The 230686-nt window shown below is 67.9% G+C and carries 192 protein-coding genes and 2 pseudogenes; 82 read left to right on the top strand and 112 right to left on the bottom strand.

What is annotated here, in order from left to right:
• Positions 1-20: 20 nt before the first annotated feature.
• The 7 genes from B9Y64_RS11955 to B9Y64_RS11925 form a co-directional block, all read right to left on the bottom strand.
• A complete protein-coding gene (locus tag B9Y64_RS11955; RefSeq protein ID WP_100440890.1) occupies positions 21-1607 on the bottom strand; it encodes a sensor histidine kinase in 1587 nt (528 codons plus the stop codon).
• A 9-nt stretch (positions 1608-1616) separates the two neighbouring features.
• Positions 1617-2021 carry a response regulator gene (locus tag B9Y64_RS11950; RefSeq protein WP_100440889.1) on the bottom strand — a complete coding sequence of 135 codons (405 nt, stop codon included), beginning with the start codon at positions 2019-2021 and terminating at the stop codon, positions 1617-1619.
• A 136-nt stretch (positions 2022-2157) separates the two neighbouring features.
• Positions 2158-3612: a porin family protein gene (locus tag B9Y64_RS11945; protein WP_100440888.1), complete on the bottom strand. Its 1455-nt coding sequence runs from the start codon at positions 3610-3612 to the stop codon at positions 2158-2160.
• 90 nt (positions 3613-3702) lie between these two features.
• Entirely contained in the window at positions 3703-4467 is a 765-nt protein-coding gene (locus B9Y64_RS11940) for a Slam-dependent surface lipoprotein (protein WP_100440887.1), read from the bottom strand.
• 52 nt (positions 4468-4519) lie between these two features.
• Positions 4520-7642 carry a TonB-dependent receptor gene (locus B9Y64_RS11935; protein ID WP_100440886.1) on the bottom strand — a complete coding sequence of 1041 codons (3123 nt, stop codon included), beginning with the start codon at positions 7640-7642 and terminating at the stop codon, positions 4520-4522.
• A 182-nt stretch (positions 7643-7824) separates the two neighbouring features.
• Complete coding sequence (locus B9Y64_RS11930; RefSeq protein WP_100440885.1) at positions 7825-8781, bottom strand: FecR family protein; 957 nt, start codon at positions 8779-8781, stop codon at positions 7825-7827.
• Positions 8782-8863: 82 nt separating this feature from the next.
• Complete coding sequence (locus B9Y64_RS11925; RefSeq protein WP_100440884.1) at positions 8864-9367, bottom strand: RNA polymerase sigma factor; 504 nt, start codon at positions 9365-9367, stop codon at positions 8864-8866.
• Positions 9368-9552: 185 nt separating this feature from the next.
• Between B9Y64_RS11925 and B9Y64_RS11920 the strand changes: the two genes are divergently transcribed.
• The 4 genes from B9Y64_RS11920 to B9Y64_RS11905 are packed head-to-tail and all read left to right on the top strand — an operon-like array spanning position 9553 to position 16200.
• Complete coding sequence (locus B9Y64_RS11920) at positions 9553-11493, top strand: TonB-dependent receptor domain-containing protein (protein WP_100440883.1); 1941 nt, start codon at positions 9553-9555, stop codon at positions 11491-11493.
• A 2-nt stretch (positions 11494-11495) separates the two neighbouring features.
• Complete coding sequence (gene cobN, locus B9Y64_RS11915; protein WP_100440882.1) at positions 11496-15404, top strand: cobaltochelatase subunit CobN; 3909 nt, start codon at positions 11496-11498, stop codon at positions 15402-15404.
• Positions 15401-15877, top strand: a complete 477-nt coding sequence (locus B9Y64_RS11910) for a MotA/TolQ/ExbB proton channel family protein (RefSeq protein WP_100440881.1) — start codon at positions 15401-15403, stop codon at positions 15875-15877. Before cobN ends, B9Y64_RS11910 begins: the two co-directional genes overlap by 4 nt.
• Positions 15877-16200 (top strand): DUF2149 domain-containing protein, encoded by a 324-nt coding sequence (locus B9Y64_RS11905; RefSeq protein WP_100440880.1) that lies wholly within the window; start codon positions 15877-15879, stop codon positions 16198-16200. The genes B9Y64_RS11910 and B9Y64_RS11905 overlap by 1 nt, the downstream gene beginning before the upstream one ends.
• 36 nt (positions 16201-16236) lie before the next feature.
• On the opposite strand, the gene B9Y64_RS11900 is transcribed toward B9Y64_RS11905, so the two are convergent.
• Complete coding sequence (locus B9Y64_RS11900) at positions 16237-17163, bottom strand: LysR family transcriptional regulator (protein WP_100440879.1); 927 nt, start codon at positions 17161-17163, stop codon at positions 16237-16239.
• Positions 17164-17312: 149 nt separating this feature from the next.
• Here B9Y64_RS11900 and B9Y64_RS11895 point away from each other — a divergent pair, with 149 nt between their 5' ends.
• The 3 genes from B9Y64_RS11895 to B9Y64_RS11885 all read left to right on the top strand — a co-directional run bounded on the left by B9Y64_RS11895 (position 17313) and on the right by B9Y64_RS11885 (position 19548).
• Complete coding sequence (locus B9Y64_RS11895; RefSeq protein ID WP_100440878.1) at positions 17313-18179, top strand: pirin family protein; 867 nt, start codon at positions 17313-17315, stop codon at positions 18177-18179.
• 228 nt (positions 18180-18407) lie between these two features.
• Complete coding sequence (locus B9Y64_RS11890; protein WP_100440877.1) at positions 18408-19049, top strand: hydrolase; 642 nt, start codon at positions 18408-18410, stop codon at positions 19047-19049.
• Between the two features lie 85 nt (positions 19050-19134).
• Complete coding sequence (locus tag B9Y64_RS11885; protein ID WP_100440876.1) at positions 19135-19548, top strand: OsmC family protein; 414 nt, start codon at positions 19135-19137, stop codon at positions 19546-19548.
• On the opposite strand, the gene B9Y64_RS11880 is transcribed toward B9Y64_RS11885, so the two are convergent.
• From B9Y64_RS11880 to B9Y64_RS11855, 6 genes are all read right to left on the bottom strand, one after another.
• Positions 19537-19866 (bottom strand): hypothetical protein, encoded by a 330-nt coding sequence (locus B9Y64_RS11880; RefSeq protein ID WP_005409871.1) that lies wholly within the window; start codon positions 19864-19866, stop codon positions 19537-19539. The genes B9Y64_RS11885 and B9Y64_RS11880 overlap by 12 nt on opposite strands.
• A gap of 97 nt (positions 19867-19963) precedes the next feature.
• A complete protein-coding gene (locus B9Y64_RS11875) occupies positions 19964-21709 on the bottom strand; it encodes a putative porin (protein ID WP_100440875.1) in 1746 nt (581 codons plus the stop codon).
• A 42-nt stretch (positions 21710-21751) separates the two neighbouring features.
• The gene (locus tag B9Y64_RS11870; RefSeq protein ID WP_100440874.1) at positions 21752-22417 is read right to left on the bottom strand and encodes a cell envelope integrity protein TolA; all 666 of its coding nucleotides are present in this window, start codon (positions 22415-22417) and stop codon (positions 21752-21754) included.
• A gap of 39 nt (positions 22418-22456) precedes the next feature.
• Entirely contained in the window at positions 22457-22870 is a 414-nt protein-coding gene (locus B9Y64_RS11865; RefSeq protein ID WP_005409874.1) for an ExbD/TolR family protein, read from the bottom strand.
• Between the two features lie 10 nt (positions 22871-22880).
• Positions 22881-24665, bottom strand: a complete 1785-nt coding sequence (locus tag B9Y64_RS11860) for a DUF2341 domain-containing protein (RefSeq protein ID WP_100440873.1) — start codon at positions 24663-24665, stop codon at positions 22881-22883.
• A gap of 38 nt (positions 24666-24703) precedes the next feature.
• On the bottom strand, positions 24704-26320 hold the full coding sequence (locus B9Y64_RS11855) for a ShlB/FhaC/HecB family hemolysin secretion/activation protein (RefSeq protein ID WP_100440872.1): 1617 nt from the start codon (positions 26318-26320) through the stop codon (positions 24704-24706).
• Between the two features lie 201 nt (positions 26321-26521).
• Here B9Y64_RS11855 and B9Y64_RS11850 point away from each other — a divergent pair, with 201 nt between their 5' ends.
• Positions 26522-26857 (top strand): hypothetical protein, encoded by a 336-nt coding sequence (locus B9Y64_RS11850; protein WP_100440871.1) that lies wholly within the window; start codon positions 26522-26524, stop codon positions 26855-26857.
• Between the two features lie 94 nt (positions 26858-26951).
• Here B9Y64_RS11850 and B9Y64_RS11845 read toward each other — a convergent pair whose 3' ends face one another.
• Positions 26952-27416, bottom strand: a complete 465-nt coding sequence (locus tag B9Y64_RS11845; protein ID WP_100440870.1) for a general secretion pathway protein — start codon at positions 27414-27416, stop codon at positions 26952-26954.
• Positions 27417-27532: 116 nt separating this feature from the next.
• On the opposite strand from B9Y64_RS11845, the gene gspH reads away from it, so the two are divergent.
• From gspH to B9Y64_RS11830, 3 genes are read left to right on the top strand one after another with little or no spacing between them, the layout of a single operon-like run.
• Positions 27533-27979 (top strand): type II secretion system minor pseudopilin GspH, encoded by a 447-nt coding sequence (gspH, locus tag B9Y64_RS11840; RefSeq protein ID WP_100440869.1) that lies wholly within the window; start codon positions 27533-27535, stop codon positions 27977-27979.
• On the top strand, positions 27976-28338 hold the full coding sequence (gspI, locus tag B9Y64_RS11835; RefSeq protein WP_100440868.1) for a type II secretion system minor pseudopilin GspI: 363 nt from the start codon (positions 27976-27978) through the stop codon (positions 28336-28338). The genes gspH and gspI overlap by 4 nt, the downstream gene beginning before the upstream one ends.
• A complete protein-coding gene (locus B9Y64_RS11830) occupies positions 28335-28949 on the top strand; it encodes a prepilin-type N-terminal cleavage/methylation domain-containing protein (protein WP_100440957.1) in 615 nt (204 codons plus the stop codon). Before gspI ends, B9Y64_RS11830 begins: the two co-directional genes overlap by 4 nt.
• Positions 28950-29413: 464 nt before the next feature.
• On the opposite strand, the gene B9Y64_RS11825 is transcribed toward B9Y64_RS11830, so the two are convergent.
• The 15 genes from B9Y64_RS11825 to B9Y64_RS11755 all read right to left on the bottom strand — a co-directional run bounded on the left by B9Y64_RS11825 (position 29414) and on the right by B9Y64_RS11755 (position 55862).
• The gene (locus tag B9Y64_RS11825; protein ID WP_100440867.1) at positions 29414-41803 is read right to left on the bottom strand and encodes a filamentous haemagglutinin family protein; all 12390 of its coding nucleotides are present in this window, start codon (positions 41801-41803) and stop codon (positions 29414-29416) included.
• Positions 41804-42001: 198 nt separating this feature from the next.
• The gene (locus B9Y64_RS11820; protein ID WP_100440866.1) at positions 42002-43138 is read right to left on the bottom strand and encodes a substrate-binding domain-containing protein; all 1137 of its coding nucleotides are present in this window, start codon (positions 43136-43138) and stop codon (positions 42002-42004) included.
• Between the two features lie 271 nt (positions 43139-43409).
• Entirely contained in the window at positions 43410-44609 is a 1200-nt protein-coding gene (gene gspF, locus B9Y64_RS11815) for a type II secretion system inner membrane protein GspF (RefSeq protein WP_100440865.1), read from the bottom strand.
• 7 nt (positions 44610-44616) lie between these two features.
• Positions 44617-46050 carry a type II secretion system ATPase GspE gene (gene gspE, locus B9Y64_RS11810; RefSeq protein WP_100440864.1) on the bottom strand — a complete coding sequence of 478 codons (1434 nt, stop codon included), beginning with the start codon at positions 46048-46050 and terminating at the stop codon, positions 44617-44619.
• Entirely contained in the window at positions 46047-48428 is a 2382-nt protein-coding gene (gene gspD / locus B9Y64_RS11805) for a type II secretion system secretin GspD (protein ID WP_100440863.1), read from the bottom strand. Before gspD ends, gspE begins: the two co-directional genes overlap by 4 nt.
• Positions 48425-48952 carry a type II secretion system protein GspM gene (gene gspM, locus B9Y64_RS11800; protein ID WP_100440862.1) on the bottom strand — a complete coding sequence of 176 codons (528 nt, stop codon included), beginning with the start codon at positions 48950-48952 and terminating at the stop codon, positions 48425-48427. The genes gspD and gspM overlap by 4 nt, the downstream gene beginning before the upstream one ends.
• Positions 48949-50112: a type II secretion system protein GspL gene (gene gspL / locus B9Y64_RS11795; RefSeq protein WP_100440861.1), complete on the bottom strand. Its 1164-nt coding sequence runs from the start codon at positions 50110-50112 to the stop codon at positions 48949-48951. The genes gspM and gspL overlap by 4 nt, the downstream gene beginning before the upstream one ends.
• The gene (gspK, locus tag B9Y64_RS11790; protein ID WP_100440956.1) at positions 50109-51014 is read right to left on the bottom strand and encodes a type II secretion system minor pseudopilin GspK; all 906 of its coding nucleotides are present in this window, start codon (positions 51012-51014) and stop codon (positions 50109-50111) included. The genes gspL and gspK overlap by 4 nt, the downstream gene beginning before the upstream one ends.
• A gap of 9 nt (positions 51015-51023) precedes the next feature.
• On the bottom strand, positions 51024-51461 hold the full coding sequence (gene gspG / locus B9Y64_RS11785) for a type II secretion system major pseudopilin GspG (protein ID WP_100440860.1): 438 nt from the start codon (positions 51459-51461) through the stop codon (positions 51024-51026).
• A 57-nt stretch (positions 51462-51518) separates the two neighbouring features.
• A complete protein-coding gene (locus B9Y64_RS11780; RefSeq protein WP_100440859.1) occupies positions 51519-52100 on the bottom strand; it encodes a hypothetical protein in 582 nt (193 codons plus the stop codon).
• Between the two features lie 120 nt (positions 52101-52220).
• Positions 52221-52772 (bottom strand): hypothetical protein, encoded by a 552-nt coding sequence (locus B9Y64_RS11775; RefSeq protein ID WP_100440858.1) that lies wholly within the window; start codon positions 52770-52772, stop codon positions 52221-52223.
• A gap of 58 nt (positions 52773-52830) precedes the next feature.
• On the bottom strand, positions 52831-53811 hold the full coding sequence (locus B9Y64_RS11770; RefSeq protein WP_100440857.1) for a FecR family protein: 981 nt from the start codon (positions 53809-53811) through the stop codon (positions 52831-52833).
• 69 nt (positions 53812-53880) lie between these two features.
• On the bottom strand, positions 53881-54411 hold the full coding sequence (locus B9Y64_RS11765) for an RNA polymerase sigma factor (protein ID WP_100440955.1): 531 nt from the start codon (positions 54409-54411) through the stop codon (positions 53881-53883).
• A 16-nt stretch (positions 54412-54427) separates the two neighbouring features.
• On the bottom strand, positions 54428-55108 hold the full coding sequence (locus B9Y64_RS11760; RefSeq protein ID WP_100440856.1) for an STN domain-containing protein: 681 nt from the start codon (positions 55106-55108) through the stop codon (positions 54428-54430).
• A gap of 289 nt (positions 55109-55397) precedes the next feature.
• On the bottom strand, positions 55398-55862 hold the full coding sequence (locus tag B9Y64_RS11755) for an Lrp/AsnC family transcriptional regulator (protein ID WP_005413654.1): 465 nt from the start codon (positions 55860-55862) through the stop codon (positions 55398-55400).
• Between the two features lie 127 nt (positions 55863-55989).
• Between B9Y64_RS11755 and B9Y64_RS11750 the strand changes: the two genes are divergently transcribed.
• From B9Y64_RS11750 to B9Y64_RS11735, 4 genes are all read left to right on the top strand, one after another.
• Positions 55990-56721 (top strand): AzlC family ABC transporter permease, encoded by a 732-nt coding sequence (locus B9Y64_RS11750; protein ID WP_065177662.1) that lies wholly within the window; start codon positions 55990-55992, stop codon positions 56719-56721.
• A complete protein-coding gene (locus B9Y64_RS11745) occupies positions 56718-57032 on the top strand; it encodes an AzlD family protein (protein WP_100440855.1) in 315 nt (104 codons plus the stop codon). Before B9Y64_RS11750 ends, B9Y64_RS11745 begins: the two co-directional genes overlap by 4 nt.
• A 220-nt stretch (positions 57033-57252) precedes the next feature.
• The gene (locus tag B9Y64_RS11740; protein WP_005409905.1) at positions 57253-57681 is read left to right on the top strand and encodes a PAS domain-containing protein; all 429 of its coding nucleotides are present in this window, start codon (positions 57253-57255) and stop codon (positions 57679-57681) included.
• Positions 57678-59207, top strand: coding sequence for a diflavin oxidoreductase (locus B9Y64_RS11735; RefSeq protein WP_100440854.1), 1530 nt, complete (start codon positions 57678-57680; stop codon positions 59205-59207). Before B9Y64_RS11740 ends, B9Y64_RS11735 begins: the two co-directional genes overlap by 4 nt.
• A 223-nt stretch (positions 59208-59430) precedes the next feature.
• On the opposite strand, the gene B9Y64_RS11730 is transcribed toward B9Y64_RS11735, so the two are convergent.
• Entirely contained in the window at positions 59431-60237 is an 807-nt protein-coding gene (locus tag B9Y64_RS11730) for a TOBE domain-containing protein (RefSeq protein ID WP_100440853.1), read from the bottom strand.
• 182 nt (positions 60238-60419) lie between these two features.
• On the opposite strand from B9Y64_RS11730, the gene B9Y64_RS11725 reads away from it, so the two are divergent.
• The 6 genes from B9Y64_RS11725 to B9Y64_RS11700 are packed head-to-tail and all read left to right on the top strand — an operon-like array spanning position 60420 to position 66570.
• Positions 60420-62405 carry a TonB-dependent receptor plug domain-containing protein gene (locus B9Y64_RS11725; RefSeq protein ID WP_100440852.1) on the top strand — a complete coding sequence of 662 codons (1986 nt, stop codon included), beginning with the start codon at positions 60420-60422 and terminating at the stop codon, positions 62403-62405.
• 2 nt (positions 62406-62407) lie between these two features.
• Positions 62408-62950 (top strand): DUF2478 domain-containing protein, encoded by a 543-nt coding sequence (locus B9Y64_RS11720; RefSeq protein ID WP_157804508.1) that lies wholly within the window; start codon positions 62408-62410, stop codon positions 62948-62950.
• Positions 62947-63984 carry an ABC transporter substrate-binding protein gene (locus B9Y64_RS11715; protein ID WP_100440954.1) on the top strand — a complete coding sequence of 346 codons (1038 nt, stop codon included), beginning with the start codon at positions 62947-62949 and terminating at the stop codon, positions 63982-63984. Before B9Y64_RS11720 ends, B9Y64_RS11715 begins: the two co-directional genes overlap by 4 nt.
• A 2-nt stretch (positions 63985-63986) precedes the next feature.
• A complete protein-coding gene (locus tag B9Y64_RS11710; RefSeq protein ID WP_100440850.1) occupies positions 63987-65000 on the top strand; it encodes a FecCD family ABC transporter permease in 1014 nt (337 codons plus the stop codon).
• Positions 64997-65773, top strand: a complete 777-nt coding sequence (locus B9Y64_RS11705) for an ABC transporter ATP-binding protein (protein WP_100440849.1) — start codon at positions 64997-64999, stop codon at positions 65771-65773. The genes B9Y64_RS11710 and B9Y64_RS11705 overlap by 4 nt, the downstream gene beginning before the upstream one ends.
• The gene (locus tag B9Y64_RS11700; RefSeq protein WP_100440848.1) at positions 65770-66570 is read left to right on the top strand and encodes a class I SAM-dependent methyltransferase; all 801 of its coding nucleotides are present in this window, start codon (positions 65770-65772) and stop codon (positions 66568-66570) included. Before B9Y64_RS11705 ends, B9Y64_RS11700 begins: the two co-directional genes overlap by 4 nt.
• A gap of 94 nt (positions 66571-66664) precedes the next feature.
• Here B9Y64_RS11700 and B9Y64_RS11695 read toward each other — a convergent pair whose 3' ends face one another.
• The 19 genes from B9Y64_RS11695 to moaA form a co-directional block, all read right to left on the bottom strand.
• On the bottom strand, positions 66665-67333 hold the full coding sequence (locus B9Y64_RS11695; RefSeq protein ID WP_100440847.1) for a sulfate/molybdate ABC transporter ATP-binding protein: 669 nt from the start codon (positions 67331-67333) through the stop codon (positions 66665-66667).
• Positions 67323-68006, bottom strand: a complete 684-nt coding sequence (modB, locus tag B9Y64_RS11690) for a molybdate ABC transporter permease subunit (RefSeq protein WP_100440846.1) — start codon at positions 68004-68006, stop codon at positions 67323-67325. Before modB ends, B9Y64_RS11695 begins: the two co-directional genes overlap by 11 nt.
• A 3-nt stretch (positions 68007-68009) precedes the next feature.
• Positions 68010-68753 carry a molybdate ABC transporter substrate-binding protein gene (gene modA / locus B9Y64_RS11685; protein ID WP_100440845.1) on the bottom strand — a complete coding sequence of 248 codons (744 nt, stop codon included), beginning with the start codon at positions 68751-68753 and terminating at the stop codon, positions 68010-68012.
• Between the two features lie 19 nt (positions 68754-68772).
• The gene (locus B9Y64_RS11680; RefSeq protein ID WP_100440844.1) at positions 68773-69549 is read right to left on the bottom strand and encodes a helix-turn-helix domain-containing protein; all 777 of its coding nucleotides are present in this window, start codon (positions 69547-69549) and stop codon (positions 68773-68775) included.
• A gap of 11 nt (positions 69550-69560) precedes the next feature.
• Complete coding sequence (locus tag B9Y64_RS11675; protein ID WP_100440843.1) at positions 69561-70775, bottom strand: coproporphyrinogen III oxidase; 1215 nt, start codon at positions 70773-70775, stop codon at positions 69561-69563.
• 97 nt (positions 70776-70872) lie between these two features.
• Positions 70873-72204, bottom strand: a complete 1332-nt coding sequence (locus tag B9Y64_RS11670) for an MFS transporter (protein ID WP_100440842.1) — start codon at positions 72202-72204, stop codon at positions 70873-70875.
• Between the two features lie 23 nt (positions 72205-72227).
• Entirely contained in the window at positions 72228-73127 is a 900-nt protein-coding gene (locus B9Y64_RS11665; RefSeq protein ID WP_100440841.1) for a peptidylprolyl isomerase, read from the bottom strand.
• A gap of 3 nt (positions 73128-73130) precedes the next feature.
• Positions 73131-73838, bottom strand: coding sequence for a respiratory nitrate reductase subunit gamma (gene narI / locus B9Y64_RS11660; protein WP_010485313.1), 708 nt, complete (start codon positions 73836-73838; stop codon positions 73131-73133).
• On the bottom strand, positions 73835-74515 hold the full coding sequence (gene narJ / locus B9Y64_RS11655; protein ID WP_100440840.1) for a nitrate reductase molybdenum cofactor assembly chaperone: 681 nt from the start codon (positions 74513-74515) through the stop codon (positions 73835-73837). Before narJ ends, narI begins: the two co-directional genes overlap by 4 nt.
• Entirely contained in the window at positions 74515-76059 is a 1545-nt protein-coding gene (gene narH, locus B9Y64_RS11650; protein WP_100440839.1) for a nitrate reductase subunit beta, read from the bottom strand. Before narH ends, narJ begins: the two co-directional genes overlap by 1 nt.
• Positions 76059-79865 carry a nitrate reductase subunit alpha gene (locus B9Y64_RS11645; protein ID WP_100440838.1) on the bottom strand — a complete coding sequence of 1269 codons (3807 nt, stop codon included), beginning with the start codon at positions 79863-79865 and terminating at the stop codon, positions 76059-76061. Before B9Y64_RS11645 ends, narH begins: the two co-directional genes overlap by 1 nt.
• A 71-nt stretch (positions 79866-79936) precedes the next feature.
• Positions 79937-81355 carry a NarK family nitrate/nitrite MFS transporter gene (locus tag B9Y64_RS11640; RefSeq protein ID WP_100440837.1) on the bottom strand — a complete coding sequence of 473 codons (1419 nt, stop codon included), beginning with the start codon at positions 81353-81355 and terminating at the stop codon, positions 79937-79939.
• 145 nt (positions 81356-81500) lie between these two features.
• Entirely contained in the window at positions 81501-81866 is a 366-nt protein-coding gene (locus B9Y64_RS11635) for a DUF7009 family protein (protein ID WP_100440836.1), read from the bottom strand.
• Entirely contained in the window at positions 81863-82405 is a 543-nt protein-coding gene (gene mobA, locus B9Y64_RS11630; protein WP_100440835.1) for a molybdenum cofactor guanylyltransferase, read from the bottom strand. Before mobA ends, B9Y64_RS11635 begins: the two co-directional genes overlap by 4 nt.
• 108 nt (positions 82406-82513) lie before the next feature.
• On the bottom strand, positions 82514-83002 hold the full coding sequence (locus tag B9Y64_RS11625) for a molybdenum cofactor biosynthesis protein MoaE (protein WP_100440834.1): 489 nt from the start codon (positions 83000-83002) through the stop codon (positions 82514-82516).
• A gap of 3 nt (positions 83003-83005) precedes the next feature.
• Entirely contained in the window at positions 83006-83266 is a 261-nt protein-coding gene (locus B9Y64_RS11620; protein WP_017354494.1) for a MoaD/ThiS family protein, read from the bottom strand.
• Entirely contained in the window at positions 83266-84519 is a 1254-nt protein-coding gene (locus tag B9Y64_RS11615) for a molybdopterin molybdotransferase MoeA (protein ID WP_100440833.1), read from the bottom strand. The genes B9Y64_RS11620 and B9Y64_RS11615 overlap by 1 nt, the downstream gene beginning before the upstream one ends.
• Positions 84516-85514, bottom strand: a complete 999-nt coding sequence (gene moaCB / locus B9Y64_RS11610) for a bifunctional molybdenum cofactor biosynthesis protein MoaC/MoaB (RefSeq protein ID WP_100440832.1) — start codon at positions 85512-85514, stop codon at positions 84516-84518. Before moaCB ends, B9Y64_RS11615 begins: the two co-directional genes overlap by 4 nt.
• 8 nt (positions 85515-85522) lie before the next feature.
• A complete protein-coding gene (gene moaA / locus B9Y64_RS11605) occupies positions 85523-86503 on the bottom strand; it encodes a GTP 3',8-cyclase MoaA (protein WP_100440831.1) in 981 nt (326 codons plus the stop codon).
• A gap of 194 nt (positions 86504-86697) precedes the next feature.
• Between moaA and B9Y64_RS11600 the strand changes: the two genes are divergently transcribed.
• Positions 86698-87102 carry a ribonucleotide reductase subunit alpha gene (locus tag B9Y64_RS11600; RefSeq protein WP_100440830.1) on the top strand — a complete coding sequence of 135 codons (405 nt, stop codon included), beginning with the start codon at positions 86698-86700 and terminating at the stop codon, positions 87100-87102.
• On the opposite strand, the gene B9Y64_RS11595 is transcribed toward B9Y64_RS11600, so the two are convergent.
• Positions 87096-87425: a hypothetical protein gene (locus tag B9Y64_RS11595; protein ID WP_100440829.1), complete on the bottom strand. Its 330-nt coding sequence runs from the start codon at positions 87423-87425 to the stop codon at positions 87096-87098. The two genes, B9Y64_RS11600 and B9Y64_RS11595, sit on opposite strands and share 7 nt — an antisense overlap.
• Positions 87426-88000: 575 nt before the next feature.
• Here B9Y64_RS11595 and B9Y64_RS11590 point away from each other — a divergent pair.
• Positions 88001-88375 carry a hypothetical protein gene (locus tag B9Y64_RS11590; RefSeq protein ID WP_100440828.1) on the top strand — a complete coding sequence of 125 codons (375 nt, stop codon included), beginning with the start codon at positions 88001-88003 and terminating at the stop codon, positions 88373-88375.
• A 74-nt stretch (positions 88376-88449) separates the two neighbouring features.
• Here B9Y64_RS11590 and B9Y64_RS11585 read toward each other — a convergent pair whose 3' ends face one another.
• On the bottom strand, positions 88450-88767 hold the full coding sequence (locus tag B9Y64_RS11585) for a hypothetical protein (protein ID WP_100440827.1): 318 nt from the start codon (positions 88765-88767) through the stop codon (positions 88450-88452).
• 17 nt (positions 88768-88784) lie between these two features.
• A complete protein-coding gene (locus B9Y64_RS11580; RefSeq protein ID WP_100440826.1) occupies positions 88785-89108 on the bottom strand; it encodes a hypothetical protein in 324 nt (107 codons plus the stop codon).
• Positions 89109-89297: 189 nt separating this feature from the next.
• Here B9Y64_RS11580 and B9Y64_RS11575 point away from each other — a divergent pair, with 189 nt between their 5' ends.
• The 3 genes from B9Y64_RS11575 (at position 89298) to B9Y64_RS11565 (ending at position 90979) form a co-directional block, all read left to right on the top strand.
• A complete protein-coding gene (locus B9Y64_RS11575) occupies positions 89298-89828 on the top strand; it encodes a nuclear transport factor 2 family protein (protein ID WP_100440825.1) in 531 nt (176 codons plus the stop codon).
• A 49-nt stretch (positions 89829-89877) separates the two neighbouring features.
• Entirely contained in the window at positions 89878-90504 is a 627-nt protein-coding gene (locus tag B9Y64_RS11570) for a hypothetical protein (RefSeq protein ID WP_100440824.1), read from the top strand.
• 82 nt (positions 90505-90586) lie between these two features.
• The gene (locus B9Y64_RS11565) at positions 90587-90979 is read left to right on the top strand and encodes a diacylglycerol kinase (RefSeq protein ID WP_100440823.1); all 393 of its coding nucleotides are present in this window, start codon (positions 90587-90589) and stop codon (positions 90977-90979) included.
• A gap of 51 nt (positions 90980-91030) precedes the next feature.
• Here B9Y64_RS11565 and B9Y64_RS11560 read toward each other — a convergent pair whose 3' ends face one another.
• The gene (locus B9Y64_RS11560) at positions 91031-91954 is read right to left on the bottom strand and encodes a M14 family metallopeptidase (RefSeq protein ID WP_100440822.1); all 924 of its coding nucleotides are present in this window, start codon (positions 91952-91954) and stop codon (positions 91031-91033) included.
• A gap of 145 nt (positions 91955-92099) precedes the next feature.
• On the opposite strand from B9Y64_RS11560, the gene B9Y64_RS11555 reads away from it, so the two are divergent.
• The 6 genes and pseudogenes from B9Y64_RS11555 to B9Y64_RS11530 all read left to right on the top strand — a co-directional run bounded on the left by B9Y64_RS11555 (position 92100) and on the right by B9Y64_RS11530 (position 100093).
• Positions 92100-92753, top strand: a complete 654-nt coding sequence (locus B9Y64_RS11555; protein ID WP_100440821.1) for a DUF3348 family protein — start codon at positions 92100-92102, stop codon at positions 92751-92753.
• Between the two features lie 10 nt (positions 92754-92763).
• Positions 92764-95028, top strand: a complete 2265-nt coding sequence (locus tag B9Y64_RS11550) for a DUF802 domain-containing protein (RefSeq protein WP_100440820.1) — start codon at positions 92764-92766, stop codon at positions 95026-95028.
• Positions 95025-95663: an OmpA family protein gene (locus B9Y64_RS11545; RefSeq protein WP_100440819.1), complete on the top strand. Its 639-nt coding sequence runs from the start codon at positions 95025-95027 to the stop codon at positions 95661-95663. Before B9Y64_RS11550 ends, B9Y64_RS11545 begins: the two co-directional genes overlap by 4 nt.
• Positions 95632-96021, top strand: a pseudogene (locus tag B9Y64_RS11540) (DUF2894 domain-containing protein); the annotation flags it as partial. The gene B9Y64_RS11545 and the pseudogene B9Y64_RS11540, both read left to right, overlap by 32 nt.
• A 271-nt stretch (positions 96022-96292) precedes the next feature.
• Positions 96293-98611, top strand: coding sequence for a TonB-dependent receptor (locus B9Y64_RS11535; RefSeq protein ID WP_100440817.1), 2319 nt, complete (start codon positions 96293-96295; stop codon positions 98609-98611).
• Positions 98612-98632: 21 nt separating this feature from the next.
• The gene (locus tag B9Y64_RS11530; protein WP_100440816.1) at positions 98633-100093 is read left to right on the top strand and encodes an esterase-like activity of phytase family protein; all 1461 of its coding nucleotides are present in this window, start codon (positions 98633-98635) and stop codon (positions 100091-100093) included.
• A gap of 138 nt (positions 100094-100231) precedes the next feature.
• On the opposite strand, the gene B9Y64_RS11525 is transcribed toward B9Y64_RS11530, so the two are convergent.
• The 9 genes from B9Y64_RS11525 to B9Y64_RS11485 form a co-directional block, all read right to left on the bottom strand.
• Positions 100232-100990 carry a 2,3-dihydro-2,3-dihydroxybenzoate dehydrogenase gene (locus B9Y64_RS11525; protein ID WP_100440815.1) on the bottom strand — a complete coding sequence of 253 codons (759 nt, stop codon included), beginning with the start codon at positions 100988-100990 and terminating at the stop codon, positions 100232-100234.
• A complete protein-coding gene (locus B9Y64_RS11520) occupies positions 100981-104871 on the bottom strand; it encodes an enterobactin synthase subunit F (RefSeq protein WP_100440814.1) in 3891 nt (1296 codons plus the stop codon). The genes B9Y64_RS11525 and B9Y64_RS11520 overlap by 10 nt, the downstream gene beginning before the upstream one ends.
• A complete protein-coding gene (locus B9Y64_RS11515) occupies positions 104868-105125 on the bottom strand; it encodes a phosphopantetheine-binding protein (RefSeq protein WP_100440813.1) in 258 nt (85 codons plus the stop codon). Before B9Y64_RS11515 ends, B9Y64_RS11520 begins: the two co-directional genes overlap by 4 nt.
• Positions 105125-105757 carry an isochorismatase family protein gene (locus B9Y64_RS11510; RefSeq protein ID WP_100440812.1) on the bottom strand — a complete coding sequence of 211 codons (633 nt, stop codon included), beginning with the start codon at positions 105755-105757 and terminating at the stop codon, positions 105125-105127. The genes B9Y64_RS11515 and B9Y64_RS11510 overlap by 1 nt, the downstream gene beginning before the upstream one ends.
• On the bottom strand, positions 105757-107409 hold the full coding sequence (locus B9Y64_RS11505) for a (2,3-dihydroxybenzoyl)adenylate synthase (protein WP_100440811.1): 1653 nt from the start codon (positions 107407-107409) through the stop codon (positions 105757-105759). Before B9Y64_RS11505 ends, B9Y64_RS11510 begins: the two co-directional genes overlap by 1 nt.
• Positions 107406-108599, bottom strand: a complete 1194-nt coding sequence (locus tag B9Y64_RS11500) for an isochorismate synthase (protein WP_100440810.1) — start codon at positions 108597-108599, stop codon at positions 107406-107408. The genes B9Y64_RS11505 and B9Y64_RS11500 overlap by 4 nt, the downstream gene beginning before the upstream one ends.
• On the bottom strand, positions 108596-109792 hold the full coding sequence (locus B9Y64_RS11495; protein WP_100440809.1) for an MFS transporter: 1197 nt from the start codon (positions 109790-109792) through the stop codon (positions 108596-108598). Before B9Y64_RS11495 ends, B9Y64_RS11500 begins: the two co-directional genes overlap by 4 nt.
• A 153-nt stretch (positions 109793-109945) precedes the next feature.
• On the bottom strand, positions 109946-110257 hold the full coding sequence (locus tag B9Y64_RS11490; RefSeq protein WP_100440808.1) for a DUF3817 domain-containing protein: 312 nt from the start codon (positions 110255-110257) through the stop codon (positions 109946-109948).
• Positions 110258-110421: 164 nt separating this feature from the next.
• Positions 110422-111357: a TIGR03571 family LLM class oxidoreductase gene (locus B9Y64_RS11485; RefSeq protein WP_100440807.1), complete on the bottom strand. Its 936-nt coding sequence runs from the start codon at positions 111355-111357 to the stop codon at positions 110422-110424.
• 66 nt (positions 111358-111423) lie between these two features.
• Here B9Y64_RS11485 and B9Y64_RS11480 point away from each other — a divergent pair, with 66 nt between their 5' ends.
• Positions 111424-111876 carry a GNAT family N-acetyltransferase gene (locus B9Y64_RS11480; protein ID WP_100440806.1) on the top strand — a complete coding sequence of 151 codons (453 nt, stop codon included), beginning with the start codon at positions 111424-111426 and terminating at the stop codon, positions 111874-111876.
• 15 nt (positions 111877-111891) lie between these two features.
• On the opposite strand, the gene B9Y64_RS11475 is transcribed toward B9Y64_RS11480, so the two are convergent.
• Positions 111892-112653, bottom strand: coding sequence for an SDR family NAD(P)-dependent oxidoreductase (locus B9Y64_RS11475; RefSeq protein ID WP_100440805.1), 762 nt, complete (start codon positions 112651-112653; stop codon positions 111892-111894).
• 38 nt (positions 112654-112691) lie between these two features.
• On the opposite strand from B9Y64_RS11475, the gene B9Y64_RS11470 reads away from it, so the two are divergent.
• From B9Y64_RS11470 to B9Y64_RS11450, 5 genes are all read left to right on the top strand, one after another.
• The gene (locus B9Y64_RS11470) at positions 112692-113666 is read left to right on the top strand and encodes a LysR family transcriptional regulator (protein ID WP_238379886.1); all 975 of its coding nucleotides are present in this window, start codon (positions 112692-112694) and stop codon (positions 113664-113666) included.
• A gap of 106 nt (positions 113667-113772) precedes the next feature.
• The gene (locus tag B9Y64_RS11465) at positions 113773-115296 is read left to right on the top strand and encodes a thioredoxin family protein (protein ID WP_100440803.1); all 1524 of its coding nucleotides are present in this window, start codon (positions 113773-113775) and stop codon (positions 115294-115296) included.
• Positions 115297-115473: 177 nt separating this feature from the next.
• Positions 115474-116103, top strand: a complete 630-nt coding sequence (locus B9Y64_RS11460) for a superoxide dismutase (RefSeq protein ID WP_100440802.1) — start codon at positions 115474-115476, stop codon at positions 116101-116103.
• Entirely contained in the window at positions 116100-116678 is a 579-nt protein-coding gene (locus B9Y64_RS11455) for a flavin reductase family protein (protein ID WP_100440801.1), read from the top strand. The genes B9Y64_RS11460 and B9Y64_RS11455 overlap by 4 nt, the downstream gene beginning before the upstream one ends.
• Positions 116675-117010, top strand: a complete 336-nt coding sequence (locus B9Y64_RS11450) for a tetratricopeptide repeat protein (protein ID WP_100440800.1) — start codon at positions 116675-116677, stop codon at positions 117008-117010. The genes B9Y64_RS11455 and B9Y64_RS11450 overlap by 4 nt, the downstream gene beginning before the upstream one ends.
• A 5-nt stretch (positions 117011-117015) precedes the next feature.
• Here the strand turns inward: B9Y64_RS11450 and B9Y64_RS11445 are convergent, their stop codons facing one another.
• Together B9Y64_RS11445 and B9Y64_RS11440 are read right to left on the bottom strand one after the other, a co-directional pair.
• The gene (locus B9Y64_RS11445) at positions 117016-118164 is read right to left on the bottom strand and encodes a fatty acid desaturase family protein (protein WP_100440799.1); all 1149 of its coding nucleotides are present in this window, start codon (positions 118162-118164) and stop codon (positions 117016-117018) included.
• 11 nt (positions 118165-118175) lie between these two features.
• A complete protein-coding gene (locus tag B9Y64_RS11440) occupies positions 118176-119246 on the bottom strand; it encodes a ferredoxin reductase (RefSeq protein ID WP_202909061.1) in 1071 nt (356 codons plus the stop codon).
• Between the two features lie 92 nt (positions 119247-119338).
• Between B9Y64_RS11440 and fabR the strand changes: the two genes are divergently transcribed.
• From fabR to B9Y64_RS11425, 3 genes are all read left to right on the top strand, one after another.
• On the top strand, positions 119339-119995 hold the full coding sequence (fabR, locus tag B9Y64_RS11435) for an HTH-type transcriptional repressor FabR (protein ID WP_100440797.1): 657 nt from the start codon (positions 119339-119341) through the stop codon (positions 119993-119995).
• A 278-nt stretch (positions 119996-120273) separates the two neighbouring features.
• Complete coding sequence (locus tag B9Y64_RS11430) at positions 120274-122433, top strand: TonB-dependent receptor plug domain-containing protein (protein ID WP_100440796.1); 2160 nt, start codon at positions 120274-120276, stop codon at positions 122431-122433.
• Positions 122423-123004: a thioredoxin-like domain-containing protein gene (locus tag B9Y64_RS11425; protein WP_100440795.1), complete on the top strand. Its 582-nt coding sequence runs from the start codon at positions 122423-122425 to the stop codon at positions 123002-123004. Before B9Y64_RS11430 ends, B9Y64_RS11425 begins: the two co-directional genes overlap by 11 nt.
• 545 nt (positions 123005-123549) lie before the next feature.
• On the opposite strand, the gene mntR is transcribed toward B9Y64_RS11425, so the two are convergent.
• Entirely contained in the window at positions 123550-124014 is a 465-nt protein-coding gene (gene mntR / locus B9Y64_RS11420) for a manganese-binding transcriptional regulator MntR (protein WP_019659934.1), read from the bottom strand.
• Between the two features lie 117 nt (positions 124015-124131).
• Here mntR and B9Y64_RS11415 point away from each other — a divergent pair, with 117 nt between their 5' ends.
• Entirely contained in the window at positions 124132-125463 is a 1332-nt protein-coding gene (locus B9Y64_RS11415) for an Nramp family divalent metal transporter (protein ID WP_100440794.1), read from the top strand.
• A gap of 1178 nt (positions 125464-126641) precedes the next feature.
• Here the strand turns inward: B9Y64_RS11415 and B9Y64_RS11410 are convergent.
• The 4 genes from B9Y64_RS11410 to B9Y64_RS11395 form a co-directional block, all read right to left on the bottom strand.
• The gene (locus B9Y64_RS11410; RefSeq protein WP_100440793.1) at positions 126642-126968 is read right to left on the bottom strand and encodes a thioredoxin family protein; all 327 of its coding nucleotides are present in this window, start codon (positions 126966-126968) and stop codon (positions 126642-126644) included.
• Entirely contained in the window at positions 126940-127407 is a 468-nt protein-coding gene (locus tag B9Y64_RS11405; RefSeq protein WP_100440953.1) for a flavodoxin, read from the bottom strand. The genes B9Y64_RS11410 and B9Y64_RS11405 overlap by 29 nt, the downstream gene beginning before the upstream one ends.
• A gap of 25 nt (positions 127408-127432) precedes the next feature.
• A complete protein-coding gene (locus B9Y64_RS11400; protein WP_100440792.1) occupies positions 127433-128473 on the bottom strand; it encodes a ribonucleotide-diphosphate reductase subunit beta in 1041 nt (346 codons plus the stop codon).
• Between the two features lie 111 nt (positions 128474-128584).
• On the bottom strand, positions 128585-130963 hold the full coding sequence (locus B9Y64_RS11395) for a ribonucleoside-diphosphate reductase subunit alpha (RefSeq protein WP_100440791.1): 2379 nt from the start codon (positions 130961-130963) through the stop codon (positions 128585-128587).
• Positions 130964-131395: 432 nt separating this feature from the next.
• On the opposite strand from B9Y64_RS11395, the gene B9Y64_RS11390 reads away from it, so the two are divergent.
• On the top strand, positions 131396-132373 hold the full coding sequence (locus B9Y64_RS11390; RefSeq protein WP_100440790.1) for a zinc-binding dehydrogenase: 978 nt from the start codon (positions 131396-131398) through the stop codon (positions 132371-132373).
• Positions 132374-132586: 213 nt separating this feature from the next.
• The gene (locus B9Y64_RS11385; RefSeq protein ID WP_100440789.1) at positions 132587-135214 is read left to right on the top strand and encodes a TonB-dependent receptor; all 2628 of its coding nucleotides are present in this window, start codon (positions 132587-132589) and stop codon (positions 135212-135214) included.
• Positions 135215-135405: 191 nt separating this feature from the next.
• On the opposite strand, the gene betT is transcribed toward B9Y64_RS11385, so the two are convergent.
• Both betT and B9Y64_RS11375 read right to left on the bottom strand, forming a co-directional pair.
• Positions 135406-137385, bottom strand: coding sequence for a choline BCCT transporter BetT (gene betT / locus B9Y64_RS11380; RefSeq protein ID WP_100440788.1), 1980 nt, complete (start codon positions 137383-137385; stop codon positions 135406-135408).
• Positions 137386-137631: 246 nt separating this feature from the next.
• Positions 137632-138012, bottom strand: a complete 381-nt coding sequence (locus B9Y64_RS11375; protein WP_100440787.1) for a VOC family protein — start codon at positions 138010-138012, stop codon at positions 137632-137634.
• A 145-nt stretch (positions 138013-138157) separates the two neighbouring features.
• Here B9Y64_RS11375 and B9Y64_RS11370 point away from each other — a divergent pair, with 145 nt between their 5' ends.
• From B9Y64_RS11370 to B9Y64_RS11360, 3 genes are all read left to right on the top strand, one after another.
• Positions 138158-138676 carry a sigma-70 family RNA polymerase sigma factor gene (locus B9Y64_RS11370; RefSeq protein WP_100440786.1) on the top strand — a complete coding sequence of 173 codons (519 nt, stop codon included), beginning with the start codon at positions 138158-138160 and terminating at the stop codon, positions 138674-138676.
• Positions 138673-139617 (top strand): FecR family protein, encoded by a 945-nt coding sequence (locus B9Y64_RS11365; protein WP_100440785.1) that lies wholly within the window; start codon positions 138673-138675, stop codon positions 139615-139617. Before B9Y64_RS11370 ends, B9Y64_RS11365 begins: the two co-directional genes overlap by 4 nt.
• A gap of 68 nt (positions 139618-139685) precedes the next feature.
• Positions 139686-142634: a TonB-dependent receptor domain-containing protein gene (locus B9Y64_RS11360; RefSeq protein WP_100440784.1), complete on the top strand. Its 2949-nt coding sequence runs from the start codon at positions 139686-139688 to the stop codon at positions 142632-142634.
• A gap of 181 nt (positions 142635-142815) precedes the next feature.
• Here B9Y64_RS11360 and B9Y64_RS11355 read toward each other — a convergent pair whose 3' ends face one another.
• Both B9Y64_RS11355 and B9Y64_RS11350 read right to left on the bottom strand, forming a co-directional pair.
• Positions 142816-143139, bottom strand: coding sequence for a DMT family transporter (locus B9Y64_RS11355; protein ID WP_012480533.1), 324 nt, complete (start codon positions 143137-143139; stop codon positions 142816-142818).
• Positions 143139-143492 (bottom strand): SMR family transporter, encoded by a 354-nt coding sequence (locus B9Y64_RS11350; protein WP_019659945.1) that lies wholly within the window; start codon positions 143490-143492, stop codon positions 143139-143141. Before B9Y64_RS11350 ends, B9Y64_RS11355 begins: the two co-directional genes overlap by 1 nt.
• A 160-nt stretch (positions 143493-143652) precedes the next feature.
• Between B9Y64_RS11350 and B9Y64_RS11345 the strand changes: the two genes are divergently transcribed.
• Complete coding sequence (locus B9Y64_RS11345; RefSeq protein WP_100440783.1) at positions 143653-144504, top strand: LysR family transcriptional regulator; 852 nt, start codon at positions 143653-143655, stop codon at positions 144502-144504.
• A gap of 87 nt (positions 144505-144591) precedes the next feature.
• Here B9Y64_RS11345 and B9Y64_RS11340 read toward each other — a convergent pair whose 3' ends face one another.
• A complete protein-coding gene (locus B9Y64_RS11340) occupies positions 144592-145518 on the bottom strand; it encodes a M14 family metallopeptidase (protein ID WP_100440782.1) in 927 nt (308 codons plus the stop codon).
• A 131-nt stretch (positions 145519-145649) separates the two neighbouring features.
• Here B9Y64_RS11340 and B9Y64_RS11335 point away from each other — a divergent pair, with 131 nt between their 5' ends.
• From B9Y64_RS11335 to B9Y64_RS11325, 3 genes are all read left to right on the top strand, one after another.
• Positions 145650-147731, top strand: a complete 2082-nt coding sequence (locus B9Y64_RS11335; protein ID WP_100440781.1) for a TonB-dependent receptor family protein — start codon at positions 145650-145652, stop codon at positions 147729-147731.
• Between the two features lie 62 nt (positions 147732-147793).
• Positions 147794-149566 carry a chloride channel protein gene (locus B9Y64_RS11330; RefSeq protein WP_238379885.1) on the top strand — a complete coding sequence of 591 codons (1773 nt, stop codon included), beginning with the start codon at positions 147794-147796 and terminating at the stop codon, positions 149564-149566.
• Positions 149567-149669: 103 nt separating this feature from the next.
• Positions 149670-150386 (top strand): MgtC/SapB family protein, encoded by a 717-nt coding sequence (locus B9Y64_RS11325; RefSeq protein ID WP_100440779.1) that lies wholly within the window; start codon positions 149670-149672, stop codon positions 150384-150386.
• 15 nt (positions 150387-150401) lie between these two features.
• On the opposite strand, the gene B9Y64_RS11320 is transcribed toward B9Y64_RS11325, so the two are convergent.
• On the bottom strand, positions 150402-150809 hold the full coding sequence (locus tag B9Y64_RS11320) for a MerR family transcriptional regulator (RefSeq protein WP_100440778.1): 408 nt from the start codon (positions 150807-150809) through the stop codon (positions 150402-150404).
• A 63-nt stretch (positions 150810-150872) separates the two neighbouring features.
• Between B9Y64_RS11320 and B9Y64_RS11315 the strand changes: the two genes are divergently transcribed.
• A complete protein-coding gene (locus B9Y64_RS11315; RefSeq protein WP_100440777.1) occupies positions 150873-151700 on the top strand; it encodes a class I SAM-dependent methyltransferase in 828 nt (275 codons plus the stop codon).
• A gap of 84 nt (positions 151701-151784) precedes the next feature.
• Here the strand turns inward: B9Y64_RS11315 and B9Y64_RS11310 are convergent, their stop codons facing one another.
• The 4 genes and pseudogenes from B9Y64_RS11310 to B9Y64_RS11295 form a co-directional block, all read right to left on the bottom strand.
• Complete coding sequence (locus tag B9Y64_RS11310) at positions 151785-152048, bottom strand: DUF6959 family protein (RefSeq protein ID WP_223224455.1); 264 nt, start codon at positions 152046-152048, stop codon at positions 151785-151787.
• A gap of 148 nt (positions 152049-152196) precedes the next feature.
• Positions 152197-153039 carry an OmpA family protein gene (locus tag B9Y64_RS11305; protein WP_100440776.1) on the bottom strand — a complete coding sequence of 281 codons (843 nt, stop codon included), beginning with the start codon at positions 153037-153039 and terminating at the stop codon, positions 152197-152199.
• A 61-nt stretch (positions 153040-153100) separates the two neighbouring features.
• Positions 153101-158808: pseudogene (locus B9Y64_RS11300) on the bottom strand (ESPR-type extended signal peptide-containing protein).
• A 235-nt stretch (positions 158809-159043) separates the two neighbouring features.
• Positions 159044-160024, bottom strand: a complete 981-nt coding sequence (locus B9Y64_RS11295) for an AraC family transcriptional regulator (protein WP_100440775.1) — start codon at positions 160022-160024, stop codon at positions 159044-159046.
• Between the two features lie 692 nt (positions 160025-160716).
• Here B9Y64_RS11295 and B9Y64_RS11290 point away from each other — a divergent pair.
• The 13 genes from B9Y64_RS11290 to B9Y64_RS11230 all read left to right on the top strand — a co-directional run bounded on the left by B9Y64_RS11290 (position 160717) and on the right by B9Y64_RS11230 (position 173328).
• Positions 160717-160905, top strand: coding sequence for a Flp family type IVb pilin (locus B9Y64_RS11290; protein WP_014037517.1), 189 nt, complete (start codon positions 160717-160719; stop codon positions 160903-160905).
• Positions 160906-160994: 89 nt separating this feature from the next.
• On the top strand, positions 160995-161540 hold the full coding sequence (locus B9Y64_RS11285) for an A24 family peptidase (protein WP_100440774.1): 546 nt from the start codon (positions 160995-160997) through the stop codon (positions 161538-161540).
• Complete coding sequence (locus B9Y64_RS11280; protein WP_100440773.1) at positions 161537-162013, top strand: TadE/TadG family type IV pilus assembly protein; 477 nt, start codon at positions 161537-161539, stop codon at positions 162011-162013. The genes B9Y64_RS11285 and B9Y64_RS11280 overlap by 4 nt, the downstream gene beginning before the upstream one ends.
• 25 nt (positions 162014-162038) lie before the next feature.
• A complete protein-coding gene (cpaB, locus tag B9Y64_RS11275; RefSeq protein WP_100440772.1) occupies positions 162039-163076 on the top strand; it encodes a Flp pilus assembly protein CpaB in 1038 nt (345 codons plus the stop codon).
• 18 nt (positions 163077-163094) lie between these two features.
• Positions 163095-164453: a type II and III secretion system protein family protein gene (locus B9Y64_RS11270; protein ID WP_100440771.1), complete on the top strand. Its 1359-nt coding sequence runs from the start codon at positions 163095-163097 to the stop codon at positions 164451-164453.
• A gap of 27 nt (positions 164454-164480) precedes the next feature.
• Positions 164481-165737, top strand: coding sequence for an AAA family ATPase (locus B9Y64_RS11265; protein WP_100440770.1), 1257 nt, complete (start codon positions 164481-164483; stop codon positions 165735-165737).
• The gene (locus B9Y64_RS11260; protein WP_100440769.1) at positions 165722-167071 is read left to right on the top strand and encodes a CpaF family protein; all 1350 of its coding nucleotides are present in this window, start codon (positions 165722-165724) and stop codon (positions 167069-167071) included. The genes B9Y64_RS11265 and B9Y64_RS11260 overlap by 16 nt, the downstream gene beginning before the upstream one ends.
• A 2-nt stretch (positions 167072-167073) precedes the next feature.
• Positions 167074-168030: a type II secretion system F family protein gene (locus B9Y64_RS11255; RefSeq protein ID WP_100440768.1), complete on the top strand. Its 957-nt coding sequence runs from the start codon at positions 167074-167076 to the stop codon at positions 168028-168030.
• A 28-nt stretch (positions 168031-168058) separates the two neighbouring features.
• Positions 168059-168994: a type II secretion system F family protein gene (locus B9Y64_RS11250; RefSeq protein ID WP_100440767.1), complete on the top strand. Its 936-nt coding sequence runs from the start codon at positions 168059-168061 to the stop codon at positions 168992-168994.
• Positions 168994-169884: a Flp pilus assembly protein TadD gene (locus tag B9Y64_RS11245; protein WP_100440766.1), complete on the top strand. Its 891-nt coding sequence runs from the start codon at positions 168994-168996 to the stop codon at positions 169882-169884. The genes B9Y64_RS11250 and B9Y64_RS11245 overlap by 1 nt, the downstream gene beginning before the upstream one ends.
• The gene (locus tag B9Y64_RS11240; protein ID WP_100440765.1) at positions 169881-170342 is read left to right on the top strand and encodes a DUF3613 domain-containing protein; all 462 of its coding nucleotides are present in this window, start codon (positions 169881-169883) and stop codon (positions 170340-170342) included. The genes B9Y64_RS11245 and B9Y64_RS11240 overlap by 4 nt, the downstream gene beginning before the upstream one ends.
• Before the next feature lie 8 nt (positions 170343-170350).
• Complete coding sequence (locus tag B9Y64_RS11235) at positions 170351-172504, top strand: TadG family pilus assembly protein (RefSeq protein WP_100440764.1); 2154 nt, start codon at positions 170351-170353, stop codon at positions 172502-172504.
• Between the two features lie 119 nt (positions 172505-172623).
• The gene (locus B9Y64_RS11230; protein WP_100440763.1) at positions 172624-173328 is read left to right on the top strand and encodes a DUF2968 domain-containing protein; all 705 of its coding nucleotides are present in this window, start codon (positions 172624-172626) and stop codon (positions 173326-173328) included.
• A 75-nt stretch (positions 173329-173403) separates the two neighbouring features.
• On the opposite strand, the gene B9Y64_RS11225 is transcribed toward B9Y64_RS11230, so the two are convergent.
• Positions 173404-173790: a hypothetical protein gene (locus B9Y64_RS11225; protein WP_100440762.1), complete on the bottom strand. Its 387-nt coding sequence runs from the start codon at positions 173788-173790 to the stop codon at positions 173404-173406.
• A 186-nt stretch (positions 173791-173976) separates the two neighbouring features.
• On the opposite strand from B9Y64_RS11225, the gene B9Y64_RS11220 reads away from it, so the two are divergent.
• The gene (locus B9Y64_RS11220) at positions 173977-174801 is read left to right on the top strand and encodes an alpha/beta fold hydrolase (protein WP_100440761.1); all 825 of its coding nucleotides are present in this window, start codon (positions 173977-173979) and stop codon (positions 174799-174801) included.
• A gap of 124 nt (positions 174802-174925) precedes the next feature.
• Here the strand turns inward: B9Y64_RS11220 and B9Y64_RS11215 are convergent, their stop codons facing one another.
• The 7 genes from B9Y64_RS11215 to B9Y64_RS11185 form a co-directional block, all read right to left on the bottom strand.
• Entirely contained in the window at positions 174926-176572 is a 1647-nt protein-coding gene (locus B9Y64_RS11215) for an MFS transporter (RefSeq protein ID WP_100440760.1), read from the bottom strand.
• Complete coding sequence (locus tag B9Y64_RS11210) at positions 176566-177849, bottom strand: alginate export family protein (protein WP_100440759.1); 1284 nt, start codon at positions 177847-177849, stop codon at positions 176566-176568. The genes B9Y64_RS11215 and B9Y64_RS11210 overlap by 7 nt, the downstream gene beginning before the upstream one ends.
• Complete coding sequence (locus tag B9Y64_RS11205; protein WP_202909063.1) at positions 177828-179675, bottom strand: amidohydrolase; 1848 nt, start codon at positions 179673-179675, stop codon at positions 177828-177830. Before B9Y64_RS11205 ends, B9Y64_RS11210 begins: the two co-directional genes overlap by 22 nt.
• A gap of 119 nt (positions 179676-179794) precedes the next feature.
• On the bottom strand, positions 179795-180220 hold the full coding sequence (locus B9Y64_RS11200; RefSeq protein ID WP_100440757.1) for a DoxX family protein: 426 nt from the start codon (positions 180218-180220) through the stop codon (positions 179795-179797).
• A gap of 2 nt (positions 180221-180222) precedes the next feature.
• Positions 180223-180879 carry a hydrolase gene (locus B9Y64_RS11195; RefSeq protein ID WP_100440756.1) on the bottom strand — a complete coding sequence of 219 codons (657 nt, stop codon included), beginning with the start codon at positions 180877-180879 and terminating at the stop codon, positions 180223-180225.
• Positions 180876-181319, bottom strand: coding sequence for a helix-turn-helix transcriptional regulator (locus B9Y64_RS11190; RefSeq protein ID WP_100440755.1), 444 nt, complete (start codon positions 181317-181319; stop codon positions 180876-180878). The genes B9Y64_RS11195 and B9Y64_RS11190 overlap by 4 nt, the downstream gene beginning before the upstream one ends.
• A 50-nt stretch (positions 181320-181369) precedes the next feature.
• On the bottom strand, positions 181370-181702 hold the full coding sequence (locus B9Y64_RS11185) for a hypothetical protein (protein ID WP_100440754.1): 333 nt from the start codon (positions 181700-181702) through the stop codon (positions 181370-181372).
• A 96-nt stretch (positions 181703-181798) separates the two neighbouring features.
• Here B9Y64_RS11185 and B9Y64_RS11180 point away from each other — a divergent pair, with 96 nt between their 5' ends.
• Both B9Y64_RS11180 and B9Y64_RS11175 read left to right on the top strand, forming a co-directional pair.
• Positions 181799-184828: a sensor histidine kinase gene (locus B9Y64_RS11180; protein WP_100440753.1), complete on the top strand. Its 3030-nt coding sequence runs from the start codon at positions 181799-181801 to the stop codon at positions 184826-184828.
• Positions 184821-185474, top strand: a complete 654-nt coding sequence (locus B9Y64_RS11175) for a response regulator (protein ID WP_100440752.1) — start codon at positions 184821-184823, stop codon at positions 185472-185474. The genes B9Y64_RS11180 and B9Y64_RS11175 overlap by 8 nt, the downstream gene beginning before the upstream one ends.
• A gap of 356 nt (positions 185475-185830) precedes the next feature.
• Here B9Y64_RS11175 and B9Y64_RS11165 read toward each other — a convergent pair whose 3' ends face one another.
• A complete protein-coding gene (locus B9Y64_RS11165; protein WP_100440750.1) occupies positions 185831-187024 on the bottom strand; it encodes an MFS transporter in 1194 nt (397 codons plus the stop codon).
• A 92-nt stretch (positions 187025-187116) separates the two neighbouring features.
• Between B9Y64_RS11165 and B9Y64_RS11160 the strand changes: the two genes are divergently transcribed.
• Positions 187117-188046: a LysR family transcriptional regulator gene (locus tag B9Y64_RS11160; protein ID WP_100440749.1), complete on the top strand. Its 930-nt coding sequence runs from the start codon at positions 187117-187119 to the stop codon at positions 188044-188046.
• Between the two features lie 7 nt (positions 188047-188053).
• Here the strand turns inward: B9Y64_RS11160 and B9Y64_RS11155 are convergent, their stop codons facing one another.
• The 5 genes from B9Y64_RS11155 to B9Y64_RS11135 form a co-directional block, all read right to left on the bottom strand.
• Positions 188054-189322, bottom strand: coding sequence for an acyl-CoA thioesterase/bile acid-CoA:amino acid N-acyltransferase family protein (locus tag B9Y64_RS11155; protein WP_238379881.1), 1269 nt, complete (start codon positions 189320-189322; stop codon positions 188054-188056).
• A 151-nt stretch (positions 189323-189473) separates the two neighbouring features.
• Entirely contained in the window at positions 189474-190205 is a 732-nt protein-coding gene (locus tag B9Y64_RS11150; RefSeq protein WP_100440747.1) for a LytR/AlgR family response regulator transcription factor, read from the bottom strand.
• Positions 190202-191257 carry a histidine kinase gene (locus B9Y64_RS11145; RefSeq protein WP_238379880.1) on the bottom strand — a complete coding sequence of 352 codons (1056 nt, stop codon included), beginning with the start codon at positions 191255-191257 and terminating at the stop codon, positions 190202-190204. The genes B9Y64_RS11150 and B9Y64_RS11145 overlap by 4 nt, the downstream gene beginning before the upstream one ends.
• 132 nt (positions 191258-191389) lie before the next feature.
• Positions 191390-192847, bottom strand: coding sequence for an amidohydrolase family protein (locus tag B9Y64_RS11140; protein WP_100440745.1), 1458 nt, complete (start codon positions 192845-192847; stop codon positions 191390-191392).
• 51 nt (positions 192848-192898) lie between these two features.
• The gene (locus B9Y64_RS11135) at positions 192899-193600 is read right to left on the bottom strand and encodes an ankyrin repeat domain-containing protein (RefSeq protein ID WP_100440744.1); all 702 of its coding nucleotides are present in this window, start codon (positions 193598-193600) and stop codon (positions 192899-192901) included.
• Between the two features lie 122 nt (positions 193601-193722).
• Here B9Y64_RS11135 and B9Y64_RS11130 point away from each other — a divergent pair, with 122 nt between their 5' ends.
• Both B9Y64_RS11130 and B9Y64_RS11125 read left to right on the top strand, forming a co-directional pair.
• Positions 193723-194604, top strand: coding sequence for a LysR substrate-binding domain-containing protein (locus tag B9Y64_RS11130; protein WP_100440743.1), 882 nt, complete (start codon positions 193723-193725; stop codon positions 194602-194604).
• Between the two features lie 216 nt (positions 194605-194820).
• The gene (locus B9Y64_RS11125) at positions 194821-195258 is read left to right on the top strand and encodes a DUF3806 domain-containing protein (protein ID WP_100440742.1); all 438 of its coding nucleotides are present in this window, start codon (positions 194821-194823) and stop codon (positions 195256-195258) included.
• A 49-nt stretch (positions 195259-195307) separates the two neighbouring features.
• On the opposite strand, the gene B9Y64_RS11120 is transcribed toward B9Y64_RS11125, so the two are convergent.
• Positions 195308-196468 carry an amidohydrolase family protein gene (locus B9Y64_RS11120; protein ID WP_100440741.1) on the bottom strand — a complete coding sequence of 387 codons (1161 nt, stop codon included), beginning with the start codon at positions 196466-196468 and terminating at the stop codon, positions 195308-195310.
• Positions 196469-196654: 186 nt separating this feature from the next.
• Between B9Y64_RS11120 and B9Y64_RS11115 the strand changes: the two genes are divergently transcribed.
• Positions 196655-197299 (top strand): hypothetical protein, encoded by a 645-nt coding sequence (locus B9Y64_RS11115; protein WP_100440740.1) that lies wholly within the window; start codon positions 196655-196657, stop codon positions 197297-197299.
• 80 nt (positions 197300-197379) lie between these two features.
• Here the strand turns inward: B9Y64_RS11115 and B9Y64_RS11110 are convergent, their stop codons facing one another.
• Entirely contained in the window at positions 197380-200106 is a 2727-nt protein-coding gene (locus B9Y64_RS11110) for a TonB-dependent receptor plug domain-containing protein (protein ID WP_100440739.1), read from the bottom strand.
• Positions 200107-200286: 180 nt separating this feature from the next.
• On the opposite strand from B9Y64_RS11110, the gene B9Y64_RS11105 reads away from it, so the two are divergent.
• Positions 200287-200922, top strand: a complete 636-nt coding sequence (locus tag B9Y64_RS11105) for a GNAT family N-acetyltransferase (protein WP_100440738.1) — start codon at positions 200287-200289, stop codon at positions 200920-200922.
• Here B9Y64_RS11105 and B9Y64_RS11100 read toward each other — a convergent pair.
• Complete coding sequence (locus B9Y64_RS11100) at positions 200919-201698, bottom strand: CDP-diacylglycerol diphosphatase (RefSeq protein ID WP_100440952.1); 780 nt, start codon at positions 201696-201698, stop codon at positions 200919-200921. The genes B9Y64_RS11105 and B9Y64_RS11100 overlap by 4 nt on opposite strands.
• Positions 201699-201765: 67 nt before the next feature.
• Positions 201766-202425: a decarboxylase gene (locus B9Y64_RS11095; RefSeq protein WP_100440737.1), complete on the bottom strand. Its 660-nt coding sequence runs from the start codon at positions 202423-202425 to the stop codon at positions 201766-201768.
• A 171-nt stretch (positions 202426-202596) separates the two neighbouring features.
• On the opposite strand from B9Y64_RS11095, the gene B9Y64_RS11090 reads away from it, so the two are divergent.
• On the top strand, positions 202597-202893 hold the full coding sequence (locus tag B9Y64_RS11090) for a hypothetical protein (protein WP_100440736.1): 297 nt from the start codon (positions 202597-202599) through the stop codon (positions 202891-202893).
• A 47-nt stretch (positions 202894-202940) separates the two neighbouring features.
• Here B9Y64_RS11090 and B9Y64_RS11085 read toward each other — a convergent pair whose 3' ends face one another.
• The 7 genes from B9Y64_RS11085 to B9Y64_RS11055 form a co-directional block, all read right to left on the bottom strand.
• Complete coding sequence (locus tag B9Y64_RS11085; protein ID WP_100440735.1) at positions 202941-203825, bottom strand: hypothetical protein; 885 nt, start codon at positions 203823-203825, stop codon at positions 202941-202943.
• Positions 203826-203986: 161 nt separating this feature from the next.
• Positions 203987-205693 (bottom strand): D-lactate dehydrogenase, encoded by a 1707-nt coding sequence (dld, locus tag B9Y64_RS11080; protein ID WP_100440734.1) that lies wholly within the window; start codon positions 205691-205693, stop codon positions 203987-203989.
• Positions 205690-206829 carry an FMN-dependent L-lactate dehydrogenase LldD gene (lldD, locus tag B9Y64_RS11075; RefSeq protein ID WP_100440733.1) on the bottom strand — a complete coding sequence of 380 codons (1140 nt, stop codon included), beginning with the start codon at positions 206827-206829 and terminating at the stop codon, positions 205690-205692. The genes dld and lldD overlap by 4 nt, the downstream gene beginning before the upstream one ends.
• Positions 206830-206833: 4 nt before the next feature.
• Positions 206834-207598 carry a transcriptional regulator LldR gene (gene lldR / locus B9Y64_RS11070; protein WP_012480578.1) on the bottom strand — a complete coding sequence of 255 codons (765 nt, stop codon included), beginning with the start codon at positions 207596-207598 and terminating at the stop codon, positions 206834-206836.
• A gap of 53 nt (positions 207599-207651) precedes the next feature.
• Positions 207652-209310, bottom strand: a complete 1659-nt coding sequence (gene lldP / locus B9Y64_RS11065; RefSeq protein WP_100440732.1) for an L-lactate permease — start codon at positions 209308-209310, stop codon at positions 207652-207654.
• Positions 209311-209528: 218 nt separating this feature from the next.
• Positions 209529-209981 (bottom strand): MgtC/SapB family protein, encoded by a 453-nt coding sequence (locus B9Y64_RS11060; protein ID WP_100440731.1) that lies wholly within the window; start codon positions 209979-209981, stop codon positions 209529-209531.
• A 75-nt stretch (positions 209982-210056) separates the two neighbouring features.
• Positions 210057-210839: an SDR family NAD(P)-dependent oxidoreductase gene (locus tag B9Y64_RS11055; protein WP_100440730.1), complete on the bottom strand. Its 783-nt coding sequence runs from the start codon at positions 210837-210839 to the stop codon at positions 210057-210059.
• Positions 210840-211233: 394 nt separating this feature from the next.
• Here B9Y64_RS11055 and B9Y64_RS11050 point away from each other — a divergent pair, with 394 nt between their 5' ends.
• Complete coding sequence (locus B9Y64_RS11050; protein ID WP_100440729.1) at positions 211234-212187, top strand: helix-turn-helix transcriptional regulator; 954 nt, start codon at positions 211234-211236, stop codon at positions 212185-212187.
• 46 nt (positions 212188-212233) lie between these two features.
• On the opposite strand, the gene B9Y64_RS11045 is transcribed toward B9Y64_RS11050, so the two are convergent.
• From B9Y64_RS11045 to B9Y64_RS11030, 4 genes are all read right to left on the bottom strand, one after another.
• Positions 212234-214108, bottom strand: a complete 1875-nt coding sequence (locus B9Y64_RS11045) for a hypothetical protein (RefSeq protein WP_238379878.1) — start codon at positions 214106-214108, stop codon at positions 212234-212236.
• A gap of 97 nt (positions 214109-214205) precedes the next feature.
• Positions 214206-216116 carry a CocE/NonD family hydrolase gene (locus B9Y64_RS11040; protein ID WP_100440728.1) on the bottom strand — a complete coding sequence of 637 codons (1911 nt, stop codon included), beginning with the start codon at positions 216114-216116 and terminating at the stop codon, positions 214206-214208.
• A gap of 221 nt (positions 216117-216337) precedes the next feature.
• Positions 216338-216724 (bottom strand): DUF4440 domain-containing protein, encoded by a 387-nt coding sequence (locus B9Y64_RS11035; RefSeq protein WP_100440727.1) that lies wholly within the window; start codon positions 216722-216724, stop codon positions 216338-216340.
• Positions 216721-218082, bottom strand: a complete 1362-nt coding sequence (locus B9Y64_RS11030; protein ID WP_100440726.1) for an MFS transporter — start codon at positions 218080-218082, stop codon at positions 216721-216723. The genes B9Y64_RS11035 and B9Y64_RS11030 overlap by 4 nt, the downstream gene beginning before the upstream one ends.
• A 105-nt stretch (positions 218083-218187) precedes the next feature.
• On the opposite strand from B9Y64_RS11030, the gene B9Y64_RS11025 reads away from it, so the two are divergent.
• Positions 218188-219084, top strand: a complete 897-nt coding sequence (locus B9Y64_RS11025; RefSeq protein WP_100440725.1) for a LysR family transcriptional regulator — start codon at positions 218188-218190, stop codon at positions 219082-219084.
• Positions 219085-219184: 100 nt separating this feature from the next.
• Here B9Y64_RS11025 and B9Y64_RS11020 read toward each other — a convergent pair whose 3' ends face one another.
• Positions 219185-221980 carry a beta-glucosidase family protein gene (locus B9Y64_RS11020; RefSeq protein WP_100440724.1) on the bottom strand — a complete coding sequence of 932 codons (2796 nt, stop codon included), beginning with the start codon at positions 221978-221980 and terminating at the stop codon, positions 219185-219187.
• A gap of 337 nt (positions 221981-222317) precedes the next feature.
• Here B9Y64_RS11020 and B9Y64_RS11015 point away from each other — a divergent pair, with 337 nt between their 5' ends.
• Positions 222318-222752 (top strand): VOC family protein, encoded by a 435-nt coding sequence (locus B9Y64_RS11015; RefSeq protein ID WP_100440723.1) that lies wholly within the window; start codon positions 222318-222320, stop codon positions 222750-222752.
• A 78-nt stretch (positions 222753-222830) separates the two neighbouring features.
• Positions 222831-223553, top strand: a complete 723-nt coding sequence (locus B9Y64_RS11010) for a helix-turn-helix domain-containing protein (protein WP_100440722.1) — start codon at positions 222831-222833, stop codon at positions 223551-223553.
• 9 nt (positions 223554-223562) lie between these two features.
• Here the strand turns inward: B9Y64_RS11010 and B9Y64_RS11005 are convergent, their stop codons facing one another.
• Positions 223563-224441 (bottom strand): sterol desaturase family protein, encoded by an 879-nt coding sequence (locus B9Y64_RS11005; RefSeq protein WP_238379876.1) that lies wholly within the window; start codon positions 224439-224441, stop codon positions 223563-223565.
• 337 nt (positions 224442-224778) lie between these two features.
• Between B9Y64_RS11005 and imuA the strand changes: the two genes are divergently transcribed.
• The 4 genes from imuA to B9Y64_RS10985 all read left to right on the top strand — a co-directional run bounded on the left by imuA (position 224779) and on the right by B9Y64_RS10985 (position 230517).
• Entirely contained in the window at positions 224779-225393 is a 615-nt protein-coding gene (gene imuA, locus B9Y64_RS11000) for a translesion DNA synthesis-associated protein ImuA (RefSeq protein WP_100440720.1), read from the top strand.
• A 9-nt stretch (positions 225394-225402) separates the two neighbouring features.
• Entirely contained in the window at positions 225403-226812 is a 1410-nt protein-coding gene (locus B9Y64_RS10995) for a Y-family DNA polymerase (RefSeq protein WP_100440719.1), read from the top strand.
• Between the two features lie 6 nt (positions 226813-226818).
• On the top strand, positions 226819-229929 hold the full coding sequence (locus B9Y64_RS10990) for an error-prone DNA polymerase (RefSeq protein ID WP_100440718.1): 3111 nt from the start codon (positions 226819-226821) through the stop codon (positions 229927-229929).
• Between the two features lie 81 nt (positions 229930-230010).
• Positions 230011-230517 carry a hypothetical protein gene (locus tag B9Y64_RS10985; protein ID WP_100440717.1) on the top strand — a complete coding sequence of 169 codons (507 nt, stop codon included), beginning with the start codon at positions 230011-230013 and terminating at the stop codon, positions 230515-230517.
• The last annotated feature ends 169 nt before the right edge of the window (positions 230518-230686 follow it).

The raw sequence follows: 230686 nt of genomic DNA, 5'->3' as shown, positions 1-230686 counted from the left end.
AATTGGGGATAAATCCCCTTTTACCCCAGGGGCCCTGTGGCCGGGGCGTCGGTCTGCAGCAGGCTGTCGCGCTCGCGCAGCGGGAAGCGGATCCAGGCATCCAGCCCCTGCGGGCCGAAGCGCAGCTCGCCACTGCCGGCCAGCTCATAGGGCACCCGCTGCTCGATCAGGACCCGGCCCAGGCCACGCTGGCGTGGCATCTGCCACCCCTCCACCTCGGCATGGCGCTCGCACCAGTGCAGGCCCAGCCACGGCTGCCCGTCCTGCATCTGCAGGTGCCAACAGACGTCGATCCGGCCGTCCTCATGGGCCAGCGCGCCATGCCGGAGCGCGTTGGTGGCCAGCTCATGGATGGCCAGCGACAGCACTTCAGCCGCCTTCGGTGGCAACAGCACATCCTCACCCTGCAGGTGATAGGCGGCCGCCGCCGGTGTCTGTGCCGCGATCTCCTCGTCGAGCATGCCGCGCAGGCAGACCCCGGCATTGGCGCCGCGGGTCAGCAGGCTCTGCGTGCGTGCCAGCGACATCAGCCGCCCACACAGGCGCTCGGCATATTCGTCCACGCTGCCCACCGAAACGCGGGTGCGCCAGGCAATGGCATGGATGGTGGACATGATGTTGCGGACCCGATGCTGCAGCTCGGCCAGCAGCACCGACTGGCGCTCGGTGGCACGCTTGAGGTCATCGATGTCCACAGCGATCGCGAACACGCCACTTACTTCGCCGTCGGCATCGCGCAGCGGCGCGGCGGCGACCCGCGTCCAGCGGGCGCAACCGTCGTCATGCAGGTACTGGAACTCCAGCCCGGGTACCACGGTTTCGCCGCGCATTGCACGCGCAATGGCGAAGTCCTCGGGCCCGATCACCGAACCGTCCGCATGCCAGCCACGCCAGCGATGCAGGTTCTCCGCATCGGTGGACGGCACCTTGCCACTGGGCAGGTAGGCGCGCATCTGGTCGTTGGACAACTGCATGCGGCCTTCGAGATCGACGATGCACAGGCCCACCGGCAGCATCCTGAAAGCCAGCTCCAGGCGCCGTTCGCTCTCGCGCCGCCACTGCTTCTCGCGCTCGCGCGCGGCCAGCGCCAGATGCGCGGCGGTGGTCTCGAACATCGTCACCAGTACGCCGTTGATGCGCCCTTCCTCGCCGCGGATCGGGCTGTAGGTGATGGTGAACCAGATGTCCTCCAGGCGCCCCCGCCGGACCAGCGGATACAGCTTGTCCTCGAAGGTGAGCGTCTCGCCCTGCCAGACCCGGGTATAGAGCGGCCCGTTGATGTGCCAGACCTCGGGCCAGCATTCGCGGGTCGGCTGGCCGAGTCCGCCGGGATGCTTGTCGGCCAGGATCTCGGCATAGCCATCGTTGTAGAGCTGCACCAGCTGTTCGCCCCACAGCACGATCATCGGGAAGCCGTGGGCCAGCATCAGGTCGACGGTGGCGCGCAGGTGCGGCGGCCATCGTTCAATCACGCCCAGAGGGCTGGACGCCCAGTCATGGCGGGCGATGCGGCCGGCCATGCCATCCAGGCGCGCCTGCAGGCGCGGTGCCGGCGGCATGCTGCCCCGCGGGGCAGCGGCCTGGAGGCCCTCGATGCGGCGCGGCATGCCGCGCAATCAGGCGATGCCCGCAGGGGCCTGCGGCGTCGCCACCAACCCCGCCAGCTGCTGGACCAGGGCCTCGATGTGATAGGGCTTGGTGCAACGGGGGGCGCCAGCGAAACGGCTGGGCAGATTGTCATCGTAGCCGGAGGTCAGCATGAACGGCGTGCCGGCTTCGGCCAGGCGATCGGCCAGGGGGTACACCTGTTCGCCCCCCAGATTGATGTCCAGCAGGGCCACATCGATGGGGTTGTCATCCACCAGCCGACCCAGCGCCTGCAGGTCTCCGGCCGGCCCCACCACCTGCGCGCCCTTCAGCTCCAGGTAGTCCACCAGGAACATCGCAATGGCGAATTCATCCTCCGCCACCAGCACCCTCAGCCCTTTCAGGCCCTCTGGTTTGTTGCCTGCTTCCAGCACGACCTGCGCTCCTCGATACACGCGGCCCACATCCGCCGCAACGCCTGCAGGATGCGCGAACCGGGCTACAAGGGCGCGTGATGATGGATGAAGATCGCGGCCACGGGCCATTCACTCCGGCATTGCAGCGGCACGCTCAGAACGCGCGCTCCCATTTCAGGCTGAGCAGGCTGCGGTCGTGGCTGTACAGCCAGCCTACCGTGCTGTCGATGCGTGCGTAGCGGATGCTCAGGCTGGGCACCAGCCCGGCCACCGCCAGCCGCTCGCTGCGCACGATGGCGATCAGGTTCTGCTCGTCGTCCTGCCTGCGCGCCTCCAGCAAAGGGCTCCAGGCGTCGTAGTCACGATGGCGCAGCGACACGAACACCGTGGCCGTGGTGCCACTCCACTGCCGTGCCGCGCCAAGCCGCAGGCCGCGCTGGCGGTAACCGTTGGCCGGGTCTGCAGCGCTGCTGTCGGTCAGGTCCACGCCCGCGAACAGGGTCCAGCGCGGGTTGAGCGCGCGGAACCAGGTGGCATACAGCGCCGCCAGTTCGCCATCGTAGTTGTCGGCCAGCCCCGGCCGGCGATAGCGCTGGCGCTTCCAGTCAGCCTCCAGCTTGAGCAGGCTGCGCGCGTCCAGGGCGTACTGCCATTCCCCGTGCACACCGCTGCCGCCCTGCAGGGCATGGTTGCCCAGCGCCTGGTAGTCATAGCTCGGCGCCAGCTGCAGGGTGTGCCGTGCACTGCGCCAGCTGTAACCGGCCTGCACGCTGGCGTTGAGCTCGTTGTACGCGCTGTAGCCACGCCAGGCCTGGCCGAACGCCAGCCCCCGCACGTACAGGCCATGATGGCCGGCCAGCGCCCAGCGCCGTTCCAGGTTGGCGTCATAGTCCAGGCCGGTGGCGCGCTGCGCTTCGGGCAGCGTGCGTTCGATCAGGCAGGTGTCGCCGACGCCGAACAGGCAGGTGCGGCTGGCCGAGCTGCGGTTGATGTTGTCACTCCACGCAGGCCCGGCAGCGACCGCGCCCTTCCAGCGCCTGCGTGCCTGCAACGCGTCCAGGTAGCTGTCCACGCGTGCGCGTACGCCGGCGGTGGCCGGATCGCTGCCGTCGATGCTGGCGCTGATCGCGCTGAACAGCGCCACCGCCTCGCGGTCACGCTGGTCTTCGGCATAGACACGCGCCAGTTCAAGGCGGGCGGGCAGGAAGTCCGGCTGCGCTGCCAGCAGCGCTTCGTACTCCTGTGCGGCGCGCGAATGGTCACCGGCCGAGCGCGCCAACGCGCCCTGCGCATAGTGGCGCAACAACGGATCGTGCCCTGGGAGCTCGATGTATTCGGCCAGGAACGCCGCGGCGGCCTGCCATTGTTGGTGCTGCAGCGACAGGTACAACGCCTGGCCGAGATCATCGACGGTGCGCTCCACCCGCACGGTCTGGCCATCGATGGTGAGCGTCGGCCGTTGCGATTCAGCCTGCTGCAGGCGCTGCTGGTCCTGCTGCTGGTGGCGCAGTTCGCTGCCCTGTTCGAGCACGCGGCGCAGATCGTCCTGCTGGGCGTGCACGTCGGTGGCAGCCAGCAGCAGGAACGCAAGAAAAATGGGGTGGCGCATGGTCGATCCGTGGTGATGCATGCAGCGGGCCGAAGCAGGGACTGGCGGATCGCGGCTTGTCCCTGCCCTGCCCCGTCAGGGGCGTGGCGATCAGTTCTTGCTGCCGCCGAAGGCGGTGTCGTACTGGCTGTTGCCGGCGAACGTGGCGATACCGGCCAGGGTGGCAGCGTTGGCGCCGAAGAACTGGCCCTGGCTGTTGCCGGTGACCGAACCGTTGGCCACGGCGGTGCCGGCGAAGGACGCATCGGCGCTGTTGATGTTGGCGCTGATCGCCAGGGTCTGGCCACCACCGGTCAGGCCGCCGGTCAGCTTGCCGGTGCCGAAGTTCGCCGCGAAGGTGCCGCTGAGCAGGTTGCTGCCGTTGAACTTGTTCAGGCCAGCCACCGCGTAGGTGGCGGTGCCGCTGGGCAGCGTGGTGCCAGCACGGTCGCCGGCGAAGTACACCTGGCGGTTGTTGAAGCCACCGGCGGCGCCATCCTTGGACCACTCACCGAACCACACATCGCCACTGCCCACCTTGACGAAGTTGAAGTGGCCCATGCCGGCATGGTTGCCCGGGGTACCGGTGATCGGCATGGCCAGCGTACGCACGGTCACGTTGCCCACAGTGGTGGGTGCCGAGTACGCGGACAGGCCCTGGAAATCGACCGGCTTCGCGTTGGAGACGGTGCCGACACCGATGCCGGCCTTGCCTGCGCTGTGCGGGCCGCCGTTGACTTCGGAGGCACCGACCTTGACGTACAGCTGCGCATCGGTGGTCGGGCTGGCCGCACCGACGATGTCGGCGGCCTGGGCGGCACCGGCCAGGGCGAAGGTGGCGGCCATGGCCAGTACGGAACGGGAGATCATCTTCATGGAACTACTCCTTGGGTTGAGGGAACTACGGCTACAACAACAGAACGGGTCATCAGAAGCGCGCAGTGACGCCGAGCTTCAGCGTGCGCCCCGGCGCTGGCAGCATTGAGCGCGTGGCCGGGTCGACGTAGTAGCGGTTGCCGAGGTTGGTGCCGACCAGCTCGACACTGGCATGGTCGTTGATGCGCCAGCGCGCGTAGGCGTCGACGGTGGTGATGTTTCCCCAGGTGAACGGCACGTTCTGCCAGATCAGCCCACCACTGCCGGCATACAGGCGGTCACGGTAGGCCTGCAGGTCCGGGTTCTGGTGGTGCTGGTAATGCGCGATGCGGCTGCCCAGTTCCAGGCGCTCATCGAACAACCGGGTACCCAGCGACCAGTTCACCGACAACCGGGGAATGGCCTGGGTCAGCAGGTAGCCACTGACGAAACCATCCTGCACGCAGTTGGGCACCTTGCCGGCCAATGCGTCGAGCTGCACCGCCATGCTTTCGTCACAGACCTTGTTTTCCAGCGTGCGGGTGATGCCCAGGTCGGTGAAGAAGCGCCGGTTGTCGAACCGCGCCTGCAGCTCCACGCCGCGGATGCGCTGCTTGTCCAGGTTGTCGAACAGGAAATTGCCGTCACGCTCGATCACGTTGCGGGTCTTGTGCACGTAGTAGGCCAGCTTCACGTCGGCATCGGCGGTGTTGCCGAACAACGCCGACAGGTTGTGCACATAGCCCACTTCGTAGTTGTAGGCGTGCTCGGGCTTGAGCGGGTACAGCGGGTTCAGGCTGCTGGAAAACGCGATGGTGCTTTCGAACATGCTGGGGAAACGCACCGCCTCGCTGTAACGGAAATAGGCGCGCGCATCGGGCGAGAAATGTGCGGTGGCCGAGAAGGTCGGCAGCCAGGCGTGGTCGCGCCTGCGCTCATTGCGCCCGGCCACGGCCTGCGGCCGCCCGCTCTGGATGGTGCACAGGATCTGCGCGCCCTGCACCGGTAACAGCCCGGGAATGGCCGCCACTTCGCCATTCAGGCAGGGGTTGCCGGCACGGCTGTAGTTGCCGTCCGCATCCGGCAGCCACGGAATGCTGTGGTCCACCGCCACCGGCGTCTCATACTTGCTCAGCAGCCCCTTCAGCAGATCATCAACGATGAAGCCCATGCCGATGCTGTCCCAGAACTCGCGCTGCGACTCGATGGCGTCGATCTCGCCCTGCAGGCTGGCCGGGCGTTCGGGCAGTTCGTTGACCCGGTAGCGCGCCTCCTTGGGGAACACCGAGGTGGTCATCAGCTCCGGGTGTTCCTGCAGGAAATCATCGAAGGCCCAGTAGCGCGCGTAGCGCACACCGGCGCTCAGGGAGAGGAAATCCACCGGGCGCCAGTCCAGCACCAGGTAGCCCTCGCCTTCCTGGCGGCGCCCGGCGCGCGGGTACATGCGCCAGCCATCGCTGGCCCCGAAGTACGGGTCGGCCGAGCGCAGTTTCTCGAACTGCCAGTTGCCGCCCACGGTCAGGTCCAGGGTGGAATGCAACGCGAAGCGGTTGCTCAGGGTCAGGCCGGTGCGGTCGTTGCGCGCATTGGCCAGCGCCGTATTGCGCAGGATCGGGCTGCTGCCGGGGTTCCAGTCGGGATTGCTGGCAAAATTGGGGAAGCCGCCAGCGGTGTAGGTATCACTGGTGGTTTCGGTGCGCCACAGATTGGCACGCAGGTCCAGCCAGCGGCTGCCGGCAGGCTGCCAGTGGTATTCCAGGTTCCAGGCATCGGAATCGACGCGGCTGAGCGGCCACTGGATGCGACCGTAGTCGGGCGCGGACAGGATGCGCGAGGGCATGATCTCGCCGTAGTGCGAGAGCGTACGCCGCCAGGTGGCGCGCAGCTGCTGGTCGTCGTTGATCTGCCAGGTCGCCTTCAGCAGCCACGATTCCTGTTCGCTGGACGTATTGGGCACCTCGTCGCCGGGCCTGAAGTAGCGCGCCAGCGTGGTGATGTAGTCCAGGCCCTTGTACTCGAACTGCTCACGCGGGTCCTGGTCGTAGTACGCTGTGCCCCGGGTGCCGGAGAAGTAGTTGCCCCGCTTGCGCCAGGCATAGGCGGCCATCAGGTCCACGTGTTCGCCGCGCAGGCCCAGCGCCAGCCGCCAGGCCTGGTCTTCCCCTGCGAACACATTGGTTTCCGAACCGCGCGACTTCACCGGCACCAGCAGCGTGCTGTCGGCATACGGTGACGAGGGCGAGCCCTGCGGGAACCCGGGCACCGTGCGGTAGTCCTCGCCGGTATGCAGCCGCGGCAAGCGTGGCGCCACCGCATTGCTGCTGCCTTCGATCTTCAGCTCCCCGCCGAAGCGCTCACCCGCTTCCACGATGTCATCGACGTCGATGGTCTTGATCACCAGCGCGCCACCGATCCCGCTGTGCACATCGCGCACCAGCCCTGGCCCCTTGATGACCTGGATGCCACCAATCAGGTTGGGATCGATGTAGTTGCGGTTGCTGACGCCGTTGTAGCCGCGCCAGACGGTCAACGCCTGTTCTCCACCGTCGATGCTGACCGGCACCCGCCCCGGCCCCTGGATGCCGCGGATGTTGATGTCCAGCGCGCCGCTGTTGCGCGCATCACCACTGAACACACCGACCAGATCCTTGACCACGTCGGCCGGATTGGAGCCGCGGTAGCGCTCCACCCGGTCACGCCCCGAATACGCCGTGGTCATGTCCAGCGCGAACACATCGTCGTAGCCGCGCCGATCGCGGGCCTCGCCCCCTTCCGACTGCAGGCGACCGGCCACGTCCAGTGTTTCGGTCACCCGCACCCCTTCCCCTTCCCCATCCCCCGCCTCCGCTGCGGCGCGCAGGCTCCATGTGCCATCCATGGCGCGCTGCGCACGCACGCCACTGCCGCGCAGCAGCTGCTGCAGGGCCTGCATCTGGCTGTACTCGCCGTTCACCGCGCTGGAACGACGCCCTTCCACCAGATCACTGCGGAACACCACCTGCACATCGGCCTGGCGGCCAAAGCTGCGCACGGCATCGGCCAGCGGCTGTTCCGGGATGGCGTAGCTGCGCAGCGGTGCGGCCACCGCCGCTTGCGCCTGTACGGCCGGCACCCAGGCCAGCGGCAGCAATGCAGTGGAAATGGCCAGGGCCAGGACGGTAGCGCGACGGTGACAGGCGGATGCCGTGGACGGCATGGACAGGAACTCCTCAAGCGGGGCGGGACCAGCGGTACATCCGGTACCGGTGGAATGTCTGGCTTGAGGAGAAACGCTGTTTCGCTCTGGCTATACCTCTATAGACAGCGGGGTACGACGGCTGCCCACGGCTTTTTCATGTTTTTTTCATGCGGCCGGTTCATCCATGCTCCGCAGCTGCTTCACCACACCAGCAACGCACCACCGGGCAAGCGCTGCACGCGCAGTCCCGCCTGCGCGGCCACGGCATCGATGGCCGTTTCCGGTTGCTGCAGATGGAACAGGCCACTGACCCGCACGCGTGCCGCCTGCCCGCCCAGTACCCATACCGGGGCACGCCGGTAGCGGCCGAGATCGGCAATGGCCTGGGCGGCGGGCAGATCGTCGATCGCCACTTCACCGCGCCGCCACGGCGCCATCGCTTCGGGCTCGGCCTGCTGCAGCGGCTGCAGCCAGCGCCCATCGCGGAACGCGCGCATCTGCCCGGCACGCAGCCGCTGCACGCTGCCATCGCCCGGGCGCACATCGACCACGCCTTCGCTGACTCCGGTGATGATCGTGGCGCCCTGCATCGACACGCTGAACGCCGTGCCGATATCACGGATCTGGCCACCGCCGGCCTCGACCTGGAACGGTCGCTGCTCATGCGCCACCTGGAACCAGGCCTGTCCGCGCAACAGGCGCAGCCGTCGCTGCTGGCCATCGAACTCGAGCGCCAGCGCGGTGCCGGCATCGAGTACCGCCGTGCTGCCATCATCCAGCTGCACCACGCGCGGCGCATCGCTGCTGCGCAGATCGCTGCGCGCCAGCAGCCAGGCGTGGGGTGCGGCCGCGACCATCAGCACCACGGCCGCGGCAGAGGCCAGCAGCCACGGCAGGCGACGGCGCGGCCCGATCGGGCGCAGCCCTTCGCGATCCGCGGTCAGCCCGGGCAGCGCGGCCAGCACCTCGGGCCCGGCGGCATCCAGCCCCTGCCAGAAGGCCTGCTGCCGGCGCCATGCCAGCTCATTGCGGGGATCGGCCTGCAGCCAGCGCTTCAGGGTTCGTTGCTGGCGTTCCGGCAGCGGGCCTGCACTGCACCGTATCACCCAGCGCAACGCCTGCCTGGCCTGACGCGGCGAGGGTTCGGACGTGGTCATGATTGTGGCCTGCCGCACCGCCAACGGGTGCGCTTTCCAGTTGTGACAACGGCGGGCACGGTCTGCCCACAGCAATCGCTGCTCATCGACGCATTCCCTGCTGCTGTTGCTGGATCAGCAGCGCTGCGCGCAGCACATGCTTGCCGACCAGGCTCTTGGAGATTCCCAGGCGCGCGGCGATCTCGCGCTCGCTCAGGCCCAGGTAGCGGTTGAGCACGAAGCACTCACGCACCTGGGCAGGCAGCGCGAGGATGGTCTGGGTGATCTCGCGCAGCTGCGCCTGGTCCAGTGCCTGCGCCTCGCCATCACGACTGGCCCCGGCCATGTCGACGGCGTACTCGGCCATGGCGCGGCGCTCGCGGGCGTCGGCCTGGCTGCGGTTGAGCGCGTGGTGGTAGGCCATCCGGTACAGATAGCCGCGCGGCTCCAGGATGGGCGGATCGCCGGGCACGCTGCAGGCCTTCAGGTACAGGTTCTGCAGGGTGTCCTCGGTACTGGCCGGGTCGAGGTAGCGCGCGATGAAGCGAGACAACGCACGGCGCTCGCGGATCAGCAGCTCGACCAGCGCCAGGGCATTGGGAGACATAGGTGCCAAGGCCGGACCGGGGAATGATGGGCGTGATGGCGACGGTCCGAGCCCGGATTGTAGGCGCCCCGCCGCGATACCGCACCCCTGTTCAGCGATGTCACCGGAAGCAGGACCTTCGGCCTATGAAGATTTCGTGAAGACAATGCTATGTTATATCGTCACATTCATGGCGACCCCTTCCGATGCCCCGTTCCGCCCCTGCCCGCCGGCTGCCCGGTGCGATCCTCCTTGCCCTGTCGCCCGCACTGGCGGCGGCCGAAGCCCCCTCGCAGCTGGACCCGGTGGTGGTGACCGCCACCGCGACCGACCGCCTGGCCAGCGACGCGCCAGCCTCCATCAGCGTGATCACCCGCGAACAGATCCAGCTGCGGCCGGTGCTGGATCTGGCCGACGCACTGCGCGGCAGCCCGGGCATAACCATAGCCGGGGTCGGCTTCGGTCGTCGTGGCATCCGCATCCGTGGCATGGACCCGGGCTACACCCTGGTGCTGCTGGACGGCCAGCGCGTGAGTGCGTCGGCCGATGCCATCGCCCATTCGGACTTCGACCTGGGCTGGCTGCCGGCTGCGGCGATTGAACGCATCGAGGTGGTACGCGGCCCGATGTCCTCGCTGTATGGCTCGGAGGCGCTGGGCGGCGTGGTCAACGTGATCAGCCGCCGCGCCACCGACGACTGGCAGGGCAACCTGGTCTACAACGCCGGCGTGGTCGGCGGTGACCGCGGCGGCAACACCGCACAGGCAGGCCTGTACGCGGGGGGCGCCCTGCTGCCTGGCACGCTGGGCCTGAGCGTGTTTGCCGAACACCGGCAGAAGGACGCCACCCGCGACCCGACCGACGAGCGCCTGGACGAACAGGAGGGGCGGCGGGTCACTACCGGACGCGCGGTACTGACCTGGACCCCGGACTCGCACCAGCGCATCGACCTGTCGCACCTGCAGGGCAGCGAGGAACGACGCCGCCATGCGTTGCAGGCCGGTGCCGCACCCTACGTCTACGAGACCATCGACGACATCCGTCGCCGCCAGACCACCCTGAGCCACCAGGGCGATTGGGACTGGGGCCAGACCCGGGTGAGTGCCTACCGTGCGACCCTGGACCGCGACAACCGTCGCGACCGCGGCGAGGCCTCGCGGCCGCAGCAGCTGACCGACCAGATCGTCGATGCGCGCGCCACCGTCGCGCTGGGTACACGCCACCGCGTCAGCGTCGGCGGCGAATGGCGGCGCCAGCAACTGGACGATGCGGCCGGCGCACGCAGTGGCCACCTGCAATCGGACCAGAGCGCGCTGTTCGTGCAGGATGAGATCCAGGTGAGCGATGCACTCTCGCTGGTGTTCGGCAGCCGCGGCGATCGCCATCCCGAATTCGGCTGGCATCACAGCCCGCGTGCGTATGCGCTGTGGCATGCCACAGAGGCGCTGACGATCAAGGGCGGCATCGGCAGCGGCTTCAAGGCGCCGAGCCTGAAGCAGCTGTCGCCGGAGTACTCCGCCGTAGGTGGTGGTGGACGCTTCACCATTGTCGGCAACCCGCAGCTGAAGCCGGAACAGAACACCAGCGCCGAGCTGTCGGTGGCCTGGCAGCAGCAGCGCTGGTCACTGCAGGCGACCGCCTTCCAGAACGACCTCAAGGACCTGATCCAGACCACCTGCGTGCGCGCCTGTGGCGTGCGTGGCCGCGAACTGCGCAACTACACCAACGTGGCCCGTGCACGCATCCGTGGCCTCGAACTGGCCGGTACCGCGCCGATCAGCGAGCATCTGTCGTTCGAGGCGAACTGGAGCTGGCTGGACCCGCGAGACCGCCAGACCGAGCAGTGGCTGCCGGAGCGCCCGCGCCGCAGTGGCGCCACCGCATTGAACTGGCAGCGTGGCCCGCTGCAGGCCGCCGTGCGCGGCGAATACATCGGCCCGCAGCAGCAGGTGGCCGGCAGCAGCCAGGTGACCCTGCCCGACTACTGGCTGTGGTCGCTGGATGCGCGCTGGCGCGTGACCGCGGCGGTGAGCGTGGTGGCCGGCATCGACAACCTGGCCGACAAGCGGCTGGACGAAACCGGCGCGTTGTACCCGTACCCGGAAACCGGCCGCTACGTGCATGCCGGCATCGAACTGGCGTTCTGAACATGCGCGGCCGGTGGACATGGCTGCTGCTCGGGTGGCTGATGCTGGCCGCATCGGCGCGTGCCGAGCCTGAACCCTTGCGGGTGGAGGTGGTCAGCAGCAGCTTCGTGCTGCCAGGCAGGATCGCCCGCCTGGATGCGCTGGGCGCGCCCGCAGGCGTGCGCTTCCGGCAGCGCGTGGTGGACCCGGCGACAGCTTTGCCAGACGGCTGGCCCGCAGGCAGCGACCTGGTGCTGCTGGATACGCCGCGACCGGCCGATGTCGAACAGGTCATGGCGATGGTTGATGGGCCATTGCGCAGCGGCAAGGTGCCATGGCTGCGCGTGGGCGGTGGCGCACCGGCCTCCGGCCACCTGCCCGCCGGGGTGGCGCGCAGGATCGCCGGCTACTACGGCAACGGTGGCCAGGCCAATATCCGCGCGCTGGCAGCCTACCTGCAGGCCTGGCGCAGCGGTGCCGGGAGCGACGGGCTGCCGCTGCCGCAGGTGCTGCCCGCCACCGGCTACAGCACGGGCGGCGGCCAGTGGCTGGACAGCACACAGGCATTGCAGGCGCAGTGGCAGCGCGACGGCCAGGCGACGTGGCCGAAGGTGGCCGTGCTGATTTCCGGCAGCATGCTCAGCGGCATGCAGACCCAGGTACTGGACGCGCTGATCGAGGCCGGGCGCGCACGCAGGATCGCGCTGTTCGGGGTCTGGTTCGATGCGGCCGCCGACGACGCCCTGCAGCAGGCGCTGCGCGGCATCGAGGTGGATGCGCTGGTCAATCTGACCCACCTGCAGAACGGCACCGCGCGTGCCGCCGAATTCGCCACGCTGGACGTGCCAGTGCTGCAGGCGCTGAACCATCGGCAGGGCGATGCGGATGACTGGCGCGCGGCGACCACCGGCATCCCGATGGCAACGCTGGCGACCTTCGTCGCCGTACCCGAAGCCTGGGGCGCCAGTGATCCGATCGTGGTCTCGGCCAATGCACGCGGAGAACTGCAGCCGATTCCCGAACAGATCGATGCACTGGCGGCCAAGCTGCAGCGGCTGGCGGCGCTGCGCCACACCGCCGTGGCCGACAAGCGCGTGGCGCTGCTGTTCTGGAATGCGCCGGACGGCGAGCGCAACCTGTCGGCCTCGCACCTCAATGTGCCGCGCAGCATCGAGGCGCTGCTGCCGCAGTTGGTACAGGCCGGGTACACAACGCAGCCAGTGGATGAGAAGACCCTGATCGAGCAGTTGCAGGCGCTGCTGGGTGGTTACTACCATCCGCAGCGGTTGGACGCGCTGCTCGAAGCCGGGCTGGCCGATACCCTGCCGGTAGCCGACTACCGCCGCTGGCTGGCCACCCTGCCCGCTTCGCGCCGCGACGAACTGCGCGCACAGTGGGGCGATCCTGCACACCACCCGGCGGTACGCCAGCTGCATGGGCAGGCCGTGTTCGTGCTGCCACGGCTGCGCCTGGGCAACCTGCTGCTGATGCCGCAGCCACCACGTGCGGGCCGCGTCGGCGAAGCGACCCACAACATCGGGTCGGTGCCGAGCCACTATTACCTGGCCGCCTACCTGTACCTGCGCCAGCAGTGGAAGGCCGATGCACTGATCCACTTCGGCACCCATGGCACGCAGGAATGGACGCCGGGCAAGGACCGCGGCTTGTGGGCCGCCGATTATCCGTGGCTCGCGGTGGGCGAGCTGCCGGTGTTCTACCCGTACATCCAGGACAACGTCGGCGAAGCGATCCAGGCAAAGCGCCGTGGCCGTGCCGTGGTGGTCAGCCACCAGACCCCACCGTTCGCACCGTCCGGGCTTTACGACGAGCTGCGCGACCTGCACGCGGTGGTGCACGAGCTGCAGCAGCTGGACCAGGGGCCGGTGCGTGATGCCACCGCCGCACGCCTGCGCGCACTGGCCACCGACAGTGGCATCGCCGCCGACCTGGGCTGGAGCGCGGTGGACATGCAGGCACGTTTCGACAGCTTCCTGCCGGTGCTGCATGACCATCTGCATGCGCTGGCACAGCGCAACCTGCCGCTGGGACTGCATACCTTCGGTGTGCCGGCCTCGCCAGAGCATCGGCTGCTGATGGTGATGCAGCAGCTGGGCCCGGGCTATCTGCAAGCCCTGGGCGAAGATCCAATGGAGGCCACGGCGGTGGACTACCGGCAGATCCAGCAGGGCCTTGCGTACCGCACGCTGGTACGCCACCTGCGCGATGGCGCGCCGATCAATGGTGTCTCCGACCCCGGCCTGCGCGCAGCGCTGCGGCGTGGCGTGCAGCTGGATGCCGCACTGGCGGATACACAGGAGATGGAATCACTGCTGCACGGCCTCGCTGGTGGCTTCGTGCTGCCCGGCGCCGGCGGCGACCCGATCCGCACGCCGGAGCTGCGCAGCGGCCGCAACCTGTTCGCGTTCGAGCCCGACCGCATTCCCACCCGCGCAGCCTTCGACACCGGCCAGCTCGCCCTGCAGCAGCTGTTGCAGGCCTATCGTGATGATCACGATGGGCAGCTGCCACGCAAACTCGCCATCAGCCTGTGGTCGAGCGAGGCCATCCGCCACCTCGGCGTGCTGGAGGCACAGGTGCTGCACGCGCTTGGCCTGCGTCCACGCTGGGACAGCGGTGGCAAGGTGATCGCCCTGGACATCGTGCCCGATGCGGAGCTGCAACGCCCGCGCATCGATGTGGTGATCCAGGCCACCAGCGTCTACCGCGACCAGTTCGATCCGTTCCTGCGCCTGCTGGCCGCCGCCATCGAGCAGCTGGCGGCGATGCCGGCCTCGGCCGGGAATCCGATCGCCGGCAATGCGCTGGCCTTGCAGCAGCGCCTGCAGCGTGACGGCTTGCCTGCGGAGCAGGCGCAGCGCCTGTCACGCCTGCGCATCTTCAGCAATGCGCCCGGTGAGTATGGCAGCGGGCTCAACCATGCTGTGCTGGCGCGCAGCGGCGCGGCGGGCAAGGACGATGCGGCGCTGGCCTCCGGCTTCCTGGATCGCCTGCAGCATGGCTACGGCAGTGATGGCCGGGCGACCACCCTGCCCGGCGGCAACCTGTTCGCCGAACAGCTGCACGGCGTGCAGGCGGCGGTGCTGTCGCGCTCCTCCAACACCCATGGCCTGCTCAGCACCGACCATCCTTTCGAGTATCTGGGCGGGCTGGCGCTGGCCGTGCGCCACCTCGATGGCGCCAGCCCGGCGCTGTACGTCTCCGACCTGCGCGAACCGACCCCACGCACGCGCAGCACCGCACGCTTCCTCGCCGACGAGCTGCGTGCACAGACCCTCAACCCGCAGTGGATCGGTGCGATGCAGGCCGAGGGCTATGCCGGCACGCTGGAAGTGCTGAAGAACGTGGACAACCTGTTCGGCTGGCAGGTGACCGCACCCGGGACGGTCCGCGCCGACCAGTGGCAGGCGGTGCATGACACCTTCGTGCGCGACAGCCGGCAGCTGGGGCTGGCGCCGTGGTTCGAGCAGCACAACGCCAGCGCACAGGTACAGATGATCGAGCGCCTGCAGGAAGCGATCACGCGTGGCTACTGGCAAGCCGATGACCGCACCCGCGCCGAGCTGCAGGAACGCCTGCAGCAGCTGCAGGGGGCGTCAGCGCCGGAACCGGCACCGACGCAGGCCCGTCCCGGCTATGGGCTGGGCCGCGCAGCGTCGGTCGCACCGGCAACCCAGGCTGCGGCCACCGTGGCCCGGCAATCCGCCACCGCCGAACCGGCCCCTGCGCCCTCGCCCAGGGTGCGCGGCCAGGTGATGCGGCAGCTGCCGCCACCGGCTCCGCACTCGCCTGCCACGCGCTGGGCACTCGCTGCGCTGCTGGCCCTGCTTGGCGCAGGCGCGCTGCTGCAGTCGCGGCGCAACGCGCGCCGCGCCGGCCCTTCCCATTCCCCTTCCAACACGGCTTCCGCATGAACGCGCTTGAATCCACGCTCTACGATCTCTCCCACCTGTTCCTCGCTCCGGTCCTGCTGCTGATCCTGCTGTCGCTGGCCTACGCCTTCCTCAGCTTCGGCGCGTTCCTGTGGGAAGGGCTGCAGCGCCGGCGCGGCCGCCACCGCCCCGAGCTGCTGGCCTGGCAGGCCCGCCACGGCGGCAGCAGTGACGACCTGGAACTGCATATCCTCAAGCGCCTGGAAGGCCTGCGCATCGTCTCGCGGACCGCACCGATGCTGGGCCTGGTCGCGACCATGATCCCGATGGGCCCGGCGCTGCTGGCGCTGACCCGCAGCGACGCGCAGGGCGTGGGCGAGAACATGGTGGTGGCCTTCTCGTCGGTGATCCTGGCCCTGGTTGCCGCCAGCCTGACCTACCTGGTGCTGACCGTGCGCCGGCGCTGGCTGCTGCAGGAACTGCGCATGTTCGAACGCCTGCAGGAGGTGCACTGATGCGCTTCCTGGATGACGAGGACGCCGATGACCCGATCCTGTCGGTGGTGAACCTGATCGATCTGTTCCTGGTGGTGACCGGCATCCTGATGATCGTGATCGTGCGCAATCCGCTCAATCCATTCACCAGCCAGGACGTGACGGTGATCGAGAACCCCGGCCAGGCCAACATGCGCATCACCGTGAAACAGGGCGAAGAACTGACCCGCTATCAGTCCACCGGCGAGATCGGAGAAGGTGGCGGGATCAAGGCCGGCGTGACCTATCGGCTGCCGGACGGACGCATGGTATATGTGCCGGAGGGTGCCCCTCCCGCCCGGTAGATCCCTGCACCGCACGGGTGGTGCACCGGCAAGGATCTACGGTTCCTGCAGCGCCTCGAAGCGCTCGGCGAGGTAGTCGATCAGCGCACGCACCGCCGGCAGCAACCCGCGTCGCGACGGGAACACCGCGTGCACGATGCCGTGCTTCGGTTGCCACTCCGGCAGGACCTGCACCAGCGCGCCACTGGCCAGTTCGTCGCTGATCATCATCCGCGGCAGCATCAGCAGGCCCACCCCGGCCATGGCAGCGGTACGCAGCGCGATCATGTCATCGCTGACCAGCCGCGGGCGGTGATGCACGCTGGCCTGTACGTCGTCCGGCCCGGTGTACTCCCAGGCATGCTGCTGGCTGGGTGATGCCAGGTCGACCGTCGGCATCATCGCCAGGTCGGCCGGCACCTGTGGCGTGCCCAGCCGCTGCAGCAGCGCCGGGCTGGCACTGGTGCACCAGGCCCGGCGCGCCAGCACGCGCACCACCAGGTCGCTGTCCTCCAGCGGCGGGGGCCGCACCCTTATCGCTACGTCCACGCCCTCGCCCACCACGTCCACGCGGCGGTTGGTGGCGTCCAGCTGCACGGTCACCTGCGGATGCAGGGCCAGGAAATCGGCCAGCATCGCGCCGATGCGCGCGTGCAGGATCGCGATCGGGCACGCCAGGCGGATCGTGCCGCGTGGCTCGGCGCGGGACATCGCGATCGATTCTTCGGCCGCTTCGGCTTCGACCAGCATTGCCTTGCAGTGGCGGTAGTAGTCCTGGCCGACCTCGGTGACCGAGAAGCGCCGGGTCGAACGCTGGATCAGGCGCACCCCCAGCCGCTCCTCCAGCAGCGCGATGCGCCGGCTCAGTTTCGACTTCGGCATGGCCAGCGCCCGCCCTGCCTGCGAGAAGCCGCCGTGCTCGACCACCATCGCGAAGTAGAACAGGTCGTTGAGGTCACAACGGCGGATATCAGCGATGAACACGGGGCGATCTCCTGCGGCGCAAGGCCAGCGCCATTGTTCACCAGATAGGACTATGACGGCAAATATTGGCGTCTACCGGGCTTATTGTCACGGCGATATCGTCTCCGCAACGAAGAACAGCGGCCGGCAGCCCCGGCCAGGAGATCGCCATGAAGCGTGTCACCGGAACCTACAGTGCCCCTCGCCCGCATTGGGTCGGCGACGGATTCCCCGCCCGCTCGATGTTTTCCTACAACACCCACGGCCAGCACCTGAGCCCGTTCCTGCTGCTCGACTATGCCGGCCCCTACCAGTTCGCGCCCAGCGAAACGCCGCGTGGCGTCGGCCAGCATCCGCATCGCGGCTTCGAGACCGTCACCATCGTCTACGAGGGCGAGGTCGCACACCGCGATTCGACCGGTGCCGGCGGCACCATCGGCGCCGGTGACGTGCAGTGGATGACCGCCGCGTCCGGCATCCTCCACGAGGAGTTCCATACGCCGGAATTCAGCAGGCGGGGCGGCACGCTGGACATGGTCCAGCTGTGGGTGAACCTGCCGGCGCGCGACAAGATGGGCGCGCCGGGCTACCAGACCCTGCTCGACGCAGAGATCCCCTCGGTGGACCTGCCTGATGGCGCTGGCCGCGTACGAGTCATCGCAGGCCGCTTCGACGGCCACGCCGGCCCGGCCCGCACCCACACGCCGATGGATGTCTGGGACATCCGCCTGCAGCAGGGCCATCACGCCGAACTGCCGGTGGCCGACGGCCGCACCCTGGCGCTGGTGGTGCTGAAGGGTTCGGTCCGGGTCAACGGCGGCCCGCCGGTCGGCGAAGCACAGCTGGTCACCTTCGACCGCAGCGGTGAGGACGTGTTCGTCGACGCCGACAGCGACGCCACCGTGCTGCTGCTCAGCGGTGAGCCGATCGACGAGCCGGTGGTGGGCTACGGCCCGTTCGTGATGAACAGCCAGGCCGAGATCGCGCAGGCGGTCAACGACTTCAACAGCGGTCGCTTCGGCCGGATCGCGCACTGAGCACTTCAACGCGGCGGGCTTCGACCCGCCGCAACCATCGGGCCATCGCCCGCCTCCCCGGCAGCCTGACCCTGAGCAACCCCGCCAACGTCAACGGTGCGCGCCCGGTGATCGATCCGGACCAGGCGCAGGACGAGCAGAACAACCACGAACCGCTGGATTCACAGCGCAGCTGAGTTGCCCCGGTGCCGGCCGATCGCCGGCACTCCCCCGAACAGGAGACCCATCATGTCCAGTGAACCGATCCGCGACCCGGCCAGCGATCATCTGCTGACCCCGCAGAATTCCGCCTTCATCATCATCGACTACCAGCCGGTGCAGGTGAACTCCATTGCCTCGATGGACCGTCAGCTGCTGGTCAACAACATCGTCGGCACCGCCAGGGCCGCGGTGGCCTACGGGCTGCCGATCGTGCATTCGACGGTGAACGTCAAGACCGGCCTGAACAAGCCGCCGATCCCGCAGCTGCGCAAGGTGCTGGCTGGCTACCCCACTTACGACCGCACCACCATCAATTCCTGGGAGGACGTCGAGTTCCGCAAGGCGGTTGAAGCCACCGGGCGCCGCAAGCTGATCATGACCGCGCTATGGACCGAGGCCTGCCTGACCTTCCCGGCGCTGGACGCACTGAAGGAGGGTTATGAGGTGTACGTGGTGGTCGACGCCGTCGGTGGCACGTCGCTGGCGGCGCATGACGCGGCACTGCGCCGCATCGAACAGGCCGGTGGCCAGTTGATCAGCGTGCCACAGCTCTTCTGCGAGCTGCAGCGCGACTGGGCCCGTTCGGCTACGGTTCCGGATTTCATGAACCTCTTCATCGAAACCGGTGGCACCGCGGGCATCCAGTTCTCGTACGATCGCACCGAGTGATCGCATGGCGGCGCCGGCGTGTATTGGCGCCGCCGATTTCCGGCAGCCGAGCATGGCTCGACGCTAAAGACAGATGGAGAAACCGATGGCCTACGCACGCATTGTTTCAACCGCCGACAACTACCTGCACCACATCAGCAATGGCAGCTTCGACGTGGATGCGGACGAACCTGCGTCGCTGGGTGGCCAGGGCAAGGGGTTCGCACCGTTCGACCTGTACCTGGCCTCGCTGGCGGCATGCACCGCCATCACCCTACGCATGTACGCGCAGCGCAAGGGCTGGGAACTGGGCGAGTTCCATGCCGAGCTGCGCTCGGAACGCGACGGGGATGGACGCTTCCACGTGCACCGCGTGCTGCATGCCAGCGCCGAGCTGAGCGATGCGCAGTGGCAGCGGTTGCTGGAGGTGGTGGAAAAGACCCCGGTGACCCTGGTGATGCGCGAAGGTGCACGCATCACCAGTGAGCGCGGAAGGGCGGCCCCGGATTCAGCGCCGTGAATGCAACACGGTGCGCTGGCGCATCGCGTTGAATTCCTGCTCCACCTGCTGGATGTCTTCGGCCTGGAAACCGGCCGCATCCAGCAGCTGGTCGGCGGCCGCCGCCGCCAGCGGGTCATCGTCACGCTGGCGCCAGCAGCGCGCCGGCAGGAAATAGCCCACTTCGCTGCGTCCGCGCATGATCACCACCGGCCGCCCCGCATACAGCAGGAACTCGGCCAGGTGCTGGCGCAGGCCCTCCACTGAAACATAGGCCGGACCAACACCCAGCATCTGGCTGGATGGCTCGGGACTCTCGAACAGCTTGCGACGGCTCATCCACTTCTCCTTTTGAACAACGCGTGGTCTCCTTTCCTTAGACGGGCGCATCGCTGCGCCCCCGCCACGCACTACGTGATCCGCATCACGCCACCACTCAGAAGCCGGTGTTGAACTCCAGCTGGAACACGTCGATCGACAGCGGCGCGCCGGACACTTCCTTGGCCGCCATCCACTTGCCGCTGATCCAGCTGCGCGCGTCCAGCGCGTAGGCACCGCCCACGTAGTAGCCGCGGGCGTTGGTGCCGCCGAGGTGGAAGTTCGGATCGTTGTAGGCATCGGGCAGCGCATCGGCCTCGATGTGCTTGTAGCCCAGCAGCGCCTGCCACTGGCCCTTCTCCTTCAGTTCGGTGGCACCGAAGGTGGCCTGCACCATCCATGCGGTGTCACCGCTGCGGAAGGTGTCGATGCTGGCGGTACCACCGGCGTCGTAGTTGTTGACGATGCCGTTGTTGGCACGGCTGAACATCGCCTGCTTGTCGTAGGCCAGGTTGCGGATGTAGTCGCCCTCAAGGCGCATGCCGATGTCCTGGGCCAGCTGGGTATCCCAGCGCAGGTTCAGCGTGGCGAGGCGGAACGCCGAGGCCAGGCCGACATACTGCGGGGACGGCGTGTTGGCCGGATCCAGCGGGTTGCGCGCGATGTCGCGGATCAGCATCAGGGTGTTGCCCTTCTGCATGAAGGCCGGGCGCGACCAGTCGGTATCGCAGCCCACGGCGCCGGCATACAGCGCACATGGCGAGGACAGGCGGCCGCTGATGTTCTTGAAGTCGTAGTACCCCAATGCCGCGCGCAGTGCATTGTCGTCGTTGAAGCGCCAGTTCACGCCCACCTGCGCACCGGACAGCCACTTGTTCTCGTTCGGAGTCTTGACCCGGCTCTGGCTGGGCGCGCTGTCGGAGGTGTACTCCAGCGGCACCACCGCCAGATTGCCGAACAGGCCGAGATCACCGCCATCGAAGTCGTACTGCAGGTTGGCGGCCAGGCCGTCGAAGTTCAGGTCGTTGGAGAACAGCGTATCGCTGGTCCAGAACGGATTGCCGAAGCGGCCACCACGCACCGTCACCCAGTCGGCCGGGCTGTAGGCCAGCCAGGCCTGGTCCAGCCACACGTCCTTCTTGCTGAGGCCGCCGCCCAGCTGCTCGGTGGTCGACACCGGGCCATTGCTGCTGCCGCTGGCCAGGCGCACACCGGCCGTGGTGTGCTGGCCAATGGTCGCCTCGATGCCCAGGCGGGCGCGGATGCGCCACAGGTTGCGCCGGTCCTGGCGGGTATTCAGCAGCGGGGGCAGCTGCAGATTGGTGTTGGTATTGGTGTCGAAGCCGTTGCCGGAATTGATCGACGACCAGTTGCTCACGATGTCGCTGTTGCGTTCGGAGAAGAAGCGCGACTCGCTACGCACGCGCATGTCACCGGTGACCTTGATGCGCTTGGTCCATTCGGCCACTTCGTTCGGTGCCGCCCAGCCTTCGGACTTGGCCTGCGCCATCACGTCCTGGCGCACCTCGTCACGGATGCCGTCGCGCACGCTCTGCGGCACGTAGGGCACGCGCACGTCACCGGCTTCCAGGGCCACGCCACCACTGGCGGCCGAAGTCGCGGTGGCTGCGGTGCGCGATGCGGCGGCCGCCTCGGCCTCGGCCTGCACCAGCAATGCCTGGCCATCTTCGGGCTTCAGCGCGCCACTGGCGATCAGGCCCTTGATCAGCTTGACCATGGTGGTTTCGGCGGCCATCGCACCGGCTGGCGCAGCCAGGCTGAGCAGCACGGCGCAGCACAGCAGCGCCCGTCGGGCCGGCCGCGGGCGGCGGGAGTCGGTTCGTGCGCGGACGTGGTCGTTCATCACGGTTCTCATCGGAAGAAGGGAAATCACGGAGGTCGGGAATCAGGCCCCGGGCCGGCGGCCCTGGATCAGGACGCGGGCGGGGAAATCAAGGGACGGTGGCGGGGCCTGGTCGACCTTGCCGATGCGGCGCAGTGCATCGAGCACGGCCGCGTCGGCCTCCTCGTTGCCACTGCCACGCACCAGCTCGACCTTTTCCAGGCGGCCATCGCTGGCCAGCCACACGTTCACCTGCAGCTGGAACGCCAGGCGCTTGACCTTGTCGTCGCGCGAGATCGCCTGCTGCATCAGGTAGCCGAGGTAGCGCCCATAGGTGGCATTGCCGGCGCCGCCCCGGCCGACGCCGGACGAACCGCCACCGCTGCCGGACTGGATGCCGAAGTTGTCACCACCGGCCTGCGCATCGGCATTCATCGTTACCGGATCGGCATTGTCCGGCGTTGGCGTTGGCTCTTCGGCTGGCGTCGGCTGCTCCAGCGGCTCCGGTTCGGGCATCGCCTCTTCTGGCGGCGTTTCCGGCTCCGGCGGCTTTTCCGGCGGCGGCGGTGGTGGTGGCGGCGGTGGCGGCAGCGCCAGCATCGGCGGCTGCACCACCGGCCGACGGGTGCTGGCAGTGTCCTTGAACAGCAGCCACCACAGCGCGACGCCGAGCACCAGCAACGCGACCAGCACCAGCGCGACGGTCACCAGCAATGGGCGACCGCGCATGCCGGGCTCCGGCCGAGGGGGTTGATGGGCCGTCATGCCTCAGCCCTGCGCCTTGCCGGTGACCAGGCCGACCTGGGCCAGCTCCAGGCGCCGCAGCAGGTCCAGCACCTCGACCACGCGGGCGTACTGCACCTGCGCGTCACCGCGCACGATCACCGGGAAATCCGGCGTGGTCGCGCGCTCGGTACGCAGCCGGTCTTCCAGCTCGGCCATCGTCACCGGGTAGGCATCCAGGAACACCTGGCCGCTGGGGTCGATGGTGATCGCCTTGGTCTTCGGCTTTTCCAGCGCCACGCTGTTGCTGGCCTTCGGCAGGTTGACCTCGATGCCGGGGATGGAGGCGTTGCTGGTCAGGATGAAGATCACCAGCACCACCAGCAGCACGTCGACGAAGGGCGTCACGTTGATGCCCTTCTCGCGCTTCTTGATGCCGAACTTCGCCTTCTGGCCCATGGCGCGCCCCTCAGCCCTGGACCGCGGCCGGGCCGCGCCCGTCCTGCTCTTCGGCCAGGCGCGCGGCGAACTCGTCGATGAACACCGCCATGTCCGCACCGATCGCTTCGGCACGCGCGCCCAGGTAGTTGTAGCCGAACAGCGCCGGGATGGCGACGCCGAGACCGGCTGCGGTACACAGCAGCGCTGCGGCCATGCCCGGCGCCACCGAGTTGATGTCCACCGCGCCGGCCATCGCCGCCACCACGAACACCAGCATGATGCCGATCACGGTGCCGAACAGGCCCACGTAGGGTGCGCCCTCGATGGTGGTCGACAGCCAGTTCATGCGCCGCGCCATCGCTTCCTGCTCGCGCACCATCACCGCATCCATCGAGGCGCGGATGGCAGCGATGGTGGCGCCACTCAGGTAACCGCTGTTGCCGTCACGCTGGTGGCGCTGCTGCATTTCATCGATGGCCACCTGGTAGATGCGCCACAACGAGCCATCGTGCATCGCGGCCGGGGCCTTGCCCTGGCGGTCCATGTCGGACAGGGTGCGCAGCGGCACGCCGCCCAGCTTGCCGAAGCTCTCGGTGAACACCGCATTGGCCTTGCTGGTACGGCCGAAGTGGCGGCCCTTGGCGATCATGATCGCCCACGACAGCAGCATCATCAGGCCGAGGATGGCGACCACCACCCAGGCATCGAACGGCATCGCCCTGAGAATGAAAGCGAAGTGGCTCTGGCCGGCCGACTGCTCGTCGGCGCCGTAACTGATCAGGCGCGAATCGGCGCCCTGTGCGGTAGCGTCGGCCAGCAGCAGTGCCGCCGGTCGTGCCACCCGCGAGACGCGCAACTCATCCAGCGCACCTTCGAAGTTGGCCAGCGGCTGCGCCGCGCCCGGGGCGTCGGCACCCACCACCGGCGCGCTGCTCAACGCAGGCAGCTCGCCACTCAGCTGGGCGACCACCCGGCCATTGAGGTACAGCTGCAGCGCTCCCTTCTCCGCGGTCAGTGCCACGTGTGCCCACTGCCCTTCCGGAATCGGCTGCGCCGGGGTGCTGCGCTGGCCATTGAGCTGCATGAACGGCACCCGGTTCTCGATGCCCAGCACCAGCTCGGATGCACCTTCGCGACGGGCGTAGATCGCCTGCGCGGCAGTGCTGCTGCCCGGCTTGATCCAGGCCGACACGGTCAGTGGCGCGCCCGCTTCCTGCGCCAGCGACGCGCTGGCCGGCAACGGCAACGGGCCGGCACCCAGCTGGACGCCGCGGCCGATCACCGAGCCTTCGGAGGGCGGCACCACGGCTCCGGCATTGTTGCCATAGGCGGTGGTGTCGCGGGCCGGCGCGTTGGCCTCGGCAAAGTGGTAGACCAGCGTGTAGTCCGGATCGAACACCTGCTGGCCATTGCCGCTGGCCGGGGCCTTGTCGTTGCCGTAGTACATCCAGATCGTCTGCGGCGCGGCGGCGCTGACCGCCGGCACGTCCACCCAGACCAGGGCCAGGCCCAGTTTGGGATCGAACTGTTCGATCTGGTGGGACAGCACGGTGCGGCCATCACCCGACACGAAACGCAGGTCGTTGCCCGCATCCTGGGTGCCGTCGAAACCGAAGTTGCCGGTATGCAGGCGCAGCAGCAGCGGCGTGCGGCCGGGGTCACCGGCCAGGCCCGCGCCCTGCGGGCCGGCATCGACGGTGATCGGCTTGCGGTACTTCCATTCGGCCTGCCACCAATTGGCATCGGCCGCGGCAGCGGGCAACGCAACCAGCGCGGCCAGCAGCAGCAACACTCGGGAAAGCAAACGGTCCATGCGAGGGGTCTCCGGAGAACGCATGTTCAAGGAAAGGGTCAGTAACTGGTGCTGATGTTGAAATGCAGGCGCGGGTCGTCCTTGCGCGTGACCGGCCCATCGGCATAGGGCCAGGCGTAGTCCAGGCGCAGCTGCAGGTGTTCACCCAGGCGCAGCTGCGCGCCCAGGCCGACCGAGGCCAGGTTGTACTTGTCGCGCTGTTCGGGCAGCGGCTGGCGCAGGCGCAGGTAGGCCGCGTCGGCAAAGCTGTAGACCCGCAGGTCGGTGCCGCTCCACAGCGACCATGCCGGGGTGCGCCATTCCAGGCTGGCCAGGCCACCGTAGTCGCCGATCGCCTCGGCCGACAGGTAGCCGCGCACGGTGTACATGCCACCGGCGGCGAACTGCTCGGCGGATACCAGCGGCGCATCGGTCACCTGCAGCGAGCCGCGCGCGTACCACTGCCAGTCGCTGCCGAAGGTGTGGGTGTTGGCCACATCGGCCTTGAAGGCCACGAAGCTGGGGTCCGCCCAGTAGCGCTTCTGGCCGAAGGCGGTGGCGTCGCTGCCATAGCCGAACAGGCGACGGGTGCCGGCCACCAGCTGGGTATTGATGCTCAGCTGGTCCTGCTCGCCCTGGCGTACCCCCACGAAGGCCAGGGTGATCGGCGCGTACTTCAGCGGCGTCTTCAGGCTGTCCTTGCCCATCTGCGTGTCTTCCTCGGTGTCCTTGAAATCCACACCGAGGCTGAGCTGGCGCCACCACTGGCTGCTGCCGGCAAGGCGGTAGTTGAGCTTGATGCCGATCGAATGGCCATTGCCGATCACATTGGTGCCGGTGCCGGTACCGACCTGCCCGCCGGCGTTCAGCACGCGGCTGTCGGATTTGTAGCCGGAGGCTTCCAGGCTCCACGGCGTGCCTTCGAACGGCATCGTGTAGGAGGCGGAGAACACCTTGGCCTGTTTGGTGTCTTCCGGCGCCACATACACGCCGATGCTGGCGCTGTGCCCTCGCCTCCACAGGTTGTCGTAGGCCAGCGACGCACTCAGGCGAAGCTTCTCGGTATCGGCGCTGTGGTCGTTGTTGAGTGCCGCACTGGCGCGCCACGGCGACTTTTCGTCGACCTGCAGGTCCACATCCATCGTGCCCGGCACCTGGCCTTCGCGCACCAGCGGCATCACCTGGCGACGCCCGCCTTCATTCAGGGCGGTCAGCTCCTTCTGCGCCTGGTCGAAGTCAGGCACCTTGCCTTCGGCCAGCGCCGGTACGCGTTCGCGGATGCGCTCGGGCGATTCGTGGCGGGTACCGACCACGCGCAGCTGGCCAATCGGCGTCTGCTGCACCTTCAGCAGCACCACGCCACCACTCACCTGCTGCTCGGGAAGCTCCACATAGACCGACTGGTAGCCCGCCTGCTGGTACAGCGCGTGGACCGCATCGCGCGCCTTCTCGACATCGGCCAGGGTCTTGCCCGGGCCGAGGAACGGCTCCACCGCGCGTTCAATGTCGCGCGGATCGAGCACCGTGTTGCCGCGCACGATGTACTCGTTGATGTTCACGCTGGGCGCAGGCGCCGCCTCCTGCGCGAACAGCGGCAGCGGCAGCGCTGCCAGGGCCAGCACCAGCGGATGCAGGCGCAGCGGAAGGCGGACGGCTCGGCACGGAACAGGATTCATCGAAGGCATCGCGTCGTATCGAAGGGAGTGGCCAGGGAGCGGCGCGTGGGTCTACCAACAGGACGTGTACGTCGCGTCAAAGCCGCCAACAGTTTTGTGACAGCACTGTCATCTTTTGACAGCGTCGCAACGCCCGCAGGCGGACCCTGCCTTCGCCACACGTCTTCATTGCAGAACGTCGATTGCTGCGGGAGATTCGAGATGAGTGAATCGTTGATGGCGGGCCTGCGCCCTGCCCTCGTCCTTGCCTTGCTGCTGGCGCTGCCATCGGTCCGCGCCGAAGAGGCGAAGAAGCAGGAAGATGCAGCGCCGTGCATCGAAGTGCAGGTCAACGGCGAGCGCATTCCGGCCTGGGACTGCCTGCAACGCAAATTGGCGCCACCATCGAAGCCAGCGAAGTCACCGGCGCTGCCGGACGCCGAACGACTGATACGACAGCCCGGCAACCAGCTGATGCAGTACAACCTGGAAGGCACGCGGCAGCGCATGGGCGATGCCTTTGGGCGCTCGGTGGTGCCACAGCGTCCGGCACGCTGAGCCTGTTCCTCTGTAGCGCCGAGCCCACGCTCGGCTGTCTCTGGACGCAAGGCGGAGCACACGCGGGGAGAAGCAACCGAGCCTGGGCTCGGCTCTACAGCGCGCCGCTCTGACGGCCGGCCGGCATGATGCCATCGCTCGGCACCGGCGGCAGCTCGGGCACCGGCAGGCTGCGCGACTGCCCCGCCTGGTTCAGCTCCACCGCACTGGCGCTGATGCCGGTGAGAACCGTGCAGGGCCCCAACCGCTGGCCCGGTGCGTAGGCTTCGGCAGGACGGCCATCCACGGAAAGCAGCGCCAGCGGCGCGTGGTCGCCGGCCATCACCCCGAGCACGACCACCTCGGTCTGCACCGCGCCGGGGGACAGCAGCCGCACAAGCGGCAGGCTGGCCACCGCGTCGAACAAGGGCCGCGCAGGCGCCTGCGCATGCGTTTCGCTGGCCGCTGCGGTGGGCGTCACCGCAGACAGGGTCACCCCCCAATAGGCCACCACCGCCAGCAGCAGGGTTGCCGCCAGCAGAGTCAACAGCCGATTGCGATCCCAGCGCCTGCCATCCATGCTCCGCACCTTTCGCCACGTTCGTGTCTGCCCACGCTAGCAGCCCTCGCTGACGCTTTTGTTTCATCATGCAGGCCTACGCTGGCAGGCATCGACCCGGACAGGAGGCAACGTCGATGCAGCGCGTGCCGCGTGGTTTCACCCTGCTGGAACTGATGGTGGTGCTGGTGATCATCGGCATCTGCACGGCGGGCATCGGGCTGGGCCTGGGCAGCCTGCTCGATCCGGCGCGCCAGCTGCGGCAGGAAGCCGAGCGGTTGGCGCAGCGCCTGCAGGTGGCGCGCGACGAGGCCCGTATCGATGGCCGCACCCTGCGCTGGCAGGCCGACACCGCCGGCTACCGCTTCAGCCGCCGCGAAGGCACCCGCTGGGTGGACGTGCAGCGCGATGACCTGCTGCGCCCACAGCCTTGGCAGCCGGCCGGCATCACGGTGCAGCCGGCCACGCCGATTGAACTGAGCCCGGAGTGGATCGGCGTGGCGTGGGAGCTGACGTTGTCGTTGCAGGGCCGCCAGCTGCGTCTTCGTGATGATGGCAGCGGACAGTTGCAGGTCGTGCAGTGAAGCGGAACGCGCGCGGATTCACCCTGATCGAAGTACTGATCGCATTGGCGATCGTTTCAATTGCGCTGGCCGCCGTGATGCGCTCGGTGGCGGTGGCCACCGACGATCAGTCACGCCTGCGCGACCGCCGCCTGGCACTGTTGTGCGCGCAGGACCGCTGGCAGGAGCTGCGCCTGGCCGGGCAGCCGCCGCAGGAGGGGCGGCAGCGCTGCGTGCAGGGGCGCAGTGGTTTCCTGGTGTTGCAGCATCTCGGCACGGGGGATGACGGGCAGCCGCAACTGGAGCTCAGCGTGGTTGCCGAAGATGCACCGCGGCAGTCGCTGGCGCGCATGCAGCTGCCGTGGACGGCTGCCCGATGAAGCGTGCGGCCGCAGGTTTCACCCTGATCGAGGTGATGATCGCGATCACCATCATGGGCGTGCTGGCGTTGATCTGCTGGCGTGCACTGGACAGCGTGGCCAGCAGCGATCAGCGCCTGCGCCGGGCCGATGCCGAGACCACGACGGCGCTGCGCGTGCTGCAGCAGTTCCAGCGTGATATCGAGATGCGCGCGGACGATGCGCTGATGAACGGCGCGGTACGCCCGGCAGATCGTCCGCAGCGCCTGCTGCCCCCTTCGCTGGTGAGCGAACGGCATCCCGATGGCAGCTTCACGCTGGAGATCACCCGCAGCGCGGGCAGCGATGGCCTGCGCTGGCAACGTGTGCGCTGGTGGCGGCAGGGAGGCACGCTATGGCGGGCCAGTGGTGCGGTCACGGACCGGTATCCCCTGCCGGCGCCGGAGCCGTCAAAGGGAATTGCGGTGGCGCACGATGTGCAGCGGTTCGAGGTGCGGGCATGGCAGCCGGGTGCCGGGTGGGCGATGTTGCCCAGCGAGGGCGAGGTGCTGCCGGCCACCGGGCTGGAACTGCGGTTGGTCCTGCGCGATGGGCGCGGGCCGTTGAGCTACCGGCGGGTGCTGGAGCTGTAGCGCGCGTGCCTGGCAACGCATCCACGCATGGCGTGGATCTACTGCCGATTCGCATTGAGCCCGCTCTGGTGGGTGCCGACCGTTGGTCGGCACTGGGGCTGGCCCGGGCATCCACGCATGGCGTGGATCTACTGCTGTGCTGGGCCCGCTCTGGTGGGTGCCGACCGTTGGTCGGCACTGGGGCTGGCCCGGGCATCCACGCATGGCGTGGATCTACTGCTGTGCTGGGCCCGCTCTGGTGGGTGCCGACCGTTGGTCGGCACTCAGCCTGGCCCGGCGCGCCCCTCCTGCCGCCGGGCGCACTCCTGCACCCGGCGGCGCCGTGTCGGTGGTCCTCACCGCTGATGGCCGCTCCCTGCCCTCCGTGCCGTCCTGGCTGGGGCCGCCACCGTTCCGTGGCGGCTGGCCCGATGCTGCAGCCCGACGCGGTGCATCGGGCAATGCGTGCCGACCGGGGTCGGCACCTACCGGCGCTGGGTGCCCTCGTCCCGGCTCGCCTGCGGGAACTGGAACGCGCTGTCGGCGTCGTAGCCGCTGTTGGCGGTGGTGCCACGTGCCGGTGGGGCGATGCTGCTGGTACCACTGCCGAAGCCGAGGATCTGCACGCTGATCACCGACGGCTGGTTGCGCCGCGCGTCGTCCTGGCTCTTGCGCATCACATCCTGTGCCGCCTGGCTGGCACTGTTCGCTGCCGCACTGGCCGAGGCCAGCGCATTGACGTTCACCGTGGCCAGCACCGGCAGGCCCTTGCTTTCGCCCTGCACCTGGATGTTGGCAGCATTGAGCACCTGCAGCGCGGCGAGGTTGATATTGCCCGATACGCGGATGCCGGCCTCACCTGCATCGATGGTGCCCAACGGTGCGATCAGATCGACGTCACCCGGCGGCACTTCGGCAATCGGGTTCAAGGTGGCGATGCCCGCACCGCTGGCCGGCACCTGGGGCGACAGCACCACGTTGCCCCAGGTGTCGTAGACACGACGCGGCGGGGTATACACCAGCGTGGTGCGCGAACCACGCCCGGCATTGATGTCGCCCTGCTCTGACCAGGCCAGGATGTCGCCGCCAAAGGTGGTCATCACGCGCGAAAGGCCCAGCAGCACGCTGTCCTGGCTGAACAGCCGGATATCGCCTTGCCCCTGGGTTACCAGGCCTGCTGTCGACGGGGGCACGACGCCCTGCACGCCCACCACGATCTGCCCGCCCGGCGCCATCAGCTCGATGTTGCCGCCGGCCTGCGTGCGCACGCCGGAACCGCCATACATCACGATGTCGCCCGTGCGCGCGAGGCTCGCCCCGGCGCCATTGCGGTCGGGCAGCAGCGTGGCGATGGCTTCGCGTCCCCGCAGGTAGGAACCGAATCGAGGGCCCTCGGCGTCGTTGTACTCGCGCCCACCCTCACGCAGTTCCGCGTAATAGACCTGGCGCAGGAAGATGCGCTGCTGTTCGCTCGGAAGCGCATCGAACGCAATCAATGCATCGGCCCCGTCGACACTCATGCCGAACCGCTGCAGCAGCCACTGCTTCAATTCCTTGTCGTAGATCTTCACGACTTTTCCGGGCTGCGACGCCAGCGGCAGCGCCGGATCCGCCAGATTCCCGGGTTGCAGATAGCGTGCGCGCAGCGCATCGAAATCGATGTCCTGGTTGCCCGCGGTCAGCGACACGCTCGCGCCCGGGCGGGTATCGCCCTGGATCAGGCCACCGGTGGTGGTCACGCTGCCCGCATCCTCGAAACGCAGCTGTCGGCCCGCACTCACCTCCACGTTGCCAGGGCCAGCCACGCGCACCGTGCTGCGTACAACGTCACGGCCCGCCTGGACGACCGTGATATCGGTCGGCGAGTTGTTGAGCGCACCGATGCTCGACACCAGGATGTCTCCGCCAGCCTTGACCCTCACCGGCGCGGCCACATCGATCCAGTTCAGCTGGCTTCGCGTACCGGTAGGGTTGGCCAGCAGCCACTGGCTTCCGGTGCGCAGGCCAACAATGTCTCCCTTCACAGCATAGAAGCGGTCTGCTGCGTTCGCGGCGCCGCGTACTCCACTGCCAAGCAGGGCATTGGGTCCAAATGCGAACAGCGGCAGCTGCGCCTGCGGATCCACCGTCACGCCATCGGCGGACGCATTCCCGATCTCGGTGTTGCCCGCCACTGCGATGTAGCCCGGTGCGAACGGCGATGGCAGGCGGACGTCCGCGCCGGAGCTGCTGATCTGCGCGCCCTGCGGCTGGCCCAGAATCGAGTCCATGGCCAGCACCTCCACCGCCCCATTGGCCGACGGCGCTGCCAGCAGCACGTCATACCCGGTTACCTGCGTGGTCCTCCCCAAGCGGATGCTGCCGCTGGCCGCCAGCATCCTCAGCTGCGACGGATACAACCAGTAGCGCACATCGCCGCCTTCCAGCAACGGGAGCTGCTCGGCAAACAGTTCGCCGTTCGCCAGCACCGGCCTGGTGGTGCCGGTCTGCTGCCCGGGTGCCAGGTCACCGCCGGCCGCGATCAGGTTCACCGCCGTATTGGCCGTCCACAGGGAGAACCAGCTGCTGGACGCTGCGATGCGTCCGTCCCCAAGCGCCAGGGCGTTGAAATTGGCTACCGGTACCCGGCCGGCATCGGCCACACCGGCCAGCACCACATCGCCGCGCGCCTGCAGGGTCGCCACCGAGTCACCGAGGACCAGGACCGGCCCGCCCATCGCCTCGCCCATCTGGGCGCGGAACGGATCTTCCTGCCGCAGGCCCGCATAGGGGGCCACGTAGTGGCTCTCGTTCGTGGCGATGCCACCAATGCGCGCGGCCTCCACCTGCACATGCCCACGCAGGTTCACCAGCGTCCCGGTGAGGGGAAGGTTCGGGGTGTTTGCCGCTGGCGACGTCGTCGTTGCTGCCAGGTTCGGGTTCAGCGCACCGCCCAGCCGCATCGACAGGTCACCACCGCCGGTCAGGTGCAGCGTGCCGTCCGCATCCACGCGTCCGGTGGAGCCGACGACCGCCACCACGCCGTCCGAATGGCGGGCACGACTGCTCATGGCGCCGAAGTTCCTGGTCGCGCCGGCATTGCCTCCCGCTTCCAGCGTCAGGTTGCCACCGCCCAGCGTGCCGAAGCCCACGAAGCCGACCATGCGGGGGCCGGTCAGCGACGGGCGCGAAGTATAGGCACCGAAATTGATCCACCAGCTTGTGGCGGAAGACTTCGCCGCCGCGCTGGCGTCGTTGCCCTGCCGCCACAGCCAGTTGCCCACCGCACCGGCGGCATAGCCGGCGACCTCGCCGAAGGAGCCGAGCGGCGTTTCGAAGCCGACCTCGCCTTCCGCATCCCACAGGTCCCCGCGGATGTCGCGGCCAGCGGAGATGGTCAGATTGCCACCCTGGTCCGGATACCACGCCTGCCAGGCGCCAAGGGCCGCGTCGTAACGGGTGTCGAAGCGCGTCGGCCCCAGCAGGTTGTCCTGGCCCGGCGCGGCCGCCCGTTGCGGATTGAAGGCCGCGTCACGGCCATTGCCGAGCGAGGTCGGGGCACCGGCGGTGTACACGCCGTAGCCCGACATCATGCGCACGTCACGGGCCGCCAGCAGCTGCAGATCGCCCTTGCCGGTACGCAGTACGCTCCACAGCGGCGTGGCGGTCTTCGCGCCGTAGGTGGTCTTCTCGATCAGCTGGCCGCCACCGTAGCAGTAGCCGGCGCTGGCGCAGAATTCCGCCTCGGTCATCCCGAAGATCGCCGCGAACTCCTTGGCGGACGTGCCCACCGCGGATTCGTCACCCTGCCAGTCCAGCGAGCCCTGTTTGTCCACCAGCCGCGGGGCAGGCTCGCAGTAGGGGCCGAAGCTGCACAGGTCCTCCTCGCTCATGCCCAGTTCGGCGGCCGCATCCTTGATCGGAATGCCCGCACGCGACGCATCACCCCACATGTCGATGGAGCCCTGCTCGCTGAACACCTTGTCACCCACCCACTCGCTGGTCTTGTGGACGGTCGTGATGGTGCCGTAGTGGCTGTCGGCCAACACCACGTCGCCATCCGCGCCGAGCCGGCGCAGGCGCGGGTCGGCAGCGGTCGTGTCGGCGCCGGCCACGGCCAACACGTCCCAGGAGGTCGTGCCTTCCGGCAGCATCGGGGCCAGCGCCCAGTTGCGCCCCTGGCTGCCGCTGGCATCGGCCGGGCGCAGGTTCACCGGCTTTCCGTCGGCCAGCTTCACTGCTGTCATGGAAGGAATGAGCGAGCCAGGGGCCAGCGCGATCGCGCCGGACAGTTCCATGGCCTCGGGCAGTGCGGCGCCCGCCGGCCACTGCTGCGCGGCCAGGGTGGCCTTGCTGGCGAGGCGGAAGCCCGCGCCGAGGCGGTCACCGGCGACCAGCTGCAACGGCTGCTGCAGCAGCGTACCGGCAGCCAGTACCGTGCCGTCGGCGACGGTTACCGTGGACGGCAACACCATGCCCGCCGGCAGCAGCAGGCGCCCACCCAGCCGCATTTCCGCCGGCAGCACCGTGCCGGCAGGCAGATCGGTCTGTGCGAAAGGAATCGCATAGTTCAGCACGGCACCCTTCGGGAAGCGCGTCCTGGCCTGCAGTGTCACGCCATCGATGGGTACCACGATGTCACCACCCAGCGGGGTGATGCGCGTGGTGTTGGTATCGGCGGTTTCGCCCAGCAGCCAACCTGCCTCATCCGGGCTGGCCGGCGGCGGCGCAAAGCCATCGTTGATGCTGCCATAGATGTTGATGTCACCCGCAGCACGCAGCACCATCGCGGCCGACTCGCCAAAGCCGCGACGGGCGGGATCACTGCGGTCGGCCAGCGGACCGTAACGGTAGCCGGAAAGATCCAGGTCGCCGCGAACGGTCAGGCTGCCGCGGGGATTGTCGCTGGATACCTGGCCGACGATCTCCACGCCCGGCCGCAGGCGCACCTTGCCCAGCGCGGCCAGGCGCGCGGCCAGGTCGGCATTGCCGAGAGCGGCATTCATCCAGGCCTGGTTGTGCGGGTCGACCACCGTGTCCAGCCACTGCTGGGTGATCTGCTGCGGCCGCTGACCGTTGACGTCGGGTGTCAGCGCCAAGGGCGCATCGGTGTAGCGGCGGAAGGCGTTGACCAGCACGTCGCGCGCGCCCATGACCTCGACACCCGCCTCGGCGCGCACGGCCGCATCGTCAACGCCACGACGTGGCACATTGAGAGTGAAGGTACCGCGTGCCACACCGTCATTCTGGCCTGGCGCCGCGCCTGCCGGCACCGCTGTACCACTGCGCAGATCCACCCGCGCACCGCTGCCCAGCACCACCTCGCCTTCACCACTGGTCAACTCCACCTGGGCGCGGTTGGTGCTGTCGATGATCTTGCCGTAGCTGTCCACGCGCAGCCCGGTGCCATGCGCATCCAGCAGTGCGTCCACCTGCAGGCGGTCACGCGCCGACAGGCGGATGCTGCCCACCTGCTCGCCACTGGCATCGATGCGTCCATTCACCCGCAGGCTGCCGCCATCGAGGCTGAGTGCCACGTTGCGGGCCTTCACCGTGTCGGTCACGGTCAGGTCGCCCTGCTTGAGCTGGAAGCTGCGCGTACCAAAGAAGCCGCCCTCGTCCAGCTGGCGGTTGAGTGCGGAGAAATCGCCCAGGTGTTGTGCGCGCAGCATCAGCTCGCCGCTGTCATACGGCACGGTGCTGCCACCCACTGCCTGCCGCCCACTCGCGCTGCCGCGCAACGTTCCGGCCAGATCGACCCTACCTGCGCGTTCACCCAGAGCATTGACACTGATCCGGCCACCGCGGTTGTTCAGCGCCGACACATCGATGCGCGACCCGGCTGCTGCCAGCACATCCCCCTGTTCGGCGGTGAGTTCAACATCACCACCCCAGCTGTACTTGTCGAGGTCGTCCATGCGCACCCGGCGGCCCGCCACATCGACAACGGCATTGCCACCGAGCGTCAGATTGCCGGTCGCCGTCGCCTGCAGGCGGCCCGATGCAAGGGCCAGCGTGGAGTCGATCAGGATGTTGCGCGCCTTCAGGTCCAGTTCGGCACCGAGCAGATCATTGCTCGCAGTGTGGCCAGCTCCGCTGATGCGGAGATCCCCACCGGTACGCACCTGCAGGCGACCGCCTGCCGCGCCGGTCAGCAGCGGCGCCTGGATGTCCAGCGCCCCCCCGCTGTATTGCCAGCCGCTGCCTGCCTGGTATGCCCCGCGGGCCTGATAGACATCCAGCCCACCCTGGCCGGCAAACTGCACCTGCTCGGACGCGCGCAGGGTCACGCCATCGAAGCCGAGGATCTGGCGGTTCGCGGGCACTTCCGAACTGGGCCGCGTATAGGGCGCACGCCCCAGTATCAACGAACGGGTGCTGATCTCCAGCAGGCCATGGCCAAGACGATCAACCATCGGCGCTCCCGGCGCCTGCGGTGTACCGTCGGTGAAGTTCGTCGTCAGTGCCTGGGTGCCATCCCATACCAGCGTGTCGGCGAAGATGCGGGCCTGATCGCCGGCGCTGCCATAGCCATGAATGGCCGGCGCACCCAGTACCAGTTCGCGCAGGCTGCTGTTGCCTGTGGCCGGATTGCGCGTATCCAGGTCCACGTTTCCGAATACGTTGATCGAATCACGCGCGGTCAGGCTGAGCGTCTCCAGCGCCGGCGTGCCTGCCGCCGTATTGCCACGCAGCAGCTGCTGCAGCGTCTGCTGGTTCAGTGCCAACCCCTGCGGAAGCGCTCCTTGAAGCGCCGCCGCCTGCAGGGCAGTGGCATCACCGAGGTTGATGGATGTCATCGAAAGCCCCAGCCGGCGCGTTCCGTAGCTGACGTTGTCGCGAAGCTGGAAGCCACCCTCGGTGCTGGCGTTGATGCTGCCTTCGGACAGCAATCGGGTCTGCCCGCTGCAGCTTCCGCTCTGGCAGGCACCGATGTCGATCGCAACCTGGGCCCCGGCTCCGCCCGACAGCAGATTGGTCTGCCCATTGGAGACTGCAAGCAGGCCGACGTTCGCATCCAGCTTCATCAGGTAGCCATCGGTTGCATCGTACGCCGGGCGGCCAAGACCCACGGAGCTGATCGTCGCGCCCTGTTCGACGACGATGCCGGCCCCTCCCGTCCCGGTGCCCAGCAGCACTTCCGGTGCCAGCAGCGATGCGCCGGACCGCACGAGCACGCCCTTGCCTGGGGCCGAGACGTTGAGCGTCCCCAACAGGCTGTCGCTGGGGCGAAGCGTGACGCCGACCATCAGGCGCGATGGCTGCAGCGCCGTCAGCGCATCGGCGAACAGCGCCGCTCCACTGCTGGAGATTGCACGCTGACCCACTGCCAGGATCTCCAGCGGGCCGCTGCTGGTCACCACCGACACCGTACCGCCGAATCCCTTGCTTCCCGCAGCCGCGGCAAACCGCGTGGCGCCCTGCATCCGCAGCGCGCTTTCCGCCGCCAGCCCTGCGCCTGCTCCCAGGTTCAGCTGCAGGGTGCCCGCATCCACCGACTGCAGGCCCCGCGCCACGCCGCGCCGGTTCGCATCATCCAGTACAAACTGGTTGTAGCTGGTTTCGTTGTAGCCGGAATGTCGGCGCACCACCTCCGCCGGCGTCAGCAGCAGATCCGTCCAGAGCGGCGATGCCGATGCGCCCAGCCCCTGCGCCTGCTGTCCACTCACCCGCCAGGACCCGGTGCCGGTTGCGGTGGCACCTGCCTGCCGGGTGCCCTGCGCGCCCAGCTCGACCCGGAACGCGCCAGGCTGCAGTGCATAGGAGGCCGGCAGCAGGGTATAGGTGCCCGCAGCCAGCCCGGGCACGCCTTCAGGAACGGTGATGCGCTGGCCGATGGCCGGATCACTGCTGCCATCCGACAGGCCCAGCGGCGCCACCTGCCCACCATGGGTGGGAACGATGGCGTAGACCCCATTGCTGCTGGCACTGAAGGTATAGGCGGGATTCGCCTCCACCAGCGCGTGCCTGCGCACATCCACCGAGCCGCCGCGGCCGCTGACAAAGCCGGCACCGGTCAGCTCGCCACCACCGGAAAGATCCAGCAGCGCGCCGTCGGCGATGTCGATCGTGTTGCCGACCAGGTTGATGCCCGCCGCCGCTGCGCTGTTGATCATGCCGATCAGGCCGGGGGTGAAGTCGTTGCCGTCGACGCGCCAGCGCTGGCCGTCAACCGTTCCCCCGAAAGGCACACTCAGGCCGGCCGCACTGCTTGATGTCACACTGCCGGGCAGCAGGTCGATGCGGGAGCCCGCTTCCTGCGGGCCCATTCCACCGAGTGTGAGCTGGCCCAGTGGCGCACGCACCACCCCGCCCTGCTCGACCTTCGCCGCCACCAGTGCCAGCGTGCCGAACACCGAATCGGCCACGGCCGGAACGGCGCCGCTGGCATGGATGCGCAGTATGCCGTTGGCGTCGGTCCAGTCATTGCGGCCACCCAGCACATCGTAGATCGAGACCGCGATGCGCCCCTTGGTGCCTGCAACGGGATAGATCTGCGCCGCGGTGATGTCCATGCTGGACGACCCGAGCAGCTGCGTGTCGAAGAAGTTGCTGTTGCCACTGACCTTGGCAAGCAGGCGCAGGTCACCCGCGCTGGCGAGATTCACATTGCCGAATGCGGACAGATCGACCGTGTCACGCACCTCCAGCAGCTGCGTCGATGCCGTGAACGCATGGCCCTGTGCATCGGCACGCGGCGCGCGCGGTGCAACGAAGGGATTGTTCGAGGTCTCGCGGAACCAGCGCGCCTGCGCCAGGCGAAGGTAGGGGGCCTGGATATGCAGGCCGGTGCCCGCCGCGCTGCCTTCGGCCATGCCCATCGCCGCGTCACTCAGGCCGTACAGGCGTACGCTCTGGCCGAGGCGCAGATCCACATCGCCCTGCGCGCGCAGGTCGGCGAACAGCGAAAGGTGATCGAAGCCGCCAGACTGGACCTGTGCCGCCGAGAGCTGGGCGCGCCCGAACTGCAGGGCTGCCGGGCCACCCGGGTTGGCGGCGCCATCCTGCTGCACCAGCGTGATCGCACGCGGCCCGATTTCTGCCGCGCCTGCGCTGGCACCAGGTTCGTACAGACCGCCACCGAACGCGATTCCCAGCGTGCCACCCTGGGCACCCGCACCACCGGCGGCAGCCTTCATGGTGCCATCCAGGTAAAGGCCATTGGCCGAGCGCAGGCTGATCGTGCCGCCATTGCTGGCAACGGCCTGGTCACCCTTGCCCTGCACGGTGAGCGTCTCGCGGGCGCCCGATGCGTCCAGCACGGCGCCGCGCTCGATCACCACGAAGGCATCGGGCGGACGGTTTTCCAGTCCGTCCCGCGACTCCCAATCCAGCGTGCCACCGATGCCGATGCTGCCACCTGCGTGCACAAGGCCCTGGTAGCGACCGCTGGCGTCCCGCTCGGCATGGCTGTCCCCTGACACATCCAGCACCGCACCACTGCCGATGCGGTAGGTCAGTGGCGCGCCGCCCATCTGGTAGCGCTGCAGGCGGTCACGCACGTCATCCAGCAGGATGCTGCCGCCACGGGCGATCAGCGCACCGGCGACATCCAGGTTGCCGGCACCGCGCAGCTCGATCGACTGCCCGGAATCCACCTGGACCACAGCGCCCTCGCCAATGCGGACATCGCCACCGGTGGTGTTGCGCTGGGACCGCAGCAGCACGCTGGCACCACGGCGCTGCGTCACCTCACCCGTGGCGGGCCGGGCTTCATACAGCGGAGCGGTCCAGGCCTGCAACCCTTCATCGGCCGACGCTGCGCCGGCAGCACCCTCGCGCACCCGCAGGCTCGGCGCCAGCACATCCAGCCGCGTGGCCGCGGCGACGTCCAACCCGGCATGGCCATTGAGGTCGTAACGGCTGAAGCCACTGCGCAGCAGCGTAGGAGACAGCCACAGGCTGCCCTCACCACCCGCGCTGTCCGCCAGCAAGACATGGCCACCGGTCGCCAGCTGAAGCGTACCGGCACCACTGCTTCCCAAGCCGCTCAGTTGTCCTGCCAGCGCCAGGCGCCCACTGCCATCGGTGCTTACCTGGCTGCTGTCCGCCAGCAATGCGATGTCGCCGCCCTTGCCACCGGTCACCTTGCCGTTCAGATCGACGCTGCCGCCGCCATCGACATGGATACGGCTGCCCGCGGCAATGATCACGTCATGGCTGCTCTCGATCTGGACACGACCTCCGTGGATCCACGGACGCGCGCTACCGGCAGCCTCGTCCAGGCGCTGGTTGGCCCAGCGGCCATCGAGATCGACTGCCGCCTCCGCACCCAGCGTGATCACGCCGCGTCCGTTGGCCTGCACCACCTGCATCCTGCCGGTGGCATCGGCGAGCAGGTTGCTGGCAGTCAGGGTTCCGCTGGCGATGCGCACCGAGCCATTGATGTCGACGCGCCCTGCCACCAGGTTCAGCTGCCCACCGTCGGCCAGCGACAGGGCGTTGTCCAGTGTGATGCTGCGCGAGGTGGCCAGATCCAGCCGGCCCCATTGCTGCGCGCTCAGCTGGTCGGCATCCAGCCATACGGTATTGCGCCGGCTTTCATCCAATGCGCCCTGCAGGCTCCAGCTGCCCGCGGCCGCAGCGGGTTTGCCGATGCGCACCTGTGAATCGAACACGGCATTGCGGCCGCTGCCATCGAAACGTCCAAGCCAGAGCTGGGCGCCCCGCGCCACGGCTGTCTGCGACTGCGTGTAGCCATCACTGTTGCTGCCAGGCGCACGGACCTGCCGCGAACCATTGAACACCGCCGTATCAACCTGGCCTTCCAGGACCGCGGTGGGCGCCGAGACCAGCAACCGGCCAGCGTCACGCCCCACGGTATACCCGTTCTCGTAGCGCGATTCCGCACCAATCAGCGGGTTGCGCCAGGCCTCGGTGACGCCCCATCGCGCCTGCTCCAGCTCGTAGCCTCGATACAGGCCGGCAAATCCACGATCGGCCGGTGCGTCATCAAGCAGGTAGAGCTGGCCATCGTTGCCACGCAACCAGCTTTGCCTGATCGTGCCACTGGCTACGTCGAGGCTGCCGCCGGAGAGGTTGATGCGGGAACCGCTGCTGCTGATCACTTCGCTGGCGGCCAGCTGCACGGTGCCACCCTGCGCTGCCCATTCGCCGATCGAATGGCCCTGGTTGCCCAGATAGCCCCCCACTTCCAGCAAGCCCCCGGCGGCATACCAGCGCTCACCCTCGTTGCCGCCGGTTCCGGCGGGGAGCTGGACCAGCCCGCGGCGATCGACCCACACCTTGGTGCTTGCCAGCTTGCCGCTATCGCGGTTGTCCGGCGAATCGCGCAGTTCATTGCCCTGCACGTTGATTTCCAGCTGGTTGCTTTCCATCGCAACATTCACGCCAGTGGCGCCAGACACATCCAAGCGTGCTCCGTCAGCCAGCAGCGCACGCTGCTGCGCATCCACCACCACCTGCCCGCCGGTCGCCAGCGTCAGCGATCCACGCTGGGCTTCCACGGTTCCACCCGACACGATTTCCACGCGCGACTGGTCACGGCGGTCCTGCAGGCGGGACAGATTGTCGAAAGCCCCCTGCGCGACGGTGCTGCGCACTGCGTCCTGCTGCGTCGACTGCTCCAGCAGTGCCTGGCGCTGGCTGTCCAACGCCGTCGTCTTGCCGTCATCCTCCAGCAGGATCGCCGTGGTCGAGCCTTCGGCGAGGGTGACGCTGCTCTTCCTGTCAGCAGCGGACGTCAACAGGTGCACCGTGCCGCGCTGGTTCAGCGTGCTGGTCGCCACCACCACGCCCGCCTGCTGCACTGTGCGCCCGGCCAGGGTGACGTCACCTTCGCGCGCCTGGATCAAGCCACTGTTGCGGACATCACCTGCAGTACTACCCGCCACGAAGCGGGGCGCAATTTCATTGCCACCCGTGGTGGAGGACGTGTTCTGTGCCGTGCCGACGCCGCGGCGGATCACGAAACTGTCGCCGGCGGCGAGCTGCGCCTGGCCCTTGCGCGTATCGATCTGCCCCGCATTTTCCACGCTGCGGCCGGCCAGAAGTACATAGCCACCGCCACGCGTGGCCGTGGTTGGCTCGTGCGTGGCAATGCGGGCACCGCGCTCGACCATCACCTTGCCGAAGGCGTCGGTAAGCGCATCCGAACTCGCATTGACGCTGTACAGGCCCTGCTCGTTGAACTGCGTATCGCTGATGCGTGCAGCAGCAGCCAGCAGATTGCGGACGTTGACCTGGCTGTTGTTGCCAAAGACAACACCATTGCGGTTGGCCACGAAGACGGTGCCATCCGCCTTGAGCTGGCCCAGTATCTGGCTGGGGCGCGCAGCGGGATCATTGACGCGGTTGAGTACCGCCCAATCCGGGTTCTGAACGAAGTTCAGCGTGGTATTGCCGCCCACGTTGAACGTTTCCCAGTTGAGGATGGCCTTGTCGGCGGTCTGCTCGATGCTGACCAGTACGCGACCGTCGCTGCCCTGCGCCTGGCTGGCCTGTCGCGCATTGATCCAGCCCCGGGTCAACGGATTCTCATCAACCTTCAGGCCGTCCTTGCCGAGGCCGTCGGCAACCACGAAGCCGGCGTCACGCCGTGCCTGACGGGCCTGTTCCTGCAGCCGTTGCTGCAGCGCGATGGCCTGCGCAGCGGTGCCCAGGTTGTCGATCGACTGCTGCAGTTTCTGCCGCGCGGCGTCCTGCTGCTGCGCGGGCAGCTGGAACTGGATCGGCACGCCATTGGGCATCCGCCCACTCTGCGCTGCCGCTCCCTGCGCCGCGCCACGGTCGGCAAACCAGCCCGGGCTGAACGCCTGCTGGGCCTGGCTTGCCGGCGCCACTGCCGTACCCAGTGCAACAGCGACAGCCCACGCCATGGGGTGGTTGCGGCGCGGTGAGGACGGGCGGAATGCGGTCGTGAGCGGGTGCGACATCGGAACCTCTTCAACCTGGTTGGGTGGCCGCCGTCGCGGCGCTGTCTGGAAGATGGGCGTCACTCGCCCTGCCCTTGTTAGACGGGATCGAGGGCGTGAAGCCGACATCAAGAAGGCAACGTGCGGGAGCCGGAACGCAGAAGGCGCCGGCATTGCTGCCGGCGCCTGTTCAGGCCTGGAAATACGCCCTGCGAGCGATTACGGACGGCCGAGGCCGGCGCAGGTGCTCGGGTTGTTCAGACCAGCGGTGCTGCCGGCAACCACGAAGCGGGTACGGATCGCATCGCGCCAGGTGGCGGTCAGCGGAACGAAGCCGTGGGCACGCGAAGCGGCATCGTTGTTGCCGTTGTAGTGGCCCAGCAGGAAGCTGCGCAGCGCGGTGGCCACAGCGGTGGTCTTGTAGCACTGGCCCAGATCGAAGTTGGTGTAGCCCACGATCGGGTAGCCGACGGCCGGCGGGTTGGTGAAGACCGGCACCCAGTTGCGCGGATCGTTGGCAGCGGCACCGGTCGGCGGGGCGACGGTGTTCAGGGTCGCCTGCACGCTCGGATCGTTCGGCGAATAGCCGCGGACCTTGGCGATCTTGGTCGCGTCATCCAGGTTCGGAACCACGTCCGGGCCGATGTAGCCGATGCCGCCGGTGGTGGCATAGACCTTGTCGTACAGCGGCTGGCTGCCCAGCGCCGACGCGGTCACGAAGTTGACCGGCAGGGCCGAGAACTGCTTCCAGAACTCCTGGGTGGTGCTGAACTTGCCGCCGATCAGGTTGGTGCCGGCAGTGTCAGCGGCCGAGCAGGCGCTGGCGAGGAAGCGGGTCAGCAGTTCGGTGGTGCCGCTCTTCTCGTTGCGGTAGACGACGGTGATCGGGCCCGAACGGCTGGCGTCGACGTCGCTCCAGTTGGTGATCTTGCCCGAGAAGACGCCGCACAGCTGGCTGACGCTCAGATCAAGGTTGCCACCGGCGCTGTTGAACGGGATGGTCACCGAGGTGCCGACAGAGGGGATCTGGATCAGCGGACCGTAGGTCGGGGCGAAGTTGGCGGTGTAGGCGGTGATTTCAGCGTCGGTCAGGACCGAGTCGCTGCCGGCGAAATGCACGGTGCCGGTGGTATTGAACAGCTCGGCCTTGTTTTCCAGGAAGGCCTGCTTGCCAGTGCCCGAACCGGTCACTTCATAGCTGAAGGTGGCCGGCAGGATGCTGTCCGAGGAACCCTTGTACAGCTTGGCCGGCAGCGAAGCGCCGCCGCCCTGCACGAGCGACTGGGCCGAAGCGGCACCAGCAGTGGCGAGCAGCGCGGTGGCAACCAGCGCGGCCAGGGTCTTGTACTTGTTCATGATCTTCTCCTGAAGGGTTTACTGCGAAGGGAAACACCAAGGGAGGAACGGTCACTACACGCCTGCTGCCGCCGAGGGCCTCCCAGCCCACTCTGCGGCGACGTGGCTATGCTGGTCCGCGCCGATGACAGGCCGCTTAAGAAACCTGTGGAAGATCGGGAAAAGGTGTGGAGGATTGTGTGGAGAAATCCAGCCGCCAGCAGATCCACGCCATGCGTGCATGCGCCGCCCATGGCGCGCGCCGGCTGATGCATCCACGCAGGGCGTGGATCTACTGCACCAGCTGGTTCATTTCCATGATCGGCATCAGCACGGCCAGCACGATCGTCAGCACCACACCGCCCATTACCAGGATCATGGTCGGCTCCAGCAACGCAGTCAGTGCCATCGCGCGACGCTCGATCTCGCGCGAAATCGTCTGCGCGGCGCGATCCAGCAGCGGCGCCAGCGAGCCGGTCTTTTCACCGCTGGCCACCAGGTGCACCAGGATCGGCGGATAGACCTTCTGTACCTTCAGCGCAGATCCCAGTGCCGCGCCTTCACGTACGCGCGCGGACACATCATCCGCGCAGCGCGCCAGCAGCGCGTTGCCCAGCGTCTGCCGCGCCGCCTCCAAGGCGCGCAGCAGCGGCACGCCGGCATCCAGCAGGATCGCCAGTGTCGAGGCGAAACGCGCACTGTTCACACCCAGCACGAAGCGCCCGACCATCGGCACCCGCAGCAGCATCGCGTCCCAGCGCAGGCGCAGGTCAGGCTTGCGCAGGGCCAACCGCCAGGCCACCACCAGCGCAGCGATCCCAAGCCCCATCCACATGCCCCAGCTGCGCACGAAGGCGCTGGCGGCCAGCATCACCTGCGTGAGCATCGGCAACGTCTGCCGTGCCTGCACGAACGCGGTCACCACCTGCGGCACCACGTAGCTGAGCAGGAAAATCACGATCGCCACCGATACCAGGCTGATCGCCGCCGGGTAGATGAAGGCGGTCAATACCTTGGCCTGCAGCGCGTTGCGCTCTTCGATGTAGTCGGCCAGGCGCTCCATGACCCGTGCCAGGTCGCCGGAGTCTTCACCGGCACCCACCAGCGCCCGATAGATCGGCGGAAAATCGCGCGGCCGCGCAGCCAGGGCCACGGTCAGGCGCTGGCCGGCGCGCACGTCGGCGCGTACTGCGGTGAGCGCCTGCGCCACGTGCGGACGTTCGGCCTGCTCAATCACTGCACTCAATGCGCCTTCCAAGGGCAGGCTGGCGGCCAACAGGCTGGCCAGCTGGCGCGTGGCCCAGGCCAGCTCGCTGGCGGACAACCGGCGAGCGCCCCAGCCACTGCCGGCACTGCGTGCCACGCTGACCTGTACGGGGGTCAGCCCACGCCCGCGCAGCAGCTGGCGGGCACCGCGCGGACTGTCGGCATCCAACTGGCCCTTCTCGATGCGGCCCTGCGCGTTGGCGGCCTGGTAGTCGAACAGTGCCATCGTCGCCTCACGCGTCGCCGGTGACGCGCAGGATTTCTTCCAGCGTGGTCACGCCACTGTCGACCCAGCGCTGGCCGTCCTCGCGCAGGTTGCGCATGCCCGCCCGCCGCGCCGCCTCCCGCAGGGCAGGCTCACCCTGCCCTTCATGGATCAGTGCGCGTACGCGGTCGTCGACCACGAACAGCTCGTGGATGCCGGTGCGTCCCCGATAGCCGCTGTTGGCGCAGGCCGCGCAGCCCACCGCACGCCATACGGTGCGTCCCTCGCCGTCCACCTCGGCACGTCGGCACTGCGTGCACAGCCGCCGCACCAGCCGCTGCGCCAGCACGCCGCGCAGCGAAGACGCCAGCAGGAAGGGCTCCACGCCCATGTCGGCCAGGCGGGTCACTGCCGAGATCGCGTCGTTGGTGTGCAGCGAGGCCAGCACGCCGTGCCCGGTCAGCGACGACTGCACCGCGATCTGCGCGGTTTCCAGGTCGCGGATCTCACCGATCATGATGGTGTCCGGATCCTGGCGCAGGATCGCGCGCAGCGCGGTGCCGAAGCTCATGCCGATGCGCGCGTTGACCTGGATCTGGCCGATGCCCGCGAAGTCGTACTCCACCGGGTCTTCCACGGTGAGGATGTTGCTGGTGCTGCTGTCGAGCTGGCCCAGTGCGGCGTACAGCGACGTGGTCTTGCCGCTGCCGGTCGGCCCGGTGACCAGCACGATGCCATGTGGCTGCCGGATCAATCCGGTGAAGGTGGCCAGGGTGTCATCGGCCATGCCCAGCCGCTGCAGCTGCAGGCGGCCGGCATCCTTCTCCAGCAGTCGCAGCACGGCACGCTCGCCATGCCCGGTCGGCACCGTGGAGACGCGGATATCCAGCGGCCGCCCGCCCACGCGGATTGCGATGCGCCCGTCCTGCGGCAGCCGCTTCTCGGCGATGTCCAGGTGGGCCATGATCTTGATGCGCGATACCATCGCCGCGTGCAGTGCGCGCCGTGGCTGCACCATGTCGCGCAACGTGCCGTCCACCCGGTAGCGCACCACCGAATGGGTCTCGAACGGCTCGATGTGCAGATCGCTGGCGCCATCGCGTGCGGCCTGTGCCAGCAGCGCGTTGATCATGCGGATCACCGGCGCATCGTCCTGTGCATCCAGCAGATCGGCGACCTCCGGCATGTCCTGCATCAGCCGGTCCAGGTCGACTTCGCTTTCGGCGGCTCCGACCACCGCAGCGGCATCGCCGCCGTCACGGTACTGCTCACCCAACCGCTGCTGCCAGGTCGCAGCATCCAATGCCTGGAACGGCAGCGGACCATGCCGTCGGCGCAGTTCGGCCACCGCCCACGCCGCGGTGTCGGCGGTGCCCAGCAGCACCGGCTCGCCGCCGGCCTCGGACAACATCACCCCATGGCTGCGCACCCAGGCGTACGGCAGCGACGCAGCGGCGCTCACGGCCCGATCACCAGTTCCGGCGTGTAGCCCAGCCCGCGCAGCTGCTGCAGTGCCGGGTCCAGCGTCGCCGGATCGCGCGGCAATCGCACGCGCAGGCGTTGCCCACTCTCGCCAGGCGTCGCTTCGGCATAGGCCTGCAGGCCCAGCGCACGCACCTGCGCGACACCCTGGCTGGCACGTGCCGGGTCCAGCCCCTGCGCGAACTGCACCAGTTGCGCATCGCCCTCCCCAGCCGGGTACAGCGCAGCCAGGCTGGTGTTCTGCAAGGGCTGGCCCTGGCCATCGCGCGCATTGCCCTGGCCCAGTACGGAAAGGTCCTGCGGTGGCAGCTGCGGTGCCGACAGCGCCGGCAAGGCCCAGCTCTGTGCCGGCTGCGCGCCGGCCTGCGCGTTGCGCATGTAGTCATAGCGGTCGCGGGTCAGGCGCTGGCCGGCGGCGGGGTCGCGCACCACGTGCGGGCGCAGGAACACCATCAGGTTGGTCTTGGCGCGCTTGCGGGTGTCACTGCGGAACAGTGCGCCCAGCACCGGGATCCTGCCCAGGCCCGGCACCGCGTCGCGGCCATGGCTGACGCTGTCTTCCAGCAGGCCGCCGAGCACCATGATCTGGCCATCGTCGAGCAGCACGCTGGTATCCAGTGCGCGCTTGTTGGTGATGATGCCGGCCGTGCTGCTGGCACTCTGCGCGTCGATGCTGCTGACTTCCTGGTAGATGTCCAGCTTCACCGTGCCGCCCTCGGAGATCTGCGGTCGCACCCGCAGCTTCAGGCCCACGTCCTCGCGCACGATGGTCTGGAACGGGTTGTTGCTGCCACCGCCACCATCGGTCACATAGCGGCCGCTGACGAACGGCACGGTCTGGCCGACCATGATGCTGGCCGCCTCGTTGTCCAGTGTCATCAGGTTCGGCGTGGACAGGATGTTGGCACCACCCTTGCTCTGCAACGCGTTGGCCAGCGCCTTCATGTTGAGGATCTGGCCGACGCCGGGCAGGTTGATGGTGCCGTCGATCACGCCGATCTTCAGGCCATCCTTGGGCAGCACGTCCAGCGTGGTGCGCGCGGTGGTGTTCAGCCCGCTGCCGCCGGTGGCGCCGCCAAAGTGCGTACCGCCGAAGGTACGGCCATTGCCCAGCATCCATTGCACGCCCAGCTCGGCCGCGTCGGTCTGGTTGACCTCCACGATCAGGCTCTCGACCAGCACCTGAGCGCGGCGCTGGTCGAGCTGGTCGATCACCCTCCGCAGGTTGCGATACACCGGCTCCGGCGCCGAGATCAGCAGCGTATTGGTGGCGACGTCGGCCTGCACCGAAATGCCGTTCTGGCTGAAGCCGGTGCTTCCCGCATCGATCGGGTCGCGGCGGTTCGGGTCCAGCCGCTGCGATTCCAGCGCATTGCCACCGGGCTTGGCCTGCTGCGGCTGCGGCGACTGCGCCGGCGTGGAGCGGCTGGCGTCGCCGGGCAGCGCCGTGATGCCTTCGTTGCTGCCGGTTGCCGGTGCATCGCTCTGCCCGGCCACCACCCCACGCAGCACGCCGGCCAGCTGGTTGGCCTGGGCATTGCGCAGGTAGACCACATGCAGGTTGCCGGATTCGTCCTGGGCGCGGTCCAGCTTCTCCACCAGCTGCCGCGCCAGACGGGTGCGGCCGGGACTGCTGGAACGCAGCAGTACGCTGTTGCTGCGCGGGTCGGCCATCACCACCACCTTCTGGCCAGGTTCTGCGCCCTGCGCGTCCAGCAGCGGTGCGACCATCGCCGCGACGTCAACGGCGATGCCCTGCTGCAGCTTGACCACGTCGGTGTCCATGCCGGCCGGCGTATCGACGCTGGCGATCACCCGTGCGATGCGCTCCAGGTTGTCGGCATAGTCGGTGATCACCAGCGTGTTGTTGCCCGGATTGGCCGTGATCAGATTGTCCGGGCTGATCATCGGCCGCAGCACCGCTACCATCGCCGCGGCATTTTCGTAGCGCAGCGCGAAGGTACGCGTGGCCACCTCGCCACCGGCACCTCCGCTGCCCACCCGGCCACCGAGCAGCTTGGCGTCGGCCTGAGGCACCACCCGGCTGACGCCGCCGTTCTCGACCACGGCAAAGCCACGCATGCGCAGCGCGCCCAACAGCAACTGGTAGGCCTGGGTGCGGCTTACCGGGCCATCGGAAACCACCGTCATCTTGCCGGTCACCCGCGGATCGACCAGGAACTGGCGCCCGGTGAAGCGGGCCGCCATGCGCAGCACGCCACCGATATCGGTGTCCACCAGGTTCAACTGCACCGGCTCATCGCCGGTGTCCTGCGCCCGCACCGGCGCGGGTACGTGGGCCATGCACACGATCAGGGCCAATGCAGTACTGCAGGCAAGGCTGCGCATCGCCCTCATGGATGGGCACCCGCAGTGGCCACCATCACGATGTTTCCGGAAATCCGTGCCGCCGGCATGTTCGCATCCCCTGTGCGTGTCAGTTGCAGCTGCTGCAGCTCGATGGCCGGGTCGGCCAGCAGCGGCAGCAGCCAGTTCCATAGAGCGTCGGCGGGCAGCGCCTGCACCTGCAGGTGCCAGCGCCCGTCGCGGGCTTCGATTTGCAGGCCGTCGGCAAGACCGGCGGCCTTGATTCCGTCACGCAGGCCGGCCAGTGTCGGGTGCTGGCCCTGCATCTGCTGCTGGCGCTCACGGGCGCGCAGCAGCGGTGCCAGTGCGCGGGACTGCGCCTGCAGTCGCGGCAGCTCGGCCTGCCAGTGCGTGCGCTGTTTCAGCAGGGGCTCCAGCCACAACGACCACAGACCCGCGGCCAACAGCGCCACCACCATCACCCACAGCATCAGCCGGTCGCGTGGTGGCAGGCGTTGCCAGCGCTGCTGCAGGCCCGCCAGCCCCTCGCCCGGTCGCAAGGTACGGGTCGTCACTGTCCGGCTCCGCTCACCCGCAGGCGTCCACCGGCTTCGCGCGCCAGCTGCAGGCCGTGCGCCTGCACTGCTTGCTGCCAGCGCTCGAGCCGCTGTGGATCATCGGCCAATGCCTGGGCATCGGCATCCAGCTCCATCTCCACCTGGCCGGGTTGGTAATGCAGGCTGCGCACCTGCCCGGCCAGCTCCGGAACCGCCTGCAGCGTGCTGGCAACCTGGCGCTGCAGCGGCGGCAACGGCGGCGCCGGCACTGGCACCGCGAGTGCCCGCCTTGCCTGCAACACCGGGTCCACCACATCGGTAATCTCCGGGAAGCGTGCGCTGAACTGCCGCGCCATGTCCTGCTGCAGCGCCTCACCCTCGATCCGCCAACGCGAGACCTGCAGCTGCAGGCCGAGGGCGGCCAGCAGCACCGCCGCCAACGCGAGGCTGATCGCCAGTCGTGGCGCTTGCCGGCCCGCGCCGGGCAGCGGCAATGACCACCCTGGCAGGGGACCACAGGCTTGCCGTTCATGCGTGACGGCGGTGGCCGGCAGGCCATCCGGCCACGCCTGCGGCACGCTGTCGATCCATTGCACGGCCTGCACGCCGGCCTGTTGCAGGCGCGCGGCCAGCGCCTGCATCACCGCACACGCGTCACGTCCGCCATACCATTGGACGAAGCCCCGATCGCGCCCACTGCGCACCAGCAGGTGCTCGCCGCTGACCTGCAGCGTGGCCTGGCCTTCCTGCCACGGCAGCAGCAGTGGCGTCGGATACAGCGCCTGCAGCTGCAGCGCACACGAGGCCAGCAGCTGCTGCGCCTGCACGATCGCCTGCTGGCCGAGCCAGGCCACCGGGACCGTGCCATCCGCCGCCTGCGCACCGTGGGCCAGCGCCACCTCCTGCAGGTCATCCAGCAGCATCGCCTCTACCTCACCCTGCAGTGCCGACTGCAGGCGGCGCCCGGACAGCGGAGGCAGCTGCAGCTCCAGCAGGATCAGGTCGTTCGGATCGAGGCAGGCACGCACCGCAGCCTGCGGATGGCGCAGGCCCAGCGCCGCCAGCGTGTCGCGGCCGTGAGCCAGCACGTCGCCCCTGTGCAGCTGCACCCAGTCCACCGCGCTGTCGGCGCGCAGGCGCTCGAGCGCAGGCAGGCGCACCCGAAGCTGCACGTTCATGCGCCGATCCTCGTCCACACCCGTTGCACACGCACCCCATCGTCGCGGTACTCGCGCCAGAGCAGTGCGCGGAAATCAACCGCGCTGCCATCAGCCTGCACCTGGCCGACTGCCAGGAACCACTCGCTATGGATACCCAAGGGAAGCACGGCCATCTGTTCGTTGCTCAGTTGGAGTCGGTTGGCGATGTCGCCGCGGTTGAGCAGCCAATGCCCAGCGTCGCGCTCGCCGAGCAGCGCCTGCAGCCGTGCCGGCTCGACCGCAGGCGTCACCGCTTGCAGAACGCTCAGGTCGCTGGTGTTGGCATTGACCAGGGTCTGCGCCGGCAGCACCACGCTGCGTCGCGCCAGCGCCTGCACCGCCACCGGATCGGCACCGGGCAGCGCCTGTTCGATCAGTGATTCGCGCGGCAGCGGTGCCTGCGCCTGCATATCGCCATCGCGCAGGCGCGCCTGGATGTGGTCCGCTGCGGCTGCGCACGCACCCCCGCCCAGCCCCTGCCCGGCACACAACGCGATGAAGGCGCGCCGCGCCTCGGGGTCCGGCCTGCCATGCGCCAGCAGGTTGCGCAGGTTGAACATCGACTGCGCATCCACCAGCTGCAGCTGCGCCGGCAACGGCGCCTGCAGCTCCAATGGACGCGCCCAGCGCCCGCTGCGCACCGTGGTCAACTGTTCCTTTACGTCCTCACGCAGCTGCTGCGCGGCACGCTCCAGCGTCACGTCCACCGCCATGCGCACCTGCGCACGCAACTGGTCGCCACGCAGCGCGCGCAGCTGCGCCGACTGCCGGGTCAGCAGCGCGGTGGCAATCACGGCCACCAACGCCACCACCAGCAGGGCGACGATCACCGCCATGCCGCGCTGGCGGGTGCACGGGACCGAACGCGTCCGGGCTGCCATCAGCACGCCTCACAGCTGCCAGGAGCCGATATCCGCGTTCCCGGCGTCGCCACCGGGCTTGCTGTCCGCACCCAGCGAGAACACATCGATGTCGCCATGGGTGCCGGGAACCTGGTACTGGTAAGGATGGCCCCACGGATCGTTGGGCAGGCGATCCAGATACGGCGTCACCGGCATGGCACCGCTGCCCTGCGGCGGCTTCACCAGCGCCTGCAGCCCCTGCTCGGCACTGGGATAGCGACCGTTGTCCAGCTTGAACAGCTTCAGCGCCTGCATCAATGCCGCGATGTCCTGGCGTGCCGCGACCACGCGTGCCTGGTCGGGGCGATCCATCAGCCGCGGCACGATCAGTGCAGCGAGAATGCCGATGATCACCACCACCACCATGATCTCGATCAGGCTGAACCCCTGCTGCCGAGCCCTGCGACCACCTGCCTGCCTTGCCATTGTTCCGCCCTCGTCATCCAGGAAGAGACCGCTGCGCCATGGTCAGCGGTGCATGTGTCAGTACGATAAACATCCGCCGGCAATTCGCTGCGCCGGTGCCGGTGCAGGCACGCGTGCAGCTGGCACGCGTGCCGCTTCGAACAGGTGCGGGGGCACGCTGGCCAGCGTTTCGTCGATGCAGCCGCGCAGCAACGGATGCGTGCACGCCTGCAGCAGGCGCACGCACTGCATCGGCGACCATGCAGTGCTGTGGTCGAGGCCAATGAACATCCGGTAGGCCTGGTGGTAGCGCAGGTCGTCGTACACGCGCTGGGCACTGTTGAGATCGCGCACGACCACCAGCAGGGCCGCACGTTGCAGCAGCCGCGCATCGCCCGCTTCACGCGGCAGCATGCCCATGGCCACGTCGGGCCAGGGCCGCAGCTGCAGGTCGAGGGCGCTTCGCAGTGCCGCCAATGGATGCCCACTGCTATCCAGTGCTGCCCAGCGCGCCGCATCCACCCAGGCATCGCTGGACAGCACCCAGACCCACGAGCGCCCGTAACGCTGCACGTTCAAGGGCGTGTGCCGCGCCTGCTCCAGTGACTGGCTCAGGTGACGATCCAGCTCCAGCATGCTGATCCTGCGACTGTCTGCCATCTGCGTCGCTCGTGCTCCGCGACGCGTGGTGCGTCGTACTCTGGAGAAGACGTCAGCAAGGCAGGTGAAGCGACAACGCGAATGCAACTCTGTGCGCTGGGTGGTGCTTCATCGGCAACGTCATGGCAGCGTCATCCGCCTGCAGGCTTCGCGCTGCATGCGCGGCGCGTCACCGCCGCAACGGCGGGCCAGCACCGCCACGTCGGTGCGGGCAGCGAACGCGATCAGTGCATCGGTCATATCCACGTCATCGCACCATGACGCCATCGCAATGCGTACGGCGGGCAGCTGCCAGCCGTCCATCACGCCGTGGCTACCGGCCACGAACCAGTGCCACAGCCGATGGTGCAGCACCTGCTCATGCAGTTGCGTGAGATCGTCGATGCCATGCATATCCATCAACAGCAGTGCGCGTGCAAGCGCCGCAGGCGGCAGCGCCCCGGTTTCGGCCAGGGGCAGCACCTGCTGCTGCAGGCGCAGCAGCATCGCCAGCGGGTGCGACTGCGGATCGAAGTCCAGCAGCACCGCCTGCTGCTGCCACTGCGCGTCGGACACCACGCACACCCATGGCGAGCCATAGCGGTGCACCATCAAGGGTCGTCGCTGGGTGGTTTCCAGCAACGCCGACAAATTGCGACGCAGATCCAGCACGCCGATGGTCTCGTTGCGCATCCTTGGCTTCTCCTTGCTTGCAACGGCCCTGCGCGGTGCGCACAGCCAGCGTCTTCATCTATCCAAGGACGGCGATGCCACCCGGAAAGCGACGCAGATCCAGCGACATCGTCAGCCGCAGCTGCTCCAGCGCCGCCTCCGGATCATCGATGCGGAAGCGGCCGCTGACCGGTGCGCGCGCCAATGCCGATTCCCCCAGCAGTACCTTGCCACGCCGGTAACGGTTGATCTCGTCCACCACCTCGCGCAGCGGCGCGCGGCGGAACACCAGCATGCCTTCGGTCCAGGCACTGACTTCCGAGGCCACGGCCTCGGCCACCACGCCACTGAGGCGCTCGTCGTACCGGGTCTGCTGGCCGGCCTGCAGCTGCAGGCGGCCCTGAGGGTGCTCGATGCGGGCACTGCCGTGCAGGCAGGTCACCCGTACCTGGCCGTGGGTGTTGCGCACATCCAGGCGTACCGCACCTTCGTCGGCAATCACGCACCCCGGGCCCGCGAACAACGCCAGGCGCAGGCCAGCCTGGGTTTCGATCGCAGCCTGCCCCTGCATCAGCTCGAAGCCTTCGCCACGCGCATCGCTTCGCCGGCGCAGGCTGCTCTGCGTGTCCAGTTCGATCTTCAGCTGCGGCGAGGGCGTGATCTGCAGCCGCTCACCGGTGCCGGTGTGGAAGTCGGCCGTCATCGCCGTCACCGACGGCCACAGTCCCAGCGGCGGGCGGATCGCCGCCACCACCACCAGGCTGGCCGGCGTGGCAATCGCCGCGCCCAGGAAGGCACGCCGGCTCCAGCGCCGGGCCGGCGTCGGCGCAACCGGCTGGCGCGCAGCGGCGGGCAGCTGCGCGCCCGCCAGGCGCACCTGCTCCCATTGCCGGCGCGCACGGCCGAACGCTTCGCGATGAGCAGGATCGGCCTCGCACCACGCACGGAACCTGCGCCCGTCAGCGGCGGTCGCTTCGCCCGAGGTCAGCCGCACCACCCACGCGTGGGCCTGACGCTCAACGGCATCCAGCGGGCGTTGCGGGCGATCGTCAGGATCCATGGGGGCTCATGCCGGACCCGCACGCTGCGGGGTTCTGCTCGGCGTCAAAGTGTAGACGGATGCCGTCGCTCAGAACCGCACCTGGCGCCCCTGCCCGCTGCGCTCGGCCAGATAGTCCTGGGCTGCCTTCAGCTCACGCTGTACCAGCCGCAGCGACACACCGAGGTGATCGGCGACCTCACGCTGCTGCAGGCCATCGACGCGGATCGCCAGCAGGATGCGGCGACGGCGCTCGGGCATGCGCTGCAGCAGGCCGACCATGTCTTCCAGCGCGAAGTCCAGTTCGGCTGCCTGCGCCGGGCCCGGTGCCGGGTCGGCCATGTCCATCAGCGTATCCACCTCCTCCAGGCTCAGCAGGCGGTGATCTGCACGTTGGCGGTCGATCACGGTATTCATCGCCATGCGCAGCAGGTAGGCCGCGGGATTCTGTACGGCATCCAGGCGGTCACGACGCGCACTCAGGCGCATCCAGGTGTCCTGCAGGGCGTCGCCGGCCAGCTCTTCCGAGCCCAGCTTGCGCACCAGCCGGCGCTTCAGCTCGTCGTAGGCCCCCAGAAGGTGGTCCATCAGGTCAACTGCCCCAGCCGTACCGTTGCTCATGTTCGAATCCTTGAAGTCATGGAAGGGGCGCGCGCCCGCCACAGTCGTGGTCGGTGCCGGAAGGTCGGATCTGCAGCGTCACCGGCTGCGGCAGCGTGGCGGCCTCGGCCGCCAGCTGCAGGCCCTGCAGCGCCTGCAGCAGGCGTGCATCGCGGCGATCACTGCCACTGCCGGACAGCAGCTCGGGCTCGCTCACCTGGCCCGCGCCGTCGATGCGGAAGCGCAGCGTTGCGGCGTAGCGGCCGGGCGCGATGGCCGGGTCATCACAGAATGCCGCACGCAGGCGCTGCTGCAGGCCGCCATAGCGACGCCGGCGCTCTGCCTCGGGAAGTTGTCCGCCCGCGGTGCCCTCGACTGCGACGGGCACGCCCCGGCGCAACACCACGCGCTGCTCGCCGATCACCTCGGCCTCGATGCCGGAGTCCTGCAGCAAGGCCTGCAGCGCAGGCAACGGCGCAAGGCTGGCGCGCAGCGCATGGCTGCGGCGGCCCGCAGCCAGGTCGCCCGGGTACATCACCGACCACCCACTGATGACGCTGAAGCGCTCGACCGCCTGTTCCAGCGGCTGCGCGGGGATGTCGTAGGCATGAACAGCATCCTGCGCAGCAGCGGCAAAGGACAGCAGCAGCCATGCGGCGATGGCCACCTTCCAAGTTCTGACCGCATGGTGTCCATTCAGCCCCCTGACGTAGAACACATGACCCTCGGCAGCGACAGCAGCTGCAGTGGACGCGCGGCACGGCCGGAACCCCGGCCCGCGCGCGACCAGCAAGCGGGCTCAAACCGTACCGGGGGCACATGTCATTGCGATGACCGCTGCGCATGGCCGATCGTCTGGCCAGGCCCCCTGGCGCCAGTCACGAATCACGCACGGGGTCAGATCCCGTTGCGCAGCAACGGGATCTGACCCCGACAGGACGAGGTTGCCGGCCAGCGGTCGGCACTACCGCGGGTGCCGGGTGCAACCCGGCCGGAAGCCCCAACCCTCAAAGCGGCAACTGGGTCGTCTGCTTGATCCGCTGCATCGGAATCTCGGTCTTGGTGTTCTGCACCCCGGCGATCCGGTTCAGGTGCTGCATCTGGAACTGCCGGTAGGCATCAAGGTCGGCCACCGCCACCCGCAGCAGGAAGTCGCAGTCGCCGGCCATCAGATGGCATTCAAGCACTTCCGGGAAAGACTTGATGCTGTTGATGAAGTGATTGGTGGTGTCCTCGTCCTGCCCGCGCAGCCACACCCGCACGAACACGGTGAAGCCACGGCCGACCTTGGCCTCGTTCAACAAGGCCACATAGCGGTCGATGTAGCCCCCCTCCTCCAGCAGCCGCACCCGGCGCAGGCAGGCCGACGGCGAGAGCCCGACCAGGCGGGCCAGCTCCAGGTTCTGCAGGCGCCCGTCGCGCTGCAGGGCATCGAGGATGCGCCGATCGAGGTTGTCGAGCTGATACTGCATCGGATTCCGCCTTTTCCGCCCATAGCCGCATGAAGTATCAATCTTCCGGAATCCAGCGGCATCAACGCAACCCGATTTCGCCATCGGACCGCTAGCATGGGCTACCCCCACCTTGTCGTGCCGTTCCATGGACGCCCGTACCACCCTCCCCCTGCCCGACACCTGCGATACCGCGCCGCGGGCCGAATTCCTGCGCGGCCTGCGTGCCGCCGTGCCGGTGATGATCGGCTTCATTCCCTTTGCCCTGGTGCTCGGCGCCCAGGCGGCCCAGAAGGGCCTGAGCGCGTTGGAGGTACCGCTGATGACCGGCCTCAACTTCGCTGGCGGCTCGGAGTTCGCCGCCGTCGAACTGTGGACCTCGCCGCCCCACATCGCGCTGATCGTGGCGATCACCGCGCTGGTCAACAGCCGCCATCTGCTGATGGGCGCCAGCCTGGCGCCACTGCTGCAGCACCTGCCGCGCCGTCGCGTGCTGCCGGCGCTGTTCTTCATGTGCGACGAAAGCTGGGCAATGGGCGTGGCCGATGCGCGCCGCCGCGCGCTCGGCTTCAGCCTGGCGTATTACCTGGGCGTGTCGGCAGGCCTGTACACCGTCTGGGTGGCCTGTACGGCACTCGGCGCGATCGTCGGGCCGATGCTGGGTGACATCCACGCCTATGGCTTCGACATGGCCTTCCCCGCCGTGTTCCTGGTGCTGCTGCGCGGCATGTGGCAGGGCATGAAGGCGGCGCGGCCGTGGCTGGTGAGCCTGGTCGTGGCCGCTGCCACCTACCTGCTGATCCCGGGTGCGTGGTACGTGGCCAGCGGCGCACTGGCCGGCCTGGCAGCGGCCTGGTTGCTGGCGGAGGACGCGGCATGATCTTCAACGGACTGATCCACTGGACCTCGGTGCTGACCATCGTGCTGATGGCCGCCGCCACCTATCTGACCCGCATCGTCGGCTTCCTCGCGCTGCGCAATCGCACCCTGAGCAAGCGCGCGGTGACGGTGATGGAAGCTGCGCCGGGCTGCGTGCTGATCTCGGTGATCGCCCCGGACTTCGTCGCCGACAAGCCGGCCGATCTGGCCGCGCTGGCGATCACCCTGCTGGCGGCCACGCGCTTGTCGATGCTGCCGACCGTGCTGATCGGCGTGGTGTCGGCCGGCGCGCTGCGCTATCTGATGGGCTGAAGCCCTCACCCCACTTGTAGAGCCGAGCCCACGCTCGGCTTGTGCCAACGGCAGCCGAGCATCGGCTCGGCTCTACAGTTCGAACCCGCGCCTGCGACAGCCGGTCGCAGCCAATGACGCCACTCACTTGATCAATGTCAAACCGCCCGCCGCCGCGCGGGCGTATTTCTATGCAGGACCCGAACACGCCGGCGTTACCGGCATCCACAAGGACCCTGCGATGAGCTACACCCCCGACAACGCCCAGCTGCTGAACGCCATGCAGAACGTCATGGTGATCTCCACCACCGACCTGCAGGGCAACATCACCTACGCCAACGACCTGTTCTGCACGCTCACCGGCTTCGCCCGCGAGGAGCTGATCGGCCAGCCGCACAGCATCGTGCGCCATCCGGACGTGCCCAAGGCGGTCTACAAGGACATGTGGGACACCATCAAGGCCGGCAAGACCTGGACCGGCATCGTGCCCAACCTCGGCAAGGGCGGCGTGCTCTACGTGGTCGACACCACCGTGCAGCCGTTGTTCGACGCCGACGGCAACATCACCTCCTACATCAGCATCCGCCGCGTGGTGAACGATCTGATGCAGAACTACGACCTGGTCGAGTTCAGCAAGGAAAAGTTCGACGACTTCTACGAGGCCGCGTGAACGCCGTCCCGGCCAGTACGCCCTTCAGCCGCCTGCTGGTGGGTTTTGCGTCGGAGTCGGGCAATGCCCGCGCCCTGGCCCAGCGCCTGGGCGCGGACCTGCAGCCGCACGGGCCGCAGGTGCTTCCGTTCAACGACATCGACGTGGCCAGCCTCGGCCACGGCGACGTGCTGCTGGCGATTTCCAGCTCGTTCGGCGATGGCGAACCGCCGGCCAATGGCGAGCAGTTCTTCGAAACGCTGCGCCAGACCCCGACCTTGAGCGGCCTGCGCTATGCGGTGTTCGGCCTCGGTGACACCGGCTACCCCAGCTTCTGTGGCTTCACCAAGGCACTCGATGCTGCGCTGAGCGAGCGCCAGGCCCAGCCCCTGTTGCACCGGGTGGATGCCGATCTGGGCTACGAGCAGTTCTTCCAGCAATGGCAGCCTGTGCTGGGCCAGGTGCTGGGCGGCGACGTGAGCGCTGGCCAGGACCTGCGCCTGCAGGTGACCGCGTATGGCGAAGACAATGCCTTTGCCGCCCGCATCCTCGAGCGCCGCCGCTTGAACAGCAGCGACCCCGCCGCCTGGCATCTGCAGCTGGACATCGCCGGCAGCGGCATGGCGTACCGCGCGGGCGACACCCTGCATGTGGTACCCGGGAACGACCCTGCCCTGCTGCAGGCATTGGCCACCTGGTACGGCGACACCGCCGCCGTGGCCGCCCTGCAGGACCGCGAGCTGCGCCTGCTGAGCAAGGGCGTGCTGCGCGAACTGGCCAGGCTGGGCGGCAGCGAGCTGCTGAAGGGCCTGTTGAAGGCCAGCGCGAAGCGCGCGCTGGAAGCCTACCTGCACGGCCTGGACCTGCTGGACGTGCTGCAGGACCACGCCACACCGGACAGCGTGCCGCTGGCCCGCCTGCGCGAACTGCTGTCACCGCGGTTGCCGCGTGCCTATTCGATCGCCTCGCACCCCCGCGACGACCAGTTGAGCCTGTGCGTGCGCGAAGTGCGCTACACCCTGCGCGGCCGCGAGCGCTTCGGCACCGCCACCGGCAGCCTGCTGCACGGCGGCGACCATGCCCGCGTGTACTGCCGCTCCAACCCCGGCTTCCATCTGCCTGATACCGGCGAGGCGCCACTGCTGCTGGTCGGCACCGGTACCGGCATCGCGCCCTTGATGGGACTGATCCAGGAGCTGCAGGCCAGCGCCTGCGAACGCGAGGTGCACCTGGTGTTCGGCGAGAAGCACAGCCGGCACGATTACCTGTACCGCGAACAGCTGCAGGACTGGCAGGCACGCGGAACGCTGACGGGCCTGCATACCGCGTTTTCGCGCGACGGGGCCGGGAAGGTCTATGTGCAGCATGTGCTGCAGCAGCGCGCCAGCGAGGTGCGCGATGTCCTGGCCCGCGGCGGTCATCTGTACCTGTGCGGCAACAAGAGCCACCTGGAAGCTGCGGTGCGTGAAGCCATCGATGCCATCGGTGGCGAGGGGCGCTGGGACGCGCTGCGCGGCGAAGGCCGCACGCACTGTGAACTGTATTGATCCGTTGATCCTGTAGAGCCGAGCCCACGCTCGGCTGCTTTTCGGGCCTGAGCCAAAGGCAGCCGAGCATCGGCTCGGCTCTACAACACCGCATCCCGCTACATCCACGCCCTGCCCGGAATCATCGCTCCTGTAGAGCCGAGCCCACGCTCGGCTGCTTTTCGCAACACCGCCAACAGCAGCCGAGCGTGGGCTCGGCTCTACAACGGCAGGTCGGAACGCCTTACATCGGCACGCCCACGATCACGCTCGACGCCTTGAACAGCACCGTCGCCGCACTACCTTCCTGCAGCTCCAGCGCGGCGGTACTGGCTCGGGTGATCACAGCCACCACGCTGCAGCCGTGACCGATATCCACTACCACCTCATCGTTCACCGCGCCCTCGGTGATCCGCTCCACCCTGCCGGCGAACTGGTTGCGTGCCGAGTAGCGCGCGCCATCACCCTGGGCCACGATCACCGACGAGGCTTTCACCAGCGCATAGGCCGGCACGCCCACTGCCAGGCCCAGCGATTCCACGCTGCCATGGGTGATGGTGGCGACCAGCGCCAAACCCGGCGCCACTTCAATCTGCACTTCATCGTTGACTGCCCCGGAAGCCAGCGCGCTGACCCGGCCATGGAACTGGTTGCGTGCACTGGTGATCATGCCGATTCTCCGGATCAGGGCCAGATCCTCGTCCAGCCCGGGGGTGGCCTGCAGCGATTGCAGGAAGGTTCGGTGCGCGCGCTCGACCTCCTCGAAACGGGTGATCAGCTGGCGACCCCGTTCGGTCAGGCGCGCACCGCCACCACCACGGCCACCCACGCTGCGTGCGACCAGCGGCTCGCCGGCCGCAGTGTTCATCGCGTCCACCGCGTCCCAGGCATTCTTGTAGGTCATGCCCATGCGCTTGGCGGCCTGGCTGATCGAGCCACAGGCATCGATCAGGCCCAGCAGCGCGAAGCGGCCGCGCCCGCCCACACTCTGTCCGGCAATGCTCAGCCACAGGTTGCCCTGCAGTTCCAACGGCGGCCCGGCCTCGCTCATCGTGCTCGTTTCCCTGCGTTCGCGCGAATGGCCAGTGTACGGTGCCGCCCCCCTGCGCCGCGCTTGATATCGATCAAGGTGACCACGCCGGCCAGCGCCGAGAATCCCCGGGTCGGTCATCAAGTTGACCCCTGCCTACCGTTATATCATCTTGGATATAACGAACCCGAGGACTCGCGAGGATGCGTACCTGTCGTTTCGTTCTACCCCTGTCTGCCCTGCTGCTCCCGCTCGCCGCCACCGCGGCCGACAGCGCCTCGCCGCCGCCGGTGTTCACCCTGGGCACGATCGACGTGCATGCAGAGCGCGGCACCTCGCCCACCGTGGCCGAACGCAGCCTTGATGCCGAACGCATCCAGCAGCTCGACCGCAATACGGTCGGTGAAGCGGTCAGCGTGTTGCCGGGCGTGAACCTGGCGCGCAATTCGCGCAACGAGGACATGGTCTACCTGCGCGGCTTCGATGCGCGCCAGGTACCGGTGTTCCTCGATGGCATCCCGCTGTATGTGCCCTATGACGGTTACGTGGACTTCGGCCGCTTCACCACCTTCGACCTCGCCGAGATCCAGGTCGCCAGCGGCGGTGCTTCGCTGCTGTACGGGCCGAACATCCTCGGCGGTGCGATCAACCTGGTCAGCCGCCGCCCGGAGCGTCCGCTGGAAGGCGACGTGCGGCTGGGCATCGCCGAGGGTGGCGAGCGCAAGGCGGCGGTCAACCTCGGCGGCCGTCGCGGCGACTGGTACTTCCAGCTCGGCGCATCGGTCCTGAAAGCCGATGAATTTCCCCTGCCCGATGGCTTCGTCGACTACAAGCGCGTACCCACCGACACCGGCAAGGACCGCCGCAACGCCTCGCGCGACGACCGTCGCCTGTCGTTCAAGCTGGGCTATACCCCACGCGAGGGCGACGAGTACGCCATCGGCTACGCGCGCCAGGACGGCGAGAAGGACAACCCGGTCTACACCGGCACCGCGCGCAGCGGCATCCGCTACTGGCGCTGGCCGTGGTGGGACAAGGACAGCCTGTACTTCATCGGCAACACCCGCCTGGGCGAGCACACCACGCTGCGTACCCGCGTCTACCGCGATACGTATGGCAATGGCCTGGATGCCTACACCGACGGCACCTACCAGGTGGCGATGGACAACAGCAGCTTCCCCAGCATCTACGATGACCGTACCGTGGGCGGCTCGGTGACCCTGGCCACGACGGCGCTGCCACGCCAGGAACTGCAGTTCGCGATCCACTACAAGGAAGACCAGCACAGCGAGCGCAATCCGCACTCGCCCACCAAGGACTTCCGTGATGTGACCACTTCGGTGGCGATCGAAGACCGCATCGCGCTGACCGGCACCTCGCACCTGCGCGTGGGTATCGGCCATGACCGCCGCGACGCCAAGCGCGTGTACTTCTGGCCCACCGGCAGCACCGATGCCACCAATGCAGTGCTGGAGTATGTGCAGCAGATGGCTCCGGACCAGCAGTGGTATGCAAGCGCCGCGCGGCGCACGCGTTTCCCGACCATCAAGGACCGCTACTCGGCGCGCATGGGCGCAGCCCTGCCCAACCCGGACCTGAAGGCCGAGCACGCCACCCACCTTGAAGTGGGCCTGCGTGGCCGCTGGTGGGAAGGTGGCCAGCTGCAGGCGGCACTCTTCCAGAGCCGCATCGATGACCTGATCCAGAACGCCGTGGTGGCCTCGCGCGAATGCGGCGGCAGCACCTGCAACCAGGCACAGAACATCGGCAAGGCCCGCCACCAGGGTGTCGAACTGGGCCTGCGCCAGCGCATTGGCGACCACTGGGACGTGCAGACCAGCTATACCTGGCTGCGCCGCACCAACCTGGAAGACCGCAGCGCGGCCCTGCTCGACAGCCCGCGCCAGCGGCTGTTCATGGCGGTGGGCTGGCAGCTGCTGCCGCAGCTGAAGCTGCAGGCCACGCTGGAAGCCGAACAAGGCCGCAAGGTCAGCTATGCCGATGCCGCACGGCCGGTGCGCACGCTGCCCGGCTATGGCATCACCGGCATCAAGGCCAGCTGGAGCCCGCGCGAGGCCTGGGATTTCGACCTCGGCGTGCGCAACATCAATGACAAATGGTACGAACTCGCCGATGGGTACCCGATGCCGGGCCGTACCTGGTTCGCCAATGCCAACTGGAGGTTCTGAACATGACCGCGTCCTCGCCGCCACGCATCGCGGCCATCGTGCATGACCACAGCGGCGAGCCCGATGGGCTGCTGGCCGCCTTCGCCGCGCGCCAGCTGGCCGCCGGCCACCGCGTGCGCGGGCTGGTGCACCTGCCACACGAAGCCAGCGCCAACGGCAGCAAGCGCATGGTACTGATGGACGTGACCGATCCCGGTTCGCGCTACCCGATCAGCCAGGCGCTGGGCCCGGCCTCCTGCGGCTGCAACCTGGACCCGGGCGGCATCGCCGACGCAACTGCCGTGCTGCGCCGCGCATTGCAGGAGCGCGCCGAGCTCGCCATCGCCAACCGCTTCGGCACGCTGGAATCGGAAGGCGGCGGCATGGTCGATGAGCTGCTGGCATTGATGCTGGCCGACATCCCATTGCTGACGGCGGTGAAGCTGCCCTACCTCGACGCGTGGCGCCAGTTCACCGGCGGCATGGCGATCGAGCTGCCCGCCGAGGACGCCGCCCTGCAGGCCTGGTGGGATGCATGCCGTACCGCACCGGACGCCGCCGCATGAGGCGGCGCGCCCTGCTGCAGGCGTTCGCACTCGCACCGCTGCTGGCCACCAGTGCCGGGCTGCTGGCGATGCCGGCGCAGCGCGTGCTGCGGCTGGGTGCGCCCAGGGCCACGCCCAGGCGCGTGTTCGCGGCCGGTCCGCCGGCTGCGGTGCTGCTCGCCGCCGTGGCACCCGAACGCCTGCTGGGTTGGCCGATGAAGGTCTCGCCCGACGCGCTGGCGCAGCTGCCAGCAGCGCTGCGCACGTTGCCTGTGGTGGGCCGCCTGGCCGGGCGCGGCAGCACGGTCAGTCTCGAGCGCCTGCTGGCGATGCAGCCGGACCTGGTTCTGGATGCCGGTGATTTCGATGCCAGTTACCGCGACTCCGCCGAACGGGTCTGGAAGCAGACCGCGATTCCCTTCGAACTGGTTGCCGGACGCCTGCCCGATCATCCGGCGCAGCTGCGCCACGTAGGCAGGCTGTTGGGGGTTGCCGCACGCGGCGAAGCGCTGGCGCAGGCGGCCGAGGCGCAGCTGGCACTGGTGCGCGAGGTGCTGGCGACGCGGCCTGCGGCGACGCGGCCCACCGTGTATTACGGGCGTGGCAGCGACGGCCTGGAAAGCGGCCTGTCCGGTTCGATCAATACCGAAGTGATCGAGTTCTGTGGCGGCCGCAACGTAGCCGCCAGCGCCGGTGCCGGTGGCCTCGCCCGCGTGTCATTCGAACAACTGCTGGCCTGGGACCCGGACGTGATCCTGACCCAGGATGCAGGGTTCGCCGCGCACGCGGCACAGGATCCGCGCTGGCGCGCCCTGCGTGCCGTGCGCGAGCGCCGCCTGCACTGCGCACCGGTACTGCCGTTCGGCTGGCTGGACGGCCCGCCCGGCATCAACCGCCTGCCCGGCCTGCCGTGGCTGCTGTCCAGGCTGCATCCTGGCGCATCACCCGCGCTGGCGCCGGCCGCGCTGCGCGCGCGCATCGGCGCGCTGCATCCGCTGCTGTGGGGCCAGCCATTGCCTGCCGCGCTCGCACGCAGCCTGGATGCGAACGTCTGAACATGCGCACGCTTCCACGTTGGGCCTGGCATGCCGGTGGCTGGAGCCTGCTGCTGGCGATGCTGTTGCTGGCCTTCTCGGTCGGCCAGTTCCCGCTGCGCCCGGCGGCGCTGCTGCACGCCATCGGCTGGCAGCTGTTCGGCATCGGTGAACCCAGTCCACCTGCGGTGCAGGCCGCGCTCTGGCACATCCGCCTGCCGCGTGTGCTGGCCGCTGTGCTGATCGGTGCGGTGTTGTCGGCGGCGGGTGCGGCCTACCAGGCCATGTTCCGCAATCCGCTGGTGTCGCCGGACATTCTGGGCGTCTCCGCCGGCGCCGGCCTGGGTGCCTCGCTGGGCCTGTTCCTCGGCCTGCCGATGCTGCTGGTGCAGGGCATTGCGTTTGCGGGCGGGTTGGGTGCGGTGGGCCTGGCCTGCCTGGTGGCAGCGCTGGTGCGGCGGCACGATCCGGTGCTGGTGCTGGTACTGGCCGGCGTCGCGGTATCGGCACTGCTCGGTGCCGGCATCTCGTTGCTGAAGCTGCTGGCCGATCCGTACACGCAGCTGCCGTCGATCACCTTCTGGCTGCTGGGTGGCTTGAACGCGGTGGTCATCGACGACCTCAAGGTCACCGCACCGCTGCTGCTGATCGGGCTGTTGCCGCTGGTGCTGCTGCGCTGGCGGGTGAACCTGCTCGGCCTGGGGGACGAGGAGGCCAGCGCGCTGGGCGTGGCGGTCACGCCGCTGCGCTGGACGCTGATCGCCGCCGCCACGCTATGCACTGCGGCAGCGGTGTCACTGGCCGGCATCATCGGCTGGGTCGGATTGGTGGTTCCGCATATCGCACGGCTGCTGGTCGGTGCCGATTTCCGCCGCCTGCTGCCGGCCAGCCTGCTGCTCGGCGCCAGTTTCCTGCTCGCCGCCGATACGCTGGCGCGCACCGTGGCGCCGATCGAGCTGCCGCTCGGCATCCTCACCGCGTTCGTCGGCGTGCCGTGCTTCCTGCTGGTCCTGGCGCGCAGCGAGCGCCGCCCATGAATGCCACTGCCCCCCTTCTGGAGGCGCGTGGCCTGGCCATCGGCCATGCCGGCGTGGCACTGGGCGCGTCGTTCGCATTGTCGGTACAGCCCGGCGAGGTGCTGTGCCTGCTGGGCCCGAACGGCTGTGGCAAGACCACCCTGTTTCGTACGCTGCTCGGCCTGCTGCCTGCGGTGCGCGGCGAGGTGGATCTGCAGGGCACGCCGTTGCGCGCGCATGGCCGCGCCGCCCGCGCCCGCCGTATCGCGTATGTGCCGCAGGCCGCGCCGCTGCCCTTTGCCTGGCGCGTGCGCGAGGTGGTCGCCATGGGCCGCGCCGCGCACCTGGGCCTGCTCGCAGCACCCGGCCGCGCGGATGAGGCCATCGCCGACGACTGCCTGCGCGAACTGGGCCTGCAGGCCCTGGCCGGCCGCACCGTCACCACGCTCAGTGGTGGCGAGCGCCAGCTGGTGCTGATCGCGCGCGCACTGGCCCAGCAGGCACCATTGCTGATCATGGACGAACCCACCGCCAGCCTCGACTTCGGCAACCAGCTGCGCATCCTCGACAGCGTGCGCCGCCTGGCCGATCGTGGTATCGGCGTGCTGCTGTCCACCCATCAACCGCAGCACGCGCTGCAGGTGGCCGACCGCATTGCGTTGATGTCCGCCGGCAGCCTGCAGGCGCTCGGTCCTGCCCGCCAGGTCGCAACGCCCGACCGCCTCGCCACCCTGTATGGCGTCGATGCCGCACGCGTCGCCGCCGCCCTGCCCGCTTCTGGAACATCGACATGAGTACACCCCTGCCCACCCCGATCGATCACAGCGCACGCTACCGCCAACACCTGCAGGCCTGTGGCTTCCAGGCAAAGCCGGCCAGTGCCTGGGACGCGCGTGCCGCGCAGTCCAGCTGGCAGCGCCGCCATGACGATTACAGCGAGGCGTTCCTCGCCCGGCTTGATCTCCGCGGCGTCGCCACGGTGCTCGATGTCGGCTGCGGCCCCGGCCTGCTGAGCCTGCCGATCGCCACGCAGGTCGGCCATGTGCACGCGCTCGACTACAGCACCGGCATGCTCGACGGGCTGCGCGCGGCGATCACGCGCGACGGCGTCTCCAACGTCACACCGTGGGCGCTGTCGTGGACCGACGACTGGCACAACGTGCCACGCTGCGATCTGGCCATTGCCTCGCGCTCACTGATGGTGGCGGATCTGGAGGCCGCATTGCGCAGGCTGGATGCGCACGCCCGCCAGCGTGCCTGCATCACCTTCGCGACCGGCCCCCGGGCCGGCGTGCCGGAGCTGGCCGAGTTGCTTGGCCGCGACTGGCTGCCGATGCCCGACCATCGCTACCCCATCAACATGCTGCTGGACATGGGGCGCGAGCCGCAGCTGGACTACCTGCCCGAATCGGTGCGCGACGTCGCGCAGGATGCCGATGGCCTGCTGCGCCAGGCAGCGGGACTGTTCGGTGCGCTGGATGCGGATGAGGAAGCCCGCGTGCGCGCCTGGCATGCACGCTCGCCGCAGCATCGTTTCGGCATGGCGCCGACGCGGCGCTGGGCATTCATCCAGTGGGCGACGAACCCCTGATGCCCTTGCTTCTGTAGAGCCGAGCCCATGCTCGGCTGCCCCTAGCGGCAACGCGGGAAGCAGCCGAGCGTGGGCTCGGCTCTACCGGCGCAGGTCAACCGCCAACGATGCGGCCGTCCACCACGCGTGCCACCTGCTGGCCGAACATGGCCACGTCCTGCGGATCGTGGCTGATCAACAACAACGGGATGCCGGTCTTGTCCAACACCGTCTCCAGCTCCTGGCGCAGGTGCTGGCGCAGGTCATGGTCCAGTGCCGAGAACGGCTCATCCAGCAGCAGCGCCTGCGGCTGCGTCACCAGGGCGCGCGCCAGGGCGGTACGCTGGCGTTGGCCGCCGGACACCTGGGAGGGCAACAGATCGCCCACCGTGTCGATGCGGAATGCGTGCAGCCATTGCTCCACCACATCGAAGCGCTGGCCGATCCGCGGATTCAACCACCCCTTCTCCAGGCCGAACGCCACGTTCTGGCGCACGCTCAGATGCGGGAACAACGCGTAGTCCTGGAACACATAGCCCAGCCGGCGGCGCTGCGGCGGCAGATCCACACCGGTGGCCGCATCGAACAGGGTCTGCCCCTGCACACGTACATGCCCCTGCCCTGGCCGCAGCAGCCCGGCCACCGCCTTCAAGGTCAGGCTCTTGCCGGCGCCCGAGGGCCCAAACAGCACCACCTGCCGCTGCGTGCACTGCAGCGATACGTCCAACACGAAATCCTGGCCCGCCGCCTGCAGGCGCCGCCGCACCTGCAGGTCAAGCCACATCACGCAGCTCCCGGCGACGCCCACCCACCAGCCGCGCGGCCAGCAACAGGATCACGATGCAGACCACCGAGGTCAGGATCACCAGCGCATTGGCCTTGCCATCCTGGCCGGCCTGCACAGCCTCATAGATGGCGATCGACAGCGTCTGGGTGCGGCCCGGGATGCTGCCGGCCACCATCAATGTCGCGCCGAACTCGCCCATCGCGCGTGCAAACGCCAGCAGCAGGCCGGCGAGGATGCCGCGCCAGGCCAGTGGCAGCGTGATGCGGAAGAACACCGCCGCTTCGGATACACCGAGCGTGCGTGCGGCCTGCTCCAGCTGCCCGTCCACTTCCTCGAACGCCGCGCGTGCCGGCTTGAACACCAGGGGCAACGAAGCCACCGCCGCAGCAATCACTGCGGCCTGCCAGGTGAACACCAGGTTGACACCGAACCACGATTGCAGCCACGCGCCGATCGGGCCGTTGCGGCCGATCAACACCAGCAGGTAATAACCCAGCACTGTCGGTGGCAGCACCATCGGCAGGGTCAGCAGCGAATCGAGCAGCTCACGGCCAGGAAATCGCCGACGGGCCAGCAGCGCACCCAGCGCCACGCCCAGCACCAGATTGATCGCGGTGGCCCAACCGGCCACCTTCAGCGACAACCACAGTGCGCTCCAGTCCAGATCCATGCCTCAGGGCTTGCCGAATCCGTGCTTGGCCAGGATCGCCTGGCCCTGCGCCGAACGCACGAAGGCGGTGAAGCGCTTGGCCTCGGCCGGCTGCGCACTGGTCTTGATCACTGCCAGCGGATAGGCAATGCGCCCGGACACCGGCACCGCGAAGGCACGGCGTACCCGCTCGGGCATCGCCTGCGCATCGGTGGCATAGACAAAGCCGGCATCCACCTCACCGCGCGCCACGTAATCCAGCGACTGGCGCACGTTCTGCGTGGTGATGGCCTTGCCCTGCACCGACGGCCACAGGCCCGCGGCTTCCAGCGCGCCCTTGGCATAGCGGCCAACCGGCACGCTGTCCGGGTTGCCCAGTGCGATGCGCTGCACACCGGCGCCAGCCAGGTCCTTCAAGGTACGCGGCGCGGCCTTGGCCTGCGGCGGCACCACCACCCACAGCGCGTTCACCGCGAACACCTCGCGGCTGCCGGCCGCCAGCAGGTCCTGCTGCTGGGCCTGGTCCATCGTGGTTTCATCGGCCGAGGCGAACACATCCACCGGTGCACCGCGGCTGATCTGCTGCAGCAGCACGCCGGAGGCGGCAAAGTTGAAATCGACCTTGGTACCCGGGTGCGCCTTCTCATAGGCGCTACCCAGCTCGCGGAAGCTCTCGGTCAGGCTCGATGCCGCCGACACCGTCAGCTCGGCCGCCCAGGCTGGCACCGTGGCCAGCAGTCCCAGCAACAACAGTCCAGCTCGCTTCATCGTCGGCTCCCGGCCAGGTTCAGTTCGGATCGGATTCGTCGGCCACCGCCAGCGCCGCCAGGCGCTCGGGCTGCAGCAGCAGGATCTCGCGCTGCTTCACCGCGATGATCCCATCATCGCTCAGCCGGCGCAGCACCCGGCTGGCGGTTTCCGGCGCCATCCGCAGGTAATTGGCGATCTCGGTACGGGCCATCGTCAGGTTGAAACGCGTGGCGGAAAACCCGCGCCGCGCGTAGCGGTCGGACATGTCCAGCAGGAACGCGGCCATGCGCTCTTCGGTGCGGTGGTTGGCGGCCAGCGTAGCGACCTTGCCGATCTCCGCGCTGAGCAGGCTGAACAGCTTGGCCTGCAGGCCCGGCATGCGTGTGGCCAACAGGCTCAGCTTGGGAAACGAGATGCGGCACAGGTGCACGGTATCCAGCGCCACCGCATTGCAGGGGAAGCGCGAACCGTGGATCGCATTCAGGCCGATCACTTCGCCCGGCAGGCTGAAGCCCAGCACCTGTTCGTTGCCCTGGCTGTCATCGACGAAGGTCTTGACCATGCCGGCGCGCACCGCCGCAATCGAATCGAATGATTCGCCGGCGCGGAAGATGTAGTCACCCGCATGGAACGGACCGATGTGGTCGACCAGAACGTGCAGGTCGCCCAGCGCGGTCTTGTCGTAGCCCTGCGACATGCATGCGTCGGAAAACGCGCAGGTGCTGCAGAAGTGCAGTGCGTCGCCATCATCGGCGGCGGCGGGGTTCGGCGTGGCCTGGCCGAGGCGGCCCTGCGAAGGCGGATTCGAAGACATCGGGGCAAGACTCAAGCGATGGCGGCCGCCGGCCGGAAGCATGCGGCCATCATACGCCACAGCAGGCGCCCCTCTTCGGCCAGCCGCAGCACGCGCGCATCCCAGTGCGCCCAGCCGCGCGCCAGCATCGGCGACAACGCCGGCAGCTGCCCGGCGAAGCACGCTTCGAACGGTTCATCGTTGCGCCATTCGAAGGCGGCGGCATCCAGCGCGTGGTCGCAGGCGATGCTCTGCGCCACCTCGGCCGCCAGCCGCTCATCCTCGGACAGGATCAATCCGGCGGACACACCCATGTGCCCGGCCTGCAGCCGCGCACGCCATTCACCCAGTTCGTCCTCCAGGCGGTAGAACACCTCGCCGATCTGGCTGCAGGCGGACAGGCCGAGGCCGATGAAATCGCTGCGGTCGCGGCGTGGCACGCCGGCAAGGTCGCAATGGCGCTGGCCGTCGCCCGGGCCATGCGGGTTCGGCAGGTCACCGCGCTGGTAGTGATCGCCGCCGATCGGCTCGTAGCCCGCCGCGCGCAGCAACCGCCAGCTCTGCAGCCATCGTGCCGCCGAGGGATGCTCTGGCAGCGCGCACGGCGCTGGCAGCAGGATGCGCTCGGGCGCTTCGGCCAGTACCTCATGCAGCCGTTCAATGAAGCCGGTGTCCTCGCTGCCTGGCACGCGCAGCTGGTAATAGCGCGCCGTGAAGCCCACCTGCCGCGCCTGTGCCAGCAGGGTCGGCCCCGGCGCATCGGCACGATCGATCACGTTCAGGCGGGTGCAGCCCACCGCGCGCAGCTGCGCCGGCGCCAGCGCGCTGCCCGCATCCAACCGCACCTCCACCTGTGGCCGCGCCACGGTGCGCAGGTGCTGCGGCACTGCATCCAGCAGCTGGCCCAGCTGTGGCGGCGGCAGCGTCTCGGCCAAGCCCAGCTGCAGCACCACCGCCACCACTTCGCGATCCTCGGCCAGGGCGCCGGCCTGCAGGCGCAGGGCCAGCAGCAGGGTCTCCAGATAGGCCTGCGGCGGCGCATCGCGCCCGCCACGACCGGCCTGGAAGCCGAGCGTCAAGCCACGCGGGATCAGGTGTTCGTTGCTGGCGCGCACGGCAGCGCGCCAACCGCTCTCCCCAAAACCGGTACTGAACTGGCTGGCCGGCGGAAACAGCACATGCCGGGGTTGCCGCAGCAATGCCGCCTGCAGCGCCGTATCCTCGCTCTCGTCAACGTGGAAGCTCATGGCAGACATCTTCGGGCGTTCCTCTTTGCGTGGCCCTGATTGAAATCAAGCGTGGCGCATCTGCGGGTCCATGCCGGCCAGCGGCCGGCACCAACCCTCACCCGCCGCGCGCCCGATCGGCGGCCGCCGCATCGATGGCTTCGGGCAGGTCGGTCTCGCGGTCGATCTGCGGGAAGTGGCGGCGTTCCATGCGCCGGATCGCGAAGTGCATCCATGCCAGCGCGGCAGCCACCAGCACGAACAGCAGCATGAAGCAGCTGCTCCAGATGCCCACCGCATCGTTCAATGCGCCAAACACGATCGGCAGGATGAAGCCACCCAGGCCGCCGATCATGCCGACCACACCGCCCACCGCACCCACGTGCCCGGGGTAATACACCGGAATGTGCTTGTAGACCGCGGCCTTGCCCAGCGACATGAAGAAGCCCAGCACGAACACCAGCACGGTGAACATCACCACACCGATGGCCAGATGGAAGTGGATCGGGCCATGGATGCCCTTCACCACATACTCGGTATCCGGGTAGGCCAGCAGGAAGGTGCAGACGGCCGACACGCCGAAGGTCCAGTACATCACCCGGCGCGCGCCCATCCTGTCCGACATCCAGCCACCCACCACGCGGAACAGGCTGGCCGGGATCGAATAGCACGCCGCCAGCATGCCGGCGTGGCCCACGTCCATGCCATAGGCGCCGACCAGGTAGTGCGGCAGCCACAGCGCCAGCGCCACGAAGCCGCCGAACACGAAGAAGTAGTACAGCGAGAACCGCCAGACCTGCAGGTTCTTCAGCGGTGCCATCTGCTCGGCGAACGGCACCGGCTTCACACCTTCGCGGCGACGCTGCTCCAGCGACGGGTCTTCCTTGCTGAAGAGGAAGAACAGCACCGCAGTGACCGCCAGCGCGACCGCCCAGACCTTGGCAACCATGGTCCAGCCGGCCGCCACCATCACCAGCGGTGCCAGCAGCTTGGTCACCGCCGAGCCGATGTTGCCGGCGCCGAAGATACCCAGCGCCGTGCCCTGCCTGCTGGCCGGGAACCACTTGGAGACGTAGGCCACGCCCACCGAGAAGTTGCCACCGGCGATGCCCACGCACAGCGCGGCAATCAGGAACTGGGTGTAGGTCTGCGCATAGGTCAGCATCCAGGTGGCCACCGCGCCACACAGCATCACCAGCACCATCACCTTGCGGCCCCCGAACTGGTCGGACCAGATGCCGAGGAAGACGCGGCTGACCGAACCGGTCAGTACCGGGGTGGCGATCAGCAGGCCGAACTGGGTGTCATTCAAGCCGAGCTGTTGACTGATCTGGATGCCGATGATCGAAAAGATCATCCACACGGCGAAACACACGGTGAAAGCGAACGTGCTCAGCCACAGCGCACGTTGCTGCTGCCCGGCACTGGCGGGAGCAAGAGCCTGGTTCATGAATTCTCCTCGTTCAATGGGGGTCAGCCGATGTCCGCTTCGGCTTCGATCTCATCCAGCCCGCGCACCGGGTAGCGTTCCTGCAGCTGCAGCAGGTAGGCCTGCACCTCGCGCTGCCGCACCTGCAGTTCCAGGTAGTCACGCAGCTGAGGCAGCACCGCCTCGAACGGCTGCGGCCGGCCTTCCTCGCGGGCGTCGACGCAGACCACGTGGTAGCCCCAGCGTGATTCCACCGGGAACCCCGCCAGGCCTTCGCGCAGGCGGAACACCTGGCGGTCGAACTCCGGGGTGGTCTGCCCGCGCTGCAGCCAGCCCAGGTCGCCGCCTTCGCTGCTGGACGGGCAGCGTGAGTGGCGCAGGGCGAAATCGGCGAACAGGTGCGGCGACTCCTTCAGCAGGCCGACCAGCCGCTCACCTTCGGTGCGCGCGGCGAAGCGCCCGGCCACGTCGTCGGCCGGCGCCGCCAGCAGGATATGGCGCAGGCGCACGCGGTCGGGCGAGCGGAAGCGCTCCGGGTTCTGTTCAAAGTAGCGGCGGCAGTCGTCATCGGTCGGCACTCGGTCTTCGATCGCGTCTTCCAGCAGCTGCTGGATCAGCACTTCCTCGTCGCTTACCCTGCCACCCTCCAGCGCCTGCAGGCCCAGCCGCTGCGCTTCCAGGCGCAGCAGCTCGCGCACCACCAGTGCACGTGCCGCTTCGGCACGCGACTGTTCCGGGCGCATCGCCCGGTGGTGCTGCATCTCGCGGGCGATGTCGGCCTCGCTGATCGCGGTCTCATCCACGAAAAGGCGGCAGGGTGCTGGCTGCCCGAGCGAGCGCGGTCCCTGCTCTATCGCGTCGTGATGGTGCGAGTGGGCCTCGGCGGGTACCGGTGCATTGGAGTCGATCACGGTGATCGGCAGGAATTTCGGCAGGCTGCCCATGGCTTACTCCCGCGGCCCGTAGCGCAGCGTGGCCTGGCGCCGGCGCACCACCTGGTACGGCCGCCACAGGTAGCTGATCGGAATGCTCCACACGTGCACCAGGCGGGTGAACGGTGCGATCAGGAACAGGGTCAGGCCCAGGAAGATATGCATCTTGTAGACCCAGCTGACGCCCTCGATGTAATCGGCGGCGCCGGCGCGGAAGGTCACGATGTGCTGCGCCCATTCGGCCAGCTGCACCATCACCCCGCCATCCAGGTGGCCGGACGAGATGCGGATGCTGTACAGGCCCAGGCACAACTGGGCGAACAGCAGCACCAGCACCAGGGTGTCACCGAAGCTGCCGGTGGCACGCACGCGCGCGTTGAACAGGCGACGTACCAGCAGGATGCTGATGCCGATGAAGCACAGTGCACCGAACACACCACCGACCACCATCGCCAGCATCTGCTTCTGCGACGAGGTGATGAAGTGCTCGTACACCGCGTGCGGGGTCAGCAGGCCGACCAGGTGGCCACCGAGGATGGCCAGGATGCCGATGTGGAAGCAGTTGCTGCCGATCCGCATGCCCTTGTCCGACAGCATCTGGCTGGAGCCGGTGCGCCAGGTGTACATGGCCTTGTCATAGCGGGCCCAGCTGCCGATCAGCAGCACCGCCACGGCGATGTACGGGTAGTACTGGAAGGCGAATTGATGCAGGGAGTAACTCATGGCTGGACCTCTCGATGCGAAGGACGGGCCGGCGAACGCACGGGCGGCTTGCAGTCTTCGGCCGGGGCTTCGGCACCGAAGCGCACTGCCTCTTCCTCCCACAAGCGGTCCATGGCCTCGGCGGTATCGTCGCGGACTTCCTCGCTGGCACGCTGGCGCAGCGCCTGCAGATCGGCCTTGCCGTCACCGGCTTCGACCAGGATCTCGAACAGCACCCGGTGCGGCAGCTCGCGCTCGGCTGCGCGCGCCGCCAGCATCCCGGCGATATGGCCGATGTGGTGCAGCCACTCGCGGGCCTCGCTGCCGGACCGATGGGCCAGGAACTCCAGCAGCAGCGGCAGGTAGTCCGGCAGCTCGCGTGCATCCAGTTCGAAGCCGTTGCGGCGGTAGGTTTCGACCAGATCGACCATGGCCTGGCCGCGGTCGCGCGACTCGCCATGGATGTGCTCGAACAGCAGCAGGCTCATCGAGCGGCCGCGGTCGAAACTGGCCAGCCATGCGGCCTGTGCGTCCAGCGCATCGGTATCCAGCAGCTGCTGCACGAAGCTGCGCAGCTGCTGGCGGCGGGCGGCGCTCAGCGCCGGGTCGTCGCAGGCGGCGAGCAGTTCCCCGCCGTGCTGCCACAGTTCTTCACGGGGGTAGTCCAGCAGCACCCCAACCAGCTTGAGCACGCTCATCACACCACCTCCTTGCGGCGGTGGTTCGGCCCGTTGTCCACCACGAAGGTGGTGGTCTTGCGCTGGCCGAACAGGTCGGCGGGGCTGTCACCATTGCAGCCGTTGCCGAAGGTGAAACCGCAGCCGCCGCGCTCGCCGAAGGCATCGTTGGCGTACTCGCGGTGGCCGGTGGGAATCACGAAACGGTCCTCGTAGTTGGCGATGGCCAGGTAGCGGTACATCTCCTCCACCTGGGCGATGCTCAGCCCGGCCTGTTCCAGCACCGCGGTGTCTTCCACGCCCTCCACGTTCCTGGCCCGGCGCCAGGCACGCATTGCCATCAGCCGTTCCAGCGCGCGCACCACCGGTGCCTCGTCTCCCGCCGTCAGCAGGTTGGCCAGGTAGCGCATCGGGATGCGCAGCGAGGCCACGTCCGGCAGCTCGCCGCTCATGCCCACGCGGCCCCGCTCGGCGGCGGACTGGATCGGCGACAGCGGCGGCACGTACCAGACCATCGGCAAGGTGCGGTATTCCGGGTGCAGCGGCAGCGCCAGCTTCCAGTCGATCGCCAGCTTGTACACCGGCGACTGCCTGGCCGCATCCAGCCAGCTGTCCGGGATGCCCTCCTCGCGCGCGGCGGCGATCACCGCCGGATCGTTCGGGTCCAGGAAGATGTCCAGGTGCGCCTGGTACAGGTCCTTCTCGGCGGCCACCGAGGCGGCCTCGGCAATGCGGTCTGCGTCGTACAGCATCACGCCCAGGTAGCGGATGCGGCCCACGCAGGTTTCCGAGCACACGGTCGGCTCACCCATCTCGATGCGCGGGTAGCAGAAGATGCACTTCTCCGACTTGCCGCTCTTCCAGTTGTAGTAGATCTTCTTGTACGGGCAGGCCGACACGCACATGCGCCAGCCGCGGCACTTGTCCTGGTCGATCAGCACGATGCCGTCTTCCTCGCGCTTGTAGATCGCGCCCGACGGGCAGGCCGATACGCACGCCGGGTTCAGGCAGTGCTCGCACAGGCGCGGCAGGTACATCATGAAGGTCTTCTCGAAGGCGCCGTAGATCTCCTTCTGCACCTGGTCGAAGTTGTAGTCGCGCGAGCGCTTGCTGAACTCCGAGCCGAGGATCTCCTCCCAGTTCGGGCCCCACTCGATCTTCTGCATGCGCTCGCCACTGATCAGCGAGCGCGGCCGCGCGGTGGGCTGGTGCTGGCTGTCCTTGGCGGTGTGCAGGTTCTGGTAGTCGAAATCGAACGGCTCGTAGTAGTCGTCGATCTGCGGCAGGTCCGGGTTGGCGAAGATCTTGGCCAGCATCCGCCAGCGGCCACCGGCACGCGGCACCAGCTTGCCGGCGCGGGTGCGAACCCAGCCGCCGTTCCACTTGTCCTGGTTCTCCCATTCCTTCGGGTAGCCGATACCCGGCTTGGTTTCCACGTTGTTGAACCAGGCGTATTCGACGCCCTCGCGCGAGGTCCAGACGTTCTTGCAGGTGATCGAGCAGGTATGGCAGCCGATGCACTTGTCCAGGTTCAGTACCATCGCGATCTGTGCACGGACCTTCATCACACCACCTCCTTGCTGGCCGGTGCCGAAGCACCCGCGGGCCGCTCATCGGTCGCCAATGCGCGTCCTGCGCTCGCGACACTCGAACTACCCTGTTCATCGTCCAGCCAATCGATCCTGTCCATCTTGCGTACGATCACGAACTCGTCGCGGTTGGTACCGCAGGTGCCGTAATAGTTGAAGCCATAGGCCAGCTGCGCGTAGCCACCGATCATGTGGGTCGGCTTGAGCACGATGCGGGTCACCGAGTTGTGGATGCCGCCGCGGGTGCCGGAAATCTCCGAGCCGGGCACGTTGATGATGCGTTCCTGGGCGTGATACATCATCGCCATGCCCGGCATCACGCGCTGGCTGACCACCGCACGCGCGGCGATCGCGCCGTTGACGTTGAACAGTTCGATCCAGTCGTTGTCGACGATGCCGGCGCTGCGCGCGTCGTCCTCGCTGAGCCACACGATCGGGCCACCGCGCGACAGCGTCTGCATGATCAGGTTGTCGCTGTAGGTGCTGTGGATGCCCCACTTCTGGTGCGGCGTGATCCAGTTCAGCACGATCTCCTTGTTGCCGTTCGGGCGCTGGTTCAGCAGCGGCTCCACCGTGCGCGTGTTGACCGGCGGCCGGTAGCCCATCAAGGCCTCACCGAAGTCGATCATCCATTCATGGTCCTGATAGAACTGCTGGCGACCGGTCACCGTGCGCCACGGAATCAGCTCGTGCACGTTGGTATAGCCGGCGTTGTAGCTGACGTTGTCGTCTTCCAGGCCCGACCAGATCGGCGAGGAGATGATCTTGCGCGGCTGCGCCTGGATGTCACGGAAGCGGATCGCCTCGTGCTCCTTGCCCACCGCCAGGTGGGTGTGCTCGCGGCCGGTGAACGTACCCAGTGACTCCCAGGCCTTCACCGCCACGTGGCCATTGGTTTCCGGCGCCAGGTGCAGGATCACCTCGGCCGCGTCGATCGCGGTCGAAATGGCCGGCCGGCCCTGGCTCACGCCCTCGTCGTGCACGGTGTGGTTGAGCTTGCCGAGGAATTCGACCTCGTGCTTCGTGTCCCAGCTCATGCCCTTGCCGCCGTTGCCCAGCTTGTCCAGCAGCGGGCCGAGCGAGGTGAACTTGCGGTACAGGTTGGGGTAGTCGCGCTCAACCACCGTCATCGACGGCATGGTCTGGCCCGGGATCGCCTCGCACTCGCCCTTCTTCCAGTCGGCCACGCCGAACGGCATGCCCAGCTCGTTGGGCGTGTCATGCAGGGTCGGCACCAGCACCAGATCCTTCTCCACGCCCAGCACGCCCGGCGCCATTTCGCTCACGGTGCGGGCAACCTCCTTGAAGATCTCCCAGTCGCTGCGCGATTCCCAGGCCGGGTCCACCGCCTTGGACAGCGGGTGGATGAACGGATGCATGTCCGAGGTGTTGAGGTCGTCCTTCTCGTACCAGGTTGCGGTGGGCAGCACGATGTCCGAGTACAGCGCGGTGGTGCACATGCGGAAGTCGAGCGTGACCAGCAGGTCCAGCTTTCCTTCCGGCGCCTCGTCACGCCACTTCACTTCCTCCGGCTTGATCGCGCCCATCTCGCCCAGGTCCTTGCCCTGCAGGCCATGGCGCGTCCCCAGCAGATGCCGCAGCATGTACTCGTGCCCCTTGCCCGACGAACCGAGCAGGTTCGAGCGCCAGATGAACATCATGCGCGGATGGTTCTGGCTGGCGTCCGGATCGGCGAAGGCGAAATCCAGCGAGCCATCCTTGAACTTGCCCAGCGCGTAGTCGGCCGGGGCCACGCCGGCCGCTTCGGCCTCGCGCACCAGATGCAGCGGATTACGGTCCAGCTGCGGCGCGCTCGGCAACCAGCCCATGCGCACCGCGCGCAGGTTCAGGTCGGCCAGGCTGCCGCTGTACTTGCGCGCATCGGCCAGCGGCGACAGCAGCTCATCCACCTGCAGCTTCTCGTAGCGCCACTGCCCGGTATTGAAGTAGAAGAACGAGGTGCCGTTCATGTGGCGCGGCGGGCGGCTCCAGTCCAGGCCGAACGCCAGCGGCTGCCAGCCGGTCTGCGGGCGCAGCTTTTCCTGGCCCACGTAATGCGCCCAGCCGCCACCGGTCTGGCCCACGCAACCGCACATGATCAGCATGTTGATCAGGCCGCGGTAGTTCATGTCGTTGTGGAACCAGTGGTTCATGCCCGCACCGACGATGATCATCGAACGGCCGTGGGTCTTGTCGGCGGTACGCGCGAACTCGCGGGCGATCTCGATCACCTCGGCGCGCGGCACGCCGGTGATGCGTTCCTGCCAGGCCGGGGTGCCCGGCACCATGTCATCGAAGCTCGATGCCACGTTGCCACCGCCGAAGCCACGGTCCACGCCGTACTGGGCCAGCAGCAGGTCGTAGACCGTGGCCACCAGGGTCTGGCCACCATCGGCCAGGGCCAGGTGGCGCACCGGGAGGTTGCGCTCGAGCACGTCATCGGCCGGCGCGGCGGTCCAGCCATCGGTCTCGATGCCGCCGAAGTACGGGAAACTCACCGCTTCGATGCCCTCGTGGCCATCGGCCAGGCTCAGGCGCAGGCGCGTGTCGGCGCCCTTGCTGTCCTTCTCCTCGATGTTCCACTTGCCCTTCTCGCCCCAGCGGAAGCCGATCGAGCCGTTGGGCACCACGATCTGGCCACTGCTCTCGTCATAGGCCAGGGTCTTCCAGTCGGGGTTGTTGGCTTCGCCCAGCCCGCCCAGTTCACTGGCGCGCAGGAAGCGGCCCGGCACCAGGCGGCCATCCTCGCGACGCTCAAGGCGCACCAGCATCGGCATGTCCGAGTACTGGCGGCAGTAGTCCTGGAAGTACTGCGAGGGCGAATCGACATGGAACTCGCGCAGGATCACGTGGCCGAACGCGAACGCCAGCGCAGCGTCAGTGCCCTGCTTGGGGTGCAGCCAGTGGTCGGTCAGCTTGGCCAGCTCGGAATAGTCCGGGCAGATCGCCACCGTCTTGGTGCCGTTGTAGCGCGCCTCGGTGAAGAAGTGCGCATCGGGGGTACGCGTCTGCGGCACGTTCGAGCCCCAGGCGATGATGTAGCGGCTGTTGTACCAGTCGGCCGATTCGGGCACGTCGGTCTGCTCGCCCCAGATCTGCGGCGACGCCGGAGGCAGATCGCAGTACCAGTCATAGAACGACAGGCAGGCACCACCCAGCAGCGACAGGTAGCGCGCGCCGGCAGCGTAGGACACCATCGACATCGCCGGAATCGGCGAGAAGCCGACCACGCGATCCGGGCCATACTGCTTCACCGTGTACAGGTTGGAGGCGGCGATGATCTCGTTGGCCTCTTCCCACTGCAGGCGCACGAAGCCGCCCATGCCGCGGCGGGACTTGTACGAGCGCGCCTTCTCCTTGTCCTCCACGATGCTGGCCCAGGCATCGACCGGGGCCTTGCTCTTGCGGGCATCGCGCCACAGGCGCAGCAGCGTGCCGCGGATCAGCGGGTACTTCAGCCGGTTGGCGCTGTACAGGTACCAGGAATAGCTGGCGCCACGCGGGCAGCCACGCGGTTCATGGTTGGGCAGGTCCGGGCGCGTGCGCGGGTAGTCGGTCTGCTGGGTTTCCCAGGTGACCAGGCCGTTCTTGACGTAGATCTTCCAGCTGCAGGAGCCGGTGCAGTTCACGCCGTGGGTGGAACGCACGACCTTGTCGTACTGCCAGCGGGCGCGGTAACTGTTTTCCCAGTCGCGGCCCTCGCTCTTGGCAAATCCATGGCCATCGGCAAAAGACTGGGGGTCACGCTTGAAGAACTGCAAGCGATCGAGGAAATAGCTCATCGGGGGTCTCCCTTTGCGGACATCTGCATCGTGGCTGTGGTGTTCATTGGCTGCGGTGCGTTTTCATGTCGTCAGCAGGGTGTCTCGGCACCGCGCCGGTAGTACCACCACCAGGTCACGGCCAGGCAGGTGACATAGAAAACAACGAATCCGTACAGCGCCATGTCGGGGCTGCCGGTCAAGGTGATGGACGAGCCGTAGCTCTTGGGGATGAAGAACCCGCCGTACGCGCCGATCGCACCGGAGAAGCCGACCACCGCGGCCGACTCGATGCTGGCCTGGTGCGCGGCCGTGGCCTTGCCCTCGGCGTTGTCGTTGGCCGACCAGCGTTCATGCAGGGTGCGGAAGATCACCGGGATCATGCGGAAGGTGGTGCCGTTGCCGATGCCGCTGAGCACGAACAGCGCCATGAAGCTGAGCAGGAAGCCGTAGAAATTGCCGCCCTGGCCGTCGCTGGGCAGGAAGTGCAGAACGCCGAATACCGCGGCGATCATCAGCGCGAACACCCAGAAGGTCAGGCGTGCGCCGCCCCAGCGGTCGGCCATGCTGCCGCCCACCGAGCGCATCAGCGCGCCCAGCAGCGGGCCGATGAAGGCATAGGCCAGCGGGTTCACGTCCGGGAACTGGCTCTTCACCAGCATCGGGAAGCCTGCCGAGAAACCGATGTAGGAGCCGAAGGTGCCGATGTACAACCAGCACATCAGCCAGTTGTGCTTGCGGCGGAAGATCACCGCCTGCTCGGAGAACGACGAACGGGCGCTGGTCAGGTCGTTCATGCCGAACCAGGCCGCGATGGCGCACAGCGCGATGGCCGGCACCCAGATGAAGCCGGCATTCTGCAGGAACAACGGCGCGCCGCCCTCCACCGTGGGCTGAGGTGCACCACCCAGCGCACCGAACACGCCCACGGTGATGACCAGCGGGATCACCGCCTGCGCCACCGACACGCCCACATTGCCCAGGCCGGCGTTCAGGCCCAGCGCCAGTCCCTGCTTCTGCTTGGGGTAGAAGAAGGAGATGTTGGACATCGACGATGAGAAGTTCGCGCCGCCGAAGCCGCACAGGATCGCGATGGCCACGAATACCCAGTACGGGGTGGCCGGGTCCTGCACGGCAAAGCCCAGCCACAGCGTCGGCGCCAGCAGCGAAGCGGTCGACAGCGCGGTCCAGCGGCGGCCGCCGAAGATCGGGATCACGAACGAATAGAAGATGCGCAGGGTCGCGCCGGACAGGCTGGGCAGCGCCACCAGCCAGAACAGCTGGTCGGTGCTGAAGTTGAAGCCGATCTTCGGCAGGCTGATCGACACCGCCGAGAACAGCACCCAGACCGAGAAGGCCAGCAGCAGCGAGGGAATCGAGATGACCAGGTTGCGGGTGGCGACCCGCTTGCCGGTGCGCTCCCAATAGCCGGGGTCTTCCGGCGTCCAGTCGCTGATGACGCGACCCGGACGGGCAGTGCTGCGGACAACAGGATCGCTACCGACGGTCATACATGGCTCCAAGGCTGTGGAATGACGTGGGTACAGCGTTTCAAGTTGTGACCCGTCGTCATGCAGCCATTAGGCCGTGCAGTACCGACGACGGGGTTGATCTCGATCAATCAGGGGTGGCTATTCGCGCTGCCCCTGACAAATGTCAAACCGATGAAGCGGTGCTGCGGCGGGTCACCCCGCGCTGGCGCACGCTGTCGCGCACGTCCACATCGAACTGCAGCTGAAGCTGGCTGCCATCTTCCAGGGTGATCGCGAACGGCAGGCCATCCCGGCAAGGCAATCGCGTCGCCAAGGCCTCAACTGCCGAGCGCGGCAGCACCAGGCGGCAGAAGGTGCCTCCGTCGAGCAGCACCGGTTGCTCGCCGCCATGCAGCGACACCGCCATGCCCCAACCTTCAATGCCGCCGAAGCGGGTCATGTTCTCGACCGATTCACCGGCCAGCAGGCGCGCCAGCTCGGCCTCGTCCAGGCGAAGCCGTACCGATTGGTCCTGCAACTGCACTTTCATGACGCAACATCCTCCCATTGTTCGGGGGTATTGCAGTTGACCAGTCCGGCCTCGTCAACCGGCGCCAGAGCCATGGTGTTCACGCCAAGACGACGCTGCAGGGCTTGCAGCGAGCGGGGACCGTCCGGGTCCTCCAGCATCGATCCAAGTACGTTGCGACAAGCATCGTCTATATCCACCAGCATGGGCAGGGGGTGGCCGGAAAAGATCGTGCATGGACCGCGATGGCCGTCACGCAATTGCTGCAGCAATCGCGGCGACAGCAGCGGCGTATCCACCGGTACCACCCAGGCCGGGCCATCGGGCATGCGCATCGCCACGCTGTAGAGCCCGCCAAGCGGCCCGCATCGTGCCACGCGATCGGGAATGCCGCCGAAGGCCGGGTAGTCGCCACTCACCCAGACCGCACCCGCACCGGCCTGCTTCAACAGGCCCCGCATGTATTCCAGCAGCGTGCGGCCCTGCCACGGCAGCAGGGCCTTGTCGCGGCCCATCCGGCTGGACAGGCCACCGGCCAGCACGATGCCGTTGATGCTCATCGCAGTAGAGCCACGCCATGCGTGGCTGCGCCGGCCGGATGCGCGGGAAATGCCTCATCCACGCATGGCGTGGATCTACTGAACCCCGCGCCTCCCCGAAGGGCGCGGTCAATGCTCGTGGTCATGGGAGTGCGAAGCTTCGCTGTCCGCATGGCACAGGCTGCAGCCCTCGCTCCACTCGCTGTCACCGTCCTCGTAATGCTCCTGCTTCCAGATCGGGCACTGGTGCTTCACCACCTCGATCAGCTGCCGGCAGGCCCGGAACGCCTCGTCACGGTGCGGGCTGCCCGCCGCCACCACCACCGCCACATCGCCAATGCCGAGCCGGCCCCGGGCGTGGGCCACATACAGCTTCAGCTTCGGACCAAACGTGGCCTCGACCTCTGCCGCCAGGCGCTTGAATTCGTTCAACACCAACGGTTCGAACAGGTCGTAGGTGATCCCGGTCACCGGCCGGCCGATGTTGACGTCGCGCACCTTGCCGATGAACACATCGATGCCGCCGAAGCCCGGATCGGACACCGCAGCAATGCCTTCGGCCGGATCGATCGCCGCCTGCGCGCGGTCCACCACCTTCGCGATGATCTTCCCGCTCATCGCTCAGCCCCCGCTCACTGGCGGCAGGATCGCCACCCGGCCATCGTCGGGCAGCGCCTCGTGGTCACGCAGCACGCGTTGCTGGTCGGCGAATGCCGAGTAGTCCAGCAGGCCCGCACGGAAGCCCGGCCAACGCACCGGCAACAGCTCGCGCAGCGCCTGGCGCAGGTCAGCCACGGTGCCACCGGCCACATCCACGGCGATCTCGCGGCTGGCATCCAGATCAGAAAACGCACCGAACAACTGCAGATTTACCTGTTTCATCATGACTCCTGGCTCACCAGCTGCACCGGTTCGCGGTGACCCCAGCCCTGCACGCGTACGTAGGTGCCGGCGCTGGCCAGGTCACCCTCGGCCTCCAGCACCACCCAGGCGTTGGCCTGCAGCATGGACATCAAACGGAACGACTCCTGCCCGGACAGCACGCGCGCGCTCAGGCGCCCCTGCCCGTCCATTTCCACCCGCGCACGCGCGTGATAGCGCAGGCCCGGCGGCTTGCGCACGTCGGCCTGCAGCGGCAGCTGCAACATCGCCTCCGGTGCCAGCCCCAACAGGCGGCGCAGCACCGGCTCGACGAAGAAGCGCTGGCCCACGGCTGCCGACACCGGGTTGCCCGGCAGGCCGAAATACAGCGCACCATTGGGCAGTACCGCGAACAGCAGCGGCTTGCCCGGGCGGATCGCCACCTTGTGGAACACGATGCGCGCACCACGGCCGCGCAGCGCATCGGGAACGAAATCGTAGCGGCCGGCCGATACCGCGCCGGTGCTGATCAGCAGCTGCGCGCCAGCGGCCAGCGCCTCATCCAGCACCGCATTGAACGCGGCCACGTCGTCGCCTACCGTGCCCTGCCAGACCACCTCGGCGCCGGCCGCCTGCAGGCGGCCAACCAGGTATGGCCGGTTGCTGTCGCGGATCTGGCCGGATTCCAGCGTCTGCGCCGCCTCGGTCACCAACTCCTTGCCGGTGGCGATCACCGCGGCCTTCGGCCGTGCCACCACGGCCACCTGGCCCACGCCGATGGCGTGCAACAGCGTGCGCGCATTGATATCCAGCACCTGCCCGGCCTGCAGTACGCGCTCGCCCTCACCCACGTCCTGGCCGCGCAGGCGTACGTGCTGGCCCGGCTTCACCGGCGCCGTCAGCGCAATGCGGGTCGGGCGTCCTTCCTCGCTGGCAAGGATGTGCACATTCTCGACCGGCACCACCGTGTCCAGCCCGGACGGCATGCGCGCACCGGTCATGATTTCCCAGGCACCTTCACCGCCCTCGGCACCGGCATCGCCGGCGGCCTGCCAGCCCTGCACCGCGAATCCGGTACCGGCTTCGAGCGCTGCGCCGTTGGCGCGCAGCGCGAAGCCGTCCATCGCCGAATTGTCGAACGGCGGCAACGACTGCCCGCTGTGGATGTCACTGGCCAGGGTACGGCCGCCGGCCTCATGCAGGGGCAGACGCTCGGCCGGCAGCGGCGTCGCCGCCTCCAGCAGGTGCTGCAAGGCCTCGCTGTAGGGAATCATGAGTGACCATCCCCCTCGACCATCGCCAGGGCATGGCCCAGTACCGGCGCCAGGATGTCCAGGCACTGCGCCGCCGCCTTCGGGCTGCCGGGCAACGCAAACACCAGCATGTTGCCCAGCTGCACCACCTCGGCGCGGCTCAGCCAGGCCATCGGTGTGTGCTGCGCACTCAGCGCACGCACCATCTGCGCCAGGCCATGCACCGGCCGCGCGTTCAGGGAACGCAGCGCCTCCGGGGTCAGGTCTCGCGGGCCCAGCCCGGTACCGCCGGTACACAGGCACAGGCGCACGCCCTCGGCAGCCAACCCCTGCAGGCGGCCGGCCAACGGCTCGACACCATCAGGCAGCACGTCAGCAGCCACCACCTCGCCGCCCAGCTTTTCCAGCCCGGCCACCAGGGTCGGGCCAGAGATATCTTCATAGGCACCCTCGCTGGCGCGGTCGCTCAGCGTGATCACCGCGCAGGCCGCGCCCTCCAGGCCCTTCGGCGTACGCGGCTTGAAACGCGCGCGCTCGGCATCGTCCATGCCATCGGGGTGCAGCCAGACACCGCGCTTGCCGCCTTCCTTGAACAGCAGGCGGATGCCTTCGATGCGCAGTGCCGGTTCCACCGGCTTGCTCAGGTCGTACAGGGTCAGCAGCGCCGCGTTGACGCCGGCCAGTGCCTCCATCTCCACGCCGGTGCGCGCCTCGCTGGCGCACTCGCACCACACGCGGATCGCCTGCCGTTCCGGCACCGGCGCGCAGAACACCTGCACCAGTTCCAGCGGCAGCGGGTGGCACAGCGGCATCAGCATCGAAGCCATCTTGGCGCCCTGCAGGCCGGCAATCTCGGCCATCACCAGCGCATCGCCCTTGGGCAGGCGGCGCTCGACGATCAGCGGATAGGCCACCGGGCCAGCATGCAGCTCGCCCACCGCCACCGCACGGCGGCGGGTGACGCGCTTGTCGCGGACATCGGCCATATGGAAGGCCGCATTCAATTCCCCACTCATCGTGTTGCTCATCCTCCGATGGAGGCCAGGTGCGGGGTCAGCCCGGTCTGGCCCTGGTGCAGTCCATGCCCGGCCGCTTTCAGGCCAAGCTGGGTGGTGATGCGTGCCAGCAGCGCGTCATGGTCATCGTCGCTCTGCAGCAGCGGGCGCAGCGGCACGCCGAACTCGCCGAACAGGCACAGCCGCAGGTCGCCTCTGGCAGTCACCCGCAGGCGGTTGCAGCCCTTGCAGAAGTCACGCGAATACGGGGCGATGATGCCGATGCTGCCGCGATGGCCGGGGTGGCCGAACTCGCGCGCCGGGCCGGCATCGGCCGCACGCGGCCGCTCATGCCAGCCAGCGGCCAGCAGCTGCTCGATCACCACGTCGGCACGCAGGTGGTGGCGCTGGAAGTAGGCTTCGTTGTCGCCGGTGCGCATCAGTTCGATGAAGCGCACGCTGAAGGGCCGGTCACGCAGGTAGTCCATCCACTGCGGCAGCTCATCGTCGTTCAGCCCACGCAGCAGTACCGCGTTGAGCTTGATCGCCGGCAGACCCAGTGCCTGCGCCAGGGCCAGGCCCTGTTCGATCTCCGGCAGGCGGTCATGCCCGGTGATGGCCCTGAAGCGTTCGCGCTGCAGGCTGTCCATGCTCACGTTCAGCGCGGTCAGGCCGGCCCGGTGCCAGCCCGGCAGGCGACGCGGCAGCAGCGTGCCGTTGGTGGTGATGGCCACCTTGCGGATGCCCGGCACCGCCGCGACGGTCGCGATGATTTCGTCCAGGTCCTTGCGCAGGCTGGGCTCGCCGCCGGTCAGGCGGATCTTGCTCATGCCCAGCGCGGCGAACGCACGCACCAGGCGCGCGATCTCATCCACCTGCAGGAAGCGCGGGCGGCCATCGGCCTGGTAACCGTCGGGCAGGCAGTAGCTGCAACGGAAGTTGCAGGCTTCGGTCAACGACAGGCGCAGGTAGGGAAAGCTGCGTCCGAAACCGTCGGTGAGTTGGCTCATGGCTGGTCCACCTTGTTGCTCCACCGTCTTGCCTGTGCCCGGAACGGCCCGGAAACCCTCGTCTGCTGGAACGATTGCCAGAGTACGTGGCCTTCAGTTCCATGGGCATGACTTAAATCAATCGTCTTCGGCCCCGCACGGCAGGCGTTGTGGCAGCATGCAGCTTTCCGTGCAGCGGGCGTGTGACAACCCTCATGATGATGAACGATTTCCAGCAGCTGCTGCACGCCGCAGGCCAGCAGGCTGAACCGCAGCGCCTGCTGTTCGTGTTCGTGCGCGCCGAGCTGCCTGAATCGCCTACCGACGACCAGCGCGACCGGCATGACCGCCGTGAGGGCGGCACCCTGTCGCCGGTGCTGTGCGTGGACAAGCTGCCCGCCGAGGTGCCCACCTTCCAGGCGCTGGCGGCCGAATCGACCACCACCGGCATCGACTGGGACCTGGTGTTCGTGGCGGCGCTGGATGGGCGTGGCGGTTTCGCGCCCAACAGCGACGAGGCCGCGCGCCCGCTGCAGCTGATGGTCAACGCCATCCATGACGGTCAGATCGGCCGCTTCGCCGCCTTCGACCGTGGCGGCGAGCCCATTCAGTTCTACTGAGCCACCCGCTGCAGGGTCAGGAAGAAGATCACCAGTACGGTGTTCAGCCCCCAGGCCACGGTCAGCCCGCGCGCCGCCACGCCCAGGTTGGGGTGGCGTGCGGTGGGCGCCGCCCGCCATACCGCCGGAATGATCCAGCCGGTATAGAGCAGCAACACGGCAAACACCCCCAGCAGCAGCGGGGTGCGCTGGTTGGCCAGGGCCCAGAGGGCCACGGCCCACAGAATGTTGCTGGGAATGACGCCCTGCAGCCAGAACACACTCCAGAGCCGGGAACGGCCCGGCGCGTCGGGGGTTGGATGTAGAGAAGCCGTCGCGGTCATAAGTCTCCTTCTGTCCAGGAAACGTGCTGAACAAGCCTGCGCTGGCTGGCTGGGAACGTCAACCCGAGTAGCACGTCACGCTTTGACCTCCGCAGCGTCGAGCCATGCTCGACCTAGCTCCCCCCTTTCCCGCCGAGCCTGTCGTCATCGCCCCTCCCCGCCCGCTGCTGTCCGCCCGCCAACCACGACACCTGTCGCAGATCGCATGGCGCGGGCGGATCACCACGCCAGCCGGGACTGGCGGTGCGTAACCGCGTGGGAGAATGCCGAAAGCGTCTCCAATCGAATGATGTTTACAACTCTCCTGATTGGCATTGCACAGCACCACGGGCTCAGATGGCGTGCCACCGGAAAAGGGTGGCCGGGTTTCGAACACCCGAGTTGATGTTGATGTATGCGCTTGCCAACCGGCACCACCTTGTGTGGCGCCGGTTGGCAAACCGTCTGCCGGCTATGGCGGGCGGTGCGTGGGGGCCTTCAGGCCCGCCGGACTGACATCAACCCGGTGTTCGAACCACGTACCGCCCGCCACCTTTCGGGTGGCGGCTACCGATTGCCCTGCACGGAGCCTTGCCATGAACGAACCGGACTTCCCCCATCTGCACGCCTGCCGCAGCACCGCCCGCGACGACGGTTCGCCACAGGCTGTGCACGCCGTGGACAGGAACACCTTCATCGCCAATCTCAATCGCATCGGCTCCGGCGCAGCGGCCGATGGGCAACCCTGGCCGGAGCGGCACCAGCTGCCCGGGCGCTGCCTGGCCCTGGCCGATGCCGATTGCGCGCTGAGCGGATTGCGGGTGGTGCTGGAAATGCTGCTGGCCGCCGAACGCACCCGTCAGAACGGCGAACCCGAGCAGTACGTGGGCGACCGGGTGATGGAGGGGTTGGTCATGGCCTGCCAGTCGCTGTGCGCGCAGGCGGTGGGGAGGTTGCAGCCCGAAGGGTGAAGGCGATGCGCAACACCCTTCAGCTTGGATCGCTTTCTCCCTCCGCGCGGCGGATCGACGCGCGGAGGGATGCTTCACGACCGGGGCTGTGCCGCCCGACGGTGCTTGCGCCCCCGGCGCCGCACCTGCTTCCGGGGCGGACCGGCATGCATGCCTCGCCGCAGCGCGACATTCCCGCACATCAGCGCCGCGGCGAAGAGTGCCATCGCCACCAGCATTTCGAATCCCCGCTCGCCAAAGAGCAGGCGGATGGAGGCTTCCAGTGAGCACAGCCTGCCGCAGCGCAGGCCCTGCTCGTTGAAGCCGTAGATGAGCACCAGCACGCCCATCAACGTCCACCACGCCATCAGGGCCAGGCTTGCGATGAAGATGAAAGGTCGATGGATACGCATGCGCCCGTCGCAGTCTTCTACGGTGATGTCCAGCGCGACGTCACGAGCACGCGATCGGAAGCGTCCAGCTCCACCGACCAGGCTTCGGTATCCAGGCCCAGCCGGTTCTCATACCACCATCGCTGCGCACAGCGACCACTGCATCCGCTGCTGGCATAGCGGGTAAAGGGAGCACCGGCGTGCTCCACCACGTCAGGCTGCCCCAGCGCCCGGAGTACCTCGACCCTGCCCGCCCCGACCGGAACCGAGGCAAGCGCGTGGGAATGCCACGCCGAGACCGCCGAGCAACCGGCAACGTACGCCACGAACAGCCCGGCAAGCCCCCACATCAGTGTCCTCATTGACAGATCCCCTCCTGCGCCGCGCGCCTGCGCATCATCCGCGCAGACCTTCTTCTACGTCAAAATGGCCAGGCGCACCATCGTCGTGACATTCTGCAGTGCGCTTTGCGCCTGCGGCCTGGTGATGGAGAGCTCGTTCGACACCATGCGGGAGGCGATCGGCGCCGCCGCACCTTCGCTCAGGACCCCATGATGCCCATCGCCCGTGCACGCTTCGCCGCCCTCGCCCTCTTCCTTCCGGCGTGCCTGCCGGCCTACGCCACGCAGAACGCCCCCGCCGACATCAAGGCGATCGAACAGGTGGTCGAATCGTTCCGCAGCTCGCTGATCAACAAGGACAAGCCAACCTACATGAGCCTGTTCTTCTCAGACAAACCGGAAGACATCGGCTGGCAGTACGTTTCCGAGGACGTGCGCCTGCAGGACATCCGCAAGGCCAAGCCCGATGCGATCAAGGCACGGCAGATTCCCGCCAACAACTTCATCGCGCTGATCGACGGGGCGGTGGCCTCGCCGAAGCCGAAGGAGGAGACGTTCTCCAACACGAAGATCGAGACGGATGGCGATGTGGCCTCGGTGTCGTTTGACTACAGCTTCCACGACGATGGAGTGAAGACCAACTGGGGCAGGGAAATGTGGCAGCTGGTCCGCACCGAGCAGGGCTGGAAGATCTTCTCGGTGATCTATTCGATCCGCGATTCACGCAGCCCGGCCGAATGAGCAATCTGCCAGACTGGTGCACACCGTTCGTCCACGCCCGCCAGACCCGATGACCCGCATTGCCGACCTCAGCGCCGACCAGCTCGCGCACCATGCCCTCAACATCTTCATCGCCCAGGGCCGTCACGTGGAGGGCGCACGGGTGATCTACCGGGCGCTGCAACTGGACCCGCACCATCCCGGCGCGCTGCGCTGCCTGAGCGATTTCCTGGCCCACGAGGGCACCGAACCGTTCGCGGCGGCCACCCTGGAGCATGCCTTGTCAGGCGCCGTTCCCCTGGCGGACGACGCGCGCCGGATGCTGGATGACCTGCGCTTCCTCGACATCTGGTCCTGGGGATTCTCCCGCCACGTCTCCGGCGAAGCCCACCTCAGCGGCGACGCCTTCCAGCAGCGCGAGGACTTCGTGTTCGATGGCCCAGCCTATGCGGCCTTCCTCAACACGGTCACCGAACCCGCCGGATCGCTGCAGGGCGCCTTCCAGGCCGCAGTCCGCATCTGCGGGCTGATGTCCGGCCTGCTGCGCCATGCGGAGAAGGACAATCCGGCGTTCGATGATGTGCTGGGTTCCTCCGCCTTCGTCGAGACCGAGGCCTACCCGGCCTGGCTGGCCTCGCCGACTGATGATCTGGACACCCTTGACCAGGCCATCCAGGCGCAGCGCCAGGGCGGCTGAAGGAAAATCCAACGGGCGTCCGACGCTTTCCCGACGCCCGCCTGCACATCCTGTCGTGAGGTCAATTCATGGCAGGACCGGCATGCAGCCACCTCACCCCAGGGACAGCGGCAAGTACCCGCACGGCAAGACCGGGATTCGCCGGATCTTCCATACGCTGGTCCATTCGCGCGATGGCTTCATCGCCACCTTCCGTGGCGAAGCGGCCTTCCGGCAACTGTTGCTGCTGCATGCGCTGCTGATCGCCACCGCGTTCCTGCTGGACATCAGCCGGGTCGAACGCGCCGTGGTGCTGGCGGTCTGCTTCATCAGCCTGCTGGTGGAACTGCTCAACTCGGCCATCGAAGCAGTGGTCGACCGCATCTCGCTTGAGCACCACCCACTGTCCAAGAACGCCAAGGACATGGGCAGCGCCGCACAGACCACCGCGCTGCTGATGGTCGGCACGGTGTGGGGCGTGATCCTGCTGGGCTAGCTCACGCCCGACCTGCCGGGCAGCGCCCGGCACTACCCCGATGCTGGTTCGTTACTGCGCGGCCAGGGCGAAATCCAGGCCCGCACACACCGCCGCCACCTGGGCGTCGTTGCATTCCTGCGGGTTGGTGCGCGGGCTGTCCGGGTAGACCTCGGTGGTGGTGGCAAAGCGCGCATCGGTGAAGCCGGCGCAGGCACCGATCGAGCGCGATTCACCCCAGACCACGCCTGGCGACTGCAGCGGCAGGCCGACCAGGTTGCCTTCGGCATCGGCCGGGGCGATGTGGGTGACCGGGGCCACGGCGGCGATCAATGCCTTCTGGAACTCGGCCTGCGGGTCTTCGCTGTTGCCGATCACGTAGAAGCCATCCGGAATGGTGTCGCGCTCGAACGGCTTGCCGTCGCGGGCGCAGCGCGCCGGATCGAACTCGTGCAGGTCGCTGTCGGTGGTCTCGTGCAGGTCCAGGTGCACCAGCAGGTTCGGCTTGCGCTCGGCCACCCACGCCATCAGGGCGGCGGCTTCCTCGATCTGGCCACCGTCACGGAAGCTGCGGTTGGGGTCGATGGCATCCGGGTTCCAGCGCTGGATGCGCTCGTAGCCCCACGGGCTGACGCAGGGCGCCACGATCAGGTTCAACCGGCCCAGGTAGCGCTCGGCCTGCTGTTCGAGGAACTGCAGGGCACCGTGCACGCCGCTGGTCTCGTAGCCATGCACGCCACCGGTGATCAACGCGGTCGGCAACGCCGGGTTCCAGTCGTGGTTGACCACGGCGAACAGCGGATAGTGGTCCGGCGCATAGTCGAGCTGGCCATACTGGATCACGTCGAAGACGCTGTCGTCCAGGCGCTCGAGGGCGGCCACCACGTCGTCGTGGTAGCTGCGCTGGCGCTGCTGGCGGGCACGCCACTGTGCGCGTTCCGCGTCGCCCCAGGGCTGTCCAGGGGTGCCGATCGGGTAGAACTGCGCAACAGTCATGGGGTACTCCAAGGGTCGAACGGGATGGGTGCAGCCGACCATTCTAAGCCTTGTCGCGCCTGTGGGTCCTCCCCCGCCGCCGCGCCTTCATCCAGCCCGGGTCATCTGGCTGTAAAATCAACGGTTTTTGGCCCCTCACCCCTTGATGGCGAACGCAGCGCAGCCGGTCCTGGGTGGACCGGAGTTCCTCCGCCTGCTCGCCCGTCTCAGCGACGGCGCGATGCCGGCCAGCAGTCCCGCCCTGACCGATCGCCTCGGCCAGTGGGTGGACTGGAGCCGTGCCGTGGCCCTGTCCGGGGCCCTGGGTGGACGCCTGCCCGAACCGGGTGAGGCCACCGAAGCGGCCGACGATGTCCTGGCCGACTGCGCCCAGGCCCACGCCAGCCTGCTCGCTTCTATCAGCGAGGATGCCGAGGCCGAGCGCCTGCTGGACCTGGCCGAAGCTGCCGCCGCCCCCAATTTTGCGTCTCTGCGCCAGCGCTACCGGGTGCTGCAGCAGGCCATCCAGACCGCCACCGGGCGCCTGCGTGGCCGCCTGCGCGACCAGCTGGTGCAGGTTTCGCCGGCACTGGCGCGGCTGGCCGAGGTCGATGCGGTGATGGAACAGACCCTCACCCCGCGCGAGCACAGCCTGCTGGCCACCGCGCCGGCGGTGCTCGGCGCCCGTTTTGACCGCGTGCACGGCCAGCCCGGCTGGCGCGCGGCCTTCCGCCATGACATGCGCACGCTGCTGCTCGCCGAGCTGCAGCTGCGCTTCCACCCGATCGAAGGGCTGCAAGACGCCCTGCGCTCCCACTGACCGGAACACCATGTCCAGAACTGCTTTCCATGTCGTTGTTTTCCTTGTCGGCCTGCTGGCCGTGTGCTGGATCGGCATTGGCTACGTTTCGGTGCATCCGCTGGGTGCAGCGGTGGCGGCGATCATCGCGGCCTGCTACATCGCTGGCGGCGTGGAGCTGTACCGCTACCGCCAGGCCAGCAACGACCTGCGCACTGCGCTGGGCGACCTGTCCAGCGCCAGGGAAAGCCTTGGCCCCTGGCTGGAACGCGTGCCGATGGGCCTGCGCAACGCCGTGCGCCTGCGCGTGGAAGGCGAGCGTACCGCCCTGCCCGCGCCGGTACTGACCCCTTACCTGGTCGGCCTGCTGGTGCTGCTGGGCATGCTCGGCACCCTGCTGGGCATGATGGACACGCTGCGTGGCACCGGCCTGGCCCTGCAGAGCGCCACCGACATGGCCGCCATCCGTGGTTCGCTGGCATCGCCGGTGCAGGGCCTGGCGGTGGCATTCGGCACCTCGATCGCCGGCGTGGCCAGTTCGGCCATGCTCGGCCTGCTGGCGGCGCTGCTGCGCCGCGACCGCCTGCAGGCCGTGCAGCAGCTGGACCGCGCCATTGCCGGCGACCTGCACCCGTACTCGCAGGCCTGGCAGCGCGCCGAGTCGCTGCGCCTGCTGCAGGCACAGTCCACCGCACTGCCGGCCCTGGTCGACCGCCTGCAGGCGATGACCGATGCCTTCGAACAGCACAGCGCGGCCGCCAATGAGCGCCTGCTGGCCGGCCAGGCCGAGTTCCTGACCCAGAGCCAGGCCCTGCAGGAACGCCTGGCCGTCTCGCTGCAGCAATCGCTGCGCGAGGGGGCCGAAGCCAGCGCGGCCGCCATCGGTGGCGCGCTGCAGCCCATGGCCGAGACCACCCTGGCTGGCCTGGCCAGTCATGGCGAAGCACTGCACGCCCGTGTCGAGCAGGCCGTGCAGCAGCAGTTGGCCGGCCTGAGCGACGGTTTTGAACGCAGCCGCGCTGCGACCGAGGCCAGCTGGGCCAAGGTGGTGAGTGAACAGACCCAGGCCCAGCAGGCACTGGTGAGCGATCTGCGCCAGCACCTGCAGGCCTTCAGCGATGGCCAGGGCACGCACGCCGAAGCGCTGGTCGCACGTCTCGGCGAGCGCCTGCAGGCCGATGCGCAGGGCAATGCAGACGCCTTGCGCGCCGCCGCCGAACAGCAGCAGGCCCTGAACAGCGCACTGGTCGAGCGCCAGCAGCAGGCACTGCTGGCCGCCGGACAGCAGCTGGACGAGCACGCGCAGGCGTTGCTGCAGGCTCTGGAGCAGCGCCACAGCGCCAGCCAGTCGTTGCTGCAGGACCACGAACAGCAGCGCTCGCAGGATTGGCAGGCCGCGCAGGCCGCCGCCGCGACCGCGCACGCCGAACTGCAGGCCAGCCTGGACAGCCGCGAGCAGCAGCGCCAGGCGCGCTGGGACGCGGCCAGCGCCGAACTGCAGCAGGCCCACGCTACGCTGCAGGTGCAACTGCAGGCCGGCGACGAACAGCGCCTGCAGCGCTGGAGCGATGCCCTTCAGCACGTTTCCACCGATCTGGCCGAGCGCCTGCAGGCCAACGGCGAACGCCTGGCCGCGCAGCAGCAACAGGTCTGCGACACGCTGGCGGCAACCGCGCAGCAGATCGGCGAGAACGGTCGCGCACAGGCCAGTGCCACGCTGGCCGAAGTGTCCACCCTGCTGCAGACCGCAGCGGCCGCGCCCAAGGCCGCCGCCGACGTCATCAACGAGCTGCGCAGCACCCTCTCTGAAAGCCTGGCGCGCGACAACGCGATGCTGGAGGAGCGCGGCCGCCTGTTGGCCACCGTGCAGACCCTGCTGGATGCGATCAATCACGCCTCGCACGAACAGCGCACCGCGGTGGACGCGCTGGTTGGCGGTTCGGCTGAGCTGCTGGAGCGCGTCGGCAATCGCTTCACCGACCATATTGCCGCCGAGACCGGCAAGCTCGATGGCATTGCCGCAGCGCTCAACGGCAGCGCCGGTGAAGTCGGCCAGTTGGCCGGCACCTTCGGCGATGCAGTCGCGCAGTTCGGCAGCGCCTCCACCGAGCTGTCCAGCCGCCTGGAACAGATCGGCGGCGCACTGGATGCCTCGCTGGCGCGCAGCGACGAGCAGCTGGCCTACTACGTGGCGCAGGCGCGCGAGGTGGTCGACCTCAGCCTGCTGTCGCAGAAGCAGGTGATGGAGGAACTGCAGCAGCTGGCCGCGCGCCGCGGCAAGGCCGCCAGTGCATGAGCGACGAACTGGAGGTCGATGGCGGCTCGCATGCCCCGATCTGGGCCGCCTTTGGCGATCTGATGTCGGTGCTGCTGGGCGCGTTCGTGCTGATCCTGGTGGGCGTGGTTGCCGTGCAACTGGAGCTGTCGCAGCGATTGGACCAGGAAGTAAAGCAGCGCCAGGCCGAAGCCAGGCGCCTGCAGACACTGGAACAGGCGCTGGCCGGCCCGTTGGCCGCTGGCCGGGTGACCCTGGTGGATGGCCGCATCGGCATCAGCGGCAGCGTGCTGTTCGCGCTGAACTCCGACCAGCTGCAGCCGGAAGGCCAGGAGCTGTTGCGCAGCCTGGCCGCACCGCTGGCCGCCTATCTGGGCAGCCGCGAAGAGATCCTGATGGTCAGCGGCTTCACCGATGACGCGCCGGTGCGCGAAGGCAACCGCCGTTTCGCCGACAACTGGGAATTGTCGGCGCAGCGTTCGCTGACCGTGACCCGCACACTCATCGCCGATGGCGTGCCGGCCGACGCCGTGTTCGCCGCCGCGTTCGGCAGCGAGCAGCCGGTCAGCTCCAACGCCAACGAGGAAGGCCGCGCACGCAACCGTCGCGTGGAGATCGCGCCGATTCCCAAGCCCAAGGCCGCGGATGCCAAGTAAGCCACCAGCGCTGGATGGCCTGCGGGCACTGGTACGCGACCTCGATGCGGGGTCGCGCTCGCTGCCGCATTACCCGCAGGTGCCGATGCTGCAGCAGGTGCAGCACGAGTGGTCGGAGCTGCGCAGCGAATTGCAGGTACGCCGCTCGCTGCGCACCGAGGCCCCCGCCGATGGTGGCCCACTGAATTCGGCGGTACTGGTGCAGCGCATGCTGGACACGATGCAGGCGGCCAGCCCCGGTTACCTGCGCCACTTCATCGACTACGTGGATACCCTGTCCTGGTTGCAGGCGGTGCAGGACGGCGCTGCCAGTGGCGCCGATGGCGCAAAGCCGAAGCGCACGCGCAAGCCGCGCTAGACACCGAATGGTAGAGGCCAACCTTGGTTGGCGCTCCCTCGCCACGACCGTGGCCCAGAAGCCGGTTGTAGAGCCGAGCCCGTGCTCGGCTCCGCAGTTCAGCGTTGCACGACAGATGAACATGTCACCAGACAGTCATCTGTCTAGCGCACCATTTTCACGTTGACTCACGGCGCCTGCGGCGCCCGCGGTCGCATCGGCTGTCTCCCCTTTCGAATTCCATGAGCTCCGCGCCCACGCGGTGGCTCGTGCCTGCCTGAGTGTCCGTAACATGACGAAGACTTTGTTGGCCGCCGCGCTGTCGATCGCGCTCGCTCCTGCGGCCTGGGCGCAGGATGCTGCCCCGGCCTCCAGCACGCCCTCCGCCACCAACCTTGATGCGGTCTCGGTGATCGGCAGTGGTGAAGCCCGCCAGGTGCAGCGCATCACCCGCGAGAATCTCGACATCCTGCCGCCCGGTACCAGCCTGCAGAAGACCCTGAACCTGCTGCCCGGCGTCAACGCGCAGTCGGCCGATGCGCTGGGCACCAACGAGCAGTCGATGACGCTCAGCCTGCGCGGCTTCAACTCCACCCGCCTCGGCTACACACTCGACGGCGTGCCGCTGGGCGACGGCGCGTACAACAACTACAACGGACTGACCATCAACCGCGCGCTGATCAGCGAGAACATGGCCGGCGCGGAACTGGCGGTGGGCATCGGCAGCCTCGGCACACCGTCCACCAGCAACCTCGGCGGCACCATCTCATACACCTCCGACCGCCCGGCCAAGGAACTGGGCGGCCGCGTGGTGCAGACCTTCGGCAGCGATGCCAACCGCCGCACCTTCGTGCGCGTGGACAGTGGCGAATACAACGGCTTCTCCGGCTATGTCTCCGGCATGAATGCCGTCTCCGACCTGTGGAACGACCAGACTGCCTACAACACGTCCACCACCAAGCAGTTCAATGCCAAGGGCGTGTGGAACTTCGGCCGTGGCCAGATCACCGGCTTCGTCGACACGTCGCGCACCACCCAGGCGGACTACTTCTACCTGTCCAAGGACGAGATGTCGCGCGGGCTGGGCTGGGACTGGGGCGGCTACGCGCCGGACTGGAACAAGGCCGTGGCCAAGGCCTACTGCAATACCGCCAGCTTCAACGCGAAGAAGTGCGACAACAGCGGCCCGGACAAGGATGCCGATGGTGCCTTCACCGCCGGCCAGATCCTGCGTGACGACAACCTGTACTACCTGGCCGGCGACTTCTTCCTGGCCGATGGCTTCAGCCTGCGCGCCCTGGCCTATCACCACGATGATCGTGGCGAAGGCCACAACTGGAACAGCGGGGCCTGGTCGAACAAAGGTACGCCGCAGGAGATCCCGATCATCTTCCGCAACACCATCTACACCATCGACCGCGATGGCGGCACGCTGTCGTTCGATTGGGAGCTGGGCGCACATCGTATCGAAGGTGGTGTCTGGTACGAGCGCAACACCAGCAGCGCCGAACGCTATCAGACCGCCGTGGATGGCCCGCGTGACCTGAGCGGCATGAACACCCTGCCCTCCGATGTCGGCGTGTTCGCCCAGCGCACCCGCTGGAAGACCCATCAATTCTTCCTGAAGGACACCTGGCGCCTGCTTGATGATCGCCTGACCCTGGAATTCGGCGCCAAGAGTCCGCATGCCACCTCCGATGCACAGGCGATGCCCGGTGACGCGAAGACGCCGATCTCGCCGACTTCGAACAACCAGTTCGCGACCGGCTCGCTGAAGGCCAGCAAGAATTTCCTGCCCAGCATCGGCGCCAATTTCCGCCTGGCCGAACACCACGAGGTCTTCGCCAGCTATGCCGAGAACATCGCCATGTTCCAGGGCGGTTTCAAGCTGGGCCCGCAGGCGGTCAGCCAGGCCACCTGGAATGCGCAGGGCACCCTGAAGCCGGAGGAATCGCGCTCGCTCGAAGCCGGTTACCGCTTCGTCAGCGATACCCTGCAGGCCTCGGTCGCGGCCTACAACGTGCGCTTCGACAACCGGCTGCTGCAGTACAACCCCTGTGACTCGCGCCAGCCGGTCGGCCCGACCTGCGGCAACCGCTTCTACAATGTGGGCGGCGTCGACAGCCGCGGTGCCGAGCTGACCGTGCTGTGGACCCCGAACGAGCACTTCAGCTGGTATACCTCGGCCTCGTTGAACCGCTCGACCTACGCCTCCAACTACGTGCAGGCCGGTGTCGAGCAGCAGATCAAGGGCAAGATCCAGACCGACACGCCCAAGCAGCTGCTGGCCACCGAGATCACCTGGCGTGACAACGGCTGGTTCGCCAGCCTGCGCGGCAAGTACACCGGCGAGCGTTTCTACACCTACACCAACGACCAGGGCTTCGGCGGCTTCACCGTATTCGATCTGGCCGGTGGCTATGACTTCGGCCAGGTCGGCTTCGCCAAGGGCATGCGCCTGTCGTTCAACGTGACCAACCTGACCAACAAGCGCTACGCCAGCAACCTGGATTCGAGCGTGTTCGCACCCAGCGACCCGGCCGGCAAGCTGTATGTGTTCCATGCCTCCGCACCGCGCCAGGTGTTCGGTACGATCGACCTTCGCTTCTGATTGACCGCCCGGAGTCCACCGATGCTTGCAACCGCCCTGCTGCTGGCCACCCTCTCCGCCAGCGGATACTCCGCCCCGCATGAGGCGGCTGGCGCAGCGCCACGCACCCTGCAGCTGGGCGGCCGTACCTACGTGGACAAAGGCCTGGTCGCCGCCGGGCGGCTGCCGGCGGGCACGGTGGACTTCCTGGGCGACACGCTGGGCTCGTTCTCGTCGCTGGCGGTGCAGCCTGGCACCTGGAAGCGTACCGCCAACGGCTACGAGGGCGTGCTGTGGACCCTGCCCGACCGCGGTCGCAATGATCCGGAGGCCGGCCTGTTCTATGACTACGCCGGCCGCGTCGAGCGCATGCAACTGCGCATCGACACCACCTCGGGCAAGCCCGGCGCACTTGGCACGCTGAGCATGGTGCCGGACCGGGGCGTGGTACTGAAGGACTTCAACGGCCAGCCTTTCACCGGCGCCGACCCGGGTGACCACACGATCACCCAGCGCGAGGTGGTGCTGCCCTCGCCGGCCAGTGGTGCCGGTGCGGGCAAGGTCTCGCTGGATGCCGAATCGCTGCAGTTCACCGCCGATGGCCACTTCTACGTCGGCGACGAATACACCGCCAACGTCTACTACTTCGATGCGCAGGGGCAGCTGCAGGGTGTGATCGTGGCCCCGCCGGCGATCCGTCCGCAGCGCGAAGGCAAGCCGGCCTTCGGTTCGCTGGCGCCGCCGCAGAGCGGCCGACGCAACAACCAGGGTGTGGAGGGCATGGCCCTGTCGCCCGACAGGACCCGCCTGTTCGTCGCCCTGCAGAGCGCCACGCTGCAGGACAGCGCGCAGGGCAATGCGGCGGGCCGCATCAACACCCGCGTCCTGGTCTACGACGTGACGACCTCGCCGACGCCACAGCAGCCGATCGGCCATTACGTGATGGCCCTGCCCGCCTACGCGCACGACGGCAAGGGCAAGCTGGACCGCACTGCCGCGCAGAGCGAGCTGCGTGCCCTGGACGATCATCGCTTCCTGTTGCTGGCCCGCGATGGCAACGGGCTGGGCAAGGATGGCGATGACCCCATCGTCTACAAGTCGGTGCTGCTGGTGGATGTGGCCGATGCCACCAACCTGGCGGGAAGCCACTACGAAACCGGTACCGCCTCGGTGCTGGCCGACCCGGCGGATACCATGTTGAAGGCGGGCATCATGCCCGCACGCAGCAACGAACTGCTGAATCTGCTCGACCGTCCGCAACTGGCCCGTGCCGGGCTGGATCTGGACACCACACGCGGCCCGCATGCCGGACTGCTCTCGGAAAAGTGGGAAGCCATGGACGTGCTGCCGGCGCTGGACCCGCAGCATCCGAACGACGTACTGCTGCTGATCGGCAACGACAACGACTTCATCGCCCGCCATTGCCGCATGCAGGGCCAGCCCTGCGACAGCCGGTACGACAACGACAACCGCGTGCTGGTCTACCGGCTGACCCTGCCTTGAATCGTCGCCGGGCCTGGCCCGCCGCTACCGGATCAACCCGCTGTTTGTTGTAGAGCCGAGCCCATGCTCGGCTGCTTTTCCTTCAGGCATCCGTATCTCTGAAGGAACAGCCGAGCATGGGCTCGGCTCTACAAAAGCTCACCCACGCAGGGTGGCGCCGCCGTCCACGTACAGGTCACTCATCGCCACATGGCCCGCCTGTTCCGAGAGCAGGAACATCACCGAGTGCGCGATGTCCTCCGGGGTCGCCAGCTTGCGCAGCGGTATGCCCGCCTTGTAGGTCTCCAGGTTGCCGGCGATCACCCGCTCGGCACCGCGTTCGTCCTGCCACATGCCGGTCTGCATCGCGGTCAGCGTCGAGCCCGGGGCGACGATGTTGCAGCGGATACCCAACGGCGCCAGCTCCAGCCCGAGGCAGCGGGTGAACATCGTTGCGGCTGCCTTGGATGCGGCATAGGCCGCCATGCCATGCCGTGGAACGCCTGCGGCATTCGAACTGACAGTGACCATGGAACCCTGCCGGCGCGGTGACATCACCCGCGCCAATGCGCGCCCCACGTGGAACACGCCATCGGCATTGACCGCGAACACCCGGCGCCAGTCGTCATCACGGGTCTCGGTGACATTCCCCACATGCAGTACGCCGGCCACGCTGGCGGCCAGCGTGATCGGCCCGATGCGGGATTCCACCTGATCCACCAGCGCGTCCACGGCCGTGCTGTCGGTCACATCGAGCGCAAAGGCCTGCACCCGTGTATCCGCCACGGCGGGCACCTCACGATCGGTCGCCACCACCGTGCAGCCGGCCTCGGCCAACAGCCGTACCAGCGCCTCGCCGATGCCGCCGGATGCGCCCGTGACCAACGCCACGCGGCCCTCGAAACCGGTCAACTGCATGTTGCGATCTCCTGTTGCTCATCCCATTTGCGCAGCCGCGTCGACAACCATGGCGCCAGCTGCGCCACCGCATCGCGTCCGGTCAGTTCCGCGTGCATGAACGGCAGTTCCAGCGCCTGCACCTTCCGCGCATGCGCTCGCCACAACGCCGACTGCAGCTGCGGCCGCGCCTGGTGGTCGCGACCCGCGCGCACATGCACCAGCGTGCCATCAAACGGTTGGTGAGTATGTTCGCGAATCAGCCGGTTGGTGCCCGTCACCGCGCGCACCACGCCATCCAGCACGACATCCGGCAGGCTGCCCAATGCACTGCCGCCACGGCGCAGGAACGCCAGAATGCGCTCTCTGCTGTCCAGTTCCGGATGCGCATCCGGGTCATGGCCGGCAATCGCCAGCAGCGCACGCAATGCGGCGATGGGGTCGGGTTCCGGCTCAGCCCGCCAGCACTCGCTGGGATAGGCGTCCAGCAGCACCAGCTCGCCGACCTCGCGCCCGATCTCGTGCAGGCGCACCGCCATTGCCTGGGCCAGGATGCCACCCACCGACCAGCCCAGCAGATGCACCGGCCCCTTCGGCTGCAATGCGACCACGCGCTGTACGTAGTCGTTGGCCATCGCCTCGATGCTGCTCGGCATCGGCTGCCGTGCGTCCAGTGCGGGCGACTGCAGGCCATACACCGGGCGTGCCGGCTGCAGTGCCCGGGCCAGGGTGCGGTAGTTCCAGGCGATGCCGCCAGCCGGGTGCAACGCGAACAAGGGCGTAGGCTCGGCGGCATCGGTCGCAGCCAGCGCAATCATCGGGCCCAACGCGTGATCGGCCAGCGCGGGCGGCTCGGCAATCCGCAGCGCAAGCGCGGCCACGGTTGGCTGGGCAAACAACGCCCCCAGGCCCAGATCGCAGCGCCAGCGCTGCTCGATCGCCAGCAGCAGGTGCACCGCCGACAGCGAATCGCCACCGAGGCTGAAGAAATCCGCATCCACCGCCACCGGCACTTCGCGCCCAAGTGCCTGGGCGAACAGCAACGCCAGTTCCTGTTCCAGCGGTGTGCGCGGCGCCAATCCGGCAACCGTGTGCTGCGACGGTTTCGGCAACGCGTTGCGGTCGAGCTTGCCGTTGGCGGTCACCGGCCAGTGATCCACACCGACAAACGCCGAAGGCACCATGTAGTCCGGCACACGCGTGGCCAGATGGCTGCGCAGCATCACGGCATCGGCAAGCGCCGTTGGCACGTACGCCACCAGGCGCGCTTCGCCGGGAGCATCCTGGCGCAGCAGCACTTCCACGCGCTCCATGCCAGGCAGTTCGCGCAGTGCCGTTTCAATCTCACCCAGCTCGATGCGCAGGCCGCGCAGCTTCACCTGATGGTCGCTGCGGCCCAGGTACTCCACCGCACCATCGCTGCGCCAGCGCGCCACATCACCGGTGCGGTAGATGCGCTCGCCTGGCAGGAAGGGATCAACCAGGAAACGCTCGGCGGTCAGATCATCGCGACCGAGATAGCCGCGTGCCAGCTGCACGCCGCCCAGGTACAGGTCGCCGGCCACGCCGACCGGCACCGGCTGCATCCGCGCGTCCAGCACATACAAGCGGGTATTCCACACCGGGAACCCGATCGGCACCGGCCGCGATCGATCCTGCGCCGAGGCTGGCCAGAAGCTGACGTCCACTGCAGCTTCGGTCGGGCCATACAGGTTGTGCAGCTCGGCGTGCACGCGCGCGTGGAAGCGGTCGCGCAACGAAGCATCCAGCGCCTCGCCACTGGTGAACACCCGGCGCAGCTGCAGCCCAGCCGAGGCCGGCGCAGCGAGGAAGGCATCGAGCATCGATGGCACGAAATGCGCCGTGGTGATGCCATGCTCGCGGATCAGGCGCGCCAGTTCGGTGGGATCGCGGTGCACATCGGGCCCGGCCACCACCAGCGTGGCCCCGCACAGCAGCGGCAGGAAGAACTCCCAGACCGAGACATCGAAGGTGGCTGGCGTCTTCTGCAGCACGCGGTCATCGGCGCGCACGCCATAGTGCTCGCGCATCCACAGCAGGCGGTTGACGATGGCGCGATGCTCGATGACCACGCCCTTGGGCTCTCCGGTAGAACCAGAGGTATAGATCACATAGGCCGCATCGCTGGGCGCCGGATCGGCCCACGGTGCTGCGAAGCTCAGCGCGGTCCACTGTTCCGGTGCGAGCACCGGTACCCCGGCCATGCGCGTCGATGCGCCCGCCGCAGCCAGTACGCACACCGGTTGCGCCGAAGCAAGGATACGGGCCAGCCGCTCGTCAGGATGGGCAAGGTCCAGGGGCAGGTAGGCCGCGCCCGCGCGCAGCACCGCCACCAGCGCGACCACCAGCTCCAGCGAGCGCGGCAATGCCACCGCCACCACGCTGCCCGGGCCGACGCCCATGCCACGCAGTTGTGCGGCCAGCGCGAAGCTGCGCGCCTCCAGCGTGGCGTAGTCGAGTCCGGTGTTGCCAGATACCAGCGCGGGCGCGTGCGGATCGCGGTCCATGCCCTGTTGCAGCAGCTCAACCAGGGTGGTCTCCGGCAGCGCGTGCGCGGTGGCATTGAAGCCGGACAGGACCTGCTGCGCCTCCCCGGCCGTTGCCAGGGGCACCGCCGCGATATCGTCAGCCTGCAACGCCGCCGACACGAAATGCAGCAGCCGCGCCGCGTGCGCCTCGACATCCTCGCGACTGTACAGTGCCGGATTGGCCTCGATCTCCAGATCCAGCAGGCGCTGGCCATCGCCACGGAAACCCAACGCCAGGTCATCAACCGGCCCGGTGCACAGCACTTCCAGCGCCGCCTGCACGCCAGGCAGCTCCAGCGGCTTGTAGAACGGCTGCACATTCACCAGCGGACCATGCAGGCGCTGCTGCGTACCGACCAGGCCGAGATCACGGCGCAGCTGCTCACCGCGGTAGCGGCCATGCCGGCGCCCCTGGCTGAGCTGCCGGCCCAGCCCGCGGGTGAATGCCTCGACGCTGCCCTCGCCTGCCGCCACGCGCAGCGGCAACACATTCATCACCATCGCCGGCACCCGCGCCGACACGTTGCCGAGCCGGCCCATGTAAGGCACGCCCAGCACCACTTCATCGGCAGCGCTCATCCGGCGCAGGTACTCGGCCGCCAGCGCGGCCAGCACATCCGGCCAGGGCTGGAGCCAGCGTCCCGACGCCTGCAGCAGCTGCTCACGGAATGTGGCATCGAGCGACTGCACGCAGCGCAGCGCGTCGTCACTGGCAGCAAGCGTACCGGCCAGGCCCACGCCCGCCGGTGCGCCCTGCATGTGCTCACGCCACCACTGCCCGTCCTGCGCCCGGCGCGGGTCGGCACGATAGGCGGCATCATCCACCAACACACCTGCCAGCCCCGGCAGGGGCTCACCCGTACGACCGGCGTACAACGCGCACACGCGATCAGTGAACAGCGCCATGCCGTAACCATCGGCGGCCAGATGATGCACGCGCAGGTACCAGGCCCAGCGCTGACCGCCCAGGCCAATCAGTACCTGCTGGCTGATCCGGTCGCGGGTGGGATCGACCGGGCTCAGCCGGTCGGCGTGCATCAGGCTGCGAGCCGCAGCGGCGGGATCGGCGGCGGCGGACACATCACGCACCGAAAGCAGCGGCACGTGTGCCGGATCAAGCCACTGCAGCGGCTGGCCATCGGCACCCTCGGCAAAGCGCAGCGCAAAGGCCTGCGCCTCGCCCGCAGCCTGGTCTGCCGCTGCGGTGAACGCGGCCACATCCAGCGCACCGTCGATCCACACCGCATGCGCGGTATTGAAGGACGGATTGTCCGGTGCCAGCCGCTGTGCGAACCACAGTCCAGCCTGGGCCTCGGTCAACGCCACCGGCGTGGCCAGCGCGACGGTGTTCATGCGTCCTGCGCGGACTGCAGCTTCTGCACCACGCCCCACCACTGGCGCAACGTGGTGTGCTCGGCCAGCTGCGAGAACTCCAGCGGCAGGCCGGTATTGCCCCAGGCCAGGACCAGGCCGAGCATGCGCATCGAGTCCAGGTCCAGGTCGATCAGGTTGTCATCATCGCCGATCTCGGCCGGCGTGCACTCAAGAACGCGCGCCACGTCGGCACGCATCCGCTCCAGATCCAGCATCTCACCCGTGGCAGCCATCACAGCACCTCCAGCAGCTGGTCGGTGGTCATCGGCACGCCGCTGGTGCGCGCGATCCAGTGCAGCGCCTGATCGTGGTCGGCGCGCGAGAAGTCGGCCACCGCATCGGCGGCAATGAAGGCCTCGATGTCACGCTGGAAGGCCTCCACCAGGGTCGCGGTGCAGCCGATGTGCGCGTACACCCCCGTCACCAGCAGCTGGTCGCGTCCACGCACCCGCATCAGCGTCTCCAGGTTGCTGCGCTGGAACGCGCTGTAGCGGTGCTTCACCAGCACATGCTCGCCCGGCTGCGGTGCCAGCGCCTCGATGATCGGTTCATGGTCGGCGCTGCGGCGCATGCCCGGACCCCACAGGTCGGCCTGCAGGCCACGGTCGCGGCGGTCCTGGTCACCGTGCTGGGCGGTGTAGAACACCGGAATGCCCTGCGCGCGGCAGTGCGCCAGCAGGCGCACGATGTTGTCCACCGCAGGCCGCAACGGTGAGCTGCCGGCGTCGAAGGCAGCCAGGAAGTAGCGCTGCATGTCGTGCACCAGCAGCGCGATGCGATCGCGCTGCGGGCGCCACGGGCCGCGGGCCTGCGGCAGCTCGGCGGCGGTCGGCAAGGGGTAATCGGTGATACGGGGCAGCGCCATCAGCGCGTTCCTCCTGTCTGTTGCAGATGACGCGCACGCAACTGTGCGCGCAGTTCGCGGCGGCTGATCTTGCCGACCGCCGTGGTATTGAAACTATCGACGAATACGACCTGGTCGGGCACCTTGAACGCGGCCAGTCCGCGCCCGCGCATCCAGGACTTCAGTGCCGGTGCCTTGAACGGTTCGCCCTGCGCGATCACGAACGCGCAGCTGCGCTCACCCAGGTACTCGTCGGGAATGGAGACCACGGCAGCATCAAACACGCCGGGATGCGCCAGCAGATGGTCTTCGATCTCTTCGGCGGAGATCTTCTCGCCGGCACGGTTGATGTGGTCACCGGCGCGGCCCTGCACCACCAGGTAGCCTCCGGGCAGCTGCTGCACACGGTCGCCGGTGCGATAGAAGCCGTCGTCGGTGAACGAACGCGCGTTGGCCACCGCATCGTTGTGGTAGCCACGGATGGTGTACGGGCCACGGGTCAGCAGATGCCCCACCTCGCCTTCGGCCACCGGCCGATCGTGGTCATCGACCACGCGCACCTCGTCATCCGGGCTGATCGGCCGGCCCTGGCAGGCCACGATCAGCGCTTCGGCGTCATCCAACCGTGTGTAGTTGACCAGGCCTTCGGCCATGCCGAACACCTGCTGCAACGTGCAGCCAAGGCCGTCGATCACCCGCCGTGCCGCTTCCGGTACCAGCTTGGCCCCGCCCACCTGCAGCACCTGCAGGCTGGACAGGTCATGCCTGCTCGTGGCGGCGGCCTGCGCCCACAGCAATGCCAGCGGCGGCACCAGGCCGCAGCAGGTCACCCGTTCGCGGGCGATCAGCGGGAATGCCGCGTCCGGGCCGGGGCCGGGGCTGAGCACCACGCGGGCACCGGCGTACAGCGCGCCGAAGAAGCCCGGCGAGCTCATCGGGAAATTATGCGCGGCCGGCAGCGCGACCAGATAGACGCTGTCGCGGTCGATGCCGCAGATGTCATTGCTGGCGCGGAACGAGTAGATGTAGTCGTCGTGGGTACGCGGAATCAGCTTGGACAGCCCGGTACTGCCTCCGGAAATCTGCAGGAACGCCACCGACTGCGGGTCCGGATCGGGCGGCAGCTGGCTGCGGTCGCCCTGCAGCGCCTCCAGCGCGATGAACTCCCCGGCATCGCCATCGATGACCACATGGCGTACTGCCGGCACCTCGGCCTGCAGCGCCCGCGCCAGCCCGCGATGGTCGAAACCATCGTGCAGCCCGGTGGTGACGTAGGCACTGGCTTCGGCCTTGTTGGCGAAATGCACCAGCTCGGTGATGCGGTGCGCGGGCAACGCGTACACCGGCACCAACCCGGCGCGGAACAGTCCGCAGACCGTGCTGATGAAGCCTGCCGTGTTGCCCAGCTGCACCAGCACCCGCTCCCCCGGCTGCAGGCCGAGCGCCAGCAGGCCGGCACCGATCCGCCCGGCCTCGTGCCACAGCTGCGCATAACTCAGGCGCACGTCACCGGCGACCACGGCGATGTCATCGGCGAAACGTTCCGCCCGCTCGCGCAGGAACGCCGGGAAGGTCTCACCGCGCCAGTGACCGGCCTGGCGATAGCGCGCCACCCACTCATCGGGCCACACCTGCTGCAGTGGCAGGCGTGAGGAATCAGCGGAGGTATTCATGCTGCAGGCTCGATGGCGGGCGCGGATTCATGGACACCCAGCGCGTTCAACAGGGCAGCGAACTTCGCTGCGGTTTCGGCCACCTCGGCCTCGGGCTGCGACTCGGCGACGATGCCGGCGCCGGCGTACAGGCGCAGCTGCGTGCCCTGCAGGCGCGCGCAGCGGATCGCCACGTACCAGTCGCCGTCGCCCTGCGCGTCCAGCCAACCCACGGCGCCGGCATAGAAGCCACGCGGCACCGGTTCCAGCTCGCGGATACGCTGCAATGCCGCCAGCATCGGTGTTCCGCATACGGCCGGCGTGGGGTGCAGCTGCGCCAGCAGCTCGGCGGCAGAAGTCTGCGGATCCTTCAGCGTGGCATGGATGCGGGTGCCCAGATGCCACATGCTGGCGGTGGCATGCAGCACCGGGCGCGGCTGTGCGTCGACGTGGCTGCAGTACGGCGCCAGGCCGTCGACGATGGCCTCGACCACATGGCGGTGTTCGTCGTGGTCCTTGTTCGAGGCCAGCAGCGCCTGCGCGGCATGCTCGTCCTCGGCGGCATCGGCACTGCGCCGCGCGGAGCCCGCCAGTGGATGCGACAACAGCCCGGCGCCGCGCTTGCGCAGCAGCAGTTCCGGCGTCGCCCCCACCAGCCAGGCCGGCGCCTGGCCCAGCTCGACAGGCAGCGGCACCGCATAGGTGGCCACCGATGGATCAGCACCCAGGCGCGCCAGCAGCACCTCCGGGGAAAGTGATTGCCGCGTGCGTGCCAGCAGGCTGCGCGCCAGCACCACCTTCTGAAGGTTCAGTTCGGGCGCGCGCAGTGCCTGCACCGCAGCAGCCACCGATGCCGCGTAGGCCCGCGGCGCAGGCTCGGCCTGCAGGGCGCCATCCAGCGCCGGCGCGGCCTGTGGCTGCAACGGCAGGGCCGGCAGCAGGCGCTCGGGCTGGTACAGCGCGTCGTCGGCACGCGGTTCGAACGGCACCGCACCGACCAGCAGGCCCGGCCCACCGCGCTGCTGCGCGAAGAAGGTCGCCACGCGCTCTGCCAACGTCGCCAGCGCACCGGCTGGCAGCGCGGCGCGGCAGCCGCGTGCGTGCACATGCTGGCCGGCATGCTGCAGCAGGAACAGCGACGCGTCGTCGGCGCTGTCCAGCGGCGCTGGCGCAGCCTCTGACCACGCGCCCGGCATCAGGGAATCGTTCATGGGGTCTCCTTCATCCGATGCGCTGCGGCCAGCACGCACAGCAACAGCAGCAGTGCACCGACCAGCAGGTAAGGCAGGCTGGGCCCGCCGCGATACAACAGCGTGCCGAGCATCGGCCCGGCCACCATGCCCAGTCCCTGCGCAGCAGCGACGGTACCGGCGGCGGCGCCCTGTTCGTGTGCCTCCACCGCGTCGGCGGCCAGCGCCTGGAACGAAGGGAATACGAAGCCCATGCCGAACGCGGCCAGCGCGTAGGCCGCAGGCAGCTGCCAGGCCTGCTGCACGCCTGCCACCGAGGCAAAGCCGATGCCGGAAATGAGGGCGCCGAGCATGATCCAGCGCCGCGGGTGTACATCCAGCTTCATCACCAGCGCCTGCGCCAGGATCAGGCCGACGCCGACCGCGGTCAGCGCGATGCCGGCCATGCGCGCGCCAGCGGCGGCATCCAGGCCCAGGCGATCAATCGCGAAGAAGCCGACGGTCACCTGCGCGATGGTCACCGAAACCATCGCGATGAACGCTGCCAGCTGCGGCAGGCGCAGACGGGCGTCGAGACGGCTCATCGGCGCCCGGCGCTGCGCCGATGCACCTGCCACCGGCGGCGTGGCGGGCAGGCGCCAGGCCAGCAGTGCCAGTGCCAGCAACGGCAGCAACGCGGCCACGTACAGCGCCAGCGAGAGATTGGTATAGGCCAGCCAGCCGGCCGCGGCGGGCCCCAGCACCATGCCCAGTGCATTGGCGCTGCCGAGACGCGCCAGGAAGCGGGCGCGCTGGCCGGTCGGTGCCTTGTCGGCGATCAGGGCAGCGGCCGTGGGCGGCACCGCTGCGTAGAACAGGCCGATCAGGCCGCGAGCACCGACCAGCACCAGCACCGACACCAGCACCGGCGGCACCGCCTGCAGGGCGACGTCGATGAACACCGCCAGCGCGATGTAGATCACGGTGTACGCGCTCATCGCCAGCATCAGCACGCGCTTGCGACCGATCCGGTCGCTGAGCTGGCCCCAGGGGCGCGCGGCCAGCATCCACAACACGCCTGCGGCGGTGACCGACAATCCGGCATGCCACTCGGACAGACCGAGCATGCGGACCACCGGACCGATCACGGCGACGAAGGACATCACCGCCATGGTGCCGATCAGGGCAGCCAACACCAGCGCCGGCAAGCCGGGAACGACGGGACGTGCGTGCATGAAACACCAGCCGTAACAGGGAGGGATCGGCGGGCGCACCAGGATGCCCCGCCCGGCGCCAGCCCTGTTCAGGACCGGACGCCATCCTCAAATGATAACGGCTCGTATTTGCATTTGATACCCATTCTCTTGAACGGGCATGCAACAGCGGCTTCAGCGAACGGCGCGCAGGCCCAGCAGGCCACGGCGCTTGAACCACCACTCCAGCGGCAGCGTCACCAGCGGCGGGATCGCCGCCAGCAGCGCCAGCGCACTGGCCCACCACGGCCAGCGCAGGCGCACCGCCGCGAACAGGGTGACTGCCACATAGACCAGGAACGCCACGCCGTGCAGCGGCCCGAACAGTTTCACCAGCGCCACGTTGGCCATCGGGCCGTACTTCATCCACATGCCGATCAGCAGGCCGGCCCAGGTCACGGCCTCGATGAAAGCGACCGCAGCGAACAGGCGTCCGCTCGGGTGCATGGGGGAACGTTGGGTCACAGGGGGCTCCGGCATCGGGAAATCAAATGCGAATGATACGCAGGTGCGAACGCTGCGGACACCGGCGGCTGGCGCCGGACCGGGTCCGGCGAGCACGGCGTTCAAGGCGTTCAAGGCGTTCAAGGCGTGTCCACCAAGGTGGACACCTACCCAAGCACATCCGGCAGGACGTACTCGCCGATCTCGCGCAGCACGTTGTGCACCGGGCGGCCGTTGTCGACCAGGTTGAACATCACGTGCGCCACGCCCTGCGCATGCACACGCAGCAGATAGTCACGCAGGCCATCGCGACCGACCTTCAGGCCCAGCGGCAGCGGCTCGGGCGGCGCCTGCGGATCCGCCTGCAGATCCAGCAGCATCGACTGCACGAACGGCTTGGCCTGCCCGCCACGCTGCGCAAGCGCCTGCTGCCACAGGCCGATGCGTCCCTCCTGTGCGGCTTCCTCGCGGTGATAGGTGGCCCAGCCCTCGGCCTCGCGCGCGATCCACTGCAGGCTCTGCCGTGCGGTACCCACCACCAGCATCGGGATGCGCGTTGCCGGTGCCGGCAGCACGTCGAAACCACCGCTCGCCTGCAGCACGGCGGCCCGCTCGCCGGCCTCCGGTGACAGCGCTGCACGCAGCAGCGACCAGCGCTCACGGAAGGTCGCCGCCCTGCCCTCCAGGTCCTCGCCGAACGCGTCAAACTCCTCCGGACGATCGCCCGAACCCAGGCCGAGCACGAACCGCCCGTCGCTGATCCGGTCCAGGCTCAAGGCGGACTTCGCCACCTGCAGCGGCTGCCGCAACGGCAGCACGATGGCCGCGCTGCCGACCACGATGCGCCCGGTCGCGGCGGCCAGCATGCCCAGCCACAGGAACGGATCGTCCAGTGCACTGGCGGTGGCATCGGGTCCCTGCGGCACCATCAACGGTACATCGCGCGTCCACAGCGCGGCAAAGCCGAGGTCATCGGCCAGCCGCGCAATCCGACGCGCCTTGTGCGGATCGGCCAGCCCATGCGACGCCACCGGCGTCATCAGGCCCAGGCTCAGGCCCTGTTGCGGAAACAACGCAGCGTAAGCGGGATTGAAATCACTCATGCCGGCAGCTTAGCGTGCAGGTCGCCGGCAACGATGACGCGCCGCCCACCACAGGAAGAACACTGCATGCCGAGGATCCGCCCCGCACACGTCGATGACCTGCCCGCGATCAGCGCGGTGTGCCTGGCCGCGTTCACTACGGCGGTCGCGCCTTCGCTCGGTACGGCCGGCATCGCCACCTTCGCCAGTGTCGCTGCAGCCGATGCGTTCGGCACGCGCCTGCAGGGCGACAACCACCTCCTGGTGGCCGAGCAGGACGAGCGTATCGTCGGTGTGGTCGAACTGAAGGAAGGTCGCCACCTGGCGATGCTGTTCGTCGATCCCGGCTGCCAGGGCCAGGGCATCGGCCATGCCCTGTTCCAGGCCGTGTTGCCGCACCTGCGCGCGCCGGAGATGACCGTGCGCGCCTCGCTCAATGCCGTAGCCACCTACCAGCGCTACGGCTTCGTGCCGGACGGCGAGGTTGGGCAGTTCAACGGACTGGTCTACCAGCCGCTGACTTTCACCCCACGACGTTGACCGCGACGGCGATGATCAGATGAACATGCCGCCGGAGGCTTCCACGCGCTGGCCATTGACCCAGCCGGTGGCCGGCGACAACAACGCCACCACCACCGGGCCGATGTCATCGGGCCGGCCGGCGCGGCCCAGTGCGGTGATCGAAGACACCATTGCATTGACCTGCGCATCGTCGCGCACGCGGCCGCCACCGAAGTCGGTCTCGATCGCGCCCGGTGCCAGCGTATTGGCACTGATGCCACGCGCACCCAGCTCCTTGGCCAGGTAGCGGGTGAACACTTCGATGCCGCCCTTCATCATTGCGTAGGCCGAACTGCCCGGCAGCGAGAAGCGCGCCAGCCCGCTGGACACATTGAGGATACGGCCGCCATCGGCGATCAGTGGCAGCAGGGCCTGGGTCAGGAAGTACGGCCCCTTCAGGTGCACTGCCACGGCATGGTCGAACTGCGCCTCGGTGGTGTCGGCGATCGGTGCGTACAGGCCTTCGCCGGCATTGTTCAACAGGCCCTGCAGCCTATCGGTACCCCATTGCTGCAGGGCTTCGCGCAGCCGGCCGGCAAATTCGGGAAACGCCGCACTGTCAGCCACATCCAGTGGCAATGCCTGGGCACGCCGGCCCAGGGCCTGCACCTGCTGGACCACCTCGGCGGCCGCCTCGGCCTGGGCGCGATAGGTGATCACGATATCGGCGCCGTCGGCGGCCAGCGCGAGGGCCGCATTGCGGCCCAGGCCGCGGCTGCCGCCGGTGATGAGAACGACACGGGAGGAAGAAGTCATGGCCACGCACCTGGAAAGGAGAAGGTGCGCCCAGACTATTGGTATTGCCGCTGCGCATAAATCGCGCGATCCTGATTTTACTGTTCAAATCTGGTGAACAATCGATGGATCGCCTCGACACCCTGCGCGTCTTCCTGCGCGTCACCGAGCTGGGCTCGTTCACCCGTACAGCCGACAGCCTGGGCCTGCCCAAGGCCAGTGTGTCGCAGGCCATCGCCCGGCTGGAGAGCGACCTGGGTACCCAGCTGCTGCACCGGACCACCCGCCGCGTCCACCTCACCGCCGATGGTGCCCAGCTGCAGCAGCGCGCGCACGATCTGCTGGACGACATGGACGAACTGCAGAATCTGTTCCGGCGCCAGCCCAGCGAACTGAGCGGGCGCCTGCGGGTGGACATGCCCGGCGGCATGGCCCGCAACGTGGTGATCCCGCAGCTGCCGGCATTCCTGGCCCTGCATCCGGGGCTGGAAGTGGAACTGAGCGCCACCGACCGCCGCGTGGACGTGGTGCGCGAAGGCTTCGACTGCGTGCTGCGGGTAGGCCATCTGGACGACAACAGCCTGGTGGCCCGCCCGCTCGGGCAGATGCGCATCGTCAACGTGGCCAGCCCCGGTTACCTGGCTGCGCGTGGCGTGCCGCAGGTCCTGGCCGACCTGGACCACCACGCCCTGGTGCATTACGTCGGCACTCTCGGCCAACGCTCGCCCGGTTTCGAGTACTTCGACGGCCAGCGCTACCAGAGCTGGCCGATGCACGGCGCGCTGACCGTCAACAGCGCCGATGGCTACAGCGCCGCTGCGCTGGCCGGGCTGGGCATCATCCAGGTACCGGAACTGGGTGCGCGCGAAGCGCTGCGCACTGGCAGCCTGGTGGAAGTGCTGCCCGACTGCGTGGCCGAACCGATGCCGGTCAATCTGGTCTACGCCCAGCGCCGCCATCTGCCACGCCGTGTCGAAGCCTTCATGACCTGGCTGGCTGAAGTGCTCGCGGCGGAGATACAGCGCCGGCGCTGAGCGCGCTGCAGGACGCATATGCCGTACCTCCTGGCGCTCATGATCAAACTGAATCAACGCAGCCGGCCGGCCTTCCTACAATGCCCGCTTACCCTGCCTCTTCGAGATGCTGCCGATGCGCGCTGCCCTTCCCCTGTTGTTGCTGGCCACGGCGCTGAGCGCCTGTTCCCCGGCGCAGGCGCCCATTGCCGCGGTGCAGGCCTCCGAGCCGGCGCCGGCCACCGCCATCGCCTGGCGCCAGGGCGATGTCGACGATGCCTTCGCCGAGGCTGCCGACAGCGGCAAACCGGTGCTGCTGTACTGGGGCGCGGTCTGGTGCCCGCCGTGCAACCAGCTCAAGGCCGGCCTGTTCAAGGACCCGGCTTTCATCGCACTGACCCGCAAATTCGTGCCGGTCTACCTGGATGGCGACGAGGAAGGCGCACAGGCCTGGGGCGAACGCTTCGGCGTGCGCGGCTATCCGACCCTGATCGTGCTGGACCCACAGCGCAATGAACTGACCCGCGTGGCCGGTGGCAACGACGCCGCCGAACTGACCCGGGCCCTGACCGTCGCCGCGGGCCGCCGCAACGCGATCGCTGCCACCCTGTCGACCGCACTGGCCAGGCCGGACACGCTGGCCGCCGAGGATTGGCAGGTGCTGGGCGACTACGGCTGGGAAGTGGACGCCAACCGCCTGGCCGGCGAGCGCAAGAGCCAGGATGTGCTGCGCCAGCTGTCCAAGGCGGCACCGGATGCCGCCCTGCAGCGCCGCTTCGCCCTGCTGGCCCTGGCCACCGCCGACAAGCCCGACACCTCGCCCACCGACGTCCGCGAACTGCTGCAGGCGGTACTGGCGCAACCTGCCGAAGTCCGCCGCAACCGCGAACTGCTGGGCTACGCAGGCGCCAGCCTGGTCAAGCAGGCCAGCGCCGGCCCGGCCACCAGCAACACGCTGGGGCAGCAGTTGCTGGTCGCGCTGGAGCGCGCCGATGCCGAGCGTGGTGACCGCGCCGATGACGCGTTGTCGCGTGCGCTGACCGAAGTGTCGCTGGCCCGCCAGCAACAACCGAAGGGCGCATTGCCCACCGCACTGGTCGATCGGGTCAAGCAGCGCGTGGCCGCTGCCGATGCCGCCGCCACCGATGCGCATGCACGCCAGGCGACGATCAGCAGCGCGGTGTACGCATTGCGCGCGGTCGGTGACGACGCGGGTGCCGAGGCGCTGTTGCTGGCCGAGCTGAAGCGCAGCGAGCAGCCGTACTACTACATGCCCGAGCTGGCCGAACTGGCTGAGCAGCGCGGCGACACCGCCGGGGCGCTGGAGTGGTTGAAGCGTGCCTACGACGGTGCACAGGGCCCGGCCACCCGCGTGCAGTGGGGCGTGCTGTACGTGGAAGGGTTGCTGAAGCTGGCACCGGACGACGCGCCGCGCATCGAACAGGCCACCGCCTCGCTGATCGCCGAACTGCAAGCGCAGCCTTCGGGCTACCACCAGCGCACCCGCCAGCGCTTCGAGCGCCTGGCCGGGCAGTTGAAGGCGTGGAGTGGCAAGCACCAGGGTGCGGAGACGCTGGCGCGGCTGCAGCAGAGGATGCAGCAGGCGTGCGGCGATCAGGTGGATGGCGCCTGCAAGGATTGGCTGAGTTGAGACTCGGTAGTGCCAGCCCATGGCTGGCAGCTTCATGCACTCTGGGCTGCCAGCCATGGGCTGGCACTACTGGACACGCCCATGCCCGATGCACCGCTTGACCTCAACCATTGTTGAGGTGCGATAACGATCTCCGCACGGCCAGCCCCGCTGGCCTTCCCCAAGGAGATTGCTTCGATGTCGTACCTGCTCCCCCCGCTCCCCTATGCCTACGACGCCCTCGAGCCGCACTTCGATGCGCGCACGATGGAGATCCATCACAGCAAGCACCACCAGACCTACGTCAACAACCTCAACGCCGCCATCGAGCAGGCCGGCCTGGCCGCGCAGCCGGTCGAGGCGCTGATCGCCCAGCTTGATGCCGTTCCCGAGGCGCAACGGGGTGCGGTCCGCAACAACGGGGGCGGCCACGCCAACCACAGCCTGTTCTGGACGGTGCTCAGCGCCGATGGAGGCGCACCCGATGACGACCTGGCGGCGGCGATCGACCGCGACCTCGGCGGCTTCGATGCGTTCAAGGACGCCTTCACCAAGGCCGCGCAGACCCGTTTCGGCAGTGGCTGGGCCTGGCTGACCCGCGATCGCGATGGCCGCCTGGAGGTTGAAAGCAGCGCCAACCAGGACAGCCCGCTGATGGGCGCGGCGGTTGGCCTGTCCGGCAATACCCCGATCCTGGCACTGGATGTCTGGGAACACGCCTACTACCTGCACTACCAGAACCGCCGCCCGGACTACATCGGTGCGTTCTTCAACATCATCAACTGGGCCGAGGTCGGCCGGCGCTACCGCCAGGCCCGGGCCTCATGAGCGGCGAGACACTGCCGTACGCCGGGCCGTGGGCGGGGGTCTTCCCCGCCCCCGCTCCGGTGCCGTCGGTCGAGATGCCGCCGCGTGCCCTGCGGCGGCTGCTCGGCCATTTCCCGACCGGCGTGGCCATCGTCTGCGCGCGCGATGCACAGGGCAAGCCGGTCGGCCTGACCATCAACTCGTTCGTACCGGTCTCGCTGCAGCCGCCGTTGGTGTTGTGGAACCTGGCGCTGCACGCACAGAGCCTGTCCACCTTCCAGCGTGCCACCCGCTTTGCGATCAGCGTGCTGGCTGCCGATCAGGAAGCACTGGCACGGCGCTTCGCCGATCCGCAGGTGCGCGACCGCTTCGACGGACTGGCCCTGCTGGAGGACAACGACGACGCGCCACCGCGCATCGCCGGTGCGGTGGCCCATCTCACCTGTACCCGCCACGCGCAGTGGCCGGTCGGCGACCACCTGCTGCTGGCCGGTCGCATCATCGACGTCAACGAGAATGGCGGTGCACCACTGCTGTTCCATCGCGGCCGGTTCCAGCCGGGACCGGCCGAACTGCTGGTGGAGGTACGCGGATGAACATCGAAGCACTGGAATGCATGCTCGCCGCCGGCAAGGACGGCGCGCTGCTGCGCTTCGGCCTGGGCAAGGGCTGGCTGGATGCCGGCAACCCGGTACGCGCGGCAACCCATCTGGGCCGCTGCGTGGTGCTTGATCCGCAGTACTCGGCAGCCTGGAAGCTGCTCGGCAAGGCCTGGCTGGCCGGTGGCCAGCCGCAGGCGGCGCGCGAGGCGTGGCAGCGCGGGTTGAGCGTGGCTGGCAGCAAGGGCGACCAGCAGGCGCGCAGGGAAATGCAGGTGTTCCTGCGCCGCCTGGACCGCGAACAGGCGGCCCTGGCCAAAGCGGGCTGAGTCGATCAGCCCGCGTTGGCCGATGCCGGTGCGGACATGATGTCCGACATCGGCAGGCGGCGAGGCTTGCTCGGGAACGCATGGCGCAGGATGCGCCAGACCACCTGGCCGAACTGGCGCGGCAGCGAGCCGTTGTTGTAGTGCTGGCCGTAGCGGCGGCAGATGTCCTTCACTTCCTTGGCGATGGCCGCGTAGCGGTTGGCCGGCAGGTCCGGGTAGAAGTGGTGTTCGATCTGGTGGCTGAGATTGCCCGACAGCACATTGATCAGGAAGCCGCCGCTGATGTTGGACGAACCGCGCAGCTGGCGCAGGTACCAATGGCCGCGCGATTCATTGCGCAGGCATTCCTTCGGGAAGGTCTCCGATTCGGCGGTGAAGTGGCCGCAGAAGATGATCACGTAGGTCCAGATGTTGCGCAGGCCGTTGGCCACCATGTTGCCCAGCATCACGGTGAGGAAGAACGGGCCGGCCAGCAGCGGGAAGAACACATAGTCCTTCAGCACCTGGCGCAGCATCTTGCGCGCCACCGGGCGGGTCTGCAGCCACATCGCACGGGCACTCATGCGGCCCTTCAGCCAGCGGCCCAGGCGCAGGTCCTGCGCGGCCACGCCCCACTGGAACAGCAGCGCGAAGATCGGCGCGATGATCGGCTGCAGCAGGTAGAACGGCTTCCAGCGCTGCTCCGGGAAGATGCGCAGCAGGCCATAGCCGATGTCATCGTCCATGCCACGCACATTGGTGTAGGTGTGGTGGCGGAAATTGTGGGTCTTGCGCCAGTTGTCGGCGGTGGCAACGATGTCCCACTCGTAGGTGTTGCCATTGAGCTTGGGATCGCCGGTCCAGTCGAACTGGCCGTGCATCACGTTGTGGCCCAGCTCCATGTTCTCCAGGATCTTCGACAGCGCCAGCAGCAGCGTGCCGGTGATCGCGGCCGGCCACAGCAGCGGCATCAAGAACAGCGGCGAGAACGCCGCCAGGAACAGCAGGCCACGCCCCCCCACGCCGAACCAGCGCACGGCGGCGGCCACGCGGCGGATGTAGCGGGTATCGGAGGCGCCGAGGCTGCCGATCACACGGTCGCGGATCGCGTCGAGTTCCTCACCGAAGGCATGCATCTCGGCAGTACTCAGGGCACGGTCGGTAGCGCGGGTCATGGCAGGCGTCCTCAGAGATCCAGGGTCAGGTCGGTGGTCGGTGCGCTCACGCAGATCCGCACCGGCTGTGCCGATTCGGACTGCAGGTCGCCGGTGCGCAGGTGGCGGGTGGCGCCACTGACGCGGTCACAGCTGCAGGTGTTGCAGATGCCCATGCGGCAGCCATGCTTGGGCTTGATGCCATGGGCTTCGAGGCTTTCCAGCAACGAGCTGCCGCGCGGCACGCTCAGCTGGCGGCCACTGCGCGCCAACGTCAGCACCACCTCGCCCTCGCTGCTGGCGTCACGCAGCGGCGCCGGCGGGGTGAACGCTTCCGCCTGGAAACCGGCAACCTGGTGCACCAGGCGTTCGCGCGCAGCGGCAACGAATCCATCCGGGCCACAGGCCAGCACGTGGCGCTGCGCCAACGGGGTGTCATCGCCGGCCACCTGCAGCGCGTGGGTATCGATGCGGGCCGCGGGCACATCACCTTCGCGGGTGGTCAGCAGGTGCACGCGCAGGTTTGGCTGGCTCGCGGCCAGTGCCTGCAGCTCGTCACGGAACTGCAGCTGGGCGGCGCTGCGCTCCCAGTAGAACAGGTCCACGGGCGCGGCCAACGGGCGCCGGCAGGCCTCGCGCAGGAGGCTGCGCATCGGCGTGATGCCACTGCCGGCGGCCAGCAGCAGCACCGGCGCCGCCGCCGGCAACTGGAAATCACCGAACGCAGCCTCCAGGCGGAACAGTTCGCCCGGCTGCGCATGGTTGACCAGATGCTGGCTGACCCGGCCGCCCTCGACCGCCTTGACGGTGATCGCCAGTTCGCGCGGGCCCAGCGTGGTGGGGCTGTAGCTGCGCTGCCACAGGCGTCCTTCAATCTCTACGCCCAGGGTGACGTGCTGGCCGGCGCGCATGCCGGCCCAGTGCCGGTTGGTGCGCAGGACCAGGGTCGCCGCGCCCTCGCCGGCCGGCTCGCGCCGGACCAGGCGCGCCACTGGCTCACGCAGGGTCCACAGGGGATTGAGCTGGCCCGCCCAGAAATCGAACAGCGACGGCGAGACCCAGCGGTAAGGAGAGAACAGGGACGGACGGACGACAGCGCTCATGGGCGAACTATACGGGCGCACATACACCTGTGTATACATGTGTATATTGAACCGGATTGGGTATGATTCAGCCTCGCCCCACCGGAACCCCCATGGCCGCCGCCACCGTCTTGTCGACGCCCGAAGATGCCAACAGCCCGGCCCGCCGTACGGTGAGCCGCGAGGATCTGCTGGCCGCCGCCCTGAAACTGATCGGGCCGCACCGCAGCCTGTCCACGCTCAGCCTGCGCGAGGTGGCACGAGAGGCCGGCATCGCGCCGAACAGCTTCTACCGGCAGTTCCGCGACATGGACGAACTGGCCGTGGCGCTGATCGACGCAGCCGGCCGCTCGCTGCGCACCATCATCGGCGAGGCCCGCCAGCGCGCCACCTCCACTGCCACCAGCGTGGTCAGGGTGTCGGTGGAGACCTTCATGGAACAGCTGCGCGCCGACGACAAGCTGCTGCATGTGCTGCTGCGCGAAGGCGCGGTCGGCTCGGACGACTTCAAGCATGCGGTCGAGCGCGAACTCCATTATTTCGAGGAAGAGCTGCAGCACGACCTGGTGCGCCTGGCCGCACTGGACGGTGCCGTGCTGCATGCGCCCGAACTGGTGGCCAAGGCCATCACCCGGCTGGTGTTCGCGATGGGCGCCACCGCGATGGACCTGCCGCCGGAGAAGGATCCGGAGCTGATCGAACAGATCTCCACGATGATCCGCATGATCATCGTCGGCGCCCGCACTCCCGCCGCATTCCGTCGCGGCTGACGATCGGTCCCCGGGGTCGGATCCCTTTCCGAAGGAAAGGGCCCTGACCCCGTCTCCCTGCCCCACACGGCAATTCCATCCTCCGCACATGACCACCGGCAGGGTTGCGGGCCCTTAATGTAATGTTATAACAATCGCATGATCCACCTGGGCAGGTGCTCCATCTGGAATTGCTGAGGCTTCGTTATATAGCCCTTGCTATATTGATGAGCCACTGCTTTCATACGCATCAGCCAGGTCGCCCTCGCCGCCTTTCTTCCCCCAAGGACGACGCCCTCATGCGCTTCATCTCCCGCCTCCCCCGCCGGTTGCCACTCGCCGCCGCCGTTGCCATCGCCCTGCCGCTGCCTGCACTGGCCGCCACCCCGAAACCGACTGAACTGGATCGTGTGCAGGTCAAGGTCAGCACCGCCACCCGCAGCGAACGCCTGCTGTCGGACGTGCCGATCCGCACCGAAGTGCTGCGCAAGGAGGACATCGCGCTGCGCGCGGCCACCGACTTCTCGCGCGCCGCCGAGCTGATCAACGGCCTGCGCGTGGAGAGCAACTGCCAGAACTGCAACACCAGCGAAGTACAGCTGCTGGGCCTGCCCGGTGCCTACAACCAGCTGTTGTTCGACGGCATTCCGCTGCTGTCCACGCTGGGCAGCGTGTACGGCCTGGAACAGATTCCGGCCGGGTTCGTCGACCGCATCGAAGTGGTCAAGGGTGGTGGCTCGGCGCTGTACGGCCCGGGCGCGGTGGCCGGTGTGATCAACCTCATTCCGCCGCTGCCGGCGCGCAGCGGCGGCCATGTGCAGGCCGGCGTGGATGTATTGAAGGGCACGCCACAGAAGAACGCCGACCTGCGACTGGACCTGGTGGCCAGGGAGGCAGACGCCGGCCTGTCGGTGATTGCCCAGCGCAACTGGAACAGCGGCATCGACTACAACGGTGACGGCTACACCGAGATCACCCGCAAGAATCTCAAGGTCGGCGGGCTGCAGGCCTGGTATGCCCCCACACCGGGCACGCGGCTGCGCCTGGACCTGCAGGTGACCGATGAAGCCCGCCGCGGCGGCAACCGCCTGGACCAGCCCGAGTACCTGGCCAACATCGCCGAATCGCTGGATACGAAGTACCGGCGCGGCAGCGTGTCGTGGGACCAGGAAATCAACGCCGACGTCGATTTCCGCCTGGCCTACGCCTTCGCCGACATCGACCGCGACAGCTTCTATGGCGGTCTGGGCGACGTGATCACCGATCCGTCCGCACCCGGTTATGACCCTTCGCAGCTGGACCCCAACGTGGCCGGCAGCGCAGCCTCGCGTTCGTGGCGCCAGTACGGCCGCACCCACAACCCGCTGCATTACATCGACAGCCAGTTGAACTGGCGGTTGGGCGCGCATGCGCTGGCCTTCGGCGTGCAGTACAAGCACGAGGCCCTGCGCGACGACAACCGCACCGCTGACGGGCAGCGCCTTGCGGTGCTGGAGGATGCGACCTTCCACAACCTCGGCGCCTTCATCCAGGACGAATGGAGCCTGCGCGACAACGTCGACCTGGTGCTGGGCGCACGCGTGGACAAGAGCTCGGAGCTGGACAATGCCGTGTTCTCGCCGCGCATCGCGCTGGCCTGGCAGGCCACCCCGAAGCTGAAATGGCGTGCCGGCATCGCCACCGGCTTCCGTGCCCCGGAGATCTTCGTTGAGGACGTGCACGTCGATACCCTCGGCGGCGAACAGGTGCGCGTGCGCAACGCTGAAGGCCTGAAGGAAGAGCGCGCGCTGACCACCCTGTTCGGCTTCGACTGGCGCTCGGACCCGGCCAATCCGGTCTGGAGCTGGGATGCCACCGCCTCGTATGCACGCATCCGCGACACCTTCGCGCTGGGCGAGATCCAGCGCGGCGATGACGGACAGCTGGGCCAGCTGCGCTACAACGCCTCCGGTTCCAACGTACTGGGCGCGGAAACCAACCTCGGCTGGCAACCCTCGCCGCAGTGGCGCCTCACCGCCGGTGCCTCGTGGTACCGCTCGCGCTTCCGCGAACCGCAGCGCATCTTCGACGACACCGGCGACGGTGGCGACACCGTGATCGAAAGCCGCGATTACCTGAAGACACCGCGCTGGACCGGCCTGGCACAGCTCAGCTGGATGCCGGCCGAACCGTGGGAAACCTTCGTAGCACTGCGCCATACCGGGCCGATGTCGGTGCTGAACAACCGGCTGGGCGAGCTGCACCGCACGCGCTCATTCCTGGTTACCGACCTCGGTGCACGCTGGCACCGCCACCTGGGTGCACAGGCACTGCAGGAAGTGTCGGTGGCTGCGGGCGTCAAGAACGTGTTCGACCAGCGCCAGAAAGACCTGGAGGTGGGGGCGCTGCGTGACAGCGACTACGTCTATGGGCCGCGCTTCGCGCGCTCGTGGTATGTCAACCTGCGTTATGCGTTCTGAAGCACTGCGGACGCTGTTGCTGGCCGGCGCGCTGCTGCTGGCCGTACCGGCGATGGCGACAGACCTGCACGCGCAGGTCTCCGCCTCGTTGATGCGCCCCGAGCAGCGATCGCTGCGACCCATGCAATGGTCACCGCCGCCGGAACTGGTCGCGCTGTACTTCGGCGCCGACTGGTGCGCACCGTGCCATGCCTTCGTACCGACCCTGCGCAGCGTGCGCGATGCCCTGCGTGAAGCCGGCGCCGATACCGAAGTGGTGTACGTCAGCCTGGACGAAAGCGAAGCCGCGCTGCGCCGCTACATGCACGCGCAGGACATGCCGTGGCCGGTGCTGGACCCCCGTCGTGCGGCGCGGATGCCGGCACTGCAGGCCCTGGCCGGGTTGGGACCGCCGAACCTGGTGCTGATCGATGCCAACGGCAAGGTACTTGCCAATGGCTGGCACGGGCGGCGCTACGAGGGCCTGCAGCCGGTGCTGAAGGAGTGGACGAAACACGCGTGCGCGCAGCAACAGGCGCGCTGCCCGACGGGATTGCAGGGTCATGCGAACAAAAGCAGATTCCCCAGGTAGATCCACGCCATGCGTGGATGCACTTGTAGAGTCGAGCCATGCTCGACTCATCGCGCATTGCGCGAACAGCAGCCGAGCATGGCTCGGCTCTACCGGAAGCGGGTTCGCGCGAACGCCAGTATATCCACGCCATGCATGGAAGCACTTGTAGAGTCGAGCCATGCTCGACTCATCGCGCATTGCGCGAACAGCAGCCGAGCATGGCTCGGCTCTACCGGAAGCGGGTTCGCGCGAAATGCCGCCGGGCATGGACCGGCGCTACCGATGATGGCCTCCAGTAGATCCACGCCATGCGTGGATGCACTTGTAGAGTCGAGCCATGCTCGACTCATCGCGCATCGCGCGAACAGCAGCCGAGCATGGCTCGGCTCTACAGAAATCGGGTTCGCGCGAACGGTCGCCGGGCATGGACCGGCGCTACCGCTGATGGCCGCCAGTGGATCCACGCCATGCGTGGATGCTCTTGTAGCGTCGAGCCATGCTCGACTCAGCACGCATCCCGCGAACAGCAGCCGAGCATGGCTCGTCTCTACAGGAACCGTGGCTCAGCCGCCCTCGGCCTTGCGCACGAACGCCTCGAACAAGGCCAGCGTCTGCTCGCTCACGTGGTGCTCGATGCCCTCGGCATCGCGCCGTGCGGTATCGGGGTCAACGCCCAGCGCCAGCAGGAAACGCTCCACGGTCTGATGGCGCTGGCGGCTGGCATGGGCCAGCGCCTCGCCTTCCGGGGTCAGGAACACGCCGCGGTACGGCCGCTGCACCACCCAGCCATCGCGGGCCAGGCGCCGCAGCATCTTCGCCACGGTGGGTTGGGCCACGCCCAGGCGGGTGGCGATGTCGACCTGGCGGGCCTCGCCACCGTCGGCCAGCAGGTCCGAAATCAGCTCGACATAGTCCTCCACCAGCTCCATCCGGTGTGCCTCGCGCACTTGCCGGAAGCTCTCGACCTGGCGCTCGGCCTCGATCAAGGGGGTGCTTTTCAGCGATGTCGAATCGTCGGTCTTGCCCACGCCTGCGCCTGTCCTTCCGGTGTGATCCGGTGTTGAACCTGAATTCTGGACCAGTAACGCGATAAAGACGATTGTTTCACATTGCTAATGACTATAGCAGGAGCTATATTCGGAGCCATGAACACCCTGGCGCCCCGCGACCCTTCGGCCTCCACTCCGGCCAGCCTGGGTGCGCTCAACGCCTCGGTCGCGGTGCCCGACAAGGGTCATTGGTGGTTCCGCCTGCTGGCCTTCCTCGGCCCGGGCTACATGATCTCGGTCGGTTACATGGACCCGGGCAACTGGGCCACCGACCTCGCCGGCGGTTCGCGCTTCGGCTACCTGCTGCTGTCGGTCATCCTCATCTCCAACCTGATGGCCGTGATCCTGCAGGCGCTGTCCGCACGGCTCGGCATCGCCACCGGCATGGACCTGGCGCAGGCCTGCCGCGCGCGCTACCCGAAGCCGGTGAACCTGGCGCTGTGGGCACTGTGCGAGGCGGCGATCATCGCCTGCGACCTCGCCGAGGTGATCGGCACCGCAATCGCGCTGAAACTGCTGTTCGATCTGCCGTTGCTGTGGGGCGCGGTGATCACCGCACTGGATACGCTGCTGGTGCTGCTGCTGATGAACCGCGGCTTCCGTGCACTGGAGGCCTTCGTGATCGCGCTGCTGATGGTGATCTTCGCCTGCTTCGTGGTGCAGATCGCGATGGCTGCGCCGCCGCTGATGGCGGTGCTGGGCGGCTTCATTCCACGCACCCAGGTGGTCACCGATCCGCACGCGCTATACATCGCGATCGGCATCATTGGTGCCACGGTGATGCCGCACAATCTCTACCTGCATTCGTCCATCGTGCAGACCCGCGCCTATCCGCGCACCGACGAGGGCCGCCGCAGCGCCCTGCGCTGGGCGGTCACCGACAGCACCATTGCGTTGACCCTCGCCTTGTTCATCAACGCCAGCATCCTGATCCTGGCGGCGGCGGTGTTCCATGCCAATGGCCGCTTCGACGTGGAAGACATCGAGCAGGCGCACCAGCTGCTGGCGCCGATGCTGGGCGTGGGTGCGGCGGCAACCCTGTTTGCCGTAGCCCTGCTGGCCTCCGGCCTGAATTCGACGGTGACCGCGACGCTGGCCGGCCAGATCGTGATGGAAGGGTTCCTGCGGCTGCGCCTGCCGCCGTGGCTGCGCCGGCTGATCACCCGCGCACTGGCGATCATTCCGGTGGTGGTGGTGATCATGCTGTTCGGCGACCAGGGCGCGGTGAAGCTGCTGGTGCTGAGCCAGGTGGTGCTGTCGATGCAGCTGCCGTTCGCGATCATCCCACTGGTGCGGATCGTGACCGACAAGGTGTCGATGGGGGCGCTGGTCGCACCGCGCTGGCTGGGCGCGATCGCCTGGGTGATCGCGCTGGTGATCGTGGTATTGAACGTGAAACTACTGGTGGATACCTTCAGCGGCGCATGATTGCGTGGATGCACTTGTAGAGTCGAGCCATGCTCGACTCATCGCGCATCGCGCGAACAGCAGCCGAGCATGGCTCGGCTCTACCGGAAGCGGGTTCACGCGAACGGTCGCCGGGCATGGACCGGCGCTACCGATGATCGCCGCCGGTAGATCCACGCCATGCGTGGATGCCTTGTAGAGTCGAGCCATGCTCGACTCATCGCGCATTGCGCGAACAGCAGCCGAGCATGGCTCGGCTCTACAGGAATCGGGTTCGCGCGAACGGTCGCCGGGCATGGACCGGCGCTACCGCTGATGGCCTCCAGTAGATCCACGCCATGCGTGGATGCACTCATCGCGCATCGCGCGAACAGCAGCCGAGCATGGCTCGGCTCTACCGGAAGCGGGTTCGCGCGAACGGTCGCCGGGCACGGACCTGCGCTACCGCTGATGGCCGCCAGTGGATCCACGCCATGCGTGGATCCACTTGTAGAGTCGAGCCATGCTCGACTCATCGCGCATCGCGCGAACAGCAGCCGAGCATGGCTCGGCTCTACCGGAAGCGGGTTCACGCGAACGGTCGCCGGGCATGGACCGGCGCTACCGATGATCGCCGCCAGTAGATCCACGCCATGCGTGGATGCACTTGTAGAGTCAAGCCATGCTCGACTCATCGCGCATCGCGCGAACAGCAGCCGAGCATGGCTCGGCTCTACCGGAAGCGGGTTCACGCGAACGGTCGCCGGGCACGGACCGGCGCTACCGATGATCGCCGCCAGCAGATCCACGCCATGCGTGGATCCACTTGTAGAGTCGAGCCATGCTCGACTCATCGCGCATCGCGCGAACAGCAGCCGAGCATGGCTCGGCTCTACCGGAAGCGGGTTCACGCGAACGGTCGCCGGGCATGGACCGGCGCTACCGCTGATGGCCGCCAGTGGATCCACGCCATGCGTGGATCCACTTGTAGAGTCGAGCCATGCTCGACTCATCGCGCATCGCGCGAACAGCAGCCGAGCATGGCTCGGCTCTACCGGAAGCGGGTTCACGCGAACGCCAGTAGATCCACGCCATGCGTGGATGCACTTGTAGAGTCAAGCCATGCTCGATTCATCGCGCATTGCGCGAACAGCAGCCGAGCATGGCTCGGCTCTACAGAAAGCGGGTTCACGCGAAATGCCGCCGCCCATGGCCCCGCGCTACAGATGCAGCGCGATCGCGGCCTCGATCTGCTGCGGCGACTGGAACCCGGCCAGGCGCGTGCGTTCGTCACCGTCACGGAACAGGGACAGCGTCGGCGTCTGCCGCAGCCCCAGCTCCCTGAAGAACGCCTCACCCAGCACCTCCAGCTGCACGCGCAGCAAGGTGGTGCCCTGCCCCGCCACGCTGTTGGCTACCCGGTGCAACGACATCTCAAGCATCCGGCACCCTGGGCACTGGTCCTTGTGGAAATCCACCAGCACCCGCGGGTGCTCGGCCAGCAACCGCTGGAACTGTTCAGGCGTGGTGGCGTCGATGATCTGCATCGCTGTTGCTCCAGTAATGGGCCAGGACCGCATCGGTCCAGGCATCGATGGCTTCGGCATGACGCTCGCCATGCGGCATCTGTTCGATCTCCAGCGGCGGGTAGTCACTGCGGAAATAGCGGATCAGCCGGTGCACGGCGCCACAGTAGTACTCCTGCCCCCACTGCGTTTCGCCGGTACCGAACACCGCCAGCTGCCGTGGCCGCTCGCCGCGCTCGGCAATGCCGGCCACCCACGCCTTCATCTCCGCCGGCGTGCGGCCGGCGTTGTCGGTCCAGCAGCCCAGCAGGACCAGATCGGCCTCGCCGGCGGCCAGCGGCGGCGCCTGCCGCAGGTCGTCGGCCTCGTGCCAGTGCACGGCATGACCCGCGGCACGGCAGCGCTCGGCAATCTGCCGGCCGAGCTCGCGGGTGTTGCCACTCAGGGAGGCGACCACCAGCAGGATGCTCAGCGCCGCGCTGGGCTCAGAGGTCGTCGAAGCCGTTGTCGACGTTGGTCTTCTTGTAACTTGCATTGCGCATCTCGAAGAAGTCGGTCTTGGTTTCAGTGAAGTTGTCGGCGTAGGCCCTGATCCACGGCATCACGTTGTCGGTGGTATCGCTGTACAGGCGCTCGATACCCAGCATGCCGGCCATCTTGTTGGCGCGGTACTTCACGTAGCGCACCATCTCGTCCACGTCGATGCCATCGATGCCGTCCAGCACCTCCGAGGACCATTGCGTCTCCAGCTCGATGGCATGCTCGAATGACTGGTGCACGTATGCGGTCAGCTCGTTGGTCTGCAGTTCCGGGTTCTCGCCGATGATGGCGCGGATCAGCTCGCTGATGAACTTGGTGTGGGCCAGCTCGTCGCGGTTGATGAAGCTGATGATCTTGCCGGTGCCGTTCATGCGGTTCTGCCGCACCATGTTGTAGAAGTAGGCGAACCCGGAATAGAAGTTGATGCCTTCCAGGATCGAGGACTGGATCAGCGACTTCAGCAGGGTCTCGGCGGTCTTCTCGCGCATGAAGTCATCGTATGCACCCATGATCGGCGCATTGCGCTTGATGATGGTCGGGTGGGTGCGGGCGATTTCGAAGATGCGGTTCTGGTTCGGCAGGTCGGTGATCGAGGCCAGCACGTAGCTGTAACTCTCGTTGTGGATCACCTCCTGCTGGCCGATGATCGCCGCGTTGGCATGCGCGGCCGGGTCGGTGATGTACTCGGCCACGTTGTAGATGAAACGGGTCTGCGGTGAATCGAGCGTGGCCAGCAGGCCGATGATCGAGTCGTAGGCATTCTTTTCGCGTGCGTTGAGCTCGCCGTACTGGCGGGCGTCCAGCTTCATGTCGACCTCGTCGGGAATCCAGAAGTTGGTCGACAGCTCCTTGTAGGCCCGATAGAACGACGGGTACGGAATGTCGTTCCAGTTGAGGATGCCGCTGGTGCGGCCATTGATGATGCCGGTGCTGCGATTGGGATGCCGCGGCTCAAGGATCTTGATGCGGTCGAGCGGGGTTGCCATGGTCGTCTACCTTCGTATTGCATGCGTTGCGGATGTGGAGCCGAGCCCATGCTCGGCTGCTCTTCGCGCCCGAGCCGAGCGTGGGCTCGGCTCTACAGGGGTCGCCGGTGATCAGCTGGAGCACCACTCGCATTCGCTGATGTCGATGTCGTTGGAGCGCACGTAGTAGGTGGTCTTCAGGCCTTCGCGCCAGGCGCTCAGGTGCAGTTCCAGCAACGTGCTGGCGCGGATCGTGCTGGGCACGTACAGGTTGAAGCTGATCGACTGGTCGACATGGCGCTGGCGGCGCGCGTTCTGGCGCACGCTGGCGAACTGGTCGACCTTGTAGGCCCCCTTCTCGTAGTACGGCCAGGTTTCCAGCGACAGGCCCGGCGCCGCCACCGGCCGCCGGAAGTCCTTCTTTTCCTCGTAGTAGAACGCGCTGTAGATCGGATCGATCGAGGCGGTGGAGCCGGCAATCTGCGCGGTGCTCATGTTCGGCGCGACGGCCAGCAACCAGCCGTTGCGCAGGCCGTGCGTGGCAACCTCGCGGGCCAGGTTGTCCCATGCGGCGCCACTGTAGTCGCGGTCATGGAAGTAGCGCCCGTTGTGCCAGTCGCTGCCAGCGAACATCGGGTAGCTGCCCTTCTCCTTCGCCAGTTGCGCACTGGCCTGGATGGTCAGGAAGTTGATGCGCTCATATAACCGGTCGGCCAGCTGTTCGGCGTCCGGCGATTCCCACTGGATCGCCTGCTGGGCCAGCAGGTGGTGCCAACCGAACGTGCCCAGGCCGATGGCGCGGTACTTGCGGTTGGTGATCGTGGCCTGCGGCACGGGCAGCGCGTTGAGGTCGATCACGTTGTCGAGCATGCGCACCTGGATCGGGATCAGGCGCTCCAGCACGTCGGTGGCGAGCAGGTCATCCGGCGCACTGATCGCGCGGCCGAGGTTGATCGAGGACAGGTTGCAGACCACGAAGTCGCCGGCACGGCGGGTGGTGACGATCTGGTCGCCGCTGACGATCTCCTGGATCATCCGCGTCGGGCTCATGTTCTGCAGGATCTCGGTGCACAGATTGCTGGAATAGATCATGCCCGCGTGCTTGTTCGGGTTCCTGCGATTGACCTCGTCGCGGTAGAACAGGAACGGGTTGCCGGTTTCCAGCTGGCTGAGCATGATCCGCTTGAACAGATCGATGGCCTTCACCGTGCGGCGGCTGATGCGCTCATCGGCCACGAGTTCGGCGTAGCGGTCGCGGAAGCTGCCCGCGCCGCGCGTTTCGTCATAGAAGTCCTGCAGGTACCAGCCCTTGGCCTGCTTCACCTCGTGCGGGTCGAACAGGTACCAGTCGGCACGGCGTTCGACCGCTTCCATGAACAGGTCGGGCACGCACACCGAGGTGAACACATCGTGCGCGCGCAGGCGCTGGTCGCCGTTGTTGAGGCGCAGGTCCATGAAGGCTTCGATGTCGCGGTGCCAGATGTCCAGGTACACCGCCACCGCGCCCTTGCGCTGGCCAAGCTGATCAACCGACACCGCGGTGTTGTTGAGCTGCTTGATCCACGGCACCACGCCACCAGAGGAATTGGCCACGCCACGGATCGGCGCGCCGCTGCTGCGCACATAGCCCAGGTAGGCACCGACGCCGCCGCCGTGCTTGGACACGCGCGCGATATCGGTATTGGAGTCATAGATGCCCTGCAGGCTGTCGTCCACCGTGTCGATGAAGCAGCTGGACAATTGGCCACCGACCTTGCCGGCATTGGCCAACGTCGGTGTGGCCACCGTCATGTACAGGTTGGACAGTGCCCAGTAGGCCTCGCCGACCAGCTGCATGCGCCGCACGCGGCCGCTCTCGCCAGGCCCGCCCTCTTCCTGCATCAGGTACAGCGCGATGGTCAGCCAGCGCTCCTGCGGCAGTTCATAGACCTCGCGGCTGCGGTCGCTGGCCAGGTAGCGCGTGGCCAGCAGATACAGGCCGTTGTAGGCGAACAGGCGGTCGCGCTCCGGATCGATCATCTCGCCGGCCTGCTGCAACTCTTCCTTCGAGTAGCAGCGCAGGATGTCGTTGCTGTAGATGCCGCGGTCAGCCAGGCTTTCCTGCAGGCCCACGTAGGAGCCGTACTTCAGGCTGACGTCATAGAAACGGTTGCGGCTGGCACGCTTGTACAGGCGGCGCAGGTAGATACGCGCGGCGAACTGCTCCCACTCCGGCGCGACCAGATCCACGCGCGATTCGGCCTCACGGATCAGTAGATCGACCAGGTCATCGGCGCTGATGCTGGGCTTGCGCTCCACCATCGCCTGCACCACGCGGCGGTAGTCGCTCACATCCAGCTGCGGGAACTCGGCTTGCACCGCGTCGATGCTGCGCTGCAGGCGCCCGGCATCGAACGGCAGGCGGCGATTGCCGGCCTCCTTGGTGATCCAGGTCGGCACGCGCTCGCCACCAGCGCGCAAAGCGTCGCCGGCGCCGGCCAGATCGGCCGCGCGGTAGGTGTTGTCGGTCATGGTCCTGCGTCTCCAGGCTCGCACGCACAGCGGCGTCGATGCCGTGGCAGCTCCGCACGCGATACCGGCGCACGGGGCGATCGGGGTGGTATGCCAGCGCGCGGGAACACCAGGTCGTCGGCGATAGCCTGCGCCTGCGGCCGGTATCCGGGCCGTGGGGGCGACCTGTGTCCGCGCGATGGCGGCCGCGTCGACACGGCAAGCCTTCAGGGGCGGGCCGCGGGACGTTTGCTGCATGTCCGGCGGCGGCGGCTGACCGGGAGTGACGGCCACAACATAGTGGGGATATTCCGAACCGTCAACACAAGATGCGGGAATCACGACATGCCGCGACGATCAGTCGCAGGATGCCGTGTTGCAACGGCGACGCCTTGTCGACACCCCCTGCGTCCCCAGTTCGGTACAACATCAACTTTCACCGGAACACCGCCCATGCGCGCTGCCCAGTACTCCTCCTTCGGCAACCCCGCCGACGTCCTCGCCATTGCCGACGCCACCCTGCCCGAGCCCGGCCCCGGCGAGGTGCGCATCCGCACCGTGCTGGCCTCGATCCACAACCACGACCTGCTGACCGTGCGTGGCCTGTACGGCTACAAGCCGGCCCTGCCGGCAATCGGTGGCAGTGAAGCACTCGGCGTCATCGATGCACTCGGCGACGGCGTCGACGGCCTCCAGCTCGGCCAGCGCGTGGCGGCGGCCTCGGTGCACGGCACCTGGGCCGAAGCGTTCATCGCGCCGGCACGCATGGTGATTCCGATGCCGGAGGCCATCCCTGACGAAATGGCGGCACAGTTGATCGCGATGCCGCTGAGCGCGCTGATGCTGCTGGAATTCCTGCACGTCGAGGCGGGCCAATGGATCGTGCAGAACACCGCCAACGGTGCGGTGGGCAAATCGTTGGCAATGCTGGCGAGGGCGCGTGGCGTGCATGTGGCCAGCCTGGTCCGCAATGCCGATGCGGTCGCGCAGCTGAAGGCGCTGGGCATCGATCATGTGTTCGATACCTCGGTGGACGGCTGGAAGGACCGCGTGCGCGCAGCCACCGGCGAAGCACAGGCAGCGGCCGCAGTGGATTCCATCGGCGGTGACGCCAGTGGCGATCTCGTCGACCTGCTCGGCCATCACGGCACGCTGGTGTCGTTCGGCGTGATGAGCGGCGAACCGATGCGCATCCCCGCTGGCGGCCTGATCTACAAGGAGGCCACGGTGAAGGGCTTCTGGGGCAGCAAGGTCAGCCAGGCGATGGCGGTGGAGGACAAGCGGAGGCTGGTCGGTGAGCTGCTGCAGCGTGCCGCTGGCGGCGAGCTGACCCTGCCGGTGGAGCGGATCTTCGCACTGGACGATATCGCCCAGGCGGTGCAGGCCGGTGCCGGTTCGGGCCGCAACGGCAAGGTGTTGCTGCGGCCGTGACAACCCGGGTCAGATCCCTTTCCGTTGGAAAGGGATCTGACCCTGCCGGAGTGTGCGGACCAACGGTCCGCACCCACCACACCGGTCGATAACAGGGTCCGTCATTTCGTTAAGAACCTGTGATGTATAACTGAATGCGCTTTCGTCATTGGAAGGCGCACCTGCCTGCATGCGGTACTGACGGCTCCTCCCCCGTTCGGCGTTGTCGCTTCCATGTACCGCACCACCCTGAACCTGCTTGCCGGCGCCATCGCGCTGGGCCTCACCGCCGGCGCTGCCGGCGCCGCTGAAACCGCCGATGCCGGCAAGGACAGCACCACCCTCGGCGCCGTGCTGGTGACCGGTTCCAACATCAAGCGCAGCGACACCGCCGGGCCGAACCCGGTGCAGATCGTCACCCGCGAACAGATCGAGCAGACCGGCCGCTCCACCCTTACCGATGTGCTGCGCAACCTGTCGGCCAATGCCGGCAACAGCTTCGACGAGCAGTACACCGGCAGCTTCGCCGCCGGCTCGGCCTCGATCGGCCTGCGCGGCCTGTCGCCGAAGAACACCCTGGTGCTGGTCAACGGCTACCGCGTCTCCAACTTCGGCTTCGCGCTCAACACGCAGGACACCTTCGTCGACCTCAACGCGCTGCCGATCAGCGCGGTCGAACGCATCGAAGTACTGAAGGACGGTGCCTCGGCGGTGTACGGCTCCGATGCCATCGCCGGCGTCATCAACATCATCCTGCGCAGGAACTTCCAGGGCGTGGAAGTGGGCGGCGGCTTCGGTACCGCCACCCAGGGTGGCCTCGATGAGCGCAAGGCCAACCTGCTGGCCGGCTTCGGCGACCTCGAACAGCAGGGCTGGAACGTGCTGTTCGGGCTGGACCTGCTCAAGCGCGACCGCCTGGATGGCGATGACCGCGCCTATATCCGCAGCGGCGACTTCCGCGACAAGCCTGGTGGCCGCCTGGCCGGCTGGTCCACCGCCGGTGGCAACTGGCTGTCCAACCCACGTGCACCGCAGCCGTTCGCCACCTGCCCCGAGGGCAGCCAGCTGCGCCCCTACAGCGATTTTGGCAGCACCCTGCCCGGCCAGGCCTGCGCCTTCAACGCGCAACCGTTCAAGACCCTGCAGCCCGGCGCCGAGCGCCTGCAGGCCTCGTTGAGTGCGACCTACCGCTTCAATGACAGCGTCGAGGCATTCGCCGACGTGCTGTACAGCCACAACAAGGCCGACCAGATCTTCAGCGCACCGCTGACCGTCGGACCGGGCCTGCGTGCCTACAACCCGGCCACCGGCACCCTGATCGACGTGCCGGCGGTGCTGCCGGTCGGCCATCCGGACAACCCGGGCAGCACGCCGCTGCCGTTCGAGTACACCTTCTTCGATCTCGGCCCGCGCCTGAAGGACAACACCCAGGTGTTCTACCGTGCGCTGGCCGGTGTGCGCGGCAGCGGCGAGCGCTGGGATTGGGAAGTGGCGGCGCTGACCTCGCAGAGTGCGCAGCGCGAGTACGTCGACAACTTCGTCAACCGCTACGCGTTCGAGCAGATCCTGCGCGACGGCAGCTACAACTTCCTCAATCCGTCCAGCACGCCGGGGGCGCTGGATGCACTGCGCCTGCAGACCAAGCGCCCGGGCTGGTACAAGCTGCACTCGTTGAACGTGAAGGCATCGACCTCGCTGTGGGAGCTGCCGGCCGGTGCGGTCGGATTCGCCTGGGGCGCGGAATTCCGCAAGGAATCGCTGGATGCGCGCACCAGCGCACAGGTGCTGTCGGGCACCGAACTGCGCCCGGCCATCAACGTGGTCAACGGCGAGCGGCAGGTCAGTGCCGCCTACGCCGAACTGAGCGTACCGCTGCATCACACGCTGGAGCTGCAGCTGGCCGGTCGCGGCGACCACTACGATGATTTCGGCAAGGCGTTCTCGCCGAAGGTGGCGCTGCGCTGGCAGCCGTTGGACAGCCTGCTGCTGCGCGGCACATTCTCGCGCGGTTTCCGTGCACCCTCGCTGCCGGAGATCGCGCCGGGCCAGACCGTCAGCTACGGCTCGGTGATCGATCCGCTGGATCCGCTGCAACCCGGTGGCAGCCGTGGCGTCACCAACATCCGCACCGGCAACCCCGACCTGAAGGCCGAACGCTCGCGCAACTTCAACGTGGGCGCGGTGTGGTCGCCGGATGGCGATACCAGCATCGGCCTGGACTGGTACCGCATCGAGCAGGACAACCTGGTCAAGCCGGACAGCGCGCAGTTCATCGTCGACAACCCGACGCTGTTCCCCGGCCGCGTGCAGCGCGATGCACAGGGGCGCATCCAGTTCATCACCAACCAGTACGCCAACCAGGGCGAACTGACCACCTCGGGGCTGGACCTGGAGGCCAACCGCACCTTCCGCACCGACGGCTGGGGCAACTTCACCGTGGCCGGCAGCTGGACGCACCTGCTCAGCTTCAAGCAGCCGCTGGTGGCCGGCCAGGCACCGTACGAAGGCGCCGGCAACAACCGCCATGGGGCGCTGCCGCGCACCCGCGGCACCACCTCGTTGAACTGGGCGGTGGGCGACTGGAGCAGCACGCTGAGCCTGCAGTACGTGAGCGGCTACGACCAGCGCGTGGCCACGGCGACCAGCAACCCGGGCCTGCGCGACCGCATCAAGCCGTATCACCAGCTGGACCTGTACGTCGCGTACGAAGGCATCGCGAACACCACGCTGTCGCTGTCGGTGCTGAACCTGACCGACAAGGACCCGCCGTTCGACCCGGCCGGTGGCTCCAATGGATTCGACATCAGCCAGTACAACCTGCGCGGGCAGTTCGTCTCGCTGGGTGCGCGCTACCGGTTCTGACCGCCGCGGTGGAGCCGAGCCAATGCTCGGCTTTACAGGAGTGTGCGGACCAACGGTCCGCACCCACCGAGACCAACGGTCTGCACCCACCGAGATCAACGGTCCGCACCCACCGAGATCAACGGTCTGCACCCACCGAGACCGATGGTCCGCACCCACCGAAGACACCCACCCACCGGAGCCGTCGTGAATCAACGGCTCAGGTGCAGGAACTGCAGGTGCCGTTCGTACTGGCTGATGATGTCGTTGATGATCTGCTTGCGGCTGTAGCCCACCAGGTCGTAATCCTGGCTGCCTTCGTACAGATGCACTTCGGCGCGGTAGTAGCGCTGGTTGCGCAGCTGCTGTGCGGCGAACGACGGGGTCAGGTAGCCGCTGAGGATCACCCGGTACAGGAAGTCCTGCTGCTCGCCGTGGTTGACGGTCAGTTCCATGTCACCGGCCTCGAAACGCGTGGCCACGTCCCAGCCCTGACCGCGCAGCTGCTCGGCGACCGCCTCCATCGCCGGCTTCACCGTATCGTCCATGAAGCGGTAGACCTGGTCGCGCACCGGGAAGTGCATGGCCTGGCTCAGGCGCTGGCGCCAGCCCTGGTGATGGCGGTCATCGCCGATCAGTGGCGATGGCCGGTACTGCTGCGCGCGCTTGCGATGCGACTCGTCACTGAAGGCACGGGTCAGCCCCCACATCATCAACAGCAGGATCGCCGAGAACGGCAGCGAGGCCAGTACCACCGCTGACTTCAGCGCGTCGATGCTGCCGGCCAGCAGCAGCCCCGCGGTCAGCACCGCGATCACCGTGCCCCAGAACACGCGCAGCCAGCGCGGACCGTCATCCTCCGGCGCACCGCCGTGCGAGGACAACGTGGACAACACCACCGCCCCCGAGTCGGCCGAGGTCACGAAGAAGATGAAGCTCACCAGCACCGTCACCGTGATCACCGCGCGGCTCCACGGGTAGCCATCCAGCAGTGCATACAGCACCGTCGGTGGGTCATCCACCGCCAGCTGTGCCAGCTGCTGCTGGCCGTGGTGCAGCACCTGGTCCAGCGCACTGTTGCCGAAGATCGACAGCCACGCCAGGGTGAAGCCCAGCGGGATCAGCAGCACCCCGAACACGAATTCTCGGATGGTGCGGCCACGCGAGATGCGCGCGATGAACAGGCCGACGAACGGCGCCCAGCCGATCCACCAGGCCCAGTAGAACACCGTCCAGCCCCCCAGCCATTCCGGTCGGCCGCCATAGGCGTACACATCGAAACTCTTGCCGACCACGCTGCCCAGGTAGTCGCCCAGGTTCTGCATCAACGTGCTGAGCAGGTACTGGGTGGGGCCGGCGCACAGCATGAACAGCACCAGCGCGATCGCCAGCAGCATGTTGATGTTGGCCATCCAGCGCACGCCCTTCTCCACCCCGGAGACAGCCACGGCCACCGCCGCGCCCATCATGCTGACCACCAGGATGATCTGCACCAGGTTCGAGTGCGGGATGTTGAACAGGTGTGTCAGGCCCGCATTGAGGTGCAGCACGCCGAAACCCATGTCGGCACCGATGCCGAACACGGTGGCAACGATGCCCAGCGCATCCACGGTGTAGCCGATCGGACCGTTGATGCGCTTGCCGATCAGCGGATACAGCGCCGAGCGCAGGGCCAGTGGGAGGTTGTGGCGATAGGCGAAGTAGGCCATCGCCATCGCCGCCAGTGCGAACACACCCCAGCCATGCAGGCCCCAGTGCAGGAACAGCAGCTGCATGGCCTGCCGCGCGCCAGCCTCGCCCGCAGCAGGGTCGCCCTGCGGCGGCTGCAGGTAGTGGGTCAGCGGTTCGGAAACGCAGAAGAAGAACAGGGTGATGCTGATGCCGGCGGCGAACAGCATGCCGGCCCAGGAGAGGTAGCTGAACTCCGGCTCGTCATGGTCGGCACCGAGCTTGATGCCACCGTACTTGGACAGTGCCACACCGACCACGAACACCAGGTACAGGGTCATCGCCAGCAGGTAGTACCAGCCGACATTGAGCGCGGCCCAGTCCTGTGCCTTGACCAGCAGGCGGCCCGCACCGAGCGGGAACAGACTGACGAACAGCGCGAACGCCACGACAACGATCGCCGCGAAGGCGAACACAGGCCGAAGGGTGCGCACCGGGGATTGTTGCGGCTCCAGTGCTTCCATGGGGCGGCGTTCTCCGGTAGATCAAAGGGTTAGCCGACCGATTCTGGCTGAACCGCAGTGGACAGAGCATGAAGTCGCGGCCTGTGGCCACAGCCCTGAGCCACCATTCCGTGTTATCACGCGCGCGCCAAACATCCCCCTTCTGTAGAGCCGAGCCCATGCTCGGCTCATCCCATTCGGCGCATCCCCGCTGGCACGCGAAGCCGCCGAGCGTGGGCCCGGCTCTGCCGCGGATGCCGCCTGGCCTCACGACATCACATGCACCGCACACAGCTTGTTGCCATCGGGATCGCGCAGGTAGGCCAGGAACAGCTGGCGCCCCGCCATGCTGCGGATGCCCGCCGGATCCTCGATGGCAGTGCCGCCATGGGCCACGCCGGCATCCTGCCAGCCGCGCACCGCTTCGGCGCTGTCGAGGGTGAAACCAATCGTGCCGCCGTTGGCGTGGCATGCGGGCTGGCCGTCGATCGGTGCGGTGACGATGAACATGCGGCCATCCTTGAAGTACACCAGCCGGCCCTTGTCATCGAACACACCCGGACGTGCGCCCAGCGCGGTGAACAGGGCATCGTAGAAGCGATGCGCGACGACCATGTCGTTCGTTCCAACGGTGATGTGGCTGAACATGCGGGCACTCCTTGTGGAAAACCGCAGTGTCGGCGAGCGCGCCGGGCATCGCAAATCCCCTCACCCGCTGCTACCCGCCCGGGGTTTGTCGCACGCTGCCCGATCGCACTATAATGGGAATCATTCTCATTAATGACCGATGCCGATGGCCGTGCCCGCCGCCTCCAGCACTGCGCTGGCGGGGTTCTACCGCGAACACCATGGCTGGCTGCTCGGCTGGCTGCGCCGACGTACGCACAACGCCGACTGCGCCGCCGACCTGACCCAGGACACCTTCCTGCGCCTGCTCAGCCGCCGCGTCGATCCATCCGAGCTGCGCCTGCCACGGGCCTATCTGAGCACCATCGCGCATGCCCTGCTGGTCAACCACTGGCAGCGCGCGGATCTGGAGCGCGCCTATCTGGCTGCGCTGGCCGCGCAACCGGAGCCGGTGCACCCCTCGGCGGAGGAGCGCACGCAGGCGCTGCAGCTGCTGCACGCCATCGCCGACATGCTGTCCGGCCTGGCCGAGCGGCCACGGCGCGCCTTCCTGCTGGCGCGGCTGTCCGGACTGGGCTATGCGGAGATCGGCCGGCAGCTGGGCGTGTCCGAACGGATGGTCAAGAAGTACATGGCGCAGGCCATGCTGCATTGCCTGCGCCTGTCCGGGGATGCTGCGGCATGAGTGCAGTGCTGGTTTCACCGGCATTGGAGCAGGCTGCCGAGTGGTTCGCGTTGCGCCAGCAGGGCTGGACTGACGGCGACCAGCAGCGCTGGCACGCCTGGCTGCAGGCCGATGCCGGGCATGCCGATGCATGGCGCCGGGTCGAGTCGGTCTGGCAATCATTCGCTCCCCTGTCGGCACCGGCGGCGGCCACCGCGCTCGATGCCGCCGGCCGCCGCCGCCGCCGCGCGCTTCGCAGTCTCGGCGGCGCGCTCGGCATCGGCGCGGTCTCCCTGCTCGGCCTGCACGGGCTGCGGGAACAACGCGGCCTGCAGGCACAACGCACGGCTGCCGGGCACACCGGTCACTGGACCCTGGCCGATGGCAGCGGACTCTGGCTCAACGCCGACAGCGACGTCACCATCGCCATCGGCAACGGTCGCCGCGCCCTGCACCTGCTGCGCGGTGAACTGCTGCTGCAGACCGGCCACCATCCTGCATTCGCTGGGCTGCCGCTGACCGTGCATGTGCCTGGTGCGCGCCTGCAGCCGATCGGCACCCGCTTTGCGGTCGGGCGTGAGGCACAGGGCAGCCGATTGGACGTGTTCGAAGGCGCGGTGCACTGCCTGCCGCAGTTCGGCGCAGCACACGATGTGGCTGCGGGAGGCGCGGTGCGGATCGGCCCGATGGGCGGGCTGTCAACGCTCGATGCGGATCCGCTGCGCGGCGACTGGCAGGACGGACGCCTGCAGGTGCAGGACACGCCGTTGAACCGGGTGATCGACGAACTGGCCCGCCACCATCGTGGCTATCTGGGCTGTGATCCGGCACTCGCCACACTGAAGGTCACCGCGGTACTGCCGCGCCTGGACAGCCTGCAGGCCCTGGAACTACCGGCGCGCGCCCTGCCGATCCGCATCGAGCAGCGCTGGCCGTGGTGGACCGTCGTGCGTCCGCGTTGATCCACGGTTCCCTTTTTGCGCGCTCGGCGGGCCCTACAAGGGAACCCATTGCGGATGTTGCCGCCCCCATGAAACTGCCCTGCCCCTCCCCACGTCCCCTGGCCATCGCGCTGTACCTGGCCCTGGCGACCCCGTACCTGCTGCCGACCGCCGCCCATGCACAGGATGCAGCCGCTACCGTCCGCTGGCAGATCCCGGCCGGTCCGCTCGACCAGGCCTTGACCGCATTCGGTCAGCAGTCCGGCCTGTCGATCGCCGTCGACGCGCGCCTGACCCATGGCCGGCGCAGCGCTGGCGTGCAGGCCGCGCTCACTGCCGAGGCCGCTCTGGCGCAGCTGCTGGCCGGAACCGGCCTGTCGGTCCATCGTGATGCCAGTGGCGTTGTACTGCAGGCCGCCCCGTCTCCCGACGCCGGCGTACGCCAGATCGGCACCCTGCGCGTGGCCGGCCAGGCCAGCGAAGGCGCATCACCCTGGGGCCTGGCCGATGCCGACGCGGTCTACCGTGACAGCGGCTCGCGTGTGCATCTGGACCGCCAGCAGCTGGAACGCTTCCGCGGCCAGTCGATCGGCGACGTGCTGGCCGGCGCGGTCGGCGTGCATACCGCCGATGTGCGCAATGGCGGCGCGCTGGACGTCAACATCCGTGGCCTGCAGGGCCAGAACCGGGTGCCGGTGATCATCGATGGTGGCCAGCAGGCCATCGACGTGTACCGCGGCTATGCCGGCGTGCAGCAGCGCAGCTATCTCGACCCGGACCTGATCAGCGCGGTCAGCATCGAGAAGGGGCCGAGCCTGGCGGCCAACGCGGCCAGCGCGATCGGCGGCGTGGTCTACATGGAAACGCTGAACGTCGATGACATCCTCGACGACGGCCAGCGCTGGGGCCTGCGCGTGCGCGGCGGCGTGGCCGACAACAGCATCGACCGTACCCGTACCTTCAAGCAGATCGCGCGCGGCAGCGACAACCGCAACAGCCTGCGCGACCCGCGCGACTGGAACGGCAGCGTGGCCTTCGCCCAGCGCAGCGAAGACTGGCAGCTGGTGGCCGCCTACGCGCGGCGGCGCCAGGGCAACTACTTCGCCGGCAGCAAGGACGCGCACCGCTACGACGACCAGCACCTGTCCAGCGGCGGAACCGGCATGTCCAGCCAGGCCGTCTCGGACATGTACCACCCCGGCGATGAGGTGCTCAACACGCATACCGACAACGAATCGGCGCTGCTGAAATTCACCTGGACCCCCAACCCCGACCAGCGCCTGGAGCTGAGCCACCGCTACTTCAATTCCAGCTTCGGCGAGATCATGCCGTCGGCGATCCGCCGTGTGGGCGAGTCCAACGAATGGGTGACCTACGTGGACAAGGCCAACACCATGTTCCAGTTCGAGCCCGGGAAAATGCGGCTCAACGCCACCTCGCTGCGCCACCGCTACCGGCCCGCGGCACACCCGTGGCTGGACCTGAGCAGCACGCTGTGGTTCACCACGGCCACCAGCCGCATGTTCAACAGCAACATCGCCAACACGCCGCTGTTCAAGGACGTGCCCAACGACCAGATGCCGGACACGCTGGGCGAGACCTATGGGCCGGGCCTGCAGTCGGACGTGAAGACCCGGCGCTGGGGCGTGGACAGCAGCAACACCACGCGCTTCAGCACCGGCCTCGGCGACTGGACGCTGCGCTATGGCGCGGCCTTCCAGCACGAAGACACCGCGCCGAACTCGCCGGTGCTGCCGGTGGACTACAACAACAACCGCTACCTGCGTTCGGGCACGCGCCGCGAGGCCAGCGTGGTGGCATCGCTGCAATGGCAGCCGACGGACTGGCTGTCACTGACCGCCGGCGGCCGCTTCATCGACTACCGCACGCGTGACCGCAACCGCGTAGCCTTTGTCAGCGAATCACGCGACCTGCGCTACACCTTCGCGCGCCTGAGCAAGGGCGGCCAGCTGCTGCCGGGCTGGTACAAGGAGTGGTACCCGGACGCGCAGGGCAACTACACGTATGACTCGCTGCGCGCCACGCCGTATGGCGACAGCACGCTGGGGCAGAGCTACGACTTCGATGGCTTCATTCCCGACCCGCGTGGCGCCAACGGTTTCTACACCAAGCAGATTCCAACCGCCTGGGGCTACAAGCCGGCGATCCGGCGCTCGGGTCATGGCTTCGCGCCGTATGCCGAGGCCCGTTTCAACCTCGACGCGGACACGTTCTTCTACATCAAGTATGCGCAGGGCTGGAAGATGCCCAGCCTGTTTGAATCAACGCTGGGCAACAGCACCTCGGCGCCGGTGGCCGACCTGAAGCCGGAGAAGAACCGCGCCTGGGACATCGGCTTCAGCCTGCTCAAGCAGGACCTTTGGCGCGACGGTGATCGCCTGGCGTTCAAGGTCGCCTGGTTCAAGAACGATATCGACAACGCGATCACCCGCCGCTTCGATTCCAGCAACTGGGCCTTCTACGTCGACAACGTCGACAACTACACGGTGTCCGGCTATGAACTGCAGTCCGGCTATGACGCCGGCATCGCCTACCTGGACCTGTCGGCCAGCTACTACCAGCGTGCACGCACCTGCGACGCGGCCACCGCCAAGCGCCTGCGCGAAGACCCGTATGCGAAGTGGAGCAAGCTGGACACCACGCCGGACTGCGTGGACGGCGGCTTCGGCACCTCGTTCGTCAACGCGCAGAACCCGCCGAAGTACTCGATCCACAGCACGCTGGGGTTCCGCCTGTTCGACAAGCGACTGGATACCGGCATCCGCCGCACCTACAACAGCGGCCCCACCCATGAACTGGACAAGCCCTGGAACACCACCGGATCGACCGGCCTGCAGAACATCTACCTGCCCACCGCGATCTACGACTTCTATGCGCGCTGGCAGTTCACCCCGCGTGCCGAGGTGGAACTGGTGGTCAACAATCTGCGCAACACCTACTACATGGACACGCTGGCGATGAGCCTGATGCCCGGCCCGGGCCGCACCACGCGGCTGAACTTCACCGCTCGCTTCTGAGTCCTGCAGAAACCACAACGCCCCGGGGAGATCATCCCCGGGGCGTCTGCATGCGGCGGCTCACGCTCTGCCAGGTGCCAACCCTGGTTGGCCCAGCAATTCAGCACGGGCAGGTGCCAACCTTGGTTGGCCCAGCAATTCAGCATGGGTAGGTGCCAACCTTGGTTGGCCCAGCAACGCGTTACTTCGCGGTACTCAGCAGCAGCACCGCAACAGTGACCAGCGCGATACCTATCCAACCGATCGGACGCAGGCGATTGCCGAACAACAGGCGGCCGCAGGTGGCGGTGCCGATCACGCCGATCGCACCCCACATTGCATAGGCGGTGGCCAGGTCCATGTAGCGCACGGCCTGGCCGAGCAGGGCGAAGGCGATCCAGACCATGACGATCGCGCCGACGCCCCAGCGCCAGCGGCGGAAGCCCTCCGACTTGGCGACCATCATGTTGGCGGCCACGTCGATCAGTGCCGAACAGATCACGAAAAACAGTGCCAGGGTGTTCATCAGTGCGCCTCCCCGAGGGTGACGCAGACGATGCCGACCACCGCCAGCACCAGGCCGGCCAGCTGCTGCAGCGACAGGCTCTCGCCGAACACGGTGAGGCCGACCACGGTCAGCAGGGTGAGGCCCAGGCCTTCCCACACCGCATAGGCGACACCGACCGCGATGCGCCGCACCGACAGGGCCAGGAAGTAATAGGACAGGGCCAACGCGCCGGCCATGATCAGGTAGCCGGTCCAGCCGCCGTCGCGGGCGGCATGGGCCATGAACGAGGTGCCGACCACTTCGGCAACGATCGCCACGGTCAGGCAGGCCCAGGCGACCAGCGCGCCACGGGCGGGAACAGTACGGGACATGTGAAACTCCTTGCAGGACGGGGGCCGCGCCCCGCCATCAGTAGATCCACGCCATGCGTGGATGATCCGGACCGCCCCGCTGACAGGGGCGACGGCGGCCAGTATCATCGCCTTTTACGGTCGATTCAAAATGGATTCCATCGACAGGAGCGATGGATCAATGCCCTACTCCCCTGAATCCCTGCAGGCCTTCGTGGAAGCCGCCGCGCTGGGCTCGTTCTCGGCGGCGGCGCGGCGCCTGCGCAAGACGCAGTCGACGGTCAGCACTGCCATTGCCCACCTGGAGGCCGACCTGGGCGTGAGCCTGTTCGATCGCAGCGGGCGCTACCCGCAGCTGACCGAGGCCGGGCGCCAGGTGCTGGGCCACGCGCAGGAGATCCTCGCCGCCGATGCCCGCCTGCAGCAGTTGAGCGTGCGCCTGGTGGCGCCGGTAGAGCCACGCCTGACCGTGGTGTTTTCCGATGTCTACCAGTTGGATCCAGCGCAACGGATCCTGCAGCGCTTTGCCGAGGCGTTCCCGGAGATCGAACTCGAATGGCTGGATGCCGAAGGTGAGGACGTGCTGGAACTGGTCGGCAGCGGTCGCGCCGCGCTGGGCCTGCTGCCCAGGCAGGAGCGCTATCCCGATGAACTGCTAGCCCGGCCGCTGGCCCACCACAGCGAGCTGTCGGTGTACGTGGCGCGCGGGCACCCGCTGGCCAGCGCTGGCCGTCGTGCCGCCGCGCAGCTGGCACGGCATCGGCAGGTGCGCTTGAGTGCGGAAGTCGATCACTCCCGCGTGGTTACCGGCCTGGCCTGGACCGCCACCGACTATCTGATGGTGATGGAGATGGCCGAGGACGGCATCGGCTGGGCCGAACTGCCGCGCGCACTGGTTCAGCGCTACGACCGTGGGCGGCTGCTGGAGCTGGTGCTGCCCGGCTGGCCGCGACGCATCCACAGCGACCTGCTGTGGCGTCGCGACACGCCGCCGGGACCGGCCGCACTCTGGTGGGCCGACGCCCTGGGTTGACCCGTACCTCCTGTAGAGCCGAGCCCATGCTCGGCTGCCGTTCGCACAGATCACGGCAAACCCCCAAAGCCGAGCGCAGGCTCGGCTCTACAGAACGCGATGCGCCAGCGCGTAATCCAGTGCCGAGCACACCGCCGCCACCTGCGCGTCGTTGCACTGCTGCGGGGTCGCGCGCGGGCTGTCCGGGTAGACCTCGGTGGTGGTGGTGTACTTCGCGCCGGTGATCCCTGCGCACAGCCCCAGCTTCACCAGCGGGTATTCGATCACGCCGTGGGCGACCACCGGCGAACCGATGATCTCGCCCTTGTCGTCGGCGGGGGCAATGTGGGTGACCTTCTCCACCTCCGCGATCACCGCCTGCTGGAACGCCGCCTGCGGGTTCTCGCTGTCGTCCACCAGGTAGAAGCCATCCGGAATCAGGCCCGGCTCGAACGGCTTGCCGTCACGCGCGGCCAGCGCCGGGCGGAACTCGCTCTCGTCACTGTCGGTGGTCTCGTGCAGGTCGATGTGCAGCACGAACTGGCCCTTGACCGGTGTGATCAGCTCGATCAACGCGGTCGACTCGCGGGCCGGGCCATCGGCGCGGAAGTTGCGGTTCGGATCGATCGCATCGAAGTTCCAGCGGTTGATGCGCTCGAAGCCCCACGGATTCACGCACGGCGCCACCAGCAGGTTGGCCTTGCCGGCATAGTCGGCGGCGTGCTTTTCGAGGAATTCCAGCGCGCCCATCACGCCGCTGGTCTCATAGCCGTGCACGCCACCGGTGACCAGCGCGGCCGGCAATGCCGGGTTCCAGTCGCTGCTGCGCAGGGCAAACAGGGTATAGGTCTCGCCGGCGTAGTCGAGCTGGCCATAGGCCACCTTGTCGAAGCGCGAGGCCAGCGACTCGATGCGCGGCAGCACCTCCTCGTCGTAGCGACGCAGGCGCTGCTGACGGCCACGCCACAGCTCCCTCTCCGCCGCTCCCCACGGCTGGCCAGGGGTTCCGACAGGGTAGAAGGCGGCTTGGGACATGGCGGATCTCAGCGAATCAGGAAGCAGTCTCCCACTTTATCACCGGGGCGTCGGCATGAACCGGAGACGCATTCCAATGGCGAATGGAATCAGCAATAATTCTCATTTACGACCTTCCACAGCCTGCCCCGATGCCCATCCACGCCCTGCAACCGGCCCGCCTGCCCCTGGCCGCCGCCCTCGCCCTGTGTCTGCTACCGGCCACCCACGCCTTCGCCCAGGACAGTGCCACCACCCTGGACAGCATCCAGGTCTCCGGCAGCTGGCTGGGCACAGGCCTGCACGACAGCGTCAAGAACTTTGCCGGCGCACGCACGGTGGTCGACCGCCAGCGCATCGAGGCCAGCGGCGCGGCCAGCATCGGCGATGCGATGCGCCGCATCCCCGGCGTCCAGGTCACCGACAACTCCGGCACCGCGGGCAGCTCGGTCTCGCTGAACATCGGCGTGCGTGGCCTGACCGGGCGCTACTCGCCGCGCTCGACCGTCCTGCTGGACGGCGTGCCGCTGGCAGTGGCGCCGTATGGCCAGCCGCAGCTGTCGTTCGCGCCGACCAGCCTGTCCAACATCGAATCGATCGACGTGGTGCGGGGCGGCGGCGCAGTGCGCTACGGTCCGCAGAACGTGGGCGGCATCATCAACTTCAGCACCCGCGCCATTCCCACCGGTGCCGGCCTGCACGGCGAAGCCGGCGTGCGCTACACCGCCTACGACCACGGCGGCGGTGACAGCACGCAGTACAACGCCTTCCTCGGCGGCACCGGCGACAATGGCCTTGGCGCGGCCCTGCTGTACTCCGGCCAGGACGGCCGTGGCTGGCGGCAGGGCAGCGATGACCGCTTCAACGACCTTGCGCTGAAGTTCGCCTACGCCATCGATGCGCAGCAGGAACTGCGCGCCAAGCTGTCCTACTACGATGTGCGCTCGTTGACCCCCGGCGGCCTGACCCGCGCCCAGTACGACGCCGATCCGTTCCAGAACACCCGCCCCACCGACTTCTGGAAGGGACACCGCACCGGCATCGACCTTGGCTACACCAACACGCTGTCCGACAACAGCGAGTTCGAGGTGCTGGCCTATTACAACGAAAGCAACCGTGCCAGCTCGCTGATCAATGCCGCCAATACCCAGCTGACCGTGCAGCCGCGCGACTACCGCGTGCTCGGCATCGAGCCGCGCTACACCCAGCGCCTGCACTGGGGCAGCAGCGTGCACGACATCACCGCCGGCTACCGCTTCCTGCGCGAGCGCGGCAACGACCGCAGCTATACCGTCACCCGCCGCACCGGCGTGGCCAGCGCCACCACCCGCTTCGACAACGCTACCGATGCCCATGCGTTCTACATCGACGACCGCATCGCGATCGGCCAATGGCGGATCACCCCGGGCGTGCGCATGGAATGGATCGACATGGACCGCCGCCAGGCCGGTGGCGCGGCGACCTTCAGCAGCCGCAACGACAAGGCCCTGCCCTCGATCAACATCGCCTACCTGCTGACCCCGCAGCTGACCGTGTTCGGCAACTACACCACCTCGTTCGGGCCGGTGCAGAACATCCAGCTCAATTCGCAGACCGCCAGCAACCCGCTCAATCCGGAAGTCGCCAGGACCACCGAACTGGGCGCGCGTTGGCAGGACGGCGCACTGCGCGCGGAAGTGACGGTGTTCAAGATGCGCTTCGACAACCAGATCCTGCAGGTGCCGGGGATCACCCCGCCGACCTTCCAGAACATCGGCGCCACCGACCACAAGGGCGTGGAGAGCGCACTGGAATACCACTTTGCCGAGGACAGTGCGCTGGCCGGGCTGGAGCTGTACGCCAACTACACCTGGACCAAGGCGATCCAGCAGTCCGGCGACAACCATGGCCTGGACGTGCCGTTCTACTCGCGCGACACCGACAGCGTCGGCGCCCGCTACACCCTGGCCGGCTGGACCTTGAATGTCTCCAGCACCCACCAGAGCGGCCAGTTCTCCGATGCCGCCAACACCTGGGAAGAAACCGCCGATGCGCGCGTGGGCCGTGTGCCGGGCGTGCGCCTGTGGAACGCGCAGGTGGCCTGGCAGGTGCCGGGCCTGGGCGACAGCGAGATCGCGCTGGGCGTGAACAACCTGGCCGACAAGCGCTGGTACACGCGCAACGTCGATGGCAACGCCGGCCGCATGGTGGCCGCGCCGCGCACCTTCTACGTGCAGGGCCGCTACCGCTTCTGAAGCAGTAACCGCCCGATGCAGTGACGGTGGCGATCACGGTGGCGGCGTATCATGCCGCCACCATGTCACAGCCTGTTTCGCCATCGCGCCTGCACTCGGCCTTCCAGGGCCTGCGCCTGCGGCTGCGCGGCAGTGACCTGTGGTTCATCGCACTGGCGCTGCTGGTCGGCCTGATCGCCGGCTACCTGACCCTGCTGCAGTCCGGCATCGCGCGCTGGCTGCAGGGCGCACTGTACGGGCTGGACGAAGGCATGCGCCTGAGCTCCCTGCCCTCGCTGACCTGGACCGCGCTGCTGGTGCTGCCGCTGGGTGGCCTCCTGGTCGGCCTGGTCAGCCTGGCGGCGACGCGGCTCAAGCGGCCCCTGCTCGATGCGGTGGAAGCCAATGCCCTGCACGGCGGCCGCATGTCGATGCGCGACAACCTGATCGTGCTGACCCAGACCCTGCTGTCCAATGGTTGCGGTGCCTCGGTCGGGCTGGAGGCGTCCTATACCCAGATGGGCGCCGGCAGCGGTTCGCAGCTGGGCCGGGTGATGCGCCTGCGCCGCAACGACGTGCGCATCCTGGTCGGCGCCGGTGCCGCCGGTGCCATTGCCGCCGCCTTTGGTGCGCCGTTGGCCGGTGCGTTCTACGCCTTCGAGATCGTCATTGGCGCCTACACCCCGGCCGCGCTGGCCCCGGTGGCGGTGGCCGCGCTGGCCGGCGCGTTCGTCGCCGACCAGGCCGGCATCGAGGCCTACCTGCTGCCTGCTGCTTCGACCATCGATGTGCGTGCTGCCGACTACGCCATCTACGGCCTGCTCGGCTGCTGCTGTGCGATGGTCGGCATCGCGGTGATGCGGCTGATCGCCTCGATCGAGGGCACGGTCAAGCGCAGCCCGTTGCCGCTGTGGGGACGGCCGGTGGTGGGCGGCCTGCTGCTGATTCCGCTGGCGCTGGCCAGCCCGCAGGTGCTGTCGTCCGGCCATGGCGCGCTGCACCTGGACCTGACCACGCATCTGCCGCTGATCTGGATCGGCGGCCTGCTGACCCTGAAGTGCCTGGCCTCGGGCATCTCGCTGGGGTTCGGCTTCCGTGGCGGCCTGTTCTTCGCCTCGCTGTTCATGGGCACCCTGGTCGGTGCGCTGTTCGCCGGCCTGCTGGCGAAGGCCACCGGCGTACCGGTGATCGACGCCACCTCCGCTGCGCTGGCCGGCATGGCAGCGCTGGCCGCAGCCGTGGTCGGCGCACCGATGACCATGGCCATGCTGGTACTGGAGGGCACCCACGACTTCCTGCTGACCAGCGTGGTGATGAGCGCGGTGCTGGTTTCCAGCACGCTGGTACGGCAGTGGTTCGGCTACTCGTTCTCGACCTGGCGCATGCACCTGCGTGGCGAGACCATCAAGAGCGCCCGCGATGTGGGCTGGGTGCAGAACCTCAACGCCGGCCGGCTGATGCGCAAGGGCGTGGCCACCGCCCCATCCGACCTTGACGCGGATGCATTCCGCCGGCGTTTCCCGCTGGGCTCGGGCAGCCGGGTGGTGCTGATCGATGGCGAAGGCCACTACGCCGGCATCGTGCAGATCCCGCGCGTCTACGGCGACGGCGTGAAGCCGGAGACCGCGATCGGCGAGCTGGCCGAGAACCGTGACGTGTCGCTGTCCCCATCCTCGGACGTGGTCAGCGTGATGCAGCGCTTCGACCAGACCCAGGCCGATGAACTGGCCGTGGTCGCCGCCGACGGCCAGGTGCTGGGCGTGGTCTCCGAAGCCTTCGTACGCAAGCGCTATGCCGAGGAACTCGACAAGCGCCAGCGCGAACTGATGGGCGAGCGCGTCGACGACACCGACTGACCCCACAAAAAAGGGGACGGAGGGGATTAAGTCGTTTCCGGCACCCCCGGATCTCCATGCAGGGCGTGGAACGACTGTCACCTGACCGAGGTAGACTCCGCCCATGCGCTTCATCGAAACCTTCCAGGCCGCCCCCTTCGCCGACACCGTGGTCAGCCTGCTGGCCGCCTTCGTACTGGGCACGTTGATCGGCGCCGAGCGCCAGTACCGGCAACGTACCGCCGGCCTGCGCACCAATGTGCTGGTGGCGGTGGGCGCCGCTGCCTTCGTCGACCTCGGCATGCGTATCGCCGGCAGTGCCGAGGCGGTGCGGGTAATCTCCTACGTGGTCTCCGGTGTCGGCTTCCTCGGCGCCGGCGTGATCATGAAGGAAGGCATGAACGTGCGCGGCCTGAACACCGCCGCCACCCTGTGGTGCTCGGCGGCGGTCGGCAGCTGCACCGGCGCGGACATGCTGGCCGAGGGCGTGCTGCTGACCGTACTGATCATCGCCGGCAACACCCTGCTGCGGCCACTGGTGAATGCGATCAACCGCATTCCCATCAACGAGGCAGCAACCGAAGCCACCTACGAGGTGCGCCTGAGCGTGGATGCCGAAGCCGTGCCGCGGGTGCGCGAGCGCCTGGTCGATGCGCTGGAAGCCGCGCAGTACCCGGTCGGTGATGTGCAGCTGGTCGAGCATGCCGACGCGCCCACCGATGTGATCGCGGTGCTGGTCAGCACGGCGGTCAGCGCCGACGAGCTGGACCTGGTGCTGGCGCGGATGGAACACGTGCCCGGTGTGCTGCACGCCACCTGGGAAGTCAGCACCCGCGATTGACGGGACGCGGGTGGCTCAGCCGCCCGCAATGCGCTGCTGCGCGCGCAGCAGCTTGCGGAATGAGCCGCACTGCCGCGCATCCTGCGCTTCCGGGCAGGCCGCCGCGCGCTGCAGGTGACGACGCACCCGCTGCAGCCGGATGATCTGCCGCTGCAGCACATCCGCCTGTGCCAGCAGCGCCTCCCGGTCCAGCGAAATGCATCCACGCTGCGGCGGCAGCGATGCCCCGATCTGCTGCAGTGACAGCCCGGCCGCCTGGCCGAGGCCGATCAGCGCCAGCCGTTCCAGCACCTGTTCGTCGTACTGCCGACGCTGCCCGCGGCGGCCCAGCGCCTGCAACAACCCCAATTGTTCGTAATAGCGCAGGGTCGAAGCCGGCACGCCGCTGCGCTTCACCACCTCGCCGATATCCAGTTCACGCACGGGCTTGACCTCAAGTGACCTTCAAGCGCCAACCTATGGGCAACTACCCGGCAAGGCAAGGCCATGGCCAGCACATCCCCCATTGATCAGAACGCCCTGTGGAACGGCCCTGGCGGCCAGGTATGGGTGGCACAGCAGGCCATTCTCGATGGCCTGTTCCAGCCGATGGCCGACCTGCTGGCCGCCGAACTGCCGCAGACCGTCACGCAACTGCTCGACATCGGCTGCGGTACCGGCGCCAGCCTGCTGGCCGCGGCCGCGGCGCGCCCGGCGGCACACTGCACCGGCCTGGACATCTCTGCGCCGATGCTGGCGCTTGCCCGGCAGCGCGCCGAGGCCGCCGGCCTGGCGGCGGACTTCATCGTCGCCGATGCGCAGCGGCATCCATTGCCCGCCGTACACTTCGACTGGATCCAATCGCGCCTGGGCGTGATGTTCTTCGAGGACACCGGCGCTGCCTTCGCCAACCTGCACCGCGCGGCGCAGCCCCGTGCCGGACTCCGCTTCATCGCGTGGCGCAGTGCCGAGCAGAATCCGTTCATGACCACCGCCGAGCGCGCCATCGGCGATGAACTGGATCTCCCGCCCCGGGTACCCGGCGCGCCGGGACAATTCGCCTTTGCCGATGGCGCGCGCGTGCAGCGCCTGCTGCAGGCCGCCGGCTGGAGCGACGTGGAGGTTGTTGCGGTGGACCTGCCCTGCTCGATTGCCCGCGAAGACCTGCCGACCTACGTCGGCCAGCTCGGCCCATTGGGACTGGCATTGCGATCGATGCCGGACGTCCGCGCCGCCGTGCTTCGCGAGAAGGCATTGGCTGCATTCGCGCCGTTCATCGAAGGTGACCGCGTACGCGTGGATGCCGCCTGTTGGCTGGTCCGCGCCCGCGCCTGACAAGAAAAGGGGACGGAGGGGATTAAGTCGCACATGCCCCGGTTGTGCCGGAAACGACTTAATCCCCTCCGTCCCCTTTTTCTGCTACAGCGCCTCGCCGGCGTCGGCCAGGCGCGATTCGATCAGTGCGTACCACTGCTGCAGCACGTCGATCAGCATGTCCAGCTCGGCGTCGGTGCGCTGCGCGCGGCCGCTGCGCAGGCAGGCCTGGGCTTCCTGCAGCTGGGCCAGGAACCCGGCCACGGTGTCGGCCTGCAGGATCAGGCCCGGCAGGCGCCGCCCGGGGATGCGCACCACGGCATGATTGCCGAGCTGGCCGTACACGCTGAGAGTAGCTTCCGTCTTCATGGAGAGGGGCAGGAATTGGGCATTCATCGCGTGCACCGTTTGAAAACCTGAGCCGCTGGCAGGCGTGGACGACGGGGGAGACGTTGCCACGCCTGCCGGCGGTCAGGGGGGACTCGAGATGCCGGGGCACCGCCCCGGCGCAGGAAGGTCAACGTGGCTGTGCCATCCCGGCGATCTGCACGCGCCGGTTCGGCGCCAGGCAGGCAATCAGCTCGCGCCGGTTGCGCTGCCCGCACTGCACGATCGGCTCGGCCGCGCCGCGTCCTTCGGCACTGATGCTGGCTGCCGGTACGCCGCCCTGCACCAGCGCGCTGCGCACGGCCTCGGCGCGGCGCTGCGACAGCGTCTGGTTGTAGCTGGCGCTGCCGATTCGATCGGTGTAGCCGGTTACCCTGATCGACTGCACCTGCGCGGCTTCGCGTACCTGCGCCAGGATGCCCTGCACCGCATGCTGGCCTTCGGCGCTGAGCACCGCGCTGTCGAAGCCGAACAACGCATCGGCCGACAACCGCAGCGGCTGTTCCGGCAGCGGCGCCGGTGCCGGTGCCGGCGGGGCCGGTGGCCGCGGCGGCTCCAGCACGGCCGCGCATGATTCCGGCTTCCAGTAGCCCGCCTGGGCAATGCCCTTGCTGTCAAAGCGGACCTGGAACTGGCAGGTGAAGTACTCCGCGCCCTGCGCGGTGCGGAAATTGAACAGGTAGTTCCACTCGCGCACGCCCCACATGCCTTCATTGAAATGCGGCGTGCCCAGCAGCGTATACAACTGCCGCTTGGTCATGCCCGGCGCGAAGCGGCGCAGGTCGGCGACGTCGGGATAGATGCCTTCCTTCAGCGAGGCCTTCGAGGCCTCCGGGAAGTGCACGGCGGTGCTTTCGGCAGGACCGTCGGCGGCCGGTGCGTGGCTGCGGCAGGCGGCCAGCAGGCCCATCCCCAGGATCAGGCCCAGCGTGGCGGCACATTGGCCGGCGCGGGCGAAGCGATGCTGTTTCATGTCATTCCCCCTATGGACGTTTCCGCAATGCCGGGCCGCGCGTGCGGCCCGGCGGCGGGGATCACCACTGGATGCCGGCACCGACGGCCACGCCGGCCTCGCCACGGCTGTTGGTCGAACCGCTGAACTTGTAGATCCAGCGACCGCCTTCGGAGACACCGGAGATACCCACGGCCACGCCCGATTCGCCGTTGTAGCTGCCGGCCGCGATCGAGGCCATGCTGCGGCCTGCCTCGCTGGGCTGCGGCAATGCCGCGGTGGCCATCGCCGAGGCGATACCGGCCGAGGCGCGGTTGTCGGTCTTGCGCAGATCGCGCTCGAAGCCGCCCATGCGTTCGTCGGTGTAGGCCTTGGACCAGTCCAGGGTCTGCGCCATGCCCGACTTCAGCTGGTCCACGTTGACCGCATCGGTACCGGCAGTGCCTGCAGCAACGTTGCGCACCGTGGTCGGGCCGCTGCTGGTGCTGCCCAGGGTGACGCTGTTGTAGTTGGTGGCACCGTTGGTGGTGGTGTCGTAGCGGATCGTCCCCTGCTGCGAGGCCTGCAGCTGGCGCACGTTGACCGCATCGGTCGCCTGCGAGCCGTCGGCCACGTTGACCACCTGGCGTTCGGCCCCGCTGGCGCCCACCGACACCGTGTTGGCCCGGTTCGCCACCGAACCTGCACCCAGCGCCACCGAGTTGTCGGCCTGCGCCTGCGAACCGTTGCCCAGCGCGGTCGAGTTGGCACCGGCCGCCGTGGAGCCTGCGCCACCGGCGGCGGAGTTGGCACCGCTGGCGGACGGATCGGCCAGGTTGTTGGTGTTGTTGGCGCGGAAGCTGCCGGCCACGTTGGTGATGTTCTGGATCTTCTGGTCCGTGTAGGACTTGGACTGGTCAATGGCGTAGTTCACGCCGTTCTTGAGCTGGCCGACGTTGGTCGCATCGTGGTCGTCCGAGCCATCGGCAACGTGGGTGATCTTGCGCTCGCTGCCACTGCTGCCGACCGACACCTCACCGGCCGAGTTGCTGGCACCGGTCTGGCCGTAGGCGCCGGTATAGCCACTCTGTGCGCCGACACTGGCCACCGAACCGGCGCCCAACGCCACGCTGTTGCCTGCACTGCTGCTGGCACCGTTGCCGACCGCCACGCTGTTGGCACCGGCCGCACTGGCCTGCGGGCCAACCGCAACCGCTTCGGCACCCGCTGCGGTGGCTGCGGCCGCCGTCGAATTCACCGCCAGGTAGGCACTGCCACCGCCACCGTTGGTGATGCGCTGGTTGAGAACCTTCAGCGAGCCATCGACGGCAGTGAACGCAGCGGTGACATTGTTGTAGTCGCCGCTGGTGAAGGTGCCATCGGTGGCGATGCTGGAGATGCTGAACGTCGGCGCGGTCCACACATTGGTGGCGCCGTTGTAGGCCGTGGTGCCACCGAAGTAGTTGGCGATGGTGCTGTGGGTGCTGAACAGCTGGTCGCCGGTGATGGCATCGCTGCTGCCGGCCAGGATGCTGCCAGCGGCGACGTTGGTGAGCTTCACTGCACCCGTGCCGGTACCCTTGAGGGTCACGCTGTTGAGCACGTTGCCACCGCCATCGACGTCGTACTTCACGGCCAGCTTGTCGATCTCGCCGGTCTGATCGGCAACGTTGGCCAGCGAGTTGCTGACCGCATCGAACGCCGTGCCGACATCGTTGTAGCTGCCCTTGGTGATCGTGCCGTTGGCGGCGACGTTGTTGATCGAGTAGGTCGGTGCGGTCAGCACGCCGTTGGCATCGACCGCGGCGCCACCGCCCAGATGGGTGGCCACCGCCTGGTTGGCGGCGAACAGCTGGGCGCCATTGATGGCCTCGCTGCTGGAGGCGCTGACCTGGCCCGGGCCCAGGTTGCGCAGCGTGGTGGCGGTGCCGGTCTGGCCCAGCGTGGCGCTGGCGTAGTTGACGCTGCCATCGGCGTTGAGGTCATAGCGCAGCGCGCCCTGCTCGGAGGCCTGCAGCTGGCCCACGTTGACCGCATCGGTCGCCGCGGTACCGGCTGCCATGTTGGTGACCTGGCGCTCCGCACCAGCGGCACCGATCGAGACCGAGTTGGCACGATCGGCGAGGCTGCCCGCACCCACCGCGATGCTGTTGGCCGCGGTCGCCCGCGCATTGGTGCCGACCGCGATCGAGTCGGTGCCACTGGCCACCGCTTCAGTGCCGGTCGAGTTCACCCGCAGGTACTTGGTGCCGCCATTGCGGATATCGGTGATCTGCGAGTTGAGGTTGACCAGCGAGCCATCCACCGCCGCGAAGGCATCGGTGGCGTTGGTGTACAGGCCCTTGGCGATGGCGCCGCCGGTGGAGATCGTGCTGATCTCGAACAGCGGTGCGGTGAAGATGCCGCTGGCGGGATCGAAGGCCGCACGACCACCGAAGAAGCTGGCAATGGCACTGTTGGTTGCCGCCAGCTGGCCGCCGTTGACCGCCTCCAGGCTGCCCGCAGTAACCGCACCGGCGGCGAGATTGCCGATGGTGGTTGTGCCGGTGCCTGCGCCGAGCGTGACCCGGCGATAATCCGGATTGCCGCCGGCATCCAGATCGTAGGTCACCGCGGCATCCGCCACGCCGTTGATCAGGCTGATCGCACCCTTCAACTGCGCCACGTTGACCGCGTCGGTGTTGACGCTGCCGGCAGCCACATTGGTGATCTGGCGCTCGCCGCCGCCGGCGGTGCCCACCGACACTTCACCCGCCGACACCTGCGGCGCAGTGAGCCCATAGGCGCTGTAGCTGGCCTGCGCGCCGCGCAGCGCGGCCGAACGGTAGCCCAGCGCCACCGAGTTGGCCTGGTTGGAGGTGGATTCGGCACCCAGCAGGGTCTGCCCGTTGGCGGTACCGACGGCACTGTCACCGACGACGACCGAGTGGCCCATGCGTGCGGCGTAGTCGGCCGTCGGCACGCCTGTGGGATTGCTGGGATCGTTCACGCCATCGCCGGGGAAGGCGACATTGGCATCAACCTTCGGCAGCTCGTGGCGTGCGTTGGCACCGATCACCACTTCCTTCGACCCGTTGGCGAAGGCGCCATCGCCCATCAGGACCTGGTAGTCCTGTGCCGCGTTGACGGCCCAGCAGGAAATGTCGGCCAACGCGATGTCCAGGCACTTGGCTGCCCAGGCCGGTGAATCCTTCGGCAGCAGCAGGCCCAGCAGGCCACCCGGATTGCCGTTGTTGATGTTGTAGATGTAGCTGTCGGAGGTGACGCCACCGATCAGGGTCAGGTGCGAGCTGCCGCCCGTGGCGGCGCCGCCCAGGCCGTTGAGCGTGCTGCCGACCGGCGACAGGTTGACCACCGGCAGGCCCAGCACATTGACTGTCGAATAGGTCTGCATCACGTTGGCGTTGCTGAGCTTGAGATTGCCGTTGCTCAGGTAGCCGTTGCCACCGAACAGGCTGGTGGTGGTCGGCCCGATCAGCTGGCTGACATTGCCGACCAGGCCACCGGTACCGATGATCAGGCCCGCATTCGGGTCGGCCGCCGCCGGTGCCTTCGGACTGGTCGGCGGGATCGCCGAAGGTTTGGTCAGGCCGAGACCGCCCAGCGTGCCTCCCACCAGGCCACCCACGGCGCTGCCCAGGTTGCCGACGGTGCCGTTGAGATTGCCGTTGAGCAGGTTGCCCACGGCGCTGCCGACGCTGCCCAGCGTGTTGCCCAGCAGGCCGCCCAGGCCGCCGGCGGGGCCGCCGGTGGTGCCGTTGAGGATGCCACCCACTGCGCTGCCGACTTGGCCGACTGTTCCGACAGTGCCGTTTAGCGCGCCGCCGACCGTTCCGACGGTGCCATTCAGTGCACCACCGACTGTTCCGACCGTGTTGTTGAGCGTGCCACCGACTGCGCCGCCGACCGTGCCGACAGTGCCGTTCAGCGCGCCGCCGACTGCACCGACCGTGTTGTTGAGCGCGCCGCCCACTGTGCTGCCAACCTGGCCGACCGTGCCGACGTGCCGTTCAGAGCGCCGCCGACAGCACCGACCGTGTTGTTGAGCGCGCCACCCACTGCGCCGCCGACCGTTCCGACAGTGCCGTTCAGCGCGCCGCCGACCGTACCGCCGACCGTGCCAACAGTGCTGTTCAGTGCACCGCCGACTGCACCGACCGTGTTGTTGAGCGTGCCACCCACTGCACCGCCGACCGTGCCGACAGTGCCGTTCAGTGCGCCGCCCACTGCGCCGACCGTGTTGTTGAGCGTGCCACCGACTGCACCGCCGACCGTGCCAACAGTGCCGTTCAGTGCGCCACCGACAGCACCGACTGTGTTGTTGAGCGCGCCACCCACTGCGCTGCCAACGGTGCCAACCGTACCGTTCAGTGCACCACCGACTGCACCGCCGACCGTGCCAACGGTACCGTTCAGCGCTCCGCCGACAGCACCAACCGTGTTGTTGAGCGTGCCGCCCACTGTGCTGCCAACCTGGCCGACCGTGCCGTTCAGAGCACCACCCACTGCACTGCCGACCGTGCCGACCGTGCCGTTCAGAGCACCACCCACTGCACTGCCGACCGTGCCGACAGTGCCGTTCAGTGCGCCGCCAACTGCGCCGCCGACTGCACCGACCGTGTTGTTGAGCGCGCCACCCACTGCACCGCCGACCGTACCGACCGTGCCGTTCAGTGCGCCACCCACTGCACCGCCGACCGTACCGACCGTGCCGTTCAGTGCGCCGCCCACTGCACCGCCAACCGAACCGACCGTGCCGTTCAGCGCACCGCCCACCGCGCTACCGACCGCACCCGTGGCACCGTGAAGCGCCCCGCCGACAGTACCAACCGTGCCGCCCACCAGGTTGCCAACGCCCAGCGCGCTGTTCTGCGCGGCCACTGTCGTCTGGCCAGCCAGCTTCAGGTTGCGATCGGCGATTACCTCCTGGCCGTCCGGCGCCTGCACGCGCACCTTGCCGGCGACGCCGGCATCGAACGCGGCACTGATGGCACGATCATGCGTTTCGCCCGGCAGTTCCTCCTTGGCCGGCAGCGTGACCGCTGCCGTCGCCCTGGCCTGGCCCTGCCCTTCGATGCGATGACCGGCAACTGCCAGATGCGTGTCGGCCTTGCCGTCGACGCTGGCCTTCAGCCCCGGCAGTGATCCGGAGGACGCAGCGTGGAGGCCGGCTGCCGCCTGGGCCTCCGTATCGATCGAAGCGATCTGGCGGCCAGCGATGCCGGCCTTGGCCTTGGCGCGCGCATCGGCGGTGACGCCCAGCGGTGCCTGCGTGCCGGGCGCAACGTGCGCAGCCAGCGATGCATCCACCTGTGCTGCCTTGCCCACGGTGTTGCCCAGGCCAACATTGGCGCGGACATCCGCCGCCAGCGCCGGCACGGCCACCTGCCTGGGTGCGGTGTTCGCTGCCAGCTTCACCTGCACGGTGGCCGGCAATACATCACGCACCACGGGCAGCGACGTGGTGTTCAACTGCAGGCCCAGGCGAGCATCCGCGCTGATTGCAGGGCTGCTCTGCGCCTGTCGCGCGGCAGTCGCCAGGGCCACTTCCGCGTCGACCTTGACCGGCATCGGCTGCGCATACTTCGCGGCCAGCGCCTGCAGGTCACGCAGCGATTGATTGGTTTCCGATGCCCCTGCGTGGCCGCTGGCCAGCGCGCACAGCAGTGCCAGGGCGAGGGTGGTGGGCATCAGCAGGAAGGCGCGCGGATCGCGTGCGGCGCTGCCGCCGCTGTCGCCGGTGGCCAGTTCCGAGGCCACAACCAGAGCATTGAGCTGGCGGTTCCATACACGCCGGTAGATGCGGTTCATGAGCATTTCCCCCGTAGGCGAACAACTGGAATGTCAGTGGACTTGCCGTTAGGCAGGTGACTGACATTTCAGCGGTTGCAACGGCGGCGGGGCACTTCAATCCGGCACGGCAATCGCGCATTCCGGCAAATCCACGGTCGGAATCGGCAGCCGGTTATGCAGAAGCGGCAGCACGATCGGCAAGCGGATACGCAATTCCGGCATAAACACCGCGAAAACCCTTGCTGGGCTTGGCTCAGGCCGGTTGCCCGATCTGCGCCGGCGCGCGCATCAGGGTGTCGCGCGGTAGTTCGCCGAAAACCTTGCGGTAATTGTCGGCGAAGCGCGAAAGATCCCACAGGCCGCAACTCAGGGCGATGGCCTTCACCGAGCGACGGCTGGAATCGGCCATCGACAGGCTGCGGCAGGCCGCGCACAGGCGCAGCATGGAGAGATAGCGGTTCGGCGAGGTTCCAAACAGGTCCTCGAACGCATAGCGCAGGCCACGCTCGCTGACGCCGGCGGCATCGCAGATCTCGTTCATGTAGATATTGCGGCGCAGGTTGAGCCGCATGAAGTTCTCTGCGCGCTGCGCAATCAGATAATGGGTACGCCGTGCCCGGCTGCAACCGGGGCGATCCGCCGCACCGGCGCCCAGCAGCGCCTGTACATGCTCATGCAGCAGGCTTTCGGTTTCTTCCGGCTGCAGGCCTGCACCCTGCCCCAGCTGCAGGTGCAGCTGCTGGTAATGGCGTGCCAGCGGCGTGGCTTCGCTGGCCAGGTTGAACAGCGAAAGTGCCTGGCCAGCAGGTGGCGTGCTGCGCAGGCTCAGTTCGGTCAGCTTGCGCTGCACGCGGGCCACCGGCAACAGCATCAGGGTCATGTGCGTGCCCGGGCTCAGGGTGAACTCACTGATGCCCTCCGGCATGATCGTCAGCGCCATGCCCGGCGTGAGCGGCACGCCATGGCACCAGCTCAGCGTTTCATCGGTGGCGTGCAGATAGCCCAGCATCGCCCAGTCCGGCGGCAGCATGAAGCGGCCACGGCAATGGAAACCACAGCTGATGCTGCAGAACAGAGCTTCCTCGTGCACGCGCGAAGCGAATGCCGCACGTGGCCCGTTGCCATCAAGCAGCAGCAGTTCGACATCACAGACACGAAGCACGCCGCTCAGCGTGGCCAGGTCTATCGACCGCAGGCCGCTGTCGCCGCTGTCCTCTACCCCACCATCGACCATGACAGTGTTGTCCCCCGTTGATCCGCCATGCGATGCGGCCCCCACTGCCTGACAGGGCACGCAGCGATCCAGAAACCACTTCCGATGCAGTGCCGGCCGCACCGGCTTCGATGCGACCGACCAGGAAAATGCAATAGCTTGAATGCGAGTATGCCCAATAATCCGCAAAGGTAAACCCGCAGGCAGGAATGATTAAAATGGATACACAGGTGAAGAAAATGTCGGAGCGAGTGGCACGGTTTTCGCATGCGCCGGGAAAGCGAATCACATTATCTGCACGACAATGAATCGTTTTGCCTGCAAACGGATATTCGTCACAGAAGCAATCTTGTATTTTCAGGTTTTCGGGTTTTCTGCCGAATTTGCATATAGGTTCCAGTTGCAGCCAACCGCCATTCAGGCAAAGTCGATATCACGGTGATCCGGCCATCTGATCTGGCCGCACCCAGGGGGACAGCATGACCACGCACGCATCATTGGATGCCTCGACCGCCGGCCCCGCGCCGTATGGTCGCGACCGTGCGGCCAATGTCCCGCCTGGAAACGATCACCCTGCTTGAGCACAGCGGGTCCATCCCGCCGTGCCTCCTCCGCAAGGACGCGCGGAGGCCCACGGACGATCCCGGCGGAGCCGGGCCACCGCCCAACGCAGGTGTACTGCATCCGCAGACAGGTAGAGGGAGACATTGGTCATGAACGCATCGATCCGCAAATTCCTGAAGGAAGAAGACGGTGTCACCGCGCTCGAGTACGGGCTGCTGGCCGCCGTCATCGCTGGCATCCTGATCGCGGTCGGCAACGACCAGATCAAGGGGTTCTTCGAAACGCTGTTCAAGAACCTCTCCGCACTGGCCACCAAGGCGTCGGGCTCGACGACCTAAGCGGCGACCGCGCGCGGTCCGGCGGGCCGCGACCGCGGGGCGCATGGAACCAGGCGAAGACCGTCCAGTGACGGACGACGGAGTGTGCGATGACACTGCTGGGATTGTTGGCCATCGGCGTGTGCCTGCGGATTGCGATCAGTGATCTGTATGCCCGTCGGGTGCCCAACACCTGGCTGATCGCCGCATGCGTGATCGCCACTGCGGTGATCGTCGTCGGCCAGTTCAGCGCGCCGCGCCAGCCGTGGCTGCCCCACGCTGCCGGCGCGGCGCTCGGCCTGTTGGCGCTGCTGCCGTTCTATGCCCTGCGCTGGATGGGGGCCGGCGACGTAAAGTTCTTCGCCGTGCTGGGGCTGATGCTGGGCTGGCAGGCGCTGTTGCCGGTCTGGCTGGTGGCAAGCCTCGCGGCCGGGTTGCACGCCGTGCTGGTGCTGGCTGGCCGGCGCCTGGGCGTGCTGCTGCCCGGCCACCTGCAGATGCAGGTCAATCGCACCAGCACGCAGTGGCAGGCGCATCCGGCCCTGCGCGGCATGCAGGCCGCCCGCCAGGGGCGGCGTGGCATTCCCTATGCAGCTTACCTGGCACTCGCCGCCATCGGCTGGGTGCTGGCCAGCATCTACGGAGGTGCACCATGAACACCCGCAGCCGACGCCTGCAACGCGGTGTCGCCAGCATCGAATTCGCCCTGATGCTGATGCTCGGCCTGTTGCCGCTGCTGCTGTTCACCTTCTCCGGGGTGATGATCATGGCGGCGCAGCAGACCCTGGCCACCGCCTCGGCCGAAGGCGCGCGTGCCTCGCTGCGCTACGGCACCGCCGGCGAACGGCGTACGGCCGCCTGCGTCGCCGCACGCACATCGATGCAGTGGCTGCTGCAGTTCTCCAAGCAGAACGTGGACTGCAGCGCTGGGGGCAGCAACGCCATCGTGGTGTCGGCGCAGGCGCCCTGCGCCGGTCTGGCCACGGCCCAGTGCATGACCGTGACGGTCAGCTACGACTACGCCAGTTATCCCTTCCTGCCCGGCACCGCCACGCTCTACAAGTGGGTGATGCAGGCTCCCATCCGCAGCGTCGCGGTCGCCCAGCTCGATCTCGGCAGCGGCAATTGATGATCGGTACTTTGGAGACGGTTCCATGCTCAAGTTGACCCGCATCGCTGCCGTCGCCCTGATCGGTCTGGCCGTGCTGCTGGCGCTGATCGCCTTCATGATCGGGCGCAAACCGGCCGCACCGGCCACGGTCGCACCCATCGCCCACAACGAGGCGCAGGCGATCACCGTGGTGGAAGCGGTGGCACGGCTGCCTGCGGGCGAGCCGATCAGCGCCAACGGGCTGCGACTGGCCCAGCGCACCTCACCCGTCGCCGGTGCTGCCACCAGCATCGCCGCCGTTGTCGGCAAGGTGCCGGTGCAGGACATCGCCGAAGGCAGCCCGATCAGCAGCGGCGCGTTGGCGCAGGGCTTCTCGCTGCAGCTGCGGCCGGGCGAGCGTGCACTGGCGGTGCCCGTGGACGAACTTGTCGGTGCCGGCAACCGCATCCTGCCCGGTGATTTCGTCGACGTCTTCCTCAACCTGCGCAACGCCCAGCCCAGCATCAACAGCCCTGGCGAAGCCGCGCAGACGCGCCTGCTGCTGTCGCGCCTGCGCGTCCTGAGCTATGGCCAGCAGGACATCGTGCCGGTTGCCACAGAGGACCACCCCAATAGCGAGGCCGACACCCGCAACGACCCGCGCGCGGCCGACATCACCGGAAGTGGCAGCAGGCACAGCAGCAGCAATGAAGCCCCGCAACCCGCTCGCAGCGCGGTGCTGGCGGTACCCGTGGCCGACGCCAACCGGCTGCTGCTGGGTGCGCAGCAGGGCAAGCTGTTCCTGGCCCTGCGCAATCCGGCTGATACCGGCCTGCCCGATCTGGCGCTGTTCCCGCAATCGCGCAATGTGATCGACCCGCTGCGCGGGCTCGACGCCGAGCAGCAGCTGGCACTGCAGCGCCCGGAGAACCACGCCTTCGCCGGTATCGACGGCGACGCGCTGGCCGGACGCGGCAGTGCTCCGCCACGCAGCAACGCGGATGCACCGGCGCGCACACCGGCACCACGTCGCAGCGCTCCACGCGCGTCGGGTATCGAGATCATCCGTGGCGACAGTTCCGCCCCCCGTGGCTCCCTTTGACCTGCATCGAGTGCATCCATGACCGAACGTCGCCGCCGTCCACGCATTTCCCCCCGCCAGCGCTGGCTGGCCCTGCTGCTGGTGCTGCTGGCACCGGCAACGAGCGTGGCCGCCGATGACCTGGTGCTGCAGGCCCGTGAGCAGCGTCCCTGGAACCTGCCGGCCGACCTGGAGCGGGTGGCCATTGCCGACCCTGGCGTGGCCGACATCGTGATGCTGCGTGGCCAGCGCCAGGCACTGCTGGTAGGCAAGATGCCCGGCACCACCACCCTGCTGCTGTGGCACCGCAAGCAGGCCGAGCCGCAGCGGCTGACGGTAAGGGTGCAGAGCGCCGTACAGGGCGCCGCCAGCACCGGCGGCAATGACCTGGTGTTCACCCAGCAGGACCAGCAGGGCCTGTTGCAGGGAAGCACCGACAGCGTGCTCTCGCACATGCAGGAACAACGCACCGCGGCGATGGCGCTGGGCAAGGACGGCGTGCTTGCCGATACATCCACCATCAGCAGTGGTGGCGTGGTCCAGGTCGAGGTCAAGGTGGTCGAGTTCAACAAGACCGCCATGAAGCAGATCGGCATCAACTTCCAGAACCGCAACGGCGGCTTCGCCTATGGCTTCGCGCGGCCCGGCACTGGGTTGCCGGGCAACACCGGCGTACTGCCGGGCATGAAGGAAGGCAACGTCAGCAACGAAGCGGTGTCACCGATTTCCTCGGCATTCCGGCTGGTATTCGGTTCGACCAAGGGACTGTGGAACGCCGACGTCGAACTGCTGCAGAGCAATGGCATGGCCCGCGTGCTGGCCGAGCCGACACTGGTGGCGCTGTCCGGACAGAGTGCCAGCTTCCTGGCCGGTGGCGAACTGCCGATCCTGGAACCGCAGGGGCTTGGCACCACCACCATCACCTACAAGCCATTCGGCATCGGCCTGACGGTGACCCCGACCGTGCTGGCGGCGAACCGGATCGCGCTGAAGGTGGCGCCGGAAGCAAGCGATCTGGACTACAGCAACTCCATCATGCTCAACAACGTGCAGATTCCCTCGATCACCACCCGCCGCGCCGATACCACGGTCGAGCTGGGTGATGGCGAGAGCTTCGTCATCGGTGGCCTGGTCAGCTCCAACGTCGTGTCCAACGTCAGCAAGATCCCGCTGCTGGGCGACCTGCCGATCATTGGCTCGTTCTTCCGCAACTTCGACTACAAGCGCCAGGACAAGGAACTGGTGATCATCGTCACTCCGCGCCTGGTGCAGCCGCTGGCACGCAACACCGAACTGCCGCTGCCCGGCGAGCGCGAAGCCAAGCCGCATCTTCCCGAGTGGGGTTCCTGGTTGCTGGGTCCGGTCAGCCAGGACCCGGTGCCCGGTTTCTCGCGCTGAATCCATGATGCCTGCGATACCACGCCCATGCCCTACGCCACTGCCCAGCCGCTGCATCCACAAGGACCCCCGATGAACCTGGTCCTGTATGGCATGGATCGCGAACTGCTGCCCCGGCTGGCTGCCAAGCTGCCGCCGAGCACCACCCTGCATTGGCAGGACAGCAACGCTCCCACCTCCGCGCAGGACCTGCAACGCGGCCCGCAGAGCCTGGTGCTGCTCGACTTCCGGCCCGAGCATGCGGCCGCGTCGAGCGTACTGGCACAGCAGCTGCAGCAGACCCAGCCGGACCTGCCCCTGGTCGCGGTCGGCGCAACCAGCGCCGGCCAGGTTGAAGGCGTGGTGATCGCGCTGCGCGCTGGCCTGCGCGATGTGCTGGACCTGGACAGCGACAACACCGGCATCGAAGCGGCCCTGCGGCGTGCCCTGTCACCGCGCCCGGCCGCGGTTGCCCAGCACGCGCACAAGGCGCGCCTGATCGTGCTGCTGGGCGTGCGCGCCGGCGTCGGTACCAGTACCCTGGCCGCGCATCTTTCGGTGCTGGCGCAGCAGACACGGGCACTGGCCCAGGGCGAAGCACTGCAGCAGGACGGCCTGCTGATGGAACTGGCACAGCCGTCCGGCGACCTCGCCCTGTATCTCAATCTCGACAGCCGTTTCCACTACGAAGACGCACTGCGCAACGCCAGCCGCATCGATGCCACCCTCGCCCGCACCGCCATGGCCCGCCATGATTCCGGGCTGGTGCTGTTGGATCGTGCCGGCGGCAGCGACGCCGTTCCGCCGTCCGACCCCGGCGCGCTGCTGCAGCGCCTGCGCGGTGTGTTTGCCAGCGTACTGTGCGATGCCGGCGGCTGCCCGCTGCGGCAACTGCCGCCGCTGTTGCTGGACCAGGCCGACGAGATCTGGCTGGTCACCGATGCCTCGATCGCCACGCTGGTGTCGCTGGACCAGGCGCTGAAGCACCTGTCGGGCCAGCGCGAGCGCGAGAAGCGCCTGCAGCTGGTGATCAACCGCCACGACGACAGCAGCGGCATGAGCCCGGAACAGATCGCGCGCCGCTTCGAAGTACCGCTGCTGGCGACGCTGCCCGAACGGCCACGCGTGCGCCTGGCCGCCAGCCAGGGCCACCTGCTGCTGCAGGATGCGCCGCGCGACCCCTATCTGCGTGCCCTCGCCCCGCTCGTGTCACGCCTGGATCCGGCCGCCTGCCCGGTCCAGCCGCATGGCCTGCGGGAAAGACTCTCCCTTGCCCTGGGTGGATCGCAATGGAAGACAAGGTAACCCCGTTCCCGCATGCCGTTGCCCGCCCGGTGCTGCCCGAAAGCACTCCGGGCCACCTGCCGTTCGCGCAGACCGAGCAGTACCAGAAGGTGCTGTCGGCAGCGCATGAGCATCTGCTCAACAGCATCGAGGACGAGCGCATCGACATCGATTCCTGGGCCCCGGACACCATCGCCCGCTGGGTACAGGTGCAGACCGTGGGCTTCATTCAGGAGTGGCGCATCCCGATCAACGAGGAAGAGATGCAGGTGGTGGCCGAGGGCCTGGTCAAGGAGCTGACCGGTTTCGGCCCGCTGGACGACCTGCTGCACGACCCTTCCATTGAAGACATCCTGATCAACGGCTTCAAGGACGTGCACGTTTCGCAGGGCGGCCAGCTCAAGCGCGCCACCCAGCGCTTCACCGATGACACCCACCTGCTGCGCATCCTGCGTCGCATCCTCGCGCCGCTTGGCCGCCGGCTGGATGATTCCAACCCGATGGTCGACGCGCGCCTGCCCAACGGTGGCCGCCTCAACGCGATCATCTCGCCGCTGGCGGTGGACGGACCGATGGTGTCCATCCGCAAGTTCCGCAAGGACCCGTTCACCCCCGACGAGCTGCTCGCCAAAGGCACCTTCGACGCACCGATGCAGGCACTGCTGAAGGCGATGGTCCTGGGCCGCTGCAACATCCTGGTCTCCGGCGGCACCAGCTCGGGCAAGACCTCGCTGCTCAATGCCCTGGCCAGCTATGTGCCGGCCAACGAGCGCGTCATCACCGTGGAGGACACCGCCGAGCTTTCGCTGAACCATCCGCACGTGGTGCGCCTGGAAAGCCGCATCGGCGGCGCCGAGGGCCAGGGCGCGGTCAGCATCCGCGACCTGGTGCGCAACAGCCTGCGCATGCGCCCGGACCGCATCGTGGTCGGCGAAGTACGTGGCGCCGAAGTGCTGGAAATGCTGCAGGCGATGAACACCGGCCACGACGGGTCGATGGCCACCATCCACGCCAACACACCGCGCGACTGCCTGTACCGCATCGAGATGCTGGCCGGCTTTGCCGGCTTCCAGGGCAGCGAGGACAGCCTGCGCCGGCAGATCGCCAGCGCCATTGATTTCATCGTGCAGATCTCGCGGCTGGGCAGCGGACGCCGGGTGCTGGTCTCGATCACCGAGATCACCGGGGTCAGTGACAACCTGATCACCACCCAGGAGATGTTCCGCCACGAGGTGCAGATCGATGGCACCGGCCGCGAGACCGACCGCTGGATCGGCCTGGGCTTCCATCCGCATTCGCACAAGCTGGAGCCGTTCCGCCAGCAGCTGCGCGAATCACTCTACGGGGACTTCTGAGCATGGGCACCGGCCTGCTGCTGGGCGTGTTGAGCATCATCTCGGTGCTGCTGGCGCTGGCCGTCTGGCTGTGGGGCAGTGCCAGCAGCCGTGAGCAGCGCCAGGCCTCGCTGCAGCATGCCGAGCAGCAGCTGGCGCGCGGCAGCGCGGCCAGTACGGTACCGGCCGCGCCTGCGGTTGCTGCGGCCAACGATTCGGCCCGCCCCGCCAGCAGTGGCAACCGCGTACTGCCCTGGGACGGCGTCCTGCAGCGTGCCGGCCTGCAGCCGGGCTGGAAGCTGCCCCTGATGCTGCTGGTGCCCGGACTGGTGCTTGCGGTGGTCGCGGCGATGCGGCTGGGCACGGCCTGGATGTTTCCGTTGACCCTGCTGCTGTACCTGCTGGGCTGCTGGCTGTGGGTGATGCGCCGGATCACGAAGCTGCGTGCGCAGCTGCTGCACCAGATGCCGGACTTCCTCGACAACCTGGTCCGCCTCACCGCGCTGGGCAACAGCCTGCAGGCGGCGTTCCAGGTGTCTTCGATGCAGACCAGCGCGCCGCTGCGCGGCCTGCTCGACACCACGGTGCGCTATGCGCGCAGCGGCATGGACCTGGACCGCGCATTGAGCCTGGCAGCGCAGCCGTATCGCATGGACGTGCTGAAGGTGCTGGCGGTGGTGATCGGGGTGAGCGTGCGCATCGGCGGCCGCGCCGACCAGATCCTGCAACGCATGGGCGACTTCATGCGCGACCTGGAACAGGCCCAGCAGGAACTGGCGGCCACCACTTCGGAAACGCGCATGTCGGCCTGGGTACTGGGGCTGCTGCCACCGGCCAGTGCGGTGCTGATGGCGATCTCCAGCCCGGCATTCTTCCAGCCGGTGCTGCACGACCCGCTCGGCCACAGGATCCTGCTGATCGCGCTGGGCCTGGAACTGCTCGGGGCGTTCCTGCTGTACCGCTTGGCCAAATCGCTATGACCGCCGGCAACCACCACGGAGGTGCCCGATGAGTGCCAGCGCCTGGTTCGCCCTTTCGCTGCTGGTGCTGGCAGCCGGCGTCGCCCTGCTCGGCATTGCCGGCTGGGTGCGCAGCCATCGCGAGCACCGCACCTCGGCGACGCTGAAAACCGCCCTGCAGCCGCGGGAGGAGGCCCGCGACACCGAGGCCACGCGCCGCGACTCGCTGGGCTGGATCGAGCGCTTCGGCCGCTCGCTCAGTGGTGGCCGCCTGGAGGCCGCACTGCTGGCCAACGAGGACAAGCTGCTGCTGGACCTGGCCGGCTGGAACACGCGCCGTGGCACCGCCATCTATCTCGGCCTGCGCCTGCTGCTTGCGCTGCTGGTGCTGGCCCTGGCGCTGGCGTTCAGCAGCGCGCACGGGCTGGCCAGGGTGATGGTGGTGATCGGTGCGCTGGCGGCCGGGCTGCTGCTGCCCAAGTTCGTGCTGTCGTCGTGGGTCAAGCGCCGCCGCCGCGCGGTGGAGAATGAGCTGCCCTTGCTGATCGACCTGCTGCGCCTGCTGCAGGGCGTGGGCTTCAGCATGGACCAGAGCCTGCAGACGCTGGGCGACAAGCTGCGCGATGCGCTGCCGGTACTGGGCGGTGAACTGCAGGAAGCCAATGTGGCCTATACCCACGGCCGCACCCGTGCGCAGTCACTGCGGCGATTGAGCGAGGTCTACGCCGATGACGACCTGACCAGCCTGATGCAGCTGATCCTGCAGGTGCATGCGCACGGCGGCGCGGTGCAGGAACCGCTGCGCCAGTTCAGCATCCGCCTGCGCGAACAGCGCCGCAACACGTTGAAGGAAAAGGTCGGCAAGCTCTCGGTGAAGATGACCGTCGTGATGATGCTGACCCTGTTGCCGGCACTGATGCTGGTGCTTGCCGGTCCAGCGCTGGTCGCGCTGGCCACCACCATGTCCAAGATGGGATCGCCCTGATGCCTGCCCTGCGCACCTCCTGCCTGCTGCTTGCCGCCGCCCTCGCCGCCCTGGCCAGTGGCTGCGCCTCGACCACCCCGAAGTACGTGCAGGCGCCCAGCCTTGCGCCGCCCGAACCCGATCCGCAGGACAGCCGCAACGCCTATCTGGAGCTGATCGAACGCATGCAGCAGCAGGGCGCCTGGTATGCCTCGCTGGCCCATGTCGAGGCCTTCCGCCAGCGCTATGGTGATCGTCCCGCCCTGCGCCTGCTGCAGGCCGACGCACTGCGTGAGACCGGCCAGGCCGACGCAGCGGCCGCGCTGTATCGCGAGCTTTCCAGCGGGCCCGAGGGCGCTGCTGCCGCCCATGGCCTGGGCCTGATCGCCGCACGCCGCGACGACGATGCCGGTAGCGAACAGGCCTTGGCGCGCGCCACGCAGTTGCAGCCCTTGAACACCGACTACCTGGGCGACCTTGGCTATGCACGGCTGCGCGCGGGCCAGTTCGACCAGGCCCGCGAACCGCTGGCCAAGGCCCTGGAACTTTCCCCTGGCAACGCCAAGGCCACGGCCAATCTCGCACTCTGGGCGGTACTGCGCGGCGACCAGGCCACGGCGGAGCGCCTGGCGGTACAGGCCAACCTTACCGAGGAAACCCGCCGCAGCATCCAGCAGCAGGCCCAGCAGATCCGCGCGCGCCTGCAGCAGCGGCAGGCCGCTGCCCCCGCCAACGCATCCGCGCCTGCGCGCACCGCCAGCATCGAAAGCAGTGCTCGCGCATCGGGCAGTGCACGGCTGGCCGCCGAACCACGCCGCGACCTGCGCGACGCGCGTGATCCCCAGCGCCTGCCACCGTCGATGCTGGAGCGCTTCAGTACCACCGATCAACCGACCGGAAGCACACCATGACTGCGATGCGCCTGATCCGACGCCTGTTGCCTGTGCTGTCCTGCCTGCTTGTTGCCGGTGCCGTGCAGGCACAGCAACAGCCATTGACCGGACAGATGCTCGGTGGCCCCGTGCCGCCGGCAGCGGTCGCCGCGCCGATGCAGGCCGAGCCGCTTCCCACCGTGGAGCTGGCCGCACCTGCCGCATCCGCCGAGGTCGCTGCGACGCAACCGGCACCCCCTGCAACCGGCATTGCACCGCCGGCAGCACCGCACACGCGCGCGCAGAGCGGCGAGGTCACCCGCAACCTGTTTCGCCTGCAGGCGTCCGGACAGCGGGCCGGCCAGCGCCTGCCGATCCTGGGTGACCAGGCCACGTTGAGCTATGCGCGTTACCTGAAAAGCTTTGAACACGAGATCCCGGACTTCTTTGAGACCGATGTTGCCCGGTCCAAGGACGCCTCTTCCTCCGGACGCTGAGGTCGGCCATGAAACGCCCACGCCAGTTCAGTTTCAGCCGCGCACGCGGCGGCATGTCGGTCACGATGATGCTGGTCATGCTGGCGCTGCTGGCCATGCTGGGCCTGATCGAGATCGGCTATCTGTTCTGGGCCAAGCGTGATGCGCAGAAGGTGGCCGACCTGGCCGCGCTGGCCGGCGCACAGCGGCTGGAGCTGTGCAGCTCGGACAACAGCGACAACAGCGCGGCCCGGCAGAACGCGCTGGCCCAGAACAGGTTCGCGGGTACCCTGCAGATCCGCTGCGGGAACTGGAGCGCCAGCCGCGGCACCGGCAACCGTTTCGTCACCAGCGTCGATGCCAGCAACCCGCGCAATGCGGTGCAGGTGATCGCCGAGCGCAGCGTGCTGCCCTTCTTCGGACAGAACGCCAGCCTGCCCACCGTGAGCGTGCAGGCCGTGGCGCGCCGCGCCGAACCCACTGCGGTGTTCGCGGTCGGCTCGCAGCTGCTGCGGACCAATGGCGATTCCGTGCTGCTGTCGACCCTGCGCCTGGTCGGGCTGGACGTCACCAATGCCACGGTGCTGTCCTATGACGGGCTGGCGCAGGCCAACGTCACCCCATCCGGCCTGCTCAAGGCGCTCAACATTCCGGTGAGCGCCAACCTCAGCGTGGCCGACTTCAACCGCCTGCTGTCGGTCAACAAGATTTCGCTGGCGCAGCTGGTCGATGCCACCGCCACCGTGGTCGGCCGTGACTCCACCGTGGGCGTACAGCTGCGGGCATTGTCCGACCTGGTCGCCACCCAGCTGGACATCAACAAGCTCAACATCGTGCTCGGCAGCCAGTCCGGCGGCGGTGGCCTGTTCGCAGAGGTTGTCTCGCCCGACGGTACCGTCGGCAGCGCACTGGAATCACAGATCAACGTGCTCAACCTGATCAGCACCGCGATCTCCATCGCCAACGATGGCAACGGCATAGCCGTCAAGGGACTGGACCTGCTGGGCATCAAGATCCAGGCCGGCGTGGTCGAGCCGCCATCGATCGCCATCGGCGGTGTCGGCAGCCGTGCCTACAACGCACAGGTACGGCTGATGGTGGACGTGGACAGCAACAACCTGTTCGCGCTGGGGCCGCTGCTGAACCTGCTCGGCACGCGCCTGCACCTGCCGCTGCACGTCGATGTGGCCAATGGCATGGGCACGCTGACCGGCATCCAGTGCGGCGCCAGCCCACCCAAGGCCACCATCCAGGTCGATTCCTCGGTGCTGCGTGCCTGCGTCGGCAACGTTGATCCGGCACAGCGCTTCTCCAAGAACAATGTCTGCGACGCCACGCTGCAGAACGAACAGCTGCTGAAGCTGCTGGGCCAGCCATTGATCAACGACAAGATCACCCTGCCCGCCCTGACCAGCACGCAGAACCTGACCCTGGCCGCCGGCGAGACCGGCTCGACCCGGATCAATCCGCTCGCGATCGGTGACGCAGTGTCGAGCCTGGTCAACGAACTGCTGCGCGTGCTGTCGGGCATGCTCAGCTCACCCAAGCAGGGCATGAGCGCCAACGACACCGCCAAGGCGCTGGCCGATCGCTATCTGCAGGCGGCCTTTCCACCCAACACCCGCTACGACGTCGACAAGCTGATTCCATTGCTGCGTGATGGCGATCCCAGCCGGCAGCTGGCACCGCTCAACAGCTGGACCGTGCCAGGCGGCCTGCCTTATGCGTGCGGCCTGCTCAACCTGGCCACCTGCCACAAGGATGGCCAGGTCTGGGATGCGCTCAGAGTCACGGTCACCGGCCAGGGCCTGGGCGTCCTCGACGGCCTGCTCGGCTCGCTGGTCGGCGGCCTGCTGATCAACCGCTGCGACAGCCTGCTCGGCAACCTGATCGACTACAACGGCTGCGTGCGCAACAACCTGGCGTCGTACATCCAGACCGCGCCGGCGGGTTTCCTCGATGGCGCCGGTGGCAGCGGCGTCACCAACCCCGACGGCAGTGTCAGCTGCAGCGGCCTGCTGTGCACCCTGCTGAAGCCGATCCTGGCCGCGCTGAGGCCGGTGCTCAACAGTGTCGGCACCCTGCTGACCAATCTGCTGGCCAGCGTGCTGGGCCTGGAACTGGGCCGGACCGACGTCAACGTGCAGTCGATCCAGTGCAGCGCCGCACAGCTGGTCTATTGAAGCTGGTCTATTGAAATCGAGCCGTGACGGGCGCCCTTGGCGGCGCCCGCGCCCATGCTAGACTCCCGGCGGGGAACCACCTTCATCTCAACCCACACTCATCCGTGGATGGTCTAGACATGCGAGAAACTTCAGGGGCCGCGGTCTTCGCCCGGCACGCGCGCAGCGCGGCAGTGCTGGCCGTGGCCATGATGCTGGTGCCACCGGCGGCGATGGCCGCACGTGGCGACCGTGAGGCTGCAGCCGAACCGGCGCGCAGCGCGCCGGTGGTGCGCAACACCGTGGACGAACTCAAGCAGTTGATGGATTCGCGCCAGCTGACCGAGCTGCGCACCACCTACAACGGCAACTACGGCGCCAGCCTGCTGTTCAATGCCAACACCCTGACCTACTACGTCGCCCTGTTCCAGGAGAAGAACTTCTGGCGGGTGATCAAGACCGACGCGGTGGACAACGCAGAGCGTGTGTACCGCACCTTCGCGCAGCAGTCCGAGCAGCTGGCCCAGGTCTACATCGACACCACCCGCCTTGAAGCCGGCAAGCGCTACACCGAGCGCCTGGTGGCCTACAACGAGGAACGCCTGCGCACCCTGCAGCAGGAAATGGAACAGCAGCAGGCGCAGTCGGCCCAGGTCAGCGCCGCCCTGCAACAGGCCCAGCAGCAGGCAGTAAGCCTCAGCACCGATGTGCAGAGCACCAACAGCCAGCTGGACGCCCTGCAGCGCCGCATCCAGATCCTGCAGGCCGAGCAGGGCAACCCGGAACTGAGCCTGCCCAAGCCGGACAGCCTGCCCGCACCGGCGGCCGCCAGCGACGGTCGCTGAGACCTGCGCTCACGGCATTCCACGCGACGGCGCCCTACGGCGCCGTTGTCGTTTTCAGCACTCTTCGCCCCCACCTCACTGGCATGCCGCGTAGACGGCGTCATCCAGCTGCCGGCGCTGCACGAAATCCAGCCGCCGGCGCTTGAGCAGCGCCTGCTCGCGTTGGCGCCGGGCACGCTCGCAGGCTGCCGCATCCGTGCTGATCGTGATCAGCGCGCCCTGTGCCCGGGCGACACGCCGCTGGCGACGCGACGGCTTCGATGGCGTGACTACTGGAACCACCGCACCGCGGGACAATGACTGCTCCGCCGGGACATCCCAGCGCCACGCGGCGCGCCCCTGGCAGGGTGTCTGCTGGTAGACCGGATGCGGCCCATCCACGCATTTGTAGACGTGGGTCTGCGCTTCCACCGTCATCGGCAACAGCAGGCACAGCGTCAGTGACCATCGCGTGGCAGGCATCCGGGCATTCCACAGGCAGGCTGTGGACATCCTCGGCGCACGACACAGGTCGTGCCAGAGCGATATGCGTCACATCCCTTGCAATCCAGCACAGCGGTGCAAGCCCGTTGCCGACCCCTGCGCTGTACTGCCGGAGGCACCGGCAGCCTGCCGGTGCCTTCCCTCCCTTCCGCCAAGGAACCTGCAATGAGCAACTTCGTCACCGTCGCCGACGGCGCCCGCATCTTCTACAAGGATTGGGGTACCGGCCAGCCGATCGTGTTCGCCCACGGCTGGCCGCTGTCTTCCGATGCCTGGGACCCGCAGATGCTGTTCATGGGCCAGAACGGCTTCCGCGTGATCGCCCATGATCGTCGCAGCCACGGTCGCTCCAGCCAGACCTGGGATGGCAACAACATGGACACCTACGCCGATGACCTGGCCGCGGTGATCGAAGCGCTGGACCTGAAGGACGCGATCCTGGTCGGCCATTCCACCGGTGGCGGCGAAGTGGCCCACTACATTGGTCGCCACGGCAGCAAGCGCGTGGCCAGGGTGGTGCTGGTTGGCGCCGTACCGCCGCTGATGCTGAAGACCGCTGGCAACCCGGCCGGCACCCCGCTGCAGGTCTTCGATGGAATCCGCAAGGGTACCGGCGGCGACCGTTCGCAGTTCTTCAAGGATCTGACCACCCCGTTCTTCGGCGCCAACCGCGACGGCAACACCGTCACCCAGGGCATGCGTGATTCGTTCTGGCTGCAGGGCATGCTCGGTGGCGTCAAGGGCCAGTACGACTGCGTGCACGAATTCTCGGAAGTGGACTACACCGAGGACCTGAAGAAGATCGACGTGCCGGCACTGGTGGTACACGGCGACGACGACCAGATCGTCCCCTTCGACGCCTCGGCCAAGCTGTCCTCGCAGATCATCACGGGTGCCGAACTGAAGGTATACGCCGGTGCACCGCACGGCCTGACCGTCACCCACGCCGAGCAGTTCAACGCCGACCTGCTGGCGTTCGCACGCGGTTGATGTGCCGCGGCTGCACCGTACCGGTGCCGCCGCCCCTTCGGTCGTGCCGGCCGCTGGCCGGCAACCCGATCAGTCCATCGCGATCACCCGCAGCCGGCCAGCGGCCGGCTCTACCACCGGAGGGTCAGATGTCGCTGTGGTGATGTGGCACAGCGGCAGGCAGTGGGTCATGCCCACCCACGAAGTGGCGCACCACCGGGGCACGCTCACCCCGGTGCAATCCACGCAGCACTTCCTGGATCGCCTTGTCGTCGGCGGTGATGCGCTCGTGCTGGCGCAGGTGCTCCAGCCAGGACGGGGTCACGAAATACTCCAGGTGGATGCCCGGGCTGGCCACATCCTCAACCACGCCCCAGACCACCGCGCCATCGCGGCGACGGATCGCGCCCAACGCGCGTATCTGCGCCTGGAACGCAGCGCGATCACCATCCTCGATGCGGTACTCGATGGTGACCAGCACCGGGCCGCGATCGTTCGACACCGGCACCGACAGCTCGGGGGCGGGCCAGTGACCGGCCGGGCTCAGGTTCAGGTCTTCGGTACCGGCGATGCGCACGCGCCACACCAGCAGCCCCCCAATCACCGCGCCCGCGGCAGCCACCAGCAACGCCAGTTCCGGCGAGGTACGCTGTGCGAGCGCACCCCAGCTCAGTCCGCCGGCCGCCATGCCAGCCGAGAACACCATGATGTACAAGGCCAGCGCACGCGCACGTACCCATGCGGGTACCGCGGTCTGCGCGGCAATCTGCAATGACGACAGCACGGTGATCCAGGCGAAGCCATTGACCAGCATCACCGCCGGAAGCACGTACCAGCTACGGGTCAGCGCCAGCCCGACCAGGCTCAACGCCAGCGACAACGTCGCCAGCAGCACCAGCAGGTCGCGATCCATCTGTGCGCGCAGCTTCGGCAGCAGCAGCGCACCGCCCACCGCACCGATCCCGATGCAGCCCAGCAGCATGCCGTACTGCCCCGCCCCACCGTGCATCTGCCCACGCACCACCACCGGCAGCAACGCGTTCATTGCCGCGGCGAAGAAGAAGAAGCCCACCGACTTGATCAGCACCGCCTGCAGGCGTCCGGCACGGCTGGCGTAGCGCAGGCCCGCTTTCAGTCCAGCACCGAAGCCTTCCGGCGGCAGGCTCGACTGCTTCGGGTCGCGCTTCCAACCCCACACCACGAACAGCATCGCGGCGAAGGTGATGGCGTTGAAGCCGAACGCCCAGACCGCACCGAGCTGGGCGACGATCACGCCGCCGATGGCCGGACCGATCGAGCGCGCGATGTTGATGCCGATCGAGTTCAGCGCCACCGCCGAAGCCAGCATCGGCTGCGGCACCAGTTCAGACACGATTGCGGCCTGCGCCGGCATCGCCATCGCCGCACCGCAGCCCATGCAGAAGGTCAGCAGCACCAGCAGCTGCGGGGTCAGCATGTCCATCGCGGTCAGCGTCGCCATCACGGCGGCGACCAGCAGCATCCAGCCCTGGGTCGCCAACAGGTACTTGCGACGATCGACGATGTCGGCCAGCGTTCCGGCGGCCAGTGCCAGCAGCACGATCGGTACCGTGGTGGCCGACTGCACCAGGGCCACCATCAACGGCGAGCCGGTACGTTCGGCCATCACCCAGGCGGCGGCCACGTCGTTCACCCAGGTGCCGATATTGCTGGCCAGGATCGCCAGCCAGATCGAGCGGAACATCCGGATCTTCAGCGGGGACCACGCACCTGCGGCCTGTACGGGGGGTTGCGACGCGGTTGCGTTCACCATTGCCATGCTCCAACGATCGAGGCGAACAGCGTGTCCCGGCCGCCGGCCTGCTTCAGTGCAGGACCGGCATTGACCCAGGCCAGCTGCAGCTGCCATTGCCAGTGTTCGCTGGCCTGCCAGCGGGTTTCGGATTTGTACTGATTACCGATGCGGCGCGCGCCACCGGCGCTGCCCGGCAACGCCACCAGCGGCGCCGGCGTGGTGTAGACCGCGTCAGCGCGGCGATGCTTCCAGGCCATCTGTACACCCAGTTCCGTCGTCACCGCGTCGTGCAGGCGCAGGGTCAGGGTCGGCTGGACGTCCATCAGATTGGCCGGGGCCAGCAGGCTGGCCTCGCTGAAGTAGGCCGACTTCGGGAACAGTGCATTGAAGGTTCCCAGGCGGCCGTCATGCAGGTTGCCATCACCACTGGCGATGTCCGCCTTCAGCCCCAACCGCGGTTGCAGCGGCAGCTCCGTCCAGCGCAACCCCGTATCGGTAGCCAGCGTCCAGGCGCGGATATCGAGCGTGCCGAAGGTCGTTCGCAGTTCGCCACCCTGCGCCGCCAGCTCGCTGTTCCAGTCCAGTGCACCTGCCTGGCCGAACCAGCGCGCACCCACGGTCTGCCGGCGTTCGATGCCGGAGCCCGCCGCGAAGCGCGCACCTTCGCGGCGGTAGTCGAGCAGGTAAAGATCCCACTGTCCCGCGCCCTGCCCGCGTGCCGTGGTGGCATAGGCACCCCACAGGTGGGCACCGTGTTCGCCACGATCATCGAAGGCACCCGGCCGGTTCTCCACCGGCCGCAGCGCCATCAGGTCAAGCGTGCCGAGGCGACCCTTCCAGCCCAGCCGCGCACCGTCGAAGGCCAGGCGGATGTTCGGTCCATCGCGCACCGACAACAGCCGCGAGCTGCCATAACCGGCTTCCTGCCGGCCGAGTTGCAGATGGACGCCACCGCGCTGCCAGCGCCAGTACGCCTGCTGCACATCCAACGCGCCACGGTCGGTGCGGCCCGGGCCGCCTGCCTTGCCATTCTCAGCATGCACGCCCACCTGCAGCTTTGCCTGCCAGCTGTCCTCCACATAGGTGGCTGAGGCCAGCGCGCGCAGCAGGCCGTAGCCATCTTCACTGCCGCCGATGCCGAACCGGGTCGGGTCGTAGTACAGGCCACGCAGGCGCAGCGAGGCGTCCAGCTGCAGCTGGCCGTTGCCGGCGTCGCTGCAGCGGCCGCCCTCGCAGGCCTGCGCCAGCGACGGCACGGCCAGCAGCGCCAGGCTCAGAACGCGAAACACGAGCATCCCATCGCGCCCCAGAAGGCGGTCAGGTCGTCGGTGGGCGCCGCGTGCTGCGCGGCATGACCGTGAGCACCATGCGCACTGCAGGCCACGCCGTGATGGTGGCGATGAGCGGCGGCCAATCCGGTGGCGGCACCGCCGACGTGGTAGCCGCCGAACCTGTTGACCGGCGACCAGTCCGGCATCGCCGGCGGCAGCTGCGGCGCCAGGCCTGCGTAGTCGCCGTCGGCATGCACGATGCGGCCACCGACCACGGTCAGCACGCTGGTGATGTCGGCGATGTGCGCATCGTCGACGCGGAAGAAATCGGCCGAGAGCAGGATGAAGTCGGCCAGCTGGCCGGCTTTCAGGGTGCCCTTCACCGCCTCGTCGCCGGAGAACCAGGCGCTGCCCTGGGTCCACAGGCGCAGCGCCTGCTCGCGTTCAAGCAGGTTTTCCTCGCCATACAGGGCCAGACCACCCACGGTGCGCCCGGTCACCAGCCAGGACAGCGCCACCCATGGGTTGTAGCTGGCCACGCGGGTGGCATCAGTGCCCGCACCGACCGGTACGCCCTCGGCCAGCATCCGCCTCACGGGCGGCGTGTGCCGCGCGGCCTGCACGCCGTAGCGCTCGACGAAGGCTTCGCCCTGGTAGGCCATGCGGTGCTGCACGGCGATGCCGCCGCCCAGCGCACGGATGCGCTCGATGTTGCGCGGGGTGATGGTCTCGGCGTGGTCGATGAACCAGTGCAGGCCATCGAACGGCACCTCGCGGTTGACCTGTTCGTACACATCCAGGATGCGGGTGATGCTCTCGTCGTAGGTGGCGTGGATGCGGAACGGCCAGCGCTTCTCGACCAGCAGCTTCACCACGTCGTGCAGTTCGGGCTCCAGCTCCGGCGGCAGCTCCGGGCGCGGCTCGTTGAACAGTTCGAAGTCGGCCGCCGAGAACACCAGCATCTCGCCGGCGCCGTTGTGGCGCAGCAGGTCATCGCCCTGGCGCGGTTGCAGGATTTCGCTCCAGCCACGGAAGTCGTCCACTTCCCTGCCCTTGTTCTGGGTGAACAGGTTGTAGGCGATGCGCACCGTCAGCTGATCATCGCGATGCAGCTGCTCGATGACCTGGTAGTCCTCGGGGTAGTTCTGGAAGCCACCGCCGGCGTCGATCACCGAGGTGATGCCGAGCCGGTTCAGTTCACGCATGAAGTGGCGCGTCGAGTTGGCCTGGTATTCGATCGGCAGTCGCGGGCCTTTGGCCAGCGTGGCGTACAGGATCAGCGCATTGGGCTTGGCCAGCAGCAGCCCGGTCGGGTTGCCCAGCGAATCGCGCACGATCTGCCCGCCCGGCGGGTCCGGCGTGTCCTTGCTGTAGCCGCACGCGCGCAGCGCGGCACGGTTGAGCAGTGCGCGGTCATACAGGTGCAGCAGGAACACCGGCGTATCCGGCGCAATGTCGTTGAGCTCCTGCAGCGTCGGCAGGCGCTTCTCGTTGAACTGCGCGGCAGTGAAGCCACCGACCACGCGTACCCACTGCGGTGCGGGCGTACGGTCAACCTGGGCCTTCAGCATGTCCAGCGCGTCGCCGAGCGAAAGCAGGCCGTCCCAGCGCAGTTCCAGGTTGTAGTTCAGGCCACCGCGGATCAGGTGGGTATGGCTGTCGTTGAGGCCGGGCAGCAGGCGCCGGCCCTGCGCGTCGATCAGGGTCGCTTCACTCCCCCAGCCGCACATGATTTCCTCGTCGCTGCCGACGGCGACGATGCGGCCTTCCTGCACGGCCAGCGCCTGGGCATGCGGTTGCTGCGGGTCGAGCGTGGTGATGCGGGCATTGCGGATGACCAGCGTGCTCATGCGACGCTCCTTGGAAGTGGAATCGAGTGCGGCACCGGCGCGGCCGGCCAACCCCAGCGCAACGGCGGCACCGCTGGCCAGCACGATGTTGCGGCGACCGTGATCGAGTGGATCGTGACTCATGCGAAATCTCCCGGAAGGCGTTGGCCATCCAGCGCCCAGGCGCCAGGGCCGGCCAGCGCGAGGGCGAGCAGTACCGTGGTCCACATCAACGGGTACTCGCTGCCGCCGCGCATCCAGAACCAGCCCTTGGGCAGGGCCAACAGTACGGTGAAACCGATGAAGGCGGCCGCCGCCAGCGCTGCAATGCGGGTCTGCCATCCCAGCAGTACGCCCAGCCCGGACAGCACCTGCAGCAGGGCCAGCAGCAACGGCAACGGCCCAGCAGCCGGCAGTCCGAACCCGCGCAGCTCGGCGGCGAAACCAGACAGCCCCGGGCCACCAAACCAGCCGAACAGCTTGCCCAGCGCATGCGGCAGCAGGAAGCCCCCTGCCGCCATGCGCAGCATCAGCAGGGCCAGGTCGAGGCCATGGCCGGCAACCATGCTCAGTGGCCGCCTTCCTGCGCGCCGAACATGCTCTTGGCGTACTGGATGCCGATGCCGTAGCCGCCGGCATGGTCGCGGGCGATGCCGGTGGTCAGATCGTAGGTTTCACCGCGTGCCCAGTCACGCTGCAGCTCAAGCAGGTACTGCACGCTGGTCATCGGCACCGCACCGGCCTGCACCATGCGGGTGATCGCGCGCTCGTGGGCCTCCTCGCTGACGTCACCACAGGCATCGGTGATCACATGGACCTCGAAGCCCTGCGCCAGTGCCGACAGCGCAGGGCCGACGATGCAGACGCTGGTCCACAGGCCGGCGATGACCAGCCGGCGCTTGCCGATGCGGTTGATCTCATCGATCACCGGCTGGTCTTCCCAGGTGTTCATCGAGGTGCGGTCGAACACCGTCTGGCCCGGAAAGATCTGCGGCAGTTCCGGGAACATCGGGCCGGAGAACGACGTCTCGGCGACCGTGGTCAGCACGACCGGCACATTGAAGGCCTTGGCACCCTTGCTGATCAACGACACGTTGTTGCGCAGCGCGGAGATGTCGATGGTGTGGGTGGCGAACGCCATCTGCGACTGGAAGTCGATCAGCACCAGAGCGTGGTCCGTCGGCGACAGCAGGGCCGGGGCGGGAGTGGCGGTGGCAAGGCTCATGGATGGACTCCGTGGGAAACATGGTCAGGGGGAAGCAACAGGGCGGCATCACCGGCCAGGAACTGGCCGGGACTGCAACCGGTCTCCGCGCGGAAGCTGCGGACGAAATGGCTCTGGTCGAAGAAGCCCAACTGCTGGGCCAGGCAGGCCATCGGCAGCTGCGCGCCGGGCAGCAGTTGCAGCGCGCGCTCGATGCGGCGACGCCGCACATAACGCAGTGGACTGGCACCGGTACCGGTACGGAACAGACGCACCAGATGGAAGCGGCTGACACAGGCAGCCGCTGCCAGCTCGGATACCCGCAGCGGCTGCGACAGGTGTGCATCGACATAGTGCAGGGCGCGCTGCAATGCGGCGGCCTGCTGCGGTGCCAGCGACACGGCGGGCGGATCAGGCGGAAAGACGGAGGCCATGCGGGACGCCGCGAGGGGGTGCCCCATGGTGCGTGGCCGCTGCGCGATGCCCTACCCCCGTCGGTCGAGGCCAGCACCTACCCGAATGGGGGAGGCCGACGGCCGAGCAGGCGCCGCCCGAACATGCGCGCATCCAGTGAATAGGCACCAGGGCCCAGCATCAACAGCGCCACTGGCAATACCACCAGTGGCCACGGCGCCCGCTGCGCGAACATGCCCACGGCCGCCAGCAGCGCTGCCAGAGGCGTCAACGCACCCAGCACGAGCATGGCCGCTGCCAGCAGGCACAGCGCCGACCACCCGCCCGCATGCGTGCCAGGCGTGCACAGCGCGGCGGCCAGGCACAGCCTCAGCCATAACAGGCCGACGCCCGGACCACGGTCGGGGAACATCACGAACAGGCGCTGCATGGCGGGGCTCCAGCGGACATGCCGGCGTGATAGCCGACGTCGGCGCACGCTGCCTACCCCGTTCGGGTCACCCCGGGCTGCCCCACACCTGCCAGAATGCGCGCCATGCGTGGCCGCCCCTTCCCGTTCCTGTGTCGCCTGCCGACACTGCTGACGTGCCTGCTGCTGTTGACCTCCCTGCCCGCGCTTGCCGTGCAGCGCCCGCCGGTGAGCGGAGGACTGCCCGATTACGAACACACCGCCTGGCGCGTCGGCCAGGGTGCGCCCGGCGATATCTGGGACATTGCCCAGGACCGCGACGGTCTGTTGTGGCTGGCCACCGGCTCGGGCCTGTACCGCTTCGATGGCCGTCGTTTCGAACGGCAGGCGACGCCCATCGGCAGCCACTTCCCGTCCACCAACATGGTCACGCTGGCGCAGGGCGGCGATGGCGCCCTGTGGATCGGCTACTTCCAGGCCGGTATCAGCCGCTTTGCGTATGGGCAGCTGCACAGCTATGGTCGCGCGCAGGGAGTGCCGGTCGGCGTGGTGCCGCACTTCAGCCAGGATCGCGGGGGGCAGCTGTGGGCGGCGATCAATGGCGGGCTGCGCCGCTTTGATGGACAACGCTGGCAGCCACTGCCGGCCAGTGCCGGGCTGCCGGAGCGCCGTGTGCAGTGGCTGCTGCACGACAGCCGGGACACCTTCTGGGTCCTGGCCGATCTGAAGGTCTGGATGCGCACTGCCGGCCAGGCAACCTTCCAGGACACCGGCATCGCCGTCTCGCAGATGGCGACGCTCACCGAAAGCCCGCAGGGCGAAGTGTGGCTGGCCGACCGGCTGCGCGGCACCTCACCGCTGGCCAACGCGCAGGGCCTGCTGCCGGACAGCGAGCGCGAAGCGCGACGGCTGCCGGAGCTGGTCGCCGCGCGCCTGCAGTTCACCGCCGACGGTGCGTTGTGGGCCACGATGAGCCCGCACGGCGGCGTCGCCCGCGTCACCTTCGACGGCACTCGGGCCGTGCGCATGGAGCGCTTCGATTCACCGCATGGCCTGACCGCCACCTCGGCGGTACCGATCATCGTCGATCGCGAAGGCAATCTCTGGGTGGGTACCAATCTCGGCCTCAACCGCTTCCGCGCACGCAGCGTGCACACCCTGGCGGTCGGTCCGAGCGATCCCTACCGCTCGCTGGTGCGGGCCAGCGACGGCCGCGTGTATGGCTATGGCGAAGATCTCAAGCCCTACGACCTGCGGCGCACCCTGCTGGATGGCAGCGCCACGCAGCTGCAGGCCGCCGCGCGCCAGGCACCCGCGCCGATCTGGCAGTTCGACTGGATCAACCTTGCGCGCACCGTAGCCGGCCAGACCACCTTGATCCCACTGCCGCCCCCGTTCACCGGGCAGCCGCTGCATGCCCTTCTGTTCCCCGACGACGGACAGGCCTGGGTCTGCACCGGCGAACGCGGGGTGCTGCACTACCAGCACGACCGCTGGCAACACGAAAGCCGCCTGCCCGAGCAGGCCTGCTCATCGCTGGCGCTGGATGCCCATGGCCAGCTGCTGCTCGGCTATGCCGATGGCCGACTGCGCCGGATGGACGCAACCCGCATCGAAACCTTCGATGCCGGCCATGGCCTGTCAGTGGGGCCGATCACCGCAATGCTGCATCACCAGGACCTGCTGCTGGTCGCCGGCGAGGCCGGACTGGCCGCGCGCATCGGCAATGGTCATTTCGTTCCGGTGCGCACCGACATGGCCGGCGTCCTGGAAGGCATCACTGGCATGGTCGCCGATGCCAATGGACACCTCTGGCTCAACGGCAGCCGTGGCCTGGTGCGGATGGAAAGCGGGCTGCTGCGCCGTGCCCTGCGCAGCGGACTGCCGGTCACGCCACGCCTGTTCGATGCCATCGACGGCATGCCCGGCATCGCCCTGCAGAGCGGACCGATCGCCACCGCTGCCCTGGCCGACGATGGCCTGCTGTGGCTGGCCACCAACCAGGGCCTGGCCTGGCTGGACACCACCCGCTCGCACGTCAACAAGATGGTTCCCAGCGTGCGCATCGGCGAGGTGCTGTACGGCAGCGAGCACGAGCCGCTGCGCGATGGCCTGCGCCTCCCGGCCGGCACCAGCCAGCTGCAGATCGATTACGTGGCGCTGTCGTTGGCACGTCCTGAGCGTAACCGCTACCGCTACCGCCTGTCCGGTGTCGATGACGGTTGGCAGGACGCTGGCAGCAGCACGCGTGCGTATTACACCAACCTCGCACCGGGCGACTACCGGTTCGAGGTGGAAGCCGCCAACGAGGACGGCATCTGGAGCACCGCGCCGGCCAGCCGCAGCTTCCGCATCGCCCCCACTTTCATGCAGACCGTCTGGTTCAAGCTGCTGTGCACGGCCGCAGTGCTTGCGCTGCTGGTGATGGCAGTGCGCATCCGCAGCGGGCAGCTGGCCGCGCTGTTCCGTGCGCGCCTGCAGGAACGCAATGGCGAACGCGAACGCATCGCGCGCGACCTGCACGACACCCTGCTGCAGGGTAGCCAGGGCCTGATCCTGCGCCTGCATGCGATCAGCCAGTCAGCACAGACACCGGAGCCGGTGCGCAGCCAGCTGGAGTCGGCGATGCAGCTGGCCGAACGCAACCTGGCCGAAGGCCGCGAGCGGGTCAATGCGCTGCGCGAGGGTCCGTTCGCGGGCCGCGACCTGGCTTCGGCGCTGGCCGATGTGCACGCCGAATACGCCGGGCACGGCACCAATCCCCTGCGCCTGACCGTGGAAGGCGCGACGCCAGCGCTGCAGGCCGACGCGGCCGAAGAGGTGTTCCTGATCGGGCGCGAGGCCATCCGCAATGCGTTGCGCCATGCCAATGCCAGTGCCATTGAAGTGGAACTGTCCTACGGTACGCGTTGCTTCCTGCTGCACGTGCGCGACGATGGCGTCGGCATCGCCGATGAGGATGCGGGCCATGGCCATTGGGGCCTGCAGGGCATGCGTGAGCGCGCGCAGCGCCTCGGCGCGGAACTGCAGCTATGGACCCGCCCCGGGCTGGGTACCGAAGTCGCGCTGGCGGTTCCCGCCCGTCGCCTGTATCACCGCCGCCCATCGCGTTGGCGCTGGCCCTGGAGTAGAGCGAGCCATGACTGAATCCCCTGCCCCGATCGGCGTACTGGTCGTCGACGACCACCCGCTGCTGCGTGACGGCCTGGCTGCGCTGCTGGGCGCCCATTCCGACCTGCGCCTGCTCGGCGAGGCCGCCGATGGCGAGGAGGCCATCGCGCGCTACCAGCAACTGCAGCCGGATGTGGTGCTGATGGACCTGCAGATGCCACGCCTGGATGGCGTTGAAGCCATCGTGCGGATCCGCGCGATGGATCCGCGTGCGCGCGTCATCGTGCTGACCACCTATCGCGGTGACGTGCGTGCGGTGCGGGCGCTGCAGGCCGGTGCCAGTGCCTACCTGCTGAAGGACATGCTGCGCCACGAGCTGGTCGATACGATCCGCATGGTAGCGGGCGGTCGCCGCGCGCCGATTCCGCCGGCCGTGGCAGCCAGCATCGCCGCGCACGTGGTTGAAGACCGGTTGTCGCCCCGCGAGACCGAAGTGCTGCGGCACGTGGCCGGTGGTTTGTCGAACAAGCGCATCGGCGAGCGCATGCAGATTTCCGAGCAGACGGTGAAGGCGCACATGAAGAGCCTGATGGACAAGCTCGGCGTCGGCGACCGCACGCATGCGGTGACCCAGGCGCTGCGGCGCGGCATCATCAGCCTGGACGACAGCGGTCACGATTAGGGGAGTGCTGGGCAGGGCTTGCAGCCCTGCACCCGCGGTAGTGCCGGCCGCTGGCCGGCAACCTCAACAGCAAAAGCGGCTTTGCGTGGGATGGCGGGGGGATCCGGTTGCGGGGGCGTGAGCGCCATGGATGCCGCTGCCAAGCCCCCATGGGTGAGGGCGCTTTGCTTGCGAAGCACTGCTTCGCAAGCGCCCGAACGCACAGCCGCCAGCGGCTGGGCCGGACCGCGGAGCGGGGTTTACAGCGTCCCCCGCAACCGGACCCACCCCGCCTACCTACAGGAAACCCGCCGTTGCTGTTGCCGTTGCTCCGGCTTCCAGCAGGTGCAGGGCTGCAAGCCCTGCCGAACACCCCCTTACTTCAAACGCAGCAGCAGACTGCCGCCGGCACACACCACCGCCAGCCAGGCCACCCCGCGCCATCCCCACTGCGCCAGCGCCAGGCTGCCCAGCGCGCCACCGGCGGCCATGCCGATGAACACGCCAGTGAACAGCAGCGCATTGAGCCGGCTGCGTGCCGGCGGTACCAGGCCGTAGACCAGCGTCTGGTGCGCCACCAGCGCCGACTGGAACCCGAAGTCGAACAGCAACGCACCCACCACCAGCAGCGGCAGCAGCGCGGCGGGCGGCAACCAGGCTTCGGCCAGCAGCAGGCCGAAGCCCAGTAGCGCCACCACGATCGCCAGCCGTGCCACCGCATGGCACCCCAGCCGATCGGCGAAACGGCCGGCGAACGGCGCGGCCAGCGCACCGGCCGCACCCGCAATACCGAACGCACCCGCCGCTGCACTGCCCAGGCCCAGGCGGGCATGCAGCATCAGCGCCAGCGTCGACCAGAACGCGCTGAAGCCCACCGCCAGCAGCGACTGGCTGGCCACCGCGCGGCGCAGCTGCGGCTGTTCGCGCCACAACGCCAGCAATGAACCCAGCAGCGCCGGATAGCGCAGCGTGCTGGTCGGTGCGAAACGCGGCAGCGCGCGCGCCATCACCGCGCCCATCGCTGCCACCGTTACCGCAGCCAGCACGAACTGCGTGCGCCAACCCCATGCTTCAGCCACCACGCCACTGACCACGCGTGACAACAGGATGCCGAGCAGCAACCCCGTCATCACCCGGCCGACAATCTGGCCGCGTTGTGCATCCGGCGCCAGCACCGCAGCGGCCGGCACGATGTCCTGCGCCAGCGTAGCCATCAGCCCGACCAGCAGGCTGGCCATCAGCAGGCCCGGCAGGTGCCCGGCCATCGCTGCGGCACCCAGAGCCAGCGCCAGCAATGCGGACTTCAACAGAATCAGGGTACGGCGGTCGAAGCGGTCGCCCAGCGGTGCCAGCAGCAGGATGCCCAGCGCATAGCCGAGCTGGGTCAGGGTCGGCACCAGGCCGGCGGCGCGCTCGCCCGCGCCGAGGTCCTGCGCGATCAGGCCCAGCATCGGCTGGCTGTAGTAGAGCGAGGCGACCGAGAAGCCGGCGCCGGCCGCCATTGCCAGCACCAGCGGGGTGGAGGGTGCGGTCACGGGTGCGCCGGCGATGGAGAGCGAGGGGGTAGACATGGGGAGCCCAGCGGAGGAAGTGGGCGTATCCTGCCTGTATTCACCAAACGTCTGTAGTAGGCTCCACCACATACATCACATACGCCACACGCATGAATGACCTCGCCACCGGCGCCGATCGCCTGGACCTGCTGCGCACCTTCCTGCGCATCGTCGATGCCGGCAGCCTGTCTGCTGCGGCCGTGCAGCTGGGCACCACCCAGCCGACGGTCAGTCGCCGCCTGCAGGCACTGGAGCGGCAGCTCGGCCTGCGCCTGCTGCAGCGCTCCACCCACGGCCTGCAGCTGACCGAAGATGGCCTGCGCTGCCAGCGCCATGCGCAACGCGTGGTCGACGAATGGGAGTCGCTGCAGGCCGAACTCCAGGGCGAACCAGAAACGCTGCGCGGACGCCTGCGGGTGATGGTGCCGCATGCCTTTGGCCAGGCGCAGCTGCTGCCGACCATGCTGTCGTTCCTCGCCCGGCACCCACAGCTGAGCCTGGAGTGGATCCTTGAGGATCGTCGCCCGGATTTCATCGCGGAGGGCATCGACTGCGCGGTACGGGTGGGCCCGGTGGACGAACCGCGCATGGTCGCACTGCCGCTCGCCGAAGTGCCGCGCATCGTCGTGGCAGCGCCCTCGCTGGTGCAGGCCACCGCGATCAGCACACCGGATCAGGCGCAGGCGCTGCCATGGATCTCACTGGTCACCTACTACCGCGAACGCCTGCTGCTGCATGACGCACAGGGCCGCGCGCATACGCTGTCGATCAGCCCGCGCCTGCTCAGCGACAACCTGTTCGTGGTGCAGCAGGCTGCGCGTGCCGGGTTGGGCGCCGCCGTGGTCTCGGCGTGGCTGGTTGCCGAGGACCTCGCACAAGGGCGGCTGGTGCAGCTGCTGCCGGACTGGCAGGCACCAGCATTGCCGGTACACGTGGTATTTCCGGCCGCGCGCCAGCAGCCACCACGGTTGCGCGCCTTCATCGATGCAATGAAGGCCGCGCTGCCACAGCTGCACGGAATGCGGCCGGCACCGCGCTAGCGCCCCCTCACAACGCTTCGGCCAGGAACGCCAGCACAGCCGGCCCCACCGCACGGTCCGCGTGCGCGTGGCCTTCAGCAGTACCGCCCACTTCAATGAAGGGCCCCACCTCATGGCGATGGGTAGTCGGCTGCAGAATCGGCGTGATCAGGTGTCCCGCATCGGGGTAATAGAGGAACCGGTCGCGATCACCTCGCCCTGCTTCAGCCAAGCGACGCTGGGCAACCGCCATCAACACCCCGGAGTCACCGAGGCGGTCATCACCCCCGCCCACCCACAGCGTGCGTGCGGCAATCTTCTCGATCGGCAGCATGGCGGCCTGCAGCGCCGGCGCCCAGTGCGGTCCTGGACGTCCCCAGTCGACGTCGTCGCGGTACGGCAACCACGGCAGCGGTTTGCCCTGCCAGCTCAGCGGCGATCGATCCACGGCCCGGAAATCGGCAGGGGCGACATCCCGCGCGATGCCACGGAACGGCGCCGGACTGCCCACCCAGGAGACCGCCACCCGCAGTGTCGGCAGGTGGACCGCCGTGGCCAGGGTAGCAATGCCCCCCCATGAACCGCCCAGCAACCCCACCCGCTGCGGATCCACCGCAGCGTGCCGTTGAAGCCAGTGCACCGCCTCACCTACGGTCTCCAACGGAACGTCAATCAGATCCTTGGGTACGCCCGGCCCGCGATACCACGCGATCGACAAGGCGACGTAGCCGTTGCTGGCCAGCCAGGCAGCATACATGTCGCCGCCCTCGAAGCCGCCTTCTGCACCGCCCAGTGTCACCATCGCCGCCGCGCGGGCGCCGGAGCGCAGATCCGGTGGCAGGTACAGGTGCGCCTCGCGCCCACCGATCTCGACCCGCTGCACCTGCACGCCCGGCAGCATCAGGTGGCGCTGCAGGGTACGCCGGGCAACGACCGAACCGGCCCGCTCCACTTCCAGTTCGAACGTCTGCGGGAGGAAACCCATGCCATCCTCGGCGCGGCGCCAGTGCAGCGGCAATGCACTGGCGCGTCCCAGCTGCGGCTGCATCGACCAGATCAGCCCGCTCGCATCGATCCCCCGATAGCTGCCCTGCTCCGATCCGCTGCGGGCGGTATCGACCTGTCCACCCAGGTCAGCACGCAGCACTGCCTCCGACTGCCAGCGCTGTCCACGGCCGTCCTGCATCGACAGGCGCAGGCGCACCACCTCGGCAACAGCAAGGCCTTCCACCGTGATCACCGGAACACGGTCGGCGCGTCCGTGCTGATCATCAACCTCAACGCGGACGTCCGCCATCGCCGGGAGTGCCAGCGCGCACAGCAACCATCCCCAACCACCGCTCATCCGCATGCCCTGCCCTCATCTGCAAAGCAGCGAGGGTGACCGGATGGACCTGCGTATGGCGCACGCATCGGCGCCGATGGCGCCAACCGTGCCGCCGCTGGCCTCACCCGTGTTTCAGGCGTGCTTCCAGAGCGGCCGCCAGGGCGGAGCGATAGCTGCGGCTGACCGGCACCTGCACGCCGCCGGCCAGCTCAAGCAGTGCATCACCGTTGTGGCGTTCGACAATGGACTGCACGCGCAGCGGGTTGACCAGCACCGAGCGATGCACCCGCAGCAGGCCGGCCGGCGCCAGGCGCTCGGCCAACCGGGCAATCGGCTCGCGCAGCAGGTGCAGGCGCTGCCCGACGTGGACGCATGCATAGTGCCCGGCCATGTCGATGTAGTCGATCTGTGCCAACGGTACGTATTGCGTTCCGCCCGCAGCGGGCACGGGCAGCGCCTGGGCGTCGCTCTCCCCATCGTCGCCCAATCCGGCCAGGCGACGTGCGCGCGTGATCGCCTCCTGCAGCCGTGGCATCGCCACCGGCTTGAGCAGGTAGTCGGCCACACCCAGTTCAAAGGCATGCAGTGCGTGCTGTGGCAGCGCGGTCACGAAGACGGTGTGTGCGGCCAGCGATGGCTGCTGCGCCGGCAGCTCCCAACCGCGGCCATCGGGCAGCAGCAGATCCAGCAGCAACAGATCGAAGCGCCGCCCCAGCAGCATCTGTCGTGCCTGATCAAGACTGGCGGCTTCGGCGTCGACCCGGACCTGCGGGATACGCGCCAGCAACGCACGCAGGCGGTGACGCGCCAATGCCACGTCATCCACCAGCAACACGCTCAACGGGCGCGTCATGCCAAGCGTCCAGGCAGCAGCAGGCAGACCCTGTAGCCGCTGTCCATGCGGCCGGACTGCAGATGGCCGCCGATCATCGCCAACCGGCGCTGCAGCGTGTCCAGGCCACTACCGAGGCCATCGCCATGCACAGGACGCAGGCAGGGGTTGAACACAGCCACCTCCAGCCTGCTGCCGCGCACCTCCGCTTTCAGCTTGATCTGCAGAAGCGGGTCCCCTGCCCGCCAGCCGCTATGCAGCACGGCGTTCTCGATCAGCGGCTGCAGCAGCAGCCCCGGCACCGGCCAGTCCAGCGCCTCGGCACTGGCCTGCAGGCACAGATGCAGCGCTTCGTCATGCAGCAGCGACTGCAGGGCCACATAGTCCTGTGCTGCTCCAAGCTCATCGACCAGCGAACGTTGCGCCGGGCATTGCAGGGTGTCGCGCAACAACGAGGACAGCTGCGCCAAGGCTGCGTCTGCCGCCAGTGGGCGCAGCAGCGCCAGCCCCCCGATGGCATTGAGCGCGTTGAACAGGAAATGATGCTGGAGGTGTTGGCGCAGGGCCACTTCGCGGGCGAGCTGCAGGGCCTCCGATTGTGCTTTCAGTCGCTGCAGCCAGGCCAGGCCATGACCGGTACCGGCCACCGCGATGAACGTTGGCAGGGCGAACAACGCGGTGATGCCGATCGCCCGTACCACCTGCCCGGGCGGCGGCAGCGGCTGTTCCTGCCACAGTTGCAGCAGCAGATGGCCCAGGCCCCAGCCCAGCGCGGTCAATGCCGGAGTCAGCAGCAGGCACAGCAACAACCAGCCGATCAGGTGTCGCCGTCCCGGCAATGGCCAGCGTCGGCAGGCCGCCCACAGCGGCGGCGTCGCCAGCATCCAGGGCAGTTCTGCGCCGAGGATGAACAACGCCGCAGGCAGCAGGCCACCCGGTTGCTGGCTCAGGTGTACCGCGGGAATGGACGTGGCGATCAACAGGCCCCACAACGCCAGCATCACCCCGTGCGGGCGAGGCAGCGACAGCGGCGCTTCATGTGCGGGCAGCAGGCAGACAGGTGATACAGGCATGCAGGGACTCGAACAGGAAACGGGCACCATGCTAGGTGCCCGTGCCCGATCCTTCCCGTGCCGGAAGCAAGGGCGTCAATCGATGAGGGGGTCGAGTCCCTCTCCGCAGGAAAGGGATCCGGCCCCGGGCCATCAGTCGGCCTTGGCCGCCTCGGCATTCCACGCTGCGACCTTGGCCCGGGTGTCGGCCAGCATCTTGTCCAGCGCTGCGCGGTCATACACGCTGCCACGCAGGATCACGCTGTCGATCTTTTCGGTGGCGGCGATGTCCTGCAGCGGGTTGGCGGTCAGCAACACGAGATCCGCGGCCTTGCCCTGCGCAACGCCACCGTAGCGGTCCATCTGGCCGAACCAGGCCGGGCCGGACCGGGTCGCCGCCGACAGTGCCTGCGGTGCGCTCAGGCCCTCCTTCACGAACAGCTGCAGTTCCTGATGCAGGGCGATGCCCGGGAAGTTGAACGAATTGAGGAAGCCCGCATCGGTGCCGGCGATGATCGTCACGCCGGCTTCCTGCAGCATCGGCAGCACTGCGGCCACCTGGTGGTACTGCGCGTGGCGCGCTTCGATCTGGGCCGGCGTGGCCTTCGCCGCGCGGTCCACGCGCCACTGGTAGGTCGCACGCAGGCCCGGGCCGATGTAGGCCAGGTACGGGTCGTTGGCGTGGTCGTCCTGATCGAGGTAATCGAGGATGCGGCCGCCGTTGAGGGTCGGGGTCACGAACACGCCGCGCCTGGCGAAGTCCCGGTAGGCGCGCATCGCGGTGTCGCGGTCGAAGCTGGCGTCGAGGCGGCGGTTGGCTTCGGCACGGTCGATCCGGCCGGCACCGAAGTCGGTGGCGATCTGCGCCTCGTCCCTGCTGCCGGCCTTGAACGCGTAGTCCAGGTGCTCGATCGAGGCCAGGCCGGCATCAACCGCCTGCTCCACGGTCAGTGCCATCGGAATGTGGCCCGACGCCTTGAACCCGGCCTTGCGTGCGGCACTGGCCGAGTACAGGAACAGTTCCGGCTTCAGCGTGCTGTCGGTGATCTTCACGAAATCGACCTTGTCGTGCTGCAGGCGGGCGATCGCCTTGTCGACGTCAGCCTCGCTGCCCACTTCGATCGTGCCCTTCCACACCGGCTTGATGCCTTCGATCTTCGCGCCGGAACTGAGCAGGCGCGGGCCGAACAATGTGCCCTTGGCGATCTCACCGCGCCACTGCAGCACCTGCCCGGGCAGATCGCCGGAGCAGTCACGCACCGTGGTGATGCCGTGCGCGATGTACAGCGGCAGCAGCGCCTTGTTCTCTTCGATCAGTGCGGGGCCACCACCGAAGTGCACATGCATGTCCCACAGGCCCGGAATCAGGTACTTGCCCCTGGCATCGATCTGGCGGGCCGCGCTCCACTGGTTGCGCAGCTGCGCATCCGGACCGACGGCGACGATGTCCTCGCCACGGATCACCACGCTCTGCCCGGCCAGAGTGCTGGCGTGCTCGACATCGACCACGGTGGCATTGCGGATCAGCAGGTCGGCGCGCTCGGCGGCAGAGGCCGACAGCGGCGCCACCGCAAGGAGGATGGCAAGGGACAACGGACGGGAACGGAACATGGACAGCATCCTGGAAGGCACGGCCAGCGTGCGGGTGGAAGGGGGTGGGGTTCAGCGCACCGCGCCGTGCTGGCGCAGCAGGATCTCGATGTCGGCATAGCCGCGCTGGCGCGCGTGTGCCAGCGGCGTTACGCCATCGCCGTCGGCCAGCTCCGGGTCGGCACCGGCATCCAGCAGCAGCTGCACGATCTGCACGTGGCGCGCGCCGCCATCGCCGAGCAGGATCGCTTCCAGCAGCGCGGTCCAGTGCAGGCGGTTGACATGATCCACCGCCACGCCCGCGCGCAGCAGCGTACGTACGGTGGCGACGTTGCCGCGCTCGGCGGCCGGAATCAGCGCGGTGCCGCCATAGCGGTTGGTGCTGCGCAGATCGGCGCCGTGCGCCAGGGTCATCGCCAGGATCTCATCCAGGCCGCGCGCGCCGGCGTACAGATAGGCGCTGTCCTGCAACGCATCCTTGGCATTGACGTCTGCACCGGCCTCGATCAGTTCGCGCGCGGCATCCACGTTGTTGCCCTGCGTGGCCAGCAGCAGCGCAGTGCGGCCCTGGCCATCGCGCGCTTCCAGCATGGCGCCATCCTCGATCGCCTGTCGCACCGCATCGGCGTCGCCCCGGCTGGCCGCATCACGCAGTCGCGCGTCTACGTCGGCCCTGGACGTGGCGGTGCAGGCGGGGGTGACCATGGCCAGCAGGCACAACAGCAGCACGCGCATGAACGGCGCAGGCCAGCCAACGGGACAATGGAAGCGCATGGCGGTGTCTCCTCATGACCGTCACCACGGAACGACGGGCGACGGTAGCAACAGCCGGGCATTGCCGGCCCCTGCCCTGCATGGTAGAAGTCGGCCCGGGTATCCAGAAGTGAAATGTTCAAATGCAAGACAGTGCCAAATCGAATAGAACCCTGTTCGAACTGGACCTGCTGCGGGCGCTGGTGATGGTGGCCGACTGTGGCAGCTTCACCACCGCAGCCACGCGCCTGCATTCGACCCAGTCCACGGTCAGCCAGAAGGTGCGCCGGCTGGAGGAACTGGCCGGGCATCGCCTGCTCGAACGCGGCCACCGCGACGTGCACCCCACCGATGCCGGCCACACCCTGCTCGGCTACGCGCGGCGCATGCTCGACCTGAACGAGGAAATGGCACAGGCGCTGGCCGGCGCGACGGTGGAGACCGCCGTTCGCATCGGCGTGCCCGAGGACTTCGTCAACGCGCAGACCACGCGCATGCTGGCTGCCTTCAGCCGCCGCCACCCGCAGGTCAAGCTGGAGATCAGCAGCGGGCTCAGCCGCGATCTGGCCCAGGGCTTCGACCACGGCGAGCTGGACCTGGTGCTGGTCAAGCAGCGCCGCAACAGCCGCCAGGCGGTGCACTGCCGCCGCGAGCCGATGCACTGGATCGACAGCCTGCGCAGCAGTTGCCTGCAGCAGGACCCGCTGCCCCTGGTCACCTTCCCGCCGCGCGGGCTGTACCGCGACGAGATGATCCATGCCGTGGAAGCGCTGGGCCTGCGCTGGCGCATCGCCTTCACCAGCTCGTCACTGAGTGGCATCCAGGGCGCCGTGGCGGACGGCATCGGCATCAGCCTGCTGCCACGCCGCGCGGTTACCCGCGATCACCGCGTCATCGATGGCGAGCGCGACCTGCCAGTGATCGACAACTACGAGATCGGCCTGCTGCACCGCGCGGACGCCGATGACGCGGTGCGTGCGCTGGCCAGCGAGTTGTGGCGGCAGGTACAGCGCGAACCGGATTGATCACTGCAACTGCAGTCGTGCTGCCCGCTGACCGGCACCCTCGACAGCAACACCGTCCGGCGCGGGGTCAGATCCGTTTTCCACAGGAAAATGGATCTGACCCCCGAAGCGTGAAACCCGCGCATTGACCATCGAAACCTGATCACGCCTCTCGCACCGGAATCACGGTTCTGCCGCTAGAGTGCCCACTGTTTCCGTGCTACACGGCGCCCTGCGATGTCCGACGAGATTCCCACCCGCTTCGATCCCCTGCCCGCGGCCCTGCAGACCCATCTGCAGCACCACCGCTCGCTGATCGCCGCGCGCGTGGCCGCCGGCTTCCCGACGTTGCCGGTGCAATGGCCATTGACAGCCACCACGCTGCAGCGGGTGGTCGATGCCGAGCTGATCGATCGTGACGACTGCGACGGCTGGGAAGCGCTGGGCGTGGCGTTCGGCGATACCCTGGCCCAGCGCGTGCCGGGCCTGGCCTGGATGCAGGTCACCGATGCCTGGGGCATCGACGCGGTGCTTCGCTATGCCGACAGCAGCCTGCAGATCGGCGCCAGCACCCTGCTGCTCAAGCGCGTCGAACAGGGCGAGGTCATCGACATCGCCCATCTGTTGGCGTGGCTGGAAGAGTTCGTCGCCACCCGCGCCGACGATTACGCCTGAAAAGCCGCCGGGCATGGCTCGGCGCTACATCGGTTCGCGTGTCGTGGGTCTACAGCCAACGGCCGTCGACCACTACGCGGCGCTGCACCGGAACCGCCGCTACAGCAGCCGGGCCATGATCGGCGCGCACCGCGACGAAGGTCGCCGGCAGGCCTTCGGCGATACCATGCTGTGGCAGGCCGATCACGTGCGCGGCATGGGTGGTGACCATGTCCAGCGCCAGCATCAGGTCGGCATCCGTGTAGAAGCCCGAGCGGTAGCCCAGCAGCATCGCCCGCTGCAGCAGATCGCCGTTGCCGTACGGCCACCAGCAGTCGCGGATGTTGTCATTGCCGGAGAACACGCGCACGCCGGCATCATGCAGCGCACGCAGCGGCGGGAACGGATGGTCGCCCGGCGCGTTGCTCATGATCGCCACACCGGCCGTGGCCAGCGCCTCGCCCACCTGCAGCGCGCGCGCCAACGGCACTTCACCCAGCGCGTAGGCATGACTGACGGCAACGCGTCCCTGCAGGCCGGCGGCACGGGTGCGCGCCGCGATGCGCAGCAGCTGCGCCAGCCCGGTTTCACCGGGCTCGTGCAGATGGATGTCCAACTGCACGCCATAGCGCTCAGCCAGGCCGAACAGCAGCGCGAGCTGGCCTTCGGCATCGCCATCCAGCGTGGTCGGGTCGATGCCACCCAGCACCTCCACGCCCGCTGCAATGGCCTGCTCGAGCACAGCGGCGGTGCCCGGGCAGGACATCACCCCGGCCTGCGGGAACGCCACCAGCTGGATGCGCATGATGTCGGCACAGCGCAGCGCGGCCTCGCGTACCGCCTCAAGATGACGCAGGCCGGTGCTGCCATCGATATCGACGTGACAGCGCATGGCCACCGTGCCGAAGCTGCTGCATTGGCGGATCAAGGCCTCGGCGCGGTCCACCATCGGCGCGGCGCCCGCCAGCGCAGCCTTCTCCACCGCCAGCCGCTCACGCAGGCTGCTCACCGGCTGATGCGGGTGCCAGCGGTCGCCGACGAAGCTCTTGTCCAGATGAATGTGGCCGTCGACCAGCCCCGGCAGGAGGGCATAGCCCTGCAAGTCGACGATCTCCGCACCCTCGCGCGGCGTGGCATCGCCGTTGAAACCACGGATGCGACCGTCCTGGATATGGAAATGCAGCGGCGTGCCGTCGCGGTCAACCGCACCACGGACGAAGTGAAGCGTCATCGGAAACTCCCGGAAAGCCAGATCATGGCGCCATCCTGCGCGCTGGCACTGCCATCGGCCAACGAAATATCTGGATGCCACACATTCATCAGAACGATGAATGCCTCCCCGCGACAGCCGGTCGCAGCCACGCCGTGCACACGCCTGAACGGGTACCATAGGCACCTGTTTCCGCTGTGATGCCGCATGGGCCCGTCCGACCGCCACGATCGTCTCCGCCGCTGGCAGGCCGCGTCCCTGCTGGCTGCTGCCCCGATCGCCAGCCTGTCCGCCACCGATGCGGCCGCCACCCCGCCGCCGCAGGCACCGCCTGGCCAGCAGCGCATCGCGTCGGCTGCCCTGGTCGAACGGCTGCACCAGCGCGTGCTGTCGGGCCAGAGCGCCACCGCCACCCTGGAACACTGGTGCGCCGAACAGGGCCTGGCCGAACAGGCGCGGGTGCGCGCGGTGCGGGTGCACGGCCAGGACAAGCCTGCCCCGGCCGACGTGCTGCAGGCGCTGGGCACGACGCAGCCTGGCACCGCCCTGCGCTACCGCCGCGTGCAGCTGGTCTGTGGCAGCCGCGTGCTCTCCGAAGCAGACAACTGGTACCTGCCGGACCATCTCAGTCCAGCCATGAACCAGGTGCTGGACAGCACCGACGAACCCTTCGGCCGCGTGGTCGGCCCGCTCCGCTTCCAGCGCCAGACACTGGCCGACCAGACCTTCTGGCCACCACGCGACGAAGCCGGCCACGGGGTGATCCTGGAGGTACGCGCCCTGCTGCGCGACCGCCAGCAGCAGCCTTTCAGCTACGTCATCGAGTCATACCTGCAGCAGGCGCTGCCGTAGGCGACCGGCGCGCGCCATCACAACGGATACCGTCACAACAGAAGGCCCGGCATTGCCGGGCCTTCTGTTTGCCTGCCGGATCAGCGGAACCGGTAGTCCAGCTGCAGCCAGTACTGGCGGCCATACGGGTCGTAGTTGCCGACCGGATAGAACGGCCACCCGCCTCCGTTCCTGTCCGCCGGCGGGCGGCTGTCACGCAGGTTGTTGACGATCACGCCCACCGACAGGTTCTCGCCGAACTGGCGGAACACGCTGGCGTTGTAGGTCATGTACGGCGCGATGCGGCCACTGCCATCGGTCTTCGGCAGTGAGCCAAAACGGTTGCCATACAGCGTGGTGGTCCAGTCACCCTGGTTCCAGGTGATGCTGCCGTTGGCCTTGCTGCGCCACTGGTAGTCATCCAGCGAGTTGCGGATGTCGCGCTCCGGATCATCGGAGAACTGCCGGTACTTGTGCTCAAGCACCACGGTGTAGGCCAGGCGCGTGGTGAAGCGGCCATAGCGGCCGGCATCGAAGCGCCAGTTGCCCTTCAGGTCCAGCCCGCGCACCGATTCGGAGGCCGCGTTGATCGGATTGATCAGCACGCGGGTCACCTGGTCCGGCTGCACCGTGGCAGTGGATGGGTTGCGGATCACCCGCGACAGCGCGTCCTGGCACAGCGGCGAACCGATATCGCGTGCTTCGCCACCCAACGTGCGGCCCAGGCGGCAATCGGCCTCGTCGCGCAGGATGCGGCTGGTGTCGAGGCTGGTGACCTCGTTGTCGATGCGGATGTCGTAGTAATCGGCACTGAAATCCAGCCCGGACAGCGGCGACCAGACCACGCCGAAACCATAGGACTTGGCCGTTTCCGGCTGCAGCTGCGCGTTGGCACGGTTGCTGTAGTCGATCGACAGGCCGTTGTAGTCGCAGTTGTCGTACGACTGGCCTGCGGTGCGGCAGCGCCAGTAGTCGGTCATGCCCGGGTTGTAGCCACGGGTCTCGGTGGCGAACACGTAGTTCATGTCCGGCGCACGGAAGCTGGTCGCGGCAGAGCCACGGATCAGCAGGCTCTCGATCGGGCGGAACTCGACGCCGAAGCTCCAGGTCGCCTTGCCGATGTGCTCGCCGCCCGCGCGGTACTGGTCATAGCGGCCCGCCAGCGTGGTGGTCAGCGAGTGCAGCAACGGCAACTGCAGCTCCACGCCGGCCGCATAGCGGTCACGATCACCGCCGGCACCGATACCGGCGCTGGTGTTCCAGAACTCGCCGCTGCCCAGGCGCGGGTCCGGGCGGTTGCGGTAGCCCTGGCTGCCGGCCTCGACCACTGCCGCCAGCGCGGCATCGCCCCCTGGCAGCGCGAACAGGCGGCCATTGACGCTGGCGCTGAAGGTCTGCAGCCACGCCGCGTTGCGGCTTTCCTGGTAGCCGGACAGGCGGCCGTACTCCTCAGGCGTCAGTGGCTGGAACAGGCGCGACGGATCCGGCGCATAGACCTCCACCCCGTTGCGCACGCCCCGCTGCGGGCCGAGCAGGTATTCGTTGATGCCTGCCAGCAGCACCGGGCGGCGGGTGCGGTTCTCGTAGCGCGACCGGCTGTAGACCGCTTCGTAATCCCAGCCGCTGTCGCCAAGCTGGCCGCGCGCGCCGACGTTGAACGACCACGAATTCTCCAGGAACCGATTGGCATTGCGCGGCAGGCCACCGATTTCTTCCGGCGCGAACCGGCGGTACCAGCTCTCCAGATTGCCGGTGTTCTGGTTGTAGAAGTAGTTGCGCGAGGACGTCCAGGTCGGGGCGCGGGTGTTGTTGCTGATGCGTGCGCTGCCCACCGCCAGGTCGGCAAACAGGTCGGTGTGCTCGTCCAGGTGGAAGGTCAGCAGGCCATAGCCGTTGAGGTTGCGCTTCTCGGTCTGCACGGTCCAGTAGCTGGCGGCCGCCTCGTTGCTGCCGCAGTACGCTCCCAGGCGCGGGTTGTTCGCACGGAATACGCTGCCACCGTAGATACCGGACGTGGCGTCGCAGCCATTGATCCCCGGATCGATGTTGCGCCCGGTGGCTGCGTTGCGCCGATAGGCGATCGCCGTTGCCTGCGGCGCCTTGCCGGCCGGATCATCGTCCAGTGAATCCATGAAGTCGCGTTGGCGCGCGTGGATCGCCTTGCGCACATCGAACTCGAAGCCGAACAGGCCCTCCCAGCGTTCGCCGGACGTGCCACCGACCACCTGCACGCGCTGGTTGTCACCGCCACCCTGCTGGGTGCCACCGGCACGCACGTTCACGTCCACGCCGTCGAAGCGGTCCTTGAGGATGATGTTGACCACACCGGCAATGGCATCGGAGCCGTACACCGCCGACGCACCGGCGGCCAGCACTTCGATGCGCTCGATCAGTGCGCTGGGAATGTTGGCCAGGTTGACCACGTTCACCGAACCTTCGTAGGCCAGCGGGTAGTCCGCCTGGCGACGGCCGTTGACCAGCACCAGCGTGCGGTTCGGGCCCAGCCCACGCAGATTGATGGTATTGGCGGCCGGCGTGAAGGTATTGCCGAAGTCCTCGCCCTGCACGTTGCCGGTGTTCTCGGTCAGCGCACTGAGGGCGTCGAAGGCATTGCGGTAGCCCTGCGCGTCGATCTGCTCACGGCTGATCACCGTCACCGGCGAGGGTCCCTCGACACTGGCACGTGGAATGCGCGAGCCGGTGACCTTCACTTCCTGCAATGTGGTGGGTGCGCTTTCCTGCGCGAAGGCCGGCAGCGAGACCAGCATCAGGGACGACAGCGCGAGCACCAGCGGACGCGGGCGCAACGCCTTGTGGGAGGCGGACATGGGCTTCCTGGGGGAGTGGGCGGGTGGTACGGCGATGCGTGGCCTGTGCGGCACATAACGATCCCGTAACGAAAGTGTCCTGAATGGGTGGTTTCAACGGAAATGACCAGCCCTGATGGGCTTATGCCTGAACCGAATCAGACGGCTCCAGGGCACCGCCGCGCTTTTGCAATGAATTGCATGGCCCGGCGCATTCCTGGTGCGCATCGTGCGTGGATGACCAACCGCGCCCCTTCCATCCCTCTCGCCCCACTGCGCCCCGTCCTGCGCCGCCACCTGCTGCACCTTCACGCCTCGCCGATCACCCTGCGTTCGTTCCAGCGCACCGATCTGCCGCGCTGGCGCACCTTCGACGACCGCCGCCAGCGCGGCCAGCGACATCCCTACGGCATCGATGAAGAGGCGCGCTTCCTCGCCAGCGTCCATCGTTCACGCCTTCAGCAGGACAACGATCTGCTGGTGCTGGGCGTGTTCGACGACGCGCAGGGCATCCTGCACGACCAGCTGCATATACGCCTGCAGTCGCTGCATTCGCGCTGCGCCGAACTGCAGTCGCTGCAGCACCGGACCGCGCATGCGCAGGGGGCGCTAAGCGCACTGTGCCCGTTCCTGTTCGACGATGTCGGCCTGCACCGCATCTACGTGCTGCTGCCGCCGGGCTGCACCACCCCGTTCGCCAAAGCACTGCAGGTGCACGGCTTCAGTCGCGAAGGCATTCTGCGCGACCATCATCTGGATGCGGAGGGATGGCATGACCGCCAGCTGCTGGCGCTTACCGAGCCGGCATGGCGCAGCTGCCAGCGGCGGATCGGCTAGCGCACCCGTTCCAGCGCCGCACCAGCACCGGTCAGGACCGTGCAGGCGTGATCCTGCAGTTCCTCGCCACTGGCATCGTTGCCGCTGGCGGCATCCACGCGGGTGGCCAGCAGGAGGAAGCCGGGGCCACCCTGCACGTCATCGCGACCGGCCACCACCAGGCTCCACTGGCCCACATCGCCCACGCCGCTCAGGCCATAGGCCAGCAGGTTGAGCGGATTGGCGGTCAGTTCTGCACCAGGCAGCAGATAGGCATGGTACTGATGCCCGCGCAGCGGTACCGGCAGCGCTGACCAGTGCGGGCCGAGCGCGCTGGCATGTGCGTCCAGCGCCTGCAGCACGTCCGCGCGCAGGCAATCGACATGGATATGCAGCTGGTGCTGCGAACGGCCATGCGGTGAATTCAGCGCCAGGCTGGCCACGTTGCGCGGCAATGGTTGGCCCAGGGCCTGTTCGGTATGCCCGCGTGCCCGCCAGGCAGCTGCAAAATAGTTGGGCGCCCCGCGCTGGTACAGGCCGTGGCTCTCGATGCCACTGACCTTGTCCAGCGGCATCAGCAGGAACTGGTAGTCACCATGCGCATCCTTGACCAGCACGTCGCGACGGTCGGCCGCCGTCTCCACCCGCAGGCAGCTGCCACGCGGGCCTTCCGCCGCCTGGCAGTCACGCTCGATCAGGCGCCACAGCGCATCGGAATGGGCTGGCGGCGGAGGCGGCGCGCTGGCACAGGCGGACAACAGCAGCAGGGGCGACAGCAGCAAGGGACGCAGGGACACGGCGGGACTCACGGAACAGGCACGGCAGACGGCGCCGCGCTGCATTCTAGCCAGTGCAATGCTGCAATCAGTAGGTGCCGAACGGCACTTCAACCACGATCGGCGCCACGCCCTCGCCCGCCTGCAGGGTGTAGCGGTCCAGCGCACCATCGTCATCGGCGTGCGGCTGGCGCTGGAAATGCAGGGGATAACGCTCATCGCCCACGCGCACGGCACTGCCATCGGCCTCCAGCGCGGCACCTTCGGGAACCAGCAACCCACCCAGGTCGCTGTAGGCCCCCGGCACATCGGCGAAGCCATAGTCGGCCAGTTCGTCCACCCGCTGCATCGCATAGACGTGCGGCAGGTAAGGACGCGCCGGGCTGCGGCCATTGCTCAGGTCGGTCACCCAGGCCTGCGGCAGATGGTACTGCTCGCGCAGTGCGGCCACGCCCAGCGACGGGCTGGCCACCTGCAGGCAGCACACCGCGCGCTTGCCCTCACGGTCGACGATGGCGAATCGATCGCCGCGGGTGGCGGCCTGCGGCAACATCGCGAAAGCCAGGTTGCGCTGTGCAGGCGCGTAGCCGGCCTCGGTCTGCAGGTTGCGCCAGGCGCCGAACACCGGCGTTTCCGCGGCGGCGGCCGGCACCGGCTCGGCGGCGGAGGCGGCAAACGCCACGCCCAGCAGCGACAGCGCCAGTACCGTCATCGCCCTGCTCTTGTCGCGGAAACTGCCTGCCGTCATACCGTATCCAACACCTGCGCCGGAATGGCCCGGCCTGCCCGCTGGCGTGCTGCCAGTCATCCCTGCCACTATGCAATGACCACGCTGTGCCGGCAATGACCGGGACGCTGACGCCTTTCGCGCGCCGGGTGCTATCGTTCCGCCCATCTTCCCCTGCGCAGGAGCGCTCGCATGTCCGCCTTCCGTCTGTCCCTGTTGCTGCCTGCGTCGGCCCTGCTGCTGTCGGCCTGCGTCAGCACCCCTGGCCCCCAGGTCAAGGGCACCGGCCACTGCGACGCCAGCCAGCTGGGCTGGGCGATCGGCCAGCCGGCCAACGAAGCCAACATCCGCCGCCTGTCCAGCGAGAGCGGCGCCGGCCTGGTCAACCCGATCGGCCCCAGCACCATCACCACCCGGGACATCCGCCAGGATCGCCTGCGTGTATACGTGGACAAGGACAACATCATCACGTCCACGCGCTGCGAATAAGCGCCACGGAGGTTCCTGCAGCGCCGGGCAGGGCCCGGCCCTGCGGTTCAGGGTTCGGTGTACCCCGCGCAGTCCGGCAGCGCCTGGTCGGGGTGGAATACCCCATCGCTGAAGCGGAACAATCGCGAATAGCTGCACGCCGGGTCCTGCTCGGTGCGCAGGTCCTTCTTCTTCAGCGGGCCCTTGGCCAGCGAATCCTCGAAGCGCGAAACACCCGCCGGGAACCGGGTCGCCACCGTCTGGTAGCGCAGCACCGGCATGCCCTCGGCCGCCGTATCCAGCGCCAGCTTTGCCGAGAACCCGTATTCGTCGTGGCAGGCGCCTGCGCGCTGCTTCATGTCCTGCTCGCTGAAGCAGGCGCGGATCATCGCGTTGCCCAGCCATGGCAGGGTCAGCACGTCGTCGTCCACCTGGATGTCGTCCTGCAGGTGACGCACGCGCGCCAGCTGCAGCGTGGACGCGTCGGCCCCACCGCCGGAGTACATCGTGCTGAATCTGACGATGCCGCCGACCAGCACGTTCTGGCGCGCGCGCTGCTGCGGGTCGCTCACTGTTTCATCGCTGCCCACACCCGGCGCCAGGCGCACGATCCAGGGCCACAGCGACAGCTCGCTTTCCTGCGGCACGTCGATGCTGACGTGGTAGACGTGCGGCTCTCTTTCACCGGCCAACCGTTCAGAGACTTCCAGCATGGTCGGCCGATCGCCGTCCTCGGCCACCGGCTGCACACGCACGCACCAGGCACGATCGAGGGTGCAGTGCTGCATGCGTGCTCCGCCCTGCCCGCCCTGTTCCAGCACCTGCCCCAGCGGCTCCATCACGTTGCCAGCGGCGTCACGCTGCTGCGGCAGGATCGAGGGCTGGGCCAGCACCAGCAGCGGGGTCGCCAGCAATGCAGCGCACAGGACGGCGCGGGCGGGAACGGAATGCATGGGCGGCTCCTGCGGCAGGGAAACCGATGGTAACCGCTGTCCCGCCAGAGTAGAGCCTGCTCGGCGTCGCCTTTGTAGAGTCCAGCCATGCTCGACTGCCCTGTCCAACAGACGGCAGCCGAACATGGGCCCAGCTCTGCAGCAAAGCCGCGCCGCCTCCGTCAATGCCCGCTGCAGTCGCAGCTACCCCACCCTTTCGCCTTCGACGTCTGGCCGATTCCCGGGTTGAACGTGTTGCTCGGGTCCAGCTGCCGGTAGAACCCGGCCAATGCCGGCTTGGCCGGGTACAGGTGGCCGACATTGTGCTCGGCCGGATACTCGGCGCCGCGCTGGTCCAGCAATGCCCACATCGCGTGCTCGATCGCCATCGGGTCTTCGCCCTTGCGCGCGATGTAGTCCTGATGGAACACGTGGCACAGGAAGTGACCGTAGTACAGCTTGTGCAGCAGGCGCCCATCGATATCCGCCGGCAACTGCTCGAACCAGTCGGCATCATCGCGGCGCAGGGCAATGTCCAGCGCCACGATGTCCTGCACCTGGTCGCGATGCACTTCGCGGTAGCGCACCGCGGCGCCTGCCACCGCGAAGCGATGCAGGAACGCCTTGCGCCCCTCATCCGCCGTGCAGTGGAAATAATCGCCTTCGTGCCCGGCGAAAAATCCGCGCAGCCAGGCCTCGGTGTCCGCTGCGTCCTGCGCGGAGACCTTCAGCAACAGGTGATGCTCATAACGCTGGCGGAACTCCCCCATGCGCTTGGGCAGGTGCGACGGCAGCAGGCCGGTCAGCACCTGCATCACCCGGTCGGTCACTCCACGCAGGCCCAACCGCTCGAACCAACCGTCGACGCGGCTCTTCAAAGCGAACGCGGCCGGCACGCGTGCGGTGCCCAGGCGGTCGATCAGCAGGAAGCTGTCCTTGCCGTAGCGCTCGCCGATGTCATAGGCGTCGCGGTGGATGTACTCACCGGCAATCGGCAGGCGCTCGAAGCCGGTCAGCAGCTGGCGCCGGATCGCGGTGAGGCTGTCGGTGCGGTTGCTGCCGATGTAGAACACTTCGGCGGCTTCCTTTTCGAACGTGTCCAGGCGCACCGCGAACACCGCCAGCTTGCCGGCCGAACCCGCCGCTTCGAAGTGGCGGCTGGGATCGGCGTTGAAGCGCGCCGGCGTATCGGCATCGACCCTGCGTACTTCCTCGGCGTAGCGTGGATCGGATGCAGCGCGGCCGTCGCCATCACCCACGTCAGCGGCGCGGTAGTCGCCGGCCTGCAACCGCTGCAGGATCTGCTCGGGCGTATCCCCCAGCGCGATGCCCAGATGATTGACCAGCTGCAGCTGGCCCTGCGCATCGACCTGCGCATACAGCGCCAGCTCGGTGTAGGCCGGGCCGCGGCGCACCAGCGCACCACCGGAGTTGTTGCAGATGCCGCCCAGCACCGAGGCGCCGATGCAGGACGAGCCGATCACCGAATGCGGTTCGCGGCCCAGCGGTGCCAGCGTCTGCTCCAGTCGGTCCAGCGTCGCACCGGGCAGGCACAGCACCTGGCGGCCATCGTTCAACAGCTGGATGCCGGTCAGGCGCAGCGTGCTGACCAGCACGACAGGCCGGCCATAGTCATTGCCGTCCGGGGTCGAGCCACCGGTCAGGCCGGTATTGGCCGCCTGCAGGATGATCGCGGCCCCGCCCTGCACCGCGGCCTGCAGCACGTGCCACAGTTCCAGCAAGGTACCCGGGCGCACCACCGCCAGCACCGGGCCGTCGCCGAAGCGGTAGCCGCGACGGAAGCGGCGGGTGGCCTTGTCGCCGGTCAGTACATGGCCACTGCCAACCGCATCGCGCAACTGCGCCAGCACGGCATCATGGCCACTCATCGCAGGCTGACCAGTGAATCGCGGCCGATGTCGGCGATGCGGCGCGCACCGGTCAGCGTCATCGCCACGCGCATTTCCTTGGCGATCAGGTCCAGCAGGTTGGCCACGCCGGCCTCACCCTGCGCGGCCAGCGCATAGACGAAGGCGCGGCCCAGCAGCACGGTATCGGCACCCAGCGCCAGCATGCGCACCACGTCCAGGCCGGTACGGATGCCCGAATCGGCGAGGATCTTCAGGTCCCCCTGCACCGCATCGGCGATGGCCGGCAATGCTCGTGCAGTGGACAGCACGCCATCCAGCTGGCGGCCACCGTGGTTGGAGACCACGATGCCATCGGCACCGAACTTGACCGCATCGCGCGCGTCATCCGGGTCGAGGATGCCCTTGATCACCATCGGTCCCTTCCAGAACTCGCGGATCCACTCCAGGTCCTTCCAGGAAATGGATGGATCGAAGTTGCTGCCCAGCCAGCCGATGTAGTCCTCCAGCCCGGTCGGATTGCCGCGGTAAGTGGAAATGTTGCCCAGATCATGCGGGCGGCCGAACAGGCCCACGTCCCAGGCCCAGTGCGGGTGCGTGATGGCCTGGCCGATGCGGCGCAGCGAGGCGTTCGGGCCACTCATGCCCGAGTGTGCATCACGGTAGCGCGCGCCCGGCACCGGCATGTCCACGGTGAACACCAGCGTGGTCACGCCTGCGGCCTGCGCCCGCTCCAGCGCATTGCGCATGAAGCCACGGTCGCGCAGCACGTACAGCTGGAACCACATCGGCCGCTGGATGGCCGGTGCCACTTCCTCGATCGGGCACACCGACACCGTGGACAGGGTGAACGGGATGCCGCGGCTGTCGGCCGCACGCGCCGCCTGCACCTCGCCACGACGGGCATACATGCCGGTCAGGCCGACCGGTGCCAGCGCCACCGGCATCGCCAGTTTTTCACCGAACAGCTCGGTTTCCAGGCTCAGGTCGGACATGTTGCGCAGGATGCGCTGGCGCAGCGCGATGTCGGACAGGTCGGAAACGTTGCGCTTCAGCGTGTGCTCGGCATACGCGCCGCCATCGATGTAGTGGAACAGGAACGGCGGCAGCCGGCGTTCGGCAGCAGCACGGTAATCGGTGGAGGCGGAGATGATCATGGGGTCAACCGTGTGGGGAAGGTAGACGCGAGGCCCGCGCACGCCGGGCTTCGTTGTCATCGAGGGTGCGCAGCGTGGTGTGCACGAACTCGAGGTGGGCATGCGCGGCGGCGCGCGCGCGTTCCGGGTCACCGGCCAGCACCGCGTCCATCATCTCGCGGTGCTGGTCGGACAACGGCGAGAAGGTCCTCGCCGAGGTGTAGAGCTTCTCGCGGCTCTGCGAAATGTTGGTCTGCAGCAGCTCGAACAGCCCGCGCATCACCTGCAGCAGCACCAGATTGTGCGAGGCCTCGGCGATGGACAGGTGGAAGGCCGCGTCGGCCTCGGCTTCACCGGTGGGGTCGTCCTTGCCGTGCGCGTCCATCATGGTCTGGAAGGCCTGCGCGATGCGCGTGCGGTCCTCGTCGGTGGCACGCAGCGCGGCGTGCCAGGCGGTGGCACCTTCCAGCGCGTGGCGGATCTCCAGCACGTCGAAGCGGTACTCCGGGTCGCCCTGGAACAACGGCAGGTACGGGGCCAGCGGTTCATCCAGCGCCTGCCGCGCGCGCGCCGCGGGTTCGGCCACATAGGTGCCGCCACCGACCCGTGCGGTCAGCAGGCCCTGGCTGGCCAGCTGCGCGATGGCCTCGCGCAACGCCGTACGCGAGACCCCCAGCTGCACCGCCAGGGTGCGCTCGGCCGGCAGCCGATCGCCCGGCTGCAGCCGCTGTTCCTGCACCAGGCCGCGCAGCTGCGCGGCCACCTTGTCCGAAATACGTTGCGTGCTCATGGCGCCATTGTGGCCCGAAGCGCGCAGCAGGAGGTCAGGCCGCGCGACATGGCTCAGGGAATCATCCAGGTCAGCCAGTAAGCCTGGGCCAGGGTGATCAGGCCGACCATCGTGGTGAAGATCAGGCTGTGCTTGACCGTGAAACGGAACAGGTCCGACTCCTTGCCGGCCAGGCCGACCGCGGCACAGGCAATGGCGATCGACTGCGGTGAGATCATCTTGCCGGTGACACCGCCGGTGGTGTTGGCCGCCACCAGCAGCACGTCGGACACGCCGATCTGCTGCGCGGTGGTGGCCTGCAGCGCCGAGAACAGCGCATTGGACGAGGTGTCCGAACCGGTCAGGAACACGCCCAGCCAGCCCAGGAACGGCGAGAAGAACGGGAAGGCCTTGCCGGTGTGCGCCAATGCCAACGCCAGCGTCGCCGACAGGCCCGAGTAGTTGGCAATGAAGGCGAAGGCCAGCACCATGCCGATCGAGTAGATCGGCATGCGCAGCTCACGCACGGTTTCACCGAAGGTCTGCAGCGCCGAACGGGCCGGCATGCGCAGCGCGATGATGGCGATCAGCGCGGCGAGGATGATCGAGGTGCCGGTGGCCGAGAACCAGTCGAATTTGTAGATCGCCTCGTAGCTGAGCGGCGCGTCCACGATCGGCGGCATCTTCTGCACCATCTTGTCCAGCCCCGGCACCGGGATCTTCAGCACCCAGCTTTGCAGCGGGCCGCCTGCCGCGAACAACGACTTGAACGGCTTGACGCTCCACAACGTGACCATCGCGGTGAGGATCAGGAAGGGTGACCACGCTTTGGCGATCTGGCCGGCGCTGTAGCGCGGCGCCTCCAATGCCTGTGCGGCCGCCTCGGCGCTGGTTTCGGTATCGAAGCGGAAGATCCGCACCGGCTTCCAGCGGCGCAGGAACAGGGTCAGGCAGACCAGCGACGCCAGCGAGGCGGTGATGTCCGGCAGCTCCGGGCCGATGAAGTTGGAGGTCAGGTACTGCGCGATGGCGAACGAGCCGCCTGCCACCAGCACCGCCGGCCAGGTTTCCTTGATGCCGCGCCAGCCATCCATGATCGCCATGATCCAGAACAGCACGATCACGGTCAGGAACGGCAGCTGGCGGCCGGCCATCTGGCCGATTTCGAAGGCGTCCAGGCCGGTGACCTGCCCGGCCACGATGATGGGAATGCCCATCGCGCCGAAGGCCACCGGCGCGGTGTTGACGATCAGGCACAGGCCAGCGGCATACAGCGGCTTGAAGCCCAGCCCGACCAGCAGCGCCGCGGTGATCGCCACCGGCGCACCGAAGCCGGCCGCGCCTTCCAGGAAGGCACCAAACGCGAAGCCGACCATCAGCATCTGCAGGCGCTGATCCTCGGTGACCGACAGGATCGAGGCGCGGATGATGTCGAACTGCCCGGTCTTGACCGAGACCTTGTAGAGGAACACCGCGCCGATGATGATCCAGGCGATCGGCCACAGGCCGTAGACGAAGCCGAAGCCGGCCGCGCCCAGCGCCTGGGTCAGCGGCATGCGGTAGAACAGCAGGGCCACGCCGAGTGCGATGGCCACGGTGATCGTGCCCGCCAGCCAGCCCTTCATGCGCAGCACGGCCAGGGCAACGAAGAAGAACGCGATCGGCAGCAGCGCGATCAGGCTGGACAACCACAGGTTGCCGGCGGGGTCGTACAGGTGTTGCCAGGGCTGCATGAAGACTCTCGACTGGATGCGGAAGATGCCCCACCGCAGGCGGTGGATCGCCGTGACTGCCGATTATTGGTATTACCAATAATAGTTTCGATCAGACCACTTGCGGCAGATTTAACCGCCACTCCGACGACGAGCCTATTAGACCATAGGGCTAGACCCAATCTTGGTCAGACCATTGCGGCTGATTACGGTAGCGCTGGCCGGCAACCCGGCATTCCTTACGAAATCCGTTTCTCCAACCGCCGCATCACCGCCAGCACCAGCACGCACAGCACGCTGACGCCGATCGCAATCACGTATTTGCCGATGCCTACGGCGATGCCGATGGCCGCCGCCATGATCAGCGAGCTTGCGGTGGTCAATCCGCTGACCTGGTCCTCGCGTGAGCCGCGCAGGATGGTGCCGGCGGCCACGAAGCCGACGCAGGCCACCACCGCCTCGATCAGGCGTACCGGGTCGACCTGCAGCAGGTCGCGGTAGCGCTCCTGCTGGAAATGTTCGGCCACCGAGTCGCCGAGGCCGACGATCAGCGCGGCGGCCCCGGCGATCAGCATGTGCGTGCGCAGGCCGGCGGCATGCTTGCCCATTTCGCGCTCGACACCGAGCACACCGCCGAACAGCATCGCTGCGGCTACGCGCAGCAGGATCGAGACATCCTGGCTGAGTTCCATGGGAAAGCTCCGGGAGTTTCCCGGAGCGTCGCGTGGCACCCGTGGCACAGAGGTGAAGGCCGCGCCACAGCGCGTTCACCCGGTCCTGCGTTCAACGCATCGCTGCGCGAGATAGCCACCATCGATGGCGTAGTAGGTGCCGGTTGCGAACGAGGCATCGTCGCTGGCCAGCCAGGCCACCAATGCCGCCACTTCCTCCGCCGTACCCAGCCGCTTCAGCGCGTGCCGTCCTTCCAGCGTGGCGCGCACCTTCGGGTCCATCTTCTCCAGCAGCGGCGTGCTGATGAAACCCGGGCCGACCGCGTTGACACGGATACCGTCGGCCGCATGTTCCCACGCGGCGGTCTGGGTCAGCCCGACCACGCCATGCTTGGCCGCCACATAGGCGGTGGAACCGGCATAGCCCACCTGGCCCAGGATCGAAGCCATGTTGATGATGCTGCCGCCGGTACCGGCTGCCCGCATCGCCTGGATCTGCGCACGCTGGCACAGGAACACGCTGGTGAGGTTGACGTCGATCACGCGCTGCCAGCCATCGATCGGGTAGTCGCCGCTGCTGGCCGCCGGCCCACCGATACCGGCATTGTTGACCGCCACATGCAGGCCGTCGAGTTCCTTGATCGTGCGCTGCACCGCCGCCTCCACCGCCGCATCGTCGGTGACGTCCAGGGCGATGCCGATGGCCTGTGCACCGGCGCTGCGCAACTGCGCCACGGTGGCATCCACCGCTTCCTGCTTCAGGTCCCAGACCGAAATACGCGCACCGGACGCGGCCAGCGTCTGCGCCACGGCCAGGCCGATGCCCGACACGCCGCCGGTCACGATCGCGGTCTTGCCGGTCAACTGGTAATCAATCATCTGCATTCTCCATCGGTGGGGGTATCGATGCGGCGCACCGCCGCTAACCGACCACACTACGCCGCCGGCTGTGACGAGCAGACCAACAGCGTGTCTGCGGATGATCGTTCCAGCAATGAAACCTCAACCGAAGTTCATGTAGGGAATCAAGTACGGATATAGGGCCAAAACGCTGGCGTATGTTCCACACCCGCTTCAACTTGGCCGTAATGACCAATCGGTTTGACCCTATTCAAATCCCATGCGGACGATTCGCAGCGACAATGGGAAACGTTTCCAGATTATTCGACACATTCCATCCAGCCTGGCGCCTGCCGGCCCTCCAGAATGCCCGCGACGCGGTTGCACAGGGGCCGATGGCCGCCAGCGTCTCCCCTACTGCACGTGCCGAGCGATGTCCCGATATTTCACCTTTGCCGATTACCGCCGTTTCGGCCAACGCCATGGCTTCGATTACCGCGCCGATCCGGAACACCTGCGCGACGACCAGTGGGCCGGCCGCGGCGAAGTCAACGAACAGTTCATGCGCGGCGGCATGAGCCTGATCGCCTCCGACGTGCATAACCGGTTCCCCTATGTGGCGACCGCGCAGCAGCGTCCGGGGCTCGCCATCCGCGTGATGCTGCAGGGCCAGGTCGACGTGCGCATCCCGCGACGCGGAGGATTCACCTTGCGTGCCGGCACCGCGATGACCGCCCACCATCGCGACCAGATCGAGATGACCGGCGCGCACCCCGGCGAAACCCGCCTGCGCGGGGTCAGCGTGATCGTGCCTGGAGGAATCGATGCAGACGTCTTCCAGATGCCACAGCTGGAAGAAGCGCTTGGCACGCACCTGGAATGCCGCCACTGGGCCATTCCCCACGCCATGCTGCCGGTGCTGGGACAGTTGTTCGACAGCCCGTGGCAGGACGGCATCGACGCCCTGTGGCGCGAGGGCGTGGCACTGCAGCTGCTGGCCCTCGGCCTGCAGGCCGAGGACCTGCAGACCGACCCGGTGCGCACGCTGCGTGCTGGCCAGCGCGAGCGCCTGGAACGGGTGCGCCGCTACCTGCATGACGACCCAAGCCATGCCCACAGCCTGGTCGAGCTGGCCCGGCTGGCCTGCATGAGCCCCAGCTCATTGCGCCGCCATTTTGCCCAGCAGTATGGAAGCTCGGTGTTCGATTACCTGCACGAGCAGCGCATGCGCCACGCCGAACAGGGCCTGCGCGAGGACGGCTGGACGGTTGAACAGGCAGCCGCCGCCAGCGGCTACCGCCATCCCAGCAACTTCGCCGCCGCATTCCGCAAGCGCTTCGGCCTGGTCCCCAGCCGCTGGCGTACCGGCCCCTCGAAGGTGGAGTGAACTCCGTCCAGCAGCGTCGGGCACCGGCCCGGCGCCGCTGCAGGCACTAATCCAGGCCCCTGCCCTGCAGCGCCTGCATCACCGCTGCCGGCAACTTGCAGGGGTGCTTCGGATCACTGTCAATGCGCCATCCCTGCCCCAGCAGCACACCGGCGCCTTCATCCGACCTGCCTTCCCGCGGCCTGCATTGCACCGCAGCGGCCCGTACCCGGCCATCCTGATCCACCCACTGCCGCAGCCGGTAGGCGGGGCCCTCATCTTCGCCGTACTCGAAGCTGACCTCGACCATGCCGGGAACGTGGTCACCGCCCTCCTGTGCCGCAACAATGCTCATTCCACCCGACGCGAACGTGCGCTGTGCCAGCACCTTCTGTTCGCCATCCAGCAGCGCGACCCGCGTCTTCCACGCCCCATCGTGCCCGACATCCTCTCGTGTCCAGACGCGCTCGTTCGACAGCGGCAGGATCTGTGCATGGACCGGCGGCAGCACCTCGCGGCCATCGGCCAGCATCATTCCGTAGCGGCCGTCGCGCAGGAAGATCAGGTAGCTGGCCGCAAGCGCCTCGACCGACCCGAATGCCGGCGCCACCAGGCGCCCCAGTGCGGAGTTGTAGAGATGCGAGTTCCCCTCCACGTCATCCAGCACCAGCAACGGCGGTGCGATGTACTCCTCGCGCAGCCGCAGACCCTGCGGCATCAGGTGCGGCTTCAGTTCGGCATCGATCCATAGCCGCGGGCTTTCCTCACCCGCCAGCGTTCCCATCACGCCGGCCTCGGCCGCGCGATAGCCGGTCACGCCGGCCTGTTCAAACAGCACCTTGCCATCACAATCCAGGATGGCAGCGCTGGCACCGCCATGGGCAATGCGGAGCCGCCAGGGGAAGGTGGGATGCGTATGGAAGCCCAGCGACTGCACCTTGCCGGTCACCTGGGCCTGCGCGTCGACGATCACGTCATTCCCGTCCTCACCGCGCAGCAGCCAGCGCCCGGGGCAGTAGTCCTCCACCGCGCCGCTGGCTGGCACGGGCAGTACGACGAAGCGTCCATCCTCCAGCAGCCATCCGCGTTCGGGTGTATCACTGTCCAGACCGTTGGCATGCCGGCGTGCCTCCAGCGGGGCGCTTGCGGTTTCGTCGGTGCTGGCGCTGCTGCGGTAGTGCGGCCACAGCGCTGCACCTTGATACAGCGCGTGGTCGACACGCGCGCCTGCAGCATCGGTACGCATCCACGTGTCGCGCCGGCGCAACCACCAGCCGCTGTCACCCGCAGGCCGCGCTTCGTCGAAGTCGCCACTCAGCAGTACGGAACCCGTTTCGTCCTGCACACGGCAGGTCCCCATCTCATGGTCAGCACAGATCACATAGGCGCGCCGGCCGGCGAACGGTCCCCCCACCCAGAACTCCGGCGCGTCGATGCGCAGGACCTCGCGGCCGTCCAGGCTGAAGAACCGGGTGCCACCATCGCGGCCCTGCCAGACGATCCGATCCGGAGACAGCAGGTTCCATTCACCGGCCTCGCGGGTGGGCTTGAAATGCAGCTTGCCCTGCGCATCGGCCAGACCGGTACCGAGGTAGCGCTCCTGTGCATCGCGCATCTCGACATGCCAGAGCGTGTCGCTGCCTTGCAGGCGGTCGCCATAGCGGATGCGACCGGCAGATTCATGCAGCAGGCGGCCTTCGTCATCGAACCACTGCGAGCGCGGCGCCTGGCCGCTGGCTGACTGCCTGTACCAATCGCTGCGGTACCAGCGATCCGGCCCCAGCGGGGTGAGATTCGCAGCGCCGGGAGCCACCCGCAGGCGACCCTCCGCACTGATCAGGGCGTTGCCCTCGAACCCTTCAAGGCGGGGCGCGAACGCCCCCGTAGCGGCCATCGCCGGTGCTGCCGCCAGCATCGCGCAGCAGAACAACATCCCTTTCATCGTGCACACCCTCCAAGGCAGGGGTGCACGCTATGCGATGACGCTGGCCGATGCAATGCAACCGCGGCCCACAGTGCGGGCCGCAGTCAGCCATGCCTCAATACACCGGCAGATCGATGTAGCTGGCCTGCGCGGCGCTGTGCCAGACCCGTTGCGTGGCCTTCTGGTAATCGCCCGGCCTGGCCAGGTAGATGTTCGGCACGTAGGTCTGCGGATTGCGGTCATACAGCGGGAACAGGCTGGACTGCACCTGCACCATCACCCGGTGGCCCTTCTGGAAGGTGTGGTTGGCGTTGGGTAGGTCGAAGCGGTACGGCAGCACCTGGTTGGCAGCCAGCGGCTTCGGCTCGCTGAAGCTCTCGCGGTAGCGGCCACGGAAGATCGCCAGCGACACTGGCAGCTCGTAGCCACCCATCTCCGGCGTAGATGCTTCCTGGTCCGGATACACGTCGATCAGCTTCACCACCCAGTCACTGTCCGTGCCGCTGGTCGAGGCCTGCAGGTGCACCACCGGCGCGCCACCGATGCGCAGCGGCGCGGTCAGCGGTTCAGTGATGAAGGTCAGCACATCCGGGCGGCCATCGACGAAGCGCTGGTCCTTGACCAGCCAGGTGGTCCACATGTCGCGGTCGCCGAAGCGGACCGGGCGCGGCACGAACGGCACCGGCTTGGCCGGGTCGGACACATACTCTTCGAAATCGCCCTCGCCTGCCGCCGGCGCCTGGAACGCCAGCTTGCCGCCGGCGCGCAGGTACAGCGGCTTGCTGCTGGCAGCACAGCCCTTGTCACAGCTGCGTGGCCAACCCTTCAGGCGGTCCCAGTGGTTCTCGCCGGTGTTGTAGATCAGCACCGGCGGTGTATCGGCCTTCGGCGCACCGTCCACCAGGTACTGGTCGAAGAACGGCTTGAGCACATCGCGGCGGAACTGCAACGCGGTATCACCATCGAACTTCAGCGCGCCCAGCTCGCTGCCGCTGTAGTTGACCTGGCTGTGCCGCCACGGGCCCATCACCAGGTAATTGCGGTTGTTGCCGCTGTCGCGCCCTTCCATCGCCTGGTAGGCATGGTTGGCACCCCACATGTCCTCCTGGTCCCACAGGCCCTGCAGCCACATGGTTGGCACCTTCAACGGTGTTTTCGCCATCACCGCGTCCAGCGCCTGGCCCTGCCAGAAGCCGTCATAGGCCGGGTGCTCGACCAGCTTCTTCCACCAGGTCAGCTGGTCCACGCCGGTGAAGCGCGCATAGTCGCCTGCCGAACCGATGCGCAGGAAGGTGCTGTAGTCGTCGTAGCCAAGGCTGGGCAACGGCGTACCCTTGCCGCGCTTCTCGGTCTGCATCGCGAAGTAATTGAAGTTGACCTGGCGGAATGCACCGTAGTTGAGCCAGTCGTCACCCATCCAGCCATCGACCATCGGGCTCTGCGGCGCGGCGACCTTCAGCGCCGGATGCGGATCGGTCAGCGCCATCACCACAGTGAAACCCTCGTACGAAGAGCCCAGCATGCCGACCTTGCCATTGCTCTCCGGCACGTTCTTCACCAGCCAGTCGATGGTGTCCCAGGCGTCGGTGGAATGGTCGACCCTGGTGTTGTTCAACGGCCCGCGCAGCGGCCGGGTCATCACGTAATCGCCCTCGGAGCCGTACTTGCCACGGATATCCTGGAACACGCGGATGTAACCACCGTCGACAAACACCTCGTCGCCTTGCGGCAGCAGGTCGCGCATGCGCGGTGAATCACTGCGGCTGGCGCGACCGGCGGCATCGTAGGGGGTGCGGGTCAACAGGATCGGCGCATTGTGGGCGCCCTTGGGCACCACGATCACCGTATACAGTTTGGTGCCATCACGCATCGGCACCATCACCACGCGCTTGTCGTAGTCACGACCGACATCAGGGGCAACGAAGGGCTTGCCGCTGATGTCCGGGGTCATCGGCGGGGTATCGGCGGCCAGCACGGTGCTGGACAGGCACAGGGCGATGGCTACAGCAACGGCACGCACACGCATGGACAACCCCTCCCGGCAGGAAAGCCTCAAGCCTACTCCTGCCCTGTGCCGTGAAGTGTGTGCAGGCTTTGCAATCTGCGGCGGATGCAGGCAGGACTGATGGCACATGTGCTGCTCGGTGGGCACGCACAGACCCGACGCTGGAGAGCCGGGCCCACGCTCGGCTGCTCGCCCGCCAGGTCGCGGCGGCCTGAGCCGAGCGTGGGCTCGGCCCTACCACATCAGGCCGCCGGCACTTCGTGCAGCGCCAGCCAGCGCCAACGACCCTCTTCCTGCCGCAGCACGGCCAGTGCCTCACGCCAGGCCATCACACCTTCGGCAACGCCCTGCCCCTCGCGGTAGCGCAACATCGCCAACGGTGCCGGCACCGGAATGAACTGCGCGGCCTCGATCTCGATACGCAGGCCCGGGCGGGCGCCATGGCCACCGGCAAACATGCCGGCCAGGGCTTCGCGGTCCAGGCGCTGCCCGGCAATACCGACCATGCTGAAGTCGGCGCAGAAATGATCCATCAGCGCATCCAGCGTGCTGGCGGCCGCTTCCGCACGGAACCAGGCTTGCAGCTTGGCGATCAGATCATGGAACTCGTTCTCTGCGGTCATCGTCATTGCGTTGTCTCGGGTTGGGAAAGAGAGATCGATTGCGGCCGGCGCAGCAGCGCCATCGGCAACAGGGTCAGCGCGGCGGCCAGCCCCAGCGCCACGCCGGTGGCGTGGGCCGGCAGCCATTGCATGGCCAGTGCCAGCAGCAGCGCGATGGCCGCGGTGCCCAGGCAGAAGCTCAGCTGGCGATTGAGATTCCAGAGGGCGCTGGCATCGCCCAGCGCCTCATCCTCCACGCCATGGAAGGCCAGCGTCTGCGCGGTACTGCTGCACAGGCTGCCGCCGGCGCCCATCAGCGCGAACAGCAGCCCGGCCAACGCGAAGCGCGGCTCCGGCAGCAGCGCCATCAACAGCAACCCACTGGCCTGCAGGAGCATGCCGGCGCACAGTACTGTGGCCGGGCCAAAGCGGACCTGCAGACGCTTGCTGGCGGTGATCGCGATGGCCGAAGCCAGCGCCCAGGGCAGCATCAATGCGCCGATGCGTGCAGCGCTGTAACCGGCCTGGTGCAGCTGCAGGGTACTGGCCAGCTGGCTGCCGATGAACACGCCGGGTACCGCGAGATACACCAGCATCGCCAGCCGCAGTCCGCGATGGAACAGCAGCGACCAGCGCAGCAATGGCTGTGCCTGCCGGCGTGCATGCCGCAGGTGGGCCGCCGCCAGCAGCAGCGCAGCCAGCAGCAACACGGCACCTGCGCCGCGATGTCCAGGCTCGCCCAGCCAGGTCAGCGCCAACAGCAGCGCGCCCAGCGCCAGCATCGCGGTGGACAGCGCATAGGCCTGCAAGCGCGGCGCACTGCGCGCGCCATCGGCCGGCATCCAGGCCAGCACCAGGCCGATTGCCACCACCGCCAATGGCAGGCTGGCCCACAGCACACCGCGCCAGGACAACCACTGCACCAGCAGCCCGCCCAGCGCGGGCGCCAATGCCGGCACCAGCAGCGCCACCAGCAGGATGCGGCGGGTCAGTGCACCACGCTGGTCGGGCGTGCATTGCCGGTACGCCGCGGCTTGCGTCACTGGAATCAGCAGGCCACCGGCCAACCCCTGCAACAGACGCCAGCCGAGCAGCCAGCCGATCCCCGGTGCGGCGCCTGCCAGCGCAGCGGCAACCGCGAACAACAGCAACGCCACCAGCAGCAAGCGACGCTCACCGCAGCGCGCAGCCAGCCAGGGCGCCAGTGGAATCACCACGCTCAGGCCCAGCATGTAGGCCGTGCCGACCCAGGCCAGGGTGCCGATATCGGCGTGCAGCTCCGCTGCCAATGCCGGATAGGCCACCGTGGCGATGAACATGTTGACCAGATCCAGGGCGAACACCAGCAGGAAGATCGCCTCATGGCGCAGGCGGGGGGACGGCATCGGCGGCGCTCCAGCAGAGAGGCCGTCAGCATGCCGCCCGTGGGTTGTTGGAAAAACACGACAACAACTGCAACACTGTCAAATCTGTTTTGACAATGAATCGCCATGGTCAGCCTCGATCGCTTCGATATCTTCCGTGCCGTGGTCGAGGCCGGCAGCCTGACCGCAGCGGCCGATCGCCTCGGCCTGAGCCGCGCGGTGGTCAGCTTCAACCTGAAGCGCCTGGAGCAGGAGCTGGGCGTGACCCTGCTGCTGCGCAGTACCCGCCACCTGGCCCTGACCGAGGCTGGCGAGCAGTTCCTGCAGCACTGCGTGCAGGCGTTGGATGCCGCACAGGCGGCGATCGATGCCGCACGTCGCGACCAGCACCAGCTGCAGGGCGTGCTGCGCCTGACCACCACACCGGAGTACGCGCAGCTGCGCCTGATCACGGCACTGGAGGCGTTTCGTGCCCGGCATCCGGCCCTGCAGCTGCACCTGTCGACCTCACCGGCACCGGCCGACCTGATTCCCGAACGCTTCGACCTGGCGATCCGCCTCGGCCGCCTGCCGGATTCGGGCCTGCATGCCAGCGAACTGGAGCGCCATCCACTGTGCGCGGTGGCGGCCCCATCCCTGCTGGCACGCCTGCCCTCTGCCGATGCTGCCGATGACCCCGTGCAGCTGGGCACCCTGCCCCGCCTGGGCTACCCGCGCCTGGCCGATGTGCCGGTGATTGCGCCTGACGGCAGCGACGCCCTGTTTGCCACCAATCCGGGCAACGCGGTGGTGCGCGTGGATGGTGCCAGCAGCCTGCGTGCATTCGCCCTGGCCGGCGCCGGGGTCACCGTGCTGCCCCGCTGGCTGATCGAGGAGGACCTGGCCATGGATCGGCTGCGGCCGGTGCTGCGCCGGCACCGCTTCCCGCAGCAGAGCGTGTACGCGGTCTACCCGCACAGCACGCAGCCATCGCCAAAGGTGCGGCAGCTGATCGATTTCCTGCGCGACCGGTTCACCATATGAAAAGGGGACGGAGGGGATTAAGTCGTTTATGCATAAACGACTTAATCCCCTCCGTCCCCTTTTTCAGGCACGGCCCTTTGCGGGGCCGTGCCTTCAGGCATCAGCGCAGCACCTGCTCCACCAGCTGCACGTCGACGCTCTGCAGCGGTTCGGCGGCATTGCGTGACAGCTGCACCTGGTAGGTGCCGCCGTCGATCTTCCACTGGCGGGCCTGTGCATCGTAGTGGGCCAGGGTCTTCGGCTCGGCTTCGATGCGGATGCGGCGCTGTTCGCCCGGCTGCAGGTTCACCTTGTCGTAGCCGATCAGGCGGATCGGCGTGGTGCTGCCGGCCGGCAGCTTCAGGTACAGCTGGGCCACGTCGGCACCGGCGCGCTTGCCGGTGTTGCGGATGTCCACGCTGGCGACCAGGCGCGAACCCTCTACGCTCACCTTCAGGTTTTCATAGGCGAACGAGGTGTAGGACAGGCCGTGGCCGAAGGCGAAGGTCGGGGTCAGGCCCCTGGCCGCCATCCACTTGTAGCCGACGTTGGCGCCTTCGATATCGAAATCGAACACATCACCGAACGGCTTGGCCGGCTTGAAGCCCAGGCCGTCGATGTGCGGGCGCGGCAGCTGCGATTCGTCCACCACCCAGGTCACCGGCAGGCGGCCGGACGGATTGACCTGGCCGGTCAGCAGCGCAGCAATGCCTTCGCCACCGCGGATGCCCGGGTACCAGGCCTGCAGCATCGCTGGCACCTGCGCCAGCCACGGCGTGCGCACCGGGCCGTTGGTTTCCAGTACCAGCACGGTCTTCGGGTTGGCCTTGGCCACCGCCGAGATCAGTGCGTCCTGGTTGTCCGGCAACTGCATGTCCGGCAGGTCCACCGATTCTGCAGCCCACTGGGTGGCGAACACGATGGCAACGTCGGCCTGTGCGGCCGCCTTGGCCGCAGCGGCGGCGTTGCTGCCGTCCACATATTCGATGGTCGCGTCCGGGCGCGCGGCGCGCAGCGATTCCAGCGGCGAGGACGGGTGGAAGATCACCGGGCCCGGCCAGGTGGTCGGCATCACGCCCGGCACCGCGTTGGTGCCCTTGGCGGTCACGCCCACCATCGATGACCCACCACCGCCGATCACGCCCTTGTCGGCATGGCCGCCGATGATGACGATGCGCTTCACGCTGTCGGCCAGCGGCAGCAGGTTGCCTTCATTGCGCAGCAGCACGCTGCCCTCTTCCACCGTGCGCTGGGCAACAGCGAAGCCGGCCTCGGCATCGACCTTCTGGTGCTGCGGCGGGTTGTCGAAATTGCCGTGCAGGAACATCGTGCGCAGGATGCGCGCCACCATGTCGTTCAGGCGCGCCTGCGGCACCACGCCGCCGTGCACGGCCAGGCGCAGCGGTTCGTCGAAGAACACCGCCGCGTCGAACACTTCACCGGCCGACTGCTGGTCCAGGCCGGCCAGCGCCGCCTTCGAGCCGCTGTGCACGCCACCCCAGTCGGACATCACGAAACCGGGGAACTTCCATTCCTGCTTCAGCACCTGGTTCATCAGGTAGCCGTTCTCGCAGCCGTAGGTGCCATTGATCTTGTTGTACGAGCACATTGCCACGCCCGGGCGGCCGGCTTCCAGCGCGATCTCGAACGCCAGCAGGTCCGACTCGTGCATGGCCTGTTCGCCGATGCGCACGTCGTGGAAGTTGCGGCGGGTCTCCATGTCGTTCAGCGCGAAGTGCTTCATCGAGGAGATCACGTGCTGGCTCTGCACGCCCTGGATCAGCGCGCCGACCATCGAACCGGCCAGCAGCGGATCTTCACCGGCATATTCGAAGTTGCGGCCGTTGCGCGGGTCACGCTGCAGGTTGACGCTGCCCGACAGCAGGATGTTGAAGCGCTGCTGCCACGCCTCGCGGCCCATCGTCGCGCCGCCGGCGAAGGCGACTTCGCGGTTCCAGCTCGATGCGGTGGACGGGCCCGACGGCATGGCCGTGGCGAAGTCGCCCGGGCGGATGCCACCGGGATTGGTCACGCCGACGCCGGCATCGGCCGACTGCTGCGACGGAATGCCCAGCCGCGCCACGCCCGGCACGAAACCGGCCGAGCCAACCGCACCTTCCGGCAGCGGGCCACCGTCCTTGCCCAGCCCGAAGTAGCTGTGCAGCATCTGGAATTTCTCATCCTCGGTCATCGCCTTCAGCAGCAGCGCAGCGCGCGCATCGGCGTTGAGGGTGGTGTCCATCCACGGCGTGTCGCCGTGCTTGTCGGCGGCATAGGCCAGGGTCAGCAACGTGGCGCGCAGAGTGCTGCCCGCAACCTTGAACGGCGCGCTGCTGGCGGCCTGGAAGCCGTCGCTGAAATAGCTGGCATCGGCTTCCAGCGCCACACGCGCCGGATCAAAGCCTGCGGCCTTGGCCGATTCACCGGCCACCGCGCCGAGCAGCACCGCCGGTGCGCCCAGTCGCGAACGGGTGACCAGCGCCGGCAGCTGCGCGGCACCCGCGCCGGCATCGGTATAGACCGCCACGGTGTGGCGGCCATCGTCCAGGCGCAGGTAGTTCAGGCCGGGCTGGTCCGGACCGGACTCAGCGGCGATCGCGAGCCGGGTCAGCACGGCCTGGCCACGCTGGGTCTGGCCGTCATCCTTGCCGGCGGCAATGAAGCGGTACTCGTAGCCCAGGCCGTCGGCCAGCAGCTGCAGCGGATCGATCTGGCCAATGCCGCGCTGCACCTGGCGCACGCTGACCGCGTCCACCTGCAGGGTCTTCAGCTGGTCCGCAAGGGCAGGCATCGCGGCAGCATCCGGCGCCTGTTCCAGGGTCAGCACGGTGAACGCGGCAGGGTCGGCCCAGGCCGGGGCGGCCAGTGCGGCAGACAGGGCCAGGGACAGGGCAAGCGGCTTTGTAAACGTTTTCATCGGCAGGCGTAATTCCGTTGCCAAGGCAATCGGTCCAGGGAAAGTGCCGCCGAAGGGTGCAGCGTTCATGCCGCGCAGGGGTTGCCAGGCAACGTCCCGCAGGCCGAAGGACGGGCCGGTCTGCGCGCGGGACCCTCCTCCCGGCGTGACAACCTGCCTGCCCGGGCCGCACAGGGCGACCCAATCATGTGAAGATTGTGCGAGGGCGTTCACACCTGTCAACAGGACCTAAGTCACAGGGGCAACCCGGCCAGCGGTTATCAGGCCATCACCGGCTTTCATCAGTGGGCCGCGCAGGGCTGCCGATAATGGAGATCCCTGGCCACGAACCGAGCCCATGACCGTACACCGCGACTTCGACCATCTCTGGCGTGACCGCTGCGATACGTCCAGCCAGCGCGCACCGCGCGTGCTGATCAGGGTGTTCGTGGCCCCGGGCGAGCTGGAGCGCAGCGTGGCCTTCTACGAACAGTTGCAGGGTCTGGTGGCCGATGCGGGGTTCCCGTTTCCGGAGGCCGGCCTGCGCCTGGCCATGGTCGGTGCGTTCCTGCTGATCGAGGGCAGCGCGACGGCGCTGGCGCCGTTCACCTCGACCACAGGGACGCTGCTGGTCGATGACGTGCGGCCCTATCACGACAAACTGGTTGCCGCCGGCGCCGAGATCATCTTCCCGTTGCAGGTGGTCCCGACCGGCGCGGCGTTCAATGCGGTGCATCCCGATGGCACCGTGGTCGAGTATGTACATCACCGGCCCGACCCGCACGGGCGCTGAGGGTGCGCGGCCGGGCTGCTGTGTAACCGGGCCCATGCTCGGCTGCACTTCGTTCAATTGCTGGAATATTCGATTTCGATGGAGATCCGTCCACGCAGGGCGTGGATCTACAATTCCTCCATGTCCTCTCCCACCCTGCCCTGGAACGGCACGTTGCTGCTGGATGCGCACGCCGCCGTGCTTCACGGTCATGCGGGTGACAGCGCTGCGCACGCGCACTACGCCCACCAACTGCTGCTGAGCGACGATACGCCCTGGCAGGTCGGGATCGGTGGCGTGCAGCAGCAGGGCCAGCGGCTGTGGGTTCCGTCATTCCAGCCACATGCGATCCTGTCGGCACCGCAAGCAGGCTGCACGGTGTTCCTTGAACCGGCCCATGCCGATCCCACCCAGATCCAGCAACACCTGCACGCGCTGCCGGGCAACGCGGTGGAACTGCGTGGCTGGCTGCCACGACTGAGCCGCGCGCAGCCGCTCGATCGCCGCGTGCAGGCGGCGCTGGCCCGTATCGCCCAGCACCTGCCTGGCCCGGTAGCGGCCGCCGATATCGCCGAGGCAGCGCACCTGTCGGCCAGCCAGCTGCACCGGCGTTTCCAGTCCGATCTGGCGGTGACCCTGCGCGGCTGGGTGCTCTGGCAACGGCTGCGCAGCGCGCTCACGCACCATCTGCGCGGGCACAGCCTGACCGACAGCGCACATGCTGCCGGATTCGCCGACCTGGCCCACCTGTCACGCAGCCTGCGCCGCATGTTCGGCATCAGTGCCGCACAGCTGCAGGGCCTGCAGCTGCACGCGGCCTGACACGCTCGATCATCCGTGCCTGCGCAGGCCTGCTGGCAGCTCCGGCGCCTCGGCATGCGGCAGTTCACGGAACGGTGCCAGCAGCTGTCCCTGGTAATCGCGTGGATAGTCCGGTTGACTACCGATGCCCAGATCGCGTTGCTGCAGCCGATAGCCGGGCGCATCGAAGGCGGTCCCCAGCAGATGATCCCAGACGGTCAGGAACAGGCCGAAGTTGACGTCGCCGGCGGTGCCGTAACGCATGTGGTGGAAGCGGTGCAGCGGCGCCCACGCCATTATCCGGCCGAGCACGCCGGGGCGCATGTCCACGTTGGAATGCTGCAGCAGCAGCTGGATGGCAATGGCGAAGGCCAGCACCGCGGCCACCGGCATCGGCAGACCCAGCATGAGCAGTGGCAGCACGCCGCCTACTGCTTCGGCCGCCTGGTGCAGCGGGTGTTTCATCAGGCCGTTGAAGCCGTACATGCGGGTGACGCTGTGATGCACCGCGTGCAGGCGCCACAACCAGCCGATGCGGTGGCTGAGGTAGTGCACCAGAGTGATGCCAAGGTCGGCGCAGACGATGGCCAGCAGCACCTGCACTGCGAATGGCCACTGCACCGGCCAGGCCTGCCATGGAATGATTGCCGCCAGCAGTGGCACCGCTGCGATCGACAGCAGGTTCAGGCTTTCGTTCACCAGTGCATGCAGGGTGTCACGCATGCTGTCGCCCTGATCATGGTTGAACACAGGGTCGTAGGGCCACGCGCGCTCGGCGGCGAACGAGACCGCGATGGCGACCGCCAGCAAGGCCGGCAACCATAGCGGGTCACCGTGGCAGTGGCCGACCCAGACGACGGCAGCGGCAACGAAACCCAGCAGGAACAACGGGGCATACAGGCGGAGCATCCAGTGCTTCATGGGCAACCCGGGAAGTGAGGGGCCTGCATGCTGATGCCGTGCGCCGGTTGCGGGCTTGAACAAACGGCGCAATCGCGCACGCCTGGTGGATGTCGACCTGGGTCGGCAACGCGTTTCCCACATCCACGCCCTGCGGGGATGCTTCAGCCCTTCAGCAACCTGAAACCCTACCCTCCAATTTCATTAGTAATTCTACTTACAACGCGAGTAGCATGTCCGGTCTCAGCCCCTGATACCGGCTCGTCGATACTCGCTCCATGCCAGCCATTTCCGCCCGTTTCTGTCGCTTCCAGCTCGCCCGGCGCCTCCCCTGGAGGACCGGCTGATGGGGGCCGTCGTTGCCCTCGACCGGCTGCTGGACGGGCGCCAGCTGTGGCGCGGCCCGGCTCGCCAGGGGCCGGCCAGCGACCATCTGGCCAGCGGCCACCCGGCACTGGATGCACGCCTGCCCGGCGGCGGCTGGCCAGCCAGCGGGCTGTGCGAGGTCCTGCAGGCGGCGCCCGGCGTGGGCGAGCTGGCCCTGGTCTGGCCGGCGCTGGCCAGGCTGAGCCAGCGCGACCGCCCGATCGTGCTGGTCGCCCCGCCCTATCGCCCGCACGCCCCGGCCTGGGCCGCCGCCGGGCTGGACCTGGCCCAGCTGCAGATCATCCACGCCGCACCGAAGCAGGCACTGTGGGCGGCCGAGCAATGCCTGCGCTCTGCGGCCTGTGCCGCGGTGCTGTGCTGGCCACAGCAGGCCGACGACCGCGCCCTGCGCCGCCTGCAGGTGGCCGCCGACAGCGGCCAGTGCCTGGGCTTCGTGTTCCGCGAGGCGCTGGCGGCGCGCAATCCCTCCCCGGCCAGCCTGCGCCTGCAGCTCGACCACGGCCAGGTGCGGGTGCTGAAGTGCCGTGGTGGCCTGCCGCCGGCGCAGCCATTGCCGCTGGCCATCGCCCACTGAGGCCGCGCCATGCACTGGGCCTGCCTGTTGTTGCCGCAGCTGGCGCTGGACAGCGTGCTGCGCCTGCAGCCGGACCCGCAGCGGCCGCTGGTGCTGCTGCAGGGGCCGGCGCAGCGTCGCGTGCTGCGTGCAGTCAGCCCGGCCGCGCGCGCAGCAGGGCTGCGCCCCGGCATGCTGCTGTCGGCTGCGCAGGTACTGGTGCAGGACCTGCAGCTGCACGATTACGACCCCGACACCGAACTGCGCACCCGGCAGCTGCTGGCCAGCTGGGCATATGCCTACAGCTCGCAGGTCAGCCTCGATTTCCCGCATGCGCTGGTATTGGAGATCGGTGCCAGCCGTGCCCTGTTCGGTGACTGGCTGACGATCGAGCGGCGACTGCGCAACGAACTGCATGAACTCGGTTTCCGCCATCGCCTGGTGGCCGCCCCCACCGCGCATGCCGCACGCGTGCTGGCCAACGTCCACGATGGCCTGGGCATCGATGCGCAGCAGCTGCCGGCGGCGCTGGCACAGCTGCCCTTGCCGCGCTGCGGCCTGCCCAGCGAAGCGGTGACCGTGCTCGGCCGTTCCGGCCTGCGCACGCTGGGCGCGGTGCTCGAGCTGCCGCGTGACAGCCTGGCCCGGCGCTTCGCACCGGAGGTACTGCAGCAGCTGGACGCACTGCGTGGCCTGCCCACCGCACCCCTGCGCTACTACCAGCCACCGGACCGTTTCGATGCGCGCATCGAATTCGAATACGAGATCGAATCCAGCCAGGCCCTGCTGTTCCCGCTGCGCCGCCTGCTGCTGGACCTGGCCGCCTTCCTGTGCTCGCGCGATGGTGGCGTGCAGCGCTTCGACCTGCATTTCGAGCACGACCTGCTGCCGGCCAGCGTGCTGACCATCGGCCTGCTGGCGCCCGAACGCGATCCCGCGCTGCTGTTCGAGATCGCACGCAACCGCATGGAAGCCTTCGCCCTGCCCGCCGGCAGCCGCGCACTGCGCCTGCAGGCCGAACAGCTGCCACCGTTCGTACCCGCCGCGCGTGACCTGTTCGACACCCGGCCGGCACAGGCAATGCCCTGGAACCAGCTGCGCGAGCGCCTGCGCGCGCGGCTGGGCGACGACGCGGTGCTGCCGCTGGCGGTGCAGGCCGACCATCGCCCCGAACGCGCCAGTGGCACCCAGCCACCGGGCAAGCCACCGGCATACTGGCCACTGCGCCCTGGCTGGCTGCTGGATACGCCGCAACCGCTGCGTGATCCACGGCTGCGCATCGTCGCCGGGCCGGAGCGGATCGAATCGGGCTGGTGGGACCAGGCCGACGCGCGCCGCGACTACTACGTGGTGGAAACCGCTCACGGCCAGCGCGGCTGGGCCTTCCGCACGCGCAACGACCCCCATGCGCCGTGGATGCTGCACGGCTGGTTCGGCTGAGCCGCCATGCACAGCGAACTGCCCGGCTACGCCGAACTGCACTGCCTGTCGGCCTTCAGTTTCCAGCGTGGCGCCTCGATCGCCGAAGAACTGTTCGCGCGCGCCGCTGGCCAGGGCTACCGCGCATTGGCAATCACCGACGAATGCTCGCTGGCCGGTATCGTGCGCGCCTGGCAGGCAGCGAAGACGCATGGCGTGGCGCTGATCGTCGGCGCCGAATTCCAGGTCGAGGACGGGCCGAAGCTGGCCCTGCTGTGCACCGACCAGGCCGCCTATACCGGGCTGTGCCAGCTGATCACTACCTGCCGGCGGCGGGCAGCCAAGGGCGGGTACCGCTGCCTGCGCGAGGACCTGCTCGGCCTGCCCGACGGCCTGCTGTGCCTGTGGCTGGACCGGCAACCGGCCGCCACCGATCTGGAACTGCTGCGTGCCGGCTTCGATGATCGGCTGTGGCTGGCGGTGGAGCTGCACCACGAACACGACGACGCACGCCGCCTGCAGCAGCTGCAGGGCTTCGGCGAACGCCACCGCCTGCCGCTGGTAGCCAGTGGTGATGTGCACATGCATGTGCGGCGGCGCCGCGCCCTGCAGGACATCCTGACCGCCATCCGCCACCGTTGCAGCGTGGCCGAAGCCGGCTGGCGCCTGTTCCCCAACGGCGAGCGCCACCTGCGCCCGCGCACCGCGCTGGCCCAGCTGTATCCGGCTGCCCTGCTGGCCGAGACCCTGCGCATTGCCGAGCGCTGCCACTTCACCCTGGAACAGCTGCAGTACACCTATCCACGCGAGCTGGTACCCGAAGGCCACGACCCGGACAGCTGGCTGCGTGTCCTGGTCGAGCGTGGCATCCCATGGCGCTGGAAAGGCGGCATCGAACCGGCGCAACGCAAACAGATCGAGCACGAACTGGCGCTGATCAAGCAGAAGAACTACGCCTCCTACTTCCTCACCGTGCAGGACATCGTGCGCTTCGCGCGCAGCCAGGACATCCTCTGCCAGGGCCGCGGCTCGGCGGCCAACTCGGCGGTGTGCTTCGTGCTGGGCGTGACCGAGATCGACCCGGCGCGCAGCAACCTGCTGTTCGAGCGCTTCATCTCCGCCGAGCGCGATGAACCACCGGATATCGACATCGACTTCGAGCACGAGCGCCGCGAGGAAGTGCTGCAGTACGTGTTCAAGCGCTATGGCCGCGAACGCGCCGCACTGACTGCGGTAGCGATCAGCTACCGTGGCCGCAGCGCGATCCGCGACGTGGCCCGTGCACTCGGCCTGCCAATGGACCAGGTCAACGAACTGGGCGCGGCGATGGACCACTGGGGCGGCCATGTACCGCTGCCAGAGACCCTGCGCGAACGCGGTTTCGACCCGGACACGCCCTTGATGCGGCGGCTGCTGGCGCTGACCGCCGAGCTGATCGATTTCCCGCGCCACCTGTCGCAGCACCCGGGCGGTTTCGTGATTTCAGAGCACCCGCTGTCGACCCTGGTGCCGGTGGAGAACGCGGCGATGGCCGACCGCACCGTCATCCAATGGGACAAGGATGACCTTGATGCCACCGGCCTGATGAAGGTCGACTGCCTGGCACTGGGCATGCTCACCGCCATCCGCAAGTGCCTGGCGATGCTGCAGCAGCATGGCCTGCACAGCGGGCGCATGGATGCGATCCCCGACGGGGACACCCCGACCTACGACATGATCAGTGCCGCCGACACCATCGGCGTGTTCCAGATCGAGTCGCGCGCACAGATGGCGATGCTGCCACGCATGCAACCACGCAACTTCTACGACCTGGTGATCGAGGTGGCGATCGTGCGTCCCGGCCCGATCCAGGGCGACATGGTGCACCCTTATCTGGAGCGGCGCCGGCTGTTGCGCGAACAGGGCCCGCAGGCGCTGGACACCCTCGATGAGCCGCTGTACCCGCCGCAGCTGGAACGCGTGTTCGCACGCACCCTCGGCGTGCCGCTGTTCCAGGAGCAGGTGATGCAGCTGGCGGTGGATGCGGCCGGCTACACCCCCGGCGAGGCCGATGCCCTGCGCCGTTCGATGGCGGCCTGGAAGCGCCGTGGCGGCCTGGAGCCCCATCGCGAAAAGCTGCTGTCCGGCATGCTGAAGAACGGCTTCAGCCGCGAGTATGGCGAACACCTGTTCGAGCAGATCAAGGGCTTCGGCGATTACGGTTTCCCGGAAAGCCACGCCGCCAGCTTCGCCCTGCTGACCTATGCCAGCTGCTGGCTGAAGTGCCATCACCCGGCCGCGTTCACCGCCAGCCTGATCAACAGCCAACCGCTGGGTTTCTACAGCCCGGACCAGCTGCTGCAGGACGCGCGCCGGCATGGCATCAGGGTGCTGCCGGTGGACGTGCGGCACAGCGGCTGGGACTGCACGCTGGATTTCAGCAAGGGGGCGGCGGCGATCCGGCTCGGCCTGCGCCTGGTCGAAGGCTGCAACGAAGCGGCCGTACAGGCCATCACCCGCGAACGTGAGCGTCGCCCGTTCGACGATGTCGGCGACCTGTGCCAGCGCACCGCACTCGACCGCCGCCAGCAGGGCCTGCTGGCCGATGCCGGTGCACTGCGCGGGCTCAGCGGCCATCGCCATCGTGCACGCTGGGATATCTCCGGCGTGGAGAACCGGCTGCCGCTGTTCGACCAGGCCCGCGCCACTGCCGAAGCCCGCGTGCCACTGCCCCTGCCCAGCGCCTGGGAAGACATGCAGGCCGACTACCGCAGCACCGGCACCACCCTCGGCCGGCACCCGGTCTCGTTCCTGCGCACGCAGCTGCGCAGTCGTGGCTGCCTGGATGCCGCGCAGCTGGCTGGCCACGGCCATGGCCGCCGCGTGCGCATCGCCGGCCTGGTACGCATGCGCCAGCGCCCGCAGACCGCCAGCGGCGTTACCTTCCTCACCCTCGAAGATGAAACCGGCATGGTCAACGCCGTGGTCTGGCGGCACCTGGCCGATCGCCAGCACCGGGTACTGGTCGATACCCAGCTGATGCAGATCGACGGCCGCCTGGAACGCGTCGATGGCGTGCAGCATGTCATCGTGCAGCGCATGCACTGCCTGGATGAACTGCTGCAGGGGCTGCGCAGCCACAGCCGCGATTTCCATTGACGATACACAGCGTCACACAACGAACTGGCCATCGGCCGCCCGCATCCGCTATCGTCGCTGCATCCAGGGAAGGACGATATGATGCCCCGCGCACTGCTGCTGACCACGCTGGTGGTCTCCACACTCGCCCTGCTGGTTTCCGGCTGGACTGCCTGGAGCCTGCATCGCAGCCAATCGCCACAGCGCATCATCGAAGCGCGCGGGCTGATCATCCACGATGGCAACGGCCAGGCACGGGTGATCCTCGGCGCGCCGGTTCCCGACCCACTCAGCCGGGGCCGTACCCAGGGGCCGCGCGCCACCGCCCTGTCCGGCCTGATCCTGCTCGGCCCGGATGGCTCCGAACGCGGTGGCTATGGCACCAGCGATCGTGGCGGCGAAGCCGTGCTGACCCTGGATGATGCCAATGGCACCACGGAAGTGTTCAAGGTGGTGGCCAACCCGGACCGCGGCGCCAGCCTGATGGTCAAGCACCAGAACAACACCGGCGCCATGCTGACCTCCTGGCAGGGCAAGCCGGAACTGATGTTCGTCGATGACAGCGGCCAGTCCTACTACGTGCGCCCCGGCGCCAACGCCGCGCCCTGATCTGCTTCTGTAGACGAGCTTCTACCAACAGCAGCCGAGCATGGCTTGTATGTTCCTCCCGGCTCCTACGAGGTATGTAGGAGCCAGGGTGGAGGGACCGTCAACATGATATCTGCGGGTACCAGCCGACAGACGAGCCGAGCGATCCCCATCCCGCACCTTAACGTCG

Origin of the sequence: Stenotrophomonas maltophilia (genome assembly GCF_002799245.1) — a bacterium.
GTDB lineage: Bacteria > Pseudomonadota > Gammaproteobacteria > Xanthomonadales > Xanthomonadaceae > Stenotrophomonas > Stenotrophomonas maltophilia_S.
This window is presented reverse-complemented; position numbering and strand designations above follow the sequence as displayed.

Bases quoted from the DNA above. Each gene is read 5' to 3' on its own strand.
- B9Y64_RS11270 (WP_100440771.1), top strand. From the start codon at position 163,095: ATGACCGAACGTCGCCGCCGTCCACGCATTTCCCCCCGCCAGCGCTGG.
- B9Y64_RS11110 (WP_100440739.1), bottom strand. From the start codon at position 200,106: ATGTCCGCCTCCCACAAGGCGTTGCGCCCGCGTCCGCTGGTGCTCGCG.
- B9Y64_RS11115 (WP_100440740.1), top strand. From the start codon at position 196,655: ATGGGCCCGTCCGACCGCCACGATCGTCTCCGCCGCTGGCAGGCCGCG.
- B9Y64_RS11485 (WP_100440807.1), bottom strand. From the start codon at position 111,357: ATGAGTGATTTCAATCCCGCTTACGCTGCGTTGTTTCCGCAACAGGGC.
- B9Y64_RS11425 (WP_100440795.1), top strand. From the start codon at position 122,423: ATGCGTTCTGAAGCACTGCGGACGCTGTTGCTGGCCGGCGCGCTGCTG.
- B9Y64_RS11600 (WP_100440830.1), top strand. From the start codon at position 86,698: ATGATGATGAACGATTTCCAGCAGCTGCTGCACGCCGCAGGCCAGCAG.
- narJ (WP_100440840.1), bottom strand. From the start codon at position 74,515: ATGAGCGTGCTCAAGCTGGTTGGGGTGCTGCTGGACTACCCCCGTGAA.
- B9Y64_RS10985 (WP_100440717.1), top strand. From the start codon at position 230,011: ATGCCCCGCGCACTGCTGCTGACCACGCTGGTGGTCTCCACACTCGCC.
- B9Y64_RS11195 (WP_100440756.1), bottom strand. From the start codon at position 180,879: ATGAGCCTTGCCACCGCCACTCCCGCCCCGGCCCTGCTGTCGCCGACG.
- B9Y64_RS11770 (WP_100440857.1), bottom strand. From the start codon at position 53,811: ATGGATCCTGACGATCGCCCGCAACGCCCGCTGGATGCCGTTGAGCGT.
- gspF (WP_100440865.1), bottom strand. From the start codon at position 44,609: ATGGCACTGTTCGACTACCAGGCCGCCAACGCGCAGGGCCGCATCGAG.
- B9Y64_RS11545 (WP_100440819.1), top strand. From the start codon at position 95,025: ATGAGCGACGAACTGGAGGTCGATGGCGGCTCGCATGCCCCGATCTGG.
- B9Y64_RS11295 (WP_100440775.1), bottom strand. From the start codon at position 160,024: ATGGTCGATGGTGGGGTAGAGGACAGCGGCGACAGCGGCCTGCGGTCG.
- B9Y64_RS11460 (WP_100440802.1), top strand. From the start codon at position 115,474: ATGTCGTACCTGCTCCCCCCGCTCCCCTATGCCTACGACGCCCTCGAG.
- B9Y64_RS11820 (WP_100440866.1), bottom strand. From the start codon at position 43,138: ATGAACAAGTACAAGACCCTGGCCGCGCTGGTTGCCACCGCGCTGCTC.
- moaA (WP_100440831.1), bottom strand. From the start codon at position 86,503: ATGAGCCAACTCACCGACGGTTTCGGACGCAGCTTTCCCTACCTGCGC.
- B9Y64_RS11875 (WP_100440875.1), bottom strand. From the start codon at position 21,709: ATGAACGACCACGTCCGCGCACGAACCGACTCCCGCCGCCCGCGGCCG.
- B9Y64_RS11050 (WP_100440729.1), top strand. From the start codon at position 211,234: ATGTCCCGATATTTCACCTTTGCCGATTACCGCCGTTTCGGCCAACGC.
- B9Y64_RS11440 (WP_202909061.1), bottom strand. From the start codon at position 119,246: ATGAGCGCTGTCGTCCGTCCGTCCCTGTTCTCTCCTTACCGCTGGGTC.
- B9Y64_RS11165 (WP_100440750.1), bottom strand. From the start codon at position 187,024: ATGTCTACCCCCTCGCTCTCCATCGCCGGCGCACCCGTGACCGCACCC.
- B9Y64_RS11410 (WP_100440793.1), bottom strand. From the start codon at position 126,968: ATGCAGATCATCGACGCCACCACGCCTGAACAGTTCCAGCGGTTGCTG.
- B9Y64_RS11205 (WP_202909063.1), bottom strand. From the start codon at position 179,675: ATGAGCACGCTGGTCATCCGCAATGCCCGCATCACCACGCTCGACCCG.
- modB (WP_100440846.1), bottom strand. From the start codon at position 68,006: ATGGATCTGGACTGGAGCGCACTGTGGTTGTCGCTGAAGGTGGCCGGT.
- gspK (WP_100440956.1), bottom strand. From the start codon at position 51,014: ATGGCAGCCCGGACGCGTTCGGTCCCGTGCACCCGCCAGCGCGGCATG.
- B9Y64_RS11160 (WP_100440749.1), top strand. From the start codon at position 187,117: ATGAATGACCTCGCCACCGGCGCCGATCGCCTGGACCTGCTGCGCACC.
- B9Y64_RS11495 (WP_100440809.1), bottom strand. From the start codon at position 109,792: ATGCACGCACGTCCCGTCGTTCCCGGCTTGCCGGCGCTGGTGTTGGCT.
- B9Y64_RS11705 (WP_100440849.1), top strand. From the start codon at position 64,997: ATGAATGCCACTGCCCCCCTTCTGGAGGCGCGTGGCCTGGCCATCGGC.
- B9Y64_RS11395 (WP_100440791.1), bottom strand. From the start codon at position 130,963: ATGACCGACAACACCTACCGCGCGGCCGATCTGGCCGGCGCCGGCGAC.
- B9Y64_RS11525 (WP_100440815.1), bottom strand. From the start codon at position 100,990: ATGCAGTTGACCGGTTTCGAGGGCCGCGTGGCGTTGGTCACGGGCGCA.
- B9Y64_RS11845 (WP_100440870.1), bottom strand. From the start codon at position 27,416: ATGGATGGCAGGCGCTGGGATCGCAATCGGCTGTTGACTCTGCTGGCG.
- B9Y64_RS11520 (WP_100440814.1), bottom strand. From the start codon at position 104,871: ATGAACACCGTCGCGCTGGCCACGCCGGTGGCGTTGACCGAGGCCCAG.
- B9Y64_RS11945 (WP_100440888.1), bottom strand. From the start codon at position 3,612: ATGCGCCACCCCATTTTTCTTGCGTTCCTGCTGCTGGCTGCCACCGAC.
- B9Y64_RS11250 (WP_100440767.1), top strand. From the start codon at position 168,059: ATGAGTGCCAGCGCCTGGTTCGCCCTTTCGCTGCTGGTGCTGGCAGCC.
- B9Y64_RS11370 (WP_100440786.1), top strand. From the start codon at position 138,158: ATGGCCGTGCCCGCCGCCTCCAGCACTGCGCTGGCGGGGTTCTACCGC.
- B9Y64_RS11020 (WP_100440724.1), bottom strand. From the start codon at position 221,980: ATGAAAACGTTTACAAAGCCGCTTGCCCTGTCCCTGGCCCTGTCTGCC.
- B9Y64_RS11465 (WP_100440803.1), top strand. From the start codon at position 113,773: ATGCTGCCGATGCGCGCTGCCCTTCCCCTGTTGTTGCTGGCCACGGCG.
- B9Y64_RS11015 (WP_100440723.1), top strand. From the start codon at position 222,318: ATGACCGTACACCGCGACTTCGACCATCTCTGGCGTGACCGCTGCGAT.
- B9Y64_RS11530 (WP_100440816.1), top strand. From the start codon at position 98,633: ATGCTTGCAACCGCCCTGCTGCTGGCCACCCTCTCCGCCAGCGGATAC.
- lldP (WP_100440732.1), bottom strand. From the start codon at position 209,310: ATGCAGCCCTGGCAACACCTGTACGACCCCGCCGGCAACCTGTGGTTG.
- B9Y64_RS11830 (WP_100440957.1), top strand. From the start codon at position 28,335: ATGAAGCGTGCGGCCGCAGGTTTCACCCTGATCGAGGTGATGATCGCG.
- B9Y64_RS11925 (WP_100440884.1), bottom strand. From the start codon at position 9,367: ATGTCTCCCAATGCCCTGGCGCTGGTCGAGCTGCTGATCCGCGAGCGC.
- B9Y64_RS11385 (WP_100440789.1), top strand. From the start codon at position 132,587: ATGTACCGCACCACCCTGAACCTGCTTGCCGGCGCCATCGCGCTGGGC.
- B9Y64_RS11580 (WP_100440826.1), bottom strand. From the start codon at position 89,108: ATGAGGACACTGATGTGGGGGCTTGCCGGGCTGTTCGTGGCGTACGTT.
- B9Y64_RS11175 (WP_100440752.1), top strand. From the start codon at position 184,821: ATGACTGAATCCCCTGCCCCGATCGGCGTACTGGTCGTCGACGACCAC.
- B9Y64_RS11135 (WP_100440744.1), bottom strand. From the start codon at position 193,600: ATGCGCTTCCATTGTCCCGTTGGCTGGCCTGCGCCGTTCATGCGCGTG.
- B9Y64_RS11550 (WP_100440820.1), top strand. From the start codon at position 92,764: ATGTCCAGAACTGCTTTCCATGTCGTTGTTTTCCTTGTCGGCCTGCTG.
- B9Y64_RS11150 (WP_100440747.1), bottom strand. From the start codon at position 190,205: ATGACGCGCCCGTTGAGCGTGTTGCTGGTGGATGACGTGGCATTGGCG.
- B9Y64_RS11390 (WP_100440790.1), top strand. From the start codon at position 131,396: ATGCGCGCTGCCCAGTACTCCTCCTTCGGCAACCCCGCCGACGTCCTC.
- B9Y64_RS11720 (WP_157804508.1), top strand. From the start codon at position 62,408: ATGACCGCGTCCTCGCCGCCACGCATCGCGGCCATCGTGCATGACCAC.
- B9Y64_RS11335 (WP_100440781.1), top strand. From the start codon at position 145,650: ATGCCCATCCACGCCCTGCAACCGGCCCGCCTGCCCCTGGCCGCCGCC.
- B9Y64_RS11700 (WP_100440848.1), top strand. From the start codon at position 65,770: ATGAGTACACCCCTGCCCACCCCGATCGATCACAGCGCACGCTACCGC.
- B9Y64_RS11825 (WP_100440867.1), bottom strand. From the start codon at position 41,803: ATGTCGCACCCGCTCACGACCGCATTCCGCCCGTCCTCACCGCGCCGC.
- B9Y64_RS11330 (WP_238379885.1), top strand. From the start codon at position 147,794: ATGTCACAGCCTGTTTCGCCATCGCGCCTGCACTCGGCCTTCCAGGGC.
- B9Y64_RS11895 (WP_100440878.1), top strand. From the start codon at position 17,313: ATGAAGCGTGTCACCGGAACCTACAGTGCCCCTCGCCCGCATTGGGTC.
- gspH (WP_100440869.1), top strand. From the start codon at position 27,533: ATGCAGCGCGTGCCGCGTGGTTTCACCCTGCTGGAACTGATGGTGGTG.
- B9Y64_RS11515 (WP_100440813.1), bottom strand. From the start codon at position 105,125: ATGGCTGCCACGGGTGAGATGCTGGATCTGGAGCGGATGCGTGCCGAC.
- B9Y64_RS11010 (WP_100440722.1), top strand. From the start codon at position 222,831: ATGGAGATCCGTCCACGCAGGGCGTGGATCTACAATTCCTCCATGTCC.
- B9Y64_RS11475 (WP_100440805.1), bottom strand. From the start codon at position 112,653: ATGACTTCTTCCTCCCGTGTCGTTCTCATCACCGGCGGCAGCCGCGGC.
- B9Y64_RS10995 (WP_100440719.1), top strand. From the start codon at position 225,403: ATGCACTGGGCCTGCCTGTTGTTGCCGCAGCTGGCGCTGGACAGCGTG.
- B9Y64_RS11285 (WP_100440774.1), top strand. From the start codon at position 160,995: ATGACACTGCTGGGATTGTTGGCCATCGGCGTGTGCCTGCGGATTGCG.
- B9Y64_RS11575 (WP_100440825.1), top strand. From the start codon at position 89,298: ATGATGCCCATCGCCCGTGCACGCTTCGCCGCCCTCGCCCTCTTCCTT.
- B9Y64_RS11505 (WP_100440811.1), bottom strand. From the start codon at position 107,409: ATGAATACCTCCGCTGATTCCTCACGCCTGCCACTGCAGCAGGTGTGG.
- B9Y64_RS11290 (WP_014037517.1), top strand. From the start codon at position 160,717: ATGAACGCATCGATCCGCAAATTCCTGAAGGAAGAAGACGGTGTCACC.
- B9Y64_RS11680 (WP_100440844.1), bottom strand. From the start codon at position 69,549: ATGTCTTCGAATCCGCCTTCGCAGGGCCGCCTCGGCCAGGCCACGCCG.
- B9Y64_RS11130 (WP_100440743.1), top strand. From the start codon at position 193,723: ATGCAAGACAGTGCCAAATCGAATAGAACCCTGTTCGAACTGGACCTG.
- B9Y64_RS11560 (WP_100440822.1), bottom strand. From the start codon at position 91,954: ATGACTGTTGCGCAGTTCTACCCGATCGGCACCCCTGGACAGCCCTGG.
- B9Y64_RS11215 (WP_100440760.1), bottom strand. From the start codon at position 176,572: ATGGTGAACGCAACCGCGTCGCAACCCCCCGTACAGGCCGCAGGTGCG.
- B9Y64_RS11105 (WP_100440738.1), top strand. From the start codon at position 200,287: ATGGCCCGGCGCATTCCTGGTGCGCATCGTGCGTGGATGACCAACCGC.
- B9Y64_RS11780 (WP_100440859.1), bottom strand. From the start codon at position 52,100: ATGGCAGACAGTCGCAGGATCAGCATGCTGGAGCTGGATCGTCACCTG.
- B9Y64_RS11890 (WP_100440877.1), top strand. From the start codon at position 18,408: ATGTCCAGTGAACCGATCCGCGACCCGGCCAGCGATCATCTGCTGACC.
- B9Y64_RS11625 (WP_100440834.1), bottom strand. From the start codon at position 83,002: ATGAGCGGGAAGATCATCGCGAAGGTGGTGGACCGCGCGCAGGCGGCG.
- B9Y64_RS11325 (WP_100440779.1), top strand. From the start codon at position 149,670: ATGCGCTTCATCGAAACCTTCCAGGCCGCCCCCTTCGCCGACACCGTG.
- B9Y64_RS11040 (WP_100440728.1), bottom strand. From the start codon at position 216,116: ATGCGTGTGCGTGCCGTTGCTGTAGCCATCGCCCTGTGCCTGTCCAGC.
- lldD (WP_100440733.1), bottom strand. From the start codon at position 206,829: ATGATCATCTCCGCCTCCACCGATTACCGTGCTGCTGCCGAACGCCGG.
- cpaB (WP_100440772.1), top strand. From the start codon at position 162,039: ATGCTCAAGTTGACCCGCATCGCTGCCGTCGCCCTGATCGGTCTGGCC.
- B9Y64_RS11350 (WP_019659945.1), bottom strand. From the start codon at position 143,492: ATGTCCCGTACTGTTCCCGCCCGTGGCGCGCTGGTCGCCTGGGCCTGC.
- B9Y64_RS11360 (WP_100440784.1), top strand. From the start codon at position 139,686: ATGAAACTGCCCTGCCCCTCCCCACGTCCCCTGGCCATCGCGCTGTAC.
- B9Y64_RS11855 (WP_100440872.1), bottom strand. From the start codon at position 26,320: ATGAATCCTGTTCCGTGCCGAGCCGTCCGCCTTCCGCTGCGCCTGCAT.
- B9Y64_RS11310 (WP_223224455.1), bottom strand. From the start codon at position 152,048: ATGAAGACGGAAGCTACTCTCAGCGTGTACGGCCAGCTCGGCAATCAT.
- B9Y64_RS11240 (WP_100440765.1), top strand. From the start codon at position 169,881: ATGACTGCGATGCGCCTGATCCGACGCCTGTTGCCTGTGCTGTCCTGC.
- B9Y64_RS11635 (WP_100440836.1), bottom strand. From the start codon at position 81,866: ATGAAAGTGCAGTTGCAGGACCAATCGGTACGGCTTCGCCTGGACGAG.
- B9Y64_RS11620 (WP_017354494.1), bottom strand. From the start codon at position 83,266: ATGAAACAGGTAAATCTGCAGTTGTTCGGTGCGTTTTCTGATCTGGAT.
- B9Y64_RS11755 (WP_005413654.1), bottom strand. From the start codon at position 55,862: ATGCAGTATCAGCTCGACAACCTCGATCGGCGCATCCTCGATGCCCTG.
- B9Y64_RS11615 (WP_100440833.1), bottom strand. From the start codon at position 84,519: ATGATTCCCTACAGCGAGGCCTTGCAGCACCTGCTGGAGGCGGCGACG.
- B9Y64_RS11870 (WP_100440874.1), bottom strand. From the start codon at position 22,417: ATGCGCGGTCGCCCATTGCTGGTGACCGTCGCGCTGGTGCTGGTCGCG.
- narI (WP_010485313.1), bottom strand. From the start codon at position 73,838: ATGAGTTACTCCCTGCATCAATTCGCCTTCCAGTACTACCCGTACATC.
- gspD (WP_100440863.1), bottom strand. From the start codon at position 48,428: ATGAGGGCGATGCGCAGCCTTGCCTGCAGTACTGCATTGGCCCTGATC.
- B9Y64_RS11955 (WP_100440890.1), bottom strand. From the start codon at position 1,607: ATGCCGCGCCGCATCGAGGGCCTCCAGGCCGCTGCCCCGCGGGGCAGC.
- B9Y64_RS11230 (WP_100440763.1), top strand. From the start codon at position 172,624: ATGCGAGAAACTTCAGGGGCCGCGGTCTTCGCCCGGCACGCGCGCAGC.
- modA (WP_100440845.1), bottom strand. From the start codon at position 68,753: ATGAAGCGAGCTGGACTGTTGTTGCTGGGACTGCTGGCCACGGTGCCA.
- B9Y64_RS11430 (WP_100440796.1), top strand. From the start codon at position 120,274: ATGCGCTTCATCTCCCGCCTCCCCCGCCGGTTGCCACTCGCCGCCGCC.
- lldR (WP_012480578.1), bottom strand. From the start codon at position 207,598: ATGAGCACGCAACGTATTTCGGACAAGGTGGCCGCGCAGCTGCGCGGC.
- B9Y64_RS10990 (WP_100440718.1), top strand. From the start codon at position 226,819: ATGCACAGCGAACTGCCCGGCTACGCCGAACTGCACTGCCTGTCGGCC.
- B9Y64_RS11665 (WP_100440841.1), bottom strand. From the start codon at position 73,127: ATGGGCAGCCTGCCGAAATTCCTGCCGATCACCGTGATCGACTCCAAT.
- B9Y64_RS11025 (WP_100440725.1), top strand. From the start codon at position 218,188: ATGGTCAGCCTCGATCGCTTCGATATCTTCCGTGCCGTGGTCGAGGCC.
- B9Y64_RS11095 (WP_100440737.1), bottom strand. From the start codon at position 202,425: ATGACGGCAGGCAGTTTCCGCGACAAGAGCAGGGCGATGACGGTACTG.
- B9Y64_RS11180 (WP_100440753.1), top strand. From the start codon at position 181,799: ATGCGCGCCATGCGTGGCCGCCCCTTCCCGTTCCTGTGTCGCCTGCCG.
- B9Y64_RS11455 (WP_100440801.1), top strand. From the start codon at position 116,100: ATGAGCGGCGAGACACTGCCGTACGCCGGGCCGTGGGCGGGGGTCTTC.
- imuA (WP_100440720.1), top strand. From the start codon at position 224,779: ATGGGGGCCGTCGTTGCCCTCGACCGGCTGCTGGACGGGCGCCAGCTG.
- B9Y64_RS11200 (WP_100440757.1), bottom strand. From the start codon at position 180,220: ATGGTTGCCGGCCATGGCCTCGACCTGGCCCTGCTGATGCTGCGCATG.
- mobA (WP_100440835.1), bottom strand. From the start codon at position 82,405: ATGAGCATCAACGGCATCGTGCTGGCCGGTGGCCTGTCCAGCCGGATG.
- B9Y64_RS11765 (WP_100440955.1), bottom strand. From the start codon at position 54,411: ATGAGCAACGGTACGGCTGGGGCAGTTGACCTGATGGACCACCTTCTG.
- fabR (WP_100440797.1), top strand. From the start codon at position 119,339: ATGGCCGCCGCCACCGTCTTGTCGACGCCCGAAGATGCCAACAGCCCG.
- B9Y64_RS11480 (WP_100440806.1), top strand. From the start codon at position 111,424: ATGCCGAGGATCCGCCCCGCACACGTCGATGACCTGCCCGCGATCAGC.
- B9Y64_RS11415 (WP_100440794.1), top strand. From the start codon at position 124,132: ATGAACACCCTGGCGCCCCGCGACCCTTCGGCCTCCACTCCGGCCAGC.
- B9Y64_RS11930 (WP_100440885.1), bottom strand. From the start codon at position 8,781: ATGACCACGTCCGAACCCTCGCCGCGTCAGGCCAGGCAGGCGTTGCGC.
- B9Y64_RS11920 (WP_100440883.1), top strand. From the start codon at position 9,553: ATGCCCCGTTCCGCCCCTGCCCGCCGGCTGCCCGGTGCGATCCTCCTT.
- dld (WP_100440734.1), bottom strand. From the start codon at position 205,693: ATGAGTGGCCATGATGCCGTGCTGGCGCAGTTGCGCGATGCGGTTGGC.
- B9Y64_RS11265 (WP_100440770.1), top strand. From the start codon at position 164,481: ATGCCCTACGCCACTGCCCAGCCGCTGCATCCACAAGGACCCCCGATG.
- cobN (WP_100440882.1), top strand. From the start codon at position 11,496: ATGCGCGGCCGGTGGACATGGCTGCTGCTCGGGTGGCTGATGCTGGCC.
- B9Y64_RS11850 (WP_100440871.1), top strand. From the start codon at position 26,522: ATGAGTGAATCGTTGATGGCGGGCCTGCGCCCTGCCCTCGTCCTTGCC.
- moaCB (WP_100440832.1), bottom strand. From the start codon at position 85,514: ATGAGTGGGGAATTGAATGCGGCCTTCCATATGGCCGATGTCCGCGAC.
- B9Y64_RS11670 (WP_100440842.1), bottom strand. From the start codon at position 72,204: ATGAACCAGGCTCTTGCTCCCGCCAGTGCCGGGCAGCAGCAACGTGCG.
- B9Y64_RS11315 (WP_100440777.1), top strand. From the start codon at position 150,873: ATGGCCAGCACATCCCCCATTGATCAGAACGCCCTGTGGAACGGCCCT.
- narH (WP_100440839.1), bottom strand. From the start codon at position 76,059: ATGAAGGTCCGTGCACAGATCGCGATGGTACTGAACCTGGACAAGTGC.
- B9Y64_RS11695 (WP_100440847.1), bottom strand. From the start codon at position 67,333: ATGTGGCTTGACCTGCAGGTGCGGCGGCGCCTGCAGGCGGCGGGCCAG.
- B9Y64_RS11365 (WP_100440785.1), top strand. From the start codon at position 138,673: ATGAGTGCAGTGCTGGTTTCACCGGCATTGGAGCAGGCTGCCGAGTGG.
- B9Y64_RS11585 (WP_100440827.1), bottom strand. From the start codon at position 88,767: ATGCGTATCCATCGACCTTTCATCTTCATCGCAAGCCTGGCCCTGATG.
- B9Y64_RS11055 (WP_100440730.1), bottom strand. From the start codon at position 210,839: ATGATTGATTACCAGTTGACCGGCAAGACCGCGATCGTGACCGGCGGC.
- B9Y64_RS11120 (WP_100440741.1), bottom strand. From the start codon at position 196,468: ATGACGCTTCACTTCGTCCGTGGTGCGGTTGACCGCGACGGCACGCCG.
- B9Y64_RS11125 (WP_100440742.1), top strand. From the start codon at position 194,821: ATGTCCGACGAGATTCCCACCCGCTTCGATCCCCTGCCCGCGGCCCTG.
- B9Y64_RS11500 (WP_100440810.1), bottom strand. From the start codon at position 108,599: ATGAACGATTCCCTGATGCCGGGCGCGTGGTCAGAGGCTGCGCCAGCG.
- B9Y64_RS11210 (WP_100440759.1), bottom strand. From the start codon at position 177,849: ATGCTCGTGTTTCGCGTTCTGAGCCTGGCGCTGCTGGCCGTGCCGTCG.
- gspG (WP_100440860.1), bottom strand. From the start codon at position 51,461: ATGGCAAGGCAGGCAGGTGGTCGCAGGGCTCGGCAGCAGGGGTTCAGC.
- B9Y64_RS11090 (WP_100440736.1), top strand. From the start codon at position 202,597: ATGTCCGCCTTCCGTCTGTCCCTGTTGCTGCCTGCGTCGGCCCTGCTG.
- B9Y64_RS11225 (WP_100440762.1), bottom strand. From the start codon at position 173,790: ATGCCTGCCACGCGATGGTCACTGACGCTGTGCCTGCTGTTGCCGATG.
- B9Y64_RS11445 (WP_100440799.1), bottom strand. From the start codon at position 118,164: ATGACCCGCGCTACCGACCGTGCCCTGAGTACTGCCGAGATGCATGCC.
- B9Y64_RS11140 (WP_100440745.1), bottom strand. From the start codon at position 192,847: ATGTTCCGTTCCCGTCCGTTGTCCCTTGCCATCCTCCTTGCGGTGGCG.
- B9Y64_RS11375 (WP_100440787.1), bottom strand. From the start codon at position 138,012: ATGTTCAGCCACATCACCGTTGGAACGAACGACATGGTCGTCGCGCAT.
- B9Y64_RS11450 (WP_100440800.1), top strand. From the start codon at position 116,675: ATGAACATCGAAGCACTGGAATGCATGCTCGCCGCCGGCAAGGACGGC.
- B9Y64_RS11865 (WP_005409874.1), bottom strand. From the start codon at position 22,870: ATGGGCCAGAAGGCGAAGTTCGGCATCAAGAAGCGCGAGAAGGGCATC.
- B9Y64_RS11910 (WP_100440881.1), top strand. From the start codon at position 15,401: ATGAACGCGCTTGAATCCACGCTCTACGATCTCTCCCACCTGTTCCTC.
- B9Y64_RS11155 (WP_238379881.1), bottom strand. From the start codon at position 189,322: ATGGCGGACGTCCGCGTTGAGGTTGATGATCAGCACGGACGCGCCGAC.
- B9Y64_RS11675 (WP_100440843.1), bottom strand. From the start codon at position 70,775: ATGAGCTTCCACGTTGACGAGAGCGAGGATACGGCGCTGCAGGCGGCA.
- B9Y64_RS11710 (WP_100440850.1), top strand. From the start codon at position 63,987: ATGCGCACGCTTCCACGTTGGGCCTGGCATGCCGGTGGCTGGAGCCTG.
- B9Y64_RS11085 (WP_100440735.1), bottom strand. From the start codon at position 203,825: ATGCATTCCGTTCCCGCCCGCGCCGTCCTGTGCGCTGCATTGCTGGCG.
- B9Y64_RS11885 (WP_100440876.1), top strand. From the start codon at position 19,135: ATGGCCTACGCACGCATTGTTTCAACCGCCGACAACTACCTGCACCAC.
- B9Y64_RS11745 (WP_100440855.1), top strand. From the start codon at position 56,718: ATGATCTTCAACGGACTGATCCACTGGACCTCGGTGCTGACCATCGTG.
- B9Y64_RS11005 (WP_238379876.1), bottom strand. From the start codon at position 224,441: ATGCTCCGCCTGTATGCCCCGTTGTTCCTGCTGGGTTTCGTTGCCGCT.
- B9Y64_RS11340 (WP_100440782.1), bottom strand. From the start codon at position 145,518: ATGTCCCAAGCCGCCTTCTACCCTGTCGGAACCCCTGGCCAGCCGTGG.
- B9Y64_RS11345 (WP_100440783.1), top strand. From the start codon at position 143,653: ATGCCCTACTCCCCTGAATCCCTGCAGGCCTTCGTGGAAGCCGCCGCG.
- B9Y64_RS11045 (WP_238379878.1), bottom strand. From the start codon at position 214,108: ATGAAAGGGATGTTGTTCTGCTGCGCGATGCTGGCGGCAGCACCGGCG.
- B9Y64_RS11570 (WP_100440824.1), top strand. From the start codon at position 89,878: ATGACCCGCATTGCCGACCTCAGCGCCGACCAGCTCGCGCACCATGCC.
- B9Y64_RS11260 (WP_100440769.1), top strand. From the start codon at position 165,722: ATGGAAGACAAGGTAACCCCGTTCCCGCATGCCGTTGCCCGCCCGGTG.
- betT (WP_100440788.1), bottom strand. From the start codon at position 137,385: ATGGAAGCACTGGAGCCGCAACAATCCCCGGTGCGCACCCTTCGGCCT.
- B9Y64_RS11145 (WP_238379880.1), bottom strand. From the start codon at position 191,257: ATGCCTGTATCACCTGTCTGCCTGCTGCCCGCACATGAAGCGCCGCTG.
- B9Y64_RS11775 (WP_100440858.1), bottom strand. From the start codon at position 52,772: ATGCGCAACGAGACCATCGGCGTGCTGGATCTGCGTCGCAATTTGTCG.
- B9Y64_RS11935 (WP_100440886.1), bottom strand. From the start codon at position 7,642: ATGCCGTCCACGGCATCCGCCTGTCACCGTCGCGCTACCGTCCTGGCC.
- B9Y64_RS11400 (WP_100440792.1), bottom strand. From the start codon at position 128,473: ATGGCAACCCCGCTCGACCGCATCAAGATCCTTGAGCCGCGGCATCCC.
- B9Y64_RS11510 (WP_100440812.1), bottom strand. From the start codon at position 105,757: ATGGCGCTGCCCCGTATCACCGATTACCCCTTGCCGACCGCCGCCGAG.
- B9Y64_RS11940 (WP_100440887.1), bottom strand. From the start codon at position 4,467: ATGAAGATGATCTCCCGTTCCGTACTGGCCATGGCCGCCACCTTCGCC.
- B9Y64_RS11740 (WP_005409905.1), top strand. From the start codon at position 57,253: ATGAGCTACACCCCCGACAACGCCCAGCTGCTGAACGCCATGCAGAAC.
- B9Y64_RS11595 (WP_100440829.1), bottom strand. From the start codon at position 87,425: ATGACCGCGACGGCTTCTCTACATCCAACCCCCGACGCGCCGGGCCGT.
- B9Y64_RS11355 (WP_012480533.1), bottom strand. From the start codon at position 143,139: ATGAACACCCTGGCACTGTTTTTCGTGATCTGTTCGGCACTGATCGAC.
- B9Y64_RS11730 (WP_100440853.1), bottom strand. From the start codon at position 60,237: ATGAGCGAGGCCGGGCCGCCGTTGGAACTGCAGGGCAACCTGTGGCTG.
- B9Y64_RS11490 (WP_100440808.1), bottom strand. From the start codon at position 110,257: ATGCACCCGAGCGGACGCCTGTTCGCTGCGGTCGCTTTCATCGAGGCC.
- B9Y64_RS11860 (WP_100440873.1), bottom strand. From the start codon at position 24,665: ATGGACCGTTTGCTTTCCCGAGTGTTGCTGCTGCTGGCCGCGCTGGTT.
- B9Y64_RS11880 (WP_005409871.1), bottom strand. From the start codon at position 19,866: ATGAGCCGTCGCAAGCTGTTCGAGAGTCCCGAGCCATCCAGCCAGATG.
- B9Y64_RS11255 (WP_100440768.1), top strand. From the start codon at position 167,074: ATGGGCACCGGCCTGCTGCTGGGCGTGTTGAGCATCATCTCGGTGCTG.
- B9Y64_RS11640 (WP_100440837.1), bottom strand. From the start codon at position 81,355: ATGACCGTCGGTAGCGATCCTGTTGTCCGCAGCACTGCCCGTCCGGGT.
- B9Y64_RS11905 (WP_100440880.1), top strand. From the start codon at position 15,877: ATGCGCTTCCTGGATGACGAGGACGCCGATGACCCGATCCTGTCGGTG.
- B9Y64_RS11185 (WP_100440754.1), bottom strand. From the start codon at position 181,702: ATGCAGCGCCTGTTCGTGATGTTCCCCGACCGTGGTCCGGGCGTCGGC.
- gspL (WP_100440861.1), bottom strand. From the start codon at position 50,112: ATGAACGTGCAGCTTCGGGTGCGCCTGCCTGCGCTCGAGCGCCTGCGC.
- B9Y64_RS11750 (WP_065177662.1), top strand. From the start codon at position 55,990: ATGGACGCCCGTACCACCCTCCCCCTGCCCGACACCTGCGATACCGCG.
- B9Y64_RS11280 (WP_100440773.1), top strand. From the start codon at position 161,537: ATGAACACCCGCAGCCGACGCCTGCAACGCGGTGTCGCCAGCATCGAA.
- B9Y64_RS11535 (WP_100440817.1), top strand. From the start codon at position 96,293: ATGACGAAGACTTTGTTGGCCGCCGCGCTGTCGATCGCGCTCGCTCCT.
- B9Y64_RS11245 (WP_100440766.1), top strand. From the start codon at position 168,994: ATGCCTGCCCTGCGCACCTCCTGCCTGCTGCTTGCCGCCGCCCTCGCC.
- B9Y64_RS11220 (WP_100440761.1), top strand. From the start codon at position 173,977: ATGAGCAACTTCGTCACCGTCGCCGACGGCGCCCGCATCTTCTACAAG.
- B9Y64_RS11235 (WP_100440764.1), top strand. From the start codon at position 170,351: ATGAAACGCCCACGCCAGTTCAGTTTCAGCCGCGCACGCGGCGGCATG.
- B9Y64_RS11035 (WP_100440727.1), bottom strand. From the start codon at position 216,724: ATGACGATGACCGCAGAGAACGAGTTCCATGATCTGATCGCCAAGCTG.
- B9Y64_RS11715 (WP_100440954.1), top strand. From the start codon at position 62,947: ATGAGGCGGCGCGCCCTGCTGCAGGCGTTCGCACTCGCACCGCTGCTG.
- B9Y64_RS11725 (WP_100440852.1), top strand. From the start codon at position 60,420: ATGCGTACCTGTCGTTTCGTTCTACCCCTGTCTGCCCTGCTGCTCCCG.
- B9Y64_RS11060 (WP_100440731.1), bottom strand. From the start codon at position 209,981: ATGGAACTCAGCCAGGATGTCTCGATCCTGCTGCGCGTAGCCGCAGCG.
- B9Y64_RS11555 (WP_100440821.1), top strand. From the start codon at position 92,100: ATGGCGAACGCAGCGCAGCCGGTCCTGGGTGGACCGGAGTTCCTCCGC.
- B9Y64_RS11305 (WP_100440776.1), bottom strand. From the start codon at position 153,039: ATGAAACAGCATCGCTTCGCCCGCGCCGGCCAATGTGCCGCCACGCTG.
- B9Y64_RS11645 (WP_100440838.1), bottom strand. From the start codon at position 79,865: ATGAGCTATTTCCTCGATCGCTTGCAGTTCTTCAAGCGTGACCCCCAG.
- B9Y64_RS11590 (WP_100440828.1), top strand. From the start codon at position 88,001: ATGAACGAACCGGACTTCCCCCATCTGCACGCCTGCCGCAGCACCGCC.
- B9Y64_RS11190 (WP_100440755.1), bottom strand. From the start codon at position 181,319: ATGGGGCACCCCCTCGCGGCGTCCCGCATGGCCTCCGTCTTTCCGCCT.
- B9Y64_RS11030 (WP_100440726.1), bottom strand. From the start codon at position 218,082: ATGCCGTCCCCCCGCCTGCGCCATGAGGCGATCTTCCTGCTGGTGTTC.
- B9Y64_RS11565 (WP_100440823.1), top strand. From the start codon at position 90,587: ATGCAGCCACCTCACCCCAGGGACAGCGGCAAGTACCCGCACGGCAAG.